The 228793-nt window shown below is 72.3% G+C and carries 185 protein-coding genes, 7 pseudogenes and 2 riboswitches (2 of these 194 cut by a window edge); of the genes and pseudogenes, 92 read left to right on the top strand and 100 right to left on the bottom strand.

The window, feature by feature from the left end:
- The 3 genes from AC1Z4A_RS28830 to AC1Z4A_RS28820 all read left to right on the top strand — a co-directional run.
- Positions 1–719 carry the 3' portion of an Orn/Lys/Arg family decarboxylase gene (locus tag AC1Z4A_RS28830; protein ID WP_483682793.1) on the top strand. The gene continues 1612 nt to the left of window position 1, outside the view, so only the last 719 of its 2331 coding nucleotides appear in the window; its start codon lies beyond the left edge, outside the window; its stop codon occupies positions 717–719.
- Positions 720–821: 102 nt separating this feature from the next.
- A complete protein-coding gene (locus tag AC1Z4A_RS28825) occupies positions 822–3179 on the top strand; it encodes a GH92 family glycosyl hydrolase (RefSeq protein ID WP_483682792.1) in 2358 nt (785 codons plus the stop codon).
- A 95-nt stretch (positions 3180–3274) separates the two neighbouring features.
- Positions 3275–4717, top strand: coding sequence for an amino acid permease (locus tag AC1Z4A_RS28820; protein WP_483682791.1), 1443 nt, complete (start codon positions 3275–3277; stop codon positions 4715–4717).
- Positions 4718–4735: 18 nt separating this feature from the next.
- Here the strand turns inward: AC1Z4A_RS28820 and AC1Z4A_RS28815 are convergent, their stop codons facing one another.
- The 3 genes from AC1Z4A_RS28815 to AC1Z4A_RS28805 all read right to left on the bottom strand — a co-directional run bounded on the left by AC1Z4A_RS28815 (position 4736) and on the right by AC1Z4A_RS28805 (position 9325).
- Positions 4736–5599 carry an Fpg/Nei family DNA glycosylase gene (locus AC1Z4A_RS28815; protein ID WP_483682790.1) on the bottom strand — a complete coding sequence of 288 codons (864 nt, stop codon included), beginning with the start codon at positions 5597–5599 and terminating at the stop codon, positions 4736–4738.
- Between the two features lie 35 nt (positions 5600–5634).
- On the bottom strand, positions 5635–6822 hold the full coding sequence (locus AC1Z4A_RS28810) for an FAD-dependent monooxygenase (RefSeq protein WP_483682789.1): 1188 nt from the start codon (positions 6820–6822) through the stop codon (positions 5635–5637).
- Between the two features lie 97 nt (positions 6823–6919).
- A complete protein-coding gene (locus AC1Z4A_RS28805; RefSeq protein WP_483682788.1) occupies positions 6920–9325 on the bottom strand; it encodes an excinuclease ABC subunit UvrA in 2406 nt (801 codons plus the stop codon).
- A gap of 102 nt (positions 9326–9427) precedes the next feature.
- Between AC1Z4A_RS28805 and AC1Z4A_RS28800 the strand changes: the two genes are divergently transcribed.
- The 6 genes from AC1Z4A_RS28800 (at position 9428) to AC1Z4A_RS28775 (ending at position 14971) form a co-directional block, all read left to right on the top strand.
- Complete coding sequence (locus AC1Z4A_RS28800; RefSeq protein ID WP_483682787.1) at positions 9428–10945, top strand: alpha/beta hydrolase; 1518 nt, start codon at positions 9428–9430, stop codon at positions 10943–10945.
- Positions 10946–11036: 91 nt separating this feature from the next.
- Entirely contained in the window at positions 11037–12179 is a 1143-nt protein-coding gene (locus tag AC1Z4A_RS28795; RefSeq protein WP_483682786.1) for a molybdopterin-dependent oxidoreductase, read from the top strand.
- On the top strand, positions 12176–12595 hold the full coding sequence (locus AC1Z4A_RS28790; RefSeq protein ID WP_483682785.1) for a hypothetical protein: 420 nt from the start codon (positions 12176–12178) through the stop codon (positions 12593–12595). The genes AC1Z4A_RS28795 and AC1Z4A_RS28790 overlap by 4 nt, the downstream gene beginning before the upstream one ends.
- 61 nt (positions 12596–12656) lie before the next feature.
- Positions 12657–13412, top strand: coding sequence for a response regulator transcription factor (locus AC1Z4A_RS28785; RefSeq protein WP_483682784.1), 756 nt, complete (start codon positions 12657–12659; stop codon positions 13410–13412).
- Positions 13405–14568, top strand: coding sequence for a sensor histidine kinase (locus AC1Z4A_RS28780; RefSeq protein ID WP_483682783.1), 1164 nt, complete (start codon positions 13405–13407; stop codon positions 14566–14568). The genes AC1Z4A_RS28785 and AC1Z4A_RS28780 overlap by 8 nt, the downstream gene beginning before the upstream one ends.
- 205 nt (positions 14569–14773) lie before the next feature.
- Positions 14774–14971, top strand: a complete 198-nt coding sequence (locus AC1Z4A_RS28775; RefSeq protein WP_483682782.1) for a hypothetical protein — start codon at positions 14774–14776, stop codon at positions 14969–14971.
- A 9-nt stretch (positions 14972–14980) separates the two neighbouring features.
- Here the strand turns inward: AC1Z4A_RS28775 and nicT are convergent, their stop codons facing one another.
- A complete protein-coding gene (gene nicT / locus AC1Z4A_RS28770; protein WP_483682781.1) occupies positions 14981–16114 on the bottom strand; it encodes a Nickel transporter NicT in 1134 nt (377 codons plus the stop codon).
- A 29-nt stretch (positions 16115–16143) separates the two neighbouring features.
- A riboswitch (cobalamin riboswitch) is annotated at positions 16144–16361 on the bottom strand.
- Between the two features lie 69 nt (positions 16362–16430).
- The gene (locus AC1Z4A_RS28765) at positions 16431–17666 is read right to left on the bottom strand and encodes an FAD-dependent monooxygenase (protein WP_483682780.1); all 1236 of its coding nucleotides are present in this window, start codon (positions 17664–17666) and stop codon (positions 16431–16433) included.
- A gap of 148 nt (positions 17667–17814) precedes the next feature.
- Between AC1Z4A_RS28765 and AC1Z4A_RS28760 the strand changes: the two genes are divergently transcribed.
- Positions 17815–19347, top strand: a complete 1533-nt coding sequence (locus AC1Z4A_RS28760; protein WP_483682779.1) for an APC family permease — start codon at positions 17815–17817, stop codon at positions 19345–19347.
- 95 nt (positions 19348–19442) lie between these two features.
- Entirely contained in the window at positions 19443–20033 is a 591-nt protein-coding gene (locus AC1Z4A_RS28755) for a YIP1 family protein (RefSeq protein WP_483682778.1), read from the top strand.
- Positions 20034–20154: 121 nt separating this feature from the next.
- On the opposite strand, the gene AC1Z4A_RS28750 is transcribed toward AC1Z4A_RS28755, so the two are convergent.
- The 5 genes from AC1Z4A_RS28750 to AC1Z4A_RS28730 all read right to left on the bottom strand — a co-directional run bounded on the left by AC1Z4A_RS28750 (position 20155) and on the right by AC1Z4A_RS28730 (position 24443).
- Positions 20155–21336: a cytochrome P450 family protein gene (locus AC1Z4A_RS28750; RefSeq protein ID WP_483682777.1), complete on the bottom strand. Its 1182-nt coding sequence runs from the start codon at positions 21334–21336 to the stop codon at positions 20155–20157.
- A gap of 148 nt (positions 21337–21484) precedes the next feature.
- Complete coding sequence (locus AC1Z4A_RS28745; protein ID WP_483682776.1) at positions 21485–22696, bottom strand: MAB_1171c family putative transporter; 1212 nt, start codon at positions 22694–22696, stop codon at positions 21485–21487.
- Positions 22689–23369: a hypothetical protein gene (locus tag AC1Z4A_RS28740; protein WP_483682775.1), complete on the bottom strand. Its 681-nt coding sequence runs from the start codon at positions 23367–23369 to the stop codon at positions 22689–22691. The genes AC1Z4A_RS28745 and AC1Z4A_RS28740 overlap by 8 nt, the downstream gene beginning before the upstream one ends.
- The gene (locus AC1Z4A_RS28735; protein WP_483682774.1) at positions 23366–23851 is read right to left on the bottom strand and encodes a helix-turn-helix domain-containing protein; all 486 of its coding nucleotides are present in this window, start codon (positions 23849–23851) and stop codon (positions 23366–23368) included. The genes AC1Z4A_RS28740 and AC1Z4A_RS28735 overlap by 4 nt, the downstream gene beginning before the upstream one ends.
- 208 nt (positions 23852–24059) lie before the next feature.
- Entirely contained in the window at positions 24060–24443 is a 384-nt protein-coding gene (locus AC1Z4A_RS28730; RefSeq protein WP_483682773.1) for a hypothetical protein, read from the bottom strand.
- Positions 24444–24668: 225 nt separating this feature from the next.
- Here AC1Z4A_RS28730 and AC1Z4A_RS28725 point away from each other — a divergent pair, with 225 nt between their 5' ends.
- Positions 24669–25658 carry a trypsin-like serine peptidase gene (locus tag AC1Z4A_RS28725; RefSeq protein WP_483682772.1) on the top strand — a complete coding sequence of 330 codons (990 nt, stop codon included), beginning with the start codon at positions 24669–24671 and terminating at the stop codon, positions 25656–25658.
- A gap of 57 nt (positions 25659–25715) precedes the next feature.
- Here AC1Z4A_RS28725 and AC1Z4A_RS28720 read toward each other — a convergent pair whose 3' ends face one another.
- Both AC1Z4A_RS28720 and AC1Z4A_RS28715 read right to left on the bottom strand, forming a co-directional pair.
- The gene (locus AC1Z4A_RS28720) at positions 25716–26468 is read right to left on the bottom strand and encodes a hypothetical protein (RefSeq protein WP_483682771.1); all 753 of its coding nucleotides are present in this window, start codon (positions 26466–26468) and stop codon (positions 25716–25718) included.
- Entirely contained in the window at positions 26468–27727 is a 1260-nt protein-coding gene (locus AC1Z4A_RS28715; RefSeq protein ID WP_483682770.1) for a VWA domain-containing protein, read from the bottom strand. The genes AC1Z4A_RS28720 and AC1Z4A_RS28715 overlap by 1 nt, the downstream gene beginning before the upstream one ends.
- A 245-nt stretch (positions 27728–27972) precedes the next feature.
- Between AC1Z4A_RS28715 and AC1Z4A_RS28710 the strand changes: the two genes are divergently transcribed.
- Positions 27973–28464: an RICIN domain-containing protein gene (locus AC1Z4A_RS28710; protein ID WP_483682769.1), complete on the top strand. Its 492-nt coding sequence runs from the start codon at positions 27973–27975 to the stop codon at positions 28462–28464.
- Positions 28465–28666: 202 nt separating this feature from the next.
- Here the strand turns inward: AC1Z4A_RS28710 and cobN are convergent, their stop codons facing one another.
- Positions 28667–32275: a cobaltochelatase subunit CobN gene (gene cobN / locus AC1Z4A_RS28705; protein ID WP_483682768.1), complete on the bottom strand. Its 3609-nt coding sequence runs from the start codon at positions 32273–32275 to the stop codon at positions 28667–28669.
- A 48-nt stretch (positions 32276–32323) separates the two neighbouring features.
- A riboswitch (cobalamin riboswitch) is annotated at positions 32324–32398 on the bottom strand.
- Positions 32399–32737: 339 nt separating this feature from the next.
- Here cobN and AC1Z4A_RS28700 point away from each other — a divergent pair.
- The 3 genes from AC1Z4A_RS28700 to AC1Z4A_RS28690 are packed head-to-tail and all read left to right on the top strand — an operon-like array spanning position 32738 to position 36269.
- On the top strand, positions 32738–34111 hold the full coding sequence (locus tag AC1Z4A_RS28700; protein ID WP_483682767.1) for a cobalamin biosynthesis protein CobG: 1374 nt from the start codon (positions 32738–32740) through the stop codon (positions 34109–34111).
- Complete coding sequence (locus AC1Z4A_RS28695) at positions 34108–34761, top strand: precorrin-8X methylmutase (protein WP_483682766.1); 654 nt, start codon at positions 34108–34110, stop codon at positions 34759–34761. The genes AC1Z4A_RS28700 and AC1Z4A_RS28695 overlap by 4 nt, the downstream gene beginning before the upstream one ends.
- Positions 34758–36269 carry a precorrin-2 C(20)-methyltransferase gene (locus tag AC1Z4A_RS28690; protein WP_483682765.1) on the top strand — a complete coding sequence of 504 codons (1512 nt, stop codon included), beginning with the start codon at positions 34758–34760 and terminating at the stop codon, positions 36267–36269. Before AC1Z4A_RS28695 ends, AC1Z4A_RS28690 begins: the two co-directional genes overlap by 4 nt.
- 157 nt (positions 36270–36426) lie before the next feature.
- Here AC1Z4A_RS28690 and AC1Z4A_RS28685 read toward each other — a convergent pair.
- Positions 36427–36702 (bottom strand): annotated as a pseudogene (locus AC1Z4A_RS28685) (hypothetical protein); the annotation flags it as partial.
- A gap of 424 nt (positions 36703–37126) precedes the next feature.
- On the opposite strand from AC1Z4A_RS28685, the gene AC1Z4A_RS28680 reads away from it, so the two are divergent.
- From AC1Z4A_RS28680 to AC1Z4A_RS28670, 3 genes are all read left to right on the top strand, one after another.
- A complete protein-coding gene (locus tag AC1Z4A_RS28680) occupies positions 37127–38884 on the top strand; it encodes a hypothetical protein (protein WP_483682764.1) in 1758 nt (585 codons plus the stop codon).
- Between the two features lie 354 nt (positions 38885–39238).
- Positions 39239–39613, top strand: a complete 375-nt coding sequence (locus tag AC1Z4A_RS28675) for a hypothetical protein (RefSeq protein ID WP_483682763.1) — start codon at positions 39239–39241, stop codon at positions 39611–39613.
- A 1505-nt stretch (positions 39614–41118) separates the two neighbouring features.
- Positions 41119–41763 carry a hypothetical protein gene (locus AC1Z4A_RS28670; protein WP_483682762.1) on the top strand — a complete coding sequence of 215 codons (645 nt, stop codon included), beginning with the start codon at positions 41119–41121 and terminating at the stop codon, positions 41761–41763.
- A 1047-nt stretch (positions 41764–42810) separates the two neighbouring features.
- Here the strand turns inward: AC1Z4A_RS28670 and AC1Z4A_RS28665 are convergent.
- A complete protein-coding gene (locus tag AC1Z4A_RS28665; protein WP_483682761.1) occupies positions 42811–43566 on the bottom strand; it encodes a cobalt-precorrin-6A reductase in 756 nt (251 codons plus the stop codon).
- 56 nt (positions 43567–43622) lie between these two features.
- On the opposite strand from AC1Z4A_RS28665, the gene AC1Z4A_RS28660 reads away from it, so the two are divergent.
- On the top strand, positions 43623–44774 hold the full coding sequence (locus AC1Z4A_RS28660) for a cobalt-precorrin-5B (C(1))-methyltransferase (protein ID WP_483682760.1): 1152 nt from the start codon (positions 43623–43625) through the stop codon (positions 44772–44774).
- Positions 44775–44784: 10 nt separating this feature from the next.
- Here the strand turns inward: AC1Z4A_RS28660 and AC1Z4A_RS28655 are convergent, their stop codons facing one another.
- From AC1Z4A_RS28655 to cbiE, 3 genes are all read right to left on the bottom strand, one after another.
- Positions 44785–46059 (bottom strand): serine hydrolase domain-containing protein, encoded by a 1275-nt coding sequence (locus tag AC1Z4A_RS28655; RefSeq protein ID WP_483682759.1) that lies wholly within the window; start codon positions 46057–46059, stop codon positions 44785–44787.
- A gap of 133 nt (positions 46060–46192) precedes the next feature.
- A complete protein-coding gene (cobM, locus tag AC1Z4A_RS28650; RefSeq protein ID WP_483682758.1) occupies positions 46193–46963 on the bottom strand; it encodes a precorrin-4 C(11)-methyltransferase in 771 nt (256 codons plus the stop codon).
- A complete protein-coding gene (gene cbiE / locus AC1Z4A_RS28645; protein WP_483682757.1) occupies positions 46960–48240 on the bottom strand; it encodes a precorrin-6y C5,15-methyltransferase (decarboxylating) subunit CbiE in 1281 nt (426 codons plus the stop codon). The genes cobM and cbiE overlap by 4 nt, the downstream gene beginning before the upstream one ends.
- A gap of 166 nt (positions 48241–48406) precedes the next feature.
- Between cbiE and tsaD the strand changes: the two genes are divergently transcribed.
- Positions 48407–49462, top strand: coding sequence for a tRNA (adenosine(37)-N6)-threonylcarbamoyltransferase complex transferase subunit TsaD (tsaD, locus tag AC1Z4A_RS28640; protein ID WP_483683763.1), 1056 nt, complete (start codon positions 48407–48409; stop codon positions 49460–49462).
- 17 nt (positions 49463–49479) lie between these two features.
- Positions 49480–52110: an alanine--tRNA ligase gene (gene alaS, locus AC1Z4A_RS28635; protein ID WP_483682756.1), complete on the top strand. Its 2631-nt coding sequence runs from the start codon at positions 49480–49482 to the stop codon at positions 52108–52110.
- A 441-nt stretch (positions 52111–52551) separates the two neighbouring features.
- Here alaS and AC1Z4A_RS28630 read toward each other — a convergent pair whose 3' ends face one another.
- The gene (locus AC1Z4A_RS28630) at positions 52552–54045 is read right to left on the bottom strand and encodes an SDR family NAD(P)-dependent oxidoreductase (protein WP_483682755.1); all 1494 of its coding nucleotides are present in this window, start codon (positions 54043–54045) and stop codon (positions 52552–52554) included.
- Between the two features lie 366 nt (positions 54046–54411).
- Between AC1Z4A_RS28630 and AC1Z4A_RS28625 the strand changes: the two genes are divergently transcribed.
- A complete protein-coding gene (locus AC1Z4A_RS28625) occupies positions 54412–54651 on the top strand; it encodes a chaplin (RefSeq protein ID WP_483682754.1) in 240 nt (79 codons plus the stop codon).
- Between the two features lie 63 nt (positions 54652–54714).
- Here AC1Z4A_RS28625 and AC1Z4A_RS28620 read toward each other — a convergent pair whose 3' ends face one another.
- Together AC1Z4A_RS28620 and AC1Z4A_RS28615 are read right to left on the bottom strand one after the other, a co-directional pair.
- On the bottom strand, positions 54715–54915 hold the full coding sequence (locus AC1Z4A_RS28620) for a hypothetical protein (protein WP_483682753.1): 201 nt from the start codon (positions 54913–54915) through the stop codon (positions 54715–54717).
- A 102-nt stretch (positions 54916–55017) separates the two neighbouring features.
- The gene (locus tag AC1Z4A_RS28615) at positions 55018–55782 is read right to left on the bottom strand and encodes a sigma-70 family RNA polymerase sigma factor (RefSeq protein WP_483682752.1); all 765 of its coding nucleotides are present in this window, start codon (positions 55780–55782) and stop codon (positions 55018–55020) included.
- Between the two features lie 406 nt (positions 55783–56188).
- Here AC1Z4A_RS28615 and rbsK point away from each other — a divergent pair, with 406 nt between their 5' ends.
- Positions 56189–57127: a ribokinase gene (rbsK, locus tag AC1Z4A_RS28610; RefSeq protein WP_483682751.1), complete on the top strand. Its 939-nt coding sequence runs from the start codon at positions 56189–56191 to the stop codon at positions 57125–57127.
- Between the two features lie 36 nt (positions 57128–57163).
- On the opposite strand, the gene AC1Z4A_RS28605 is transcribed toward rbsK, so the two are convergent.
- On the bottom strand, positions 57164–58075 hold the full coding sequence (locus AC1Z4A_RS28605; protein ID WP_483682750.1) for a ParB/RepB/Spo0J family partition protein: 912 nt from the start codon (positions 58073–58075) through the stop codon (positions 57164–57166).
- Positions 58076–58379: 304 nt separating this feature from the next.
- Here AC1Z4A_RS28605 and AC1Z4A_RS28600 point away from each other — a divergent pair, with 304 nt between their 5' ends.
- A complete protein-coding gene (locus AC1Z4A_RS28600) occupies positions 58380–58829 on the top strand; it encodes a helix-turn-helix domain-containing protein (protein ID WP_483682749.1) in 450 nt (149 codons plus the stop codon).
- A gap of 210 nt (positions 58830–59039) precedes the next feature.
- Here the strand turns inward: AC1Z4A_RS28600 and panD are convergent, their stop codons facing one another.
- A complete protein-coding gene (gene panD, locus AC1Z4A_RS28595) occupies positions 59040–59456 on the bottom strand; it encodes an aspartate 1-decarboxylase (RefSeq protein ID WP_483682748.1) in 417 nt (138 codons plus the stop codon).
- Positions 59457–59782: 326 nt separating this feature from the next.
- Here panD and AC1Z4A_RS28590 point away from each other — a divergent pair, with 326 nt between their 5' ends.
- The 3 genes from AC1Z4A_RS28590 (at position 59783) to AC1Z4A_RS28580 (ending at position 62083) form a co-directional block, all read left to right on the top strand.
- Positions 59783–60109, top strand: a complete 327-nt coding sequence (locus AC1Z4A_RS28590; RefSeq protein WP_483682747.1) for a hypothetical protein — start codon at positions 59783–59785, stop codon at positions 60107–60109.
- Positions 60106–60951 carry a tetratricopeptide repeat protein gene (locus AC1Z4A_RS28585; RefSeq protein WP_483682746.1) on the top strand — a complete coding sequence of 282 codons (846 nt, stop codon included), beginning with the start codon at positions 60106–60108 and terminating at the stop codon, positions 60949–60951. Before AC1Z4A_RS28590 ends, AC1Z4A_RS28585 begins: the two co-directional genes overlap by 4 nt.
- Positions 60952–61027: 76 nt before the next feature.
- The gene (locus tag AC1Z4A_RS28580; RefSeq protein WP_483683762.1) at positions 61028–62083 is read left to right on the top strand and encodes an alpha/beta hydrolase; all 1056 of its coding nucleotides are present in this window, start codon (positions 61028–61030) and stop codon (positions 62081–62083) included.
- Here AC1Z4A_RS28580 and AC1Z4A_RS28575 read toward each other — a convergent pair.
- Together AC1Z4A_RS28575 and AC1Z4A_RS28570 are read right to left on the bottom strand one after the other, a co-directional pair.
- Positions 62017–63123: an NAD(P)/FAD-dependent oxidoreductase gene (locus AC1Z4A_RS28575; protein WP_483682745.1), complete on the bottom strand. Its 1107-nt coding sequence runs from the start codon at positions 63121–63123 to the stop codon at positions 62017–62019. The genes AC1Z4A_RS28580 and AC1Z4A_RS28575 overlap by 67 nt on opposite strands.
- Positions 63123–66509 carry a LodA/GoxA family CTQ-dependent oxidase gene (locus AC1Z4A_RS28570; RefSeq protein ID WP_483682744.1) on the bottom strand — a complete coding sequence of 1129 codons (3387 nt, stop codon included), beginning with the start codon at positions 66507–66509 and terminating at the stop codon, positions 63123–63125. The genes AC1Z4A_RS28575 and AC1Z4A_RS28570 overlap by 1 nt, the downstream gene beginning before the upstream one ends.
- Positions 66510–66806: 297 nt before the next feature.
- On the opposite strand from AC1Z4A_RS28570, the gene AC1Z4A_RS28565 reads away from it, so the two are divergent.
- Both AC1Z4A_RS28565 and AC1Z4A_RS28560 read left to right on the top strand, forming a co-directional pair.
- Positions 66807–67154 carry an ArsR/SmtB family transcription factor gene (locus AC1Z4A_RS28565; protein ID WP_483682743.1) on the top strand — a complete coding sequence of 116 codons (348 nt, stop codon included), beginning with the start codon at positions 66807–66809 and terminating at the stop codon, positions 67152–67154.
- 9 nt (positions 67155–67163) lie between these two features.
- Positions 67164–67340 (top strand): DUF6126 family protein, encoded by a 177-nt coding sequence (locus AC1Z4A_RS28560; protein ID WP_483682742.1) that lies wholly within the window; start codon positions 67164–67166, stop codon positions 67338–67340.
- A gap of 55 nt (positions 67341–67395) precedes the next feature.
- On the opposite strand, the gene AC1Z4A_RS28555 is transcribed toward AC1Z4A_RS28560, so the two are convergent.
- From AC1Z4A_RS28555 to AC1Z4A_RS28540, 4 genes are all read right to left on the bottom strand, one after another.
- A complete protein-coding gene (locus AC1Z4A_RS28555; RefSeq protein WP_483682741.1) occupies positions 67396–67800 on the bottom strand; it encodes an STAS domain-containing protein in 405 nt (134 codons plus the stop codon).
- 148 nt (positions 67801–67948) lie between these two features.
- The gene (locus AC1Z4A_RS28550; RefSeq protein ID WP_483682740.1) at positions 67949–68407 is read right to left on the bottom strand and encodes a pyridoxamine 5'-phosphate oxidase family protein; all 459 of its coding nucleotides are present in this window, start codon (positions 68405–68407) and stop codon (positions 67949–67951) included.
- Positions 68404–70125, bottom strand: coding sequence for a SulP family inorganic anion transporter (locus AC1Z4A_RS28545; RefSeq protein WP_483682739.1), 1722 nt, complete (start codon positions 70123–70125; stop codon positions 68404–68406). Before AC1Z4A_RS28545 ends, AC1Z4A_RS28550 begins: the two co-directional genes overlap by 4 nt.
- A 5-nt stretch (positions 70126–70130) precedes the next feature.
- Positions 70131–70472: an ArsR/SmtB family transcription factor gene (locus tag AC1Z4A_RS28540; RefSeq protein ID WP_483682738.1), complete on the bottom strand. Its 342-nt coding sequence runs from the start codon at positions 70470–70472 to the stop codon at positions 70131–70133.
- A 251-nt stretch (positions 70473–70723) separates the two neighbouring features.
- On the opposite strand from AC1Z4A_RS28540, the gene AC1Z4A_RS28535 reads away from it, so the two are divergent.
- Positions 70724–72148: a carboxylesterase/lipase family protein gene (locus tag AC1Z4A_RS28535; RefSeq protein ID WP_483682737.1), complete on the top strand. Its 1425-nt coding sequence runs from the start codon at positions 70724–70726 to the stop codon at positions 72146–72148.
- Between the two features lie 85 nt (positions 72149–72233).
- On the opposite strand, the gene AC1Z4A_RS28530 is transcribed toward AC1Z4A_RS28535, so the two are convergent.
- The 3 genes from AC1Z4A_RS28530 to AC1Z4A_RS28520 all read right to left on the bottom strand — a co-directional run bounded on the left by AC1Z4A_RS28530 (position 72234) and on the right by AC1Z4A_RS28520 (position 75879).
- Positions 72234–73094, bottom strand: a complete 861-nt coding sequence (locus tag AC1Z4A_RS28530; protein WP_483682736.1) for a haloalkane dehalogenase — start codon at positions 73092–73094, stop codon at positions 72234–72236.
- A 76-nt stretch (positions 73095–73170) separates the two neighbouring features.
- Positions 73171–74223 carry a DUF4034 domain-containing protein gene (locus tag AC1Z4A_RS28525; protein ID WP_483682735.1) on the bottom strand — a complete coding sequence of 351 codons (1053 nt, stop codon included), beginning with the start codon at positions 74221–74223 and terminating at the stop codon, positions 73171–73173.
- Positions 74224–74235: 12 nt separating this feature from the next.
- Positions 74236–75879 carry a M48 family metallopeptidase gene (locus tag AC1Z4A_RS28520; protein WP_483682734.1) on the bottom strand — a complete coding sequence of 548 codons (1644 nt, stop codon included), beginning with the start codon at positions 75877–75879 and terminating at the stop codon, positions 74236–74238.
- Positions 75880–76078: 199 nt separating this feature from the next.
- Here AC1Z4A_RS28520 and AC1Z4A_RS28515 point away from each other — a divergent pair, with 199 nt between their 5' ends.
- Positions 76079–76513 carry a VOC family protein gene (locus AC1Z4A_RS28515; RefSeq protein ID WP_483682733.1) on the top strand — a complete coding sequence of 145 codons (435 nt, stop codon included), beginning with the start codon at positions 76079–76081 and terminating at the stop codon, positions 76511–76513.
- A gap of 133 nt (positions 76514–76646) precedes the next feature.
- Here AC1Z4A_RS28515 and AC1Z4A_RS28510 read toward each other — a convergent pair whose 3' ends face one another.
- The gene (locus AC1Z4A_RS28510; RefSeq protein WP_483682732.1) at positions 76647–77402 is read right to left on the bottom strand and encodes a dienelactone hydrolase family protein; all 756 of its coding nucleotides are present in this window, start codon (positions 77400–77402) and stop codon (positions 76647–76649) included.
- Positions 77403–77514: 112 nt separating this feature from the next.
- Between AC1Z4A_RS28510 and AC1Z4A_RS28505 the strand changes: the two genes are divergently transcribed.
- A complete protein-coding gene (locus AC1Z4A_RS28505; protein ID WP_483682731.1) occupies positions 77515–78225 on the top strand; it encodes an MBL fold metallo-hydrolase in 711 nt (236 codons plus the stop codon).
- A 42-nt stretch (positions 78226–78267) separates the two neighbouring features.
- Here AC1Z4A_RS28505 and AC1Z4A_RS28500 read toward each other — a convergent pair whose 3' ends face one another.
- Together AC1Z4A_RS28500 and AC1Z4A_RS28495 are read right to left on the bottom strand one after the other, a co-directional pair.
- Complete coding sequence (locus tag AC1Z4A_RS28500; protein WP_483682730.1) at positions 78268–79164, bottom strand: NmrA family NAD(P)-binding protein; 897 nt, start codon at positions 79162–79164, stop codon at positions 78268–78270.
- On the bottom strand, positions 79161–79598 hold the full coding sequence (locus AC1Z4A_RS28495) for a nuclear transport factor 2 family protein (protein ID WP_483682729.1): 438 nt from the start codon (positions 79596–79598) through the stop codon (positions 79161–79163). The genes AC1Z4A_RS28500 and AC1Z4A_RS28495 overlap by 4 nt, the downstream gene beginning before the upstream one ends.
- A 96-nt stretch (positions 79599–79694) precedes the next feature.
- Between AC1Z4A_RS28495 and AC1Z4A_RS28490 the strand changes: the two genes are divergently transcribed.
- Positions 79695–80312 carry a TetR/AcrR family transcriptional regulator gene (locus AC1Z4A_RS28490; protein WP_483682728.1) on the top strand — a complete coding sequence of 206 codons (618 nt, stop codon included), beginning with the start codon at positions 79695–79697 and terminating at the stop codon, positions 80310–80312.
- Positions 80313–80528 (top strand): annotated as a pseudogene (locus AC1Z4A_RS28485) (helix-turn-helix domain-containing protein); the annotation flags it as partial.
- A 53-nt stretch (positions 80529–80581) separates the two neighbouring features.
- On the opposite strand, the gene AC1Z4A_RS28480 reads toward AC1Z4A_RS28485, so the two are convergent.
- Positions 80582–81382, bottom strand: coding sequence for an N-acetylmuramoyl-L-alanine amidase (locus AC1Z4A_RS28480; protein ID WP_483682727.1), 801 nt, complete (start codon positions 81380–81382; stop codon positions 80582–80584).
- A 538-nt stretch (positions 81383–81920) separates the two neighbouring features.
- On the opposite strand from AC1Z4A_RS28480, the gene AC1Z4A_RS28475 reads away from it, so the two are divergent.
- Positions 81921–82646, top strand: a complete 726-nt coding sequence (locus AC1Z4A_RS28475) for an HNH endonuclease family protein (RefSeq protein ID WP_483682726.1) — start codon at positions 81921–81923, stop codon at positions 82644–82646.
- Here AC1Z4A_RS28475 and AC1Z4A_RS28470 read toward each other — a convergent pair.
- Positions 82583–83530 (bottom strand): helix-turn-helix transcriptional regulator, encoded by a 948-nt coding sequence (locus tag AC1Z4A_RS28470; RefSeq protein WP_483682725.1) that lies wholly within the window; start codon positions 83528–83530, stop codon positions 82583–82585. The genes AC1Z4A_RS28475 and AC1Z4A_RS28470 overlap by 64 nt on opposite strands.
- 54 nt (positions 83531–83584) lie before the next feature.
- Here AC1Z4A_RS28470 and AC1Z4A_RS28465 point away from each other — a divergent pair, with 54 nt between their 5' ends.
- The gene (locus tag AC1Z4A_RS28465) at positions 83585–84409 is read left to right on the top strand and encodes an SDR family NAD(P)-dependent oxidoreductase (protein ID WP_483683761.1); all 825 of its coding nucleotides are present in this window, start codon (positions 83585–83587) and stop codon (positions 84407–84409) included.
- 43 nt (positions 84410–84452) lie between these two features.
- Here the strand turns inward: AC1Z4A_RS28465 and AC1Z4A_RS28460 are convergent, their stop codons facing one another.
- A complete protein-coding gene (locus tag AC1Z4A_RS28460; RefSeq protein ID WP_483682724.1) occupies positions 84453–85388 on the bottom strand; it encodes a LysR family transcriptional regulator in 936 nt (311 codons plus the stop codon).
- A gap of 134 nt (positions 85389–85522) precedes the next feature.
- Between AC1Z4A_RS28460 and AC1Z4A_RS28455 the strand changes: the two genes are divergently transcribed.
- The 3 genes from AC1Z4A_RS28455 to AC1Z4A_RS28445 all read left to right on the top strand — a co-directional run bounded on the left by AC1Z4A_RS28455 (position 85523) and on the right by AC1Z4A_RS28445 (position 88520).
- Positions 85523–86782: an MFS transporter gene (locus AC1Z4A_RS28455; RefSeq protein WP_483682723.1), complete on the top strand. Its 1260-nt coding sequence runs from the start codon at positions 85523–85525 to the stop codon at positions 86780–86782.
- Between the two features lie 184 nt (positions 86783–86966).
- On the top strand, positions 86967–87497 hold the full coding sequence (locus AC1Z4A_RS28450; RefSeq protein ID WP_483682722.1) for a hypothetical protein: 531 nt from the start codon (positions 86967–86969) through the stop codon (positions 87495–87497).
- Positions 87498–87932: 435 nt separating this feature from the next.
- On the top strand, positions 87933–88520 hold the full coding sequence (locus tag AC1Z4A_RS28445; protein ID WP_483682721.1) for a histidine phosphatase family protein: 588 nt from the start codon (positions 87933–87935) through the stop codon (positions 88518–88520).
- Here AC1Z4A_RS28445 and AC1Z4A_RS28440 read toward each other — a convergent pair.
- Together AC1Z4A_RS28440 and AC1Z4A_RS28435 are read right to left on the bottom strand one after the other, a co-directional pair.
- A complete protein-coding gene (locus AC1Z4A_RS28440; protein ID WP_483682720.1) occupies positions 88495–88671 on the bottom strand; it encodes a ferredoxin in 177 nt (58 codons plus the stop codon). The genes AC1Z4A_RS28445 and AC1Z4A_RS28440 overlap by 26 nt on opposite strands.
- 3 nt (positions 88672–88674) lie before the next feature.
- The gene (locus AC1Z4A_RS28435) at positions 88675–89865 is read right to left on the bottom strand and encodes a cytochrome P450 (RefSeq protein ID WP_483683760.1); all 1191 of its coding nucleotides are present in this window, start codon (positions 89863–89865) and stop codon (positions 88675–88677) included.
- 184 nt (positions 89866–90049) lie between these two features.
- On the opposite strand from AC1Z4A_RS28435, the gene AC1Z4A_RS28430 reads away from it, so the two are divergent.
- Positions 90050–90724 (top strand): GbsR/MarR family transcriptional regulator, encoded by a 675-nt coding sequence (locus AC1Z4A_RS28430; protein ID WP_483682719.1) that lies wholly within the window; start codon positions 90050–90052, stop codon positions 90722–90724.
- Between the two features lie 83 nt (positions 90725–90807).
- On the opposite strand, the pseudogene AC1Z4A_RS28425 reads toward AC1Z4A_RS28430, so the two are convergent.
- Positions 90808–90936 (bottom strand): annotated as a pseudogene (locus AC1Z4A_RS28425) (IS256 family transposase); the annotation flags it as partial.
- 140 nt (positions 90937–91076) lie between these two features.
- On the opposite strand from AC1Z4A_RS28425, the gene AC1Z4A_RS28420 reads away from it, so the two are divergent.
- The 3 genes and pseudogenes from AC1Z4A_RS28420 to AC1Z4A_RS28410 form a co-directional block, all read left to right on the top strand.
- Positions 91077–91760, top strand: a complete 684-nt coding sequence (locus AC1Z4A_RS28420) for a hypothetical protein (RefSeq protein ID WP_483682718.1) — start codon at positions 91077–91079, stop codon at positions 91758–91760.
- 327 nt (positions 91761–92087) lie between these two features.
- Positions 92088–92366 carry a hypothetical protein gene (locus tag AC1Z4A_RS28415; RefSeq protein ID WP_483682717.1) on the top strand — a complete coding sequence of 93 codons (279 nt, stop codon included), beginning with the start codon at positions 92088–92090 and terminating at the stop codon, positions 92364–92366.
- Positions 92367–92516: 150 nt separating this feature from the next.
- Positions 92517–92682 (top strand): annotated as a pseudogene (locus AC1Z4A_RS28410) (Tn3 family transposase); the annotation flags it as partial.
- 14 nt (positions 92683–92696) lie between these two features.
- On the opposite strand, the gene AC1Z4A_RS28405 reads toward AC1Z4A_RS28410, so the two are convergent.
- The 3 genes from AC1Z4A_RS28405 to AC1Z4A_RS28395 all read right to left on the bottom strand — a co-directional run bounded on the left by AC1Z4A_RS28405 (position 92697) and on the right by AC1Z4A_RS28395 (position 95107).
- Positions 92697–93983 carry an MFS transporter gene (locus AC1Z4A_RS28405; protein ID WP_483682716.1) on the bottom strand — a complete coding sequence of 429 codons (1287 nt, stop codon included), beginning with the start codon at positions 93981–93983 and terminating at the stop codon, positions 92697–92699.
- Positions 93980–94519, bottom strand: a complete 540-nt coding sequence (locus tag AC1Z4A_RS28400; protein ID WP_483682715.1) for an ArsR/SmtB family transcription factor — start codon at positions 94517–94519, stop codon at positions 93980–93982. Before AC1Z4A_RS28400 ends, AC1Z4A_RS28405 begins: the two co-directional genes overlap by 4 nt.
- A 234-nt stretch (positions 94520–94753) precedes the next feature.
- Positions 94754–95107, bottom strand: coding sequence for a hypothetical protein (locus AC1Z4A_RS28395; protein ID WP_483682714.1), 354 nt, complete (start codon positions 95105–95107; stop codon positions 94754–94756).
- 241 nt (positions 95108–95348) lie between these two features.
- Between AC1Z4A_RS28395 and AC1Z4A_RS28390 the strand changes: the two genes are divergently transcribed.
- The 4 genes from AC1Z4A_RS28390 (at position 95349) to AC1Z4A_RS28375 (ending at position 98475) form a co-directional block, all read left to right on the top strand.
- Positions 95349–95750 carry a hypothetical protein gene (locus tag AC1Z4A_RS28390; RefSeq protein ID WP_483682713.1) on the top strand — a complete coding sequence of 134 codons (402 nt, stop codon included), beginning with the start codon at positions 95349–95351 and terminating at the stop codon, positions 95748–95750.
- A gap of 541 nt (positions 95751–96291) precedes the next feature.
- On the top strand, positions 96292–96702 hold the full coding sequence (locus AC1Z4A_RS28385) for a hypothetical protein (protein WP_483682712.1): 411 nt from the start codon (positions 96292–96294) through the stop codon (positions 96700–96702).
- A gap of 182 nt (positions 96703–96884) precedes the next feature.
- Positions 96885–97253 (top strand): YciI family protein, encoded by a 369-nt coding sequence (locus AC1Z4A_RS28380; protein WP_483682711.1) that lies wholly within the window; start codon positions 96885–96887, stop codon positions 97251–97253.
- 40 nt (positions 97254–97293) lie between these two features.
- A complete protein-coding gene (locus AC1Z4A_RS28375; RefSeq protein WP_483682710.1) occupies positions 97294–98475 on the top strand; it encodes an RNA polymerase sigma factor in 1182 nt (393 codons plus the stop codon).
- 190 nt (positions 98476–98665) lie between these two features.
- Here the strand turns inward: AC1Z4A_RS28375 and AC1Z4A_RS28370 are convergent, their stop codons facing one another.
- Complete coding sequence (locus AC1Z4A_RS28370) at positions 98666–99079, bottom strand: DUF4345 domain-containing protein (protein ID WP_483682709.1); 414 nt, start codon at positions 99077–99079, stop codon at positions 98666–98668.
- Between the two features lie 92 nt (positions 99080–99171).
- Between AC1Z4A_RS28370 and AC1Z4A_RS28365 the strand changes: the two genes are divergently transcribed.
- Positions 99172–99801 carry a TetR/AcrR family transcriptional regulator gene (locus AC1Z4A_RS28365; RefSeq protein ID WP_483682708.1) on the top strand — a complete coding sequence of 210 codons (630 nt, stop codon included), beginning with the start codon at positions 99172–99174 and terminating at the stop codon, positions 99799–99801.
- 168 nt (positions 99802–99969) lie between these two features.
- On the opposite strand, the gene AC1Z4A_RS28360 is transcribed toward AC1Z4A_RS28365, so the two are convergent.
- Complete coding sequence (locus tag AC1Z4A_RS28360; protein ID WP_483682707.1) at positions 99970–101160, bottom strand: glycine C-acetyltransferase; 1191 nt, start codon at positions 101158–101160, stop codon at positions 99970–99972.
- Positions 101161–101195: 35 nt separating this feature from the next.
- The gene (tdh, locus tag AC1Z4A_RS28355; RefSeq protein WP_483682706.1) at positions 101196–102236 is read right to left on the bottom strand and encodes an L-threonine 3-dehydrogenase; all 1041 of its coding nucleotides are present in this window, start codon (positions 102234–102236) and stop codon (positions 101196–101198) included.
- Positions 102237–102332: 96 nt separating this feature from the next.
- On the opposite strand from tdh, the gene AC1Z4A_RS28350 reads away from it, so the two are divergent.
- Entirely contained in the window at positions 102333–103247 is a 915-nt protein-coding gene (locus AC1Z4A_RS28350) for a LysR family transcriptional regulator (RefSeq protein ID WP_483682705.1), read from the top strand.
- An 83-nt stretch (positions 103248–103330) separates the two neighbouring features.
- Here AC1Z4A_RS28350 and AC1Z4A_RS28345 read toward each other — a convergent pair whose 3' ends face one another.
- From AC1Z4A_RS28345 to AC1Z4A_RS28320, 6 genes and pseudogenes are all read right to left on the bottom strand, one after another.
- Positions 103331–103753 (bottom strand): hypothetical protein, encoded by a 423-nt coding sequence (locus AC1Z4A_RS28345; protein WP_483682704.1) that lies wholly within the window; start codon positions 103751–103753, stop codon positions 103331–103333.
- Positions 103750–104184 carry a MarR family winged helix-turn-helix transcriptional regulator gene (locus AC1Z4A_RS28340; RefSeq protein WP_483682703.1) on the bottom strand — a complete coding sequence of 145 codons (435 nt, stop codon included), beginning with the start codon at positions 104182–104184 and terminating at the stop codon, positions 103750–103752. The genes AC1Z4A_RS28345 and AC1Z4A_RS28340 overlap by 4 nt, the downstream gene beginning before the upstream one ends.
- A gap of 146 nt (positions 104185–104330) precedes the next feature.
- A pseudogene (locus AC1Z4A_RS28335) lies at positions 104331–104526 on the bottom strand (serine hydrolase domain-containing protein); the annotation flags it as partial.
- Positions 104527–104582: 56 nt separating this feature from the next.
- The gene (locus tag AC1Z4A_RS28330; protein WP_483682702.1) at positions 104583–104942 is read right to left on the bottom strand and encodes a DUF1036 domain-containing protein; all 360 of its coding nucleotides are present in this window, start codon (positions 104940–104942) and stop codon (positions 104583–104585) included.
- Between the two features lie 1493 nt (positions 104943–106435).
- Entirely contained in the window at positions 106436–108475 is a 2040-nt protein-coding gene (locus tag AC1Z4A_RS28325) for a CHAT domain-containing WD40 repeat protein (protein WP_483682701.1), read from the bottom strand.
- Positions 108476–108500: 25 nt separating this feature from the next.
- Positions 108501–109169 carry a hypothetical protein gene (locus tag AC1Z4A_RS28320; protein WP_483682700.1) on the bottom strand — a complete coding sequence of 223 codons (669 nt, stop codon included), beginning with the start codon at positions 109167–109169 and terminating at the stop codon, positions 108501–108503.
- A gap of 96 nt (positions 109170–109265) precedes the next feature.
- Here AC1Z4A_RS28320 and AC1Z4A_RS28315 point away from each other — a divergent pair, with 96 nt between their 5' ends.
- Positions 109266–109583, top strand: coding sequence for a CU044_2847 family protein (locus AC1Z4A_RS28315; RefSeq protein ID WP_483682699.1), 318 nt, complete (start codon positions 109266–109268; stop codon positions 109581–109583).
- Between the two features lie 24 nt (positions 109584–109607).
- Here the strand turns inward: AC1Z4A_RS28315 and AC1Z4A_RS28310 are convergent, their stop codons facing one another.
- The 3 genes from AC1Z4A_RS28310 to AC1Z4A_RS28300 form a co-directional block, all read right to left on the bottom strand.
- Complete coding sequence (locus AC1Z4A_RS28310) at positions 109608–111677, bottom strand: SpoIIE family protein phosphatase (RefSeq protein WP_483682698.1); 2070 nt, start codon at positions 111675–111677, stop codon at positions 109608–109610.
- A 195-nt stretch (positions 111678–111872) separates the two neighbouring features.
- Positions 111873–112460 (bottom strand): ATP-binding protein, encoded by a 588-nt coding sequence (locus tag AC1Z4A_RS28305; RefSeq protein WP_483682697.1) that lies wholly within the window; start codon positions 112458–112460, stop codon positions 111873–111875.
- 343 nt (positions 112461–112803) lie between these two features.
- A complete protein-coding gene (locus AC1Z4A_RS28300) occupies positions 112804–113454 on the bottom strand; it encodes a DUF4360 domain-containing protein (protein ID WP_483682696.1) in 651 nt (216 codons plus the stop codon).
- A 446-nt stretch (positions 113455–113900) separates the two neighbouring features.
- Here AC1Z4A_RS28300 and AC1Z4A_RS28295 point away from each other — a divergent pair, with 446 nt between their 5' ends.
- Complete coding sequence (locus AC1Z4A_RS28295; RefSeq protein ID WP_483682695.1) at positions 113901–114227, top strand: helix-turn-helix domain-containing protein; 327 nt, start codon at positions 113901–113903, stop codon at positions 114225–114227.
- Here the strand turns inward: AC1Z4A_RS28295 and AC1Z4A_RS28290 are convergent.
- The 5 genes from AC1Z4A_RS28290 to AC1Z4A_RS28270 all read right to left on the bottom strand — a co-directional run bounded on the left by AC1Z4A_RS28290 (position 114149) and on the right by AC1Z4A_RS28270 (position 119202).
- Positions 114149–114976, bottom strand: a complete 828-nt coding sequence (locus AC1Z4A_RS28290) for a hypothetical protein (protein ID WP_483682694.1) — start codon at positions 114974–114976, stop codon at positions 114149–114151. The genes AC1Z4A_RS28295 and AC1Z4A_RS28290 overlap by 79 nt on opposite strands.
- Before the next feature lie 183 nt (positions 114977–115159).
- On the bottom strand, positions 115160–115744 hold the full coding sequence (locus AC1Z4A_RS28285) for an NADPH-dependent FMN reductase (protein WP_483682693.1): 585 nt from the start codon (positions 115742–115744) through the stop codon (positions 115160–115162).
- 221 nt (positions 115745–115965) lie between these two features.
- The gene (locus AC1Z4A_RS28280; RefSeq protein WP_483682692.1) at positions 115966–116565 is read right to left on the bottom strand and encodes a TetR/AcrR family transcriptional regulator; all 600 of its coding nucleotides are present in this window, start codon (positions 116563–116565) and stop codon (positions 115966–115968) included.
- A gap of 87 nt (positions 116566–116652) precedes the next feature.
- A complete protein-coding gene (locus AC1Z4A_RS28275; protein ID WP_483682691.1) occupies positions 116653–117843 on the bottom strand; it encodes a L,D-transpeptidase in 1191 nt (396 codons plus the stop codon).
- A 204-nt stretch (positions 117844–118047) separates the two neighbouring features.
- Entirely contained in the window at positions 118048–119202 is a 1155-nt protein-coding gene (locus tag AC1Z4A_RS28270) for a methyltransferase (protein WP_483682690.1), read from the bottom strand.
- 173 nt (positions 119203–119375) lie between these two features.
- On the opposite strand from AC1Z4A_RS28270, the gene AC1Z4A_RS28265 reads away from it, so the two are divergent.
- Complete coding sequence (locus AC1Z4A_RS28265) at positions 119376–119693, top strand: hypothetical protein (RefSeq protein WP_483682689.1); 318 nt, start codon at positions 119376–119378, stop codon at positions 119691–119693.
- Between the two features lie 306 nt (positions 119694–119999).
- On the opposite strand, the gene AC1Z4A_RS28260 is transcribed toward AC1Z4A_RS28265, so the two are convergent.
- Both AC1Z4A_RS28260 and AC1Z4A_RS28255 read right to left on the bottom strand, forming a co-directional pair.
- Complete coding sequence (locus AC1Z4A_RS28260; RefSeq protein WP_483682688.1) at positions 120000–120557, bottom strand: RNA polymerase sigma factor; 558 nt, start codon at positions 120555–120557, stop codon at positions 120000–120002.
- 11 nt (positions 120558–120568) lie between these two features.
- Complete coding sequence (locus AC1Z4A_RS28255) at positions 120569–121918, bottom strand: phthiocerol/phthiodiolone dimycocerosyl transferase family protein (RefSeq protein ID WP_483682687.1); 1350 nt, start codon at positions 121916–121918, stop codon at positions 120569–120571.
- An 890-nt stretch (positions 121919–122808) separates the two neighbouring features.
- On the opposite strand from AC1Z4A_RS28255, the gene AC1Z4A_RS28250 reads away from it, so the two are divergent.
- Genes AC1Z4A_RS28250 through AC1Z4A_RS28240 form a run of 3 tightly spaced genes read left to right on the top strand, consistent with a single transcriptional unit; the run spans position 122809 to position 135626 of the window.
- Entirely contained in the window at positions 122809–131592 is an 8784-nt protein-coding gene (locus tag AC1Z4A_RS28250; protein WP_483682686.1) for an amino acid adenylation domain-containing protein, read from the top strand.
- On the top strand, positions 131585–135418 hold the full coding sequence (locus tag AC1Z4A_RS28245) for a type I polyketide synthase (protein WP_483682685.1): 3834 nt from the start codon (positions 131585–131587) through the stop codon (positions 135416–135418). Before AC1Z4A_RS28250 ends, AC1Z4A_RS28245 begins: the two co-directional genes overlap by 8 nt.
- A gap of 22 nt (positions 135419–135440) precedes the next feature.
- Complete coding sequence (locus AC1Z4A_RS28240) at positions 135441–135626, top strand: MbtH family protein (RefSeq protein ID WP_483682684.1); 186 nt, start codon at positions 135441–135443, stop codon at positions 135624–135626.
- 1070 nt (positions 135627–136696) lie between these two features.
- Here AC1Z4A_RS28240 and AC1Z4A_RS28235 read toward each other — a convergent pair.
- Positions 136697–136810 (bottom strand): annotated as a pseudogene (locus AC1Z4A_RS28235) (DUF397 domain-containing protein); the annotation flags it as partial.
- On the bottom strand, positions 136776–137708 hold the full coding sequence (locus tag AC1Z4A_RS28230) for a helix-turn-helix domain-containing protein (protein WP_483682683.1): 933 nt from the start codon (positions 137706–137708) through the stop codon (positions 136776–136778). The pseudogene AC1Z4A_RS28235 and the gene AC1Z4A_RS28230, both read right to left, overlap by 35 nt.
- 133 nt (positions 137709–137841) lie before the next feature.
- Here AC1Z4A_RS28230 and AC1Z4A_RS28225 point away from each other — a divergent pair, with 133 nt between their 5' ends.
- Together AC1Z4A_RS28225 and AC1Z4A_RS28220 are read left to right on the top strand one after the other, a co-directional pair.
- Positions 137842–138084 carry a hypothetical protein gene (locus AC1Z4A_RS28225; protein WP_483682682.1) on the top strand — a complete coding sequence of 81 codons (243 nt, stop codon included), beginning with the start codon at positions 137842–137844 and terminating at the stop codon, positions 138082–138084.
- Entirely contained in the window at positions 138084–138335 is a 252-nt protein-coding gene (locus tag AC1Z4A_RS28220) for a hypothetical protein (protein ID WP_483682681.1), read from the top strand. Before AC1Z4A_RS28225 ends, AC1Z4A_RS28220 begins: the two co-directional genes overlap by 1 nt.
- A gap of 115 nt (positions 138336–138450) precedes the next feature.
- Here AC1Z4A_RS28220 and AC1Z4A_RS28215 read toward each other — a convergent pair whose 3' ends face one another.
- Positions 138451–138678, bottom strand: a complete 228-nt coding sequence (locus tag AC1Z4A_RS28215; protein ID WP_483682680.1) for a hypothetical protein — start codon at positions 138676–138678, stop codon at positions 138451–138453.
- A 167-nt stretch (positions 138679–138845) separates the two neighbouring features.
- On the opposite strand from AC1Z4A_RS28215, the gene AC1Z4A_RS28210 reads away from it, so the two are divergent.
- The 6 genes from AC1Z4A_RS28210 to AC1Z4A_RS28185 all read left to right on the top strand — a co-directional run bounded on the left by AC1Z4A_RS28210 (position 138846) and on the right by AC1Z4A_RS28185 (position 144277).
- Positions 138846–138971: a hypothetical protein gene (locus AC1Z4A_RS28210; RefSeq protein WP_483682679.1), complete on the top strand. Its 126-nt coding sequence runs from the start codon at positions 138846–138848 to the stop codon at positions 138969–138971.
- A 35-nt stretch (positions 138972–139006) separates the two neighbouring features.
- Positions 139007–139549, top strand: a complete 543-nt coding sequence (locus AC1Z4A_RS28205) for an SPASM domain-containing protein (protein ID WP_483682678.1) — start codon at positions 139007–139009, stop codon at positions 139547–139549.
- A 79-nt stretch (positions 139550–139628) separates the two neighbouring features.
- The gene (locus tag AC1Z4A_RS28200; RefSeq protein ID WP_483682677.1) at positions 139629–140768 is read left to right on the top strand and encodes a methyltransferase domain-containing protein; all 1140 of its coding nucleotides are present in this window, start codon (positions 139629–139631) and stop codon (positions 140766–140768) included.
- A 151-nt stretch (positions 140769–140919) separates the two neighbouring features.
- Positions 140920–141666 carry a DUF6000 family protein gene (locus AC1Z4A_RS28195; protein WP_483682676.1) on the top strand — a complete coding sequence of 249 codons (747 nt, stop codon included), beginning with the start codon at positions 140920–140922 and terminating at the stop codon, positions 141664–141666.
- Between the two features lie 402 nt (positions 141667–142068).
- Positions 142069–143520, top strand: a complete 1452-nt coding sequence (locus AC1Z4A_RS28190) for an amidase (protein ID WP_483682675.1) — start codon at positions 142069–142071, stop codon at positions 143518–143520.
- Positions 143521–143857: 337 nt separating this feature from the next.
- Positions 143858–144277, top strand: a complete 420-nt coding sequence (locus AC1Z4A_RS28185) for a hypothetical protein (protein ID WP_483682674.1) — start codon at positions 143858–143860, stop codon at positions 144275–144277.
- Positions 144278–144334: 57 nt separating this feature from the next.
- Here AC1Z4A_RS28185 and AC1Z4A_RS28180 read toward each other — a convergent pair.
- From AC1Z4A_RS28180 to AC1Z4A_RS28155, 6 genes and pseudogenes are all read right to left on the bottom strand, one after another.
- Positions 144335–144490, bottom strand: a pseudogene (locus AC1Z4A_RS28180) (ArsR family transcriptional regulator); the annotation flags it as partial.
- 138 nt (positions 144491–144628) lie between these two features.
- Positions 144629–145279 (bottom strand): DUF998 domain-containing protein, encoded by a 651-nt coding sequence (locus AC1Z4A_RS28175; protein ID WP_483683759.1) that lies wholly within the window; start codon positions 145277–145279, stop codon positions 144629–144631.
- Between the two features lie 175 nt (positions 145280–145454).
- The gene (locus tag AC1Z4A_RS28170) at positions 145455–145787 is read right to left on the bottom strand and encodes a hypothetical protein (RefSeq protein ID WP_483682673.1); all 333 of its coding nucleotides are present in this window, start codon (positions 145785–145787) and stop codon (positions 145455–145457) included.
- Between the two features lie 7 nt (positions 145788–145794).
- Positions 145795–146469 carry a 4'-phosphopantetheinyl transferase family protein gene (locus AC1Z4A_RS28165; protein WP_483682672.1) on the bottom strand — a complete coding sequence of 225 codons (675 nt, stop codon included), beginning with the start codon at positions 146467–146469 and terminating at the stop codon, positions 145795–145797.
- Entirely contained in the window at positions 146469–147947 is a 1479-nt protein-coding gene (locus AC1Z4A_RS28160; RefSeq protein WP_483682671.1) for a class I adenylate-forming enzyme family protein, read from the bottom strand. The genes AC1Z4A_RS28165 and AC1Z4A_RS28160 overlap by 1 nt, the downstream gene beginning before the upstream one ends.
- Positions 147947–148201: an acyl carrier protein gene (locus AC1Z4A_RS28155; protein ID WP_483682670.1), complete on the bottom strand. Its 255-nt coding sequence runs from the start codon at positions 148199–148201 to the stop codon at positions 147947–147949. Before AC1Z4A_RS28155 ends, AC1Z4A_RS28160 begins: the two co-directional genes overlap by 1 nt.
- Before the next feature lie 317 nt (positions 148202–148518).
- On the opposite strand from AC1Z4A_RS28155, the gene paaA reads away from it, so the two are divergent.
- The 9 genes from paaA (at position 148519) to kynU (ending at position 156129) form a co-directional block, all read left to right on the top strand.
- On the top strand, positions 148519–149535 hold the full coding sequence (gene paaA, locus AC1Z4A_RS28150) for a 1,2-phenylacetyl-CoA epoxidase subunit PaaA (RefSeq protein ID WP_483683758.1): 1017 nt from the start codon (positions 148519–148521) through the stop codon (positions 149533–149535).
- On the top strand, positions 149532–149834 hold the full coding sequence (paaB, locus tag AC1Z4A_RS28145; RefSeq protein ID WP_483682669.1) for a 1,2-phenylacetyl-CoA epoxidase subunit PaaB: 303 nt from the start codon (positions 149532–149534) through the stop codon (positions 149832–149834). The genes paaA and paaB overlap by 4 nt, the downstream gene beginning before the upstream one ends.
- Positions 149824–150612: a 1,2-phenylacetyl-CoA epoxidase subunit PaaC gene (gene paaC / locus AC1Z4A_RS28140; RefSeq protein WP_483682668.1), complete on the top strand. Its 789-nt coding sequence runs from the start codon at positions 149824–149826 to the stop codon at positions 150610–150612. Before paaB ends, paaC begins: the two co-directional genes overlap by 11 nt.
- Positions 150609–151106 carry a 1,2-phenylacetyl-CoA epoxidase subunit PaaD gene (gene paaD / locus AC1Z4A_RS28135; protein WP_483682667.1) on the top strand — a complete coding sequence of 166 codons (498 nt, stop codon included), beginning with the start codon at positions 150609–150611 and terminating at the stop codon, positions 151104–151106. The genes paaC and paaD overlap by 4 nt, the downstream gene beginning before the upstream one ends.
- A gap of 9 nt (positions 151107–151115) precedes the next feature.
- The gene (locus AC1Z4A_RS28130; protein ID WP_483682666.1) at positions 151116–152264 is read left to right on the top strand and encodes a 2Fe-2S iron-sulfur cluster-binding protein; all 1149 of its coding nucleotides are present in this window, start codon (positions 151116–151118) and stop codon (positions 152262–152264) included.
- A gap of 80 nt (positions 152265–152344) precedes the next feature.
- Entirely contained in the window at positions 152345–153118 is a 774-nt protein-coding gene (locus AC1Z4A_RS28125; RefSeq protein WP_483682665.1) for an SDR family oxidoreductase, read from the top strand.
- A gap of 50 nt (positions 153119–153168) precedes the next feature.
- Positions 153169–154011: a tryptophan 2,3-dioxygenase gene (locus AC1Z4A_RS28120; RefSeq protein ID WP_483683757.1), complete on the top strand. Its 843-nt coding sequence runs from the start codon at positions 153169–153171 to the stop codon at positions 154009–154011.
- Positions 154004–154843: an alpha/beta hydrolase family protein gene (locus AC1Z4A_RS28115; RefSeq protein WP_483682664.1), complete on the top strand. Its 840-nt coding sequence runs from the start codon at positions 154004–154006 to the stop codon at positions 154841–154843. The genes AC1Z4A_RS28120 and AC1Z4A_RS28115 overlap by 8 nt, the downstream gene beginning before the upstream one ends.
- Entirely contained in the window at positions 154840–156129 is a 1290-nt protein-coding gene (gene kynU, locus AC1Z4A_RS28110) for a kynureninase (protein ID WP_483682663.1), read from the top strand. Before AC1Z4A_RS28115 ends, kynU begins: the two co-directional genes overlap by 4 nt.
- 87 nt (positions 156130–156216) lie before the next feature.
- Here the strand turns inward: kynU and AC1Z4A_RS28105 are convergent, their stop codons facing one another.
- From AC1Z4A_RS28105 to AC1Z4A_RS28085, 5 genes are all read right to left on the bottom strand, one after another.
- Positions 156217–158436 (bottom strand): NADP-dependent isocitrate dehydrogenase, encoded by a 2220-nt coding sequence (locus AC1Z4A_RS28105; RefSeq protein WP_483682662.1) that lies wholly within the window; start codon positions 158434–158436, stop codon positions 156217–156219.
- Between the two features lie 90 nt (positions 158437–158526).
- Entirely contained in the window at positions 158527–160179 is a 1653-nt protein-coding gene (locus AC1Z4A_RS28100) for an APC family permease (protein ID WP_483682661.1), read from the bottom strand.
- A gap of 241 nt (positions 160180–160420) precedes the next feature.
- Entirely contained in the window at positions 160421–174097 is a 13677-nt protein-coding gene (locus AC1Z4A_RS28095) for an amino acid adenylation domain-containing protein (protein ID WP_483682660.1), read from the bottom strand.
- A 77-nt stretch (positions 174098–174174) separates the two neighbouring features.
- Positions 174175–183759 carry a type I polyketide synthase gene (locus AC1Z4A_RS28090; RefSeq protein ID WP_483682659.1) on the bottom strand — a complete coding sequence of 3195 codons (9585 nt, stop codon included), beginning with the start codon at positions 183757–183759 and terminating at the stop codon, positions 174175–174177.
- An 819-nt stretch (positions 183760–184578) separates the two neighbouring features.
- Entirely contained in the window at positions 184579–184941 is a 363-nt protein-coding gene (locus AC1Z4A_RS28085; RefSeq protein ID WP_483682658.1) for a carboxymuconolactone decarboxylase family protein, read from the bottom strand.
- 82 nt (positions 184942–185023) lie between these two features.
- Between AC1Z4A_RS28085 and AC1Z4A_RS28080 the strand changes: the two genes are divergently transcribed.
- Entirely contained in the window at positions 185024–185890 is an 867-nt protein-coding gene (locus AC1Z4A_RS28080; RefSeq protein ID WP_483682657.1) for a LysR family transcriptional regulator, read from the top strand.
- Between the two features lie 26 nt (positions 185891–185916).
- Here the strand turns inward: AC1Z4A_RS28080 and AC1Z4A_RS28075 are convergent, their stop codons facing one another.
- Complete coding sequence (locus AC1Z4A_RS28075) at positions 185917–186360, bottom strand: hypothetical protein (RefSeq protein ID WP_483682656.1); 444 nt, start codon at positions 186358–186360, stop codon at positions 185917–185919.
- A gap of 318 nt (positions 186361–186678) precedes the next feature.
- Here AC1Z4A_RS28075 and AC1Z4A_RS28070 point away from each other — a divergent pair, with 318 nt between their 5' ends.
- Positions 186679–187596 carry a pseudouridine-5'-phosphate glycosidase gene (locus AC1Z4A_RS28070; protein WP_483682655.1) on the top strand — a complete coding sequence of 306 codons (918 nt, stop codon included), beginning with the start codon at positions 186679–186681 and terminating at the stop codon, positions 187594–187596.
- Positions 187593–188540, top strand: coding sequence for a carbohydrate kinase family protein (locus AC1Z4A_RS28065; RefSeq protein ID WP_483682654.1), 948 nt, complete (start codon positions 187593–187595; stop codon positions 188538–188540). Before AC1Z4A_RS28070 ends, AC1Z4A_RS28065 begins: the two co-directional genes overlap by 4 nt.
- Here the strand turns inward: AC1Z4A_RS28065 and cynR are convergent.
- Positions 188470–189390: a transcriptional regulator CynR gene (cynR, locus tag AC1Z4A_RS28060; RefSeq protein ID WP_483682653.1), complete on the bottom strand. Its 921-nt coding sequence runs from the start codon at positions 189388–189390 to the stop codon at positions 188470–188472. The two genes, AC1Z4A_RS28065 and cynR, sit on opposite strands and share 71 nt — an antisense overlap.
- Positions 189391–189526: 136 nt before the next feature.
- Here cynR and AC1Z4A_RS28055 point away from each other — a divergent pair, with 136 nt between their 5' ends.
- The 4 genes from AC1Z4A_RS28055 to AC1Z4A_RS28040 all read left to right on the top strand — a co-directional run bounded on the left by AC1Z4A_RS28055 (position 189527) and on the right by AC1Z4A_RS28040 (position 192007).
- Positions 189527–190132, top strand: a complete 606-nt coding sequence (locus tag AC1Z4A_RS28055; RefSeq protein WP_483682652.1) for a carbonic anhydrase — start codon at positions 189527–189529, stop codon at positions 190130–190132.
- A gap of 49 nt (positions 190133–190181) precedes the next feature.
- Positions 190182–190649: a cyanase gene (gene cynS, locus AC1Z4A_RS28050; protein WP_483682651.1), complete on the top strand. Its 468-nt coding sequence runs from the start codon at positions 190182–190184 to the stop codon at positions 190647–190649.
- A 79-nt stretch (positions 190650–190728) separates the two neighbouring features.
- Complete coding sequence (locus AC1Z4A_RS28045) at positions 190729–191208, top strand: nucleoside deaminase (protein ID WP_483682650.1); 480 nt, start codon at positions 190729–190731, stop codon at positions 191206–191208.
- A 37-nt stretch (positions 191209–191245) separates the two neighbouring features.
- Positions 191246–192007: a polysaccharide deacetylase family protein gene (locus tag AC1Z4A_RS28040; RefSeq protein WP_483682649.1), complete on the top strand. Its 762-nt coding sequence runs from the start codon at positions 191246–191248 to the stop codon at positions 192005–192007.
- Positions 192008–192024: 17 nt separating this feature from the next.
- Here the strand turns inward: AC1Z4A_RS28040 and AC1Z4A_RS28035 are convergent, their stop codons facing one another.
- The gene (locus AC1Z4A_RS28035; RefSeq protein WP_483682648.1) at positions 192025–192573 is read right to left on the bottom strand and encodes a GlcG/HbpS family heme-binding protein; all 549 of its coding nucleotides are present in this window, start codon (positions 192571–192573) and stop codon (positions 192025–192027) included.
- 154 nt (positions 192574–192727) lie between these two features.
- On the opposite strand from AC1Z4A_RS28035, the gene AC1Z4A_RS28030 reads away from it, so the two are divergent.
- Both AC1Z4A_RS28030 and AC1Z4A_RS28025 read left to right on the top strand, forming a co-directional pair.
- The gene (locus tag AC1Z4A_RS28030; RefSeq protein ID WP_483682647.1) at positions 192728–193975 is read left to right on the top strand and encodes a sensor histidine kinase; all 1248 of its coding nucleotides are present in this window, start codon (positions 192728–192730) and stop codon (positions 193973–193975) included.
- Positions 193972–194601, top strand: a complete 630-nt coding sequence (locus tag AC1Z4A_RS28025) for a response regulator (RefSeq protein WP_483682646.1) — start codon at positions 193972–193974, stop codon at positions 194599–194601. Before AC1Z4A_RS28030 ends, AC1Z4A_RS28025 begins: the two co-directional genes overlap by 4 nt.
- A gap of 1 nt (position 194602) precedes the next feature.
- Here the strand turns inward: AC1Z4A_RS28025 and AC1Z4A_RS28020 are convergent, their stop codons facing one another.
- Both AC1Z4A_RS28020 and ppk2 read right to left on the bottom strand, forming a co-directional pair.
- The gene (locus AC1Z4A_RS28020) at positions 194603–197260 is read right to left on the bottom strand and encodes an amino acid permease (protein ID WP_483682645.1); all 2658 of its coding nucleotides are present in this window, start codon (positions 197258–197260) and stop codon (positions 194603–194605) included.
- Between the two features lie 198 nt (positions 197261–197458).
- A complete protein-coding gene (ppk2, locus tag AC1Z4A_RS28015; RefSeq protein WP_483682644.1) occupies positions 197459–198274 on the bottom strand; it encodes a polyphosphate kinase 2 in 816 nt (271 codons plus the stop codon).
- 167 nt (positions 198275–198441) lie between these two features.
- Between ppk2 and AC1Z4A_RS28010 the strand changes: the two genes are divergently transcribed.
- Positions 198442–200829 (top strand): phosphoketolase family protein, encoded by a 2388-nt coding sequence (locus AC1Z4A_RS28010; protein WP_483682643.1) that lies wholly within the window; start codon positions 198442–198444, stop codon positions 200827–200829.
- A 38-nt stretch (positions 200830–200867) separates the two neighbouring features.
- On the opposite strand, the gene AC1Z4A_RS28005 is transcribed toward AC1Z4A_RS28010, so the two are convergent.
- The 7 genes from AC1Z4A_RS28005 to AC1Z4A_RS27975 form a co-directional block, all read right to left on the bottom strand.
- Positions 200868–202274: an MDR family MFS transporter gene (locus tag AC1Z4A_RS28005; protein ID WP_483683756.1), complete on the bottom strand. Its 1407-nt coding sequence runs from the start codon at positions 202272–202274 to the stop codon at positions 200868–200870.
- Positions 202275–202293: 19 nt separating this feature from the next.
- Positions 202294–203604 carry an FAD-dependent oxidoreductase gene (locus AC1Z4A_RS28000; RefSeq protein WP_483682642.1) on the bottom strand — a complete coding sequence of 437 codons (1311 nt, stop codon included), beginning with the start codon at positions 203602–203604 and terminating at the stop codon, positions 202294–202296.
- Positions 203601–205013, bottom strand: a complete 1413-nt coding sequence (locus AC1Z4A_RS27995) for a cytochrome P450 (RefSeq protein WP_483682641.1) — start codon at positions 205011–205013, stop codon at positions 203601–203603. Before AC1Z4A_RS27995 ends, AC1Z4A_RS28000 begins: the two co-directional genes overlap by 4 nt.
- A complete protein-coding gene (locus tag AC1Z4A_RS27990) occupies positions 205010–205894 on the bottom strand; it encodes an SAM-dependent methyltransferase (RefSeq protein ID WP_483682640.1) in 885 nt (294 codons plus the stop codon). Before AC1Z4A_RS27990 ends, AC1Z4A_RS27995 begins: the two co-directional genes overlap by 4 nt.
- On the bottom strand, positions 205884–207914 hold the full coding sequence (locus AC1Z4A_RS27985) for a prenyltransferase/squalene oxidase repeat-containing protein (RefSeq protein ID WP_483682639.1): 2031 nt from the start codon (positions 207912–207914) through the stop codon (positions 205884–205886). The genes AC1Z4A_RS27990 and AC1Z4A_RS27985 overlap by 11 nt, the downstream gene beginning before the upstream one ends.
- A 208-nt stretch (positions 207915–208122) precedes the next feature.
- Complete coding sequence (locus AC1Z4A_RS27980) at positions 208123–208728, bottom strand: 2'-5' RNA ligase family protein (protein WP_483682638.1); 606 nt, start codon at positions 208726–208728, stop codon at positions 208123–208125.
- Positions 208729–208768: 40 nt separating this feature from the next.
- Positions 208769–209302, bottom strand: coding sequence for a hypothetical protein (locus AC1Z4A_RS27975; RefSeq protein ID WP_483682637.1), 534 nt, complete (start codon positions 209300–209302; stop codon positions 208769–208771).
- A gap of 270 nt (positions 209303–209572) precedes the next feature.
- On the opposite strand from AC1Z4A_RS27975, the gene AC1Z4A_RS27970 reads away from it, so the two are divergent.
- A complete protein-coding gene (locus tag AC1Z4A_RS27970) occupies positions 209573–211339 on the top strand; it encodes a hydroxysqualene dehydroxylase (protein ID WP_483682636.1) in 1767 nt (588 codons plus the stop codon).
- A gap of 29 nt (positions 211340–211368) precedes the next feature.
- On the opposite strand, the gene AC1Z4A_RS27965 is transcribed toward AC1Z4A_RS27970, so the two are convergent.
- Positions 211369–212046, bottom strand: a complete 678-nt coding sequence (locus AC1Z4A_RS27965; RefSeq protein ID WP_483682635.1) for a macro domain-containing protein — start codon at positions 212044–212046, stop codon at positions 211369–211371.
- A 190-nt stretch (positions 212047–212236) separates the two neighbouring features.
- Between AC1Z4A_RS27965 and AC1Z4A_RS27960 the strand changes: the two genes are divergently transcribed.
- Complete coding sequence (locus AC1Z4A_RS27960) at positions 212237–213871, top strand: ADP-ribosyltransferase domain-containing protein (protein WP_483682634.1); 1635 nt, start codon at positions 212237–212239, stop codon at positions 213869–213871.
- On the opposite strand, the gene AC1Z4A_RS27955 is transcribed toward AC1Z4A_RS27960, so the two are convergent.
- The 4 genes from AC1Z4A_RS27955 to AC1Z4A_RS27940 form a co-directional block, all read right to left on the bottom strand.
- Positions 213868–215268 (bottom strand): MFS transporter, encoded by a 1401-nt coding sequence (locus tag AC1Z4A_RS27955; RefSeq protein ID WP_483682633.1) that lies wholly within the window; start codon positions 215266–215268, stop codon positions 213868–213870. The genes AC1Z4A_RS27960 and AC1Z4A_RS27955 overlap by 4 nt on opposite strands.
- Before the next feature lie 117 nt (positions 215269–215385).
- The gene (locus AC1Z4A_RS27950) at positions 215386–215742 is read right to left on the bottom strand and encodes an ArsR/SmtB family transcription factor (RefSeq protein ID WP_483682632.1); all 357 of its coding nucleotides are present in this window, start codon (positions 215740–215742) and stop codon (positions 215386–215388) included.
- 63 nt (positions 215743–215805) lie between these two features.
- Entirely contained in the window at positions 215806–216171 is a 366-nt protein-coding gene (locus tag AC1Z4A_RS27945; RefSeq protein ID WP_483682631.1) for a hypothetical protein, read from the bottom strand.
- On the bottom strand, positions 216168–217142 hold the full coding sequence (locus tag AC1Z4A_RS27940; protein ID WP_483682630.1) for a DUF1259 domain-containing protein: 975 nt from the start codon (positions 217140–217142) through the stop codon (positions 216168–216170). Before AC1Z4A_RS27940 ends, AC1Z4A_RS27945 begins: the two co-directional genes overlap by 4 nt.
- 180 nt (positions 217143–217322) lie before the next feature.
- Here AC1Z4A_RS27940 and AC1Z4A_RS27935 point away from each other — a divergent pair, with 180 nt between their 5' ends.
- From AC1Z4A_RS27935 to AC1Z4A_RS27925, 3 genes are all read left to right on the top strand, one after another.
- Positions 217323–218033, top strand: a complete 711-nt coding sequence (locus AC1Z4A_RS27935) for a response regulator transcription factor (RefSeq protein ID WP_483683755.1) — start codon at positions 217323–217325, stop codon at positions 218031–218033.
- Positions 218030–219136 carry a sensor histidine kinase gene (locus tag AC1Z4A_RS27930; protein ID WP_483682629.1) on the top strand — a complete coding sequence of 369 codons (1107 nt, stop codon included), beginning with the start codon at positions 218030–218032 and terminating at the stop codon, positions 219134–219136. The genes AC1Z4A_RS27935 and AC1Z4A_RS27930 overlap by 4 nt, the downstream gene beginning before the upstream one ends.
- A 100-nt stretch (positions 219137–219236) precedes the next feature.
- Positions 219237–219956, top strand: a complete 720-nt coding sequence (locus AC1Z4A_RS27925) for a hypothetical protein (RefSeq protein WP_483682628.1) — start codon at positions 219237–219239, stop codon at positions 219954–219956.
- On the opposite strand, the gene AC1Z4A_RS27920 is transcribed toward AC1Z4A_RS27925, so the two are convergent.
- Complete coding sequence (locus tag AC1Z4A_RS27920) at positions 219907–221733, bottom strand: glycoside hydrolase family 15 protein (RefSeq protein WP_483682627.1); 1827 nt, start codon at positions 221731–221733, stop codon at positions 219907–219909. The genes AC1Z4A_RS27925 and AC1Z4A_RS27920 overlap by 50 nt on opposite strands.
- Positions 221734–221845: 112 nt before the next feature.
- Between AC1Z4A_RS27920 and AC1Z4A_RS27915 the strand changes: the two genes are divergently transcribed.
- The 4 genes from AC1Z4A_RS27915 to AC1Z4A_RS27900 all read left to right on the top strand — a co-directional run bounded on the left by AC1Z4A_RS27915 (position 221846) and on the right by AC1Z4A_RS27900 (position 225132).
- Positions 221846–222079 (top strand): ferredoxin, encoded by a 234-nt coding sequence (locus tag AC1Z4A_RS27915; protein WP_483682626.1) that lies wholly within the window; start codon positions 221846–221848, stop codon positions 222077–222079.
- Complete coding sequence (locus AC1Z4A_RS27910; protein WP_483682625.1) at positions 222069–223463, top strand: NAD(P)/FAD-dependent oxidoreductase; 1395 nt, start codon at positions 222069–222071, stop codon at positions 223461–223463. The genes AC1Z4A_RS27915 and AC1Z4A_RS27910 overlap by 11 nt, the downstream gene beginning before the upstream one ends.
- A 30-nt stretch (positions 223464–223493) precedes the next feature.
- The gene (locus AC1Z4A_RS27905) at positions 223494–224726 is read left to right on the top strand and encodes a cytochrome P450 (RefSeq protein ID WP_483682624.1); all 1233 of its coding nucleotides are present in this window, start codon (positions 223494–223496) and stop codon (positions 224724–224726) included.
- Between the two features lie 100 nt (positions 224727–224826).
- Entirely contained in the window at positions 224827–225132 is a 306-nt protein-coding gene (locus tag AC1Z4A_RS27900) for a hypothetical protein (protein WP_483682623.1), read from the top strand.
- 37 nt (positions 225133–225169) lie between these two features.
- Here AC1Z4A_RS27900 and AC1Z4A_RS27895 read toward each other — a convergent pair whose 3' ends face one another.
- The 5 genes from AC1Z4A_RS27895 to AC1Z4A_RS27875 all read right to left on the bottom strand — a co-directional run.
- Positions 225170–226129, bottom strand: coding sequence for a carbohydrate kinase family protein (locus AC1Z4A_RS27895; protein ID WP_483682622.1), 960 nt, complete (start codon positions 226127–226129; stop codon positions 225170–225172).
- Between the two features lie 152 nt (positions 226130–226281).
- A complete protein-coding gene (locus AC1Z4A_RS27890) occupies positions 226282–227334 on the bottom strand; it encodes an alpha-hydroxy acid oxidase (protein ID WP_483682621.1) in 1053 nt (350 codons plus the stop codon).
- 140 nt (positions 227335–227474) lie between these two features.
- The gene (locus AC1Z4A_RS27885) at positions 227475–227783 is read right to left on the bottom strand and encodes a hypothetical protein (RefSeq protein ID WP_483682620.1); all 309 of its coding nucleotides are present in this window, start codon (positions 227781–227783) and stop codon (positions 227475–227477) included.
- Positions 227784–228080: 297 nt separating this feature from the next.
- On the bottom strand, positions 228081–228509 hold the full coding sequence (locus tag AC1Z4A_RS27880) for an RNHCP domain-containing protein (protein ID WP_483682619.1): 429 nt from the start codon (positions 228507–228509) through the stop codon (positions 228081–228083).
- A 23-nt stretch (positions 228510–228532) separates the two neighbouring features.
- On the bottom strand, positions 228533–228793 hold the 3' portion of the coding sequence (locus AC1Z4A_RS27875) for an RNHCP domain-containing protein (protein WP_483683754.1). 126 nt of this gene lie beyond the right edge of the window; the window shows 261 of its 387 coding nt (coding positions 127–387); its start codon lies off the right edge, out of view; it ends in the stop codon at positions 228533–228535.

The raw sequence follows: 228793 nt of genomic DNA, 5'->3' as shown, positions 1-228793 counted from the left end.
GCTTCCCCGGCCTCGACGACGGCTACTGCCTGCTGGACCCGGTCAAGGTGACGCTGACCTGCCCGGGGATCGACGCCTCCGGCCGGTGGGCCGACCGGGGCATCCCCGCCCGCATCCTGACGGCCTATCTGGCGAGCCGGAACATCGTCGTCGAGAAGACCGACGCCTACACCACGCTCGTCCTCTTCTCCATGGGCATCACCAAGGGCAAGTGGGGCACCCTGCTGGACGCCCTGATGGACTTCAAGGCGCTCTACGACGGCGATGCTCCCCTCGACCGCGTCCTGCCGGACCTCCTCGCGCAGTACCCGCGGCGGTACGCCGGATCGACGCTGCCCGGCCTGTGCCAGTCCATGCACGACCACCTGCGCCGCGCGGACCTGGTCACGCTGCTGGACACCGCCTTCCAGGAGCTGCCGGAGCCGGTCGCCCCGCCCCAGTCGTGCTACCAGCGGCTGATCCGCGGCGGCACCGAGCGCGTACGGCTGGCCGACGCCGCGGGCAGGGTGGCCGCGGCCATGGTGACCGTCACCCCGCCCGGCATCCCGGTCCTGATGCCCGGCGAGTCCACGGGCGACGCCGGCGGACCGCTGCTGCGCTACCTCGGCGCACTGGAGTCCTTCGACCGCGAGTTCCCCGGATTCCGCAGCGAGACCCACGGCGTGACCGTCGACGCGGACACCGGCGACTACACGATCGAGTGTCTGCGTACCTCGTGATGTCCGGAACACCACGCCCACCATCCGGCGCATCCTTGACTCCTCGTACCGCCCAGGCGAGCCTCTGCGCTGACATCGCTGTCATACGAGGGGCGTGGTCGAATGAGACGGGCCGTACACCCACCGCTGCGCCGCCGTACCGGCGCGGCCGCGCTCGCCCTGGCGGCGGTGCTCGGCGCCACCGCGCTCGTCCCGCCGGAGCGGGCGGGCGCGGCGCCGGGCGGTGACCTCACCGGCCTCGTCAACCCGTTCATCGGCACCCAGAACGAGGGCAACACCTTCCCCGGCGCCGCCGTCCCGTTCGGGATGGTGCAGCTCTCCCCCGACACCGGGCACAGCACCGGCTACGACTACAAGGACCGCCACATCCGCGGGTTCAGCACCGTGCACCTGTCGGGGGTGGGCTGCCGCATCGGCGGCGACCTGCCCGTGCTCCCCACCACGGGGGACGTGACGCAGACCGACAACGCCCGCTACGCCGCCGAGTTCGCCCACGAGAACGAGACGGCCCGGCCCGGCTACTACCGGGTGCGGCTCTCCTCCTACGGCGGCATCACCGCTGAACTCACGGCGACCGCCCGCACCGGCGGGCAGCGCTATACCTTCCCCGCCACCGAGAAGGCGAACGTCCTCTTCAACACCGGCCAGTCGCTGCACAGGACGGTCTCCAGCAGCGTCGAGGTCGTCGACAGCCGCACCGTGCGCACCACCATCACCGGCCGCGGCTTCTGCCAGGACACCCGGCCGTACACCGTGCACACCCTCACCCGCTTCGACCGGCCGTTCGCCTCCTACGGCACCTGGAACGGCGACCGGGTGACCGCGGGCAGCCGCGCCTCGACCTCCACGGGCCGCAACGGCGCCTGGGTGCGCTTCGACACCACCCGCGACCGGACCGTGGAAGCCACCACGGCCGTCAGCTACGTGGACGCCGCGGGAGCCGAGCACAATCTGCGCGCCGAGGAGGACGGCTTCGACCGCACGGCCGCCGCGGCGCGCGAGGCGTGGCAGCGGCGGCTGGCCGACGTGGCCGTCGAGGGCGGCGGCAGGACGCTGCGCCGCACGTTCTACTCGTCCCTCTACCGCTCGTTCCTCTCGCCCAACGTGGGCAGCGACGCCGACGGCCGCTACACGGGCTGGGACCAGAGAATCCACCGTGCCGAAGGCTTCACCTACTACCAGAACTGGTCGCTCTGGGACACCTACCGCACCCAGGCCCAGCTCCTGTCCCTGCTCGCCCCGCGCGAGGCGCGGGACATGGCGCTGTCCGTGCTGCGGGTCGACGCCGAGGGCGGCTGGCTGCCCAAGTGGGGCTACGGGACGGTCGAGACGAACATCATGACGGGCGACCCGGTGACTCCGTACCTCACCAACGCGTTCGAGCAGGGCCTGCTCGAAGGCCACGAGGAGGAGGCCTACCGGGCGCTGCGGAAGAACGCCGACGGCGTCCCCCCGGCCCGCTCCCCGTACATCGGCCGCGAGGGCAACGCCCGGTACGTCAAGGACGGTTACGTGCCGTACCTGCCCGGCGAGCCCCAGCACAAGCCCGGCGACTCCGACTTCCACGAGGGCGCCTCGGCCACCCTCGAGTACGCGCTGGCCGACGGCGTGCTCGCCCGGATGGCCCGTGCGCTGGGGCACCGCGCGGACGCCGAGCGGTACGCGGCCCGGTCCCGCAACTACCGCAGGCTGTACGACCCGGCCACCGGCTTCTTCCGCCCCCGCGACGCCTCCGGCGCGTTCACCGGCTCCGCCGACCCGGCGCGGAGCCCCGGCTTCCACGAGGGCACGGCCTGGCAGTACCAGTGGCTGGTGCCGCAGGACCTGCCGGGCCTGGTGCGGCTGATCGGCGGCCGGGAGGCGGCCGGCAAGCGGCTGGACTCCTTCTTCGCCTACGACCGGCTGCTCGCCGACCCGGCGCGCACGGCCCGCGAGGTGTGGGTCAACGGCCCGTACGACTACTACAACGCCGACAAGTACAACCCGCAGAACGAGCCCGACCTCATCGCGCCCTACACCTACCTCTCCACGGGCAAGCCGTGGAAGACCACGGACGTGGTGCACGCGGCGCTCACGCTGTTCACCGACTCCCCGACCGGGATGACCGGCAACGACGACCTGGGCACGATGTCGGCGTGGATGGTCCTGTCGGCCGTCGGCATCTACCCGGTGGCCCCGGGAACGGACCTGTGGGGGCTGAGCACCCCCGTCTTCGACCGGGTCGACCTGCACCTGGACCGGAAGTGGTATCCGCGGGGCCGCTTCACGGTGACCGCGCGGGGCACCTCGGACACCGACCGGTACGTCCGCTCGGCGCGGCTGGACGGCGCCGGCTACGACCGCACGTACCTGACGACGAGGACGCTCCGCGAGGGCGGGCGGCTGGACTTCACCGTCGGGTCGCAGCCCTCGCGCTGGGGCACGGGCGAGGCGGCCGCACCGCCGCCCGCCATCGGCTGATCCCGGGAGCCGGCGCGGGGCGGCGGCTTCCGTCGCCGCCGGGGCTCGGCCATGATGACGGCCATCCCCGTCAGCGTCGACGAGAGGACGAGGACATGGCCGGGCTCCGGGCAGGGCAGGGCGTACTGCGCCGCAAGCCGATCGAGACGATCGAGGAGGCGGAGGAGGCGGAGGCGCACGGCGAGCACCTGACCCGGACCCTGGGCCTGTGGCAGCTCACCGCGATCGGCGTCGGCGGCATCATCGGGGCCGGCATCTTCAGCCTGGCGGGCACCATCGCCAACGGCGTGGCGGGCCCGGCCGTGCTGGTGTCGTTCCTCATCGCGGGCGTGGCGAGCGCGGCGGCGGCCTTCTCGTACGCGGAGTTCGCGGGCCTCATCCCGCGGGCCGGGTCGGCCTACACCTACGGCTACGCGGTGCTCGGCGAGATCGGCGGCTGGTTCATCGGCTGGGACCTGCTGCTGGAGTACACGGCGATCGTCTCGGTCGTGGCCATCGGCATCTCCGGGTACATCAACTTCCTGCTGGGCGAGGCGAACGCCCATCTGCCGGCCTGGATGCTGGGCGCGCCGGGGACGGGGGACGGGCACCGGATCGACCTGTTCGCGGCGGTGCTTTGCCTGCTGATCGCCTATCTGCTGACCATGGGCATCAAGAACGCGGCCCGGTTCGAGACGGTGGTCGTGGGACTGAAGGTCATCGTGGTCCTGCTGGTGATCGTCGTGGGCTTCTTCCACGTCAAGAGCGGCAACTACAAGCCCTTCTTCCCCTTCGGCCTCAGCGGTACGTTCACGGGTGCGGCCACGGTCTTCTTCGCGGTGTTCGGGTACGACGCGATGTCCACGGCGGCGGAGGAGTCCAAGGACGCGCAGCGCCACATGCCCAGGGCGATCCTCTACTCGCTGGCCATCTCGATGGTGCTGTACGTGCTGGCGTGCCTGGTGCTCACCGGCATGCAGAACTACCAGCACATCGACAAGGCCAGCGGCTTCTCCACGGCCTTCAAGTCGGTGGGGCTCAGCGGGATCGCCGACGTCATCGCGGTCGGCGCGATCATCGGCATCCTCACCGTCATGTTCACCTTCATGCTCGGTGTGACCCGGGTGTGGTTCGCGATGAGCCGGGACGGGCTGCTGCCGAAGTGGTTCGCCCACACCCACCCCACGCGGCACGTGCCGACGCGGGTGACGTGGATCGTGGGGATCGCCTCGGCCGTGATCGCGGGGCTCATCCCGATCGGCGAGGCGGCGGAGCTGACCAATATCGGCATCCTGCTGGCCTTCGCGGTCGTGTGCACGGCGGTCATCGTGCTCCGCTACAAGCAGCCGGAGCTGCCGCGCAGCTTCCGCTGCCCGTGGGTGCCGGTGGTGCCGGGGATCGGGGTGGCCGCGTCGATCTGGCTGATCACCTATCTGGCGTGGCAGACGTGGGTGCGGTTCGCGGTGTGGTTCGTCATCGGGATGGCCGTGTACTTCGCCTACTCCTACAAGCACTCGGAGCTGGCCCACGCCGATTCCCGGGGCATCCCCCAGGGCTGACGCCGCCACGGCGGGCCGCTACTTCAGCAGGCGGGAGAGCCTGCGGTCGGCGAGCGGCTTTCCGCCCGTCTGGCAGGTGGGGCAGTACTGCAGGGACGAGTCGCTGAAGGACACCTCGCGGACGGTGTCCCCGCAGACCGGGCAGGGCTGCCCGGTGCGGCCGTGGACGCGCAGGCCGCTCCTCTTCTCCGCCTTCAGCTCGGCGGCGGCCTGGCCGCGGGAGCGCTCGACGGCGTCGCGCAGGGTGCTGCCCAGCGCCTCGTAGAGGGTGGTGGTCTCCTCCTCCGTGAGGCTTGCGGCGAGTTTGAAGGGGGACATGCGGGCCGCATGCAGGATCTCGTCGGAGTAGGCGTTGCCGATGCCCGCGATGACGCTCTGGTCGCGCAGGACGCCCTTGAGCTGCCGCCGCTCGCCGCGCAGCAGCCCGGCGAAGGCGTCGAGGGTGAAGTCGGGGGCGAGGGGGTCGGGGCCGAGCCGGGCGATGCCGGGGACCTCGGCGGGCTCGCGGACGCAGTACACGGCGAGCCGCTTCTGAGTGCCCGCCTCGGTGAGGTCGAAGCCGCCGCCCCCGGCGAGGCGCACCCGCAGCGCGAGCGGCCCCTTGCCCGGCCGCGGGGGCTCCTCCGGCAGGGTGTCCCGCCAGCGCAGCCAGCCCGCCCGGGCGAGGTGGCACACCAGGTGCGGGCCGCCCCCGGTGGCGAGGTCGAGGAACTTGCCGTGCCGGTGCACGGAGGTCACGGCGCGCCCTTCGAGGGCGCTCAGCGGCGGGTCGTAGGTCTTGAGGACGCTCACGGCCGCGGGCAGGACGCGCTCGACCGTACGGCCGACGAGGCGCTCGGACAGGAATCCGGCGAGGGCCTCGACCTCCGGCAGCTCCGGCATGGCTCCAGTCTGCCGCAGCGCGTCCGGGCGGCAACTCAGGCCACGGGCTCGTCCCAGTCGACGCGGTAACCGGTGAGCCAGGCGGAGTCCTCACGCGGGTCGCCGGCCGTGCGCCGGGCCGCCTCGGCCTCGCGGGCGCGCCGGGCCTGCCGGTCGAAGGGGGAGCTGTGGGCCATGGCGGCGCTCATGGCCACGACCTTCTCGACGCGCTCCCGGCGCAGCCGCTCGAAGGCGGCGAACGCCCGGCCGGTGTCGGGGAGGTCGCGCAGGCAGCGGGCGAGGACGACGCCGTCCTCGATGGCCATGGAGGCGCCCTGGGCGGCGTTGGGGGCGGTGGCGTGGGCGGCGTCGCCGAGGAGCACGGTGCGCCCGTCGTGCCAGACGCGGGTGGTGGGGATGTCGTAGCCGTTGAGGGCGACGACCGCGTCGCCCGTGGCGCGTGCGATGGCGGCGGCGGGGGTGCCGTCCCCGTCGAACAGCCCGGCGACACGGCGGCGCCACTCCTCGGGCGGGGTGCCGGCGAGGGCGGCTCTGGGCACTTCCCCGCCGGGGATGTTGGCGAACCAGTAGGTGGTGCCGTCGGGGGCGGTGGTGCAGCCGAAGAAGGCACGGCTGCCGTAGTACATGCGGTAGGTGCGGGGCGGCGCCGGGTGCCCGGTGTCCCGGGTCTCGCCGCAGACGGTGAGCTGGCCGGTGTGGCGGGGCGGGGGCGCCGCGGGGTCGAGGAGGGCGCGGACGCGGGAGTGGATGCCGTCGGCGCCGACGAGGAGGCTTCCCTCGGCGCTCGTGCCGTCCGCGAACGAGGCGACGACCGTGCCGTCGGGCCGGGTGGCGGCGTCGGTCAGGCGCTTGCCGTAGCGGATGGGTATGCCACGGCGGGCGGCCTCGGCGCGCAGGGTGCGGCACAGGGCAGCGCGCGGCAGGGTGCGGACCCCGAGGCCCTCGTCCCGGGAGCCCGCGATGGGCTGCCGTCCCAGCCGGGTGCCGTCCGCGCCGAAGGACTCGACGGTGTCGGCCACGCAGGAGGCCGCGTACACCGGCCCGTCGGCGTCCACGGTGTGCAGGGCGGCCAGGCCGTTGGCGAAGAGGGCGAGGAAGGAGCCGGTGTCGGCGGCGCCCTCCGGATACGCCTCGTAGAGAGTGGAGTCGATCCCGGCCCGCTGGAGGGCCATCGCGGCCACGGGTCCGGCGATGCCGCCGCCGGCGATCAGGGCATGGGCCATGGTGGTGCTCCGTCCCCACACATCCAGTCCGGTCGAACACTTGGCCCCGACGTAACCAGAAGGGGTGGTGCGCGTCCAGTGCACGGATGCCGCGCGGCTACTCCCGCAGCGCGGCGGCCAGGTGCGGCGCGGTGGCGCTCGCGGCGCTCCGCGCCACCTCCTGCGGGGTGCCGGCCGCCACGACGCGGCCGCCCTCCGCGCCCCCGCCCGGCCCCAGGTCGACGACGTGGTCGGCACCCGCCACCACGGCCATGTCGTGCTCGACGACCACGACCGTGTTGCCCGCCTCCACCAGCCCGTGGAGCTGGCCGAGCAGCACCTCGGTGTCGGCCGGGTGCAGCCCCGTCGTGGGCTCGTCCAGGACGTAGAGGGTGTGCCCCCGGTGGGTGCGCTGCAGCTCGGCGGCGAGCTTGATCCGCTGGGCCTCGCCGCCGGACAGCTCGGTGGCGGGCTGCCCCAGCCGCAGATAGCCCAGGCCGACGTCCTGGAGCGTCCGCAGGCTCCGGGCGGCGGCCGGCACATCGGCCAGGAACCGGGCCGCCGCGTCGACGGTCATGTCGAGGACGCCCGCGATGCTCTCGCCCCGGTAGGTGATCTCCAGCGTCCCGGGGTTGTAGCGCGCGCCCCCGCAGGCGGTGCACGGCGCGTACGTGCCGGGCAGGAACAGCAGCTCGACGGCGACGAAGCCCTCGCCCTGGCAGACCTCGCAGCGCCCGCCGACCACGTTGAAGGAGAAGCGCCCGGCGCCGTAGCCCCGGGCCCGGGCCTCGTCGGTGGCCGCGAAGACCTTGCGGACGGCGTCGAACAGGCCCGTGTAGGTGGCCAGGTTGGAGCGCGGGGTACGGCCGATCGGCTTCTGGTCGACGCGGACGAGCCGGTCCACGGCGGCCAGCCCCTCGGCGGCCACCTCGGGCTGCCGCTGCTCCAGATGGGCGGCGACGGTCTCCGCGAGCACCTCGCCCACCAGGGTGGACTTGCCCGAGCCGGACACGCCGGTGACGGCGGTGAAGACGCCCAGGGGGAAGTCCGCGTCGAGACCGCGGAGGTTGTGCCGGGTGACGCCGCGCAGCCGCAGCGCACCGGACGGGGTGCGCGGCGCACGGGCACGGCTCGCGGCGGTCGCGGCCCGGTCCCCGGCGCCGGGGAACACGAACCGGCGGGTCGCCGAGCCCGCCACTTCCGCGAGCCCGGCGACCGGGCCGCTGTAGAGCACCTGCCCGCCGTGCTCGCCGGCCTTCGGTCCGACGTCGACGATCCAGTCCGCGCGGCGCACGACGTCCATGTGGTGCTCGACGACGAACAGCGAGTTGCCCGCGCCCTTGAGCCGGTCCAGCACCTTCAGCAGGGCGGCGCTGTCCGCCGGGTGCAGCCCGGCGGAGGGCTCGTCCAGGACGTACACCACCCCGAAGAGGCCCGAGCGCAGCTGGGTGGCCAGCCGCAGCCGCTGCAACTCGCCCGCCGACAGGGTCGGGGTGGACCGGTCCACGCTGAGGTAGCCCAGGCCGAGTTCGGTGAGCACCTCGATCCGGGCGACGAGATCCCGGGCGAGCGTGGCGGCGACGCCGTCGCCGTCGCGAGCCGGGCGCAGCGTACCGGCCAGGTCGGTGAGCGAGAGCGCGGCCAGGTACGCGATGTCCCGCCCGGCGAAGGTGACCGCGAGCGCCTCGGGCCGCAGCCGCCTGCCCGCGCACACCGGGCAGTCCCTGCCGACCAGGTGCCGCTCGGCCCGGGCCCGCAGCGCGGCACTCTTGGAGTCCGCGAAGGTGTGCAGCACATAGCGGCGGGCGCTCATGTAGGTGCCCTTGTACGGGCGTTGGATGCGCTCGGCGTCCCTGACGGGGTGCACGGTGACGACCGGCTGCTCGTCGGTGAACAGGATCCAGTCGCGGTCCTCCTGCGGCAGCTCGCGCCACGGCCGGTCGACGTCGTGGCCGAGGGCGTCGAGGATGTCGCGGAGGTTCTTCCCCTGCCACGCACCGGGCCAGGCGGCGATCGCGCCCTCCCGGATGGACAGCGAGGGATCGGGGACCAGGGACGCCTCGGTGACCTCGTGGACCCGGCCCAGCCCATGGCACTCGGGGCAGGCGCCGGTCGGCGTGTTGGGCGAGAAGGCGTCGGAGTCCAGCCGCTCGGCGCCCTCCGGGTAGGTCCCGGCGCGGGAGAAGAGCATGCGCAGGGAGTTGGAGAGCGTGGTGACCGTGCCCACGGAGGAGCGCGAGGTGGGCGCGGACCGCCGCTGCTCCAGCGCGACGGCGGGCGGCAGCCCGCTGATCTCCTCGACCTTCGGCGCGCCGACCTGGTGGATCAGACGGCGCGCGTACGGGGCGACGGACTCGAAGTACCGGCGCTGTGCCTCGGCGTAGAGGGTGCCGAAGGCGAGCGAGGACTTGCCGGAGCCGGACACGCCGGTGAAGACGACGAGGGCGTCGCGGGGGATGTCGACGTCGACGGACCTGAGGTTGTGCTCGCGGGCGCCGCGCACGCGGACGTACTGGTCGTGCATCGTTCGATGGTATTTCCCCGCCCGCGCCGGTTTGTGCCCACCCGGGGTCCGGGGGCGGAGCCCCCGGTTACGGGAAGGGGCGGGGCGGGGAAAGGAAAGCCCATGCCCAGCCCCACCCGTACCGCCACCACCCTGTGTACCCTCGCCCTCGCGGCCGCCCTCCTCTCCCCCGCCCCCACCCACGCCGCACCCCACCACCCCCTGCGATTCGCCTCCTGCCCCGCCTCCGTGCCCCACCCGCCCCCACCCGCCCGCGTCGAGTGCGCCACCCTGGGCGTCCCCCTCGACTGGGAGCGGCCCCAGGGGCCGCAGCTGCGGCTGGCCGTCTCCCGGGTCCGCGCCACCGGCACCCCGGCCGAGCGCCGCGGTGTGCTGCTGGTCAACCCCGGCGGGCCGGGCGGTGCCGGGCTGCCGTACGCCGTGGTCAAGCGCGCCCGGCTGCCCGAGCGGGTCCGCCGCGCCTACGACGTCGTCGGTCTCGACCCGCGCGGCGTCGGCGGCAGCTCGCCCGTCGACTGCGGCGCGATGGGCGGCCACTTCACCTCCCCTCGCCCCGACCCGGTCCCCCGCGACGGTGCCGCCGAGCGCGAGCTGCTGGCAGGGCTGGGCCGGCTCGCCGCCGACTGCGCGGCCGGTGCCGGGGCCGCGGCCCTGCCCCACCTCTCGACCGAGGCCACCGCCCGCGACATGGACGCCCTGCGCGCCGCGCTCGGCGAACCGCGCGTCAGCTTCCTCGGCGTCTCCTACGGCAGCTACCTCGGCGCGGCCTACACGGCCCGGTTCCCGCGGCGCACCGGCCGCATGGTGCTGGACAGCGTCGTCCCCCCGTGGGACTGGTTCGACGTCGATCTGCTCCAGGCGGAGGCCATGCTCCGGCAGCGCACGGTCCTGTTCGGCTGGCTGGCCACGCACGAGGACCGCTTCGGGCTCGGCGACGACGGCCCGGAGGTCCGCGAGGCGTACGAGGAGGCCCGTGCCGAACTGGCCGAGCACCCCGTGCACGGCTTCGGCCCGGCCGAGTTCGACCGCGCCGTCTACCGCGCCCTCGCCCACACGGACCGCTGGGCGCGGCTGGGCGACGGGCTGGCCGCGTACCTGCGCGACGGCACGGTGGACGGGCTGCGGCCGACCGCGCCGTTCGACTCCCCGGGCAACCGCAACTACGAGGCCGCGAACCGCATCGTGAAGTGCGCCGACGGGCCCGGCCCGACCCCCGGGCAGGTCGTCGACGGCATCCGCCGGCTGCGCCGGCTCGACCCGCTGCCCGTCCTGACCGGCCTGGAGGCGGCTGTCTGCGCGTACTGGCACCACCGCCCCGCGCACCGCCCGGCCCTCGGCAGCCGCTCGGCACCCCCGGTGCTGCTGGTGGCCTCGGCCCACGACCCGGTCAGCCCGCTCGCGGGCGCCCGTGCCCTGCGCCGCGTCCTCCCCGGCTCCCGCCTGGTGACCCTGGAGGACGACTACTCGCACGGCGTGTTCGCCGGCCGGGGCAACGCGTGCGTGGACGATGCGGTGGCGGCGTACCTGGTGGACGGCACGGTGCCGAGGGCGGACGTGCGCTGCGCGGGCCCCGGGCTGCCCGGGGCCGGGCCGGACCGCAGGGGCGGCGGCGTCCGTTGACGCCCGTGACGCCCGCTGCCGTCTGCCGACGTCCGCCATTCGTGAAGTGTCGATCCGCGCCTACCGCCTCCGCGCGCGGTGTGATAGGGGCATGAAACGCCCATTGCCGACCTTTCCGGCCCCTGCCTTCTCGGGCAGGCTCCACGACGCCCGCACGGCCACGGCGATCGGCCGCTGGCTCGGGCTGGCGGTCGCGGTGTGCTTCGTGACGGGGCTGATGAGCCATTACCAGGAGCAGCCACCCGCCTTCCTGGCGAACTCCCTGCCCAGCCGCCCCGTGTGGGGCTACCGCGTGAGCCAGGGGCTGCACGTGGCGAGCGGCATCGCGGCGGTCCCGCTGCTGCTGGCGAAGCTGTGGACGGTCTACCCGCGGCTGTTCGTACGGCCCGTCCTGCGCTCGATGGGGCACGGGCTGGAGCGGCTGTCGGTGCTGGTGCTGGGGGCCTCGGCCCTCTTCGAGCTTGTCACGGGGCTGCTCAACACCTCGCAGTGGTCCCCGTGGCCGTTCTCGTTCGTGCCGGTGCACTTCGCGGTGGGCTGGCTGCTGTTCGGGGCGCTGGTCCTGCACCTGGCCGTCAAGGCACCGCAGATCAGGGCGCACTGGCGGCGCCGTGCGCTGGCCGATCCCGAGCGCTGGGCCGAGGACAACGCCGACCGACGTGCGCTGCTGGCCTCGGTGGGCACGGCGGTGGCCGCGGTGACCGTCACGACGGTCGGCCAGGCCTTCCCCCCGCTGGCCCGGCTGGACCTGCTGGCGCCCCGCCACCCGGACCGGGGCCCGCAGGGCCTCCCCGTCACCCGGACCGCCGCCCTCGCGGGCGTGACCGAGGAGATGGTGCGCAACTGGCGGCTGCGGGTCGACGGTCCGCGCCCGTACGAGCTGACGCTGGACGAGCTGCGCGCGCTGCCGCAGCAGACGGCGACACTGTCGATCGCCTGCGTCGAAGGGTGGAGCAAGACGGCTGTCTGGACGGGCGTCCGCGTACGGGACCTGCTGGACCGGGCGGGCGCGCCCGCCGACGTCCGGATCCGGGTGACCTCGCTGGAGCAGGACGGCAACCACCGGGTGACGACCATGGCCCACACCCATGCGCGCGACCCGCTCACGCTGCTCGCGCTGCGCCTCAACGGCGAGGAGCTGTCCTACGACCACGGCTACCCCGCGCGCATCATCGCCCCCAACCGGCCCGGGGTGCTGCAGACGAAGTGGATCTCGTCGCTGGAGGTGCTGTGACACCGCTGCGGACCGCCTTCGGGGCGCTGGGCATCGTCATCATGGGGGTGGGCGTCTACTCGCTGCTGTTCGGGAAGGGCGGCACGCACTACCCCTGGTCCGTGGGGCGGTGGATGATCGGGCCGCTGATCGTCCACGACGGCCTGGTGGCGCCGCTGACACTGGCGGCGGGCATCGCCGTCTCCCGGCTGCCCGCCCGGCGCGTGGTGCGGGGCACGCTGCTGGTGGCGGCCTGTCTGACGGCCGTCGCCTCGCCCGCGCTGCTGCGGCCGGGCGCCACCCAGAACCCCTCGGTGCTGCCGCTGGACTACCCGCGCAACTGGGTGCTCACGATGGGGGCGACGTTCGCGGTGGCGGCGGGGCTGGTCGGCGTGCGGTGGTGGCGGCGGGTGCGGCGGCGCCGCGCGCGCAGCTGACACCCCCTCTCCCCTCCCCCGGCGGGACGGTGTTTCCCCGCGAGGATGCGAGGCTTGCGGGATGCAGCAGCAGACACCCCCCGCCCGTGTGCTCGTGGTCGACGACGACCCCACCGTCGCCGAGGTCGTGGCCGGCTATCTCGGCCGGGCGGGCTTCACCGTCGACCGGGCCGCCGACGGTCCCGCCGCGCTGGACCGGGCCACGGCCGCGCGGCCCGATCTCGTCGTCCTCGACCTGATGCTGCCCGGCATGGACGGCCTGGAGGTCTGCCGCAGGCTGCGCGAGCACGGTCCGGTGCCGGTCGTCATGCTCACCGCGCGCGGCGACGAGGAGGACCGCATCCTGGGCCTGGAGGTCGGCGCCGACGACTACGTCACCAAGCCCTTCTCGCCCCGGGAGCTGGTGCTGCGCGTGGCGGCCGTGCTGCGCCGCGCCCGCGCGGCCGGGGCGGCCGGTCCGGGGGCGGCGCCCCCGCTGCGGGCCGCCGGCCTGACCCTGGATCCGGCGTCCCGGCGCGCCACCAGGGACGGCACCGAACTGGCCCTTACCGTGCGCGAGTTCGACCTGCTGGCGTTCCTGCTGCGGCACCCCGGGCGGGCCTGCGGGCGCGAGGAACTGATGCGCGAGGTGTGGGGCTGGGAATTCGGGGACGTGTCCACCGTCACGGTGCACGTGCGGCGGCTGCGGGCCAAGGTCGAGGACGACCCGGCCCGGCCCAGCCTGATCCGGACGGTGTGGGGCGTCGGCTACCGCTTCGACCCGCCCGCGGCGGACGGAGCAGGGACGGACGGAACGGGGCCGGACGGCCGTGCGTGACGTGCTGCTGATCGCCTGCTACGCCCTGCTCGGCGCCGTGGCGGCCGGGCTGCTGGGGGCCGTTGCCCTGCGGGTGCTGCGCCGCCGGTCGGTCGCGGTGTCCCTGGCCGTGGTGGCCGTGGTGTCGGTGACCGCGATGCTGGCCGGGACGCTGGCCGTGGCCCGGGCCATGTTCCTCTCCGCGCACGACCTGACCGTCGTCACGACGGTGTGCGCGATGGCCGCCGTGGTCTCGCTCGCGACGGCGCTGCTGCTCGGCCGCTGGGTGGTGGCCCGCAGCAACGCCCTGACGCGCGCCGCCCGTTCCTTCGGCGAGGACGGCACGTTCGCGGCCCCCGGCGGCGGGGCCACGGCCGAACTCGACGCGCTCTCCCGCGAGCTGGCCGCGACCGGGGCCCGGCTCGCCGAGTCCCGGGAGCGCGAACGTGCCCTCGACGCCTCGCGCCGCGAGCTGGTCGCCTGGATCTCGCACGACCTGCGCACCCCGCTGGCCGGGCTGCGGGCGATGTCCGAGGCACTGGAGGACGGCGTGGCCGAGGACCCCGCGCGCTACCTCCGCCGCATCCGCACCGAAGTGGACCGTATCGACTCCATGGTCGGCGACCTGTTCGAGCTGTCCCGCATCCACGCGGGGGCGCTGCCGCTGAACCCGGCCCGGATCTCGGCGTACGACCTGGTGGACGACGCCCTGGCCGGGGTCGGCCCGCTGGCCCGCGAGCGCGGCGTCCGGCTGACGGGCGACGGCGTCGACGCGGTACCGGTCGAGGCGGACGGCGGGGAGATGACGCGAGTGCTGGGCAATCTGCTGGTCAACGCGGTGCGCCGGACGCCGGCCGACGGGACGGTGACGGTGGCCGCGCGGCAGGAGGAGGACACGGTCGTCCTCTCCGTCACGGACGGCTGCGGCGGCATCCCGGAGGAGGACCTTCCGCGGGTGTTCGACACGGGGTGGCGGGGGTCGGAGGCGCGGACGCGGACGGGGGGTGCGGGGTTGGGGCTGGCGATTGTGCGCGGGATCGTGGAGGCGCATGGGGGTGCGGTGTCGGTGCGGAACGTTGGGGGCGGGTGCCGCTTCGAGGTGGTGCTGCCGCTGGAGTTTTCCCCGATCCCGCCCTTTCCCGAACCAGGGGGCAATTTCAGCCCCTCCGGCGTTTGAGGAGCGGGGGTCCGGGGGCGGAGCCCCCGCCCTGCGGCGGAGCCGCATATCGGAAGCTGCGGGAAGGGGCGGGGTGGGGGAAAGACCCCCCACCCAAAGGGTGGTCACCCCCCAACCCGCTGACGTGATCACGCGTCGTGCGCCACGATGCACCCACCCCTCCGGCCGCGCGGAGCGGGAACCGCCGAAGCGAACGGGATGGCCCATGCCCGACGACGACACCGCCGACCCACTGCGCAGGATCGCCGCAACGATCGACCGGGAGCGGGACCCCTCGTCGCGTACGTGCCTCACCTGCGGCGGCCCGTCCCCCGTCGTCGTCAGCGAGGAGTCCGCGGGCAACAAGCTCCCCGTCATCAGCGTGCGCAAGGAGTGCGCGACCCGCGGCTGCGCCCGGCCCTAACGCACGGCCCTAGCGGCGGGCAGAGGCACGCACCGCCCAGCGGTCCTCGACCTTGGCGATGCGCCAGTAGGCGAGCGCGGCCGCCCACACCACCACGAACAGCCCGACGATGACGAACCCGACGTTGTCGAGGTCGAGTCCGGCGATCCAGCCGGTCACCGGATCCGTCAGGTCCATCTTCTCGTGCAGGACCCCGACCAGCTCGATCGTGCCGATGAGGAAGGCCACGGCGATGGACAGGCCGGTGATGGTGAGGTTGTAGTAGACCTTGCGGACGGGGTTGGAGAACGCCCACTGGTAGGCGAAGTTCATGAACGTGCCGTCGAGCGTGTCGAACAGGCTCATTCCGGCGGCGAACAGCAGCGGCAGGCACAGGACCGCGTACCAGGGCAGGCCGGCCGCGGCCCCGCTGCCCGCCATCACCATCAGCGTGACCTCGGTCGCGGTGTCGAAGCCGAGGCCGAAGAGGAAGCCGAGCGGGTACATCTGCCCGGGCCGGGAGACGGACCGGGTGAGCCGGCCGAGGATGCGGTTCATGAAGCCCCGCGAGTCCAGGTGCTCCTCCAGCTCCGCCTCGTCGAAGCGGCCCTGGCGCATCGCGCGGAAGACCCGCAGAATGCCAGCGAGGGCGACGAGGTTGAGGGCGGCGATGAGGTAGAGGAAGCCGCCGGAGACGGTGGTGCCGACCACGCCGAGGGTCTGGTGGGTGGTGGACTCCTCGTCCATCAGCGTCCCGGCCAGCCGGGTGCCGCCGGCCACCAGCAGCGTCAGGAGGACGACGACGCTGGAGTGCCCGAGGGCGAACCAGAAGCCGACCGACACCGGGCGCTTGCCGTCGGCCATCAGCTTGCGGGTGGTGTTGTCGATCGCGGCGATGTGGTCGGCGTCGAAGGCGTGCCGCATGCCGAGGGTGTAGGCCGTGACGCCGAGGCCGACACCGAAGACCTTGGAGTCGACGGTGTAGTGGTGGGGGACGACGAGCAGGAAGAGCACGCCGAAGGCGACGACGTGCAGGGCGGCTACGACGGCCAGCAGGCCGGCGGTCCGTATCGTGTCCTGGCGCTGCCAGCGGAAGGCGGGCAGCGCGGAGGGCTCAGTTCCGGCAGAACTGCCGGTGGTGGGGGTGGGGGTGGGCAGGGTCATTCGGGGTCACGCTCCAGCACCTCGTGGATGTTCTGTGAGATGCCGTGGCCGGTCTCCTGGCTTACGGGTACACACGCGACCGTCCCGCCTTCCCGGCAGCCGGACGGCGCCAGTGGCTCCGCGCGCCCGTGGGTGGGGCACGCGGCCGGGACGGTAACTCCCCGGTCACAGTGGCGAGGGCCGCTCCGGAATAGGACCACGAGGGTCCGCACCGGTCTTCCCGATCACCACGGCCGGGCCACCTTAACGTCCCGGCCCGCCGCCGGGGGAAAAGAGTGGCAAGTGCCACTTCTTCGCAGGAAGCCGTCCGTGCACGTCAGGAGGGGCCGGTCGGGGCGCCGAGGCGCTCGCCGCCGAAGCCGCGCTCGCCGTCGGACGCCTCCCGCCACCACCGCTCCAGGGCGGCCTGGTCCATGGTGTGCCAGTCGGGCGTCGCCAGGACCTGCGCCCGGCCGAGCCGGCGCGCGAGCCGGACCAGGGCCCGGCCGCTCGGGGTGCGTTCGGCGTCGTACGCCTGCACCGCCTCCGCCCAGGTGCCGGCGGACCGCAGGACGCGTTCCAGGACCGTGGCGTCCTGCAGCGCCTTGGCGGCGCCGCTGCCGGTGTGGGGGCGGGCCACGGCGGCCGCGTCCCCGGCGAGCACGATGCGGCCCTCGCCGTAGTGCGGCACGGCCAGGTCGTACAGGGGCTGGACGGCGGCCGTGGACCGGGGCGTGCAGGCGACGAAGTCCCGCCAGTAGGGCGGGAAGCAGCGTTCGGTCACGGCGGCCCGGTGGGCCAGCAGGTCGTCGGTGACCCTGCCCGGCGGCAGGCTCGTCGGGTCGCGGAGGGCCGCTGCGGTGCCGGGCGGCGCGGAGGTGTACAGCACCCAGTTGGCGGAGACGCCCGTGCCGCCCGGGCCGGGGATGCGGTAGACGATCATGTGGCCGCCGGGGAAGGCGATGTTCGCGGCCTCGCCCTCGGGCCAGGCGGAGCGCGGCTCCGGCAGCGCCTCGGCGGGCACGGTGCCGCGCCAGGCCGGGTAGCCGGCGTAGGCGGGCGCGGTGGCGCTCGTGGCCGCCCGTACCACCGAGCGGTAGCCGTCCGCGCCGACGACCAGGTCGCAGCGGTCCGTCGTCCCGTCGGCGAGGCACAGCGTGACCCCGTCCGGCTCGGGCAGGACCCGTTCGACGGCCGCGCCCTGGCGGTACTCGACCGACGCGGGGATGCGTGCGCGTAACTCCTGCCACAGAGCGCCCCAGTTGTAGGAGCGGAAGGGGAACGGCACGGCTCCCAGCCGTCGTCCGGCGCGCTCCTCGCCGTCGCGGGTGATCCAGGTGCGCCGGGTGAGGGGCACCCATGGCATGGCGGCGTCGGCATATCCGGCCGCCTCCAGCTCGGCGTAGCGGTCGTTGTGGATCGCGAGGCCGACGCCCCGGTCCTGGAGCGCGCCGGCCGCCCGCTCGTAGACCACGACCTCGTCCGCTCCGGCGCGGGTCGCGGCGAGTGCGGCGGCACAGCCCGCGATGCTGCCGCCCACGACGGCGATGCGTCCTCTGCGTCTTCCGGGCATCTCTCTTCCCTTCTTCCACTGGTTCTCCGGTTCCCAGATCTTGACGGTTCGTCGGGCTCACCACCAGTGTTCGCGACACCGCGCAGGTGATGGACGTGCCGGGCGGGCCGGTGTACGAGTGCAGTGGACGACGAGAGGGGCTGCGCCAATGACAGGCACTGCAGGCAGAGGGCACCGGTCCGGCGGGCCGGGGGCGGCGGACCCGAACGTGGGGTTCGTGCGCCGCATCGGGCTGTTCCAGGCCACCGCCATCAACATGAGCCAGATGTGCGGCATCGGCCCCTTCGTCACCATCCCGCTGATGGTGGCCGCCTTCGGCGGGCCGCAGGCGGTCATCGGCTTCGTCGCGGGGGCGGTCCTGGCGCTGGCCGACGGGCTGATCTGGGCGGAGCTGGGGGCGTCGCTGCCGGGTGCGGGCGGCAGCTATGTGTATCTGCGGCAGGCGTTCCAGTACCGCACGGGGAAGCTGATGCCGTTCCTGTTCGTCTGGACGTCGATGCTGTTCATCCCACTCGCGGTGGCCACCGGGGTGATCGGCTTCGTCCAGTACCTCGGCTATCTGTGGCCGGACATGACGCAGACGCAGGGCGATCTGACGGGGCTGGCCCTCATCGCGCTCGTCATCGCGCTGCTGTGGCGCCGGGTGGAGAACATCGCACGGATCACGGCGGTGCTGTGGGGCGTGATGCTCGCCTCCGTCGCCCTGGTCATCGTCGCGGCCTTCACGCACTTCAGCCCCGACCTGGCCTTCACCTACCCGGCGCACGCCTTCGAGCTGACGTCCAATCAGTTCTGGATCGGCTTCGCCGCGGGCCTGACCATCGGCATCTACGACTACGGTGGCTACAACACCGCCGCCTACATGGGTGCCGAGATCAAGGATCCCGGGCGCACCCTGCCGCGCGCCATCGTCTACTCCATCCTCGGCATCATGGCCATCTACCTGCTGCTCCAGGTCGGCACACTGGGCGTGGTCGACTGGCAGGAGATGCTCGATCCCCGCTCCACGGCCTCCTCCTCCGTCGCCTCCGCCGTGCTGGAGAAGACCTGGGGAAAGGGGGCCGCGGACGTGGTCACGGTGCTGATCCTCGTCACCGCCTTCGCCTCGGTCTTCACCGGTCTCCTCGGCGGCTCGCGCATCCCCTACGACGCCGCCCGGGAGAAGGTCTTCTTCCGCCCGTTCGGCACTCTGCACCCCCGCCACCGCTTCCCGGTGCTGCCCCTGGTCACGATGGGAGTCATTGGCTGCGCAGGCTATCTGATCGGCCGTCATACGGATCTGGCGACGCTCATCCAGCTGCTGACGAGCGTGATGGTGCTCGTGCAGGCGCTGGCCCAGATCGCGGCCGTGACGGTGCTGCGGCGGCGGCAGCCGGGGCTGCGGCGCCCGTACCGCATGTGGCTCTACCCGCTGCCGAGCGTGGTGGCACTGGTCGGCTGGCTGGTGATCTACGGCTATGCGGACAAGAACTCGCCGGGGCGGCACCCCATCGAGTGGTCCCTGGCCTGGGTGGGTGCCGGCTGTGTGGCGTTCGTGCTGTGGGCGGCGTACGAGAAGGTGTGGCCGTTCGGGCCCCGCGAGATCAGCGAGGAGTATCTGCACGGACCGGGCGGCGGCCCGGGAACCGACGATCCCGACGCCGATGCCGACCCCGGCGCCAAGGAGCCCGCTCCCCTCTGAGGGGCGCCGGGCGCGGGCGTCTGACGGGGCGTCCGCGCCCGGTGGCGGCGGCCCGGACTCGGGAGGTCCGGCCGAACGGTGATAAAACGGCACCCATGCCCGTGACCACCGCACCTCCCCCGCCCACGCCCGCCGCCCGGCCGCGCAAGCTGCTGTGGCACCGCCTGATATTCGGGCTCTGGTACCGGCCCGTCGAGGTGCTCGACGAGGCACGGGACCGGAGCGTCTGGGGAGCGGCCGCGTTCCTGTCCCTGCTGTGCGGGGCGCTCGGGACGCTGGCCAAGGACTCCTTCTGGCGGCAGTGGGACGTCGGCCCGCTGCTCGCGCTGGAGGCGATGGCCATCGGCTCGGCGGTGATGCTGCTGGCCAGTCTGCTGCTGGGGGCCGCCACCCACGCCATTGCGCGGCGGCTCGGCGGCAACGGCAGGTTCGCCCCGACGACGAGCCTGTTCGTCGTGCTGTTCTGGGCGAGCGACCTGCCCCGGCTGATGCTGGACACCGTGCTGCCGTCCGACTCGGTCCCGGTGCGGCTGGCGGCCTCGGTGACGGCGGCCTTCGGCTGTGCGCTCGCCACGCTGCTGATCCGGGGGCAGCATCATCTGCCGACCCGCAGGGCGGCCGCGTCGGTGGCCATCCAGATGCTCGCGGCGGTGGTCCTGCTGAAGTTCCCGCCCGGCAGCGCCTGATCCGGAGCCGGGACGGCGAAGGCCCGCTCGGTGCGACGGGGGATGCACACCGAGCGGGCTCGAGGACAGTTCTACCTCATCAAGGATGGGTTATGCATCAAAAGCCCGTTCGACTTCCCGCTCACCAGCGCACGGGGAGCGAATTCAAGCCACGTGCCCGGATACTGGGACGCCAGGTCAGCGCCTCCCTCGGAACGTCAAGTTCCAGGTTCTCGAAGCGCTCCAGCAGCACCGCGAGCGCCGTCTCCGCCTCCAGCCTGGCCAGCGGCGCGCCCAGGCAGTAATGGCTGCCGTGCCCCAGCGCCAGGTGTCCCGAGCGCTCCCGCCCCAGGTCAAGGCGGTCGGGGTCGGGGAACTGCCGGGGATCGCGGTGGGCGGAGGCCAGGGACAGCAGCACGGTCTCACCGGCCGGCACGGTCACCCCGCCGATCTCGACGTCCTCCAGCGGAAAGCGCCTGATGGCCAGCGTGACGGGCCCGTCCCACCGGGCGATCTCCTCCACGGCCGCGCCGAGTCCGTCCGGATTCTTTCGCAGCTCGTGCAGCAGCTCCGGATGGTCCAGCAGGGCGAGCACGGCGTTGGCGACGAGGTGGACGGTGTTCTCGTAGCCGGCGAGGAGGATGAGGAACGCCAGCGACGTCAGCTCGTCCGGGGACAGCTCGTCCCCGTCCTCGTCCCGCACCGCGACCAGGTCCGACAGCAGGTCGCCGCCCGGCTCGGCCCGCTTGCGCTCCACGAGCCCGGTGAAGAAGCGCAGCATGTTGCCGATCGCCTCCGCGGCCAGGTGGGGGCGCTCGGGGTCCGGGGCGACCAGGGTGTCCGTCCAGGCCCGGAAGTCCACCCGGTCCGCCCGGTCCACGCCCAGCAGGTCACAGATCACGGTGATCGGCAGCGGACCCGCGTAGGCGGTGACGAGGTCCGCGCGGCCCTCGGCCTCGACGGCATCCAGCAGCTCGTGCGCGATCCTCCGCACGGGAGCGCGGAGTTCCTCCACCCGGGCCGGGGTGAAGGCCCTCGCCACCAGGCGGCGCACCCGGGTGTGGTCGGGTGCGTCCATGTTCAGCAGGTTGGCGTCCAGCGCCGGAGGCAGCGTCAGGCCTGCATAGTTGCCGGGCCGGGCGTTGCGCCTGTCCAGGGAGAGCCGCGGGTCCGCGAGCCCCTGCCGCACGTCCTCGTAGCGGGTCACCAGCCAGGCCGCCCGCCCGTCGGGGCCGGTGATCCGGTGCACCGGACCGGCCTCGCGGAGCACGGCGCACGTGCCGTAGGGGTCTGCCGTCAGCGACGTGACATCCATGGGGCGCATGGCATCCGACTCCGGACCGGTGGCGGGTTGGCGCACCGGCGGTGCCGGATCCGTACGGACCGTCGGTCCGTACGGATCCGGCACCGGCCTGTGTCGCAGGCGGTCTTGACCCCCGTCCAGGGCCGCCTCGTCCACGGGCCGCGCGCCGTCAGGGGCGGCGCGCCGCACTGATGTCCCTCAGTTCGGTGAGCACGGCGTCGACCAGCGGGTCGTGGAAGACGTCCGCGACGCGCGCCAAGTGCTCGTGCTCCTCGGCCGGATCGGCGCTGACGGTCACCACCACGCTGTCCGCATGGGGCACCGGCACGTGTCCGGTGGTCTGGTTGGCCAGGCCGCGGCGCAGTGCCGCGGCCTCCACCACGGCGGCCGCCGTCCGCTCGCCGAGACCGGCGGCGGTGGCCTTCTCCGCGGCGATGTCCAGGGCCGCGGGCTCGACGTGGCGGCGGACGCCGCGCTGGATGTCCCGGATCTCCGCCATCCGCCGGTTGGCCCGCCACTCCAGGTCGGCGAAGGGCCAGCGGGCCGTCCAGCGGGACTCCTCGATCGTGACCTCCGGGGCGTGCGCCGTGACCTCCCGCCACAGCGGCTCCAGTCGGCGCAGCCGGCGCCAGGCGGCCGCCCGGGGGCCGACGGCGGGCAGCGAGAACCCCAGCAGGACCAGCAGCGCGGCCACCGAGGCGCTCATCGGGGCAACGCCGTTGGAGAGCCAGTACACGTCGTGGCCGGCCCAGCTCAGAACGAAGCCGGCCAGCTTGCAGGCGCAGTAGACCAGCCCCAGCCAGCAGCCCGCGGCGAGCGTCCGCAGCCCCTTGGCGAGCCAGGAGCGGCCCAGCCGGACGGCGTAGCGGGGGCAGAGGAAGCCCAGCCCGGCAAGGCTGGTGCCGAAGACGGCCAGGTACAGCACCAGGAAGGCGACCACGCCGGGCGCCTTCGCGTACGCCGTGCTGAAGTCGCGCGGGTGCTCCACCGCGTCGGGGCGCCCGACGGCGAAACAGACGATCGCGGTGGTCCAGGTCACGGCAAGGGCGGCCACCGTGATCCGGGCACGCACGTCCGCGCGGGCGCGGGCCGTCTCGTCGCCGCGGGCGGTCCAGCGCAGCATCAGGACCGTCGCGCCGGACGCGAACAGCACGACGGCGGAGTACAGGAAGACCATGGCGAGGTTGGCGACGCCGGTCAGCCGGTCGAAGGCCCGGTAGACGCTGGGTGCGGAGAACAGGAAGACGATCGGGACGCCGGAGGCCATCAGGGCGGTCAGGCCGAGGTCGGTGTTGTCCCGGTCGCGGAACCAGGCCCGGGCCTTGTAGCCGACGATGGCCCAGGAGACGGCGCTGAAGGCGAGGTAGAGGACGTCAAACACCGCCGCCTCCCGGCCCCTCGGCACCGCTGCCCCGCCCGCTCCCGCCCGGCTCGCCGTCCAGGCCGCGGCGCACGTGCTGGAGCGCCGGGCCGAGGGAGGCGGCGAGCTCCGCGGCCGCGCCGTCGAGCGGCACGTCGTGGCCCGGTGGCGGGGGCACGACCCGCTCCATCAGGAGCGTGCCGAGGATCTCGGTCTCCCGCTCGGTAAGGTTGTCGTAGCAGTGGTGGCGCGCGAGGCCCATCGTCAGCCCCATACGGCGCATGGCGGTGGCCACGTCGACCGACGGCGTCCACACCTTGAGGGCGTCCTCGGTGACGGCGGGGTCCTGGTCGTGGCCCAAGAGCAGGTGGCCGATCTCGTGCAGCACGATGTGGACCTGGTGCCAGGGCGAGGTCTTCTGCTCGTAGACGATCCAGAACGCGTCGTCGGTCGTGGCCGTCATGCCGGAGACGACGCCGTCCAGGCTCATCGGCACCAGGCGGATGGGCCGCCCCACGCGGCCGGCGACGGCATCGCACAGGCCCTGGAGGCCGGTCGACGCGGGCAGGCCCAGCTCACTGATGAGCTGCTTGCACCGCCGCCGTATCCGCCCCACCCGCATACCTGCACCGTCCTCGTCGTCGGTACGCCGCCAGTAAGCGAAGAGCCGGCCCTCCTCCGCGACGACGGTCACGGCCGCTCCTCGCCCCCGGCGCCGGGGGCCGGGTCGGACGGCAGGTTCATCTGCCGCCGGAACTGCGAGATGATCGTGGTCAGGCTGTCCTGCACCTCGGGGGGCAGGCCCACCGAGCGCAGGGCGATCGCCCGGACGCGCTGATCCCTCATGGCGACGAGGAAGCGGACCTCCTCCTCCACCCGCTCGGCCTGCGACTCCGAGAGATCGCCCATCAGATAGCCCACCGGCACGGCGAAGAACTTCGCCAGCGCCCGCAGGACGTCCGGGCTCGGATTGGCGCGCCTGCCGTTGCGCAGCATCGACAGGTACTGCTCGGTGAGCGTGACCTCGCCGTACTCCTCCCCGCGGCTGATCTCCTCGGCCACGTGCCCGTTGGTGTAGGGCGCCCCCGGTGGGTGCATGTTCGCGAAGAGGTAGTTGAGCCGTTGCGCGAGCGGACTGCTCGCCTCACGTGCGGATCCGTCCCCCCCGACTGCCATCTGCCCCGTTCCTTCGAACGCTCGCTGTCGTCGTATCGGTATGACGGGCTCTCACGGCCAGTTAAGTCCTGTCCGGCCGTGAGGGGCATCCTGTCACGCAGGACGGCCGAGCACTAGTCGTTCCGGGTGACGAGTGGGTGAAGGACTTAACCACGGGTTGAGGGACTGGACAGGGCCCCTTCACAACGCCCGTGAAGTCTTGGAGACATCACCGGCCAAAGGTGAAGTCCCTGCCCTGGTAGATGATCCCGCCGTTGCCGGAGATGTTGTTGGTGACCGAGCTGTTGTCGACGGACGGGCTCTCGGCCCGCCGAGCCCACTCCCGGTACTCCGCGGCGAACTGCGCGTCCCGGTACACCTGAGCGAAGATCAGTGCTGCCAGCGCCTGGACCTGCTCCTCGCTGCCCGGGTCGAGCGGCAGCGGCGCGGCCGTGCTCTCGACCTCGCCCTCGTCGGCCGCGCCCCGGCCGAAGGCCCTGCGGACGAGGCCCGTCAGCGAGCCCCAGACCTGACGCCCCGCCTCCGTGCCGACCGACCCCGCGGCCGCCGACACCGCGGTCGTGATCGCGCCCAATGACACCGGATCGACCATCGGTCAACTCCCCACCCTGCAGCCGGATGCCCGGACAGCTCGTACAACTGTCTGTCGGCCACAGGCTACCGCCTGCCACCGACAGCGGTGTTGGGACGTCCTGGTGAATCCTGTCGCGTCGGCGTCTCGCCACACCCCTCCCGGCCGTAGGACGATGACACGCTCGCCTCGTACGCCAGTACCCCCTGTACCACCTCGCGTTGTCAGCGCATCAGGGAGGAACTCATGGACAGTCCCGGACGGGACCCCGGGCGGGGTCACAGACCCTTCGCCATACGCGGCGTCGCCGCCCTGTTCGCCGGTCTGCTGGCGGTACTGACGGCGGCGGCCCTGCCGGGCCGGGCCGCCGCGGCCGCCCCCGCCGGTCCGCGCGCTTCGGCCGCCACGGCCGCCTCGGCGGACGCCTACTGGACCCCCGAACGCATGCAGGCCGCCGTCCCGGCCGCAGGCGCCGCCGAGCGGCGGGCCGCGGGTGCCGGGCCTTCCGATCCCGTGCCGCCCAGCCACCCCTTCGACGGTCTCCCGCAGGTGGGGACGTTCTTCTGGACCGACGGGCACAACACCGGCCGCTTCTGCGGCGGCACGGTCGTCCGCAGCCCGAACCGCGACCTCGTGGTCAGCGCCGCGCACTGCCTGCGCTCGCCGGACCCCAAGAAGCAGTTCTCCTTCGTGCCGCAGTACCACGACGGCCTCAAGCCGCACGGCGTCTTCCCGGTCGAACTGATCTACATCGACCAGCGGTACTACGACCTGGGCACGGACGGCGGCGCACGCTGGGACTTCGCGGTCGTCCGGCTGGGCACCCGCACGGACGGGACCGAGGTCCAGCGCGCCGTCGGCGGCTTCGACCTGGGGATCCGCAGGGGCTACGACCACGACGACGTACGGCTGATCGGCTACCCGGGCAACAGCGACGCCAAGTACCCCAAGCCGATCGACTGCAGCTCGTCCACCCACCGCTACACCAGCACGGATCCGGCCGCGCCCGGTGACTTCCTGGAGATCGCCTGCGCGGGCTACATCGGCGGCACTTCGGGCGGCCCGTTCCTGGTGGAGAGCCGCTGGGGGTACCAGCTGATCGGCGTCATCGGCGGGTACCACACCGGGGGCGACACCCCCGACATCTCGTACAGCTCGTACTTCGGCAAGGACGTGCTCGACCTCTACCTGCAGGCGGTCGAGGGCGATCCGCCCGCCGGACCGGCGGACCGCTGAACGCGCGACGGCGGCATCCCGGACATCCGGGATGCCGCCGTCGGCACAACAGGCGGACTACCCGCGCCGCCTCGGGTGGCGCGTCAGGGTGTAGCCGCCGACGGCCGCGAGCGCGCCGAGGACGGCTCCGCCCACGGTCCAGGCCCAGCGGTCCGACCACCAGCTGCCGTTCCAGCCGTCCTCCGGCTCGGCGACCGCCGCAGCGTGCAGCGGGGCGCCCAGCTCGCCGCCCTCGGCGCGGGCTCCGCCGGAGTCCTTCGCGGTGGCTTCGACCTCCGCCTTCACCGGCAGCCCGAGGTCCCGGTCCGGGACGTCGGCGACGGTGAGCCGGATGTAGTACGCACCGGGCAGCGGGTCGTTGGCCCAGCGCTCGGACCACGGGCGCACGGTGCGCAGCGTGCAGGTCAGCGTCACCGTGGTGTCCTGCGCGGAAGCCCGCTTGGTCGCTTCGCCGGACGTGCATGCCTGGCGGCGGCGGAGCCCGTCGAAGACGTCCAGCTGCCAGGTGGCGGCGCCGTGCCGGGCGGAGGCCTCGGGCAGGGTCACGGTCGCCTTGGCGGTGGGCTCCTGGCCCGCCCCGGCCGGGAACTGCCAGTAGAGGTAGTCGCCGACGGAGGCGTCCGCGGTCGCCTTGTGGCCCTGCTCGATCGGCGTGGCGGTGCGGAAGGCGGTGCCGGCCTCGGTGGGCGCGTCGTCCGCGGCGGCCGTGGTGGCCGAGCCGAACAGGGCCGTGCCGGCCAGCAGCGCGGCGGCCGCCGTGCGCGTGCCGCGCACCAGTCGGGTCACCTTCATCGTTCGCATCACTCGCATCAGTTCTCCCTCCAGACCGCGACGCGCCAGCGGCACAGCCAGCCCCACAGCAGTCCGGCGAGCAGCCCGGTCACGCCGAGCACCGCCAGCAGCACCCAGCCCCGGCCCAGGCCGAAGGCAGCCAGGTCGGAGGGGTTGTCGGGGGACTTCACCAGGTCGACGGCCAGCTCGACCGGCAGGCCGGGCTCACGCTTGACGGAGGGCGGCGCGGAGAAGGAGTTGGAGACCTCCAGGCACACCGTGCGCGGCTTCTTGTCGCCGTCCTTCTTCGCCTTGCCGATCGGATACCGCAGTCCGGCCGCCATCACATCGGTGCGTCCGCTGCCGGCGTCCGTGCCGCGTACGAGTTCCTGCCCGCGGTCGTCCACCGCGCGCACCAGCACTCCGTAGTCCCGGTCCACCGCGCGGTCGGCGGCGACGCTCACCGAGGCGCGCAGCTCCTGGCCCGGCTTCACCTCGACCTTGTACCAGCGGTGCTCGGCGAACTGCTCGTGGTCGGTCCAGATGCCCGCGCCGACCTTGGGCGCGGCCGAGCACTCATTGGCGCCTTCAACGGGCTTGGGCGTCTCGACGGGGGTGTCGGACCGCTTCACCAGCTGCTTGATGCGGCCGGACAGCTCCTTGCGGTGACGCACGGTGGTGTACGTACCGCCGGTGGCCGCGGCGATGCAGCTGAGCTGCTCGCGGGTCTTGTCGTCCTGGGTGAGGCCGAGCGTGTCGACGGTCAAGTGCGTGCCTTTGGCGGCGAGTTCGCGCGCCACGTCGCAGGGGTCGGGCTGGCCGCAGGAGTCCTCGCCGTCGGTGATGAGCACGACGCGGCGGGTGCCGCCGTCCGTGCCCAGGTCCTGGTCGGCGCCGCGCAGCGCGTAGCCGATCGGCGTCCAGCCGGTCGGCTGCAGCCGTGCCACGGCGTTCTTGGCCTCGGTCCGGTTCACAGCGCCCACCGGGTACAGCCGCTCACTGTCCCGGCACCCGATCGCCTTGTCCTCCCCAGCGTACGTCGCTCCCAGCGTCCGGATCCCCAGCCGCACGCCCTCCGGCACGGAGTCGATGACCTCGCCGAACGCCTGCTTGGCCGCAGCCATGCGCGACTGCCCGTCCACGTCCTGTGCATTCATCGAGCCGCTGACGTCGAGGACGAGCTCGACCTTCGGCGAATCCTTCGAGGGCCCGTCGGCGGCATGTGCTGGCACGATGCCCCCGGTCAGGGCGGCGAGCAGAGCACAGGCACCCGCCGCCAGCCGTTTTCTGATGATCATTCAAAGAATCCTAGTAACCGCGGGGGCTCCCACTCAAAACATGTCGGACATCCCCTCGATGACCCGTGTGCCGGTGCGTCGCGTCGGGCCAACGACGCTGCTCGGGCCTCATCTGGACGATCGCCAACTCACACCGCAAACCAAACGGTCGGTTTATGTGCGACGCAGGACGCGGCAAGATCAACTTCTCGCTGGCTGGCGCCCCGGCAACCCTCTCACTCCTTCCGTGCTACTCGAGGTTCACGATGAAGATTGCAGGAAAGGTCGCATCCGTGATTGCGGCCGCGGGCTCCTTGCTGCTCCTGACACCGGCGACCAGCCATGCACCATCAATGGGGCACATCTCCAACCAGAACAGCCAGAAGTGCCTGGAAGTCGAGAACTCCAGCTCTGACAACGGTGCTCAGGTCCAGCAATGGGACTGCGGCGACCAGAGCGGATCCTATTGGTATCTGGAGACAGTTTCCGGAGACCAGATGGAGATCAAGAACGCCTATACCGGCAAGTGCCTTGAAGTGGATAACGGTGACAGCTCCAACGGTGCCCGAGTTCAGGTGTGGGGCTGCAATCGCGCACTCCAGTACCAGCGCTGGACCTTCAGGGGCGGGGTCATCCGTAACGCCGCCACTGGAAAGGTGCTGGAGATAGCGGACTCCGATACCGACAACGGCGCCCGTGCACAGCTGTGGGACTATACAGGCATAGATACACAGCATTGGTCCTGGTGGACTCGCTAATCAAACGAACGAGCCTTACCCATCCAATGAAGGGTAAGGCTCGTTCTTGTTTTGACCCTAGTGGCCCATCACCTGCATGATCGCGAGTTCTTCAGGCCAGCGGCCCGGAATCAACCCCCGCCGGTTTAACCCAGAAAACGTACCGCATGTGTGCCCGACGACGTATGGCAAAGCCGCCAACACACGATCTCGACTCTTCGGGCTACTCCCCGCCCTCCAGGCCCCCCTCCGTCTCCAGGAAGACCTGCCGCAGCGCCTCCAGCGTCTCCGCGTCCGGCTTGGCCCACATGCCGCGGCCCTCCGCCTCCAGCAGGCGCTCGGCGATGCCGTGCAGGGCCCAGGGGTTGGCGTCCTCCAGGAAGGCCCGGTTCTCGGCGTCGAGGACGTAGGTCTGGGCCAGCTTGTCGTACATCCAGTCGGGCACGACGCCCGTGGTGGCGTCGTAGCCGAACAGGTAGTCCACCGTGGCGGCGAGTTCGAAGGCGCCCTTGTAGCCGTGCCGGCGCATGGCCTCGATCCAGCGGGGGTTGACCACGCGGGCGCGGAAGACGCGGGAGGTCTCCTCGACCAGGGTCCTGGTGCGGATCGTCTCGGGGCGGGTGGAGTCGCCGATGTACGCGGCGGGCGCGGTGCCGCGCAGGGCCTTCACCGTGGCCACCATGCCGCCGTGGTACTGGAAGTAGTCGTCCGAGTCGGCGATGTCGTGCTCGCGGGTGTCGGTGTTCTTGGCCGCGACCGCGATGCGCTTGTAGGCCGTCTCCATCTCCTCGCGGGCCGGGCGGCCTTCGAGGCCGCGCCCGTAGGCGTAGCCGCCCCAGACGGTGTAGACCTCGGCGAGGTCGGCGTCGGTGCGCCAGTCTCGGCTGTCGATGAGCTGGAGCAGGCCGGCGCCGTACGTGCCCGGCCGGGAGCCGAAGATGCGGGTGGTGGCGCGGCGTTCGTCGCCGTGGGCGGCGAGGTCGGCCTGGGCGTGGGCGCGGACGAAGTTCTGCCCGGCGGGCTCGTCGAGGGAGGCGGCGAGCCGGACGGCGTCGTCGAGGAGCCCGATGACGTGCGGGAAGGCGTCACGGAAGAAGCCGCTGATGCGCAGGGTGACGTCGATGCGGGGACGGCCCAGCTCGGCGAGCGGGACGGGCTCCAGGCCGTTGACGCGGCGCGAGGCCTCGTCCCACACGGGCCGGACGCCCAGCAGCGCCAGTGCCTCGGCCACGTCGTCGCCCGCGGTGCGCATCGCGCTGGTGCCCCACAGGGACAGGCCGACGGACTCCGGCCACTCGCCGTTGTCGGTGCGGTAGCGCTCCAGGAGGGAGTCGGCGAGGGCCTGGCCGGTCTCCCAGGCGAGGCGGCTGGGGACGGCCTTGGGGTCGACGGAGTAGAAGTTGCGGCCCGTCGGCAGGACGTTGACGAGGCCGCGCAGCGGCGAGCCGGAGGGGCCTGCGGGCACGAATCCGCCGTTCAACGCGTGGACGGCGTGGTCGAGTTCGGCGGTCGTCGCCGCCAGGCGGGGGACGACCTCGCGGGCCGCGAACGCAAGGACGTCGGCGACCTGCTGACCGTGCCCCTCCGCGACGGACGCGACGGCGGCCGGGTCCCAGCCCGCGTCCTCCATCGCCTCCACGAGGGCGCGGGCCTCGGCCTCCGCCTCGTCGGCCGTCGTCCGCGTCGCGGCGGACTCGTCGAGGCCGAGGGCCTCGCGCAGGCCCGGAAGGGCCGTCGTACCGCCCCAGATCTGGCGGGCGCGGAGGATGGACAGGACCAGGTTGACGCGCTCGGGGCCGGTCGGGGCGCCGCCCAGGACGTGCAGGCCGTCGCGGATCTGGGCGTCCTTCACCTCGCACAGCCAGCCGTCGACGTGGAGGAGGAAGTCGTCGAAGCCGTCGTCCTCCGGGCGCTCCTCCAGGCCCAGGTCGTGGTCGAGCCGGGCGGCCTGGATGAGGGTCCAGATCTGGGCGCGGATCGCGGGGAGCTTGGCCGGGTCCATCGCGGAGATCTGGGCGTACTCGTCGAGGAGTTGCTCCAGGCGCGCGATGTCGCCGTAGGAGTCGGCGCGGGCCATGGGCGGCACGAGGTGGTCGACGAGGGTGGCGTGGGCGCGGCGCTTGGCCTGGGTGCCCTCGCCGGGGTCGTTGACGAGGAAGGGGTAGACCAGGGGCAGGTCGCCGAGCGCGGCGTCGGGGCCGCAGGCGGCGGACAGGCCGGCGTTCTTGCCGGGCAGCCACTCGAGGTTGCCGTGCTTGCCCAGGTGGATCATCGCGTCGGCGCCGAAGCCGCCGTCCTCGCGGGCCGCGGCGATCCAGCGGTAGGCGGCGAGGTAGTGGTGCGAGGGCGGCAAGTCGGGGTCGTGGTAGATGGCGATGGGGTTCTCGCCGAAGCCGCGGGGCGGCTGGATGAGGACGAGCAGGTTGCCGCGGCGCAGGGCGGCGAGGACGATATCGCCCTCGGGGTTGCGGCTGCGGTCGACGAACATCTCGCCGGGCGCGGGGCCCCAGTGCTCCTCGACGGCCTCGCGCAGCTCGGCGGGCAGCTGCTCGTACCAGCGCTTGTAGTCGGCGGCCGGGATGCGGACGGGGTTGCGGGCGAGCTGTTCCTCCGTCAGCCAGTCCTGGTCGTGGCCGCCGGCCTCGATGAGGGCGTAGATCAGCTCGTCGCCGTCGCCGGAGGCGAGGCCGGGTACGGGCTCCTCGGCCTCGTTCCCGAAGTCGTAGCCCTCCTCGCGCAGCCGGCGCAGCAGGGCGACGGCGCTGGCGGGGGTGTCGAGGCCCACGGCGTTGCCGATGCGGGAGTGCTTGGTGGGGTAGGCGGAGAGGACGAGGGCGATGCGCTTCTCGGCGGCCGGGATGGTGCGGAGCCGGGCGTGGCGCACGGCGATGCCGGCGACGCGGGCGGCGCGTTCGGGGTCGGCGACGTAGGCGGGCAGGCCGTCCTCGTCGATCTCCTTGAAGGAGAACGGCACGGTGATGATGCGGCCGTCGAACTCGGGCACGGCGACCTGGGTGGCGGCGTCGAGCGGGGAGAGTCCCTCGTCGTTCTCCTCCCAAGTACTGCGCGGGCCGGTCAGGCACAGGGCCTGGAGGATCGGCACGTCGAGGGCGGCGAGGGCGCCCGCGTCCCAGGACTCGTCGTCGCCCCCGGCGGAGGCGTCGGCGGGGCGGGTGCCGCCGGCGGCGAGCACGGTGGTGACGATGGCCTGTGCCGGGCGGAGCGCGTCGATCAGCTCGGGCTCGGGTGCGCGCAACGACGCGACGTAAAGCGGCAGTGCGCGCGCCCCGGCGTCCTCGATGGCGCCGCACAGGGCGTCCACGAACGCGGTGTTGCCGCTCATGTGGTGGGCGCGGTAGTAGAGGACCGCGACGGTCGGGCCGTCGTTGCCGGCCCGGGGGGTGCGCTCCAGCTCGCCCCAGGAGGGGGCGGCGGCCGGGGGCTCGAAGCCGTGGCCGGTGAGCAGCACGGTGTCGGAGAGGAAGCGGGCGAGCTGCTCGAGGTTGGCGGGCCCGCCGTGGGCGAGGTAGGCGTGGGCCTCGGCGGCGATGCCGACGGGGACGGTGGACGCCTCCATCAGCTGGGCGTCGGGGGCCTGTTCGCCGGTGAGGACGACGACGGGCCGCGGACCGGCGAGCAGCTGGTCGAGCCCCTCCTGCCAGGCGCGGAGACCGCCGAGGAGCCGCACGACGACGAGGTCGGTGCCCTCCAGGAGCGCCGGGAGTTCCTCCAGCGCGAGCCGGGCGGGGTTGGCGAGCCGGTACGGGACCGGGCCGCCGGCCGCGCGGGCACTGAGCAGGTCGGTGTCGGACGTCGACAGGAGAAGGATCACGGCATGCCTTCCTCGGGGTCCGCGCCCCGGGCGGTGGGAAGACGGCGGGAGTTCCTGACTCACGCGGCAGTGACTGCCGTGCTCACAGTGGCGGGACCGTGCCGGATTCGCACCGACTTCCTCCCCTGGCGCCGTCTCTGGCGTCCGGCGGGTGGGCTCCGCCGGTGAGTCATAGTAGCGAGGGTGGCGGGGCGCCGGAGGGGTGGCTTTCCCCGGCTGTACCTGTTTGCGGCTCCGCCGCGTGGGGCTGCGCCCCCGCACCCCGGAGTGGTGCAGGCCGACGGGCCGGCAAATCCAGCCCGTCCGGCGTTTGAGGACCGGGGGTCCGGGGGCAGAGCCCCCGAATCCTGCCGCCGCGCGCAGCGCGGTCCGGGGTCTGGGGTCCGGGGCGCAGCTCCAGTTTCGGGAAGGGGCGGGATAGGGGACAAAACCACCCCCCACCCCCTCGGTATGCTCGCCGCCATGCCCGCCACCCCCGAACCCCCCGGCCGCGAACACGGCGACCGCTGCCCCGGCGCCCTGCGACTCCACACCGCGGACGACGGCGCACTGGCCCGGGTCCGGACTCCGGCCGGGCTCCTGACAGCCCGCCAGTTGAGGGCGCTGGCCACGCTGGCCGACGACCTGGGCGACGGCCACCTCGACATCACCTCCCGCGGCAACGCACAGCTCCGCGGCCTCACTCCCGCCTGCGGCGCCGAACTCGGCCACCGCCTGCGCACAGCGGGCCTGCTGCCCTCCGACCGCCACGACCGGATACGCAATGTGGTGGCATCACCTCTGTGCGGCCTGGACGGGCGGCGGCAGCGTCCCGAAGACGCCGGCGTGCAGTCCTGGGCGCGAGCCCTCGACGCGCTCCTGTGCACCGGCAACGCCCACGAAGACGCAAGCGACTTGTCCGACTTGTCGGGCCGCTTCCTCTTCGGCCTCGACGACGGCCGCGGCGACGTCGTCGCCCTAGCCCCCGATGTGACATTGATCGCAGAGGACGGCGAGAACCACGAGGGCACCGAGGACACCCCCAGCGCCCTGCTGTGCTTCGGCACCACCACCCCGGCCCTGCGCATCGCCGCCCCCGACGCCCCGCGCGCAGCGGCCCTCGCGGCACAGGAGTTCCTCGCGGCACTGCGCGCGAGCGGCGACACCAAGGCCTGGCGCATACGCGACCTCGCCCCCGAACACCGCCCGCGCCCCGACCGGTTGGCGGCCCGGCTCGCGGCGGCGGGCATCGGCTGCACCCTCGTCCCGGAGGCCCGGCTCCCGCTCGGCTCCCCCGCCCCGCCCGGCCTCGTCCACGACGGGAACGGCCTGTGGGCCCTCTCCGTGGCCGCCCCGCTCGGCCGGCTGACCTCCACTCAATGCCGCCTCCTGGCCGACGCGGCCGACCGCGATGGCAACGGCGAGCTGCGTGTGACACCCTGGCGCGGCATCGTCGTCCCGGGCCTCGCGGCCGGGGCGGCACCGGCACGGCTCGCGGCCCTCGCGGACGCGGGCCTGGTCACATCCGCCGCCTCCCCGTGGCACCGCGCGGGCGCCTGCGCGGGCCGGCCCGGCTGCGTCAAGTCCCTGGCGGACGTACGGGCCGACGCGGCCGCCTCCCTCGCGGCCGCGCGCCCTGGCGACGCCGGAGCGCTGCCGGTGTACTGGTCCGGATGCGAGCGGCGCTGCGGCCGCCCGGCCGACGACCGGTGGGTCGACGTGCTGGCGACCGGGGACGGCTACCGGATCGCCGTGCGGGACGGGGACGAAAACGGGGACACACAGGTCCGCACCGCCACGACGGACGACCTCGCCGAAGCAGTAACCACAGCACGCACCACCACCCGTACTCCATGAACGACGAAGGCGACGAGGGCACAGTGTTCGACTACGACAAGGACGGCGCGTCCATCTACCGCCAGTCCTTCGCCACCATCCGCGCCGAGGCCGACCTCGGCGGGCTGCCGCCGGACGTCGGCCAGGTCGCGGTGCGCATGATCCACGCGTGCGGGATGACCGACCTCGTACCGGATCTGGCGTACTCCCCGCAGGTGGTGGCCCGGGCGCGGGAGGCGCTGCGCGCGGGCGCACCGATCCTGTGCGACGCGAACATGGTGGCCAGCGGGGTCACCCGCAAGCGGCTGCCCGCGGACAACGAAGTGCTGTGCACCCTCGCCGACCCGGCGGTGCCGGAGCTGGCCGCGCGCATGGGCACGACCCGCAGCGCCGCGGCGCTGGAGCTGTGGCGGGACAGGCTGGAGGGCTCGGTGGTGGCCGTGGGCAATGCGCCGACCGCCCTGTTCCGGCTGCTGGAGATGGTGGCGGAGGGCGCGCCGCGCCCGGCCGCCGTCATCGGCATCCCGGTCGGCTTCATCGGCGCGGCCGAGTCGAAGGATGCGCTGGCCGAGAGCCCCCTGGGGCTGGAGTACCTGGTGGTGCGGGGCCGGCGCGGCGGCAGCGCGATGGCCGCGGCCGCGATCAACGCGATAGCGAGCGAGGAAGAGTGAGCGAGCAGCAGCCCAGGACCACCGGTCGCCTGTACGGGGTCGGGCTCGGCCCCGGCGACCCGTCGCTGATGACCGTACGGGCGGTCGAGGTCATCGCCTCGGCCGACGTCGTCGCGTACCACAGCGCCCGGCACGGCCGCAGCATCGCGCGCTCGATCGCCGAACGGCACCTGCGCCCCGACCACATCGAGGAGCGCCTGGTCTATCCGGTGACCACGGAGGCCACGGACCACCCCGGCGGCTATCGGGGCGCGATGGAGGAGTTCTACGGGGAGGCCGCGGCCCGGCTGGCCGCGCACCTCGACGCCGGGCGCACGGTGGCGGTGCTGGCCGAGGGCGATCCGCTCTTCTACAGCTCGTACATGCACATGCACAAGCGGCTGGCCCACCGCTACCCGACGGAGGTCGTGCCCGGGGTCACCTCGGTGAGCGCGGCCGCGGCGCGGCTCGGCGAGCCGCTGGTCGAGGGCGAGGAGGTGCTGACGATCCTGCCGGGCACGCTGCCGGAGGAGGAGCTGACGGCCCGTCTGGCCGCCACCGACTCGGCCGTGGTGATGAAGCTCGGCCGCACCTTCCCGTCGGTGCGGGGCGCGCTGGAGCGGTCGGGCCGGCTGGCGGAGGCGCGGTACGTCGAGCGCGCGACGATGAGCGGGGAGCGCACGGGCCGGCTGGCGGACGTCGACCCGGAGTCGGTGCCGTACTTCTCGGTGGCGGTGCTGCCGAGCCGCGTTGACACGCGCCCCGTGGCGACCGGGGGCGAGGTCGTGGTCGTCGGCCTGGGCCCGGCGGGCCCGCTGTGGCTGACGCCGGAGGCGCGGGGCGCACTGGCGGCGGCCGAGGACCTGGTCGGCTACACCACGTACGTGGACCGGGTCCCCGTACGCCCCGGCCAGCGCCGCCACGCGTCCGACAACAAGGTCGAGTCGGAGCGCGCCGAGTTCGCCCTGGACCTGGCGCGTCAGGGCCGCCGGGTGGCGGTGGTCTCCTCGGGCGACCCGGGGGTCTTCGCGATGGCCACGGCCGTGCTGGAGGTCGCCTCCCAGGGCCCGTACCGCGAGATCCCGGTCCGTGTCGTGCCCGGCATGACGGCGGCCCACGCGGCCGCCGCCCGGGCGGGCGCCCCACTGGGCCACGACTACGCGGTGGTCTCGCTCTCCGACCGCCTCAAGCCCTGGGAGGTCATCGCGGAACGCCTGCGCGCCGCGGCCGCCGCGGACCTGGTGCTGGCCCTGTACAACCCCGGCTCGCGCAGCCGCATCTGGCAGGTGGGCAAGGCCCGCGACCTGCTCCTGGAGCACCGCACCCCGGACACACCGGTGGTCGTCGCCCGCGACGTGGGCGGCCCGTCGGAATCCGTCCGCGTCGTCCGCCTCGGCGAACTCGACCCGGCGGAGGTCGACATGCGCACGCTGCTCATCGTCGGGTCGACGCAGACACAGGTGGTGCGTCGGGGCGAGGGCGACGGCGAGGAGATCGTCTGGACGCCGCGGCGTTATCCGGAGGGGTGATTTCCGAGGGCAGGGAACGGGGGCTCCGCCCCCGGCCCCTGGTCCTCAGATGCCGGACGGGCTGATCTTCAGCCCGTCCGGCATCTGAGGCTGCGCTCGACGTGCGGCTCCGCCACCGGGATCGTCCTCGGCGCTCCGCGAGGACCGCACTGAAGCGATGGACATCCGCAGCATGTTCTTGAAGGTGGTCGTATGTCGTGCGGTGCCATTCCGGCAGGCCATCGCGGTAGCCCTCGGCGGGTACGACGACCTCGAGGCGGCCACCGTGGTCGAGGACGGACTGGGCGAACCATGCGTCCGGGCCGTCCGCGATGCAGCTGATGCCCACGAGGACGCTGGGGTCGTATGTCGTCATGGCCTTGGTGAGTAGATGGCGCACCCGTTCCTCGACTGGGGCAGGCAGTCCGCGGTGGCCGGTGATTCCAACCCTCATGTGTACCTCTCGCTCACAGATAGGCGTGGTGCAGTCGGTCGTCGAAGTCGGCGGACGGCCGTGTCCGCCAGGGCTCATCGAGGAGCGCGACCGGCCGAGTGTCTCAACCCACCACTCCTGGTGTGAGGCCGATCCATGTGTCGTCGATTCTGAGGCGTGCCCGCCTGTGTCGAATTTGCTGCTGTATCGACCGGGTAAACGGAGTAACGGGCAGTTCGTCACGTGAAATCCGGCGAACGAACCGAGCAGGGGCCCGGTTCAGCACGCAAGGCGAGTCGACTTCGTGGATCGCTCCCCGCTCGGGCCCGGGTGCGCCGTACGGTCGTTCCACGGATGGTGACCGGGCGGTGACGCCGGGCCAGGCATGGGAGGGGACCCGAGGATGGTCAATGCCCGTACGTACCCGCTGTGGCGGGATCTTGCGATGAGCGAGGACCTCCCCAAGGAAGCCCTCAAGACGGTGATCGAGGCCCTGTGCGCCCCGGCGAAGAGTCCGCACGACTTTGACCCCCGGGCCGACCAGCGGCGGGAGGAAGCCCTCCGGGCCGCACTGCCCGCGCTGCTGGCCCGGACGACTGCCAAGCGGCTGCGGAGCCGGCTCCTGGTGCATGCCGATGAGAAGACGCTGGCCGCCCTGGCGGCCGAAGGCACGGTGACCGCCGCCGACCTGCCCGCCATCCTGCGGACCCGTCGGGTCTGGGCCGGACTGATCTCTGCTCTGGCACGGCACCCTGGCCAGGTCGAGGCAGCGATCGCTCTCCTGCCCCGCCTCGCCGGCGGCGAGGCAGAGCAGGTCGTCCGAGACTGGGATCCCGACCGCTGCACCCGCGCCGAAGGGGCCGCGCCAGCCCCGCCTCCCCTGCCGCAGGCACTGTTCGACGCCGTCCTGGAAGCCTGCCTCACTCCGCTCGCCACGTACCTGCTCTTCCCGGAACCCGAAGAGGGCTGGGAGACCGTGTCCGCGTTCTCGGAGGACTGGTCGCTGGAGCTGGAAAGCCACAGCGGCTGGGCGATGCTGGCCAGGTGTCCCGAGCGGTGGGCGAAGCTCGTTGCACATCCCACGTTCGGGGCGGCCGTCCAGCACCTGCTGCTGGACCAGGCCGAGATCCATGCTCTGGAAGACGCCCGGGTCCACGCCGCCGGCTCCGACCTGGCCGGCGAAGAACTCCCCGCCGAAGACCTGGCCCCAGCCCTCAGCGAGGACCTGCTGCTGGCCTGCCTCCCGGCTCTGTGCCTTCCCGAGCTGGCTGAGCTGCCCAACCCGCAGGTGACGGCACGCAGGACCCTGCACCACATCGCCCAACGGGTCCACAGCAACCCTCGCCTGGCCGATCTCGCCGCCGAGCGGCTGCACGCGGCCATCGACGCTCTCGTGGCCCGTGGCCAGCTGCTCAGCCTGCCCGAGAAACGGGCCGACGACCACGAATTCGACGGCCGTGTCCTGTGCCTCGCCGAGGACCTGGCTCTCCTCAGCGCCAACCCCGACCATCTCGCAGGGGCCTGCGTTCAGCTCGCATGTCTGGATCAGCCGGCTGTCGTCTCCCCCGCACCGAGCCGGACCCTGATCCGCATCATCGACTGCGTCGACCCCGACCACGACCGTCCAGCCCGGCTCCTGGAACGCCACTCGGAGCACCGCCGGGTCGCGGCCCTGGCCGCCCTCGCCGCCAACCTGCACACCCCGCACGCCGCCGTCAGCGACGTCCTTCACGTGCTGCACCCCGCCGAGCTGGCCTGGATCGCCGAGAAGGCCGAAGGCCCCGGCTGGTTCCTGAACACGGCGGCGGCCGTCCCGGCCGCCGAGAACGAAGACGACGGTGTGCTGCGGTTGCTGAGCGACGACGAACTCGGCAAGCACCCCGATCCCGCGGCCGTCCTGCAGTCCTGGCTCGACTCCCCCGCCGTCGATGAGATCCTCTCCCGCTCCGAGGTCTACCGGGCTGTCGTCAAGTCCCGCCACCACACCCTGGAGCACCTGCGCCAGATCCCGGCCGACGAGGTCCTCTCCCGCCACGAACCCGAGGTCGCACTGAAGATTCTGCTGGACCACTGCGGGCGCAGCGCCGACCGGTGGGCGGCGCTCGCCGCCGCCATGACCTTCGAGTACGACGAAGAGAAGATCACTTTCGGAGAGCTCCTCGACTCCCTGGACGGCGCTCCCGCCCGAGCACAGACACCCTGACCTGGGACGTATCGGTTCCACCTGGCGCTGTTCGACGACGCAGGGGGCAGCAGGCGTATGCGGACTGCGCGCCGGACCGGTCGTCGTGCCTGCACGGCCTGGAGGGACCTGGGTCGAGGCGCCGCTGAGGAGCGGGCCGCAGCATGGCACAGATTTTTGGTCACGCCACTATCGCATGGTGACCACCGAGCGGGATCAGGCCGTGGAATGGCTGGGGAGCGGTGGCGGCTGCCAGCAGCGAGGGCGTCTTGCTCAAGCGCCTGGAGTCGCTGGCGGGCTTCACGTCCACAGCCAGGACCCGATCGGCCCGGATGAACTTCAGTGCGCGAGCACCCTCCGCGTTATCGTGGCTGCATGGACGAGAAGCGAGCGCTTCGAGTCGTAGACGCGTTGCGGCAGCGGGGCACAGATGCCTACCTGGCCCGCGAGGGCGTCTACCAGATCGGCGTGCGCGTGGTCCTGCGCGACGGCCGCGAGGCGGTCTGGGACACCGACGACACGGCCGGCCTGGAAGCGCAGGTCATGCGGGACGGGGTCCTCGTCGGCTTCGTGCCGTGTATCGAGGGTTCCGAGGACTTCGACGTCGACCAGACTGTCGACGCGATCGTCCGGGCTGACTACGACCAGCCGATCGCCCGCGAGCGGCCCACGGCTCCACCGCCGTCCGCCCCGCTGCCCCGGGAAGGCGGCGTCTTCCGCCGCTTCCTCGGCGGCTTCCGCGAGCGCTGAGCCGTAGACCAACCACCTCGGCAATCAACGTGAAGTCCGTGCCGCGCCCGGCACCCGCACTCCACGGACCGGATCCCGACGGAAGCCGGACGGCGCAGGCCATCAGGCCCATCATGGACCTGGGGCTGGCCCTCGTGCCGACAGACGGAATACATCCTGCGAATCGACGGCAGCCAGGCCTACCTCCGCCGATGACGAAGATGCGCGGCACGCCCGTGGTCGACGGCCGCTGCACTGCCTCGAGTCCGGGGCGGCGCAGCCCTCGGGCACGTACGCGGCCGGGGCGCGGCGCAGCTGCTCCACGGCCTGATCCTGGTCGTCGGTGTCGAGCCAAACCCAGCAGGAGGGCTACTGCGGCTTGGCGACATTGGTAGCGCAGGCAACGACTTCGCGGAAGGCAGGAATTCCAAGGTGGACGGCCTCCGGCTTCCGGGTTCGGAGGCGTGAACGATCAGGACGGGGCAGCGGACACGCGCTTCGCTGAACTTGCGGTTATGGAGCGGAAGTTGAGGGTACAGTCCGCGCGGTCTCTGGATGTCGGCTCTGGCCGGAGATTCCATGCGCTCGTGCGCCTGGGGTGCCCAGTTTGCGTCGCCATCCAGCATGGTCCCCTTTTCGGGGAGAGTCCTGGAGGTTGACGCATGCCCGTGTGGCTGTCGCGCTCGTTTCTCGTTGCCTTGTCCCTGCTGCCTCTCCTGGCAGTCGTGTTACTGTCCGCGCCGGCATGGCTGACGTGGCCCTTTCTTCCGTCTCAGCGCCAAGAAGTCGTGTTGGCGGTTCTTGAGCGCGCCCCCCCGGCCTCCGTCTCGGCGACAGCACCCCGATCTGCCCCGCCTGCGCGGGCTTCACCCTGTCCTATCAGTGCTCCCGCTGCGGTTTCGAGGGCAAGCTGCACGCCCATCATCTGTGCACCCACTGCACGTTCTCCGACCGGCTCGCCGAGCTCCTGGACGACGGCACCGGCCGCATTCGCCCAGCGCTGATGCCACTTCGCGACGTGCTGATCGTGATGGACAACCCGCTGACCGGCCTGACCTGGCTCTACAGCCGACCAGGCCGCTGCGGCTCAGCCGCAGACCTGCTGCGGGGCCTGGGCCAAGGTGAAATCGAGCTGACGCACGAGACCTTCTGGTGGGCGGCCACGCCGGGCGAACCTTCAAGCCGCCGGACTACGACGGTGAGTTGCAGTAGCTCCCACCACACTCCCGCCGCACTCCCGCCGTGCGCCATCGGCGCGGCCGGGGCCTTCTCAAGGCGCACGCTTGGTAATGGTTCATGCGTGCGAACACTGTCAAGAAGTGGCCTTGAGTTGCTACGTTCTGCCCGTCGTGACAGCGGCATGAGCCGCCGTCCTTGCAGGGAGGGTATGCATGAGCATCGGAGAACGGCAGTCGAGGCGGCGTGGTGTGTTAGGGCGGGCGCAGAGCTGTGAATCGGTCGGCGCCTTCCGCGGGGTGGGGAGAAGACGTACGGGGGTGGCGGTCGCCAGAGGCAGAATCGCGGCGGTGATCGGAGCGATCGCGCTGATCACCGCCGCGATGCTCGCCGGTACGGCGGGGACGGCCGCCGCTGTGGAACGGGGGTCGCAGGCCGCGGCAGCCGGGTGGGCCTGCTCCGGGTCGCCCGTTCCGGCCGGGTACGTCGTCACCGACTACAACCGTAACGGCTGCAACGGCATGGGCGCCTGGTACCAGGAGCCCGTCCGTGACGGCATATGGGCTTGCTCGGGCTCAACCCTCGCACCCGGATACGTCTACACCGACCTCAACCGTATCGGCTGCAGCGGCCAGGGCGCGTGGTACCACCAACTGGCCCGTGACGGCATATGGGCCTGCTCGGGCTCAACCCTCGCACCCGGATACGTCTACACCGACCTCAACCGTATCGGCTGCAGCGGCCAGGGCGCGTGGTACCACCAACTGGCCCGTGACGGCATATGGGCCTGCTCGGGCTCAACCCTCGCACCCGGATACGTCTACACCGACCTCAACCGTATCGGCTGCAGCGGCCAGGGCGCGTGGTACCACCAACTGCCCCACGACGGCGTATGGGCCTGCTCGGGCGCACCCATCCCGCCCGGCTACCGCACCACCGACCACAACCCTATCGGCTGCAGCGGCCAGGGTGCGTGGTACATCGTGCGCGCCTGACCGACCCTGATCGCGTAGGCCGGAGGCACCGCGCACCCCGCGGCACCTCCGGTGCGTGAACCAGGAAGCCACTAGGGGGCGACGTCCCGCCGCGCCGCGCCCCAGGGCGGCGATCGACGCCGGCGGCGAGGCATACCGGGCCCTGATCGAGGGCCGCAGGCACCCGTGGCCCCGGTTCCGCTGCCCGGAGTGCGGGGACACCTGTAGCACCGGCTTCGTTTAGCGGCATGAAGACCGTTGACATCCACAAACGCCAGGTGGGTGCTGCCCGCTCTGCGGTGGCGGGGGCCGAGGCGGTCCACACGGTCCCGTACCGGGCGGCAAACTTGTGCCAGGCTCGGTCCGAGGCCTCTGCCTGCGCATAGAGCGGACCGTAGAGCTCGCTGAGCTGACGGTTGACACGTTCCAGGTGATCCTTGCGACGCGCCAGGCGCAGATTCGTCAGGTAGGTCGCCCCGTAACCGGTGGCCGCCACGAATACCGTGACCAGCAACGGGACCACAGCACTCGGCTGTATGAGCCACACTGGCTACAGTTGAATAGGCGAGTTCACCAGTCCGAGACCCCGTCAAAGCCCGCTCCTCGTTGCGTACCGCCATGCACTCGTCCATGGCCTCACGCCATTTCAGGTCGTCACGCTCGAGGGTGTTCGCTGCATCCAGCGCAGCGCGGTAGCGGGTCGTCAGCACGGGCCGACGTTCGATCTCGACCTCGGTAGCTCATTTGATCTGGAATGCCCTGATAGGCGTGAAGGAGGCGTGCTGGGTGGCCGCCGTGAACGCCGAGTCCCGGTCCGCCTGGAACTCCGCAAGCCGGGACGAAGCGACACGCGCAAGCGCTGCCCGAAGAGCGGGGAACGTCATCCCGGGCTGTGGGATGAGGTCGGTCGGGTCTTCGGCGTGCTGTGCAGTCACGTGGATCTCCGTCCGTCCGGCGTTCTCCGAACGGTACCGCCCTTGCTCCGGTGCCAGCAGGCCCTTCTGCGCCTCGGGCGTCGCCCTCGGCAATTCCCCGCGGCGGGCCGCAAGAGGCAGCGGAGCGGACCGCTCAGTCCAGCGTCTCCCGCAGCCAGGCCACCGCTCCTGCCGGGTCCGCAACCTCCGGCACCCCCTCCGGCACCGCCGGGCGGCGGACGACCACCACCGGGATCCCCGCCTCCCGCGCAGCCGCCAGCTTCGCGGACGTCGCCGCCGCCCCGCTGTCCTTCGTCACCAGCACGTCGATCGCGTGCCGCCGCAGCAGTTCCCGCTCCCCCTCGACCGTGAACGGGCCGCGGTCCAGGAGCACTTCCATCCGCGGCGGAGCCGGCGGTTCCGGCGCGTCCACCGAGCGGACGAGAAACCACATACCCTCTAGGTGCGCGAAGGCGGCCAGGCCCATCCGACCTGTGGTCAGGAACGCCCGCTCCCCCAGGCCGGGCAGCGCCTGCGCCGCCTCGGCGAGCGAGGCGACCGGACGCCAGTCGTCACCCGGACCCGCGACCCAGCCCGGGCGGCGGACGGCGAGCAGGGGAACATGGGCGTCGGCGGCAGCGAGTGCCGCGTTGAAACTGATCGTGCCGGCGAAAGGATGGGTGGCGTCGATGAGTGCGTCCACCTGGTGCTCGCGCAGCCAGCGGGCGAGGCCCTCCGGGCCTCCGAACCCCCCGATGCGGACCTGTCCCGCTGGCACCCGGGGCGCGGCGACGCGGCCGGCGAGGGAGGTCGTCACCCGCAGCGCCGGGTCGGCGGCCAGCCCGGCCGCGAGGCGGCGTGCCTCGGTCGTCCCGCCCAGGATCAGGATGTGGCGCCCGGCGCCGCTCATGAGGTGCCGCCCTTTCGTCGGTACGCGGTCGGCCCAGCCTACGGCGGGGGGTGGGCATGCCTGACGGCAAGGCTGTTGGGGGGCGCAGCGCCCAGCTCCAGCACACGGGGCTGCGCCACGGCTGGACCACCGGGGCCTGCGCCACCGCCGCCACCACGGCCGCGTACACGGCGCTGCTCACCGGCGAGTTCCCCGACCCCGTGACGATCACGCTGCCCAAGGGGCAGACCCCGGCCTTCGCGCTCGCCGCCGAAAAGCTGGCCGAGGACCCGGGCGGGGCGAGGGCCATGGCGGCCGTGGTCAAGGACGCCGGTGACGACCCGGACGTCACCCACGGCGCCCTGATCCGGGCCACGGTGCGGCTGCTGCCGGCCGGGTCCGGGGTGGTCTTCCGGGCGGGTCCGGGCGTGGGCACGGTCACCCGGCCGGGGCTGCCGCTCGAGGTCGGCGAGCCGGCCATCAATCCCGTGCCCCGGCAGATGATGCGAGAGCACGTCGCCGAGGTCGCCGCCCGGCACGGCGGCTCGGGCGACGTGGAGATCGAGGTGTCGGTCGACCACGGCGAGGAGATCGCCCGCTCCACCTGGAACCCCCGCCTGGGCATCCTCGGCGGCATCTCGATCCTGGGCACCACGGGCATCGTCGTCCCCTACTCGTGCTCCGCCTGGATCGACAGCATCCGGCGGGGCGTGGACGTGGCCCGGGCGGCCGGGCGCACGCATGTCGCGGGGTGTACGGGCGCGACGTCCGAGAAGGTGGCGGTGGCCGTGCACGGGCTGCCGGAGGACGCCCTGCTGGACATGGGGGACTTCGCGGGGGCGGTGCTCAAATACATCCGGCGGCACCCGGTGGACCGCCTCACCATCGCCGGCGGCTTCGCCAAGCTGTCCAAGCTGGCGGCCGGCCATCTCGACCTGCACTCGGCCCGGTCCCAGGTGAACAAGGAGTTCCTCGCGGAACTCGCCCGCTCGGGCGGGGCCAACGACGCCCTTGCGCTCGCCGTCGCCTCGGCCAACACCGGGCTGGAGGCGCTCCAGCTGTGCGCGGACCGCGGCGTCCCGCTCGGCGACCTGGTCGCGGCCACCGCCCGGGACGAGGCCCTGGCGGTGCTGCGCGGCGCGCCCGTCGCGGTCGACGTCATCTGCATCGACCGCGCGGGCACGATCGTGGGCCGCGCGGAGCCGAGGGGTCCGCGCGACGGCCGGTGAGCGGTCTGCGCTAGCGGTTGATGCGGTTCACCGGGCCGAGCGCCGCCCGCTCCTTGAGCGGCTTCGGCAGCGCCGTACCGCAGAACTCGCCCTCAAACATGTTCTCGAAGGGTGGGCTCTGGTCGAGCCAGTCGCCGTTGATGTTGAAGGTGAGCATGTGCTTGCCGTCCCGGGTGCCGGCGGCGCCGGAGAGCGAGCCCCAGACGACGCCGTCGTGGCCGTACACCTGCACGCCGCAGGTCAGCTTGCGGGAGATGATGCCGAGCCCGTAGGTGTAGTGCTCGCCGGTCTCGACGGTGGTGAGCATCTCGTCGAGCTGCTTGCGCGGCAGCAGCCTGCCCTGGAGCAGGGCGCCGTAGAAGCGGTTGAGGTCGCCGCTGGTGCTGATCACTTCGCCGGTCGCCCCGGACCAGGAGGGCCGGTACTCGGTGGCGTCGTAGATCTCCGGGCCCGGGTTCTGCACGTACAGCTTGGAGTAGCCGACGGGGTGCGGGACGGGCAGCTTGGGGTCGGTGCCGGGGAAGGTGGTCTCCTTCAGGCCCAGCGGCTTGACGATGCGGCGCTCGGCCTCGCGGGCGTACGGGTTCCCGGTCGCCTTCTCGATGATCATTCCGGCGAGGACGAAGTTGGTGTTGGAGTAGCGCCAGCCCTTGCCGGGCGCGAAGTCCGGCCCGTACGTGACGCCCATGGCGACGATCTGCTGGGGCGTCTTGATGTCGTAGCGGTGCTCGAAGAAGCCGGGGCCGTTCATCTCCTTGTCCCACTCGGGCGTCGACACCATGTCGTGGACGCCGCTGGTGTGGTTGAGGAGCTGACGGATCGTGATCTTGCCGGGCTCGTAGCCGTTGCCCTGGACGACGCCGGGCAGCCAGTGCTCGACGGAGTCGTCGAGGCTCAGCCTGCCCTCGGCCTCCAGCTGGAGCAGCACGGTGGCGACGAAGGACTTGGTAATGCTGCCCGCCCGGAAGTGGTCCTCGGCGGTCCGCTTCCGCCGGGTGCTCGTGTCGGCGTATCCGGACGTGCCGGACCAGCTTCCGCCGGGCGTACGGGTCTCGGCGGCCACGCCCGGCATCCCGGCGGCGACGAGGCCGTCGAGGGCCGCCTGGGTGGCGGCGTGCCGGTCCTTGGCCGGGCCGCCGCCGTTGCCGTCGGCAGCGGTGGCGGTGGCAGTGGCGGGACCGGCCGCCACCACGCCGCCCACGACGACCGCCACGGTGAGCGCGGCGAGCGTTCCCCGGCTGCCGCGCATTCCTGTGCCGCGCATTCCTGTTAAGTGCTTCCGCATGGTCTTCCCCTTCGAAACGATGCGACGGACCGGCCGTCACATGATCATTCAAAGGTGAGCACACGGCGGGGACGACGGGCCATGACCGGGCCCACAGTGCGCCGAGCAGTCCGGCGGAGGCGCGAGCCGCCCCTCAGCCCTCCAGGACCGTCCGTCCGCAGCTGTCCCGGTCCCGCTCGGTCGAGTACAGGAAGCTGTCCGGGAACTGCTCCGCCGCCAGCGTGCGGCCCACGATGATGACGGCCGTGCGGACCACGCCCGCCGCCCGCACCTGGTCCGCGATCCCGGCGAGGGTGCCGCGCAGGACGATCTCGTCCGGGCGGCTGGCCATGGCGACGACGGCGGCGGGGCAGTCGGCGCCGTAGTGCGGGAGGAGTTCGGCGACGACGCGGTCGGCGTGGCGGGCGGCCAGGTGCAGGACCAGCAGGGCGCCGCTGCGGCCGAGGGTGGCGAGGTCCTCGCCGGGGGGCATGGGGGTGGCCCGCTGGGCGACGCGGGTGAGGACGACGGTCTGGCCGACGGTGGGGACGGTCAGTTCCCGGCCGAGGGCGGCCGCCGCCGCGGCGAATGCCGGGACGCCGGGGACGATCTCGTACGGGATGCCGACCGCGTCGAGGCGGCGTATCTGCTCGGCGACGGCGCTGAAGACCGACGGGTCGCCGGAGTGCAGCCGGGCCACGTCGTGGCCCGCCTCGTGGGCGCGGACGAACTCGGCGGTGATCTCGTCCAGGTCCAGGCGGGCGGTGTCGACGAGGCGGGCGTCCGGCGGGCACTCGGCGAGGAGTTCCCGGGGCACGAGGCTGCCGGCGTAGAGGCAGACCTGGCACCGGGCCAGGGTCCGGGCGCCGCGCACCGTGATGAGGTCGGCGGCGCCGGGGCCGGCGCCGATGAAGTGGACGGTCATGCGTCAGTCTCTCCTTCTGCTGCTCCTCTTGCGGCTTCTCCTGCGGCTCCGCCTGCGGGTTTGACCACCGACCACTGCGTCACCGGCATCGCCTGCCGCCAGCCGGTGAAGCCCCCGACCGGGACGGCGTGGGCGACCGCGAGGCGGGTCAGCTCGCCGCCGTGGCGGCGGTACCACTCGGTCAGCAGCGCCTCGGATTCCAGCGTGACGGTGTTGGCCACCAGCCTGCCGCCCGCGCGCAGCACGTCCCAGCACGCGTCGAGCAGTCCGGGCGCGGTCAGGCCGCCCCCGATGAAGACGGCGTCCGGCGTGGGCAGTCCGGCGAGCGCGGTCGGCGCCGCTCCGGTGACGACGCGCAGCGCAGGCACGCCGAGCGCCTCCGCGTTGCGGGCGATGCGCCCGGCCCGTACCGCGTCGCGCTCCACCGTGACGGCCCGGCAGGAGGGGTGGGCGCGCATCCATTCGATGCCGACGGAGCCCGAGCCACCGCCCACGTCCCAGAGCAGTTCGCCCGGTGCGGGGGCGAGCGCGGCGAGTGTCGCCGCCCGGACGTGACGCTTGGTCAGCTGACCGTCGTGCTCGAACGCCTCGTCGGGCAGGCCGGGGGTGAGGGGGAGCCGGAGCGTGCCGGGGGCGCGGACGCACTCGACGGCGATGACGTTGAGCGGGTCGCCGGGCGGGTGCGGCCAGTCGTGTGCGGTGCCTTCGGTGCGGTGTTCGCGGTCGCCGCTGCCGAGCTGTTCCAGCACGGTCAGCCGGCTGAGCCCGTAGCCCCTTTCGCGCAGGAGTGCGGCCACAGCGGCGGGGGTCTCCGCGCCGGAGCTGAGCACCAGCAGGCGGCGTCCGTCGTGCAGGGCCGCGGAGAGCGTGCCGAGCGGGCGGCCGACGAGGCTGAGCACCTCGGTCTCGTGCAGCGGCCAGCCCAGCCGGGCACAGGCGTACGAGACGGAGGACGGGTGCGGCAGCACGTGCAGCCGTTCGGCGCCGACGGCTTCGGCGAGGGTGCGGCCGATGCCGAAGAACATGGGGTCGCCGCTGGCGAGTACGCACAGCCGCCGCCCGGCGTGCTCGGCGAGCAGTCCCGGCACGGCGGGGCGCAGCGGCGAGGGCCAGGCGATGCGCTCGGCCGGGCAGTCCGGGGGCAGCAGGTCGAGCTGGCGCGGTCCGCCGATGACGACTTCGGCCCGGCGCAGCGCCTCCCGGGAGCCGGGGGCGAGCCCCGGCCAGCCGTCGGCGCCGATGCCTACGACCGTCACGGGGGCGGGGGCATGGCTCACGGGCGTACCTCGGCTCTGGGTGCGGCGGCGGTCGGGGGCACCGGAACTCTACTGACCTGCGGAGACCGTGCCACCGCCGGGACCTCCTTAACCTTCCTGCATAGAATGTGCAATTACCATTCAAGAGCAGCAAGGGTAGGAGGCGCGTTTCGTGAGGCGTTCACCGGTGGTGCTGGGTATCGAGTCGTCCTGCGACGAGACCGGCGCCGGTCTGGTCCGGGACGGGAAGCTGCTGGGCCACGCCGTGGCGTCCAGCATGGACGAGCACGCGCGCTACGGCGGCGTGGTCCCGGAGATCGCCGCCCGTGCGCACGTCCACGCGGCGGCGCCCGTCGTCCGCGCGGCGCTCGCCGACGCGGGCCTGACCATGGGCGACATCGGCGCGGTCGCGGTGACGACCGGCCCGGGCCTGTCCGGCGCTCTCCAGGTGGGCGTCGCGGCGGCCAAGGGGCTCGCCTACTCGCTGGGCGTCCCGCTGTACGGCGTGCACCACCTCGCCGGGCACGTCGCCGCCGACTCCCTCGCCCACGGCCCGCTGCCGGACCCGTGCATGGTGCTGATCGTCTCCGGCGGCCACACCTCGCTGCTGCTCGTACGCGACCTGGCCCGCGACCCGATCGTCCACCTCGGCGACACCCTCGACGACGCGGCCGGCGAGTGCTTCGACAAGGTGGCCCGCGTCTTCGGCCTGCCCTACCCGGGCGGCCCGGCGGTCGACCACGCCGCGCGCGACGGCGACCCGCTCGCGGTGGCCTTCCCGCGCCCCCTCACGGGTCCGCGCGACGACCGGTACGCCTTCTCCTTCTCCGGCCTGAAGACGGCGGCCGCCCGCTGGGCCGAGCGGCACCGGGCCGCCGGGCGGCCGCTGCCCGTGGCCGACGGGGCGGCCTCGCTCCAGGAGGCCGTGGCGGACGTGCTCACCCGCAAGGCCGTCGCCGCGTGCACGGAGCACGGCGTCGGCACCCTGGTGGTGGTCGGCGGCGTGGCCGCGAACTCGAGGGTGCGGGCGCTGGCCCGGGCGCGCTGCGATGCTGCGGGCATCGAGCTGCGCGTGCCGCCGCTCCGGCTGTGCACCGACAACGGCGCGATGATCGCCGCCGTCGGCGACCTGCTGGTGCGGGCGGGCGCCGAGCCCGCACCGCTCGACGTGTCCGTCGACCCGTCGGCGCCCCTGCAGTACGCGGCGCTCCACCCCACCGCAGGCCGGGTCCGCGCCGCCTGAACCGCCCGGAGGCCCCCGTGCGCACCGCCGAGATCCGCAACCGCTTCCTCGACTTCTTCGCCGCGCGCGGCCACGCCGTGGTCCCGGGCGCGCCGCTGCCCACGCCCGACCCGACGCTGCTGTTCGTCAACGCGGGCATGGTGCCGTTCAAGCCGTACCTCACGGGCCAGGCGCCGCCGCCCTGGCCGCGCGCGACCAGCGTGCAGAAGTGCGTGCGGACCCTCGACATCGAGGAGGTCGGGCACACCACCCGGCACGGCTCGTTCTTCCAGATGAACGGCAACTTCTCGTTCGGCGACTACTTCAAGGAGGAGGCGATCGCCTTCGCCTGGGAGCTGTCCGTCTCCCCCGTCGCCGAGGGCGGCTACGGTCTCGACCCGGACCGCATCTGGGTGACCGTCCACCACTCCGACGACGAGGCCGCCGCGCTGTGGCGGCGCACCGCCGGGCTGCCGGACGGGCGGATCGTCCGGCGCGGCGACGAGGACAACTTCTGGTCCATGGGCGTGCCCGGGCCGTGCGGCCCCTGCTCGGAGCTGTTCTACGACCGGGGGCCCGGGCTCGGCCGGGCGGGCGGCCCGGCCGTGGACGAGGACCGGTACATGGAGTTCTGGAACCTGGTCTTCATGCAGTACGAGCGCGGGGAGGGGGCCGGCAAGTCCGGCTACCCGATCCTCGGCGAGCTGCCGCGCCGCAACATCGACACCGGCATGGGCCTGGAGCGCATGGCCACGCTCCTCCAGGGCGTCGACAACCTCTACGAGACCGACGAGACCCGCCCCGTCCTCGACCGCGCGGCCGAGCTGACGGGCGTGCGCTACGGCTCCTCCGCCGAGGCCGACGTGCGGCTGCGGGTCGTCGCCGACCACGTCCGCACGGCGCTGATGCTGCTGGCCGACGGCACGGCGCCGGGCAACGAGGGCCGCGGCTACGTCCTGCGCCGCATCCTGCGCCGCGCGGTGCGGTCGGTGCGGCTGCTGGGGTATCAGGACCCGGCGCTGCCGGAGCTGCTGCCGGCCGCCCGGGACTGCATGCAGCACGGCTACCCGGAAGTCGCCGAGGAGTTCGACCGCATCGCGCAGCAGGCGTACGCCGAGGAGGACGCCTTCCGCTCGACCCTGCGGCAGGGCACGACCGTGCTGGACACGGCGGTGGCCGAGGTCAAGGCGAGCGGAGGGCACCTGCTGCCGGGCGCCAAGGCGTTCCTGCTGCACGACACCTACGGCTTCCCCATCGACCTCACCCTGGAGATGGCCGAGGAGCAGGGCGTCGAGGTCGACCGCGAGGGCTTCACCGCGCTGATGGCCGGGCAGCGCGAGCGCGCCCGCGAGGACGCCCGGGCCCGCAAGTCCGGTGGCACGCCGGACACTTCGGCCCTGCGGGCGGTGCTGGCCGCGCGCGGTCCGACGGACTGGCGCGCGTACGACACGCTGCTGACGGACTCGAAGGTCCTGTCCCTGCTCGGCCCGGCCGGCCCGCTCAAGGCCGTGGGGGCCGGCGGGATGGCCACCGCCGTGCTGGACCGCACGCCCTTCTACGCCGAGTCCGGCGGCCAGGACAGCGACGCGGGCACGCTCACGGGCGCCTCGGTGGAGGCCGAGGTGCTGGACGTGCAGCGGCCGCTGCCGGGGCTGGTGGTGCACCGGGTGCGGGTGACGGCCGGCGAGCTGGCGGTGGGCGGCGCCGTACGGGCCGCCGTCGACCCCGAGTGGCGGCTGGGCGCCCGCCAGGCGCACTCCGGCACCCATGTGCTGCACGCGGCGCTGCGGCAGGTGCTCGGCCCGACCGCGCTCCAGTCCGGCTCCTACAACCGGCCCGGCTATCTGCGGCTCGACTTCCCCTGGCGCGGTGCGCTCGGCCCCGCCGCCCGGGGCGAGGTCGAGGAGGCGGCCAACCGGGCGCTGCGCCGGGACCTCCCGGTGGCCGTGCGGTGGATGTCCCTGCCCGAGTCCAAGGAGCTGGGCGCGCTCGCCCTGTTCGGCGAGACGTACGGGGAGCGGGTGCGGGTCGTCGAGATCGGCGGCGCGTGGTCGCGGGAGCTGTGCGGGGGCACCCATGTGGATCACGCGGCGCAGATCGGGGTGGTCGCGCTGACGGGCGAGTCGTCGGTCGGGGCCGGGATGCGGCGGCTGGAGGCCGCCGTGGGCTTCGAGGGCTTCGGCTATCTGGCCCGGGAGCGGGACCTGGTCGCGCGCCTGGCGGAGCAGCTCCAGGCACCGCGCGGGCAGCTGGCCGAGCGGGTCGGGGTGCTGCTGGACCGGCTCAAGGCGGCCGACCAGCGGGCGGCGGAACTGACCCGGCGCGCGGCCCTGGCCCGGGCGGCGGAGCTGGCGGACGCGGCGACGGACGTGGGCGGCACGCTCGTGGTGACGGCGCTGACGGAGGGCGACGCGCGGGCGCTGGCACTGGCCGTACGCGACCGCCTGCCGGAGGCGCGGCCGGGCGTGGTGGCGATCGGGGCGAGGGCCGGGGACGGGGACAAGGTGACGCTGGCCGTGGCGCTGAACCGGGCGGCGACGGCGGCGGGGCTGTCGGCGGCGGAGGTGGTGAGGTCCCTGCCGGGCGGCCGGGGCGGCGGCACGGCGGAGGTGGCGCAGGGGGGCGGGTTCCCGGCGGGGGTGCTGGAGGGTGTGCGGGGGCTGGTGTAGGGGGGTTCCTTTCCCCGATCCCGCCCCTTCCCGAAACCGGGGGCAGGCCCCCGGACCCCTGGGCAGGGGACGGGGCTGCGCGCCGGACCCCAGGCAGAGAACTGGGGGCTTCGCCCCCAGACTCCCGGGGGTAGGGAACGGGGCTCCGCCCCTGCACCCCGGGCCCCTTGCGCTGCGCGCGGGGGCGAAGCACGGGGCTCCCCCGGTCCCCGTTCCAGGGGGCAAATTCAGCCCCTCCGGCGTTTGAGGAGCGGGGGTCCGGGGGCAGAGCCCCCGAGGTCTTGCCCCCGCGCGCAGCGCAAGGGGCCGGGCGCGCAGCACAGGGGGTCAGGGGAGGGGCGGAGCCCCCATTCCCTACCCCCCCCCCCCCGCGGGGGGCCGGGGGCTTGCCCCCGGTTTCGGGAAGGGGCGGGGTGGGGAAAGAACCCCGCCCCCAGCCCCCTACCAGTTCGCCTTGCGGTAGTCCTTCAGGAAGCACCCGTACAGGTCCTCCCCCTCCTCACCCCGCACGATCGGGTCGTAGACCCGCGCCGCCCCGTCCACCAGATCCAGCGGCGCATGGAAGCCGACCGCAGCCATCCGGACCTTGTCCGGGTGCGGGCGCTCGTCCGTGATCCAGCCCGTGTCGACGCTGGTCATCAGGATGCCGTCGCTCTCGAACATCTCCTGCGCACTGGTGCGCGTCAGCATGTTCAGCGCCGCCTTGGCCATGTTCGTGTGCGGGTGCCCGGCACCCTTGTAGCCGCGGCTGAAGACGCCCTCCATGGCGGAGACGTTCACCACGTACTTGCGGCGCGCGGGAGACGCGGCCATGACCGGCCGGAGCCGGCTGATCAGGATGAACGGCGCCGTGGAGTTGCAGAGCTGCACCTCGAGCAGCTCGACCGGGTCGACCTCGGAGACCGTCTGGATCCAGCTGTTGGTGGAGGCGAGGTCGGGCACCAGCCCGCCCGCGTCGATGGCCGTGCCCGCCTCGATGCGGGCGAGCGACGCCGAGCCGCTGACGAGCGCCAGGTCGGTGACGTCCTGGGCGGTCAGGCCCTCGCCCTCGCGCCGCGCGGCCGGCAGCGCGGCGACGGCGTCCACCGCGCCGCTGCCGAAGGTGCCGATCACCTCGGCGGCGGGCAGCTCGCCCATCGGCAGCGGGGCGGACTCCGCGGCGACCAGCTCGCTGTAGGCGGCCGGGGAGCGGCGCACGGTCTGGGCCGCGTTGTTGATCAGGATGTCGAGGGGACCCTCGGCGGCGACGGAGTCGGCGAGGGCGACCACCTGCGCCGGGTCGCGCAGGTCGATGCCGACGACCTTGAGCCGGTGGATCCACTGGTCGCTGTCCGGCATCGCCTTGAAGCGGCGGATGGCGTCATTGGGGAAGCGGGTGGTGATGGTGGTGTGCGCACCGTCCCGCAGCAGCCGCAGGGCGATGTACATGCCGATCTTGGCGCGGCCGCCGGTGAGCAGCGCACGCCGCCCCGTGAGGTCGGCGCTCGCGTCGCGGCGGGCGCGGTTCTCGTCCGCGCAGCTGCGGCACAGCTGGTGGTAGAAGGCGTCGACCTCGACGTAGCGGCCCTTGCAGATGTAGCAGGAGCGGGGGCGCTCCAGGATCCCGGCGATCTCGCCGCGGGCCGAGGAGGACGGCAGCAGCCCCTGCGTCTCGTCGTCGATGCGGTCGGCGGAGCCGGTGGCGGTGGCCTCGGTGACCGCCTTGTCGTTGGCGGTCTTCGCGGCGCGGCGCTCCTGGCGGCGGCGCTGCTTCACCGTCCGGTAGATCCCGGACGTGGCGCGCCGGACGGTGATCGCGTCGGGGTGGTCGACCGGAAGGTCGTCGAGTTCCTCGAGGACGGCGAGGCAGATCGCCATGCGCTCGGGGTCTATGCCCAGGGTGTCCGTGCCCGACTGGTGGCCTGCACCGTCGTGGTTCTCTTCAGTGACGGTCATGACCGCTGTCGTTTCCCAGTCCGCTTGTGCGACAAATCTTCCAGGAAACTGTACGTAGCCGGACCCTGCGGCGCCAAACCCGCTGCAAACCCGCCGCAAACCCGCCGCCGGGGGCACGCGCCCGGGCCGTGCGCCGGGTTCCCGCCGACGGCGCCCCTCACCCCTGCGGGCGCCGCCCGCCGCCACGCCCCGCACCCGGCGTCCCTGGCCGCGAACTGCCGCAACCCCCACCTCCAACTCCCGGTCATCCCATCCGACTTATTGGCCTGTCTGGGTTAATTACCCACGAGTGAACACTTATTAGGCCAACTCAGCACGAAACGGCGGCCACAATTACCTCTCAACACCCCTGAGAAAGGTTTAGCCATGTCGCGTATCGCCAAGGCAGCCGTCCTGACCGCCGCCGCCGGCGCCGCCGTGACCGGCGTTGCCGGTGTCGCTGCCGCCGACTCCGGCGCGCAGGGTGCGGCCGTCGGCTCCCCCGGCGTCCTCTCCGGCAACGTGATCCAGATCCCCCTGCACATCCCGATCAACCTCTGCGGGAACTCGATCGACATCGTCGGTCTGCTGAACCCGACCTTCGGCAACGTCTGCGTGAACGGTTAATCACCGCCCCCCTACGGCGCGCGTCACAGCCGGATCGCGCGCTGCGCGGCGAGCGGGTCACAGTCAGCCGCCGGACCCCTCTCCCGCGCGCTCGTGGCGCCCATCAACCTCCTGGTGGGCGCCACTGCCGTGTCCGGACGAGGTGAGCGGCTCCGCGTCGGTGCCGTCCGCGCCGGGCAGTGCGGCCAGCTGGGCGCCGGGGAGATCGGGGATCTCGACGATCGGCGGGAGGTCGGGGGTGAGGTGCGAGTGCTGCGCGCTCATGGCGATACGCCTGCCTCGGGTCGGAAACGGGTCGGGGACGAAAACGGGCCGGGTACGGGTACGGGAACAAGCCAAGGTACGGGGACGGGGAGTCGGAGCGGCTCAGGTGGCCGCCAGGAGCTGTCGGCGCAGATCCGCGCAGGTGCGGCTGAGGATGCGGGATATCTGCATCTGGGATACCCCCAGCCGCGCGCCGATCTGCTGCTGGGTGAGGTCACCGAAGAAGCGCCAGTAGAGGACGTACCGCTCGCGCTCGGGCAGCGCGTCGAGGAGCGGTTTGAGGGACTGCCGGTCGACGACGAGGTCGAGCGCCCGGTCGGCGCGGCCGAGGGTGTCGGACAGCGGGAGGTCCTCGGCGCCCGAGACCGGATGGTCCAGGGACAGGGTGTGGTGCACCCCGTCGGCGTGCAGGCCGCGCCGGACCTCCTCCTCGGTCAGGCCGGTCTCGGCGACCAGCTCCGCCGGGGTGACGTCGCTGCCGGTGCCCTGCTGCTCCAGCCGGCTCCGCGCGGAGCGGACGGCGGCGCGCAACTCCTGGTCCCTGCGCGGGATGTGAAGGGACCACACGTGGTCGCGCACATGGCGTTTGAGTTCGCCGTTGATGGTGGGCACGGCGAAGGACTCGAAGGCGAAGCCCAGCCCGGGGTCGAAGCGGTCCACCGCGTGCACCAGGGCCAGGGCGGCCACCTGCCGCAGGTCCGCGGGGCTCTCCCCGCACTTGCGGTAGCGCAGGCTGATGCGCTCGGCCATCGGCAGCCAGGCGGCGATCACCTCTTGCCGGAGCAGGTCGCGCTCGGGGCTGTCCGGCAGGGCCGCCAGGCGGACGAAGGCGGCCGCACCGTCGCCCGGTTCCTCGGGACCGCACACACCGCTGGTATGCGGAGTGGATGCGCACTTTCGCGGGCGGAACGTCGTCTCAGCCATGGTCACAGTTGTCCCCTCGCTCGTGCGTCAAGGAGTGCCTGCCGGCCGGAGCACCTCTGCCAGGGGTGCGGCTGCCCTCGCGGCGCGCCCGCAAACGGACCGGCGTCGCGGCCCGGGCGGGCGGGCCGGCCCGGGGCTTCTCAGCATGCCCCCGCCCGCCCGTTCCCGCGACTCGGGGCATTCGGGTGGTCACGCAAGGTCATCCGGGCAGGTCGCGCCGTGCCCCTGGGTGACGTCGCGGGCCGTCGGGATGAGAGGCTGCCGGAGGGGGTACGGGCCCCGGCGGTGTCGGCGGCCACGTAACGGGAGCGCTGCACAAGCTGCGTCATTCGACGGGTGGGACGGGCTGATGGACGAGCGGGAGACGGGCGGGACGCACGGGTACGACGTGCTGGTGATCGGTTCCGCCAATGCGGACCTGACGGTCCGGGTGGACCGGCGGCCGGAGCCGGGCGAGACCGTGCCGGGCACGGACCTGGCCGAGACCGCCGGCGGCAAGGGCGCCAACCAGGCCGCGGCGGCGGCCCGGCTCGGTGCGCGAACGGCCCTGCTGGCGCGGGTCGGTGACGATGCGTTCGGGCGGCTGCTGCTGGACGCCCAGCGCGCGGCGGGCACGGACGTGCGGCACGTCCTGGTGGAGGAGGGCGCCCGGACCGGCACGGCGATGATCGTCGTCGGCCCGGACGGGGACAACGCCATCGTGGTCTCCCCCGGCGCCAACGCCCGGCTGGCCCCCGCAGACGTCACGGCGGCGCGGGCGGTCGTCGCGGGCTCGGCGGTGCTCTGCCTCCAGCTGGAGGTTCCCCCGGCCACGGTGCGGGCGGCGGTCGCGGTCGCGGCGGAGACGGGCACCCGGGTCGTGCTCAACCCGTCGCCGGTGCCGGATGCGCTCGAGCCGGTGCTGCTGGCGGCGGCGGATCCGCTGGTCGTCAACGAGCACGAGGCCCGCCGGCTGTCGGGCCGCCGGGACGGCACTGCGGCCGACTGGGCCCGGGCCCTGGCCGGGCAGGGCGCCCGGTCGGTGGTGGTGACGCTGGGCGCGGAGGGCGCCCTGGCCCTGGCGGACCCGTCCGGAGAGCCGGTCCTCGTGCCGGGCCGCCCGGTGCGGGCGGTGGACACGACGGGCGCGGGCGACGCGTTCACCGGCGCGCTGGCCGCCCGCCTCGCGGCGGGCGAGGACCTGGCGGACGCGGCGCGCTTCGCGGTGCGGGTGGCTGCCGTCTCGGTGACCCGGGCGGGTGCACAGCCGTCGTACCCGACCCCTGCGGAACTGGCGGAGCCGCGGTGACGGGCCCGGGGCCGTCCGTCGGACACCCGCTGGGCGTCAGAGAGCCCGGCGCTCCAGCTCGATGGCGAAGCGCAGCCACGACTCGGCGCAGTGCCGGGCGGCCTGGGCCACCGTCGAGCGGCGGTGTGCGGGCACGCTCTCGAGCAGCCTGCGCCAGCGTTCACCGCCCATGGCATGGGCGCTCAGCAGCTGGAGCAGCGCCCGGCCGCCCTCGGTGAAGCGCAGCGAGGGGTCCTTGCGGAGCTTGGGCAGCGGCGGCTCGGTGTCCACCGCCGGGCTCTGCGGGACGGTCTCGGGCTGCACGGCGAGCGGCATGCTCCGGGTGGCGGCCCGCTGTCTCAGCTCGTCGTCGCGGAGCTTCTTCGGCACCGGGTCCCGGCCCTGCCGCACCCGCATGCGTACGTCGCGCGCGGTGCCCACGGCGATGCCCGCGACGTCGGCGATCTCCCTGAGGCTGGCATGGGGCTTGGCGGCGATCAGCGCGCCCGCCCGGCGGCGGCCCTCCGCGGCGTTGAGCGGCCGCACCCGGCCGTCGCGGCCGGTCCGGGCCGTGACCTGGCCTCCGCGGCCCGCCGAGCGCCGCCGCAGGGAGGCGACGGTGCTGGCGGCCAGGCCCACCGCCGAGGCGATCAGCCGGTCCGACCACTGCGGGTGGGACCGGATGATGCGCTCGGCGGCGGCCGTCCGGTCCGCCTGCGTGAGCGGCAGGCCGTGCTCGTTGTTCACCCTGACCGCGTGCACGAAGGCGTCCTCGACACTGCCGTCGAAGAACCGGACTGCGATCCGCTCATCCCCCCGTAGACGAGCGGCTCGCAGCCGGTGCATGCCATCGACGACCCGCAGGGTGGCGCGGTGCACGACGATGGGCGGCAGTGGTACGTCCAGTCGCGCCAGCGCCTGGACGTGCTCGGGATCCTCGCCGGACAGCCGCGGGGACTCCGATGGCACCAGGGAATCGATCGGGAGCGCAGTGGCGTTCTGTTGCTCTGGTTCCGTAACCGTCACGTCTTTCCCTCCCCCAAGGACCCTGGCCGACGGTGGATCAGGTGTTCGGCGGAGGCGGGCACCGAAGCACCCGCCTCCATCCGACTGATGTTGGCCGCTTGCGCTTGCCGTCCAACACCAGTCGATCCCCCGTCACCGAGGACGCTAGGCAGCGAGCACCACTGCTGTCAACCGCATTGAGTGCGCGGGCACATGAACGCACGCTTCCGCCCGTAAGCTAGATTGACCGCAGGAGGGAGGTGCGATCATGAAGGATCCCGACGCCACGGCCGAGCACTCGCTGGCCGACAAGCTCAACCACCTATTCCAGACAGTGGTACCGGCCGGCCGGGAGCCGTACAGCACAGAGGAAGTGGCGCGTGCGATCACCGCTGGAGGTGTGTCGATTTCGGGGAGCTACATCTGGCTGTTGCGCAAGGGGCAGCGGGACAATCCCACGCTGCGGCATGTGGAGGCGCTCGCGAAGTTCTTCGGCGTGCCTCCGGCCTATTTCTTCGACGACCAGGTGACTGCGGCAGTCAATGCGGATCTCCGCCTGCTGGTGGCTCTGCGGGACACACAAGTGCAGCGTGTAGCCCTCCGGGCGGCCGGACTGTCGGCCGCGAGCCTGCATTCCATCAATGAAGTCATCGAGCGGGTCCGAGAGTTGGAGGGACTTCCCGACAGCCGGGGCAACCCGGCCGACAGACCCCATTGACGGACGGCCCGGCACACGTTTTGCCGGGCCCGCCCGGTGAATTCGAACCGGCCGCGCAGGAATCGCCGACGGCGTTTCCGGGAGCGCGGCGCACGGGTTCCGCGGACGATAATTCCGCGCATGAAGGCGGGCTTTCCCCGCCCCTTTCGGGAAAGCCTCCGTGGCGCGACCGACGCGCCACGGAGCAGATGCGGAGACGCGCGGAGAGGTCTAGCCCGCGAGAACGTCCCCGCGCAGGAGCCCGGAGCCCTCGGGCACCGCGGCCGGGTCGCCGCCGAGGTGCGCCACGGCGTTCTTCTCGTCGACGAAGACGACGCGCGGCTCAAAGGTGCGGGCCTCGGCATCGTCCATGGCACCGTAAGCGATGATGATCACGAGGTCGCCCGGGCTGATCAGGCGGGCGGCCGCACCATTGATGCCTATGACACCGGTGCCGCGCGGGCCCTCGATGACATAGGTCGACAGCCGGGCGCCGTTGTCGATGTCGACGATGTCGACCTTCTCTCCGGGCAGGAGATCGGCTGCGTCCATCAGATCGGCGTCGATCGTCAGCGAGCCGACATAGTGCAGGTCAGCCTGGGTGACGGTGGCCCGGTGGATCTTGGACTTCATCATGGTGCGGTACATCGAGGTACTCCCGGAGGTAGGCTCCCTGCCTGCGTTCTTGCAGGTCAAGGGCGGTTTCCCTACTCTACAACGAGTCGTGTGCCCGGGCAGCGTTTCCCAGGATTTACCGAGAACCGGCCGCCGGTCGAACCGAGGTCACCATGGATCGGCCGGCTCGGGCCGACACTCGACGACGGGCCCGGAGAGTGGTGGCCGCCTGCCTGGCCCGCAGGAGAGTGGTGGCCATTCGGAGGAGTACCACGATGACATCGGAGGCAGTGCGCGCGCACTATGTAAGCGCGTGGGGAGAGCCGTCGCGGCAGGCGAGGTTCACTATTAAGGATGCCGTGATCGAAGTCTTCAAGTGGGACCACGAGAAGACCGAGGAGGGCGTCAACCTCTACGCCACATGCGGCGCCAGCCAGTCGCCGATGCCGGTGTCAGCCTCCAGCCATCGCGTGGAATTTGTCACGGGCATTCTTCCTGAGGAGGACGGAATCGCGGCAGGGCTCGCCATCTTGGGGAGCTTTCCGCTCGCCGGCCGCAGCATCTCCTACGGAGACAGCGTTACCCTTCCTGATCCGCTGTGGCCCGGAGGACGGATGAACGCCTTCCTGGCCGTGCGGCCTGGGACCCCCGGCGTGGCCCATTCGCGTAAGGGAAGCACGAATTGACTGAAGAAGACCCCGACTGGCGCTCCTACCCGGCGGGTGTCCCCTTGACCGTACTGGTCGATCGGGGAGACCGCGCGCTGGTCCACGGAGATGTCGTGGCAGCCGGCAACTGGTACATCCACGCCAGACGCCGGGGCGCCCCCGGCATACGAGCAAAGCTCACCTGCCTTGTCGTCAGGATCGAAGAGCTGGTGTCACAAGGAGACACCGACGCGAAGGCTCTGCTCGGTGGAGTGATCCTCGACGCGGGCTCGGACCCCGCTCGTGCCGTGCGGCTCTTCCATGAAGCGTCGGAAGCCGGGGTTCCCGAAGGGAAGCGTGGGCTCGGCTACATGGTGAACAGCGGTATCGGCGTCCGGCAGGATCCGGCCATGGCGAATCGCCTCTTCCTTGAGGCGGCCGAAGCGGGTGATGGGTATGCCGCGTACAACCTTGCCGTCAATTACTACAAGGCTCATGGTGTCCGCCGCAACGCGCGAGAATTCATGCGATGGCTGAGGTTCGGGGCAGAGCGGGGAATCCCCGAAGCATGCGCCCTGCTCGGCGACAAGCTGTCGGCGCAAGGTCATGACGAGGAGGCTTTGTCCTGGTACGTAAGAGCGGCGGAATCCGGCCACGCTCCCGCAATGTACGTGGCAGGGTGCTGGTATCGGGACGGCACAGGTGTGGACGCAGATCCTGTTCAGGCGGTGCGATGGTTCCTGACCATGCTGGACCGCGGTAACGCCGACGGGATCCATGAGGCCATTCAACTGGCGCGGGGCATGGCGGAAGAGCAGGTTCGCGAGGCGGGGCGTCTGGCAGATCGCGAGGCAGATGCCATCCTGCTCATGCGGCGCTGAGGGGCCCCGCCCAGCAGGTGGTTGACTACGTCGCATGGACCCCGCACAAGCATCCCCTGCCGGCGGCCCCGTCCCGATGACTTGGGACGCGCCCCCTCTCGACCCCGAACTGCGTACGGCGCTTTCGGCCTTGGGGGACGGGGCAAGGGAGCCGTTCACCCCGGAGAACCTTGCGGCCCGGCAGGAGCGGGATGCTGCGGCCCGGCCCAGGCCGACGGTGCGGGATCTGCGGGACGGCGGACGCTTCGAGGTGGACGAGCTGCGTGTGCCGGGAGCAGCGGGCGGGGAGGACGTCACGCTTGTGAGCGCACGGCCCGCCGGGGTCGCCGGGCCGCTGCCGCTGCTGTACTACATGCACGGCGGCGGAATGATCATGGGTAATGCATGGTCCGTACTTCCGCGCCTGCTTCGCGAGTGGGCTCTCGCACTGGAGCTGGCCGTCGTCTCGGTCGAGTACCGGCTGGCGCCGCAGGCGCAGTACCCCGGACCGGTGGAGGACTGCTACGCCGGATTCGTCTGGGCGGCTGAGCACGCGGCCGTACTGGGCATCGACGCGGACCGTATCGTCATCGGTGGCAAGAGCGCCGGCGGCGGACTCGCCGCGGCACTCGCCCTGCTCGCCCGTGACCGGGGCGGGCCCATGCCGATCGGGCAACTGCTCCTGTCCCCGATGCTCGACGACCGCAACAACACCTTCTCCAGCCATCAGATGGCCGGCATCGACACCTGGGACCGGACCTCCAACGCCACCGCATGGCAGGCGCTGCTGGGCGACCGGTACGGCGCTGCGGACCTGCCGCCCTATGCGGCTCCCGCCCGCGCCACGGACCTGTCCGGGCTGCCCCCGGCCTACATCGAGGTCGGGTCGGCCGAGACCTTCAGGGACGAGAACGTGGCCTATGCCAATGCGATCTGGCAGGCCGGCGGCCAGGCCGAACTGCACGTATGGCCCGGAGCCTGCCACGGCTTCGACACCTTCGCGCCACGGGCGGCCCTCAGCCAGGACGCCGGCAACGCCCGTTCCCGCTGGCTCCGGCGCATCCTCACCCAGTCACCCGCCTGCCATCAGAAGCCTGTCCCCTCCCGGCGCCGTGCCCAGAAGGGCGTGTCCCAGCGTTGTTCACCGCGGTAGCAGATGCTGCGCGCGTTCAGGAACTCACGGTGGATCGCCGCCACCCGTGCCGCGTAGGTCTCCAGTGCGCCCGCGGTCCCGGCGGCATCCGCGTGAACGGCGTCGGCGGCAGTGATGCCCGTGGCGAGGGCGGTGAGGATGCCCCGCGCGGCGATGGGATCGGACGCGGTGGCGGCATCGCCGACCGCGGCCCAGCCGGGCCCCGCCGCGGGGGCGGTGCAGGACGTCGCCGCCCGCGCGACGCGCAGCCGGACCCGGGATGCCGCTGCTCCCTCAACGATGCGCTCGCGGACGTGAGTGGTCGCCATGAGTGCGCTCCACCAGCGCTCGGGTGCATGAAGGGCCCGTTCGGCGACGATGTCGGCGTCCGTCATCATCATGACGACCGATGAGCCGCCCGGCAGCGGTGCGGTGTACCACCAGCCGTGGGCCGCGGATTCGACGAGCGAGGTGTGCGGAACGCCACGGTGCGCGGCACCGCGCGGCAGGCATGCCGCGATCGCGACCAGGCGGTCGGCCCGGGTGACCGTGGCTCCCGCGAGGCGTGCGAGGCGCGCGCCCGGTCCGGTGGCGTCGATGAGGTAGCGGGCGCGGATCTCCTGCCGCCCGAGCATCAGCCGCCACTGGCCGGGCGTCCGTCGTACGTTTCCGATGCGCCCGGTGCGTACGCGGGCTCCCGCCCGGTGGGCGGCATCGGCGAGCGTACGGTCGAAGAGGGTGCGGTCGAGATGCCAGCCCGGCCCATGGGGTATGAGGAGGAAATCGGTGCCGGCCGGTGTGCTGCTCCCCCAGGCGGACTGGTTCCCGTAGCAGGGCCGGTGCGGTCCCCTGGCGATGTGTTCGAGCAGGCCGAGGCGTGCGAGCAGGGGCCTGGCCCTCGGGGGGAGGCTCTCACCGGGCTTCCACGAGGGCGTGCGGCCGGGGTCGACGAGGATGACCGCCGCACCGTGACGCGCGAGGGTGACGGCGGCTGCCGCACCCGCCGGTCCTCCGCCCGCGACCACCACGTCGCAGGCGTCCTCGGTCGCGCGGGTGTTCATCAGTGGACGGCTCCCATGCCGTTGATCCCGAGCCCGGCGGCCCGGGCGGCGGCCTCGGCCGTCGCCGCCGCGGGCCTGGTCAGCAGGACCCTGGCCCGTGGAGGTGTCAGGTCCGGCAGGGGGCATCCCTTGGTGATCCACGTGATGGCGATGTCGCGGCCGGTCCGGCCCGTGCCCGGCACCACCGCGGAGAAGGCCGTGCCCATGGCGTTGGCGGGGGCGATCAGCTCCTCGACGAAGGGGCTCAGTTGGGGGTGGCCGGGTGAGACGAGCCCGTTGTCCGGGTGGGCCACGGCGGCCAGGAGCGACGCGGTCGGCTGGGTGAACCACCAGGCCACCGGCTCCGTTCTGGTCCTGGCGGGATCCGCGGGATCGGGGCCGGTGATGAGCGTCCCGGCGTGCGCGGCGGTCCCTGTCTGGCGTGGCCGCAGCGTGTCCACCAGCCGTGTCATGGCTTCGAGCGGTGTGAGGACGGGCACGGGCTTCGGGGCGGTCAGCGACCGCGTCCACTGACGCCACAGCTCCAGCTCGTTGTCGGTGAAGACCTTGTACATGGGGCCGGTGTACGTGGTCAGTTCGAAGAAGGGGCTGTTCTCCGGGTCGCCCGCCTGGATGAGACCGGAGTCCCGGAGCGCCCGGAGCAGTCCCGGAGGGTCCAGGAACCAGTCGTTGATCCTGTTCTCGCCCAGCTGCTTTCCGTCGTGGTTGAGCGAGGCGAACGGTGCCTTGCGCTCGATCAGATCGATCAGGCGATCCTCCGCAGTGGGTGGTGCACTCAGCAGCGCACTCAGGTCATCGCCCAGGTTGCCGGTGTTCGCAAAAGCCACGTAGCCGTTCCAGATGCGCTGCCACTGCTGCTGGACGGCCTCTTCGCCACCACTGTTGTAGACCTGGCCCAGGTACTGGACAACCGCATCGCGGGCCTTGGCGCCATGTCCGGAGGACGCGTTGTCGATGCCGATGTGCATCTTGAAGAACTGTGCATTGATGCCGTGGTATTCGAACAGCTTGACCGTGGGAACCAGCTCCACCACTTCCCACTCCAGCTGCATCGTCATGCCGAGGATCTCCGGGAAGAAATGCTGGGAGTGCTGGGAGACGGCCAGTTGGAACGCCCCGAGGGTGTAGGCCGAGTCGAGCATCTCGGGCAGCATCGCGAATTCGTAGGAGTCCACCGGCGGCAGGTACAGACCGACGCTGTGCAGCAGATCGGAGTAGAGGTTGGCATGGTTGAGGGTGGGGTCACCACCGCCCACCTCCTCCATCCAGATGGAGAACAGCAGCGCCTGGACGTCGCTGATCGGCCCGGCCCGGGTGACGTTGCGCAACCACGCGCCGTCGAGGAGGTTGAACGGCGCGAACTGCCTGATGCGCTCGATCATGTCGTGGCGGTTGCCGAAGAGCAGGTCCGTCGCCGGGTCGTAGTTCTCCCCGTCGTCCACCAGCGTGGTGTAGATCAGCTGGAGGCGCGCCTCCAGTGCGTCGCGCGTATACCGGAACGGGCGCAGGGTCAGGGGGAGGAAGGGGTCGGTCCGGGCCGCTTCGAGCACCTCTTCCGCGTAGTGCCGCGCGGCCTGCGCCTGCTGCGGGAACTGGTCGGGGTGCTGGAGCGTGTAGAACCACTCGCGGTCGCTCAGTCCGACCTGTCCGGCGCGCTCCGTCTCCACCAGCACCGGCTCCCCGGCCGGGCCCGGGCGGGAGACGACGAAGCCGAGGCTGCTCCACTTCTCGACCATTTCGTTGTCGCCCGCGCTGTTGCGGAGCACGGCCCAGAGCTTGTTGATCCGCTCCTGGTAGTGCTGGGTGCTCTCCCCCGGCAGTCGTTCGAGCTCGGGCTGCGGGACCGGCTGGATCCCCACGCCGCGTGCCCAGGGCTTGCGGAAGGCGTCCATTTCCGTCGGCTGCGAGGGGTCCGAGGCGTCCCGGATCAGGTCGCGGTACTGCTCTTCGGGGAGGACGTCGTCCGGGCGCTGGGCTGGCCACCAGTGGGTGTTGCACTCGTAGAAGTCGGCTTGCCACGGGATGGCCATGTATTTGGTGATGTCCCCCGCCGCCAGGTCCTCGCGGAGCCGGAACGGTGCGGCCCAGGTCGTGGGCTCGTCGGCGATGAACGTCATCTCGATGCCGGGGAAGAACGGGCCGCCCACGCATGCCTCGAGTGCGGCCCGGACCAGTGCGTGGGGCTGTTCCGCAAGAGGCAGGTCGTCCAGGGGCACGGGTTCGGTGGCGGTCCCGGTGGCGTCGGCGGTGAAGTCGCCTTCGGCCCACCGGCGCATCCGTTCGTACTGCCCGGGCAGGAGAGTGAGCCATGTGCGGGGCTTGCCTTCGATCGGGTCGCCGTCGTCTCCCGCGAGCTGCGGCATGAACAGGTAGTTCGCCTGGGTCACGTCGTCGGCGCCGGGAGTGCGCAGCCTGCCGAACACCGCCTTCCGCAGCGGCGCGGCCTCGGGGGCGTTCGATGCCAGCTGTGCGAGGCGGCCGGGGTCGAGGAAGTCGGCCGCCTCGCCCTTGCCGTGCCCGCGCGCGGCGTTCGCGCTCACCCAGGAGTACCCGCACATCCGGGTGAGCAGCGGTTCGATGTCGCGGGTGAACGACACCTCCCCCGTTTCCTCCGTTTGCGGCAGCCGGCCGGCGCGTTCGGCGTTCTCGCGGGCGACGTCGTAGAGCGTCACCAGGTTCTGGACGTCCGGCGCGAAGTCGGGCGGGGCGACGATCACCCAGGCGGACGTCACCGGAATCGTCCGCCCGTCCTTGGCCCTCACGGTCGCCGTGACGGGGCCGTCGGAGGTGTCGTCGTGCCAGAAGTCGTTGTTGGCGTAGGTGACCAGCGGGTTGTCCGGTTTCACGGACGCCGAGTGCCCGAACCCGCCCAGCACGAGAAGCCGTCCCGCCTCGTCCGTCCGCAGCTCCCCCAGCGGAACGGTGGTGCCCAGGAACGTCCCTGTGTCGAACCGGGCATCGGCACCGTCGGCGTTCGGACCGCTCACGCTGCGGGCTCCGGGGGCGATCACCAGTGCCCTGCGCGCCTCGGGATCAGCGGGGTCCACGTGTTTGTTGCGTCGGTTGTCCGGCGAATCGGACTGATGGAAACGGCCGTTGAACTGGAACCATTCGCCTTTCGCATTGGCCAGCTCGACGGTCCAGGTCACCTCTGCTTCAGCCGACGTGACCTCCCCCAGCACGTTGTGGTCCTTGTCGAACCCGTACATACGGAAACGCGCCGCCTGGCGTTTGACCCGCCCGTCGGCATCCTTGAATCCCCCTGCCGGGCGAGCCCGGGCCCCCGGCGCCTCCGGGCCCGGGAAGAAGCCGTCCGGGCTGTTCCCGACCCGTGCGATTCCGATCGTGGGGTGGATTTCGCAATAGGCGACGTCGTCGAGGTTCACAGCGGTCTCCAGTGGTTCGCGGCAGGCATCGCCGGACCCGGGTGCCCCCCAGCGCGACCGCTCGCCGGCCCGGACCGTCTCCGATCAGGTTTCATGATGAACGGGCGCGTGCGGGATCGGGGGGCGCCGCGCCGGAGCACCGCCGACCGTGCAGGAGGGCGGTCAAGACCTCGGAATCGTCGGGACCCGGCGTTCCGCGCCTGCGCCGCAACCGCATAGAATTGAAGAAATCTTCAATTCACGAGTTGCCACAACAGTCGCGGCCCGTGCGCATGGCTCAGAAGCGGAGGACGGGCAGTGAAGCGAGCACCGGTTCCGCTGTACCAGGCGAAGGCGGAGTTCTTCCGGATGCTGGGGCATCCGGTGCGCATCCGTGTCCTGGAGCTGCTGCAGGACGGGCCCATGCCCGTCCGTGACCTGCTGATCGCGATAGAGATCGAGCCGTCCAGCCTGTCGCAGCAGCTGGCCGTGCTGCGCCGCTCGGGCATCGTCACCTCCACCCGCGCCGGCTCCACGGTGGTCTACGAACTGGCGGGCGGTGACGTGGCCGAGCTGATGCGTGCGGCGCGCCGGATCCTGACGGACATGCTCACCGGGCAGAACGAGCTTCTCGAGGAGCTGCGCGAGGCCGAGGCGGGGAGGTGAGCACCCGCCATGGCCGATGAAACGACCTCACAGCCCACTCCCCCGTCGTCCGAGTCCGGGCCGAGAAGCGAGAAGTGGGCGGAGAAGCAGGTCGCTCTGCGCGTACTGATCTACGTCTTCGTCACCCATGCCATCGCCGGTTTCATCTGGCTGCTGTTCTATCTCGGCGACCACGCGCACAAGTGACGCACCGGGGGCACAGCATCGGCTGACGAGGCCGCGCCTGTCGCCGTCGAAGAGGTCAGCCGGCGTGCGGCGTTTCCCCGGGCCACGCGGTGGTGCGCCATTCCTGGCCCGGCCTGCCCGAACGTATGCGGTGAGCGTCGAGGGCGGACGCCAGGTCCGGGTGGACCGGAATGAGCGGCTGCGCGGCGCCAGGGACGAGTGAGCCGTCGGCGGGAATCGCGGCCAGCTCCAGCGGCCGGCCGTGGTCGGCCAGCCGGGCGGCGGCTTCGGCGATGGCGGCCTGGCCCTCGGCCGACCAGCCGCGCAGCGTGGTCAGGTCGACGATCACAGGGCCGGTGCCGCGCGCCTCCACCCAGCCGACCGCCCCCCGGAAGCGGTGCACGGCCTGCGTGCCGAGGTAGCCGGAGACGGACAGAATGCCCAGGTGGTCGTGGGTGGCGTAGCGCCACTGGATCGTCATCGTGGTTCCTCGCGAACTCTCGTCGGCAATACGTGGGATTGATGCCCCGGGAGGCGTCCGCCGATTCGGCCGTGCGGCGCGCAAGGGGCAACACCGCGGCACCAATCGGCAGGTCAGCGCGGGCCGGTGCGGCGGACGGCAAGCTGCTTCACGAGGGTGTGGGCCTGCCCGCCCCGCCGCCCTGCCCGGGTGCGGCGATGGCATGGGCGAAGCGGAAGCCGGTCACGGTCTGCGGGTGGATGCGCAGGAGCGCTTCGTGGGGGCCGTGGGCCCAGCCGGGGAGTGTGCGCCGGTAGTGGGCGGCCTCGTCGCGGTTGGTGACGAGTTCGGCGAGGCCGGTGGCGGTCACCGCCCAGCCGGTGCCGGTGCCGGGGTGGATCTGGTCGCAGTGGTAGGTGACGCTGACGCGGCCGGAGAGTACGGCGTTGGGGACGGGGGTACGAACGATCAGGCGCCCGTACTCCAGGACGTGGGAGGCGGGCCGCACCGCGATGGCCTCGCGCTGCTCGTACAGCATCCGCCCCTGGGACGCGCCGCCGAGCAGGTACCAGGCTTCCTCACCGGAGACCTCGACCATGCGGCGGGGTGTCGGGGCTGCGTGTGTCATCGGGTGGGCTCCTCGGTGACGACGGCGGACTTCTGTGCGGGGACGGTCAGGGCCCCGGTGCCGTGGAGGTGGGCGCGGGCGGCAGTGATGGCATCGGGGGTGGTGGCGAACTCGCGGCCGTCGTGCCGGAGCAGGTCCAATGCGCCCACGGAGTCGAGGACTCGGCGCTGGCCCGGCCGTATGCCGGAGGTCATGACGGTGATGCCGCGGCGGTGCAGCTTGGTCACGGCGTCCTTGAGGACGAGGGCGCCGGTGGCGTCGATGGTCGACACACGGGACATCCGCAGGATGACCACGCGCACGTCGGCGACCTCGGACAGCTCCAGCAGGAAGCGGTGGGCGGCGGCGAAGAACAGCGGCCCGTCGATCCGGTACGCGACGATGTGCTCGGCCAGCAGGGCGTGCTCCTCGGCGCTGTGGTCGCCGGACAGGTCCGCCTTGATGGGGATCTGGTCCAGGCGGGCCTGCTTGGCGACCGCCCGCAGGGCCAGCGCGCCCGCGACGGCCATGCCTATGAGAACCGCGTACACCAGGTCGAGGGCCAGGGTGGCAGCGGCGGTGAGGATCAGGACGAGCGCGTCGGAGCGGGTCGCGCGGGCCATGGCCCGCAGGCTGCCGACCTCGACCATGCGGATGGCCGTCGCGATCAGGACTCCCGCGAGCGCCGCCAGCGGGATGCGCGAGACGAGCGGTGCGGCGGCGAAGACGATGACCGCGAGCACTGCGGCGTGCGTGAGGGCGGCCAGGCGCGAGCCTGCACCCGTGCGGACGTTCACGGCCGTACGGGCTATCGCACCGGTCGCCGGGACGCCGCCGAAGAGCGGGGCGGCGATGTTGGCCAGACCCTGGCCGAACAGTTCCCGGTCCGGGTCGTGCTTCTGCCCGACGGTCATGCCGTCCGCGACGGATGCAGACAGCAGCGACTCCAGAGCGGCCAGCGCGGCCACGGCCACCGCCGGGGCGAGCAGCGAGCCGAGTGAGCCGAGGTCGAGGAAGGACAGGGAGGGCGCGGGCAGACCGGCGGGCAGGTCCCCGATCGGCTTGGCCCCGTCGAGGTGCAGGACCTGGGCCGTAACGGTCGCGCCGATCACGGCCACGATCGAGAACGGAACCGTCGGCCGCCACCGGGCACCGGCCAGCATGACGACGGCCACCGCGGCGGCGAGGGACACGGCCGTCCAGTTCGGCGCCTTGGCGAACGCCTCGACGGCCCGCCAGGTCACCACCAGGACCTTGTCGCCCTCGGGCTTGGGCACCCCCAGTGCGCCCGGCACCTGCTGCAGCCCGATCACACCGGCGATGCCGAGCGTGAATCCCTCCACCACGGGGGCCGGGACGTACTGCATGTACCGCCCGGCACGGGCGAACGCGAGCGCGATCAGCATCAGGCCGGCGACCACCCCGACGGTGAGGACGCCACCGGGGCCGTACTGCGCGAAGATCGGCACGAGCACCACGGTCATCGCCCCGGTGGGCCCGGAGACCTGGAGGTTCGAGCCGCCGAACACCGCTGCCAGCGCACCGGCGACGACCGCGGTGGCCAGCCCCGCCTCGGCGCCGAGGCCGGAGGAGACGCCGAAGCCCAGCGCGAGCGGCAGGGCCACGATCGCCACGGTCAAGCCCGCCAGCAGATCGCGCTTGGGGTCACGGCGGGCCGCGGTGAGGTCGTCACGACCGGGCAGCAGGGAACGCATCCGGGACCAGGCCCGGGCAGCCATGGCACTCACTGGGCTCCGCCCTCGGATTCCCGCAGCTCCTCCAGCAGCGCGTGCTGCCCGTTGAGCATGTGCGTGAGGATCCGCCGGGCGGCACGCATCAGCTCGGCCACGTCTCCGCCCGAGAGCTCGTAGACGACGGTCGAGCCGGTACGGATCGACGTCACGATCCCCGAGCGGCGGAGCACCGCCAGCTGCTGGGAGAGCGCGGACGGTTCGATCTCCATCGCGGCGAGCAGGTCCCGCACCGGAGTCGGACCGTCCTGGAGCAGCTCCAGCACCCGGATGCGCACCGGATGCCCCAGCATCCGGAAGAACTCGGCCTTCGCCTGATACAGCGGAACCGACACCAGACCCCTCGATCTCTGATCTCTGCCATCGCACGGCCCCGGCCCTCCGGGGCTTGCCCAGTGGCCGTGCCCGCGGCTACCTGCGGACACGGCCAATACATCATGTAGCGAATTGAAGAATTTTGCAATTTATGGTCTGGGCTACTGGCCACCGTCGGAGCCGGGCTCTGTCGGACAGGCTCCGTAGAATCGGCCCGATCTCTTGAGGATCATGGAACGCGCAGAGATGACGCGCAGAGGCGAGGGGTGCGATGGAGCCGGTTGCAGTGACCTCCGCGGGCAAGGTCAGAGGGGTGTCCCGAGACGGAATCGCGCGCTTCCTCGGCATCCCCTTCGCCGCCGCGCCGGAGGGTCCGCTGAGGTTCCGCCCGCCCGTGCCCGCGCCCGGCTGGGACGGGGTCAGGGACGCCGTCGCGTTCGGCGCCGCTCCCCCGCAGCCGGCGCCGGCGCCCGGGGCTCCGGCGATGTGGCGGCCCGGCGACGGGCTGGACTGTCTGACCGTGAACGTATGGACCTCCGGCCTAGGCTCGGCCGGGCTGCCGGTCATGGTGTGGATCTACGGCGGCCAGTGGAAGCACGGCGCGGCGGGCATGCCGCACTACGACGCCGCCGCGCTGGCAGGCTCCGGCGTCGTGGTGGTGACCCTCAACTACCGTGTCGGCTTCGAGGGGTTCGGGCACCTGCCCGGAGTCGAGGACAACCGCGGGCTGCGCGACCAGATCGCCGCCCTGGAATGGGTGCAGGAGAACATCGCCGCCTTCGGCGGCGACCCCGCCAACGTGACGGTCTTCGGCCAGTCCGCCGGTGCCGCCTCCATCGCCCTGCTCACGGCCGCACCGGCCGCCCGGGGCCTGTTCCGGCGCGCGATCGCCCAGAGCATCCCCTCCGGCGTCCTCTCCGTCGCCGAGGCCGGTGCCGCCACCGCGGCGATCGCGGCGGCCGCCGGCGTTCCCGCGACCCCGGAGGCGTTCGCCGCCCTGCCGCCCGAGGCGATCCTGGCCGTCCAGGACGCGCCGCTGCGCGACCGGGACGGGTTCACCGCGTTCGCCCCCGTCGTGGACGGCGACCTCGTGAGCGGGCCGCCGTGGCCGGCGCTCGAGGCTGGTGCGGGCCGGGATGTGGACCTGATCTGCGGGTTCACCGACGAGGAGTACCGGGGACAGGGCCCGCTGGCCCCGCCGGGAGTCGACCTGGCGATCGTCGCCGAGGCAGTCGGCCTGGAGAAGGAATCGGCTGCCGCCTACCGCCGGGCCCATCCCGGCGTCAGCGACGCGGACCTGTTCACGGTGGTGCTGTCCGACGCCCTCATCCGGATGCCGACGACCTGGGTCGCAGAGGCCCACGCCCGCGCGGGCGGGCGGACCTGGCTCTACGACTTCACCTGGCGCGGCCCCGCACTGGGCGCCGGCCACGGCATCGACGTCCCCTTCGTCTTCGGCAACCCTGCGACCCGCCCGGCTGCCCGATTCCTCGGCTCCCCGCCGCCGGCCGACTTCGCGGGGCTGTCCGAGAGCATCCGCACGGCGTGGACGTCCTTCGCGGCCACCGGCGACCCGGGCTGGCCGCGTTTCACCCCGGAACGGCCCGTCACCCGGATCTGGGACACGCCGCCGACCGATGCCTCTTACCCGCTGGAGGATTCCAGGCGCATCTGGGAGGGCGTCACACCGCGGTAGCGGGGCGGCCACCGGTCACCGGTCACCCCAGGCGTCCAAGGCGAGTCGAGCTTCATCACATCAGCGTGGCGTCCGTCCATCGAACTCAAGGGAACCGCTTCGCGATCGCCGCCGCGATCGCGTCCGGTGCGTGTTCCTGAATGAAGTGCCGCGCGCGTGGCAGCTCGACTACGTCGAGATCGGTGAAGGTCGCACGAATTCGCGGGATACAGGCCTCCGGACGGAACACCATGTCCCGCATTCCCCACACCAAGAGGGTCGGCTTGTCGCCGAGCAGGACGGGCACGTCTCGGGCGAGTCGGTCCAGCACGGGGCGCGCGGCACGAATTTCTCCGGGCATGACGGCGAGTCCGCGCCGGGCTTCCGCGGTGGGCTGCACCGCGCGATAGTGGTCGGCCTCGGCCGCGGTGAGCTTGCGCCCCAGCTCTGCGAGCAGGACGCGCTCGACGAGGAAATTCCGCTCGAGTATCCGCCGCTGCATCGGACGGCTGCTCATGATCATACTGAACGCTCGATTGGCCATCGCCTCGGTCGGCCAGAACGAGGTGTTGCCCAGCACGATCCCCCTCACCCGATCCGCGCGCGCGGTGACCGCGCCCAGACCGATGGGTCCGCCCCAATCCTGTCCCATCAGAACGAAGCCGTCGAGCTGCAGGTGATCGATCAACTCGCCCAGGACCGCGGTGTGCTCGGCGATCGTGTAGCCGAAACCCGCAGGACGTTCGGACAATCCGAAACCCGGATAGTCGACGACGACGCACCGGTATCGGTCGCGCAGGTCCTTCACGATGTGACGGTAGAGGAAACTCCACGTCGGAGCGCCATGACAGAACAGGAGCGGCGGCCCGGCCCCCTCGTCGATGTAGTGAACCCGGCCGACGGACGAGTCGAACCAGCGCGACTCGAAAGGGTACAGACTCCCGTCGGGAACGAAGTCGATCAGCATCAGGCCCTCCCTCCGACGCCAGACTACATATGTAGTGCCCGAGCGCGGTAGCCTCCGCAGGCGCCGCCCGCAACGGTCAGCTCTCGCTCAGCGCACCCCTGAGCGCCTTCTCCCGGAACGCACAGAAGACCTTCGCCGGATCCTCGTAGTAGCGCCACGGCACGGCGTTCACATGGCCGTCGACCAACCGGAACTGGATCAGGGCCGCTTCGTGGCGGCCGGCCTTGGTGAGGAAGTACGCGAGCAGGTGGCGGACTTCGGCCAGCCTCGGGTGGTCCTGGCGGGCCGCCGCGACGTCGGCCAAGGCGGCGTCGACGAGAGCGGTGACCTCAGGCCAGCCGTAGGCCTCCTCGGGTGCCTCGTCGTCGTTGGACTCGTACCAGTTGAGGAGCGGGAACATGGTGAGCAGACTTCCGCGGGGCGCAGTTGCGGCGGCCTGGGCCGCGAAGTCGCGGGACAGCTCGGCGGAGCCGTGCCACTTGGCGTACCAGTAGGTGAGGGCGCGCCAGTGCGCCTCGTAGTGGTACGGAGCGCGGGCCGTGACCTCGGCCCACAGCTCGCCCAGGGCGTCGTGCGGGGCGCCCAGACCCATGTACAGCGGGATCTGCAGCAGGTACGGGGTGGGGTCGTCGGGGTGGGCCAGGGACGCGGCCCGCGCGAAGTCCTCGCGAGCCTCGCGCAGTACGCGGTGGAAGCCCGCGAACTGCTCGGCAGTGGTGTCCTTGGCCCAGCCCCCGCCGCGGATCTTCCAGGCGACCGACACCTTCGCGGTCGCGTGGATCACGGCCGCGTCCGGGTCGTCGGGGCGCGCGGCCTGCCAGGCCCGTAGCCAGGCGTCGTCCTCGACCGCGCGCGCGGAGGCGACGCCGACGAGGTGGGAGCGGCGCTCCCAGTCCGTGCCCGCGGCGGCGATGGCCCGGCCCGCGGGCTCCCAGTCGCCCCGTCCGAGAGCCGCCGCCATGGCGTCCGCCTCGGGGTCCGGAGCGGCCCGGTCCGTGTTCTGGCGCTCCGGCGGCAGCAAGTCGGCGCCGGCGACGGCCGCTTCGCGCGCGAGCTTCGCCGTGCGTCGTCTGTTCCGCAGCCAGAAGAAGAGCATGGCGGCGAGGATGATGAGGGGGAAGATTCTCACAGGTATGGGTTTCTACGGTCGTCGGGTATCGAGTCGGTCGGCCCGGTCGGCCAGGAGCGTGCGCAGGGGCAGCGTGTCCGGTACGTCCGCGACGGCATTCCGCACCGCCGCCGTCACCACGTCCTCCACGTCCCCGGCCCCCGGCAGCACCAGCCGGGCAGGTGCGGACCAGGACAGCTCCCAGTACGCCCCGGCCTCCTCCGCCAGGGCCAGCTCCGCGAGCCGGTTCACGCCGGCCTCCAGTGCGGGCCGCAGGAACTCCCGTGCGGCCCGGCCCGTCGCCTGCGCCGCCTCGGGCGACTTGGGCAGGCGATCGGCAATCTGCCAGAGCCGGCCGGCGTCGGCGGCGTCCAGCAGGGCGTTCAGGTCGTCCGCTGCGAGGCCTGCCGACAGTCCGGCCTCCGAGATCGCCGAGCGCAGCGGCTGCGCGGCCTTCTGCGTCAGCGCGTGTGCGGCACGGTGTGTCAGCTCCCGCCACTCCACCCGCTCCAGGGCCAGCGCCTCCGGTGTGAGGACCGCGCCCTCCAGGTCCACCAGCACCCGCTCGGGGTCGCGCAGCAGCTCCAGTGCGGGGCGCGCCGGTGCCGCCGCCATGCCGTCGTCCGGCAGCTCCTCGATGAGCCGTACGCGCTCGGCCACCGGCGGGTGCGAGTCGTACGGGGAGACCTCGTCGGGCGGCAACTCGCCGCGCAGCCCGGCCAGGTCCGCCTGGCGGTGCGGGTCGGCGAGCAGGTGCCGCAGGCCGCCGAAGACCTCGCCCCGCGGCGGGAGCAGGCCCGCCGGGACGCCCAGCGTGGCGTACCGGTCCATGTAGTGTTCGTGCGCCGCGTCGAGGGCTGCGATCGCCCGCAGCGCCGAGGCCGTGGCATCGCGGCCCGCGACCCGGGCCGCCAGCCGGTCGGCCGCGAGCTCCTGCTTCCGGCCGACGCTGTGCGTGGCGCACAGATAGAAGCGTGCGTACGCCTGGAACGGCTTGGCCATCATCCGGTGACCGAACCCGGCACCGCCGGTGTTGACCTTCCGGGGCTTCTTGCCCTTGCGCAGCCTCTTGGCGGCTGCCCGCTCCTGCCGCGAGCGCTCGTCCTTGACGGCCCTCTGCTCGCGCTCCTGGAACGCTTCCACCGTCCGCAGCACGGCGTCGCGGCCGCGCCGCGTGATGCCGGCGACGCGGGTGTCCGCGCTGCCGTAGTGGCCGAGCTCGTGCGCGATGACGGAGTGCAGCTGCAGCTCGGTCAGGCCCGTCAGCAGGGGTACGCCGAGGTACAGGCGGCGCCGGCCGGGCAGCAGGCCCAGCAGCCGGGTGTCCTCGGAGACGGCCGCGTTCACGTCCCCGGTCAGAATGATCTCGTCCGGCGCCCGCGTCCCCGACCGCTCGGCCAGCGACCGTACGGCACGCCACAGTTCGGGCTGCCCGTCCTCGGTCACCGGCAGCCCGTGTTCCTCGCTGCCCTTGGACGTGCCGAGCGCGAAGACGCCCTTCAGCACGGGCAAGCCGAACACCACGGTGACCGCGGTTATTTTGACTGCTGCCAGAACCGGCGCCCGCGTCCACACCGCCACGTCGATGCCGACGAACACGCCGAGCACGACAAGCGCGAGCAGATAGAAGCCGGCCAGCAGCACAAGCGCGCGCAATGCGCGCGGAGAAGTGCCCACAGGGCAGAGTCCCCCCACATGCAGAAAAATCAGTACGCGGGGATTTTACGTGGGCTTTAGGCGGTCGTGCGGATGTTTTCGCGGTACGCCGAATCCACTGCGGCGGGCACAGCCGTCGGCTCGCAAGGGCCGTCCTCCCGTCAACATGCGGATCCCCACCGGGAAATGAGCGACAGAGCCCCCCTGCTACGGTGGGCCGATGGCATCGATCAAGCAGTTCCAGGTCACCTTCGACTGCGCAGAACCTGAGCGCGTCGCCCGTTTCTGGTGCGAGGTGTTGGGGTACGTCGTACCGCCGCCGCCGGAGGGGTTTGCTACGTGGGACGAATTCGATCGCTCGCTGCCGCCCGAGCATCAGGGTTCAGCGTTCGCCTGCATTGATCCCTCAGGTGTGGGCCCGCGACTGTTCTTCCAGCGCGTTCCCGAAGGCAAGGTCGTCAAGAATCGGCTGCATCTTGATGTGCGGGTCGGCACCGGGCTCGTGGGTGAAGAGCGCCTCGCCGCACTCGAGGCCGAGTGCACACGCCTGGTCGCGCTCGGCGCGATACGCGTGCAACTGCTGCGTGCCGATGGCCACAACGAGTCGTGCATCGTCATGCAGGACATCGAGGGCAACGAGTTCTGTCTCGACTGAGCATCCTGCAGCGACAGCCGGGAGAGGGCCCGGCCGGCCACCGCCGGGCGTCCTCCATCGCCTGCCTGTCCATCCGGACAGCTCAAGACCGTTTCCTTCGGGGTCACGCAGGTTTGTTTTCCAAGCCGGGTTCTCAGCTGTTGGTCAGGGTGCGGTCGAGGAGGGGGAGCAGGCGGTCCCAGTGACGCCGGAGCGCGGAGGGATTGAAGGCCTCGGTGTCGGACATGGTGAAGCCGTGGACGGTGCCGGGGTAGACCTCGGTGGTGTAGCCGACACCCGCGGCATCCAGGGCCTGGTTGAGCTCGCCGATGGCCTCGGGCGTCAAGTCGCCCTCGGCGAGGCCGATATGGACCTGGGCGGTGAGCTTGGAGACGAGGCGGTGCGGGCTGTCGGGCGCGTCGGTGACCAGGAAGCCGGGGTGGAATCCGGCGACGGCGGCCACCTGGTCGGGGTGGGCCGCTGCGGTGCGCATCGCCAAGGCGGCGCCCATGCAGTAGCCGATCGCGGCGACCGGTCCGGCGCCGACCTCGGGCTGGGTGGTGAGGAACCGGAGGTAGGCGTCGGCGTCGCGCTGGGCACGTTCGGTGGTGTGCGCCTCGATCAAGGGCATCAGCTGGGCAAAGAGAGCGGGCCGGCTCTCTCCTCCGATGCGCGCGGGAAGTTCGACCACCGGTGCCGGGCCGTGCCGGTAGAAGAGGTTGGGGACGAGCACGTAGTAGCCGTGTTCGGCCAGTTCGCGGGCCATCTCCTTCAGCACGGGCCGCAGGCCGATGGCGTCCATGTACAGCAGCACCCCCGGGTGCCGCTCGCCACGGTCGGGGAAGGCGGCGAAGGCGTCGGCCTGGCCGTCCGCGGTGGGAATCTGCAGCGTCTTGGTCTTGGTGGGCATGGCGGACCTTCCTTCCTTGGGCTGATGCGAGTGCACAGCCTCTGTCAGGGTGGAGGTCAGCCGGAGATCGACCGGCGATGACCTACGATCACCGGTACGAACCGTAGCAGTGATGATCAACCCCGCCGCGACCAGCGCCTGGCCGGCCAGGGGACGGCGTCCGCCTCCCCGAGTGATCAACCCAACGCCCTCCATGCTGACCGCTTCTCGGCACACCGCCGCCGAGGTCGGCGCCGTGGACGCCGTGCTGCTTTCCCACGACCAGCACCCCGACAACCTGGACGCGGCGGGGCGGACGTACGCCCTCGACGCCCCGCTCGTCCTGTCCACAGGATCCGCCCGGGAGCGGCTCGGTGGTCCCGTTCGGGCGCTGGCCAACTGGGACTCGTACGACCTCAAAGGCGGCGTGCGCATCACGGGGGTGCCGGCACAGCACGGGCCCGACGGCAGCGAACACCTCGTGGGCGAGGTCACCGGCTTTGTGATCGAGGGCGAGGGCCAACCGACCGTCTACGTCAGCGGGGACAACGCCTCGCTCGATGTCGTGCGCCGGATCGCGGACCGCTTCGGCCCGATCGACATCGCCGTCCTGTTCGCGGGCGGGGCCCGGACTCCGCTGGTCGGCGACGCCTACCTCACCCTGCCCAGCGACGGCGCGGCCGAGGCGGCCCGGATCCTGGGCGCACGTCACGTCGTCCCTCTGCACTTCGAGCATTGGGCGCACTTCACGCAGGGCCCCGACACCCTCGAACCGGCCTTCGCTCAGGCAGGGCTCGCGGACCGGCTGCATCTGCTCAAGCCCGGCGAGCAGGTCGAACTCTAAACGGTCACAGCCACTCGTTGACGGCCGCGACGCGAAACTGCTTCATCGCAGCTCCCTATCCGCGAAGGCGCGGAAGGTGCGTGCGGACCGGCCGGTGACGCGCTGGACGGAGTCGGTGATCCGGTCCTCCGCCCCCTCGGCGATGGCCCGGTCCATGCCGGCCAGCATCGCGGCGAACTCCTCCGGCATCAGTGCGGTGAGCCGGTCGCGCATCTCCTCGTAGGACAGCCGACGGTGGACCACGGGTCGGCCGGTGACCTCGGTGACGATGGTGGCGATGTCGTCATAGCTGAGCGTCTCGGGTCCCGTGAGGACGAGATCGGTGTTGGGGGCGTGCACGTCGGTCAGGGCGTGGACGGCCACGGCCGCGATGTCCTCGGCGTCGACGAATCCGACCCGGCCGGTCCCGGTGGCGGTCAGGAGGGTGCCGTCCGTGCGGATGCTGAGGGCATGCATGTGCGTGCCGGTGAAGTTCTGCATGAACCAGGACGGCCGCAGCACCGCCCACTCGTCGAAGATGCCCGGCAGTGCCTGGTGCACCAGGCCCACGGCCGGTCCGCCCTCCGGGATGGAGGAGGCGCTCAGGATCACCGCGCGCCGTACACCGGCGGCGTGGGCCCTGCGCAGGAAGGGCAGGACGACGGCAGCGGGGTCGGGATCGCCCACGGGCGGGATCACGTAGACGCGGTCGACGGCATCGACGCCGCCGACGCCGTCGAGGGCGGCGCTATGGGTTCCGGGGTCGTACCAGTCGAAGGCGACCGCCTCCGCTCCGGCCACCGGCGTTGCCCTGCGGCCGGCCGCCTTGACCGCGTGACCGGCGGCCGTCAGCTGCGCGGTGACGCGGCTGCCGGTGGTGCCGGTGGCACCGATGACGAGCGTGGTGCCGATGACCGGAGAGGTGTTGTCGGTGACCGGAGAAGTGCCGACGGCGGTCATCGGCTGCTCCCGGCGAAGTCGATGCCGGGTTCGAGGACGGCGAGGGGGTTCCAGTAGTCGCGGTACGAGGTGATGCACCCTTCGTCGACGGTGACGACCGCGATGTAGGTCATGTCGATGGGACGGTCGGTCTCCACCAGTCGGCCGACGCCGCGCATCTCGACCACGATGGTCCGCGGATCGGCGGTCTCGTGGATCCGCAGGTCGGCTTCGGGGAAGTCGTGCAGATCGATGTGGTCGGGGTAGGGCCCCATGTAGGCGGCGATGGCATCTTTCCCCTCCAGCCGCGCGGGCCAACCCGGGGGCGCGAACGGGAACTCCATCACGCCGTCCTCGGCCCACAGGCCGACCCAGCCGGGAATGTCCTTGTCGAGCAGGAGTCGCAGGCTGTGGCGGTACAGATCCGCCGGAGAGATCGATACGGGTACAGACATGAGTGTCCTCCGCCCTCATAGAATACGGACCCTGGGTCCGGTTCGTCGATGACGACGATACGGACTACGGGTCCGCTTTTCAATTGGAGGAACCGCGTGACCGAGCGCAAACCCCGCAAGGACGCCGCCCGTAACCGCAAGGCCGTCCTGGAGGCCGCCGACGCTCTCTTCGCCCGCTCCGAGAGCCCCGAGGACCTCACGATGGCCGACATCGCGACGGCCGCCGGGGTCGGCAAGGGAACGCTCTTCCGCGCCTTCGGCGACCGCGCCGGCCTGCTCCGCGCGCTGTACGAGGCCCGGCTCGAACCGATCAGGGAGGCCGTGGAAGCGGGCCCGCCACCCCTCGGGCCCGCCACCCCGCCGCAGGAGCGCGTACCCGCCCTGCTCGACGCCGTCCTGTGCTTCAAGCTCGACAACCGCCGCCTCGCGCTGGCCCTGGAGGAGAGCGGGAGCGGCAGCCTGTACCAGGCGGAGCACTACGAGCGGTGGCACGGCCTGCTCCGGTCCGTGCTGGAGCAGATCCCGGGCCTGACCGACGCCGGGTTCACCGCCCATGCCCTGCTCGCCGCCACCCGCGCCGACCTCGTGGAGCGCCTGGCCGGTCAGGACGGCACGTCGCGCGAGAGGCTGCGGGCCCAACTGGCGGACTACGCCGGGAGAGTCGTGGCCCGGAACCCGGACACGTCCCGCCCGGGTGCTTCCCGTCCGGACTAGGGGGGCGGGCGGACCGCCGCGGGGCGTCAGCGCCGCGAATCGGTTCGGATGCAGGCCGTCGAGTTGTTCGAGTAGAAGATCAAGCCGCCGGAGGCCGCGCGGTGGCTGCGGGTGAGCCGGGAATCGGCCTGCCAGTGGCACCAGCTGTGGCGGGACCGCGGCGTGCAGGCCCTGGCCTCGCGTGGCGCAAGCGGGTCACGGTACGTGATCAGTCCGCTGTGGACCGGCTCGTGGCGTGTCGGTAAGCCTGCTGATGTCGACCTGCTCGGTCAGGCGGTGACCGTGAAGCCGTGCCTCCGGCCGAGCTTGGTCAGGGACAGCTGATCGGGGACGCCGTCCGCCGCGGCGCCTTCGTAGCCGAGGTGCCGCTGCCACGCCGCGTACGCCGTGATGGTGAGGCACTCGAAGTTGCCGTCGTTGTTGATGGTGTCGAGCAGGCCCTCGGCGTGCAGCGCCCCCTCGACGAGGCGGACGCCGTCGGGGTAAGTCGGGTGGTCTTGCGCGGCGCCCGGGTCGGAGCGGGTCAGGGTGATGAGGCGGCCGAGGTCGATGCTGGGCTCGCCGTGCGTGTCGAGCGCCAGGATCTCCGTCGCGCGGGCGATGATCCGGCCGCGCTGTGCTTTGCGCTTGTCACCGGGGCAGTGCGGGTGCCCGCCCCAGGCGTCGCCGCCCACGCCGTGCCAGGTCAGTCCGGGCTGGGTCGTGCTGTCCACGACGTCCAGCGGCCAGCCGAAGGTGGAGTTCCCCCAGGCGTAGATGTGCGCCACCCCCTCCACCTGGGCGGCGGTGAGCGGGGTGTCCGGGTGGCCTTCGGTCTCCACGCTGGCGTAGTACGGGTTGCCCAGATGCTGCGCGAAGGCGTAGTCGACGCCGGTCTCGACGTACTGCTCGATCCGGCCCATGGTGCTGACCCAGAAGTCGGAGCTGACCGAGTTGGCGGGATTGTTGAAGTAGCCGTAGGGGCTGTTGGTGTCGTCCTGGACGTGCAGGACCAGGCCACGGTGTTCGAGGACACCGTTCTTGTGGGCGTTGACGACGGGCCGCCAGGCGGCGCCGGGCATGCGTGCCATAGGTTCTCCAGGGCGTGGCCGAGGCTCCGGCCGGGACGGCACCGGAGCGGAAAAGGGCAGGACGGCTCGGTCCGTGACGGTCCGAGAGTCCAGCGGGGTGCAGCTCAGAATCTGCATGCCCTGGCCGCGGACCCTGAGGACGACACGGACCGCATTCGGGTGGATGGAGCCGGGCGCGTCACGGGCGTGCCGTCCTGACGTTGCCGCCCAGTACCAGCCCGGGAAGTGACGCTCACGGCGCGACCAGCGAAACGTGCGCACCGGAGCAACATCCTGAGCCGCCCGGCCGAGCACCGCGCTGCATGTTGGGGGGTGCTGGTGCCGTCGATTGCGACGTCGTTGACTCCGCCGAACTCCGTCCCGTCGCCGGGCCCACCGAGCCACTCGACCAAAGGAATGAATATATCGACATAGCAGCGTATTTACTCACTTCGTCGGCAAGTCCTCTTGACATCCACATCGGGGACCTGCTGGAGGAGACATCACCATGCGCCCACGTTCGCACTGGCGTCCGAGAATCGTGTCCGTCATAACCGCTGTGACCCTCTTCGCCGCGCTCCCGGGCGTCGCAGCCGCGCGATCCGCGCCGCCGTCTCCCGCCGCGGCGGTGCTGGACGACGACGAAATCGCCTGTGAAGGAGCAGGAGAGAGCAGCACTGCCACGCCGCAGAGCAGGGGCATTCGCCCGAGTGCAGCGGTCCCCGAGAAGTGGCCGAACGGCATCCCCAACCGGGACACTGCTGTGGGCCTGCTGCGCGGCCTGTCGGTGAAGGCCTACGACGCAACCGGATACGACAGGAAGAAGTTCGGCGCCTCCTGCTGGACCAGGCAGGGCCCGGACAACTGCAAGACCCGTGACATCGTCCTGCAGAACCAGTCCGACGAGCCGGTGAAGCTGGACGGTCCCTGCAAGGTCACGAAGGGTAAGTGGTACAGCGAGTACGACGGCGACATCATCACCAACCCCAGCAAGGTCGACATCGACCACATCGTGCCGCTCAAGGCCGCGTGGGGTTCGGGCGCGAGCGGCTGGGACGACGCCAAGCGCAAGAAGTTCGCCAACGACATCGACTATTCGCCGCAGCTGATCGCCGTCTCCCAGTCGAGCAACCGGGCGAAGGCCGACAAGGGACCCGACAAATGGCTGCCCGCTTCTGCCGAGTGCACGTACAGCCAGGCATGGATCGCCGTGAAGGATCACTACGGCCTGTCGGTCACCAAGGACGAGAAAGACACCTTGGAAACCACGCTGGACGACTGCTGAGCGTCAGGCTCTGACCTGCTACAGAAGCCGGGCACGTCCATCTGCTGAGTGCCGACGACGGACAGCAGACGCAGTGCCTCTGCCGACGGCGAACCGGGGGCGGCGGTGTAAATGACGAGTTGCTGGTCCCGGTCGGCGATATCCAGGACGTCGCAGCTGACGGCGACGGGGCCGACGAGGGGGTGCTCGAAGGTCTTGCAGAGGGTGGGGCGGGCGGCCACGTCGTGCGTGGCCCAGAGCCGGGTGAACTCCTCGCTGCCGGCGAGGAGTTCCTCGACCAGACCGGCCACCTCCGGGTCGTTGGGGTAGCGAGCTGCGGCGGCGCGCAGGTGCTGAGCGGAGGTCCGGGCGAACTCGTCCGCGTCCGAGACGCCGTACAGCCGTCGGCCGTGCCGGTACGGGCCGAGGAAGGCGCGCCGGATGAGGTTCCGGTCCTGGCGCGACAGGGCGGAGAAGTCCTCCATCAGGGCGGCGGCCAGGCCGTTCCAGGCGATGACCTCGTACGTCGCGGACATCACGATCGCCGCGGCTTCCGGCAGCCGCTGCAGCAGGTCGACGATGCTCTGCCGTACCTCCCGCGAAGGCCCTGGCAGCGGTCCGGGCGGGGCACCGGCGAGGTGGTGGAGGTGAGCGCGCTCGGCGTCCGGCAGGCGCAGCGCGCGGGCGAGTTGGGCCAGCACCTCGCGGGAGGGGCGTGGGGCTCGGGCCTGCTCCAGTCGCGTGTAGTACTCGGTCGAGATGAACGCCAGCTGCGCCACCTCCTCACGACGCAGTCCCGGGGTGCGGCGGCGCGCCCCGGCGGGCAACCCCACGTCGGCGGGGGTGATGCGCTCGCGCCTGCTGCGCAGGAAGTCACCAAGCTCTCGTCGTACTCGTCGATCCATCTCCCCAGTGTGCGCGAGCACCGAGGCGCCCAGCCAGGTACTGCCGGTGCCTGGATGAGCGGGGCGGCCGGGCCCAGGCTGGTCGGCATGAACAACACACCGATCACGTCCATCACGACCTCGGGTCTGCTCACCGACAAGGTCGCCTTCATCACTGGTGCCGGTCGCGGCATCGGCGCCGCATCAGCGCGGCTGTTCGCCCGGGAGGGTGCCCGGGTGCTCCTCGCGGCACGCACGGAGTCCCAGCTCAAGGCGGTGGCCGAGGAGATTCGGACGGCCGGCGGCACCGCGGACTACGTGGTGTGCGACCTGGCCGACCCGGCAAGCGTCCGTGCCGCCGTCAACCGGTGCGTGGAGCTGTACGGCCGGCTCGACGTGGCCTTCAACAACGGCGCGACGGGTCAGCCGCCCGGTCCGATGGACCAGCTGTCGGAGGCCGATTTCGACCACGTCTGCGCCGTCAATCTCAAGGGCCCGTGGCTGGCCATGACCGCCGAGATCGCTGCCATCCGCGCCACCGCGAAGCGCGGAGCCATCGTCAACACCTCCAGCGTCGGCAGCCTGATGGGCAACCCCCAGCTGCCCGCGTACGGCGCGACGAAGCGGGCAGTCAACAGCCTCACCGCGTCGGCAGCCGCCACGTACGGCCCGGAGGGTATCCGCGTCAACGCCATCGCGCCCGGCACCACGCTCACCGAGATGCTGCACGAGTGGGATGAGAAGTCACCCGGCACCATCGAACAGCTCAACGCGCAGACCCCGCTGGGCCGCGCCGCCGATCCGGAAGAGATCGCCCAGGCCGCCGCCTGGCTCCTCAGCGACCGCTCCTCGTACGTCACCGGCACGGTCCTCCGGGTCGACGGCGGCATGCGCGCCTGAGAGACGTCCGTCATCAGGCGGAGGATCGAGGTGTCGGCGGCGTTCAGCGCGGAATCACCCAGCCCGGCACCCACGTCCCGGCGGCGTCGTGGCCGGCCGTTGTGGCGGCGAGGTGGGCGCGGAGGGCGGCCAGTGCCGGATGGGGGTTGTCGCGGTGCCAGAGGAGCGAGTGCGGGTAGACGGGCGTCGGGTCGGTCACCGGGATGCGGCGCAGGCCGTGGCCTGCGGGCCAGACGAGGCGGGTGTGCTCGCCCATGAAGGTGGCCAGGGCCGGGGTGTCGGCGACGGTGTCGAGGAGCGCGTCGGAGCCGAAGTTGGGGCCGGTCGCCTCGATGGTGAGGCCGAACTCGGCAATGAGGTCGTCGTAGTAGGCGGTCCACTCGGTACCGGGGGCGAGGCCGGGCATCCAGATCCGGTGCCCGGCGAGCTGGGCGACGGTCACCGACCGCGCTCCCGCCAGCGCGTGGGCGGGGCCGGTGAGGAGCTGGAGCGGCTCGTCGATCACCCGGACGGACTCGATGTCCTCGGGAAGGGGCCGGCCGGGCATGCCGACGGCGCGAAAGGACGCGTCGATCGCACCGGACCGGATGGCGGCGACGGCCGCCTCGATCTCGAACAGCATCACCACGTCGAGGTCGATCTCGGGGTGCGCGCGGTGGAAGCCGCGCATCAGGCCCGACGCCGCGCCGCGCGAGTTAATCACGTCGACGCGCAGCGGACGGCGGCCGGCGCGCACGGACTCGACGGCCCGGTCGGCGGCGCGCAGCAGCTCACGCGCGTGGGGCAGGAACGCCTGCCCGTCGATGGTGAGCTCGGCGCCGCGCGGAGTGCGGGTGAACAGCCGCACGCCGAGGTTGCGCTCCAGCGCGGCGATGCGCTTGGAGACGGCCTGCTGGGTGACCGCCAGCTCGGCGGCGGCCTCCTGGAACTGCCCCGCGTCGGCGGCGGCGACGAAGGTCCGGACGGTGTCGAGGTCCACGCCGACACCCTATGGGCACAACCGCTGGTTGTGGCCGACAGCCCAGCGGTTGTTTGCTCCCCGGATATGGCGCCAGCTTTGATGCTTCCGATCGCGAATCGGTTGTACGGGTGAGTGGCGAGGGGGCGTCGGGCATGAGGAGCGGGTACCGGCTGGGGCGGCGGTTCGGGTGGCTGTGGGGAGCGTACGGGACCAGCGCGCTCGGCACGTGGCTCGCCTTCGGTGCGTTCCCGCTGATCGCCATCCGGGTGCTGCACGCCGGACCGGCCGAGGTCGCCGCGCTCTCCTCCGTGGGGGCTGCGGTGGGCGCGGCCGTGGCGGTTCCGCTCGGCCCGTGGGTGGAGTTCCGCCGCAAGCGGCCGGTGCTGATCACGATGGACCTGGTGCGGTTCGCGGCGCTGCTGACGATCCCCGCCGCGTTCGCGCTCGGCGTGCTCACCTTCCTTCAGCTCCTGCTGGTGTCGGTCGTCGTCGCGGCGGCCGACATCACCTTCCGCGCCGCCTCCGGCGCGTACCTGAAGACGCTGCTGCCGGCCGAGGTCCTGCTCGTCGCCAACGCCCGGTTCGAGTCCACGGCCTGGACGACCACGATCGTCGGACCGCCGCTGGGCGGCGCGGCGATCGGGCTCCTCGGTCCGGTGGCGACGGTGGTGGCCGACGCGGTCAGCTACCTGCTCTCGGCCCTGGGCATCCGTGCGACGGGCGGCGGGGACGAGCCGCTGCCCGAGGGCCGGAAGGCCGCGCGCATGCGGGCCGGGGACCTGCTCGACGGCTGGCGGTACATCCTCGCCGACGCGACGCTGCGTCCGCTGTTCTTCAACACCGCTTTGTTCAACGGCCTGGTGATGGCCGCCGAGCCGCTGCTGGCCGTCCTGATGCTCGGCCGACTCGGGTTCGCACCGTGGCAGTACGGCCTCGCCTTCGCCGCGCCCTCGATCGGCGGCCTGCTCGGTTCGCGGCTCGCCCGACCGCTCGTCACCCGGTTCGGGCACCACCAGATCCTGGTCGTGGCCGGGACGCTGCGCGCGATCTGGCCCGTCGGCCTGGCCTTCCTGGGGCCGGGCACCGGAGGGCTGCTGCTGGTGATGGGCGTCGAACTCGGGCTCATCTTCTGCTGCGGGGTCTTCAACCCCGTCTACGCCACCTACCGCCTCGAGCGCACGGCGACGGACCGGGTCGCCCGCACGCTGTCCGCCTGGGCGGTGACGACCAAAGCCTCGACCGCGCTGCTGACGGCCGTCTGGGGCGTGCTGGGCGCCCTGCTCGGCCCGCGCACGGCCGTCGGCCTGGCCGGCGTGCTCCTGCTGGCGACCCCGCTGCTGCTCCCCCGTCGCGCCGCAGCGCCTCTCTCCGAGTCCGATCCGGAGCCGGAGCCGGCACCGAGCCGCGCTTGACGGTCCGTCACGGCCGTCACGGTCATCACCGCGATCAGACTGCCCCCCCCCCGGCTCGAACACCGTCCAAACGGCAGCAGCCTGAAGAGATTTCACCTGGATTCGTCAGACCCCTGTCTCATCGGCGGTCTACCGTACGGGCATACCCGCGCTGCCCACCGCGGGTCACATGAGGAGGAATCCTGTGTCATCGCCCTGTGATCCCGAGCATGCTCCCGCCGGTGATGTGGGTGCTGCGCTCATGATGATCGACTCTCGGCTCAAAAGCATCTACGACGGCAAGACCGAGACCGACCCGGGACAACGGGCGCTGATCGACCAGGTCACCGCGTCATTGGGGCCCGGGGGAGCCAATGACGTGCTGGACGGCACGTGCACGCTCATCTTCATGTTCATGCAGTGGCTGCGCACGGCCTGCGAGCAGCACGACGAGGACGTCATCGCGTATGTGGTGCCCAACCTCGTGGCGACGATGCGCATGATGCCCAGGAGTGTTCGCCCTGAGGCCATCCCCACCATGGCCGGCCTGCTCGTCGCCGCGGGCACGGGCCTGAGTCCCAGCCTGTGGCGCAAACAGTACGGATTCTGGACCGAGGTCGAGATGAATCCCCTGGAAGCCACCGCCTTCCTGCTCGCGGAGCAGATCAACCGCCTCACGGGCGACCCCGACTTCGCCACCCGCCTGATCACCGAAGCTCTGTCCGATGCGGACTGACACTGGCGTACCGCATCTATCGCCGACACGGACTTCGCCGAGTTCGCCGATGCTGCCGATGCTGCCGATGCATCGGGCGTTTTTCGCGGCTTCGACGGCGGCTGGCCCGACGTCCCTCAGACAAGCCGCAGCCAACAGCGGCGCCACGGCAGCCGATCGCCTGGTCCGTCAACAGCGCACTCTGAGACAAAGCCATCATCAGGGGCATGAGTAGGGTGGACGTCATGCTGGACACCCTGCGCCGCGAGCTGGGTCACGACTGGATGGTCGAGGACCGTCGCCACGTCTCGTGACGCCGATGTGCAGCAGCGGGCTGACCTTCAAGGCAGCCCGCTGCAACCGCCAAGGGGTCATCTCATTTGGCGACTCCACTGCCGCAGACGAGGGCGAGGAATGTGCCTCGGGGTGCAACAAGATCAGATAGCGTGCGCGGCTATGGGTGAGCTGATAGTGATCCGGCACGGCCAGACCGAGTGGAGCCTGTCGGGCCGGCATGCCGGCCGGACCGACGTGCGGCTGACCGGCGAGGGTGAGGCGGCGGCCAGGGCTCTGGCACCGAGGCTGGCACGCCGCGATCTGGTCGCCGTGTTCAGCAGCCCGCTGAGCCGTGCCATGCGGACAGCCGAGCTGGCCGGCCTGACCAGCGCCGAGCCCGATCCCGACCTGTTGGAATGGGACTACGGCGGCTACGAGGGCCTGACCGCCGAGCAGATCAAAGAGTTGAGGCCGGACTGGGACCTGTGGCGGGACGGCGTCATTCCCGGCGACGCCGATCATCCCGGCGAGCAGCTCCAGCAGGTGGCCGCACGGACAGACGCGGTGCTGGACCGCATCCGTCCGCTCCTGCGCGAGGGCGATGTCGCCGTCGTCGCGCACGGCCATCTCGCCCGCGTTCTCACCGTGCGCTGGCTCGGCCTCGACGCGTCCGCGAGCCGGCTGCTCGGACACCCGCATCCGGGCACCCTCAGCTTCCTGGCCACCGAGGACGGGCAGCCGTTCATCTCAGCCTGGAACGTCCCCTAGGGGGTGTCTGGTGGCTCTCCGCGGCGTCGCGGCACCTGGCACCAGCGCTCGCTGCTTTGCCGTCGTCCTGACGCTGGTCGAACACCTCGCCGGCCGTCAACGCGCACATTCCGGAGCCGATGCAGCGCTCGGCGTCCACACCGATCCTCATCGGTCACGCATCCCAGGTGACCGCGAGGCTCTTCACCCCGTAGATGTCCGCGGTCTCCGGGCGCAGGGCGACCTCTTCGGCCGGTACGGCCAGGCGCAGTGCGGGGAAGCGGTTGACCAGGGCAGGGAGCGCGACGCGCATTTCGACGCGGGCCAGTTGCTGGCCCAGGCACTGGTGGATGCCGTGACCGAAGGCCAGGTGACCGCCGTCCTGCCTCTGAAAGTCGAGCACATGGGGATCGGCGAAGCGCTCGGGGTCGCGGTTGGCGGTGTTGTACGACAGGACGACCGTCGTGCCGGCCTTGATGGTCTGGCCGCCCAGCTCGACGTCCTCCAGCGCCGTCCGCCAGAACTGCTTGGCGACGCTCAGATACCGCAGCAGTTCCTCTACGGCCCGGTCGGTGAGGGCGGGATCGGCGCGCAGCGCGGCCAGTTGCGCCGGGTTCTGCAGCAGCGCGAAGGTGCCGAGGGACAGCATGTTCGCGGTGGTGTCGAGCCCGGCCGACAGCAGAAGCAGGCTGATCCCCTTCAGCTCCTCGTCGGTCAGATCGCTGTCGGTGAGTTCGCTGAGCACGTCGTCGGTGGGGTTGGCGCGCTTGGCGGCCACCAGCTCCGCGAGGTAGTCCTGGGTCGCGGTGTAGGCCGCTATCAGCTCCTCGTCGCTCGTCTCCCCGCCCATGAACGCGTCGATCTGCTCCTGGAAGGAGCCCCGGTCCTCGTACGGCACCCCCAGCAGCTCGCAGATCACGATGGTGGGGATGGGCTTGGCGAACGCGGTCACCAGGTCCGCCGACGGCCCGGCCTTCTCCATGGCGTCCAGGCAGTCGGCGGTGATCTGCTCGACGCGCTCGGTGAGCAGTCGCATCCGCCGTACGGTGAACTTGCCCATCAGCGGTTTCCGGTAGCGCCGGTGCTGTGGGTCGTCCATGAGGAGGAACTCGCCGGGCGGTGCCGGCGGAAGCTCGAAGTCCACGACGTTCATGAGTTCTTTGCGCGAGCTGAACCGCGAGTCGGCCAGGACCGACCTGACCAGGTCGTACCCGGTGATCAGCCAGCCGGGCTTGCCGCCGGGGTGGGTGCAGCGGCTGATGGGGCCGTGCCGGCGAGCGTCGATCAGCTCTGCCGGCGGGTCGAACGGGCAGCCGGGCTGACGCGTCGTCGGCAGCGTCGTGACGGTGTGGGCGGATTCATGCACGGCCATTCCCCATCTCGCGATAGTACGTGTTTGACACACCTCGAAAGCTACGTTGCATTCAGAATTGCGTCAATCCACTGAAAGGCGTTTACCCAGGTAGACGGCGGCAAATTGATGCAATGACGCTGCGCTCGAATGCAACGCTTGCGTTGCAATGAATGACGGCAAAGGCAATACTGACGGCATGCCAGGAGGACGACTGACCCAGCAGGACCGACAGCGCATCGCGACCGGACTCGCCGACGGGCTCTCCTACGCCGAGATCGCCAGGCGGCTCGACCGGCCGACCTCGACGATCAGCCGGGAGGTCGGACGCAACGGCGGACCCGGCGGCTACCGGTCCCAGCAGGCGCACCAGGCGACATCCCGGCGGGCGCGGCGTGACACACCTGCCTCCCCGCACGCGGCCGGAGCACCGGTCGGCGCGGTGGAAGAGGAGATCATCGAGCTGGCGGTGAGGTCGGGGATGCCCAGGATGACAGCGCGCGTACACGTCGACCTGTTGCTGTCCGAGGACGGCAGGCGCACCGCGGCCGAGCTGACCCGCAGGCTGAAGGTCAGCCCGGCCTCCGTCTCCGTGGCCGTGAACTCCCTGGTCCAGCAGGGATATGTCTGGCGCGAACGCGATCCGCAGCGGCGTCGCGACATCTACGTGGTCGACGACGACGCCTGGTACCACTCGGTCGTGATCAGCGCGCGGCAGACGCTCGAGTCGGCGCAGGCCGCGATGGCGGGGGCGCAGACGGTCGGGCTCGACAAGCCTGCCGGGCAACGGCTGACCAGGGCAGGCGCGTTCCTGGAACGGGTCACCCTGGACATGATGGAGTCGGCCGACCGCTGGCGTGTCCTCCTGTCGTGATGGATCTCAGACGTGCTCGACGTGCTCGACATGCAGCGGCAGCAGGTCCAGCCGCCTGGTGCTGATGGCCTGGGCGAGGGTGCTCACGCTGCGACCGCCTCGTGGCGTTCGACGAGCCGGCCGCGCTCGAAACGGGCACCTGCCCGGACGAGGGCGACGAGGCGGGGTGCGTCAACGGCCCGCCACCGCTGCTGGGCGGACTCGACGAGTTGAAGACCTGGCCAGGTCGGCGGTGCCACCTCCAGGAGGCACGGCCACGTATCGCCGAGGAACCGGGCATCAGCCCCGGCGAACTGGCGGGCCTGCTCGGCGGCGCTTGCATCCTCGCCGGGCCCCGGTGCACGATCGGCCGATGTTCGAGTTGCTGCCCGGAGTCGGGGTCACCCTGCCCGGTGACACGGGCACCCTCCGCTTCGGGTCGGACGAGCGGACGGCGGCCGAGGTCCTGGCGGGGCTCGGTCGCGTCCGGCCGCTGCCGGAAGCCCCCTGGATCCACACCGTCCGCTGGGGCGACGTCGAAGTGACCGCCCACGCGGACCAGGCGGACCGGGCCGCGGCCAGGCCCGGCGAACTGCCGCTGCGTTCCGTCGTGCTGAGCCGCGGCGGGTCGGCGTCGGGCGTCCCGGGCGGCACGCCCGTCGTCCTCGGAGACGTCGACCTGTTCGGCTACCCGGCCGCCGAGGTGCTGGAGGCCCTCGGCGACCACTGGCCTCCAGAGCTGGAGATCCGGCCCGCTGACGGGCGCGGCTACCTGACGAGCGTCGCCCTGCACGCCATCCCGCCGACAGCGCCGGCCGGCCGCCGTGCCCGGGCTGCGGCCGAGGCGGCCGAGGTCGAGCGCGCCCTGGTCGAACTCGAGCCGCTGTGGACCACGGAACGCGACCAATGGCAGTTGCTGGAGGCCGGCGGCGGTCACCTGCCCTGCCGCCGGGGCGATCCGCAGACCATGCTGATGATCTGCAACGAGGCCGTGGCCCGACGGGTCACCGCCGCGATGCTGGCGGCCGGCGTGGAGGTCGTCCCGGAGCAGCTCTGAGGCGGGTCCGGCGCCCTCGGGGACGGCACAGCAGCACGTCCTCCAGACGGCATCAACCTCTCGGATCAACACACCGTCACCTTGCCAAGGGCCCGTGCTGTCCCCGCACGCGATCACTGCGAGCCCGCGCCACTTCAAGTGCTCTTACTTCTCACCAATATCCCTGCACGCTCCGGCCGACGAGTGCTCATTCGGCGAGTCGGCGACAGCAGATGAGGGCCGCGGCGATGCCGGCGAAGGCAACGAAGTGCTCGGCATTCCGCCGGCACAGGCAGGAGCGGATGAACTCGGCAGGGTCGCCCCTCCCGGCGACGTATAGTGCGTCCCGTGTTCAGCAAGTGGAGAAAGCCGGGAGCTCTCAAGAGCGCGAAGCCGGCGACCTACGAGAACGTGCGTGCCGAGATCCTGGTCTCGCTCGACTTCGCCAACCTGGACATGGACTTCCCCCGCATCGTGCACTGGCTGAGGCAGCTGCCCGCAGGAGACCGCGATCGCCTCCTGAGCGAACTGGAAGCAATTGCCGCGACTGATGCGATCCGCCGGAGCGACGCGACGTACCTGCTGGACGACCTCGGGCTGCGCCGCATCCCCTGGGAGCAGCCCTAAAACCACGGCTGGATTTGCCCACCGGGAGATGTCGAAAGCCGTCGCGCGGGTCCGACTCCCTGTCGAGCCGCCCCCGCGGCGGAACCCGGCACAAGGAGCAGGCAGCCGTCACCGACGAGCCGTTCATCGAAGCCAAGGAGTTCATGGGCGGCCGCACTCATCACCGCCCAGTCCTCGATCGAGCCGGCCCAGATGTGGGGCGGGCGGGCTGCTCGCCTCCGTCGACGGCCTGCGCTTCGTCGTCCCCGTCAAGAGCATCAACACCGGCCGCTCGCCCAGGTACTACGGCTACAAACGCGGCGTGACCTGGCTCAACGACCTCGCGGAGCCCTAAATGGCACCCTCCTGAACGGGATCCCGGGATTCCGGGTGATCCGGATCACCGGCCGGGGCGGCGGCACGCAGCGCCGCCTCAACCCGGCGGTTGCTGGTCATGGTCGCGGTGACGGTGGTCATGGTGAGGAGGAGGCCGGCGGCGGTGTAGAGCGGGGTGCGTACGTCGTAGGTGGCGGCCAGCCAGCCGCCGAGGAAGGCCCCGAACGGGGCGGCGCACATGGCGAGCATGCGGGAGGTGGAGGCGACCCGGCCCATCAGGTCGGCGGGGACGATCGCCTGTCGGAGGGAGGGGCCGAGCACCATCGTGGCGCCCATGCCCGCGCCGCAGACGGCGAGCGCGAGGCCGGCGACGTACGGGTTCGGGGCGGCGGCAAGGCCCAGGATGGCGAGTCCCTCGACTGCGGCCGTGCAGGTCAGCGCAGTGCCGGTGCCGAGTCGCCGGCCGAGGAAGGAGGCGATGCCCGCGCCGAGCAGACCGCCGGTGGCCTCCGCCGTGAGGAGCAGGCCGAAGCCGAAGGTGTCGATGCCGAGACGATCGTGCGCGAAGAGGGCGAGTACGGTCTCCACGGCGAGGAAGGCGACGTTCCCGACCGCCGGACGCAGCGCGAGCCCGAGCAGCAACCGGTCCCGGAAGACGTACGAGGCGCCGGCCCGCGCCTGCCGCAGCAGCGACTCACGGGCCTGCGGTACGGGCCGGGGTACAGCAGGCAGCGACCGTACGAGCAGCGCGGAGAGCGCGAACGAGACCGCGTCGGCGAGCAGCGGAACCGCCCGCCCGAGCGCGAGCAGGGCACTGCCCGCGGGCGGCCCGGCGAAGCCGGACGCGGCGGTCTGGGTGCCGCGCAGGCGGGAGTTGGCGCGCTCCAGGAGCGCGGGGTCGCGGCCGAGCAGATCCGGCAGATAGGCCGTGGCGGCCGTGTCGAAGAAGAGCCCGCCGAGGCCGAGGAGGAAGGCGACGGCCGCAAACAGTGGAATGCTCAGCATGTCGAGCGCGGCCGCTGCCGCCGGTATCGCGAGCAGCACCGCACGCGCCGCGTCCGTGACCCACATCGTGCGCCGACGGTCCCAGCGGTCCACCAGCGCACCGCCGAGCACCCCGAAGAGCAGCCACGGCAGCGTTCCGGCGGCCGTGACGACGGCGAGCGCCATCGGATCCCGCGTCAACGTCAACGCGAGCAGCGGCAACGCGGCATGCGACACCCCGTCACCGAGCGAGGACACCGTCTGCGCAGTCCACAGCCGTCCGAACCCGGTCGGCAGCTTCCGAACGTCTGAGGTCACTTGGCGGCCCCTTCGGCCTGCTCGCGCGATGCCGGGTGGAACAGTGCGAAGACGAGCGACGCGTCCGGCAGCGACGGATCGGACAGCTCCCGGTACTCGTCCGCCAGCGCCTGCAGCCGCGCCCCCAGCTCCGCGAACTGCTCCCCGGTGAGCCGCAGATGCGCCATCCGCACGTGCCGCTCACCCTCCACCGGCGCTGCCTCCAGGTCCGCCACCGCATGCCGCATCAGCACATCCGGGCCTCCCTCGCCCGGATCCGGCAGCACGATCGCCCGCGCGGCCATTGCGTAGTACCGCTCGGTGACCCCCCGGACCTTCCGCGTTCGCACCACCTTCACCAGGCCGGCCCGCTCCAGCAGCCGTACGTGGTAGCTGGAACTCCCCTTCGCAAGGCCCACTCGCTCGGCGATCTGCGTGATCGTCGCGGGCTCGAAGCGGAGCACGGCCATGATCCGGTGACGCGTGAGATTGGAGACGGCGCGTAGCTGCTCGTCAGTGGTGACGTGGAACGTCTCGGGAAGATCATCGGTAGGCATGCGCCCAATGGTCAACACTTCTTGACCGTTTGGCAAGGGAGTTTTGTTCGGGCTTCCGGAATCGGCTGTCCAGCGCGTGAGGCCTTCGCTCCTGCACTCTCCTTCTCGACCTCGCTCACCCCGCACACGGGCGCCTTCGCTCCGCCTGTTGGGGAAGCTCAGCCGCACCGTCCGAGTCCTTGAGTCGTCAAGAAACCTGATCCGTCTCAGCGGTACTTCCTGTACCTCAACTACTCACCCCCGGGCACCGTCTGCGGCCGCCGCCGCGTCGCCCGGCTCATAAGATCCGCCGGCCTGGCCGACCGCCCTCGCCGTGATGTCGGCGCCGTGTTCGCCCTGGCCGCCGACCACACGTCGTCCGATCTCGGCTTCTGGGAAAGCACCGCCGAGCGGTACGGATACGGGTACCACGGCCAGGCACCGGCCGACGTGCTGTCGAACGTCGCCGAGGACTTCGGCGGGCTGAGGGCGCTTCTGGCACGCCCGCAGACAGTCAAGGGCCGAGCCACGCTGTGCTACGTGACCGGCCAGATGGCGGGCATGGTCGCGATTGTCCTGCATGATCTCGGCCAGGATCGCGAAGCCCATCGATGGTTCCGCACGGCCGGCCGGGCCGCAGTGCAGTCCGGAGACAACCTCCTGCACGCCTGGGTGCTGGGCCGCGAAGCGATGGTGCCCCTCAACTACGGTGCCCCGCAGGCGGCCGCGCAACTGGCTGAACAAGCCCGGCATCTGGCGGGAGACAAGCAGTGCCGCGGCTGCGCTGGCCTCAGCCGTTGCTTCGCGGGCCTACGCCAGCGGCGGCCACACGGAGAAGGCCCTTCACGCGGTGGCCGACGTCGAAGCTCTTGCAGAGCGGCTCACGCCCCAGCAGCATGCCGACACCTGGTTCGGCTACCCGATGCAGAAGCACCACGTCCACATGAGCCAGGCCCTGACCTTGCTCGGGGAGACCGACCGGGCCTACGAGACCCAGGCGCGGGCGCTTGAACTGTCGCGCACGCCGTCGCACATGACCCGAGCCCTGATCGCCATCGATCAGGCGGCCTGCCGGGCCCACGACGGCGACCGAGCCGAAGCGGCACACATTGCCATCCGGGCGTACGGTGGCCTGCCCGCTTCGTATCGGACTGGGCTCACCCACACGAGGGCCCTGGCCCTGTACCGGAGGCTTCCCAGCGATACTCCCGGCTTGGATCAGCTCGCGGATGCGCTAGGTGTGGCCAGCTGATCTTGGGGCTTGTGGCCCATCTGTGGCCCACGGTCCCCTCTCGAACAGCCCAGCCGGTATTCTGGCCCGGCATCGTTCCAGGTGGGACGGTGCGGGGAGAGTTGCCCGAGCGGCCTAAGGGAACGGTCTTGAAAACCGTCGTGGCAGCGATGTCACCACGGGTTCACATCCCACAGCCTCCGCCAGACGCACGTCAGTGCAGGTCACAAGGAACGCCCAGATGGTTCCGGGTGCCCCTTCTCGTTGAGACTGTCTCAGTCCGGCTCGCCGTATCCCGCTGCTGACCAGGGCGTGCGGGCCAGGGCGGGCCAGGACCGAGACGGGCGGCGGCGTCCCGGACCGCGTCTCCGCCCCGACGGTGGCGCCCTTTCCCTGAGCCTGGCGGGATCCCGCGTCTCCCGCCCGTACCGCGGTGTCAACCCCCGGAAATGGGGATTACCGCCTTCCCTCCTCCTGGTACATGGTGAAGCCGTCATCGCTCCAGAGTGATCGCTTCCACGCATCCCGGGGAGAACGGATGTTCCGCTTACCTCGAAGACCCATGTCATTGACCCTCGGACGTACGGGCTACCTCCTGTCCGTAGCCGTCTTGTTGTTCGCCGGCCTGGTGGCGCCGGTGATCCAGCCACAGGCGTCCCATGCGGCGAGCAGCGCCCCAACCCTTCGATCCGCCGACAGGACCGTGATGGCCTGGCGGGGGACCGGTCCGGACAACCTCATCTGGTGGTCACAGTTCGACGGCGCCTCCTGGACCCCCCAGCAGGCGCTCACGGACCGCCGCACCGACGCGGCCCCCGCCCTCGCGCGCGGCACGAACGGCCAACTCCTCATGGCCTGGCGCGGGACCGGCGACAACTTCATCTGGTGGTCGCAGTACACCGGATACGCCTGGTCGGCCCAGCAAGACCTCACCGACCGCCGCACCGACCTCTCGCCGGCACTGGGGCTCTGACTGCACCCGCGCATGCTTGCTTCGACAGCACCGGTGCCGAAGGAAGACCGGCAACACGGCGCTGTCGAAGCTCGTGCCACGGCTAGATTTGTTCACCGGGGATGTCGAAACGCGCCGGTCGGCTCCGACTCCCTGTCGAGCCGCCCCCGCGGCGGAACCCGGCACAAGGAGCAGGCAAGCACATGAAGTACCTCCTGATCATGCAGGTCAACCAGGAGATCCTGGACGCCCTCTCGGAGGACGAGCGGAAGCTCGTCATGGACGGGCACGGCGAGTTCATGAAGACCGTCCAGGACTCGGGGGAATTCATCCTCACCCAGGCGCTCGCCGACCCGGCGAACTCGACCGTCGTCACCGGCACCGGCGGCACGCCCGCCGTCACCGACGGGCCTTTCATCGAGGCCAAGGAGTTCATGGGCGGCTTCTACCTCATCGACTGCGCGAGCAAGGAGCGCGCGATCGAGATCGCCAAGCTCATCCCCGACACCCGGATCAAGGGCCTGTCGGTCGAGATCCGCCCGGTGATGTTCTCGTGCGGGGCCGATCTGTGAGCGGTCGTCCCGTGGGCGATCGCCCCGTGAACGGTCGTCCGTGAGCCGTGAGATCGAGGACCTGCTGCGCAGCCTGGCGCCGCAGGTCCTCGGCACGCTCGTCCGCAGACACGGGCAGTTCGAGGCCTGCGAGGACGCCGTCCAGGAGGCGCTGCTCGCGGCGTCGGTGCAGTGGCCGGAGCAGGGGGTGCCGGGCAGGCCCGCGGGCTGGCTGGTCACGGTCGCCGGGCGCAGGCTGACCGACCACTGGCGCAGCGAGGCGGCCCGCCGCGAGCGCGAACTGGCCGTCGGCATGGAGCCGTTGTCGGACGACGATCCGTCCCGGCACGTCGACGACACCCTGCGCCTACTGTTCCTGTGCTGCCACCCGAAGCTGTCGGCGCCCTCGCAGGTGGCGCTGACGCTCCGGGCGGTCGGCGGCCTCACCACGGCCCAGATCGCGCACGCGTTCCTGGTGCCGGAGGCCACCATGGCGCAGCGGATCAGCCGGGCGAAGCAGACGATCAGGGGCGCCGGTTTCCCGGACGGTCCCGAGCGGCTGCCGGCGGTGCTGCAGGTGCTGTATCTGATCTTCAACGAGGGCTACACCGCCACCTCCGGGCCCGACCTGCAACGGGTCGAGCTGGCCGCGGAGGCCGTCCGGCTCGCCCGCGAAGTGCACCGGCTGCTGCCGGACGACGGCGAGGTCGCCGGGCTGCTCGCGCTGATGCTGCTCACCGACGCCCGGCGGGAGACGCGCAGTGTGGACGGCGTGCTGGTGCCGCTCGCCGAGCAGGATCGCAGCCGCTGGGACCGCGCGCGGATCGAGGAGGGCGTCGCGCTGGTCTCCGGCGCTCTGCCCAGGGGGCCCGCCGGGCCGTACCTGTTGCAGGCCGCGATCGCCGCGATCCACGACGAGGCGCCGTCCACCGAGGAGACGGACTGGGCCGAGGTACTGATCCTCTACAAGATCCTGGACCGGACCGCGCCTAACCCCATGGTCACCCTGAACCGCGCGATCGCGACCGCGATGGTGCACGGCCCGGCCGAGGGGCTGGCCCTGCTCGCCACGCTCGACGGCGACAAGCGGATCGCCGGCCACTACCGGCTGGACGCGGTGCGCGGGCACCTGCTCGACCTGGCCGGTGAGCACGACCGGGCCCGCGAGCACTACCGGCGGGCCGCGCGGCTCACGTTGAGCCTGCCGGAGCGCGAGTACCTGCTGCGCAGGGCATCGCGGTGACCGCCGGGCCCCGGGCCCGCCACGTCCTCGAAGCCGAGCCGTTCAGAGGTAGTCCTCTTGCCTCGGTGGGGTGTTCGGTCCGGGGCCGCGGCAGGGTGTGGGATACGCCGAGCCCGGCGTGTTCCGCCGGCTCGGCGAGCACGCGGTCGACGTGGGTGTTGGCGGCGCGCTGGGCACCGCGCAGGCCCGTTCATCGCCCGGCGGGCACGGTCTCCGCGTCGCTGCGCAGAACTCGTTCCTCTGCGTCGGCCAGCCAGAAGAAAACAGGCGGCAGGCCGAGTTCGATCACCGCCAGTGGAATCTGGAACCAATGCGGCCAGCCGTGCATGGCGAGCGAGAGCAGCCGTCCCACGCCGCCCAGCAGAAGGACGCCGGCCAGCCACCGCACCGCCTGAGCCGGGATGGGCCGCTGCCGAGCGGCCCAGAGCCAGGCCAGCCCGTAGCCGGCGAAGCTGGCCCCCATGAACCGGCCCCAGCTGTCGACCGTCGTGCCGGCGGAACTTGCGCCGGGGATCGCCGCGTTGCCGAGTATCACGTGAGATACGCCTATCAGCACGCAGGCCCAGCCCATCAGTTGCACGAGTGCCCGCAGAGTCCTTGCCATGGCCCCTCCCAACCCGTCTCGATGGAGCTTTAGTTGGCATTCGTCTACTAGAGTGGGTGCGCTAGTAGACACATGTCAAGTAGCCTGTGTTCGTGCCTCCCCGCCAGCGACTCACCCCCGCCGACCGCCGCGCCCAGCTCCTCGCCGTCGGAGCGCAGCTCTTCGCCGAACGCCCGTACGACGACGTGCTAATGGAGGAAGTCGCCAAAGAGGCCGGCATCTCCCGAGCCCTGCTCTACCGCCATTTCCCCAGCAAGCACGCCCTCTTCACGGCCGTCCACCAGCAGGCGGCGGACAAACTGCTCGCCGAAACCCGGCTCGACCCCGCCGACTCCCTGCTGGAACAGCTCATCCAGGGTATGGACGTCCACCTCGAATACTTCGCGGCCAACCGCAACACCGTCCTCGCCGCGAGCCAGGCTCTCGCGGACGACCCGGTGACTCAGTCGATCACGACGAACGAGCTGGACGCACTCCGGACGCGGCTGCTGGCCGTCATTCCGCTCGCAGACGGCAGCGCCCGCGAGGCAGTGTCCGCCACCCTGAAGAGCTGGCTGGTCTTCGTTCAGGTCCTCTGCATCGACTGGCTCACCCACGAGACCTGCACCCGCACCCAGCTCCGCGACGTCTGCATCGGCGCGCTTCTCGGCGCTCTGCGGCCGTTGCTCGCCGACGACCCCACCCACGAGTGGCCGCCGCAGCGGCCCGGCGCGGACGCCTAGTGCACGTCGACGGGCAACGGTAGAAGCTCAGCCATTGCGCAGAGCGGCCACTTCATCTCCGGTGCGGGCCGCGAGGAGCGGCATCAGCCCCGTGACGGGGAGCATGGCGAGGCCGGCCCCGGGGTGGCGGGGCCGGCCTCGTGGTCGGCAGCAGGTGGCGGTGCCGGCTCAGGCGTCCAGCGCGTCGCGGACCTCGCGGAACGCCCGCACGGTGCGCAGGACGTCCTCGCGGCTGTGCGCGGCCGACAGCTGGACGCGGATGCGGGCCTTGTCCTTCGGCACCACCGGGTAGGAGAAGGCGATCACGTAGATGCCCTTCTCGAGCAGGGCCGCAGCCATGCGGCCGGCGAGTGCCGCGTCGCCGATCATCACGGGGGTGATGGGGTGCTCGCCGGCCAGCACCTCGAAGCCGGCCGCGGTCATCTCGGTCCGGAAGAGCTTGGTGTTCTCCCGCAGCCTGGCCCGCCGGTCGCCGGACTCGGCCAGCAGGTCGAGCACGCGCAGGGAGGCGCCGACGATGGACGGGGCGAGGGAGTTGGAGAACAGGTACGGGCGGGAGCGCTGGCGCAGCAGCTCGACGATCTCCGCCCGGGCGGCGACGTAGCCGCCGCTGGCGCCGCCGAGCGCCTTGCCGAGGGTGCCGGTGATGATGTCCACCCGCTCGGTCACCCCGAACAGCTCGGGGGTGCCGCGCCCCTCCTCGCCGATGAAGCCGACGGCGTGCGAGTCGTCGACCATGACCAGGGCGCCGTAGCGGTCGGCCAGGTCGCAGATCTCGTCCAGGGGGGCGATGTAGCCGTCCATGGAGAAGACGCCGTCGGTGACGATGAGCTTGTGGCGGGCGCCCGCCGCCTCCTTCAGGCAGCGCTCCAGATCCGCCATGTCGCGGTTGCGGTAGCGGAAGCGGGCGGCCTTCGACAGGCGGATGCCGTCGATGATGCTGGCGTGGTTCAGCTCGTCGGAGATCACCGCGTCCTCGGCGGTCAGCAGCGTCTCGAAGACGCCGCCGTTGGCGTCGAAGCAGGAGCTGTAGAGGATCGTGTCCTCCATGCCGAGGAACCCGGAGATGCGCCGCTCCAGCTCCTTGTGCGGGGCCTGGGTGCCGCAGATGAAGCGCACCGAGGCCATGCCGAAGCCCCACTCGTCCAGCGCCTGCTTGGCGGCGGCGATCACCTCGGGGTGGTCGGCGAGGTCGAGGTAGTTGTTGGCGCAGAAGTTGAGCACCTCGCTGCCGGCCTCGCCGCCGACCCGGATGGCGGCGGACTGCGGGCTGGTGATCACGCGCTCGGACTTGTAGAGCCCGGCGTCGCGGATCTGCTGGAGTTCGGTGCGCAGGTGCTCGCGCATCGAGTCGAACACGGGGACTCCTCGTGTGGTGATGGTGCGGGCGGAGGTCAGGGAAGGGACGGCCGGGTCCAGTCGAGGACGACCTTGCCGCACTGGCCGGAGCGGGCGGTGGCGAAGGCCCGGTCGTACTGCTCGAAGCCGAAACGGTGGGTGATCACCGGGGAGATGTCCAGGCCGCTGCGGAGCAGTACCGACATGGCGTACCAGGTCTCGAACATCTCGCGGCCGTAGATGCCGCGCAGCGTCAGCATGCGGGTGACCAGGACGGCCATGTCGATGCTGACCTCGCCAGAGGGGAGACCGAGGGCGGCGATGCGACCGCCGGGGGACATGGTGGCGATCATGTCCTGCAAGGCGTCGGCGCGGCCGGACATCTCCATGCCCACGTCGAAGCCCTCGGTCATGCCGAGCTCGGGCATGACGTCGGCGATGCGGTTCTTGCTGACGTCCAGGGCGACGGTCGCGCCCATCTTCTGCGCCAGTGCCAGCCGGTAGGGGCTGACGTCGGTGATCACGGTGGAGCGGGCGCCGGCGTGCTCGGCGACGGCGGCGGCCATCATGCCGATCGGGCCCGCGCCAGTGATCAGTACGTCCTCGCCGAGCACCGGGAAGGAGAGCGCGGTGTGGACTGCGTTGCCGAACGGGTCGAATATGGCGGCCACGTCGATGTCGATCTCATGGCGGTGGACCCAGACGTTGGACTCGGGCAGGACCACGTACTCGGCGAACGCGCCGTCGGTGTGGACGCCCAGGCCGATGGTGCGGATGCACAGATGACGGCGGCCGGCCATGCAGTTGCGGCAGGTGCCGCAGACCAGGTGGCCTTCGCCGCTGACGATGTCGCCCTCCCGCACGGAGGAGACGCCCGGCCCGGTCGCGACGACCTCGCCGGCGAATTCGTGCCCCACCACCAGGGGTGCGCGTACGGTGCGCGCGGCCCAGTCGTCCCAGGTGTCGATGTGCAGATCGGTCCCGCAGATACCGGTGCGCAGAACCTTGATCAGCACCTGGCCCGGGCCGGCCTCCGGGGTGGGAACCTCGATCAGCTCCAGCCCCGGTGCGGCGGCGGTCTTTACCAATGCCCTCATGGGGGATCACTGTGCTGCCATGAGCCTGTGAAGTCCATCGACATATTCTCACTCTCGCTGTGAAGCTCACCTTCACGATCTGAGAGAGTGGAACGCGTGATCGACCCTCGCCGCCTGCGCGTGCTGCGCGCCCTCGCCGACCACGGCACCGTCACGGCCGCCGCCCACGCCCTCTACCTGTCGCCCTCCGCGGTCTCCCAGCAGCTCGCCACCCTCGAGGCCGAGACCGGACACACCCTCGTCGAACGGCGCGGCCGCACCGTCCGGCTCACCCCGGCCGGGGCCGTGCTCGCCGGGCACGCCGCACAGATCGCCGCCCAGCTCGAGCGGGCCGAAGCCGACCTCGCCCGCTGCTCCACCGGGCTCGTGGGCGAGATCACGGTGGCCGCGTTCGCCACCTCCATCACGGAGGTGGTCGCCCCGGCGGTGGCCGCTCTCCGGGACCGGGCCCCGCAGGTGCGGGTGCGGGTGAAGGACGCCGAGGGGCCCACCGCGGTACGGCTGCTCACCGACGGCGAGGCCGACATCGCCGTGGCGGTCGAACACCGGGACTCCCTCGCCCCGGCCGGTGCCCGGCTGCTGCTCGCCCCGCTGTACGAGGAGCCGTTCGACGCCGTGCTCCCGCCCGGCCACCGGCTCGCCCATGCCTCCGAAGTGCGCCTGGCCGACCTGCGGGACGACCCGTGGATCACTCCGTGGCCCGGCAACCCCGTGCACGAGGCGGTGCTCCGCGCCTGTGAGGAGGCGGCCTTCCAGCCGAGCGTGGAATGCCTCTCCGACGACTTCTCCGCGGTCTGCGCGCTGGTCTCGGCCGGCGCGGGTATCGCCGTGGTGCCGCGCTCGGCGCTGCACGGCATCCGCCCCGCGCTCACCCCGGCCATCCGCCCGCTGCACGGCCCGGTGCCCGTGCGGCGGGTGTTCACCGCAATACGCCGGGGCGGTGAGGGCCACCCGCTGCTCCGCCTGGCCCTCACCGAACTGCGCGCCCGGGCGGCGGCGCTCACCGGCTGAGCGTCCGGCTCAGAGGCGCAGGCATCCTCCTCCGGGTTCCTCCGGCTTGCTCCGGCTTGCTCCGGCTTGCTCCGGCCCGAAGGCTAACCGGTCGGCTGCCAGGGGAAGGGAGTCAGATCGGGCTCGACCCAGCCGACCCTGGCCGTACCGCCGGCCAGCGTCTGCGGGTGGTAGAAGCGGCTGAGCAGCCCCTTGTCGAACAGCTCCGGGTGCCGCGCGGTGAAGGCCTCGAAGTCGTCCTCGTCAACCGCGTGATACCCCACCAGCTCGACCCAGGCCCGGCTCATCGTCACGTGGAACTTCTCCGGCACCCCGGCGTCGGCGGCGGTGCGCCGGAGGCCGTCACTGACCAGGTCCACCGCCGTGGCGGTGCCGTATCTGCGGACTGCCAGCCAGGTCAGCCGGACGTGCTGGCGGTGGCCGAAGCGGTCGGATCCCACCATCGCCTCGCGCATCAACTCCGTGAAGGAGGAGGGCATTTCGGGGTGTGCCACGGGCGCGCTCATGTGGCCGCCTCGGTCAGGGCCTGGAGGACGGCGCGGAAGCCGGCCACCTCGGCGGAGGAGAGACCGCCCAGGGCGCGCTGCTCCAGGTCGGTCAGGGTCCGCTGGATGGTGTCGGCGGTCAGCCGGCCGGTGGGCGTCAGCTCGATCAGCACGGAGCGCCGGTCCCCGGCGCGGGCGCCGCGGGTGATGTGCCCGCGCCGCTCCAGGCGGTCCAGCACGCCGGTCAGGGTGGTGGGCCGGGTACCGACAGCGGTGCCGAGTTCGGACACAGTACGGCCGCGTCCGTCGGCGAGGTTGGCGAGGGCGTTGATCTCGGAGGCGGTCAGATCGAGGTCGACAAGCTCGGCGGCGATCAGCTGGAGGGTGGCATGGGTCGTGCGCTGCAGGGCGAGCAGCGCGGAGCGCTCCGGCGGAACGGGTTCAGAATTCACGGATTCGGACTTCACGGTTCCGGATAGTACGGTTCCGTAGTATCGGGCTGCAAACGACCGGCGGCCGCCGAGCGAAAGACCCTAGCCGTTGCGGACCTTTGCAATGAGCAGCGCGACGTCGTCCTGGTCGTTGTCCTCCCGCAGCCGAAGACGTTACGGACTTCGGTAAGAGGCTCGCGGTCGCGCGTGTAGTATAGCTTGTTGGTCAGCAGAACGGCCCAGGTTCCCTGCTTGGGGGAGATCCACATGCCGGTGCCGGTGAAGCCGTAGTGGACGTACGTGCGGTCCCCGGGGTCGGTGCCGGGTGCCGGGTGCCGGGTGCCAGAACAGGCCGCGTGCAGGCGGGCGATCTGGGCGGTAGGTCTTGTCTCATGCGGCCGTGACGACCGGTCGTGGATTCAGCTGCGGGTGAGATTCACAGTGTATTTCTCGTTGCTATCGACATCCAGCTCGCGCAAGTTCACGCTATACGTCTCGGACGTCGTTTCGTCGAGGCACCAGTCGAATGGGAAGTCCGCGGCATGCCCTTCGAAGGGGCCTGTCCAGTACTGTCCGTCCGCCGAGTGCGCGTAGAAGTACCAGTAGCGGTTGTTGACGTCGTCCAGGTCGTTGGCGTAGACGACGGCGGACTGGGCCGGGTCAATTTTCCACCAGCCCATGCTCTGCCAAGGTCTCCGGCCCTCTCCGCCGCAGTTGGGTTCGTACCACTGGATCATCACCCAGACCGTGGCGCCGCAGTTGTTGGTGAATTTGAGCATGGCTACTCCTTGCCTCCACGTGCTGATCTCGGCTGGATCCGTGGGGAGCGGCCGGCAGCGTCATCGGAGTTCCCCGGTTGAGCCGCAACATGGCCAGAGGGATGATCACTTCCACTGGAGTTTTCGCTGGGACTGACATGGGGCAGCTCCGCACGGGCCGCGCCGGTCAGCAGCTCCGCCTCGGTGGCGGTTGTCGGATCTGAGCCTTTGTTCGTCGCCACGATGAGTCTCCGAGAAAGGGCTGTCGGGGATATCCGGGGAGAGCGGGTCCTCCTTTACAGCAGTCCCACTACCCCGTCCTCTCGGCGTACGGTCACCCAGCGCGCACCCCTGACGTTGAGCAGGTGCGCACGGATCGCTGCCGCCACTCCACCAGCGTGCGCCCCACCCGAGCCGCACGCACCTGGGGCAGCCGGGCAACCGTCAGGGCTTGGCAACGACCACCGCGTCGACGGAGATCTGCTGCACCACGCTGGACATCCCCGACGCCACCCCGGTCCTCCACTCCACCCGCATCACCCCCGGGGCTTCCTCCGGATGCCCTTCCTGTGTGGCGATGGCCGCGCTTTCATCAGATATTGCAAACGGGACGCTGTAACCACAGGAAGGGACAGTCCGTGAAGCTCACTTACGACGAGGTTGTACAGCTTCTGCGTGACAGGCCCGATCGAACTCGCACCTACGAAATTGCTCCTGACCTACTTGAGCGACTTCCTTTGAATCCTGCTTCCCTTCGCCAGATGAGTGATGCCGAGGTCCAGGAGTTGGCCGACTACCTGGAGGTCTCACCGTCCGCTCTCCTAGGTCCCTTTCGGGTCGTCGACCACACTTGCTCAAACTGTGGTCGTTTGACTACATTCCTGGATTTCGCCAAGTCGGCAGTATGCGCTGGGCATCACAACCGAAGCAGGCTGCGATCCGTTCTGACGGAGCCCGGCGTCGCGTGGGTTACAGTGCGGGGCAAGGACGGAGGCCGCCCCGTTAATTGTGCTCGGTGCGGTGCGTCTTTGCCTCTGGGTGAGCTGAACGGGGGGACTGATTACTCGGAATACTCCAATCAAACATACGCTTATGCCTGACCTTCTGGGATCGCCCCCGCGATCGCACCCGACGCGGCTGTGTTACGGGTTGGTTCCGAGTGTGGTCATTCGCCGGACCGGCGACAGCGCGATCGGGATCCGCACACAGGCCAGGAACGCAGCCGAGGCTCCCAGGGCCCATCGGACGCCACCGGCTGTGGCCAGAGCACCGGCTGCTGCGGCGCCGAGCGCGACAGCGCCGGTGAACAGCACGCACATGGTGCTGTTGACACGGGCCACCACCGGATGTCAGGGCTCGATGCAGCGGAAAAGCAGTGAGCAGGACGAGGATGCCGAAGAGGGTGATCGTCCGTCCAAAGCAGCTGTGGTGATCTCGGGTCCAGTGAGGATCATCGGGGCGGGCCGACGTGGTGGCCGGACGGGTGCGCAACGGCAGCCAAAGTCACGACGGCTTCAGTCACGGGCTTCAGGAAGTCGTGTACTACGCACGACCTTGTCCTCGCCCGCGCTCGCGAGATAGCGGCCATCCGGGTAAAACGCCAGGGCGTTCACAGAGCGTTGGTGCCGGAGCTGCAGCAGCGAACGGCCGGTGTCGGCTCTCCATACGCATACGGCACCGTCTTGGCTGCACGTGGCGACCATGCTGCTGTCGGGGCTGAATGCCACCGCCCTCAGGCCGCGGTTGTGCTCGACATGGAACAGTGGAGTCCAGCCAACGGTGTCCCATACTTGGGCACTTCGGTCCTCGCTGCAGGTCGCGAATTTCCGTCCGTCCGGGGAGAAGGCGACACCGAGTACGAAGTCCTCGTGGGGAATCTGCAGCCGCTGCTCGCCGGCGGTGGCACCCCAGACGCGTGCGATTCCGTCTTCGCATCCGGTGATCAGGGCCCGTGCGTCAGGACTGAATTTCACATCCTTGACTGCTCGCGGATGTTGCACGGTCAGCACCTTGTTTCCGGTCTCAAGCTCCCAGACACAGACTGTCGCATCAGCGCTTCCGGTGGCGAGATACCGCCCGCCGGCATCGAAATCAACGGCGTTCACAAAGTGCCGGTGTCCCAGCTCCAGCACGATGTCGCCCGTCGCCATGTCCCAGACGCGCGCGCAGTTGTCCGTGCTGCCGGTCGCCAGTCTGCCGCCGTCGGCGCTGAAGGCGACCGCGTTGACCATGGTGCTCCAGCCTCCGATGTGCCGTTGCCAGACCACCTGGCCGGTGGTGACATCCCAGACGCACACCTTTCTGCGGGATCCGGTGGCGAGCAGGCGTCCCTCGGGATGCATGTCCATGGCCACGACCCAGTGGTCCGTAGTGATTTCAGGTCGCGGCACGACTCTTCTGTCGACGGTGACTTCCGTTCTCTCCTCTGTCTCCTCTGCCTTCTCTTCCTTTTGGGTGGTTTCCGGGGCCACGTCGAACAGTCGCGCATCTCCACTGCGCTGGTACAGCACGGGAGTGAAGCACTCAAGGCTGTCGTCCTTGTTCACCCGCAGCGCGATACGACCGTTACGCACCGCTTCATCGACTGGTTTGTTGGAGGCGAGCGCCTGATAAAAGGACCGCGAGAACAGTACGGCCGCCTTGTCGGTCACCGCGAATTGCATGGCCACGACCGCCGGCACTGTGTGCTCCAACTCCGCCGCGGCGCTGGAGAAGAGATCCTGAGCATGGGACGTTCCCGTCTCGCAGCTGTTGAGCACTACCAGACGTGGCCGCGGACGGGCGATGCTGATGAGCGAACCCAGCGCTTCCGCGTGGAGCGGGTCTTCTCGCCCCTGTTCATCGGCGAAGACGATCATTCCTTGACAGCGGCGTTCATCGAACCTGCCATGCCCGATGAAGTGGAGGATATTGCAGCCACGCAACAGTGCGGTCTGGAGGTCTTGTTTGGTCTGCCCCGGCACCCAGTCGAGCTGCACCATGCCTTCGTCAATGAGCGGCCCGAGCGCGGCAGTGAGACTCTGCTGCTCGGCCTGGGTGTCAAGGGCCCCCAGCGAGCCGGGCAGAGCCACCATTCCCAGGATGCGAAGCGGCGGCTCGACGCGGAGCGGCGAAACCGGTTCCAGAACTTCGACATGCCGCACGATCGGGTGGTACAGACAGAGGTAGCCGCCAAGCTTGGCATTGTGGAGAAGCTCCCAAGGCAGTGCGGCGAGTTCGGGAGAACGCACCCTGAGGACGAGGCGCAGGGTCTTCTCCTGCTCCGCTGCCTTCTGTCTGCTGGAGAGGTACAGCGCCTTGATGGCGTTCTGGAAAACCGCGTCGAACAGGGTGTCACCAACCTCACGAACCGGGCCTTCCAGTTCGGTTGGCGCACCCCGGGAACGTACCGCGGACCCGAGGACCGCGGCCTGCAGGGCAGGAAGCTTTCCCAGCAGCTCATAGGTGTCCAGCTGGGCCAAGGCGCCGTCCTCACCGGACGGTGACGATACAGAGATGCTGTAGCCACCGAGCGCTTCGCTCATCTCGATGACGAAGTCGCAACCCTCCGGCATGGCACCCTTCTCTCTTCCCGCACGATCAATGGTGCCTCGCCGCAGACGTCGGGAGATTGGTCAGCGCGTTGCTGTCGACCCAGGTGATGAAGTTAGGGATTTGATCAGCATCGGTCTCTTTTGCCACCACGGCGATATTCAGCCGTCGGTCCGTGAGAGCTATAACTCCGGCACCATCCTCGGCGTAGCATGCCCCGTCGCCCGCTTCACTTGTCTGACCTGGAGCGTTGTACACGTATTTCGTCCCTTTACTGAAGTCATCCACGGTCTGACAGGGGCCGGTCTGGTGAAGGGCATCTGGATTGGCCTTGCTCTGCCAGTAGGACTGCATGGAGTTGTAGTCGCGGAACAGCGTGTACTCGATGCGTTTCGGCATACCCTGCCCAGTCCCGCAGTTCATCTGCGCAACCGCACCCGTCGGCAGGTCCTTACTCTCCACGCAGTTCGACAGGCCGGACGCCATATGCTTCTTCAGATTCGCAACCGCCGACTCGTGCTGCCCCTGCGAAGAAACCGCCAGTTGCCAGCCACCGACGACGGCCAGCGCCACCCCCAGGACTGCCAGAGTCACCCTCACCCCTTTGTGCATCTTCGGGATGGTCATCAGACGCCGCGAGATACCACTGCCTATGAGCGCAAGCACCAGGAGGAGGACGCCTACAGCGAGGAGTACGACCTTGATCGCGAGTGGCATGGTCAGCTCCCTTCGCGCCCAAGTTCAATATTGGGGCGAATTTCAACTACCAGGCGATATAAGGCGTATCGTGCTAAGTCATAGCCTATGACTACTATGGAGTTCCCGCTAGAAGACGGCGGTACCGTGCTGGTCAGGCTCTCCGAGGAGCAGACACAGGGCGCCCCCATCACCCGTGGCACCTCGGTGGCCGCGACGATCGAGCGCTCGGAGCACGCCTTCGAGTCCGCGATGGGTACGGTCCGAGCGGTGGCCCGCAGCGTGGCCACCCAGGTGGAGGACTTTGTGCAACGGCCGGACACGCTGGTCGTGGAATTCGGCATCGAGCTGAGCGCCCAGGTAGGGGCCATCATCACGGCGGCGGGCGCCACCGCCCATCTGAAGGTCAGTCTGACCTGGAACAGAAATCCTTGACGACAGCCGGGTGCCGACCCCCGACTAACCGTTCCGAACCCGCGCGATGAGCAGCGCGACGTCGTCCTGGTCGTTGTCCTCCCGCAGCTCCCTCAGCAGCAGGTCGCACGTGGCCTCCAGGTCACCCCGCGGGCCGGCGAGCAGCTCGACCAGCACCTCCAGACGGGCGTCAATGGCCTCGTCACGCGTCTCCACCAGGCCGTCGGTGTAGAGCACCAGCTGGTCCCCCGGTGTCAGCGGCACGCCCACGCTCTCGAAGGGCACGCCGCCCACGCCCAGGGGCGCGCCCGTCGGCAGGTCGAGCAGAGCAGGGCGGGCCCCGGGGCGGAGCAGGACGGGCGGTAGGTGGCCGGCGTTGGCGATGCTGCAGTGGGCGCGGTCGGGGTCGTAGACGGCGTAGAGGCAGGTGGCGATCGACTGGTCCAGACCGCTGGCGGTGCGGTCGAGGTGGCGCAGTACCTCGGCGGGGTCGAGGCCGAGGCCGGAGAGGGTGCGGGCGGCGGTGCGCAACTGGCCCATGGCCGCGGCGGCGTTGATGCCGCTGCCCATGACGTCCCCGACGACCAGGGCGCTGCGCGGGCCGTCCTGCGGGATGACGTCGAACCAGTCGCCGCCGACCTGGCCGGCCGCCCCCGCGGGCTGGTAGCGGTAGGCGACCTCCAGGCCCACCAGGTTCTGCGGCTGCTGGGGCAGCAGGTCGCGCTGGAGGGTCAGTGCGGTCGCGCGCTCGCGCTGGTACCAGCGGGCGTTGTCGATGCAGACGGCGGCGCGGGCCGCCAGCTCGCCGGCCAGGACCAGGTCGTCCTCGTTGAACGGCGTGCGGTTGTGGGTGCGCTTGAGGTCCAGGGCGCCGAGCACCTCGCCGCGGGCGATCAGCGGGACGGCCATGTACGAGTGCAGCCCGGCCCGGCCCAGCAGCCCGGCGGCCGTCTCGTCGCGGGCGATGCGCGGCAGGTCCCCGGGGGTGACGTGGGGCAGCAGGACGGGGCGGCCGGTCCGTACGCACTGGGCGACGAGCCGATCGGAGTCGTACTTGGCGATCTCCCCCGGCGGGTCGGCGGCCCGTACCGCGTCGTCGGCGTCGGCGGAGGCCACGGCCAGGGCCCGGAACACGGCCTGCGGCCGGGTGGGGCCGGTGGACGGGGCGGTGCCGGCGTTCAGGACGGCGTCGAGGACGTCGACCGCGGCCACGTCGGCCAGGTCGGGCACCACGACCCGGGCCAGCTCCCGGGCGGTCTGATCGAGGTCCAGGGTGGTGCCGATCAGCACGGAGGCGTCGGCGATCAGGGCCAGCCTGCGCCGGGCCTCGACTGCGGCGCGGTGCCGGTCGGTGACGTCCACGACCGAGGAGGCCAGGCCCAGCGTGCGCCCGGCCGGATCCTCCAGCCGGTAGCAGGAGAACAGGCGCGCCCGCTCGCCCAGCTCGGGGTCGCCGACGGGGCCCACGACGAACTGGTCCACCAGTGGGGTGCCGGTGGCCAGGACCCGGCGTGCGGCGGCCTCGAGCGCGTCCACGTCCGTGAACGGAACGGCCTCGCGCAGGGTCTTGCCGATGTATGCCCGGGCGGGCAGCCCGTGGATGCGCTCCAGCGCCGGGTTGACCATGACGTAGCGCAGCTCCGTGTCCAGCACGGCGAGGCCGATCGGGGACTGGGCGACCAGGCGCAGGGAGAGGGCGAGGTCGCGCTCCAGCTCGCGCAGCACCTCCCGGTCGGTGGCCATCCCCAGGGCGTAGACGCGGCCGTCCCGGTCCTCCAGCCGCATGTTGCGGAACTCCAGCAGGCGGGTGGTGCCGTCCCGGTGCAGGGCGGGGAAGGTGCCGGCCCAGGTGCCTCCGCTCATCACCTTGGCGAACAGCTCCAGGACCTCGGCGCGGTTCTCCTCCGCGACCAGCAGCCGGGCGGCGTACCGGCCCAGGGCCTCGGACGCGGGCCAGCCGAACAGCTCCTCGGCCTGGGGGCTCCAGAGGACGATCCGCCCGTCCTCGTCCAGCACGGCGGCGGCCACGCGGAGGACGTCGAGCAGGCCACCGGGCTCGTACGCGGCCGCACCGGCGCGGCCCGGCTCCGGCCGGTAAGCATCGCTGGTGCCCATTCGAGGTCCTCCCGCTCGGGGTGTGCGGCGGCCTCGTGCCGGTGTGCCGGTTCCCGGTCCCTTCGTCGTGTCCTCGTGGGTGACGCCGCAGCGCCTTCCATGTTCCCCCCGAAGCCGGTCGGCGCGCAGCCTGCGGCGGCCGTGCGGCTGGGGGTGTGAAGCGTCCCGGGGGCCGCGCGCCCCCCGGGGTGCGGGTCACCCGGCGGGCGTGCCCGACGGGAGTGGCAGGGAGAACCAGACGGTCTTGCCGTTGCCGGAGGAGTGGTGGCCCCACTCGGCGGCGAGCTGCTCGACGAGCCACATGCCGCGCCCGCCCTCGCTGTCCTCGCCGGCCGCCGCGCACCGGGGCAGCCGGGCGCCGGCGTCGGTGACCTGGGCGACCAGGTGGCCGGGGGTGCGGCTGAGGACGAGCCGGACGTCGCCGGAGCCCTCGGGCACGTGGACGATGGCGTTGGTGACCAGTTCGGAGAGCAGCAGGGCGGTGTCCGCGGCCAGCTCCTCCAACCCCCACTCGGCCAGCAGTTCCCTGGAGAAGCGGCGGGCGGCGGCGACGGAGGGCGGCGCGGCGGGCAGGGAGAGGGCCCGGGAGGGCGGCGGTCCCGGCGGCAGTCGCCGGGTCGTCCAGGGGACGGGCGGGACGTGCATGCAGGCGGGCACCTCCCGGCCCCATCGGCCGGGGAGTCGCCGGTGGGCCGTCCGATCGAGGAGGGGCTCGAAGGCGCTGGTGGCGGCTTCGGCCATGGGCATCGGACTGATCGAGCTGTCGCGACTGAATGCAGGCATGGGCTCTGGATACGGTCGAGGGAACGCGAAGGACACCGGCCGACGGCTTCGTCTCCCGGTGCCGGTGCGGTCCTCGAAGGCGCTGTGCGGGCCGACCGGCTTCGCGACGGATTCCCCAACATTCGCTCGGTTTTCGCCAGAGGTCTATACCCAACGGGTCACCGCTCCCCTGCGGAACGTGATATGCGCAGGTGATGGCGGGTTTCCGGGGGGTAAAGTCCGTGTGAAGGCCGACACAATCCGGACACGGGCGCCTCGGACACCCCTGGGTGGGGCCCGCCGGGTCGGCGGGCCCCACCGGCCGCCCTGGTGCGGGCGACGGAGTCGGTCGGCCGGCTGCCGGCTACTTCGCCGGGCATTCCTTCCACGCGAGGTGGTAGACCGTGTTGATGCTGCCGTCCGTCGAGTCCATGGTCATGAAGCTCGTCGTCCTGGAGGGGTCGGAGGAGCCCGCGTTGACCCGCAGCTCGGTGTTGATGTTGAAGTTCCGCAGCTCACCGCAGGGTGCCCAGACCAGTGCGGCGACCGGCACCTCGTCGGTGGCCTGCCAGTTGTCGGCGTAGTTGCCCCGGAAGGTGTGGCTGCTCGGTGTGGTCACGGGCGAGCCCTGGAAGTAGTACGAGGCCTTCTCGGTGCCGTACGCGCCGGGCTCGAGCTTCGCGTAGCCGCGGTAGTCGGCGGAGGCGATCGCGTAGGTGAAGCCCTGCGGCACGTGGACGTTCAGGCTGAGCTGGCAGTTCTTGCGGAAGTCGGTGGGCTTGGAGCCGACCCCGACCTGGGCGAGGTAGTCGGAGTAGGTGACGGTGAAGGCCGTGTTGTCGGGCGAGACCGCGACGGCGGCGGTCCCGGCCGGGCAGCCCGAGCCGTTGACGGTGGCGACCTCGATCACGATCTTGTCCGGCGGCGGATTGCTGATCACCGACGCGTTGTGCGTGGCGAGCGGCGTTGCGAGTAACGCGGCGATCGCGCCTGCTGTGAAGAGACCGGCGGGCATGACGCTCCAATCGGTTGTCTTCGGACCGCGAGGGCCCGAGGGGAAGACATGAGGTTCCCCATCCCCTGAGCGGAAGGGGCGGGCGCCGGGCCCGCACGGTGCCGGCCGTGAGCGTTCCGATCACGGCCATCTAGATCATGGGCATGCCAATTCACGGGCCCCTCCTGCACCCCTGGGGGACTGGGAGCGATGGCATCGTAGGGGGAGGGTCGGGGGTTGGCCAGACTCCGAGCCCGGACACCGGACGGGCGACATCACGGGAACTGACCGAAAACGGCCGCCAACCACGTCTGCGCTGGTCACCGGGCGATCCACCGGGCACGGCGGCCCACCCGGCCAACTCTTTGCCGCCAACCCGGCTTTTAGGCAGGACTAAAGGTGGCATGCTCTTCGCAGCGAAACTCAAGCTCTTCACAGAGAACCTCAGGACTCCGGTGGGGGTAGACATGGCCTGGCGACAGGGCTCGGACGGTGACGAGGCGGCGCGGCAGGCAGGAGCCGGGCTGGCCCGGCAGGCCACGGCCTCCCTGGCGGGGCTGCTGGCCGAACGGGGCATGACGCGCAAGGACTTGGCCGATTGCATGGGCGTGTCGCCCGGCCGCGTCAGTCAGATCCTCTCCGGCGGCGAGAACCTCACCCTGCGGTCGCTGGCCTCCGTCGCGGAATCGCTCGGCGCCACCGTGCACATCACCTTCTACGACTCCGCGGAGAGCCCCGAGCCGTATCGCGCGGAAGCCGGGTCCGCCCTGCCCGTACCCTCGGCGCTCCCCTGAGGCAGGTGGCGGCCCTTCAGCTCCAGGAGCCTGCCGCCGTCGCTCCGCTTGCCGTACGCATGCGCCAGCTCCAGCAGGTGCCACAGATACTGCTCCGCCTCGCCGAACGCCCTGCGGACCAGCCGCACTTCTTCCCGGTGGGGCCGCCGGCCCTGCTGCTGACAGGCCTTCTCCACCTTCGTTGCCAGCGTGATCCACCGCTGCGCCGCCGCCCGCACCTCTTTGTGACGCTCGTTGATCTCCCGCCTGACGCGGGTGCGCGCACGCCCCGTGCGACCCGGCACGTCGACGCGCAGCAGCAGGTGCCACCGGACGTCCTCCGCGAAGGCCCCCAGGTCCCAGCAGTCCGGGAAGCCTTCGGCCATCCGCTCGCACCACTCCGCCCGGTCGGTGTGCAGCCGCAGCGCGAGCTGGTGGAGCAGGAGGGAGTTGCCGAGGGTCAGCACGGCCAGCGCGGCGCGCCCGCCGCCCTGTTCGGACACGCTGCGGGGAATCACCCCCGAGCCGGCGACGGCACCCACGGCCGCGGGCGGCACGCTCGACGCGTGCGGCAGCAGCAGCCCGCTCGCCAGGGCCGCCATCCCGGACGTCCACAGCACGACGCACAGGGTCAGCGCGGCCGACCGCACGGTCCCCAGCAGCCGCCCGTCCTCACGGAACCGGAAGACCAGGCCCACCCAGGTCACGGGCGCGCAGACGGCAGCGGGCAGCACCCACTCGGAGAGGACGGACGCCTGCACCCCTGACACTTCTGCTCCCGTCTGGAGGCGGAGGCGGGGCGGCTCGACAGCCTTGGCGCACAGCCCGCCGCGACGACCGGACGATGATCCCACCCGGTCGATCACGGCGTGCCACGATCGGGCCAAGCTCTCACGTGAACGAATGAATCACGCCATGCGTGCCATGCGTCAGAAGAAGCCCGGCCTGCGGGGTCACGCGGCGTCGGCCGCGCGGGCCTCCTCGGCGAGGGTGCGGACGAGGCCGGCCAGGGCGGTGCGCAGCTCCTCGTCGCCGGGCAGGCCGTCCTCGCCGAGGGCGGTGTGGGCCTTGGGCACGCACAGCTCCTCCCCCACGACCCGGGCGCCGCAGGCGCCCAGCACCTTGCGGAGTTCGGCCTGTGCCCACTTGGCGCCGAAGCCGCTCGGGCTGGCACCGATGACGGACACCGGCTTGCCGTTCAGGTGCGAACTGCCGTACGGCCGGGAGGCCCAGTCGAGGGCGTTCTTCAGCTGACCCGGTATGGCGGAGTTGTATTCGGGGGTGGCGAACAGCACGGCGTCCGCCCCCTCCAGCGCCGACCGCAGCGCCTGCACGCCCGGGCCGGGCGCGGCCTCGTCGTCCTCGCTGAAGGGCTCGACGGCGGCGAGGCCGTCCCACAGCTCCAGGCGGACGCCGTCCTCGGCCAGCGCGCCCGCGGCGCGCAGGATCGCGGAGTTGACGGAATCGGCGCGCAGGCTGCCGGAGACCGCGAGGATGCGGATCCCGTCGGCGCCGAGGGGACGGGTGGTGGTGGTCATGGGTACGAACTCCCGGGAAATCAAGCGGACGAAAACCGTACAAGCCAAGATCACTTCTGATCCGAACGGCATCGTACGCCCGGGATCGGTACGTCTCCTGCACTCGCACGAGAGCGGAACGGAACCGTCAAGTCCGTTTCAGGACGGGACAGTTGCGGGGAGAACCGACCCGGGAGAGCCGTCCGAGAACCGATCCGAGAGTCGTTCGGCGAGCGGCCCCGTCAGTCGCGGCACAGCAGCATGCCGAGCACCGAGTCCACATGCGCGGCCTCTCCGGCACCGGGCGGCAGCACCTGCGGCACGGCGTGGCTCAGCTGGGTGTGGCCGAGGAAGGCGGTGTAGCCGAGGAGGGCGCGGCTGCGCGACTCCTGTGCGGAGAAGCCGAGTTCGGCGAAGAGCCGGGTGAGGTAGTCGAGACGGCGCTCCGTCACCCGCCGCAGGGCCGCGGCGACCTGGGGGTGCGCCGAGGTGGCCAGCAGGGAGACCTCGAGCGGGTCGCGGGTCGCCGCGGCGGTCGCCTCGGTGAACAGCCTGCGGAGCCGCTCGCGCGGGTCGGGCTCGGACTCCAGCGCGGCGATGACGTCCCCGGTGCGGGTCTCCTCCCACCTGGCCAGGGCGGCCTCGACGAGCGCCGCCCGGTTGGCGAAGTGCCAGTAGAAGCTGCCCTTGGTCGTGCCCAGCCGGGCGGCGAGCGGCTCCACCGCGACGGCGGCGAGACCGCCCTCGCCCATCGCGACGAGGGCGGCGTCCGCCCAGTCCCGGGCGCTCAGCCTGCGCCGGGCGCCGCCGCCTCGGAGGTCCCGCTCCGCTCGCTCTGTCATGACCGTACGCTACCGTACGGTCGGTATCGGACGATCAGCCCGAAGCAGCATGACAGCCGGGTGGCCAGGCACCGCCCACGGTGCAGCTCACTTCAGCGCGCTGCGCTTCTGCCACTGCTCCCAGTTCTCCTGCCAGACCTCAAGACCGTTGCCCACGTCGGTCTTCTTGGTGCTGGAGGTGCCCTTGACCTCGACCGTGGCGCCGATGGGCAGGAAGTCGTAGACGGTCTTGGCGTCACTGATGGTCATGCCGAAGCAGCCGTGGCTGTTGTTCTTCACGCCGATGAACTCGTTCCACTGGGCGGAGTGCAGGAACGTGCCCGAGGCCGTCAGGTACGTCACCCACTTCGCGTCCAGCATCCACTCGTTGCCGTGGCCGATGGTCGCGGAGTCCATCGTCTCGGCCGGGGTCTTGCCGCGCACCGTGTGGATGCCGCCGCGGGTGGGGTCGTCCGGGGAGCCCGCGGAGCCCTTGATGTCGCCGACGGCCTTGCCGTCCTCGTACATGGTCAGCGTGTGGGCCGGCACGTCGATGACCGCCTTGTGGTCCTTGCCGATGGTGAAGCCGAAGGAGTAGTCCCGGGCGAACCAGCCGCCGTCGCCGGAGTCGACGCCGCCCAGCGCGCCCTTCACCGACACCTTGGTGCCGCTGGGCCAGAGGTCCTTGGGCCGCCAGTCGAGCCGGTCCTGGCCCGAGTAGTCCGTCACCCAGCCCCAGGCGCCCTCCACCTTCGGCTGCGTCTCGACGCGCATCGCCTTCTCGATCTCGGCGCGCTTGTCCTTGTCCACCTTGTGGTCGAAGAGGATCGAGACCGGCATGCCGGTGCCGACGGTGTCGCCGTTGGCGGGCGTGTTGGTGAGCTTGTTGACCTTCGGCGCCCCCTTCGTGGAGAACATCGCGGACGTGCTGGACTCCTTGCCCTTGCCCTTGTCGCCGCCCTTGGCCTTGGCGTGCACCGTGTAGGTCGTGTCCGGTCTGACCTTGCCCTCGGACGTCCACGAGGAGCCGTCCTCGGCAAGCTTGCCCGGCACGTCGGCGCCCTTGCCGTCCTTGACCTCCACCCCCGTGAGCCGCCCGTCGGCGGCCTTCACGGATATCGGGGAGCCCAGCTCGACCCCCTTGCCGCCGTCGCCCGGGCTGACGGTGACCTTGGCCTCGGCCCCCGCGTCGGAGCCGCCGCCGGAACCGCCGGAGCCACCGCACGCGGTCAGCACCAGGGAGCCCGTCAGGGCGGCGGATATCAGCAGGGCGGGGCGACGGCCCGGTCCGACGTGCACGTGAGTCCTCCAAAGCTGCAAGGTGCGTGATCCATGGCGGGCCCGACCGGCTCTCATCCCGTCTGGAACAGACGGGCGAAAATCCCCCCACCGTCCGTACAGATGATCTGTACGCCCTCGCGGTTCCTGGAGAAAGCAATCTTTATGCAGCGAATCGCTCTCGCCGTGCGCTCCCGGACACTTCGCCTCACCCGGGCGAAGGGCTCAGGTCCTGACGGACCGGAGGATGACGAACTTCGGGTCGCCGACGACGACCTCGCAGTTGCCGAAGATCTTGCGCAGCTTGACGTGGTAGCCCAGGTGCCGGTTGCCGACGACCCACAGCTCTCCCCCGCGCCGCAGCGCCCTGCGCGAGCCGGTGAACATGCGCCAGGCCGTCGCGTCGGTGGTCGCCTGGTGGGAGTGGAAGGGCGGGTTGTTCAGCACCAGGTCCACGGAGGCGGGCGGTACGGCCGACAGGGCGTCGCCCACCAGGAACTCGGCCCCGGTGTCCGTGGTGACGTTCGCGCGGAACGTGGCCTCCGCCGAGGCCACCGCCTGGAAGGACTCGTCGACGAAGGTCACCTCGGCCTCGGGGTCGGCCACCGCGGCCGCGGTGCCGAGCACTCCGTTGCCGCAGCCCAGGTCGACGATGCGGGCCGGGCCCTTGTGCTGCGGGAGGTGGTCGAGGAAGAAGCGGGTGCCGATGTCCAGGCGCTCGGCGCAGAAGGTGCCCGCGTGGTTGGTGACGGTCAGGCCCGCGCCCGCCCCGGCGTCCGCGGGCAGCTCGTACGACCGCGGCCACGGGCTGGGCAGGCGGGGCAGCGCCGGGTCCGGCGTGCAGAAGATCAGCCGGGCCTTCTTCACGGCCAGCGAGGTGCGGGTCGGTCCGAGGATCCGCTCGAAGAGCCGGAGCGTCGAGGTGTGGATCTCGGTGACCCGGCCGGTGCCGACGACGACGGTGCCCTCGTGCACGGCGGGCGCGAGGCGGTGCAGCTGGTCCTCCAGGAGCGCGAGGCTCTTGGGGATGCGGACGATCAGGACGTCGATCCGGTCCGGCGGGGTGTCCCTGGTCGACAGCAGCCGGACGGCGTCGGGGGCGATGCCGTTGCGGACGAGGTTCGCCCGGGTCGCCTCCTGGCCGAGGAACGAGTCGGTGATCTGCGTGGGCCGGTGCCCGGCGAGGGCGGTGACCAGCGCCCCCCAACGGTCGCCCACCACGACCACGGCGCCCGACAGGTCCACCGGCTCGCCGCCGGCCCCTGCGAGGTGCCGGAGCAGGTATTCGTCGGCGGCGTCCCAGGCGCGGAAGGGGTCGCGGGGGTCCTCGGGGAAACGGGCGAGGTCTAGCTCGCCCCAGGGCGTCGTGAAGCGGTTCATCGTGCTCTCAGGCTATCCGAGGCCCCTGTGGCCCCAGTGCCGCCGCCCCGGGCGCCGACCGCGAGCCGATCAGGAACTGCGTGTCGCGGGGCGTCGAGCGTCGTTGACCGCATTGGGGGCTTTTTGCCCACCTGTTCCGTCATCTGTTCTGCCGTCGAGATCAAGGATCTGTGATGCGCCTGTTCCGCACTGCGGTGGTCACTCCGGGAGCGCTGCTCCTCGCCCTGTGGCTGCCTGCCGGCACTGCTGTCGCCGTGAACGGCCAGTTCTACTGGGAAGGCCCCAAGGGCAAGGTCTACTTCGTCCAGAACCCTCCCGAGAGCAAGTGCCTCTCCATGGGGCAGGAGGCGCGGGCGCCGCGCAACAAGACGAAGAAGCCGCTCGTCGTGTACGCGCAGAAGAACTGCAAGGGTGAGGCGACCCGGCTCTCGCCGGGGCAGGATGCGCCGCGCTCGGCGCAGTTCCAGAGCGTGTTCTTCGGCTCGAAGTGACGCGTCGGGGGCGGGGCGGGGATTTTTCCCCACCCCGCCCCTTCCCACAACCGGGGGCTCCGCCCCCGGACCCCCGGTCCTCAAACTCCCCCAGCTACCTCCCCCAGCTACCGCTGGGGGTGCCCCCAGGAGGTGCCCCCAGACGGGCTGAAATTCAGCCCGTCCGGCGTTTGAGGCTGCGCTCGATTTGCGGCTCCGCCGCGTGGCGCGCGCAGCGCGGTCCCGGGGTCTGGGGCGAAGCCCCCCGCGCGGCGGAGCCGCAAATCGATACAGCCGGGAAGGGGCGGGATCGGGGAAGGCCCCCCCTCACGCCGACCGCTGGTGCCACGCGTCCTGGAAGTTGCGGCGGGCTCGGTGGAGGCGGGAGCGGACCGTGCCTACGGGGAGGGAGAGCGTTGCCGCCATCTCCTGTTCGTTCATGCCGTACACGGCACGCAGTGTGAGCACCTGCCGGTGCTGGTCGGGCAGCCGTTCCATCACGTCGGAGATGTGCACCGCCGCCATGGGGTTGGCGTCCTGCGCCAGGTCCGGCAGGTCGTCCGCCGCCCCCTGGCCCATCCGCTTCGAGGTGCGCACCGCCTCCCGCACCGTGACCGCCCGCACCCAGCCGTAGAAGGCCGTGGGTTCGCGGAGCCCCCGGATTCCGCGGTAGATCGCGAGCATGGCCTCCTGTGCGGCGTCGGAGCTGTGCCCCTGGGCGATCGGCAGGCAGAGCCGGCCGACGAAGGGGGCGATGTGCAGCAGGAGGTCGTTCATGGCCTGGCGGTCCCCGGCCTGTGCCCGCGGCAGCAGCACCGTGACGGTACCGGTGCCGGCGCCCGAATCGTTCGACGTGCGTGTGGTCGCCGTACGTATGACCCGCATCACCGGCTCCGTCAGCCCTTCCTCGCCGCGTCGTGGGCCTCGTCGTCACCCATGAGCCCGAGCAGGACGGCGTGCACGCCGTCGCGGACCGCCCGCATCTGCTCCTGGCCGAAGCACTCGTTGCTGTAGGGGAGTTCGATGGCGAGGCTGTTGTCGAAGGAGACCACACAGCCCAGGACCGGTCCCCGCCCGGCCTGCGGGTAGTACTGCTCGCGCGCCGGGACCAGCCGCATGTCGCTCAGGCGCAGGCCTCGCGGGGCCGACGGGACGGCGACGTTGCCCATGTTGGTCACGATCACGCTGGTGGCGAGCAGCGCGGGGTTGGCGGCGGCCTTCGACAGGATGTGCGTCTCCCGCGCGTACTCGCCCTGCTCGATGGCCGCGCGGAGGTTGGCGATCACCTGGCGGGCCAGGTCCAGCGGGTCGGAGTCCGCGGCCACCTCCAGCACGTCCAGGAAGGAGGCGACGGCGGCGACCATGACCTCGCGCGGCAGCGGGGGCGTGATCCGGGAGCGGAGGTCCACCGGGGACATGCAGCCCATCGTCCTGGGCTCGCCGCCGCCGTCGAGTCCGCGCCGGACGGCGATGAGGAGCGCGGCGCTCAGCAGGCCGTGCACCGATATCCCCTCGGCCTTGGCGGTCCGGACGAGGCGCGCGGTCTGTTCGGGACCGAGGAGGACGCGCTGTACGTCCACCCGGGGCTCCTGGCCGGTGCCATCCGAGCCGGTGCCGTCGGAGAGCGAGAGCGCGGCTCCGTACGGCAGGGCGGTGACCGGGGACCGGCGTGCCCGCTCGATGCGCTGCTCCAGGTACTGGTCCAGCTCCTCCGGGGAGGAGGCCGGGAGCTGGGCGGAGACGGGGGCGGGCCAGTTCCAGTCGGTCCCGTCCGGGGCGACGGCCTCCGGGGCGTCCAGGTCGCCGTCGGCGAGGGCCGCGTAGGCGCGCCACAGCCCGTCGTAGAGGGCGAGGGCGCTGTGGCCGTCGGTGATGGTGTGGTCCACGCTCAGCACGACGACGTGCTCGGCCTCTCCGGTGCGCAGCATGGCGGCGCGGACGAGCGGGCCGCCGGCGGGCAGCGGGGTGTTGAACTCGTCGGCGAGGGCGTTCGGTCCGCCCTCGCGGACGACCAGCCGGGGCAGGTCGGGCTCGGCCAGTGGCCGAAAGACGTATCCCCCGTCTCCCCCGTCCCCCTCGTCCGCCTGCTCGATCCGGCTGCGCAGGGACGGATGCTCGGCGACCTTGGCGTCGAACGCCGCGGCGAGCAGCTTCTCGTCGAGGTCCCCGTGGACGGTGCACGAGACCACGGCCCGGCTCCGCTGCGCGACGTAGAGCGTCTCCACCGGGCACAACTTGCGGCGCATACCACTTACCTTTCATTTTCATCTTCGGCGGTACAGGCGGTTGCAGGCGGTGCAACGAACCGGAGCGGGCCCCACCGTCGCGACAGGACCCGTCCGGGCATGGACCGGCTGGCCGTACATCCTGCTTCGACGAATCGGCCAATGTTTGGCCGGAAGTTATTGCTACCGGCGGTAAAACCCACCCGGATGCCCGCGCCCACCGAAGCGGAATCGCGGTTTCAGTGAAGCGGGATTTCCGCCGTCTTTCAAGAGGCTTGGGGGATGCCTCACATCCTCCTTGCTTCTTCTTGATGCCCCGGCAGGGGCTCGCCATATCCTCTCCCAACGGAAGGGCTATCTTGAGCCAACTTGCCGGGGCACCGTCGCACTTCGGCCGGGATTTACCCTTGTGACAATGCGTCACGAAAGCGCCCGGAGTCGAGAGTGGAACGTGACTCTGCGTCAGTGGCACAGTGAAGCGGCCAAGGAGGAGCGACCGTACCAGCCCATGGCGAACATTGGCTTGCACCCCCCTGAACACCCTCTGAACTGGGGAAACTTGCTTCTGACGGAGCATCGTACGGCGTCCGGTGCCGACCCGGCCCGGAGGGCGTTCGCCGCACTTCGGTTCCCTCGAAGTGCAGGCAAGCGGAACCGGAAGTGGTCCCCTTGACTGTCCGACTTCTCCTCATGCAGGGTTAATCCCGGTGGAAGGGCCGCCTCGCCGTGGCGCTCTCGATGTCGTCTCAATGCGCCACATCCAGCAGCGATTTTGAGACTCCCCGGTGCGCCCGCATCGCATTTCCCGTACGCGGAACCGATCGCATGCGCCCGCCCCCACGTCGCCCTGCGCGGATTGCCCGCAGGGCTTTTCTTCGCCGGAAAATTCCATACCTATGAGGGTTGGTGCCATGTCTGTTCACGAGGACGCCAGTCGCGCGCTGTCGGGCGCACAGGAGGGCCTTTGGTTCGCCCAGCGACTCGACCCCGCGAACGCCGCCTACAACACCGGTGAGTACGTGGAGATCCACGGACCCGTCGACGCCGAGCTGTTCGAGAGCGCGCTGCGCCGCACGGTCGCCGAGGCGGAGACGTTCGGCCTCCGCTTCACCGAGGCCGCCGACGGTCCCCGTGGCACCCTGTCCCCCGCCGCCGACTGGCCCCTGCACTCCGTGGACGTGAGTGCCGAGCCCGACCCGCGCGCCGCCGCCGAGGCCTGGATACGCGCGGATCTGACCACGGCCGTCGACCTCACCGAGGGACCGCTCTTCACCCAGGCCCTCCTCAAGATGGCCGAAGACCACTGGATCTGGTTCCTGCGGGCCCACCACATCCTGCTCGACGGATACAGCTACAAGCTCGTCGCGCGGCGGCTGGCCGAAACGTACACCGCGCTCGTGGCCGGGGAGAAGGTGCCGGAGAACCCCTTCGCGCCCGTCGGCCGGCTCCTCGACGAGGAGGCCGCCTACCGCGCCTCCGAGCGCTTCGAGCGCGACCGCGCCTACTGGACGGAGCGGTTCGCCGACGCCCCCGAGGCCGTCGGCCTCACCGAGGGCACCGCCCCCGCCTCCGCCCCGTTCCTGCGCCGCACCACCGACCTCCCCGCGGCCGACGCCGAGCGGCTGTCGGCTGCCGCCGCCCGGCTCGGCGGCACCCGGACCGACCTGCTCCTCGCGGCCGTCGCCGGCTACCTGCACCGGGTCACCGGCACCACGGACGTCCTCCTCGGCCTGCCCACCATGAGCCGGCTCGGCTCCACCGCCCTGCGGACCCCCGGCACGGTCTCCAACATCCTGCCGCTGCGCATCGCCGTGCGCCCCGGCGACACCGTCTCCGGACTCGTCCGCACCGTGGCCGCCGAGCTGGCCGCCGTCCGCAGGCACCAGCAGTACCGCGGCGAGGACCTGCGCCGCGACCTCAAGCTCCTGGGCGGCGCCCGGCGGCTGTACGGCCCGGTCGTCAACCTCGTGCCGTTCTCCCACGAGCTGGGCTTCGCCGGGCACGGCACGACCTCGCACCACCTGACGGGCGGCGCGGTCGAGGACCTCCAGATCAATGTGCGCCCCGGCGCCGACGGCACCGGTCTGTGGCTCTCCTTCGACGCCAACCCCGCGCTCTACACCGAGGCCGAACTCGCCGACCACCAGGAGCGGTTCCTGCTCCTGCTGGACCGGCTCGCCGCCGCCGACGCCGACCTCCCGCTGGCCCGGACGAGCCTGCTCCGCCCCGACGAGCACCCCTCGTACGCCCCCGCCGGGAGCGCCCCGGCCGCGCCTGACGCCACCCTGCCCGCGCGCTTCGAGGCCCAGGCCGCCCGCACCCCCGAGGCCACGGCCGTCACCCACGAGGACACCTCCCTCAGCTACGCGGAGCTGAACGCCCGCGCCAACCGCCTGGCCCGGCTCCTCGTCGAGCACGGTGCCGGACCGGGCCGCGTCGTGGCCCTGGCCCTGCCCCGCTCCGCGGAGCTGACGATCGGCCTGCTCGCCGTGCTCAAGTCCGGCGCCGCATACCTGCCGCTGGACCCGGCCTACCCCGCCGAGCGCATCCGCGCCGTGGCCGGGGACGCCACGCCCGCGCTGCTCGTCACGGACGCGCGGACCGCACCGACGCTGCCCGGGACCGGGGCCACCGCGATCGTCCTCGGCGACGACGCCACCGACGCCGACCTGGCCGCGCGCTCCGCCGCCGACCTCACCGACGCCGACCGCCCGGCCCCGCTCACCCCGGACGACGCCGCGTACATCATCCACACCTCGGGCTCCACCGGCCGCCCCAAGGGCGTGGTGATCCCGCACTCCAACGTCATCCGGCTGTTCGAGACGTCCGCCGCGCACTTCGACTTCGGCCCGGACGACGTGTGGACGCTCTTCCACTCGTACGCCTTCGACTTCTCCGTCTGGGAGTTCTGGGGCCCGCTGCTGTACGGCGGCCGGCTCGTCGTCGTCCCGCACACGGTCACCCGCTCGCCCGGGGACTTCCTCCAGCTGCTGCGCCGCGAGCGCGTCACCGTGCTCAACCAGACGCCCTCCGCCTTCCAGCAGCTCGTCCAGGCGGACCTGGCGGGCGAGGGCGGCGGACTCGCCCTGCGCTACGTCGTGTTCGGCGGCGAGGCGCTGGAGCCCGCGCACCTGCGCCCCTGGATCGAGCGGTACGGCGACGACGCCCCCGCGCTGATCAACATGTACGGCATCACCGAGACGACCGTGCACGTCACCTACCAGCGCATGACGCGCGACCTCGTCGAGGACGCCCGGGCGCGCAGTGTCATCGGCACCGCGCTGCCCGACCTGCGCGTGTACGTCCTCGACCACTGCCTCCAGCCGGTGCCGCCCGGCCGGGTGGGCGAGATGTACGTGGCCGGCCCCGGCCTGGCCCGCGGCTACCTCAACCGGCCGGCTCTCAACGCCGAGCGTTTCGTAGCCGACCCGTTCGGCCCGGCCGGCGAGCGGATGTACCGCACCGGCGACCTGGCCCGCCGCTCGGCCGACGGCACCCTGGAGTACGCCGGGCGCGCCGACCACCAGGTGAAGATCCGCGGCTTCCGCATCGAGCCCGGCGAGATCGAGGCCGCGCTGGTGCGCCACCCCGCGGTCGCCCGGGCCGCCGTGGTCGCCCGCGAGACGGAGGGCGCCGCCGACCGGATGCTCGTCGCCTACGCCGTCCCCGCGCCCGGCGACCGCCCGGACCCCGCGGAGCTGCGCGCCCACCTGGCCGGGCTGCTGCCCGAGCACATGGTGCCCAGCGCCTGCGTCCTGCTGGACGCCCTGCCGCTGACCGCCAACGGCAAGCTGGACGCCAAGGCGCTGCCCGCCCCGGACTTCGCGGCCGCCGCCGGTGGCCGGGCCCCGGCCACCGAGGCCGAGGCCCTGGTCTGCCGCCTCTACGAGGAGCTGCTGCGGCTGCCCGAGGGCACCGTCGGCACCGACGACAACTTCTTCGACCTGGGCGGGCACTCGCTGCTCGCCACCCGGCTGGTGACCCGGCTGCGCGCGGCGACCGGCGCCGAGGTCGCCATGTCGGTCGTCTTCACCACGCCCACCCCGGCGCAGATCGCCGGGCACCTGCCCGAGTCCGCCGCGGCGGCGGCGCGGCCCGCGCTCGTACCGGCCGAACGGCCCGGGCTGATCCCGCTGTCCTTCGCCCAGCAGAGCATGTGGTTCCTCAACCAGCTGGACGCCTCGGCCGCGACGTACAACATCCCGCTGGTCGTCCGGCTGACCGAGGAGATCGACCACGACGCCCTGCGGGCGGCCCTGGCCGACGTCACGGACCGGCACGAGAGCCTGCGCACCCTGCTGCCCCAGAGCGGCGGCGCCCCGCGCCAGGAGGTCCAGGCGCCCGGCACCGTGCGTCCCGCGCTGCAGGTCGTGGACTGCCCGGCCGAGGAGGTCGAGGCCCACGTCGCCGCCGCCCTGCGCCACCCGTTCGACCTGACGCGCGACACCGCGCTGTGGGCCGGCCTGTACGGCACCGGGGCCGCCCGGACGCTGGTCGTCGTGCTGCACCACAGCGCGGCCGACGGCTGGTCGCTGCGCCCGCTGGCCGAGGACCTCTCCACCGCGTACGCGGCGCGCCTGGCGGGCCGCGAGCCGCAGTGGGAGGCGCTGCCGGTCCAGTACGCCGACTACGCGCTGTGGCAGCGCGACCTGCTCGAAGGACAGGCGGACGGCACCGGGCTGATGGGCAGCCAGCTGGAGTTCTGGAAGGCCGCGCTCGACGGCCTGCCGGAGGAGACCGCGCTGCCCACCGACCGGCCCCGCCCGCAGGTCCCCAGCCGCCGCGGCGGCGGCGTGACGGTCGACGTCGCCCCCGGGCTGCACCGCGAGCTGCTGCGGCTCGCCGACGACAGCGGCGCCAGCCTCTTCATGGTGCTCCAGGGAGCCCTCGCCGCACTGCTCACCCGCTGGGGCGCGGGCACCGACATCCCGGTCGGCACCCCGGTGGCGGGCCGCGTCGACGAGGCCCTCGACGACCTGGTCGGCCTCATGGCCAACACGCTCGTGCTGCGCACCGACACCTCCGGCGACCCGGAGTTCCGCGAACTCCTCGCCCGCGTCCGGGACTTCGACCTGGCCGCGTACGACCGGCAGGACCTGCCCTTCGACCGGCTGGTGGAGGTGCTCAACCCGGCCCGCACCGCGGCCCGGCACCCGCTGTTCCAGGTGATGCTGGCGCTGCAGAACAACACCGAGGCCGTGCTGCGTCTGGGCGGCAACGCGGCTGCGCTGAAGCCCACCCCGACCGGGACCGCCAAGTTCGACCTCTTCCTCGACGTGGTGGAGCGCCACGGCGCGGACGGCGCCCCCGAGGGCCTGGACTGCCACGTCGAGTACAGCGCCGACCTGTTCGACCGGGCCACCGCGGAGCGCGTCGCGGCCGCCCTGCACGCGCTGCTGACCGCCGTCGCCGCCGACCCCGCGCTGCGGATCGGCGCCCTGCCCGCCCCGGAGCCGCGGCCCGCCGGTGACCGCGCGACGGGCACGGCGTTCGACGCGGCCCCGCTGGAGGGCGAACTCCTCGCCCAGGGCGGCATCCGCGACTGCGTGGTCCTGCCGCCCGCGGCGGACGGCGCCGGACGGCCCACCGTCCTGGCCGTCCCCACCCGGGCCGCCGCGGCCGAGCAGGCGGCGCAGACGCTGCGCCGGACCGCCGCCGACCCGGAGCGGGCCCCGCGTGTGGCCGCCGTCACCGACCTGCCGCGCAACGCCGACGGCACCCTGGACACGGCCGCCCTGGAGCAGCTGCCCGTCGTCGACGCCGAGGCCGCCGAGCAGTGGGAGCGCGGTCTGGCCGCTCTGCCGGGCGTCCGCTCCGCGACGGTGGCCCTGGAGGAGATCCCCGAGGAGCTGGGCCGCCGCTACGTCGGCACGGCGTCCGCACGGCAGTCCGCGGACGCGCAGACCCCCGCCGCCACCGCGGCCGGCGCCACCGTCCCCGCGCTCAGCGAGGGACCCGCGCTGCCCGAACTCACCGCGCACACCTGGGCGGAGGCCCTGCGCCGGGCCGCCGCGGGCGGCGACCACGCCGAGGTCGTCCACGTGCGCGCCGACGGCACCGAGACCCGCCGCAGCTACGCCTCGCTCATCGAGGAGGCGTCCCGGGTGCTGGGCGGCCTGCGCGCACTGGGCCTGCGCCCGGGCGACCAGGTGATCCTGCAGTGCGAGGACACCGAGGACTTCCTCGCCGCCCTGTGGGGCTGCATCCTCGGCGGCTTCGTGACCGTGCCGCTGACCGTCCCGGCCTCGTACGAGACCGCCTCGGCCCCGCTGACCAAGCTCGAGGGCGTGTGGCAGATGCTGCACCGCCCGTGGATCGTCACCTCGTCCTCCGGCGAGGCGGGCCTGCGCGGCCTGGCCGAGCGGCGGAACTGGCCCGGCCTGCGGCTGACCACGGTGGACGCGCTGCGCGAGGGCCCGGCGGACGCCGACTGGCACGAGGCGCGCCCCGAGGACATCATCCTCATGCTGCTGACCTCCGGCAGCACGGGCCTGCCCAAGGCGGTCCGGCTCAGCCACCGCAACGTGCTGACCCGGGCGGCGGCCACCGCGAAGATGAACTCCCTGACCGAGCACGACGTCTCGTTCAACTGGATCCCGCTGGACCACGTCACCGGCGTGGTGATGTTCCACCTCCGGGACGTCTACCTCGGCTGCCGCCAGGTCCACGCGCTCACCTCCTGGATCCTGGAGGAACCGCTGCGCTGGATGGACGTGGCGGACCGGCACCGGGCCAGCATCATCTGGGCGCCCAACTTCGCCTTCGGCCTGGTGTCCGAGCAGGCGCACCGTATGGGCGACCGGCGCTGGGACCTGTCGCCCGTGCGCCTGGTGATGAACGCGGGCGAGGTGGTCGTCGCCGCGACCGCCCGGGGCTTCCTCAAGACCCTCCAGCCCTTCGGGATGCCGCAGGACGTCATGCACCCGTGCTGGGGCATGTCCGAGACGTCGTCGGTGGTGACGGACACGATCCTGCCCGCCGAGGCCCCCGAGGGCGAGGAGCTGTTCGTCAGCTGCGGCCTGCCCTACCCGGGCTTCGCCATGCGGATCATGGACGACCAGGACAACCTCGTGGCCGAGGGCACCGTCGGCCGTCTCCAGGTCCGCGGCACCACCGTGACCACCGGCTACCACGACAACGACAAGGCGAACGCCGAGTCCTTCACCGACGACGGCTGGTTCGAGACCGGCGACCTGGCCTTCCTGCGCAACGGCGAGATGTACATCACCGGGCGCGCCAAGGACGTCATCATCGTCAACGGCGTCAACCACTACAGCCACGAGATCGAGTCCTGCGTCGAGGAACTGCCCTACGTCGTACGGAGCTTCACCGCGGCCGTCGCGGTGCGTACCGACCCCACGGCGAGCACCGACGAGCTGGCGCTGTTCTTCCACCTCGAGCCGGGCCAGGACGTGACCGCGGCGCTGCGCGCCATCCGCGGCAAGGTCACCCGGGAGATCGGCGTCAGCCCGGCCTTCCTGGTGCCGGTCGAGGCGGCGGTGATCCCCAAGACCGAGATCGGCAAGATCCAGCGGACCCAGCTGCGCAAGCGGTTCGAGTCCGGCGAGTTCGACGCGATCGTGCAGAACTCCGAGATCCTGCTGGGCACCGCCGCGACCGTGCCGGACTGGTTCCTGCGCCCGGTGTGGCAGCGCGCCGAGCGCCTCCACCGGCCGGCCCGGACCGCCGGCCACACGCTGGTCCTCGCCGGGCGCCACGCCCCGGCCGCCGCGCTGGCCGGGGCCCTGGCCGCGGGGCTGCGTGCGGAGGGCGGGCTGTGCACGGTCGTCACGGCCGGTGCGGAGTTCGCCCGCGGCGACGCGGCGGGCTACCGGGTGCGGATCGACGCGACGGAGGACTACGAGCGGCTGCTCGACGCCCTGGCGGCGGACGGCCGCCCGGTCGACGCCGTCGTCCACCTCGGGGCACTCGGCGGCCTGCAGGGCGAGCCGGACTCCGTGGAGGCCCTGCTCGACGCCCAGCGCGACGGCGCCGACAGCCTGCTGTGCCTGACCCGCGCCCTGACGGACCGTCACACCACGGACCGGCGGATCACGCTCCACCTGGTGACCTGCGGGACCCAGGCCGTGTCGGCCGAGGACCGGCCGTCCTACGCGCATGCCGCCGCGAGCGGTCTCCTCAAGTCCCTGGGCGAGGAGCTGCCCTGGCTGCGTACCGGGCACGTCGACCTCGACGGGACGGGCGACGACGCCGTGGCGTTCCTCCTCGCGGAGATCGCGGCTCCCCCGGCCGACGCCGAGGTCGCCCACCGCGACGGCGGGCGCTGGGTGCGCCGCCTGGCACCGCTGCCGGAGCCGCTGCCGCGCATCGAACCGGCCGCGACCGAGGGCTTCCACCTCATCAGCGGCGGCCTCGGCGGAGTCGCCGTGCGGCTGGCCGAGCACCTGCTGAAGACGCCGGGCACCCGGCTGCTGCTGATCGGGCGCACCGAGCTGCCCGAGGAGCACACCTGGGAACGGCACCTCGCCGAGGGCGGCGAACTCGCCCGCCGCATCGAGGCCTACCGCAGCCTGCGCGAGCAGGGCGACGTGCGCTACGCGACCGCGGACATCACCGACCCGGGCCAGGTGCGCGCGGCCGTGGACAAGGCGCGCGGCGAATGGCCGGCCCCGCTGGCCGGGGTGCTGCACCTCGCGGGCCGCTTCGACCAGCGGGCCGTGACGGAGTACGACACGGGCGAGTGGCGCGCCGCGCTGGCCGCGAAGGTCACCGGCGGCTGGGTGCTGCACCGGCTGGCACAGGAACAGCAGGCGGCGTCGTTCGTCTCCTTCTCCTCGGTCAACGGCTACTTCGGCGGTGCGATGAGCGGCGCCTACTCCGCCGCGAACGCCTTCCTGGACGCCCTGGCCGTGCACCAGCGCGGTGCCGGGCTGGACGCCCGCAGCCTGGCCTGGAGCATGTGGGACGAGCTGGGCATGAGCGAGGGCTACGGCCTCAAGGCCCTGACCGAGGCGCGGGGTTACCGCGTCCTGGACCCGGCCTCGGCCCTGCGCTCCTTCGACCTGGTGCGGACCCTGGACGAGGCCCATGTGCTGATCGGGACCGACCGCCGGGCCCCCTGGGTGCGCAGCCACGTGCTCGCCCCGGCCCGCCCGGTGCACCGGCTCGCGGGCCGGGTGGCGCTGGAGGACGGCGCCGACATCGGTGCCCTCCACCGTGCCGCCGCCGAGGCGGCCGGCTCCGCCGAGGGCTGGGTGCTGCGGGCCGCCGGTTCCTCGGCGACCGCGGCGGGCGGCGGGGCGGACGAGTCCGCCGACGTCCGCCGCCGGCTGGAGGAGACCCTGTCGGCGATCTGGTCCCGCGTCCTGGAGCGCGACCGCGTGGGCGTCGAGGAGAACTTCTTCGACCTCGGCGGCCACTCGCTGCTCCTGGTCCGCGCCCAGGCCACGGTCAACGAGGAGCTGGGCTGCGAGCTGACGGTCGTCGACCTCTTCGCCCACCCCACGATCCGGGCCCTGGCACGGCACCTCGCCGACGCCGGCTTCGCGCCCGGCGGTGCGCAGGCCGCACCGGCGGCCGGGGCGGCCGGGGCGCCCGAGGCCGGTACGCCCGCCGCCGCGCCCGCGACCGGCATGGACCGCGCCCGGCAGCAGGCGGAGCGCCAGCGCGCCGCCCGTGCCGCGCGCCGCACCACCAAGAACAACAAGAGCAAGGGTCCCCGCAACGATGGATGAGACAGCAGAGAGCGAGTACGGGGCCGACCCCGCCATCGCCGTCATCGGCATGGCGGGCCGCTTCCCCGGCGCCGGCACGGTCGAGGAGTTCTGGGAACTCCTCGCCACCGGCCGGGAGTCGATCCGCCCGGTCACCGACGAGGAGTTCCTGGCCGCCGGGGGCGACCCGGCCGACCTGGACGACCCCGACCTGGTGCGGATGGCCTCCGTCATCGAGGGCATCGACCGGTTCGACTCCGGCTTCTTCGGCTACAGCCCCGCCGAGGCCGAACTCGTCGACCCCCAGCAGCGGCTGCTGCTGGAGAGCGCCTACCACGCCATGGAGGACGCCGGGTACGCGACCGGCCACGGCGACCTCCAGGTCGGCGTGTACGCCGGGGCCGGGGACAGCCGCTACTACCCGGCGCACGTCCACCCGCGCTTCGCGGGGCAGAGCGGCTCGGTGGCCCTGGTCCACGCGGCCACCAGCAACTCGCTGGGCACGCTGGCCACCCGCATCTCCTACGAGCTGGGGCTGACCGGGCCGAGCCTGTCGCTCCAGACGGCGTGCTCGACCGCCCTGGTGGCGATCCACACCGCCTGCCAGGACCTGATCGACTACAAGTGCGACATGGCCCTGGCGGGGGCCGCCTCGATCAACCCGTCGGCGCTGCTGGGCTACCGGCACGTGCCCGACGGCCCGTTCTCCCCGGACGGCCGCTGCCGGGCGTTCGCCGCGGACGCGGCGGGCACCTCCTCGGGCGACGGCGTGGGGATGGTCGTGCTCAAGCGTCTGGAGGACGCACTCGCCGACGGCGACCGCATCCGGGCCGTCGTCAAGGGCTCCGCCATCAACAACGACGGCCGCCGCAAGGTGGGCTTCACCGCGCCCAGCCCCGAGGGCCAGACCGAGGCGATCCTGGCCGCCCAGGCGGCGTCCGGGGTCGGCGCGGACACCATCGGCTACGTGGAGGCGCACGGCACGGCCACCCGCATCGGCGACCCCATCGAGGTCGCCGCGCTGACCCGGGCGTTCCGGGAGAGCACGGACGAGCGGCAGTACTGCGCCCTCGGCTCGGTGAAGACCAACATCGGGCACCTGGGCGCGGCCGCCGGGATCGCGGGCTTCATCAAGTCCGTGCTGGCCCTGGAGCACCGGCAGATCCCGCCGAACCTCCACTTCGACGCCCCCAACCCGCTGATCGACTTCGCGTCGGGCCCCTTCCGGGTGCCCACCGCCCTGGAGGACTGGCCGTCCGGCGCCGAGCCGCGCCGGGCCGCGGTCAGCGCCTTCGGCGTGGGCGGCACCAATGCGCACGTCGTCCTGGAGGAGGCTCCGTCCTCGGAGCAGGACCCGGAGCAGGACCCGGCGCAGGACTCCCCCGCGGGCGACCGCGCGCCGCGCTGGCGGGTGCTGCCCCTGTCGGCCCGCACCCCGGGCGCCCTGCGCGGGCAGGCCGAGAACCTCGGGCGGCACCTGGCCGCCCACCCGGAGCTGGCCCTGGCCGACGTGGCGCACTCCCTGCGCACCTTCCGCCCCGCCATGCCCCACCGGGCCGCCGTGGTCGCCGAGTCCACGGCGGACGCCACGCGCGTCCTGGCCCACCCGCTGCCGGTACTCCCCGAGGTCCGGGGGGACGGCGACGTGCCCGTGGCATTCCTGCTGCCCGGCGGCGGCACCCAGTACGTGGGGATGGGCGCGCAGCTCTACCGCGACCTGCCCGTCTACCGGGACGCGGTCGACCGCTGCGCGCGGATCCTGGAGCCCGTCCTGGGCCGCGACCTGCGCACGGCGCTGTACGAGCACACCGAGCCGGGCAGCGTCGACGCCTTCCTGGGCCTGGTCGTCACCGAATACGCCCTGGCCACCACGCTGATGGAGCACGGCGTGCGGCCGGCCGCGTTCATCGGCCACTCGCTCGGCGAGTACACGGCGGCCTGCCTCGCGGGCGTGATGTCCCTGGAGGAGATGCTGCCGCTGGCCGCCGAGCGGGTCCGGCTGATCATCTCCCAGGGCGGGGCCACCGTCGGCGTGGCCCTCGGCGAGGACGAGCTGCGCGGCTACCTCACCGACGGCCTCTCGCTGGCTGCCGTCAACGGCCCGGCGGCGTGCACCGTCGCCGGCCGCGAGGAGGCGGTGGCCGAGCTGGAGCGGCGGCTGCTCGCCGACGATGTGACGCACCGTCGGCTGCGGATGCCCGCGGCCGCGCACTCCCACGTGCTCGACCCGGTGCTCGGCGCCTTCGCCGAGCGGCTGCGCACGGTCACCCTCAAGGCGCCGCAGATCCCGTTCGTCACCAATGTGACGGGCACCTGGATCACCGACGAGCAGGCGACCAGCGTCCAGCACTGGGTGGATCACACCCGGAAGACGGTGCGCTTCGCCGACGGCATCGCGGCGCTGTGGGAGCGCGGCAACCCGCTGTTCGTGGAGATCGGCCCGGGCGACGTGCTGTCCAAGCTGACCCGTGCCCGGCTCGACGGCGAGCCCGTGGTGACGGTAACCGGCATGCGGCACGCCAAGGCCGAGAGCCCGGACGGTCAGGTGCTCTGCGAGGCGCTCGGCCGCCTGTGGGCGGCGGGCGTGGTCGTCGACCTGACGTCTTCGGAGGACGAGGACGGAGAGCCGCGGCGGGTACCGCTGCCGGGCTACGCCTTCGAGCGCCGCCGCCACTGGATCGACGCGCCTGCGGCGAAGCCGCGCGACCGGGCGGAGGACGAGGCTGCGGCTGCGGCTTCCGTCGGCCGTGCGCCCCGCCCGCACCTGGTGACCGAGTACGTCGCCCCGCGCACCGCGCTGGAGCGCAGCGTGGCGGCGGTGTGGGAGGAGGCGCTCGGCATCGAGGGCATCGGTGTCCACGACAACTTCTTCGACCTCGGCGGCGATTCGATGCGGGCGGTCGTGCTGGCGGGCCGCCTGCGCACCGCCGCGGTCCTGGAGGTACCCGCCGCGGCACTGCTGGCGGCCCCCACGGTCGCGGGCCTGCTGGCCCGGGCCGGGCACGGGGGCGCGGGCCGGGACGCCTACGCCCCGGTGCTCCCGCTGCGCAGCGAAGGCGACCAGCGCCCGCTGTTCTGCATCCACCCCGGCGGCGGCATCGCCTGGCGCTACACGGGCCTGCTGGCCCACCTGGGCGAGCGGCAGCCGGTGTACGGCATCCAGGCCCACGGCCTGGACGGCACGACCCCGGTGGCGGCCGACGCGAAGGCGATGGTCGACTCCTACGTGGCCCACCTGCGCGAGGTGCAGCCCGAGGGCCCGTACCGGATCCTGGGCTGGTCGTACGGCGGTGTCGTGGCCCAGGCGATGGCAACCGCGCTGCAGCGCGAGGGCGAGGAGGTCGAGTTCCTGGCCCTGCTGGACGCGCCGCTGACCCATCAGCACGTGCCCGTACCGGAGGAGACGGAGCGTCAGGTCGCCTCGCTGCTGCTGCGGGTCGCGGGCGTCGACGTCCCGGCGGGCGGCACGCCGATGTCGGTCGCCGAGGTGCTGGAGCGGCTGGAGCGGGACGGCACGGCGGAGGGCGGCGCCTCGGCGGTGACGCCGGAGGACGCGGCGGTGATCGCCAAGGTGATGCGCAACAACCTGGACATCGCGCCCGGGTTCGCCCCGGAGGTCTTCCACGGCGACGTGCTGTTCTTCAGCGCTACGGGCGATGCGGTGGATCCGGAGCGGGCGGCGGACCTGTCGCTGGCGAGGGAGAAGGCCGACGGCTGGCGCCCGTACGTGGACGGCACCCTGGAGGACCACGGAGTGCCCTGCGGCCACTACGAGATGACCGAGCCCGAACCGATGGCGCGCATCGGCGCGGTACTGGCGGCGGCGCTGCGGCCGTCGGACGACTGAACTGATCTGAGAGGAACGACCTGTGCAGAACCCGTTCGACGATCCCGGCCACGGAGCTGAGAAGACGCACCTGGTGCTCACGAACGCGGCCGGGGAGCGCTCCCTGTGGCCGGCGTTCGCCGAGGTGCCGGAGGGGTGGAGCGTGACGTTGGCTGCGACGACGCATGAGGCGTGCGTGGCGTATCTGGAGGGTGCCGAGGCCGCCTGACGGCTTCGGCGGTGCGTGCCGCCCCACCGGGTGAGGTGCTTTGGGGGCACTGAAGCCGGTGGGGCGGCGGACGCTTGTTTCGTGGTAGCAGGGCAGCCGTGTGTGCGTTCACGTCGTAGCCGATGAGATAGAGGTCGGTGAGACCGGTCATTCCCGCGAGTTCCTCGAAACCTAGCGGCGTGCACTTATCGGTCCCGATCAAGTGCAAATGCCGCAGGCCGGAGAGAGAGGCCAGCGGGCTCAAGTCATCCTTCGCCCTGATCCCGTACAGTCTGAGGAACTCTAGTTTGGGAATCAACGGCAAGGCGTTCAGGCCCACGCCCTCAGGGCGAGGAATTGCCAGCCAGCGTAGTCCCGTGAGGCCCGCGAGAACCGATGCCCCTCTCGTCGGCCCGCCTCCGTACAGCATGAGTTTCTCCAGACCGGGATGGACCTGGAGTACGGAGAGGTCGGCTCCTTCGCGCAGCGTGGTCACCCACACCTGCTGCAAGGGCGGAAACTCTGAGAGATACCCGAGTCCCCGTACGGGGTGATCTATTCGGAGGCGGAAAAGCGAACGCAACCGAGTTGCCGCCTGCAGCTGGCCGGAATGAGTGAGTGGCACCTTATATCCCGCCAACGGCAGCCGTGGCAGAACATTGTCGGCGTAGGCGTCTGCGTCGAAGTAGCCCCATGCGCTAATGAGTTCATTGACGACGCCCTCACGCTCGTCCCCCACGTATCCCGCCAGAAGTTCCAGACACTCCTCACCCCCGATCAGCGCCACGGTCCGTACCGTCTGCTCCGCAGCCTTCTCAGTCAGCTGCCCCAATGACCGCGGCAGCCAGCGCAGCAGGCTGGGCCCGACCGCCGCCAGCGCGGGCGGATCCGTCTTCCTCCTTGCCGGGAGCAGCTTGGTCACGGCATCGTCCAGGCGGCCCGCGAGCCCGTCCGACATGGAAGGCAGCGAGCATCCACACCCTCCTTCATGCGAACTCAGGCATTGTGGCAGCAGACACTGACAACAGGGGGCAGCATGCGAGAAGCCCCGGCCCGCTGGTAGCAGGTCGGGGCTTCCTTGCCCACTGTACCTAGTTCTTGACGTTCGCCACGAACAGCGACCAGGACGACGCCGGGAAGACCAGGGCGGGCCCGTGTGCGTCCTTGGAGTCACGGACGGGGACGACGCCGGATGACGGCACGAGGTTGCGGGCGGACTCGACGCAGTTGCCGCCGTTTCCCTGGCTGTAGCTGGACTTCTCCCATATCGCGCTTGAGAGGTCCGGGGTAGTGCTCATGGCTGTACGCCTCCAAAACATGCTGGATGAGGGTCAGGGAGTCGGCAGGTGACAGGGCGTCGGCGCGCAGTCGCTCATACGCTGCTCGCGCTTCTGCCGCTGCGTCCGTCGAGTCGTCCACCTGCCCTCGCTGATATGTCTCCTCGTACAGGATGTCGGTCCCGTCCTGTCGCGTCAGCACAATAAATGCCACGCCCGTTGACGGGGTGCCCGCCCTGAAGGGGAGGACTTGGACGGTGATGTGGGGAGACTCCGATGCCGCCAGCAGGTGCCCGAGCTGGCCCCGCATGACGTCTGTGCCGCCCACGCAAGACCACAGGACGGCCTCGTGCAGGATCACCCACAGCGACGGCGGATTGGGGGTGTCGAACAGCTCGCGCCGTCGCATGCGCTCATCCACACGCCTCTTGATCTCGACGTCCGAGTCCTGCGGGCGGGCGGACCGGAAGACGGCTTCGGCGTACTCCGGGGTTTGCAGTATGCCCATGACGAACGCGTTGGAGTAATCGCAGACGGACCGCGCCTCGCGCTCCAGCTGGAGGTAGGGAATGAACCAGGTAGGGCTTCCCGCATCGGCCGCTCGCTGGCGCATGCGCGCGTAGACGCCGGGAGTGCCGAATACCTTGTCGCACTGTTCGGCGAACTGCGCAGAAGCCAGCTGCTGCCCGCACTCCACCTTGCTGACGTACGGCTGCCGGCAGCACAGATATTCGGCAAGTTGCACCTGCGACCACCCGCGCGCCTCGCGGGCGAACTTGACCTCCAAGCCGAACTCCCCCGCAGGCGACGCGCACTCCTCGCTCATACGTTCAACTCCCCTGATTCCAAAGCGCTTTGGAATGAAAAATACTCTGGTCAGCGCGGTGGCGTGGGTGAAGTCTGAGCCTCACGGTTGATGCCCGTCCAACGGGGGCGGGACACCACGGAGGATCGAACAAATGACAACACCACCATTGATCACCTACCGGGAGGGTGTGTGGCTGGTAGACACACGCCTCGGCCAGGTGGGCCAGGTCGTGAGCACCGACGACTACCACGCCCGCTTGCGCTCACCCGACGGTGAGCGTGAATGGGACGCGATGCCGGAGGCGCTGCGCCTCGCCACCACCGACGAACGGAGGCGGGCAGCCGACCTCGCTTCCATGACCGGCAACGCACGAGAGGGGCAAACGCTGTGCTGATGCCTCCACCCATGTGGGGCCTCGACCCGCTACCCCCCGTGCCGCACACGGGCGGCCCTCCCACCTACCCGACTGTGGAGGAATGCGGCATCTGCGGCCGGTACCGGAGCGCTGTCAAACGAGCCGAAGGCACCGGCTACCTCGAGCACGCTGCCGAGTACCACAAGGCGTGGGAGGCCCACATGGCGCGCCACCCCCACAAGCCTGCCGACGACGGCGCACCCGGCGATACCTGCGCCGAGGAGACGTGATGAGCGTGATCCTTCCTGCGCAGAACCCGTGCGCCGGAGCCTGACGGCTTCGGCGTTGCCCGCCGCCCCGCCGGGCGAGGTGCTTGACCGCACCGAGGCCGGCCCGGGGCGGCCGTCAGGTGCCCTTGACGGTGAGCCCGACGTGCTGAGCCGTGGCGGGGACCGGGTCGAACAGCCAGGCAGTGCTGATCGTCACGCCGTTGAGGGCGCCCACCCCGGAGGTGATGCCCAGCGCGGCCGCCTCGCGCAGATCGACCTGGAACAGCTTGGCACGGGTGAAGTCGCCGCGGTCCAGGGTCGTTCCCGGGAAGGAGACGTCGGTCAGGGTCCCGCCGGTAGCCAAGCATCACCTACCAGTTGCACGCCAGCCTGGAAACGGCTGACTTCAGCCTTTTCGCGACCCCCACCCGATAGTCAGGAAGAACACTGTCGTCGTGGGCCAGAGCGCGCGAACTCACCGAGGTCTGCAACTTGCGCTGTGGTCACTGCTGCACCCTTTCCGGCCCCACCATGTCGCACGGCACGATGTCGCTCGCCGACTGGCGACACGTCGTCAACGACATCGCCATGCTCGGCATCCCCACCGTGCAGTTCATCGGCGGTGAGCCGACGCGGTCCCCCACCTGTCCGCCCTGATCGAGTACGCCCTCGACCGCCGGCTCACCGTCGAGGTGTACTCGCACCTCACCCACATCCGGCCCGGCCTTTGGGAGCTGTTCACCCGCAGGGGCGTTCACCTGGCCACGTCGTACTACAGCGACGATCCGGCCGAGCACGACGAGATCACTGAATCCCCCGGGAGCCACGCCCGCACCCGCGCCAATATCGTCAAGGCGCTCGACCTCGGCATCCCGCTACGGGCCGGCCTGGTCGAGATCCTCGACGGACAGCGTGTCCGGCAGGCCGAGGCCGAGCTGCGTGCCCTGGGCGTGAAGCACACGCGCATCGACCGCGTCCGCAAGGTCGGCCGCGCCGCGGCCCCCGACACACCGGCACCCGCCGTGAGCGAACTGTGCGGCCGGTGCTTCCACCAGCGGGCCGCCGTCTCTCCCAACGGAGATGTCTACGGCTGCATCCTCTCCCGCCACCTCGTCGCCGGCAACGTGAAGACGAACGGTCTCGCCAGGGTGCTCGGCGGCCCCAAGTGGGCAGAGATCGCGGAAAGTGTGCCTGCCCGTCGCAATGCCTGCCCCCCCCCCCCCCGACGACAGTGAGGATTGCGACCCTGCCAACACCGAGGCATGCCTGCCGAGTTTCCCGGACGACGGCGACGACTCATAGGAGACAGACCGAATGGACTGGGAACCACGCGCCACGGCACTCGCCGAGCGTGTCACCCACCGCTCGTCACGGTGGCGTGCTCCCGTGGCGCAGACCCACCGGCACCAGCTCGTACCCCGATGGTGGGAGCGCGGCCCCGACGGCTGGACGCTTCGGGACGGGCCGTCCGACGAGGCACGATGGCTCGACACCGCATACAGCGACAAATCCCTCGTGACCCGCGTCGGCCCCCTGCACGCCGACCTCGCCACGCCCGACGACCGCCCCACAGGCCGTCCGACATCCTCGGCCACCCTGCCGAGCCTCGTCGTCAACATGCACCGGCACGCCTACCTCGACCCCGCCGACACCCTGCTGTACGTCGGCACCGGTTCGGGGTACGGAACCGCCCTCGCCTCCCGCTACCTGGCCCACCCCGAGCAAGTGACCAGCGTGGACGTAGACTCCTATCTCGTAGAGGCCGCACGAAACCGCCTCGGCGAGATCGGCCTGCGCCCGCAAGTCGAGACCGTCGATGCAACCGGCCCCCTGCCCGTCAAGCCGGGGTCCGTCGATCGCATCGTGTCCATGGTCTCGGTTCGCACCATCCCGACGAGTTGGCTTGAGGCCCTGTGCCACGGCGGCCGGCTGGTGACGACCATCGCCGGGACGTCCCTGCTCGTCACCGCGGAGAAAGACCCGGACGGCGGCGCCACAGGCCGTGTGCAGTGGGACCGGGCCGGGTTCATGACGACTCGCCACGGCGACGACTACCCGCCCGGCCTCGACACCCTGCTCGCCACCGCGGAGGATCAGGACGGCGAAGACGTCACAACGGGGCAGTACCCGGTCGTGGACGTCGAGCAGGCATGGGACCTCGACTCCACGCTCAGCGTCACCGCCCCCGGCATCGTCCACCGCTACCACCAGGACGGCGAGAAGCGCACCGCGATCATGGCGCACGCCGACGGATCATGGGCCCGCGCCACCGCGGCCGGCACCGACCGGCCGACCGTCCACCAGAGCGGCCCCCGGCGCCTGTGGGACATCTTCGACGAGGTACGCGCCTACTGGCTCAACCACGGCGAACTGCCAGTGCGCGGCGCCCGGGTACTGATCAGCACCGAGGGACGGACGATCCTCGCCCGGGGCGGGTGGCACACCAAGCTCTGACACTCGCGCCAAGACCACCACACCCGTTAGAGGCCGCCCGCCCCGTCGGCAGGACTCGGGCCGCGCCCACATCCGGGATGATTGGGCAATGGGCGGGGTTGTAGGGCGGGGAGGGGCGCTGTTGATGGTCAGTAAGCGGTACGCGGGTGCATTGCAGCAGAAGCTCGGGCGGTCCCCAGGGTCGCGGCTGTGGGCGGCGGCGTGGATGGTCCGAGTAGATCTGTCAGGGCTGCGGAGTTACACAGCGAGCTTCCTGCGCGGCAGGACCGGCAGCCGCGAGGACCGTTACCGGGCCCGACTGGCCCGGCGATACGTCGGCTGTGGCGGACGTTATCTGAAGCTACGCGGCGGGGTGCTGGGCTGGCCGCGACCCCGACAGCGGTTCTTCCAGTACCGGCTGCGCTGGTCCGCGCGCAGGGCCACCACGAGAGACCTGACAACGCTCCTGGACACAGGCGGCTGGCGCGAGCACTTGGCCGCCACGTGGCTCATCGCGGTCGGCCGTCGCGCCGACCTCCGTGACCGGATGGCCCAGGACCTGCTGGGCGACGCTCCCTGCGGATATGGCTGGGACTACTGCACCGCCTTGGCCCGACTCGGGACGGACCAGGATGCGGGCCTGTTGCGCCGCTACCTGGACCAGGCCCTACTTCTTCCACGCCCCGTGGACGAGAGCGACAACTGGCAATGCCAGCGCGAGGCCATGGGGACGCTTCTGTATCTCGACGGCGTGCTCGGCACCAGCTATGCACAGCCGTTGCTCGCGCCGGGCGGCTTGTGGGAGCAGTGGTCCGGCGAGGAGGGCACGAACTCCTTGGAAGCGGCGCAGGAGAACGTTGCACAGTTGGTGGCTTTCGCTGCCGGCAAGGATCCTCTGGCCGGCATGCCGGCGCGATGAGTATCTTCGCGACTCGGCAGACCCCGAGCGCCGGTCACCGGATGCGGGGGCTTCTGGGGCGGGTGTCCCAGCGGTAAAGAGTCCAGGCGCGTCGGATGAGGCATCGGACGGTGACAGGGAAGGGCTCCGCCTTGGCCACCGCCCAGCTGAACACCCCGGCCCCACCCTCCGCACGCGTACCCGAACCTCGACCTCCGGCCCCCGCGACAACGGCATCCTCGGCGGAAGCTGATCAACAGCCGGCTGCGAGAAGCCCCGGCCCGCTGGTAGCAGGTCGGGGCTCCGTTCACCCCGAGCCTTGCATCATCCTGTGTCGGCGGCCAGTGGGAAGCCCCGTCGCCACCGACCGTTGTGCGAATCGGCATTTTATGCCCTCTGCCAGAGGTCAGTACGGTCGGGTTCATGGAGTGGAACTTTCAGACTGCAGAAGAACTCACGGCTGCCTTGCGTGCCGGTGAAGTGACATCGGTGGAACTGACCGACGAGGCGATCGCCCGTATCGAGCGGGACGACACGACGATCAACGCGATCTGTGTGCCGGACTTCGACCGTGCACGGGCCGCCGCGCGCGATGCCGATCAGGCGCGCGCCCGCGGTGAGGACCGGCCGCTGCTCGGCATTCCGGTGACGGTCAAGGAGTCCTACAACATCGCCGGGCTGCCCACGACCTGGGGCATGCCGCAGTACCGGGACTACATGCCGGCCGAGGACGCGGTGCAGGTGTCACGGCTCAAGGCCGCAGGCGCGGTGGTGCTCGGCAAGACCAACGTGCCCTTGGGACTGCAAGATATACAGAGCTTCAACGAGTTCTACGGCACCACCAACAACCCGTGGGACCACGGTCGCACGTCGGGTGGATCCTCCGGCGGATCGGCGGCGGCCCTGGCATCCGGGTTCGGCGTGCTGTCCATCGGCTCCGACCTCGCCGGTTCGTTGCGCACCCCCGCGCATTTCTGCGGTGTCTACGCACACAAGCCGACACTCGGGCTGGCGGCGATGCGCGGTATGGTCCCGCCGCCCGCGCCGGTATTGCCGACCGATTCTGACCTCGCCGTCGTCGGTCCGATGGCGCGCACTGCCCGCGACCTCACGCTCCTGCTCGACGTCATGGCCGGACCGGACCCGCTGACGCACGGTGTGGCATACGAGCTGACGCTGCCGCCCGCGCGCCACGAGCGGCTCGGCGACTTCCGGGTCCTGGTCATCGACGAGCATCCGCTCATTCCGACCGGGTCCGCTGTGCGGGCGGGTGTGAACCGGGTGGCCGACGCGCTTGTCGACGCCGGCGCCCGCGTTGAACGGCACAGTCCACTGCTGCCCGATCTGGCCGAAGCCGCAATGCTCTACAGGCAGTTGCTGTTTTCGGGCTCCGTTGCACGTTTTCCCGTCGAGGCGTACGAGCAGCTGCGGACCCGCGCCGCCCAACTGAGCGCGGACGACCAGAGTCTCGAAGCGGCGATGCTGCGCGGGATGGTGTTCAGCCACCGCGACTGGATCGAGGCGAACAGCCGTCGCGAGCTCCACCGTCACGGCTGGCGGCAGCTCTTCGCCGAGTTCGATGCCGTGGTGTGTCCCATCACGCCCACTCCCGCGTTCCCGCACGACCACAACCCCGATCCGAGGGAACGCCGGATCGATATCGACGGCGTCGAGTACCCGTACTTCGACCAGCTCGTCTGGGCCGGTCTGGCCACCATGCCCGGCCTGCCCGCCACCGCCATACCAACGGGCCGGTCCGCCGAGGGTCTGCCGGTGGGAGTGCAGCTCATCGGTCCGATGTTCGAGGACCGCACCCCGCTGAGGCTGGCCGAACTGCTCGAGCAGGAGATCGGCGGCTTCCAGGCACCGAAGTAGGGCGTACTACCGGGTGTCCGTCGAGGACGAGGTGCGGATGACAAACGAGGCTGGGGCCTGGTCCTGACGCTCGCGGCCTGGCACGCGGGACCGGCCATGCCGGCCGGCTGTCCAGTCACCTCGACAGCCGGATCGTGTTGGCATCAGACGCGAAGCCTTCGCGTCTGATGCCAACACCGAAGGTCCACCAGGCCGACGCCACCACCTTGACGTCACGCTTCGTAGCCGCAGTGGCCGCCAGGTGTGCGCCGGCTGCCGGACCGTCCCGTCTGACCAGGTACAACGGGCAAGCGAATTGGGTTCGCCGGCAGCAGCGGCCGCCGTTAGGCTGCGCGCTGTGACTGAGGAACTTGAGCTGCGGACGTTTCAGGTGCGAGACATGTGCGCGGAATTGCGCGAACTGCGCATGTGGGATGACCTCGAAGGGATGATCGAGGGGACGCCCCACCTGCATCGCCGGTTCAGGATGATGCAGTTGGAGAAGCAGCTCGCCGGTACGTCCGGTCTGTACATCCATGACCTGGACGGCATCCGGGCCGATGCGGCCGCGCGGGTGGACACCTGGCTGCCACGGGCCAGGGTGCATGCCCGGCTGAGCGCATTCTGGCGCCCCCCGGGAGTGACCGATCACGGCCACAGCGAGCTGTCCGTGGTGTGGTTCCAGCAGCCGGGTGAGGACCCCTTCAGCCGACTGGCCGAGATCGTGCGACCGTTGGACTGGACTGCGCTCGCCCGGTTCGAGCCGGACGATTACTAGCGGCTCGGCTCAAGCGGCACCGATTTCCTCCGTCGCCTGCGCCTTCCGGCCGGAGCCTCAGACAGAGGCAGCTTCGAGGAGGGTCTGGGCGGCGGCGGTGCGGGCGCAGAGGACCGAGCGGCCGGCACGGTGGGCGCTGACCAGGCCCGCATTGCGTAGCGCGGTGAGGTACTGGGACACCCCGGCCGGAGAGAGGCCGGTGCGGCGGGCCAGTACGGCAGGGTGGCCGGACCGTCTTCCGGCATGACATCGGCCACGCGGGCGCGGCCCGGACGCCGGGTCTGCGGGTGTGGGAACTGCTCGACACAACCTGAGCTCAAGGCCTGTCGGGGGGCGCAGCCGCCGGGTTGATCACCGTGCCGGGCGGCGGTCGGGCAGGTCGGCCGAGTCGAACCTCGGCAGCGCGTGGTGCATGCGAGTCGCCTTGGAGAACAGGCCGCGGACACCGGCCGACAGCGCCCACACCAAGAGGGGGAACGCCGCTACCCGCTCCATGCCTCCCATCCCCAGTCCGAGATAGCGCTGGGAGAGAAAGAGTCCGAAGGCCGTTATGGCCGTCACTCCCAGCAGGCTGGTCGCCCAGCGCAGCGGACCCGGCACATCGTCCGCCAGGCCGACTCCCGCCAGCACAAGACCGACGTTGCCCAGGGCCATGATGAGCAGCGCACCCAGGACATGCTGGTTCTCGTGGACGTCCGCGGGTGCCAGCCCGGCCAGCACGAATCCCACGCCGGCGCAGGCCAGCAGGCACCGGGCCACGATCGCGGTCGCGCCTCTGCGCCACAGAGCCCCGGCGAAGACGACGCCGACGACGAGGAGCATTCCCAAAGCGATGAACGAGGCGTTCATCAGGCCGTGTTCAGGCGAGCAGATGTATCGCGGCTCAGGTTCCGGCTGCATGGCGCAGTGAGCATTACCCAAGTCACTGATGTTGTTCCGCGCCCAACTGTATGGCCTGGTCCAGGATGACTCGACGATCACGTGGGCCACAAAGAACTGCACCACACCTGCGACCCACGCGACGTATCCGATCCGAGCCTTCAACTATCCACCTTCTCTCGCACGATTCTTGTGCGAACAGCGGATCATGAACGGCCGGCCTCGGACACTCCGACGAGCCCCCGGGCACGAGGTAGGGCAAACCCTATGTGCAGCCACGCATCAGGGGTTCACGTGGTTACTTCAGGTCGGAGAGAAGCTCGTCAAGTGCCTTCCGCAGAGCGTCGGAGTTGGCTGCGTCCAACCACGTGGTGCGGATGCGTTCGTTGATTCCCTTCGGTGTCTCGTGGTCGGCCGCGAGCTGGTGCGGGGAGCGGCTCTCGTCGCCCAAGGCGCGCCCGACGCCCTGGAAGAGGCTGCGGATGTAACGGTCCGCGTCCTCGGGCGGAACGCCCTGCCGGCCGGCCCAAGCGGTCAGTGTGGCCAGGTACCAGTAATGGGTGGTCAGCGTGGCAATCCTGGTGAAGCAAGCCGTGACCCAGCGTGAGTGGGCAGAGCGGATGGCTGACACCGGCCCGTCAGCTTGAGGCTGGGGCGGGAGTCAGCGCCCAGCTGAACACCCCCGACCCCACCCCCCGCACCCGGACCTCAAGCTCCGGCCCACGCAGCCCCCGCGGCCGCATGCGGAACCCCCCGCACACCGGTCGGGCCGCGATGCCCAGCAGGTTCGTCGGGGCCTCCCCCTCCGGCAGTAGCACCGAAAACGCCTTGAACGCCGACTCCTTGGCCGAGAACGCCGCCATCAGGTCGTACTCGTCCGTCACCCGCGCTGCTTCGTCCGCCGTGAGGACCACATGCGCCGCCTCTCGCGGCAGCCCCCGCAGCTCCAAGTCGCAGCCCAGTGCCCGGAAGCGCGAGGCAGGTGCCGCCACCGCCACGGCCAGGCCGGCGGAGTGGCTGATGGAGCCTACGCAGCCTTCGGGGAAGCGGGGGCGGCGGCCCGCACTGAGCAGGATCTCCCCCGCCGGGAGGCCCGCCTCCCCCAGCGCCCGTCGCGCCGCGCAGCGCCCCGCCAGGAAGTCCCGGCGCCGGGGGGCGAGCATCGCCTCCGCCAGCTCTTTCTCGCCCGGGCCCGCCGGTTCGCCCGCCGTGGCGATGCCCAGCGCGATGCCGGACGCGCCGAGGACCGGGCGCAGGCGGAGCAGTTCGTGCTCCGTCCGTGCCCGGTCCTCGGCGGCGGCCGCGCCGCCCATCAGGCGTGCAGCAGCTTCTTGAGGATCTTCCCGGCCGGGTTCCGCGGCACCTCGTCGATGAACTCGATGCGCCGCGGCCGCTTGTACGGGGCCAGGTGCTCGGCCGCGTGCCGCAGTAGTTCGGCCGCGCCGATCCCGGACTCGGCCACCACGAAGGCCAGCGGGACCTCGCCGTAGTCCGCGTCCGGCACCCCGATCACGGCCGCGTCGTGCACCCCGGGGTGCAGGCGCAGCGCCCGTTCGATCTCCGTGGGGTAGACGTTCTGCCCGGCCCGGATGATGAGGTCCTTGCTCCGGTCCACCAGGTGGATGCGACCCTCGCGGTCGATGAACCCCAGGTCGCCGGTGCGGATCCAGCCGTTGACGGTGATCTCGGCGGTGGCGGCCTCGTTGTCCCAGTAGCCGCGCATGACGCCGGGGCCGCGGACCACGATCTCGCCGATCGTGCCGGGCTCGGCCTCCTCGCCGTGCTGATCCAGCGCGCGGGCGGACATCCCCGGGATGACGCGTCCGCTGGGGATCCGCTCGGGCATGTCCCCGGGGGCGGGGTGCTCCTCGGGGCCGAGCGTGACGAACGGGCCGCCGACCTCGGTCATGCCGTAGACCTGGCGGAAGCCGCAGCCGATCCGCTCGACGGCCTCGGTGTAGGTCTCGACGGGCATCGGCGCGGCGCCGTAGAGCACCTCGCGCAGCGTCGAGAGGTCGGTGGTGTCCACCGCCTTGGCCTGGAGCATGAAGCGGAGCATCTGCGGGACGAGCCAGATGTGGGTGGCGCGGTTGGCCTCGACGGCCGCCAGTGCCGTCTGCGGCTTGAAGCCCGGCATCAGCACCACGGTCGCGCCCGCGGCCATGTACGTCAGCGAGACGACCATGCTGCCGTGGTAGAGCGGGCAGCAGTTCACCAGCACCATGTCGTCGGCGGGGCGGGCCACGGCGAGCCAGCCGAGGGCGATGGCGCGGAACGAGGCGTGGTCGACCGTGACGCCCTTGGCCTGACCGGTGGTGGCCGAGGTGTGGAGGATTGCCGCCGGGGTGTCGTCGGCCAGGTCGGGGAGGGTGAGGTGATCGTCCTCCTCCTCGCCGCCCAGACCGGTGAACTCCTCGCTCTCCACGGCGATGCGCAGCCGGACCGGCAGGTCCGGGTGGCGGTCGAGCAGGGCGCCCTCGCCGATCACCGCGACGGCCCCGGTGCGCTCGGCGATGCCGCTGACCTCGGCCGGGGTGAGGCTGTGGTTGAGCGGGACGAACAGCGCGCCGAGGCGGGCCAGTGCGAAGTACGTCTCCATGACCTCGATGCGGTCCAGCGACAGCACCGCGACGCGGTCACCCCGCCGGATGCCCAGACCGGCGAGTCCACGGGCGAGCCGGACGGTCCGGTCGTGGAACTCGGCCCAGGTGACCGAGCGGTGCTCGTCCACCAGGGCGGTCCGGTCGGGGAAGCACTGGCGGTTGCGCTCCGCCAGCTGGATCAGCCACATCACACGCCGTCCGGCTGCGCGGCGGCGGCACCGCTGCGCTCGGCCACGAAGCGCTCGTAGTCGGCGATGGTGGACAGCTTGTCCATGTCCTCGGCGGTGACCTCGACGCCGGTGCGCTGCTCGATGAGGAGGATCAGGCGCACCAGGTCCCCGGAGTCGATGCCGCTCGCGCTGAGGTCGGCGTCGTCACCGATGCTCTCGGCGAACTCCGGCGTGCCGGTCAGCTCGACGAGCATCTCCCGTACGGTGCTCATGTGCGTTGCCTTGCCTTTCGTCGCAGTGCCACGGGTGTCGTCCCCCGGGCCCGCCGAACTCGCCCCTGGCGGGGCGCCGGTGGCGGGGACCGACACTGAATAGTGAGGCGCCTGCGGCCCCGCACACTCCCCGCTCCTTTCGTGACCTTCATCACGGTGCCGATTTCGGGACCGGATGGAATGAAGTGCCGGGGGACCCACTCTTCCTTCTCCGAGAGCTTCTCCGGGAGCTTCTCCACGAGGCACTGCCGTCCGGCAGTTGGAGAGAAGGAGTGAGCCAGTTGCGATCGGCCGACCCCGCCAGGGCGGACGGCGCCCTGGACGACCAGGAGCGCCTCGACGAGCAGCGTCTCGGCGAGCACTTCGAGGAGTTGCTGGCCGCCGGCGAACAGATCGAGCCCCGGGACTGGATGCCGGACGGCTACCGGCGCATGCTGCTCCGGCAGCTCGCCCAGCACGCCCACTCCGAGATCATCGGCATGCAGCCGGAGGGCGCCTGGCTGACCCGGGCCCCCACGCTGCACCGCAAGGCGAGCCTGCTGGCGAAGGTGCAGGACGAGGCCGGGCACGGGCTGTACCTCTACTCCGCGGCGGAGACCCTGGGCACGAGCCGCCGCGAGCTGCTGGACGCCCTGCACAGCGGGCACCAGCGCTACGCGGCCACGTTCAACTACCCGGCCCTGACCTGGGCGGACACGGGCGCGATCGCCTGGCTGACGGACGGCGCGGCCGTGGTCAACCAGGTGCCGCTGTGCCGCACGTCGTACGGGCCGTACGCGCGGGCGATGCGACGGGTGTGCCAGGAGGAGGCGTTCCACGTCCGGCAGGGCTACGACGTGCTGTGGTCGCTGTGCCGGGGCACCCCGGAGCAGAAGGAGATGGCCCAGGACGCCGTCAACCGCTGGTGGCTGCCCGCGGTGGCCCTGATGTTCGGGCCGCCGGACACCACGGCGGGCGGCGCGGACGACCGAACCGCGGCCATGGGTGCGGCGGTCACCCGGCGCTCCATGGCCTGGGGCATCAAGCGGCACACCAACGACGAGCTGCGGCAGCGGTTCGTGGACAACTGTGTGCCGCAGGCCGAGCGGCTCGGCGTGACCCTGCCCGACCCAGCGATCCGCTGGAACGAGGAGCGGGGCCACTACGACTTCAGCCCGATCGACTGGCAGTTGTTCCGGGACGCGCTCGCCGACAATTCGCAGTGCGCCCGGCAGCGGCTGGCGCACCGGGTGGCGGCGCACGAGAACGGTGCCTGGGTGCGCGAGGCCCTCGACGCCTATGCGGCACGTGAGGCGCGTGAGGCACACGAGGAAGAGGAAAGGCAGCCGGCATGAACGAGCGGTCCGCACGGGCGCAGACTCCGTGGGAGGTGTTCATCAGGCCCCGGCGTGGCCTCTCCCACCAGCACGTGGGCTCGGTCCACGGCGCAGACGCCGACATGGCGCTGGCCAACGCCCGGGATCTGTACACGCGCCGGGGGGACTCGGTGTCCATCTGGGTGGTGCGCTCCGACGCGGTGCGCGCCTCCTCGCCGAGCGAGAAGGATCCCCTCTTCAGCAACGCCGCCGACAAGCCGTACCGCTACCCGGAGCACTACGTGGAGCTGAACGAGGGCGGCGGCCATGACGAGTAGCGGCAGCGGGACGACGACGGCGGAGCCGCGGCCGGACGTCGCCGCGTACGCGCTGCGGCTGGGCGACGACGCGCTGATCCTCAGCCAGCGGCTGTGCGCCTGGGTGACCAACGCGCCCACCATCGAGGAGGACCTGGCGGTCTCCAACATCGCCCTGGACCTGCTCGGCCACGCCCGGACCCTGCTCTCCCTCGCCGGCGAGCTGGACGGCACCGGCCGCAGCGAGGACGACCTCGCCTACCTCCGCACGGAGCGCGAGTTCCGCAACGCCCTGCTGGTGGAACTCCCCAACGGCGACTTCGCGGTGACCATCGCCCGGCAGCTGGCGTACACGGTGTACAGCAGGCTGCTCTGCACCGAGCTGGCGGAGACGGCCCACCCCGTGCTGGCGGCCTTCGCCGCCCGGGCGGTCAAGGAGGTGGAGTACCACCTGATGCACGCCTCGCAGTGGACCGTGCGCCTGGGCCGGGGCACCGCCGAGAGCCGGCGCCGGATGCAGGCGGGGCTCGACCACGTGTGGCCGTACACGGCCGAGCTGTTCGAGGACGACGAGCTGGTGGGCCGCCTCGACGCCGAGGGCGTCGCAGTCGCCCCGGCCCGGCTGCGCCAGGCGTGGGAGAAGGAGACGGCCGCCGTGCTGGCGGACGCCGGGCTGACCGTCCCCACCGCGCGCTGGCAGGCGACCGGCGGGCGGGCCGGGCTGCACACCGAGGCGTTCGCCCCGCTGCTGTCCGAGCTGCAGTCGGTCCACCGTCAGTACCCGGGGGGCACCTGGTGAGCGCCGCGACCCGGCTGCCGGCCGACCTGGTCCGGGAGCAGGTGGACACCGTGCCGGACCCGGAGATGCCCATGGTCACCCTGGCCGACCTGGGGGTGATCCGGGCGGTGGAGACGGCGGCGGACGGCGTCCTGGAGGTCGTCGTCACCCCGACCTTCATGGGCTGCCCGGCGATGCCCGCGATCGAGGCCGAACTGCGGGCCGTACTGGCGGACTGCGGCCATCCGGACGGGCGGGTGCGGCAGGTGCTGGCGCCCGCCTGGTCCAGCGACTGGATCAGCGAGGAGGGCCGCCGCAAGCTCGCCGAGCACGGCATCGTGCCCCCGGGCGACTCCCGGGCGCCGCTGCAGGTGCGGCTGGGCTTCGGCCTCACGTGCCCCAACTGCGGCTCCTCGGCGACCCGGCCGCAGAGCCCGTTCGGGGCGACCCGCTGCCAGGCCGTCATGGTGTGCACCGCATGCCAGGAGAACTTCGCGCACATGAAGGCGATGTGACGAGCAGTCATGACAACGGTCACGACGATGGACGACATCGGGACCCCCGAGCACGAGTCCGGCGAGCCTGGCGAGTCCGGGGCGGGCGCCCCGCGCGCGACCGGCTGGCACCGGCTGCGCGTCGCGAGCGTGGAGCGGCTCACCGACGAGGCCGTGGCGATCGGCCTGGACGTGCCGGAGCCGCTGGCGGACGCCTTCGCCCACACCGCCGGGCAGCATGTGACCGTCCGGCACGTGCTGGACGGCAGGGAGCTGCGGCGCAGCTACTCGGTCTGCCTCCCGCCCACCGAGCGCAGCGGGCTGCGCCTGGTGGTCAAGCGCCTGGGCGACGGCGGCTTCGCGGAGTACGCCACGACCTCCCTGGCCGCCGGTGACACCCTCGAACTCGCGCCGCCCACCGGTGACTTCCGGCTGGCGGACCGCCCCGGGGCGCACCACGTGCTGGTCGCGGGCGGCAGCGGCATCACCCCGCTGCTGAGCATGGCCGCGGCCGCCCTGCGGGACGACCCGGAGTGCCGCGTCTCGCTGGTCTACGCCAACCAGACGTCGAGATCGGCGCTGCTGGCGGACGAGCTGGCCGACCTCAAGGACGCCCACGTCGACCGATTCTTCGTCCTGTACGTGCTCTCGCAGGAACTGCGGGAGGCCGAGCTGCTCTCCGGGCGGGTCGACGGCGGGCGGCTGCCCAGGCTGCTGAGCCTGCTCGGCGCCGACCCCGGCGACGAAACGTTCTTCTACCTGTGCGGGCCCTGGGGCCTGGTCGAGACGGTCCGCGAGGCGCTCGTCGCCTGGGGCGCCGGCCCGGGGCAGGTGCGCTTCGAGCTGTTCTCCGCAGACGGCGAGCCCCAGGAGCAGCCGGCCGCCGAACGCCGGGCCCGCCCGGGGCGGATCACCGCGCGCCTGGCCGGCCGGACCACCGTCACCACCATGGAGCCCGAGGACGCCGTGGTGCTGGACGCGGTCCTGCGCGCCCGGCCCGAGACGCCGTACTCCTGCCGCGACGGCCTGTGCGGCAGCTGCCGCGCCAAGGTCGTCTCGGGCTCGGTCGCCCTCGGCCGCCAGTACGCGCTCGGCGAGGCCGAACTGGCCGCGGGCTACACGCTGACGTGCCGCGCCCGCCCGGAGTCGGACGAGGTCTCGCTCGACTTCGACGCCTGACCACCGCAGCAACCGCAGCAACCGCAAACCCCGCCACACCTATGGCCATAGGCCACACCACGCAGCAGACGAAAGGGACAATGACCGTGGGCACGCTTTCCGACAAGACGGCGCTGGTCACCGGCGGCAGCCGGGGCATCGGCCGGAGCATCTCGCTCCGGCTGGCCCGGGAGGGCGCGCTGGTGGCCGTCCACTACGGACACGACGCGGCTGCCGCCAAGGAGACCGTGGCCCGGATCGAGGAGGCGGGCGGGCGGGCGTTCGCGGTCGAGGCCGAGCTGGGCGTCCCCGGGGACGCCGCCGCGCTCTGGGCCGCGTTCGACGAGGGCCTGGCGCGGTACGGCGCCGGGGCCGGGCTGGACGTCCTGGTCAACAACGCCGGCATCACGCTCCCCAAGCGCATCGCCGACGTGACCGACGAGGACTACGACCGGGTCTTCGCGATCAACACCAAGGCGCCGTTCTTCATCGTCCAGCAGGGCCTGGAGCGGCTCCGGGACGGCGGCCGGATCATCAACATCTCATCCGGCGTCACCCGCATCGCCCTCCCGCACATCGTGGCCTACTCGATGACCAAGGGCGCCCTGGACACCCTCACCCGCACGCTGGCCAAGCAGCTGGCGCCGCGCGGCATCACGGTCAACGGCGTGGCCCCCGGCACCGTCGAGACCGACATCAACCCGACCCTGCAGGACCCCCGGACGCGGGCCGCGCTGGCATCCCTCTCGGCCTTCGACCGGATCGGTGCTCCGGCGGACATCGCCGACGTCGTGGCCTTCGTGGCGGGCGACGACGCCCGCTGGGTCACCGGGCAGGTGCTGGACGCGACCGGGGGCGCCCTCCTGGGCCCGTGACCGGCCCCGGACCGAACCACCCCGTCGAGGAGACCACCCCCATGACCGACATGCTCGTCCCCACCCACGCCACCGATGCCGACGACGACGAGATCAAGCTCGAATTCGAGGGCACGACCCCGTACGAGGACTACGTCCACGCATCGGTGCTGACGTCCCTTCAGCAGCCGCTCACCAACGCGCCCGAGGAGATGGCCTTCCTGGTCACCACCCAGGTGATGGAGCTGTGGTTCACGCTGATCGTCCACGAGTGGCGCACCGCACGCGACGCCTTACTCAAGGACGACTGCGACAGCGCCATGGACGCGCTGCGCCGCAGCCTCAACACCCTCAAGGCGCTCAACGACTCCTGGCGGCCGATAGCCGCGCTGACCCCGGTGCAGTTCAACGGCTTCCGCGAGGCCTTCGGGCAGGCCTCCGGCTTCCAGTCGGCGATGTACCGCCACGTGGAGTTCCTGCTCGGCGACAAGTCCCGCTCGATGGTGCAGCCCCACCGCGGCCACCCCCGGGTGTACGCCGAGCTGGAGCAGACCCTGGCCGAGCCCTCGCTCTACGACGAGGTGCTGCGCTTCCTGCACCGCCGCGGGCTGCCCGTCCCCGAGCACGTGCTCGACCGGGACGTCACCCAGGCGTACCAGCCCGACGAGGGCGTGGAGGAGGTCTGGCGGCAGATCTACGCCGGGTCGCGGCACGACCCGCTGGTGGCCCTGGGCGAGGCCCTCACCGACGTCGCCGAGCTGTTCCTGCGCTGGCGCAGCGACCATCTGCTGGCCGTGCGCCGCGCGATGGGCGCCAAGACCGGCAGCGGTGGCTCCCCGGGCGTGACGTGGCTGGAGAAGCGCGCCGCCCGTTCCGTGTTCCCCGAGATCTGGACGGCACGCAGCTATGTCTAGGACGTATTCCGAATTCGCGCTCGAGGAGGAGCGCCGGGTACTGGCCCTCAGGCCGGTCCTCGCGCCCGTCCACCGCAAGTACGGCGACCACCCGCACCAGGTGTACGACCTGTGGCCGGCCGAGAACGTCGCGGACCCGGACACCGCGCCGCTGGTCGTGCTGCTGCACGGCGGCTACTGGCGGTACGACCGCATGCACCTGACGCCCTTCGCCGCCTACCTGGCGAAGAACGGCTTCACCACGGTGCTGCCGGGGTTCCGCCGGTCGGGCGGGGCGGGCGGCTACCCCGAGACGTTCGACGACATCGCCCTGGCGGTGGACACCATCACCGACGGGCGGCCGTTCGTGCTGGCCGGGCACTGCTCCGGCGGCCACCTCGCGCTGTGGGCGGGCGCCCGCGGGCTGCTGCCGGAGGACTCGCCGTGGTACACGGCGGACAGCTTCCCCGCCGCGATCCTGGGCCTCGCCCCGCTCACCGACCTGGTGGGCACGATCCGCGACGGTCTCAGCGACGACGCCGGCCTCCAACTGCTGGGCGGCGCCGACCTGGTGGAGTCCCGGCTCCCGTTCGTGGACCCGGTCACCATGCTGCGCGAGGCGGGCACCACCGGGGTGCCGACCGTGGTGCTGCACGGCGAGGTGGACGAGGAGGTGCCGCTGCACCAGTTCGGCGACTACGTCGCCGTGCACCGGGACGCGGAGCTGGTCACCCTGCCCGGGACCGGCCACTACACCCTGATCGAGCCGGGCTCGGAGGCGAGCCGGTCGGTGATCGACGTCCTGGCGCGGCTGGCGCGGGAACACTGCGGCACGCAGGAGGAGTCGGCGTGACCGTGGCCGAACCCGCCCTCGAAGCCCTCGGCTCCCCCGGGGACCCGGCGGCCCTGGCGGCCCGCGCGGACTCGCTCGACGCCGCCGACCCGCTGGCCGGGCTCCGGGAGCGCTTCCTGCTCCCGGAGGGCGTCGTCTACCTGGACGGCAACTCGCTCGGGGCGCTGCCCGCCGCCGTGCCCCCGGCCATGACGGATGCCGTCCACCGGCAGTGGGGCACGGACCTGATCCGGTCCTGGAACGACAACGCCTGGTGGCAGGCCCCGCTGCGGATCGGGGACGCGATCGGCCGGCTGATCGGCGCGGCCCCGGGCCAGACCGTCGCCGGGGACTCCACCAGCGTCCAGCTGTTCAACGCCCTGGCGGCCGCCGCCCGGCTGCGCCCCGGCCGCCCGCTGCTGCTGACCGACCCGGCGCACTTCCCCACCGACCAGTACATCGCCGACTCGGTGGCCCGGCTGCTCGGCCTGGAGGTCCGCCGGGTGCCGGCCGCCGAACTGCCGCGGTTCCTCGCGGCGGAGGGCGACCGGGTCGCCGTCGCCGGGTACTCCCCCGTGGACTACCGGACCGGCGAGCTGCACGACGTGGCGGGCACGACCCGCGCCGTCCGGCAGGCGGGCGCGCTGATGCTCTGGGACCTGTGCCACGCGGCCGGCGCACTCCCCCTCCGGCTGGACGAGCTGGGCGTCGACCTGGCCGTGGGCTGCGGCTACAAGTACCTGTCCGGCGGCCCCGGCGCCCCGGCCTTCCTCTATGTCGCCGAGCGCCACCAGGCCGCCTTCGACCACCCGATCACCGGCTGGAACGGGCACGCCGACCCCTTCGGCCTCGGCGGCGGCTACGCCCCGGCCGGGGGCGTCGGCCGGGCCCGGATCGGCACCCCGCCGATCCTGTCCATGCTGGCCCTGGAGGCCGCCCTCACCGCCTTCGACGGTGTCGACATGGACCGGGTGCGGGCCAAGAGCCTGTCCCTGACCGGCTTCTTCATGGACTGCGCGGACACCCTGCTGGACGGGCTCGGCTTCGCCACGGTCACCCCGCGCGAGGCGGACCGCCGCGGCAGCCAGGTCGTCCTGCGGCACCCCGACGCGTACGCGCTCGTCCAGGCGCTCACCGCGCGCGGCGTCATCGGCGACATGCGCGCCCCGGACATGCTGCGCTTCGGTGTCAACGCGCTCTACGTCTCGCACCGGGACGTGCTCACCGCGGTGCAACACCTGCGCGAGGTCGTCACCACCGGCGAGCATCGCCAGGAGCGCTTCCGCCGCCGCACCACGGTCACCTGACGTCCGTTCGCGGCACAGGAGCCAGAACGCCCGCTGCCCCGGGGATTTCTCCCCGGGGCAGCGGGCGTTCAACGCATCCGGGCCGGATCAGGCGAGGGTCGCGAGGGCCTCGTTGAAGGTCGCGGACGGGCGCATCACGGCCGCGGTCTTCGCCGGGTCGGGCTGGTAGTAGCCGCCGAGGTCGGCCGGCTTGCCCTGGACGGCGAGCAGCTCGTCGACGATCTTCTGCTCGTTGGCGGTCAGCGCCTCGGCGAGCGGGGCGAAGGCCTTGGCCAGGTCGGCGTCAGCGGTCTGCTCGGCCAGCTCCTGCGCCCAGTACATGGCGAGGTAGAAGTGGCTGCCGCGGTTGTCGATGCCGCCGACGCGGCGGGTCGGGGACTTGTCCTCGTTGAGGAAGGTCGCCGTGGCGCGGTCGAGGGCGTCGGCGAGGACCTGGGCGCGGGCGTTGCCCGTGCTCTTCGCGTACTGCTCCAGGGCCGGGACCAGCGCGAAGAACTCGCCGAGCGAGTCCCAGCGCAGGTAGTTCTCCTTGACCAGCTGCTGGACGTGCTTCGGGGCGGAGCCGCCGGCGCCCGTCTCGAAGAGGCCGCCGCCCGCCATCAGCGGGACGACCGACAGCATCTTGGCGCTGGTGCCCAGCTCCAGGATCGGGAACAGGTCGGTGAGGTAGTCGCGCAGCACGTTGCCGGTGACGGAGATGGTGTTCTCGCCGCGGCGGATGCGCTCGACGGAGAGCTTGGTCGCCTCGACCGGGGCGAGGATGCGGATGTCCAGGCCCTCGGTGTCGTGCTCCGGCAGGTACTGCTTGACCTTGGCGATGAGCTGGGCGTCGTGGGCGCGGTTCTCGTCGAGCCAGAACACCGCCGGGTCGCCGGTGGCGCGGGCGCGGGTGACGGCCAGCTTGACCCAGTCGCGGATGGGCGCGTCCTTGGCCTGGCAGGCGCGGAAGATGTCGCCGGCGGCCACGGCCTGCTCCAGGACGACCTCGCCCTTCGTGTCGACCAGGCGGACGGTGCCCGCGGCCGGGATCTCGAAGGTCTTGTCGTGGCTGCCGTACTCCTCGGCCTTCTGCGCCATGAGGCCGACGTTGGGGACGGTGCCCATGGTGGCCGGGTCGAAGGCGCCGTGGGCGCGGCAGTCCTCGATGACGGCCTGGTAGACGCCGGAGTAGCTGCTGTCCGGGAGGACGGCGAGGGTGTCGGCCTCCTGGCCGTCCGGGCCCCACATGTGGCCGGAGGTGCGGATCATGGCCGGCATGGAGGCGTCGACGATGACGTCGCTGGGGACGTGCAGGTTGGTGATGCCGCGGTCGGAGTCGACCATGGCGAGGGCCGGGCCCTCGGCGATCTCGGCCTCGAAGGACGCCTTGATCTCCTCGCCCTCGGGCAGGGTCTCCAGGCCGTTGAGGATGGCGCCGAGGCCGTCGTTCGGGGACAGGCCGGCGGCGGCCAGCTGCTCGCCGTACGCCTCGAAGGTCTTCGGGAAGAAGGCGCGGACCACGTGGCCGAAGACGATCGGGTCGGAGACCTTCATCATCGTGGCCTTGAGGTGCACGGAGAACAGCACGCCCTCGGCCTTGGCGCGGGCGACCTGGGCCGTGAGGAACTCGCGCAGCGCGGCCACGCGCATGACGGAGGCGTCGACGACCTCGCCCGCGAGGACGGGGACGGACTCGCGCAGGACGGTGGTGGTGCCGTCCTCGGCGACGTGCTCGATGCGCAGCGCGCCGTCCTCGGCGATGACCGTGGACTTCTCGGTGGAACGGAAGTCGTCGGCGTCCATGGTGGCGACGTTCGTCTTGGAGTCGGCCGTCCAGGCGCCCATGCGGTGCGGGTGCGTCTTGGCGTAGTTCTTGACCGAGGCGGGGGCGCGGCGGTCGGAGTTGCCCTCGCGCAGGACGGGGTTGACCGCGCTGCCCTTGATCTTGTCGTAGCGGGCGCGGATCTCGCGCTCCTCGTCGGTCTTCGGGTCGTCCGGGTAGTCCGGGAGGGCGTAGCCCTGCTGCTGCAGCTCGGCGACGGCGGCCTTGAGCTGCGGGATGGAGGCCGAGACGTTCGGCAGCTTGATGATGTTCGCGCCGGGCGTCTTGGCCAGCTCGCCCAGCTCGGCGAGGGCGTCGGCGACGCGCTGGCCCTCCTCGAGGTACTCGGGGAAGTGGGCAAGGATGCGTCCGGCCAGCGAGATGTCGCGGGTCTCCACAGTGACCCCGGCCGCACCGGCGTAGGCCTGGACGACGGGCAGGAACGAGTACGTCGCCAGGGCCGGCGCCTCGTCGGTGTGCGTATAGATGATGGTCGAGTCAGTCACCGGGTGCTCCGCTCCACGTCTGTAACATTGCTCGACATCAAGATATCTCGTGGGCGGGCCCCTCTCGACAGGGGCCCGCCACCGTCGGCGTCAGGAAGCGGGGACCCCGGCGGGCTCGGGCTCGCGGGGCCCGGGCACGGCGCCCGCGGCGTCGTCGAGCACCGGGTCGGGGCCCGGCAGCCCGGCGCGGTGGGCCAGGACGCCGGCCCGTACCGCCCAGAAGTAGAAGGCCAGGGACGACACGCCGACCAGTGCGGTGTCGAGGCCGCCCGGGATCACGCCGTGGCCGCCGAACTCGGCGCTGCCGAGCGAGGACAGCAGGGCCAGCCAGATCAGGAAGGCGGCCATCCACCAGGCGGGCGCGAACTGGCGGCGCAGGCTCGCCTCGCCCCGGCGGCGCAGCACGACCGCGGCGATCGGGACGGAGATCAGGGTGAGCAGCGCCACCTTGCCGGTGTTGGGCCACTTCGACCAGTACAGGGCGCATGCCGCGAACGCGAAGGTGACCGGGCAGAGCACCCCGGCGGCGGGCAGCCGGAACGGCCGCGGCAGGCCGGGCTTGGTCTTCCGGAAGACGCCGACGGCGATCGGGCCCATCAGGTAGGAGACGACCATCGCGGCGGAGACGACGCTCGCCAGGGCCTCCCAGCTGTGGCCGACGGTGAGCAGCAGGAGCACGGAGAAGCCCAGGTTGAGCCACATGGCGGGGCGGGCGACGCCGTAGCGGGGGTGCACCTCGGCGATCTTCTTGGGGAAGAAGCCGGTGTCGGCGAGGTTCTGGGCCAGGTACGCGGCCGAGGCGACGTTGCCGATGTTGGCACCGTTCGGCGAGATGAAGGCGCCGAACTGGAGCATGGTGACGACCCAGTGCAGCATCAGCAGCTTGGCGAGGTCCGCGAAGGGCGACGCGAAGTCGATGCCGCTCCACCCGCCGGCCTCGGCGAGCCGCTCGGGCGGCACGGAGCCGAGGAAGGCGACTTGGAGGGCCAGGTAGATGACCAGGCCGAGGGAGAGCGCGCCGACGAGGGCGAGCGGGATGGCGCGGCCGGGGTTCTTCGCGGCGCCGCCGAGGTTGACGACGGCCTGGAAGCCGTTGAAGGCGAAGACGACGCCCGAGGCGGTCACGGCGGTGAGCACGGCGGACCAGCCGTTGGGGGCGAAGCCGCCGTGGTGGGTGAAGTTGCCGGTGTGGAAGCCGGAGGCGATGAGCGCGCCGACCGCGATGACGGGGATGGCGAACTTGACCAGGGTCAGCAGGTTGTTGGCCCGCGCCAGCAGCGTCACCGACCAGTAGCAGGCCAGCCAGAGGGCGAAGGTGAGGAAGAGCGCCGTGGCCATGCCAGTGCCGCTGAGGCTGCCGCCGGAGACCAGTCCCCGGGCCCAGCCGACGTTCCAGGACGCCATGTACTGGGTGCCGGCGATGGCCTCGATCGGGATCAGCGAGGCGGTCGCGATCCACACCGCCCAGCCGGTCATGAAGCCCAGGACCGGGCCGTGCGAGATCGAGCCGAACCGGGCCATGGCGCCCGGCAGCGGATAGGCGGCGCCCACTTCCGCGTACGACATGGCGATCATGCCGATGAAGACGGCGCCGATCACCCAGGCGACCAGGGCGGCGGGTCCGGCCACCTGTGCGGCCTGTCCGGCCCCGAAGAGCCAGCCGGAGCCGAAGATGGACCCGAGGCCGATCATGATCAGGGCAAAGAGGCTCAGGCCTTTGCGAGGGGCCGCGCCCATATCCACGACGTGCTGTTCCGTTCTGCCTGGAGGAAATGACTGGAGCCGCCTCTGCGCACCCATCGGCTCACGCCGACTGGGGACGCAGTTGCCAGGCTGAACGGGAAGCGGCCGCCCGCGCCGAGGACGCAGGAACGACGCCGGACATACTACGCCAACCAGCGGAAACGCCTCCAGCCGGGGCAGTGCGGGCGGGCGGCGCCGCGCCGGCCGCCGGGGGCACGCCCCGGCGGCCGGTGCCGGTGGGTCAGCTCCCGGCCAGTGCCTCGCCTAGGGCGGCGGACAGCTCCCGCAGCTGACGGTCCCGCATCACGCTGTAGTGGTCACCGGGTACGTCGACGACCTTCGCGTCCCCGGTGAACAGCTCCAGCCACTGCCCGGCCGTCTCCTCGGTGGCGCCGCCGTCGGCGGCCCGGAAGAAGCGCACCGGCCCGGCGTACGGCCGCGGCTCGTGGCCCAGCAGCGCCCGGCAGTTCCGCGTGAAGCGGCCGATGATCTGCCGGAGGGTGCCGATGCCGATGTCCGACGGGAGCACCGAGGCGCGGCGCAGCTCCTCGTGGAGCACCTCCAGCGGAGGACGGCCCGTCCCGGTCAGCGCCTCGGCCGTCAGTTCCCAGCGTTTCCCGGACAGTCCGGCCAGGTCCCCGGCGAACCAGGTGAGCAGGGAGGCCTCGTCGGTGGGCCGGCCGGCGTCGGGCCCCGGGGGCTCGAACAGGTCGACGACCGCGACCAGTTCCACCGCATGGCCCGCGCCGGTGAGCTGCTGGGCCATCTCCAGCGCGATCACCCCGCCCATGGACCAGCCGCCGAGCCGGTAGGGGCCCTGCGGGAGGGCGGCGGTGAGCGCCTCGGCGTAGTGCGCCGCCAGCTGCGGGACGGTGTCCAGGGGAGTGTCGGTGTCCGGCACCTGGAGGGCGTAGAACGGCTGGTCCTCGCCCAGCAGTCCGGCCAGCTCGGCGTAGCAGAGCACGTCCCCGCCCACCGGGTGGACGAACACCAGCGGGGTGCGGGTGCCCTCGGTGCGCACCGGCACCAGGGCCGCGCGCCCGGTCGCCGCCCCGCTGCCCGCCTCGCGCAGCTTCCCGGCGAGCAGCTCGATGGTGGGGCAGAGGAAGAGCGTGGACACCGGCAGGGCACAACCGGTGCGGCTCTGGATCCGCGCCATCAGCCGCACCGCGAGCAGGGAGTCGCCGCCCAGGTCGAAGAAGCCGTCGGTGACCCCGAATTCCCGGTCGCCGAAGTACTCCGCCCAGATCTCCGCCAGCTCCGCCTCTGTCTCGTCCCGGGGCGCGACGACCGTCCCGCCGCCGCCCGCGGGCGCGTCGGGGGCGGGCAGCGCGGCCCGGTCGACCTTGCCGTTGGAGCTGAGCGGCAGTGCGTCCAGGACGACGATGCGGGAGGGCACCAGGTACTCGGGCAGGAGCGAGCGCAGCGCGGCCCGCAGCTGGTCCTCGGTGTCGGTCCGGCCGGGCTCGAGGACCACGTACGCCGCCAGGCGCCGCGAGGTCTGCCGCTCGCCGAGGGCGACGGCCACGGCCGCGCGGACGCCCGGGAGGTTCAGCAGGCCCGTCTCCACCTCGCCCAGCTCGATGCGGTAGCCCTGGATCTTCACCTGGGAGTCCTCACGGCCCAGGAACTCGATGTCGCCGCCGGGCAGACAGCGGCCCAGGTCGCCCGTGCGGTACAGGCGCTCCCCGGTGACGGGGTGCCGGAAGAACGCGGCCCGGGTCTTGACGGGATCGTTGAGATAGCCGCGCGCGAGCCCGATGCCGGCGATGTACAGGTCGCCGGGCACCCAGGCGGGACAGGGCCGCAGCGCCTCGTCCAGCACGTGGAACCGCTGGTTGCGCATGGGTGTGCCGTACGGGATGCTCGGCCACTGCGGATCGACCTGGCCGATCGGGTAGCGGATGGACCAGATGGACGCCTCGGTCGCGCCGCCCAGGCTCCACAGCGCCGCGTCGGGGGCCGCCTGCCGGATGGCGTCCGGCAGCGTCACCGGAATCCAGTCGCCGCTCATCATCACCACGCGCAGTGGCAGCCCGGCGGTCTCCTCCCGGGCCAGGACGTACTCGGTGAACATCTGCATCAGTGCCGGGACGCTGTTCCAGACGGTGACCCGGTGCCGGGTGATCAGCTCCGCCCAGCGGCCGGGCTCGCGGTGCGCCGACGGCTCCGGCAGCACGAGCGCACCGCCGGCCGTCAGGATGCCGAAGACGTCGTACACCGACAGGTCGAAGTTGAGCGCGGACAGCCCGAGCACCCGGTCGTCCTCGGTGATGCCGAACCGCTCGTTGACGTCCTCGATGGTGTTGACGGCCCCGGTGTGCTCGATCATCACCCCCTTGGGGACGCCGGTGGAGCCGGAGGTGAAGATGACGTAGGCCAGGTCGTCCGGCGCGGCGCCCGCCGGGGGCAGCGGCTCCGTGCTCTCCGGGAGGGCGTCGCAGTCGTCGACGCACAGCCGGACCGTCCCCTCCGGCCAGTCGGTCCGCTCCTCGACCGGGGACTGGGTCAGCACGGCCTCGATCCCGGAGGTCTCCAGCAGCAGCCGCAGCCGCTCGGCCGGCACGCCCGCGTCGATCGGCACGTACGCGGCGCCCGACTTGAGGATCGCCAGCGCGGCGGCGACCTGCTCCCAGCCCTTCTCCATGACGATCGCCACCAGGTCGCCGCGGCGCACTCCCAGGCTGCGCAGCCGGCGGTCCAGGCGGTTGGTCATGCCGTCCAGCTCGCCGTAGGTGAGCGTCCGCCCGGGGGCGACGACCGCCGGCGCCCCGGGGCGGTCCGCCGCCCGGGCGAGGAAGCCCTCGTGCAGCAGGGCGGCGGGGACCGGCCCGGCCGTGGAGTTGACGGCGCTGCGCCGCTCCAGCTGGGCGGTGGGCGCCAGGGCCCGGCCCGGGCGGCGCCAGGCGGCGTCGTCCTCGCAGAGTTCGCGCACCATGTCCACGTAGGCGTCGAACATGGCGTCGACCATGCCGTCCGGGAACAGCTCCTCCACCACGTCCCAGTTCAGCGTCAGCTCGCCGGCCTCCTCGACGGCCTGGTGGTCGAGCCAGACCTGCGGGGTCCGCACCGAGCTGCGCACCTCGCGGCCCGAGTCGCCGAGCCGGGCCAGCTGGGTCGCCAGTCCCCCGGCCGCCGCGCCCTCCCGGTCGGACTTGACCGTGCTGGCGAAGACGACCGGCATGCTCGCCCGGCCGGCGCCGCCGCGGGCGCGGTTCAGCTCGCGGAGGATGCGCACCCCGCTGACGTGGCCGTGTTCCAGGTCCTGCCAGAGCTGGTGCTGGATCCGCTCCGCGTTGCGGGCGAAGTCCTCGGTCGCCTCGGAGCGCACCTCCAGCAGCGTGGTGGCACTGAAGTTGCCCAGGATCCGGCTGACGTCCGGGTGCAGCGGCAGCCGGTTGAACACCAGGAGGTTCAGCGTGAAGTGCGGGGACTTGCTCCAGGCGGCCAGCACCTGGGCGTAGGCGGTGCACAGCGCCGCCGACGGGGTGACCCCGGCGGCCGCCGCGTGGTCCTTGAAGCGCGCCCAGAGGTCCGCGCCGATCCGGGCGGAGCGGTGGACGAACTCAGGGCGCTTGACCATGGCCGGGTTCTTGGCCAGGGGCAGCTCGGGGGCCGGGGGCAGGACCGCGATGCGCTCGCGCCAGTAGGCCAGCGACTCCTCGTGGAGCGGGCCGTCCTCCAGCGTGCGCGCGGCCAGCACGTAGTCCCGGTAGGTGACCGGCAGGTCCGGCTGCTCCGGTGCCTCGTGGTAGGCGTCGGCCCACTCGCGCAGCAGCAGGGCGAAGCTCCAGCCGTCGATGACGAGGGCGTCGAAGCCCACGTGCAGGCGGCTGGTGCGCTCGTCGATCCGGCTCACGCGGACGTCGAACAGCGGCCAGACCTCGGGGTCGTGGTCCTGCCCGCGCAGCTCGTCGTGGACCGCGTCCAGCCGCCCGGTGCGTTCGTCGCCGGTGCAGCCGGTGAGGTCCTGCACCTCGATCTCGTACGGCGGCACCTGGGGCAGCACCCGCTGGGTGCCGTCCCGGCCGATGACCGCGCGCAGCATGTCGTGACGGTCGATCAGCCGCCGCAGGGCGGTGGCCAGCCGCTCGGTGTCGAGGCCGGTGACGTCCACTTCGGTGAAGAAGTACGTGGAGACGTTGCCGAGTTCGAAGGCGTCGGTGCGGCCGACGAGGTACGCCTGCTGGAGGTCGGTGAGCGGGAACGGCTCGTGCCGGGCGGCCGGGTCCGGGACGAGGGCGGGCAGGCCCGGGAGTCCTGCGGGCTCCGCCGCGTCCGCACCGTCCCCGGCCGCCGGGGTGGCGTCCGGTTCCGTTGCCGGGCCGGATGCGTCCTGTGCGTCGAGCAGGGCGAGGGCCGCCTCGGCCAGCGAGGCGACGCCGTGGCCCTCCAGGAAGGCGACCAGTGGCAGGGTGACGCCCAGCCGCCTGCGCACGGCCTCCCGGATGTCCATGGCGATCAGCGAGTCCATGCCGAGGCCCTGGAGCGGCTCGTGCACGTCCAGTTCCGCGGCCCGCAGGCGCAGCGACCTGGCCGCGATCCGTGTCAGCAGCGCGGTGACCTGCTCGGCCCGGGCGGCGGGGTCGGACGCCTCGATCCGCTCCGGCCCTGCGGCACTGCCGGGCGCGGGCAGCGGGGCCGGCGGCTCCTCTGCCGTGCCGGCCGGAAGCCGGTCCAGCCGGATGCCCGCGGACTGCGCCACCGGCCGCCCGGCCGCGTCCACGATGCGCACCTGGGCCACGAGCCCGGCCGCATCGAGGCCGGCCGGGGCGGAGCCGCGCCGGGCCTGGAGCCAGTACCGCTCGCGCCCGAACGGATAGGTGGGCGCCGGGACATGCCGACCGGCCGGGTCGCCGGCGAAGGCGGCCCAGTCGACGGCGGCGCCCCGGGCGTAGAGCGCGCCGAGGCTGTCCAGCAGCACCCGCCAGTCGTCCCGGCCCGGGCGCAGCGAGGGCAGGAAGACCTCCTGCGGCCCTTCGCCGGAGCCCGTGCCCGGGGCGAAGCGCCGGGCCATGCCGAGCAGGACCGGGGCCGGGCCCACCTCCAGGAAGGTGGTGTGGCCCTGTGCGTAGAGGGTGTTCATGCCGGCCAGGAAGTCCACCGGCTGCCGCACGTGCTCGCGCAGGTATCCGGCCGAGAAGGCGCCCTCGCCGGTCAGGAACGCTCCGGTGACGTTGGAGACCAGGGGGATGCGCGGTGCCGCGTAGCCGATCCTGGCGGCCTCCTTCTCGAAGGCGTCCAGCATCGGTTCCATCAGCGGCGAGTGGAAGGCGCGGTTGGCGGCGACCGGCTTGGTGCGGACGCCCTGTGCGGCGAGGTCCGCCAGCAGCCGGTCGAGGGCGGTGCCCTCACCCGAGACGACCACGCTCTCCGGGCCGTTGACGGCCGCGAGAGCGAGCCGGTCGCCGTACGGGGCCAGGGCCTCGGCGACGCGTTCGGCCGGGGCGTGCACGGCGGCCATCGCGCCCGGGGGGCACAGGTCCTGCATCAGCCGGCCGCGCAGGGCGGCCAGGCGCAGGCCGTCCTCGACGTCCAGCACGCCCGCGACGCAGGCGGCGGCCAGCTCGCCGACGCTGTGCCCGATGACGGCGGCCGGTTCGACGCCCCAGGAGCGCCACAGCTCGGCCAGCGCGTACTCGACGGCGAACAGGGCGGGTTGGGTGAAGCGGGTCTCGTGGAGGAGGTCCGCGTCCTCGGGCGCCGGGTCCAGCACGCTGCGCAGGGAGCGCACGAGCAGCGGGCGCAGCACCTCGTCGCACCGGTCGAGGGTGCGGCGGAAGACCGGCTCAGTGGCGTGGAGGGTCCGTGCCATCCCGGCGTACTGCGCGCCCTGGCCGGTGAAGAGGAACACCGGTCCGCGGTCCGCGTCCTGCCGGGCCGTGCGGTCGGCGTGGCCGCGGTGCACGCCCGCGGGCGGCTCCTCGCCGTCTCCGGCCGCCAGTTCGGCGAGCTGCTCCCGGAGTTCCCCGGCCGAGCCGCCGACGATCGCCAGGCGGTGCGCGAAGTGGGCGCGCCCGGCGCCCGCGGTCCGGCAGAGGGCGGCCAGGCGGCCGTCCTCGTCCTCGCCACCGTTCTCACCGCCGTTCTCGCCGAGCAGCCCGTGGTAGTGCTCGGCCAGGGCCGACAGGGCGGCCGGGGTCTTCGCGGAGAGGGTCAGCAGGTGGGCGGTGCGCTCCGGCTCCGGGGTCTCGGGCCGGTCGACTGCCGGGCCCTGCTGGAGGATCACATGGGCGTTGGTGCCGCTGATGCCGAACGAGGAGACGGCGGCCGTGCGCGGGCGGCCGGTGTCCGGCCAGTCGGTGGCCTCGGTGACCAGCCGGACCGCGCCGGCCGACCAGTCGACGTGGGTGGAGGGCCGGTCGGCGTGGAGCGTCGCGGGGACGACGCCCCTGCGCACCGCCTGCACCATCTTGATGACTCCGCCCACGCCCGCGGCGGCCTGGGTGTGGCCCAGGTTCGACTTGAGCGAGCCCAGCAGCAGCGGCCGGTCCGCCGGCCGCCCCTGCCCGTAGGTGGCCAGCAGGGCCTGGGCCTCGATCGGGTCGCCCAGCGGGGTGCCGGTGCCGTGTCCTTCGACCACGTCGACGTCGGCGGCGCCCAGCCCGGCGTCGGCCAGCGCCTGCCGGATCACCCGCTGCTGCGAGGGCCCGTTGGGGGCGGTGAGGCCGTTGCTGGCGCCGTCCTGGTTGACGGCGCTGCCGCGGACCACGGCGAGCACCGGGTGGCCCAGGCGCACCGCGTCCGCCAGCCGCTCCAGCACCACGAGGCCCACGCCCTCGGCGAATCCGGTGCCGTTCGCTCCGTCGGCGAACGCCCGGCAGCGGCCGTCCGGGGACAGCCCGCGCTGCCGGGAGAACTCGGTGAACGGCGCCGGGGTGGCCATCACCGTGGCCCCGCCCGCGAGCGCCAGCGAGCTCTCGCCGCTGCGCAGCGAGCGCACCGCCAGGTGCAGCGCCACCAGGGACGAGGAGCAGGCCGTGTCCAGGGTGACGGCCGGGCCCTCGAGGCCCAGCGTGTAGGAGATGCGGCCGGAGGCCACGGCGCCGGAGGAGCCGGTGCCCAGGAAGCCCTCGACGTCCGGCGGTGCGGCTTCCGCGGCCGCCTGGTAGTCGTGGTAGATCACGCCGGTGAACACCCCGGTCCGGCTGCCGCGCAGCGAGTCCGGTGCGATCCCGGCGTCCTCCAGCGCCTCCCAGGAGGTCTCCAGCAGCAGCCGGTGCTGGGGGTCCATCGCCAGGGCCTCGCGGGGCGAGATGCCGAAGAACGCCGGGTCGAAGTCGGCCGCGTCGTAGAGGAATCCGCCGTGCCGTGCACTGCTGGTGCCCGGCCGGCTCAGCTCCGGGTCGTGGATGTCCTCGGGCCAGCCGCGGTCCGCCGGGAACGGGCCGATGGCGTCCGTGCCCGAGCCGACCAGCCGCCACAGGTCCTCGGGGGTCCGTACGCCGCCGGGGTAGCGGCAGGCCATGCCGACGATCGCGACGGCGTCGTCGTCCGCCGTGGCCGGGGCCCCGGCTGCCGTTGAGGAACCGGCCGCGGGCTCCGATCGGGGATCGGGCTCGCCCAGCAGCTCGGAGAGCAGCAGCGCGGTGACGGCCTCGGGGGTGGGGTGGTCGAAGACCAGGGTCGAGGGCAGCCGGAGTCCGGTCGCCTTGTTGAGCCGGTTGCGCAGTTCGACCGCGGTCAGGGAGTCGAAGCCCAGGTCCTTGAAGGTGCGGGCGTCGCGCAGCGCTTCGGTGGAGGGGTGGTTGAGCACGGCCGCCGCCTCGGTCAGCACCAGCTCCCGCAGTCGGTCCGCCCGTTCGGCCCCGGGCAGGGCCCGCAGCCGGTCGGTCAGGGAGCCGGCGGAGGCGGCGGCCTGTGCGCCGCGGCGGGCGGGCAGCCGGACCAGTCCGCGCAGTACGGGCGGGAGTCCGTCCCTGCCCGCCCGGGCGCGGAGGGCGGCCGGGGACAGCCGGAGCGGGACCAGGACGGCGTGCCCGGCGCCGGAGGCCAGGCAGGCGTCGAACAGGGCCAGGCCCTCCTCGGGCGCGAGCGGGGTGATGCCGTCGCGGGCCAGCCGCCGGATGTCCTGCTCGGTCAGCGCGCCGGTCATGCCGCCGTCCTGGGCCCACAGGCCCCAGGCCAGGGAGAGGCCGGGCAGGCCGTGGGCGCGGCGGTGCTCGGCGAGGGCGTCCAGGAAGCCGTTGGCCGCCCCGTAGCCGGCCTGTCCGGCGGCGCCCAGCGCGCAGGCCGCCGAGGAGTACAGCACGAACAGGGACAGGTCCAGTCCGGCGGTGAGTTCGTGCAGGTTCCAGGCGGCGTCCATCTTGGGGGCGAGCACTGCTTCGAGGTCGCCGGGGGTGAGCGTGGCGATGACCGAGTCGCGGAGCACGCCCGCGGTGTGGACGACGCCCGTCAGGGGGTGCTCGGCGGGCACCGAGGCCAGCAGGGCGGCGAGGGCGTCCCGGTCGGCGGCGTCGCAGCGCTCGATGCGCACGGTGGCGCCCAGCGCGGCCAGTTCCTCGCGCAGTTCGTCCGCGCCGGGTGCGTCCGGGCCGCGGCGGCTGGTGAGGATGAGGTGCCGGACGCCGTATGCGGCCACCAGGTGCCGGGCGGTCAGCGCGCCCAGCGAGCCGGTGCCGCCCGTGACGAGGACCGTGCCGTCGGGGTCCGGGGGCACGGGGAGGGTGAGCACGACCTTGCCGGTGTGGCGGGCGCGGCTCATGAAGCGGAAGGCCTCCGGGGCCTGCCGGGCGTCCCAGGTACTGACGGGCAGCGGGCGCAGCACGCCGCGCTCGGCGAGCCCGGTCAGCTCGGCGAGGATCTCCCCGATCCGGTCCGGCTCCGCGTCGAAGATGTCGAACGCGCAGTAGGCGACGCCGGGGTGGGCGGCCGCGACCTCGGCGGCGTCGCGGATGTCGCTCTTGCCCATCTCGACGAACCGGCCGCCCGGTGCCGTGAGGCGCAGCGAGGCGTCGACGAACTCCCGGGCCAGCGAGTCGAGGACCACGTCGACGCCGCGGCCCCCGGTGGCGGTCCGGAACTGCTCCTCGAAGTCCAGGGTCCGGGACGAGGCGATGCGTGTGCCGTCCAGGCCGAACGGGCGCAGGGCGGGCCACTTGCCCGGGCTCGCGGTGCCGTACACCTCGGCGCCCAGGTGGCGGGCCAGCTGCACCGCGGCCATGCCCACCCCGCCCGCGGCGGCGTGGACCAGCACCGACTCGCCGGGCCGCAGTGCGGCCAGGTCCACCAGCCCGTAGTAGGCCGTCAGATAGGCGATGGGGAAGGTCGCGGCCTCGGCGAAGGACCAGCCGTCCGGGAGCGGCGTGACCATGCGCCGGTCGGCCACCCCGAGCGGGCCGAAGCCCCCGGTGAGGAAGCCCATCACCCGGTCGCCGGGGCGCAGGTCGGTCACCTCGGCGCCGACCTCGGTCACCACGCCCGCGGCCTCGCCGCCGAGCAGCGACGCGTCGCCGGGGCGCATGCCGAGCGCCAGCAGCACGTCGCGGAAGTTGAGCCCGGCGGCGCGCACCGCGACCCGCACCTCGCCGGGGGCCAGCGGGGCCTCCCCCGCGGGGCTCGGCACGATGCGGAAGCGGTCGAACGTGCCCGGCTCGGGGTTCTCCACCCGCCAGGAGGTCACGCCCGCGGGTACCGGCAGTCCGCCGGACGCGCCGCCGCGGACCATCCTGCGGGCCAGTAACTGCCCGCTGCGCACGGCCAGTTCCGGCTCATCGGAGCCGAGCGCGAGCGGCAGTGCGTCGTACGAGGCGTCCTCGCCGTCCAGGTCCAGCAGGACGAAGCGGTCCGGGTGCTCCGTCTGGGCGGCGCGCACCAGGCCGCGGACGGGGGCGTGGACCAGATCCCGGACGTCCTCGTGGGGCTCGGCCGCCACCGCGCGCCGGGTCACCAGGACCAGGCGGGAGGAGGCGAGGCGGTCCTCCGCGAGCCAGGCGCGCAGCAGGTCCAGGGCCCGTGCGGTGGCCTCACGGGCGGCGTCCGGCACCGGGCCGGCGGCCGGGGACAGCGGGACGAGCACCCGCTCGGGCACCGCTCCCCCGTCCTCGGCGGCCGCGAGCAGCCCGGCCAGGTCCGCGAACTCGCGGGCGCCGTCGGCCAGTCGCGGGTGCGGCCGGTCTCCGGGGCCGGTCAGGACGGCCCACGGCCGTCCGGCGGGCGCCTCCCCGGCCGCGGGCGCGGCGAGCGGGGTCCACTCCAGCCGGAACAGGGCGTCGCCCGCGCCGCCGCGCACGTCCGCGGGGCGGTCGGCGAGCGGTCGCAGCGTCAGCGAGCCGATCGAGGCGACCGGGGCCCCGGCGGCGTCCGCGACCTCGACGGAGACGGTGTCCTCCCCCGCCGGGGAGATCCGGACGCGCAGCATCGAGGCGCCCGTCGCGTGCAGGGCCACCTCGCTCCAGGCGAAGGGCAGCCGGGGCCGCCCGCCGCCGGACGTCAGGCCGTCGAGCAGGACGGTGTGCAGGGCGGCGTCGAGCAGTGCCGGGTGGATGCCGAAGCGGCGGGCCTCCTCCTCGCGGGCGGGGTCCAGTGCGACCTCCGCGAAGAGTTCGTCCCCGGAGCGCCAGACCGCCCGCAGCCCCTGGAAGGCGGGCCCGTAGCCGTAACCGGCGTCCGCGGCCCGCGGGTAGAAGTCCGCCGGGTCCACCGGTTCCGCGCCCGCGGGCGGCCACATGGTCAAAGCCGTGCCGGCGTCGCGGGCTTGGCCGGTGGCCAGGGTTCCCGAAGCGTGCCGGATCCAGTCGGTCTCCGCGTCCTCGGGCCGGGAGTGGACGGCCACCGGCCGCCGCCCGGTGTCGTCGGCGGCCCCGACGACCACCTGGAGCAGGACGGCGCCGTCGCCGGGCAGCGCCAGCGGGGCCTCGACGACGAGGTCCTCGACCAGCTCGCAGCCCGCCTCGTCGCCCGCCCGGAGGGCGAGTTCGACGAAGGCCGTTCCCGGCAGCAGCGTGCGGCCCGCCACGGTGTGGTCGGCCAGCCAGGGGTGGGTGGCGAGCGACAGCCGGCCGGTGAGCAGCACCTGGTCGCCGTCGGCGGCCGACAGGGCGGCGCCGAGCAGCGGGTGGCCGGTGGCGCCGAGGCCCGCCGCCCGGACGTCCCCCGCCGCCGTGTCGGCGCCGTCCACCCAGTAGCGCTGCCGCTGGAACGCGTACGTGGGCAGCTCGACGGTGCGGGCGTCGTGGCCGCCGAGGACTGCGGGCCAGTCCACGGCGACGCCCCGGGTCCAGGCCTCGGCCAGCGAGGCGAGGAAGCGGTGCGGGCCGCCCTCGTCCCGGCGCAGCGTGCCCACGGCCAGGGCGGTCGCCTCGGCCGCGTCGATGCTCTCCTGCACCCCGACGGTGAGCACGGGGTGCGCGCTGACCTCGATGAACGCGCCGTGGCCGCGCTCCAGCAGGGCCTGGACGCCCTCCTCGAAGCGGACGGTCCGCCGCAGGTTCTCGTACCAGTAGGCGGCGTCCAGTTCGCCGCCCTCGACGGTCCTGCCGGTGACGGTGGAGACGAAGGGGACGGTGGCGGTGCGCGGGGTGATGCCGGAGAGGGCCTCCAGGACGGCGTCCCGGATGCTCTCCACCTGCGGGGAGTGGGAGGCGTAGTCCACGGGGACGCGGCGGGCCCGCACCCCGTCCGCCGCGCAGCCCGCGAGCAGCTCCTCCAGGGCCTCCGGATCGCCGGAGACCACCGTGGAGCGAGGCCCGTTGGCGGCCGCCAGCGACAGCCGGTCGCCCCAGGCCGCGATGCGTTCGCGCACCGCGCCGGCCGTGTCCGCGACGGACACCATGCCGCCCCCGCCGGCCAGGGCGAGCAGCGCCTTCGCGCGCAGTGCGGACACCTTCGCGGCGTCCTCGAGGGAGAGCGCGCCCGCGACACAGGCGGCGGCGATCTCGCCCTGGGAGTGGCCGATGACGGCGGCCGGGCGCACTCCGCAGGCCCGCCACAGCTCGGCCAGGGACACCATCACCGCCCACAGCGCAGGCTGGACCACGTCCACCCGGTCCAGCGGCGGTGCTCCCTCGGCCCCGCGCAGCACGTCGCGCAGCGACCAGTCCACATGGGGTGCGAGGGCCTGCGCGCAGTCGTCCAGGCGGGCGGCGAAGACCGGGGAGGCGTCGAGGAGTCCGACGGCCATGCCGGCCCACTGGCTGCCCTGGCCGGGGAAGACGAAGGCCGGCTTGCCCTCGGTGTCGGCGACGCCCTGGACGAGCCGGGCGTCGCTCCCGCCTGCCGCGAGTGCGTCCAGTGCGGCCGCGCCGTCCGCCGCCGGGCCCGGGCCGGCGTCCGGTACGACGACAGCGCGGTGTTCCCGGGCGGCGCGGGTGACGGCCAGCGACAGGCCGATGTCGGCGGGGCGCGGGGCCTCCGGCCGCCGTGCGAAGTCCGCCAGCCGGGCGGCCTGGGCGCGCAGCGCCTCCGCGCCGTTCCCCGACAGTGGCCAGGGAAGGGCGGCGGCCGCGTGCAGGGCGGCGGGCCGGCCGGCGGCCGCAGCGGGTGCCGCGGGGCCGGAAGCCGGCGCGTCCGCACCGGTGTCGGGCGCCTGTTCCAGGATCAGGTGGGCGTTGGTGCCGCTGATGCCGAAGGAGGAGACGGCGGCGCGGCGCAGCCGGTCCGTCCCGGGCCAGGGGGTCTGCTCGGTGAGCAGGCGCACCGCGCCGGAGGACCAGTCCACGTGCGGGGTGGGCTCGTCCACGTGGAGGGTGCGCGGGAGCACGCCGTGCCGGAGGGCCATCACCATCTTGACGACGCCCAGCACGCCGGCCGCGGCCTGGGCGTGGCCGATGTTGGACTTGAGCGAGCCGAGCCGCAGCGGCTCCCCGGCCGGGCGGCCCTGCCCGTACTCGGCGAGGAGCGCCTCGGCCTCGATGGGGTCGCCGAGGCGGGTGCCGGTGCCGTGGCCCTCGACGGCGTCCACCTCCGCGGCCGTCAGCCGGGCGTCGGCCAGGGCCTGGCGGATGACGCGCTGCTGGGACGGGCCGTTGGGCGCGGTGAGGCCGTTGCTGGCGCCGTCCTGGTTGACCGCCGAGCCGCGGATCACCGCCAGCACCCGGTGCCCGTTGCGCCGTGCGTCCGACAGCCGCTCCAGCAGCAGCACGCCGGCACCCTCGGCCCAGGCCGTGCCGTCCGCGCCGGCCGCGTACGCCTTGCAGCGGCCGTCGGGCGCCAGCCCGCCCTGCCGGGAGAACTCCACGAACATGCCGGGCCGGGCCATCACGGTGACGCCGCCGGCCAGGGCCAGCGAGCACTCGCCGCGCAGCAGCGCCCGTACGGCCAGGTCGATGGCGACCAGGGACGAGGAGCACGCGGTGTCCACGGTGACGGCCGGGCCCTCCAGGCCCAGGGTGTAGGCGATGCGGCCGGTGGCCACGCTGGAGGTGGTGCCGGTCAGCAGGTGGCCCTCGAAGCCCTGGGGCGCGTTGTCCAGCGGTCCGGCGTAGTCCTGCGCGATGACTCCGGCGAAGACCCCGGTGTCGCTGCCGCGCAGCGAGTCCGGGGCGATCCCGGCCCGTTCGACGGCCTCCCAGGCGGTCTCCAGCAGCAGGCGCTGCTGGGGGTCCATCACCGTCGCCTCGCGCGGTGAGATCCCGAAGAAGGCGGGGTCGAAGTCGGCGGCGTCGTAGAGGAATCCGCCGTTGCGGACGTAGCTCCTGCCCGGGGCCTCGGGGTCCGGGTCGTACAGCTCGGCGGGGTTCCAGCCGCGGTCCTCCGGGAGGGTGCCGACGGCGTCGGTACCCGAGGCGACCAGGTCCCACAGCTCTTCCGGGGAGTGGACGTCTCCCGGACATCGACAGCCCATGCCGACGATGGCGACGGGTTCGTGCCGCGCGTCGGTCCGCGCCTCCTCCAGCTCCTGGACGCGCTGCCGGGAGCGGTGGAGGTCGACGGTGAGCCGCTTGAGGAGATCAACCAGGTTTGCGTCGTTGCTCATTCGAATCAGACTCTCTGAGGTGTGTCGCGTCGGTACCCGAGCCGGAGGCGGGCCGCCCGCCGGGGCGGCCCGCGGCGTCAGACGGCCGGGTGATCGCTGGGGAATTCGCTGTTGATGAGATCGATCAGTTCCTCGACCGAGGCGGCTTCCACCCTGGCCGCCAGCTCGTCGGCGCCCTCCGGCCCGTGCGCCGCCGCGGCGGGCGGGGCCTCTGCGGGCACGGACCCGTCGGGCGCGGACCCGGGGGCGGGGGGTGCCAGTTCCCCGTCCAGGTGGGCGACGAGCGCGGCGGGCGTCGGCATGTTGAACAGCAGGGTGGGCGACAGCCGCAGGCCGGTGGCCGCGCTCAGCCGGTTGCGCAGTTCCACGGAGGTCAGCGAGTCGAACCCGAGGGCCTTGAAGGGCTGCCCGGCCTGCAGCGAGTCGGGCACGGAGTGCCCGAGCACCGCCGCCATGTGCGTACGGACCAGGGCGGACAGGACCTCCTGGCGCTCCTCGGCGGAGCGGCCCGCGAGTTCGCGCCGCAGCGCCTCGGGGCCGCCGCCGGGCGCCGCGGACCGCCGCGGGCCGCCGGCCGAGGGCGCCACCGCACGCAGGACGGCGGGCAGGTCCTCGCCCAGGGCGCGCAGGGCCGCCCGGTCCAGCCGGGTCGGCACCAGTACGGGCCGCGGTGAGGACAGCGCCGCGTCCAGGAGCGCCAGGCCGTCCGCGGCGGGCAGCGGTGCGGTGCCCGAGCGGGCCATCCGGGCCAGGTCGGTGTCCGACAGGGTCCCGCCCATGCCGTCCGGGTCGTCCCACAGCCCCCAGCCGAGGGCCAGGGCGGGCAGGCCCTGTGCACGGCGGTGCGCGGCGAGCGCCTCCAAGTAGACGTTGGCTGCGGCGTAGTTGCCCTGTCCGGCGCCGCCGAGCGTGCCCATCACCGAGGAGAAGAGCACGAAGTGGGCCGGCGGGCGGTCCGCGGTCAGCTCGTGGAGGTGCCAGGCCGCGTCCGCCTTGGGACGCAGCACCGCGTCCAGCCGGTCCGGGGTCAGCGAGGTGACGACGCCGTCGTCCAGCACTCCCGCGGCGTGCAGCACCGCGGTGAGCGGATGCTCCCCGGGCACGGTCGCCAGTACGGCGGCCAGCGCGTCGCGCTCGGCGACGTCGCAGGCGGCGAAGGCGGCCTCGGCGCCCAGGGCGGCCAGCTCGGCGCCGAACTCCCGCGCGCCGGGCGCGTCCGCGCCCCGTCGGCCGACCAGCAGCAGCCGCCGTGCACCGTGGGCGGTCACCAGGTGCCTGGCGACCGTGCGGCCCAGGGCGCCGGTGGCGCCGGTGACGAGCACCGTGCCCTCCGGGTCGATCGGCTGGGGCACGGTCAGGACGACCTTGCCGACGTGCTGCGCCTGGCTGATGAACCGGAAGGCGTCCGGTGCCTCGCGGACGTCGCGGACGGTGAGCGGCAGCGGTTGCAGCGCACCGTCGGTGAGCAGTTCCGTGACCGCGGCGAGGAGTTGGGCAATACGCTCGGGCGGCTCCTGGAGCAGGTCGAAGGACCGGTAGGTGACACCCGGGAAGGCGGCGGCGATCTGCTCGGGGTCGCGGAGGTCGGCCTTGCCCATCTCGATGAACCGGCCGCCGCGCGGCAGCAGCCGCAGCGAGGCGTCGGTGAACTCGCCGACCAGCGAGTTCAGGACGACGTCCATCCCCTGGCCGCCGGTGGCGGCGGCGAACCGCTCGGCGAACTCCGTGGTCCGCGAGGAGGCGATGCGCTCCTCCGGCACGCCGAGCCGCCGTACCGCCTCCCACTTGTCCGGGGCGGCGGTCGCGTAGACCTCGGCCCCCAGGTGGTGGGCGAGCTGGACGGCCGCCATGCCGACGCCGCCCGCGGCGGCGTGCACCAGCACCTTCTCCCCGGGCCGCAGCCCGGCCAGCTCCACCAGGCCGTGGTGGGCGGTGAGGAAGACGATCGGGGCGGAGGCGGCCCGGGCGAACGACCAGCCGCGCGGGATCCGGGTGACCTTCCGGTGGTCGGCGACGGCCACCGGGCCGCAGGCGCCGGGGAACAGCCCCATCACCCGGTCGCCGGGGGCGAGCCCGGTGACCCCGGGGCCCGTCGCGGTGACGACTCCGGCGCCCTCCAGGCCGATCAGGCCCGCGTCGCCCGGATACAGGTCGAGCGTGTTGAGCACGTCACGGAAGTTGACCCCTGCGGCGTGCACCGCGATCCGCACCTGCCCCTCGGCCAGGGGCTCGAGCGCCTCGGGCGCCGGGACCAGGGCGAGCTTGTCCAGGCTGCCGCGGCCGGTGAAGCCCAGCCGCCAGGCCGGGGCGCCCGCCGGGACGTCCGCCGGGACCTCCAGCGCGTCGCCCGCGGCGGCGCGCACCAGCCGCGGGACCAGCACCGCGCCGCCGCGCACGGCGAGTTGCGGCTCGGCGGCCGCCCGGGCCCGGTCCAGCGCCGGGGCCAGCGCCCGGTAGGAGGCGTCCTCGCCGTCGAGGTCCGCCAGGGTCACCCGGCCGGGGTTCTCGGTCTGCGCGGTACGGGCGAGCCCCCACACCGCGGCCCCGGCGAGGTCGGTCAGGTCCGTGCCGGGGACCCGGGCGGAGGCCGCGACCGCGCCTTCGGTGAGGAGCACCAGCGGCGTGCCGGCCAGCCGTTCCTCGGCCGTCCAGCCGCGGAGGAGTTCCAGCGCGTCCCCGGTGGCGCGGCGCACCGCCTCGGGCCGGCCGGAGGCGCCGTCCGTACCGTCGGCCCGGAGGGCGGCCAGGACCCGGTCGGGCAGCGGCTGTCCGGCGTCGAGCGCGGCCAGCAGCCCCGCCAGGTCCGCGTGGACGGGCACCGTGCCGCCCAGCGCCCGGAGCAGGGCGTCCGGAGCGGTGCCCAGTACGGCCGTGCGCCCGGTCGGCACCGCGTCGGTGCCGGAGTCCGGCAGCGGCCGCCATGCGACGTGGTGGAGTCCGTCCGGGGCCGTGCCCGCCGCGGTCGTGGGCACCGGCAGCATGGCCAGCGAGCCGACCGCGGCGACCTCGGCCCCTTCCGGGTCGGTGAGGGTCAGGGCGAACGAGCCGTCGTCGGCGGGCGAGATCCGCACCCGTACCGACTCGGCGCCCGTCCGGCGGAGCGTCACCTGCTGCCAGGCGAACGGCAGCAGCTGTCGCCCGCCGGCCCCGGCCCCGAGGGGGCCGCCCGGGTGCAGGGCCGTGTGGAGGCAGGCGTCCAGGAGAGCCGGGTGCACGCCGAACTCGCGGGCGTCGGCCCGTGTTTCCTCGTCCAGCGCCACCTCGGCGAACAGCTCCTCGCCGAGGCGCCAGGCCGCCCGCAGGCCCTGGAACGCCGGGCCGTACGCATAGCCGCCGTCGGCCAGGTCCTCGTAGAGGCCGTCCAGGGGCAGGGGCGTGGCGCCGGACGGGGGCCACACGCCTCGGTCGTCCGGCTCCGCCGTGGGCTGCTCGGCGGCCGGGGCCAGGACGCCCTCGGCGTGCCGGGTCCACGGCTCGTCCGTACCGGCCGTGCGGGCGTGGACCACCATGCTCCGCCGCCCGTCGTCCGCCGCGGCCGACACCGACAGCTGCACCTCGGCCTCGCCGTCGGCGGGCAGCACCAGCGGCGCGGACAGGGTCAGTTCCGCCACCTGCGGGCAGCCGGTCCGGGCCCCGGCACACAGGGCCAGCTCCACGAACGCGGTGCCCGGCAGCAGCACGGAACCGGCGATGACGTGACCCGCCAGCCACGGGTGGGAGCGCAGCGAGAGCCGCCCGGTGAGCAGCACCTCGCCCGATCCGGCGGACTCCACGACCGCGGCCAGCAGCGGGTGCCCGGCCTCCCGCTGCCCCAGCCGCGCGGCGCCGCCGCCCTGCTCGTCCGGGGCCTCCAGCCAGAAGCGGTGCCGCTGGAAGGCGTACGTCGGCAGCTCCACCGGGCGGGCGCCGGCGAAGTACGGGGCCCAGTCCACGGGCCGGCCCAGGGTGTGCAGGCGCGCCACCGCGGTGACGAGCGTGCGCTCCTCGGACCGCTCGCGGCGCAGCAGCGGCACGAAGACGGCGGCCGGGTCGTCCAGGCACTCCCGGCCCATGGCCGACAGCACCGCGTCGGGGCCGAGTTCGACGAAGTTCCGCACGCCGTGCGCGTACAGCCGGCGCACGCCGTCGGCCAGGCGCACCGGGCAGCGGACCTGCCGTACCCAGTAGGCCGGGTCGCACAGCTCCGCGGCGGGGATCTCGGCGCCGGTCACCGTGGAGACCACCGGCAGCCGCGGCTCGCGGTACGTCACCGACTCCGCGACGCGGGCGAACTCCGCCAGCATCGGGTCCATGCGGTGCGAGTGGAAGGCGTGACTGACCGTCAGCCGGTGGGTGGCGCGGCCTTGTTCTGCGAAGGCGGCGCGGATCTCCTCGACGGCCGCCTCCTCGCCGGAGACGACCACGGCCAGGGGGCCGTTGACGGCGGCGACGGACAGCTCGTGCTCCCGCCCGGCCAGCAGCGGCAGGACCTCCTCCTCGCCCGCCTGGACGGCGAGCATCGCGCCCCCGGCCGGCAGCGCCTGCATCAGCCGGCCGCGGGCGGCGACCAGGGCGCAGGCGTCGGGCAGCGACAGCACACCGCTGACGTGGGCGGCGGCCAGCTCGCCGATCGAATGGCCGAGGACGTAGTCGGGCTCGACGCCCCAGCTCTCGACGAGCCGGAACAGCGCGACTTCGAGGGCGAACAGGGCGGTCTGGGTGTAGGCGGTGCGGTCCAGCGGGGCGTCGTCCGGAGCCGTGCCGTCCGAAGCGGTGCCGTCCGGAGCAGCGTCGTCCGGAGCAGCGTCGGCGAAGACGATCTCCCGCAGCGGCCGGTCCAGCTCCGCGTCGAGCAGCTTCCACACCTCGTCGAGCGCGGCCTCGAAGACGGGGAAGCGCTCGTACAGCTCCCGGCCCATGCCCGGGCGCTGGCTGCCCTGGCCGGTGAACAGGAAGGCGGTGCCGCGGTCGGGGTCGGCGAGCGCGGTGGAGACGGCCTCGTGCTCGGCGCCGTCGGCCAGCGCGGTCAGCGCGTCGAGCAGCCCGGTGCGGTCGTCGGCGACGACCGCCGCGCGGTGGTCGAGGGCGGCGCGGGTGCGGGCCAGCGCGTGTCCGACGTCCCGGATGCCGAGGTCCGGCCGGTCCGCGAGATGTGCGCGCAGCCGGGCGGCCTGGGCGCGCAGCGCCTGCGGAGTGCGGCCGGTGACGACCAGGGGGACGGCCCGCGCGGCGTCCGGCGAGGTGCCGTCCGGCTGCTGCGGTGCCCGGTCGTGCGGCTCCGGCTGCTCGAGGATGACGTGAGCGTTGGTGCCGCTGATGCCGAAGGAGGAGACGGCGGCGCGGCGCGGCCGCCCGGTGTCCGGCCAGGGGCGCTCCCGGTCCAGCAGCGCGACCGTGCCCGCGCTCCAGTCCACGTGCGGGGACGGCTCGTCCGCGTGGAGGGTACGGGGCAGGATGCCGTGCCGCATCGCCTCGACCGTCTTGATGACGCCGCCCACACCGGCCGCGGCCTGGGAGTGGCCGATGTTGGACTTCAGCGAGCCCAGCCACAGCGGCCGTTCGGGGTCGCGGCCCGGACCGTAGACGGCGATCAGGGCGTTCGCCTCGATCGGATCGCCGAGCACGGTGCCGGTGCCGTGCGCCTCCACCGCGTCCACCTCGTGCGGGGAGAGCCCGGCGGCGGCCAGCGCGGCCCGGACGACCCGCTGCTGGGCGGCGCCGCTGGGGGCGGTCAGCCCGTTGGAGGCGCCGTCGTTGTTGACGGCGCTGCCCGCCAGGACCGCGAGCACGGTACGGCCGTTGCGGCGGGCGTCCGACAGCCGCTCCAGCAGGAGCATGCCCGCGCCCTCGGCCCAGGCCGTGCCGTCCGCCCGGGCGGAGAACGGCTTGCACCGGCCGTCCGGCGCCAGCCCGCGCTGGCGGCTGAACTCCACGAACATCCCGGGCGTCGCCATCACCGTGGCCCCGCCGGCCAGCGCCAGCGAGCACTCGCCGCGCCGCAGCGACTGCGCGGCCTGGTGCAGGGCGACCAGGGAGGAGGAGCAGGCGGTGTCGATCGTCAGGGCGGGCCCCTGGAGCCCCAGTACGTAGGCGATCCGGCCGGAGATCACGCTGGACGTGGTGCCGGTCAGGCCGAAGCCGGCCACCCCGGGCCCGGCCCGGTGCAGGCGGGGGCCGTAGTCCGTGGGCATCGCGCCGACGAAGACGCCGCCGGCGCGGCCGCGCAGCGAGCCGGGGTCGATGCCCGCCCGCTCGACCGCCTCCCAGGCGGTCTCCAGCAGCAGGCGCTGCTGAGGGTCCATGGCCAGGGCCTCGCGCGGGCTGATCCCGAAGAACTCGGCGTCGAACCCGCCCGCGCCGTCCAGGAATCCGCCGGACCGGACATAGCTGGTGCCGGGCCGGTCGGGGTCCGGGTCGTAGAGACCGGACAGGTCCCAGCCGCGGTCGGCGGGGAACTCCCCGGTCGCGTCGGTGCCGTCGGCGGCGAGCCGCCACAGCGCCTCCGGGGAGTCCACGCCGCCGGGGAACCGGCACGCCATGCCGACCACGGCGATCGGGTCGTGCTCCACCGGGCGCGCTGCCGCGGGCGCGGCGGCAGCGGCGGCACCGGCCTGCAGCCGGGAGCGCAGGGCCGTGGCGAGCGCGGTCGGGCTGGGGTGGTCGTAGAGGTCCGAAGGGGTCAGGCCGATGCCGGTGGCGCGCTTGAGGCGGCCGCACAGCTCGACCGTCAGGGCCGAGTCCAGACCCAACTCCCTGAAGGTGAGGCCGGAGGGGATCTCCTCGGCCGATCCGTGCCCGAGGACCGCGGCGGCCTGGGTTCGGACCAGGTCCAGCACCGCCTTGTCGGCGGCGGGCGCGGTCAGCCCGGCGAGGCGGCCGCGCAGCCGGGCCGCCGGATCGTCCTCGTGCCCCGCGTCCGGACCGGTGGCGGCCTGGGGCGGCGCGGCCGGGCTGCTCCCGGCGGTGCCGGGGAGGGGCGTGCCGGTGGGCCGCGGTGTGCCGCCCAGCCAGAACGAGCGGCGCTGGAAGGGGTAGGTGGGGAGGTCGACCAGGGGCGCCGAGCCGGGCAGCACCCGAGCCCAGTCCACGGGCACTCCGTGGGTGAACGCCTCGCCGAGCGCGTACAGGAAGCGCCGGGCGCCGCCGTCGTTGCGGCGCAGCGTGCCCAGGGCGGCTGCCTGACCCTCGTGCGCGTCGACGGCCTGCTGGATCCCGCCGGTGAGCACCGGGTGCGGGCTGATCTCGACGAACGCGGTGCAGCCGGCCGCCAGCATCCGCTCGACCGCGGGCCCGAACAGGACGGTGGAGCGCAGATTGCGGCACCAGTAGCCCGCGTCCAGCCCGTCGGTGTCGATGCGGTCCCCGGTGACCGTCGAGTGGAACGGCACCTCGGTGGCGCGGGGCCGGATACCGGCCAGCGTGCTGTGCAACTCCTCGAGCAGCGCCTCCACATGGGCGCTGTGCGAGGCGTAGTCGATCGGGAGCCGCCGGGTGCGCACCGCGTCGCCGTAGTGCGCGGCCAGGGCGTCGAGTGCCGGGCCGTCCCCGGCGACGACGGTGGCCCCGGGGCCGTTGACGGCCGCGACGGACAGCGTCGGGAAGTGCCCGGCGAGGTCGCGGGAGACCTGCTCGGCGGAGGCGGCGACGGACAGCATGCCGCCGCGGCCGGCGATCCGGGCGAGCAGCCGGGCGCGCAGCGCCACCACGCGCGCCCCGTCGGCCAGGGAGAGGGCGCCGGTGGCGGTGGCCGCCGCGATCTCGCCCTGGGAGTGGCCGACGACCGCGGCGGGCTCCACTCCGGCCGCGCGCCACATCTCGGTGAGGGAGACCATCACCGCCCAGAGCACGGGCTGGATCACCTCGTCGCGGTCGAGGGCGGGAGCGCCGGGCGCGCCGCCCAGGACGTCCCGTAACGACCAGTCCAGGTACGGCCGCAGGGCGGCGTCGCAGTCGTCGATGCGGCGGGCGAAGACCGGGGAGGTCTCCAGCAGGGCGGCCGCCATGCCCGGCCACTGCGAGCCCTGGCCGGGGTAGACGAAGGCCACCCGGGCCGGCGCACCGGTGTGCACGCCTTCGGTCGCGGCGGCCGCGGGCTCGCCCCCGGCGAGCGCGGCCAGCCCGGTCAGCAGGGTGTCCCGGTCGTCGGCGAGGAGGACCGCCCGGTGCTCGAAGACGGAGCGGGTGAGCGCGAGGGAGCGGCCGACGGAGGCGAGCGGGGTGCCGGTGTCCGCGCGGAGCCGGGCGTGCAGCCCGGCGGCCTGGTCCCGCAGCGCGGCGGCGCTGCGGGCGGACAGCACCCAGGGATGTGTCTCTTCCGGTACGGCGGCCGGTGCCAGGAGGGCTTCGGGTGCCGGGCGGTCCGGGCTCGGCGCGGCATCGGTCGCGTCCTGTTCCGCCAGCACCAGGTGGCAGTTGGTGCCGCCCATGCCGAACGAGCTGACGCCCGCGACCAGGGGCTCGCCGGGGTGGGGCCAGGAGCCCGCCGCGGTGCGGACGGAGAGGCCGAGGCCGTCCAGCGGGATGTCGGCGGGCGGGGCCTCGAAGTTCAGGCTGGGCACCAGCTCCCGGTGCCTGATGCACAGCACGGTCTTGATCAGCCCGGCGATGCCGGCGGCGCCTTCGAGGTGCCCGATGTTCGTCTTCACCGAGCCGACGGACAGGGGCGTCCCCGCGGAGCGGGCCGCGCCGAGGACTGCGCCGAGCGACGCGGCCTCGATCGGGTCGCCCACCCGGGTGCCGGTGCCGTGCAGTTCGACGTACTGCACGGCACGGCGCTCGGTGCGCGCGTCGTCGTACGCCAGCCGGAGGAGTTCTTCCTGGGCGCTGCCGTTGGGGGTCGGCAGGGTGTCGCTGCTGCCGTCGCTGTTGGTCGCGCCGCCCCGGATGACGCAGTGGACGGTGTCGCCGTCGGCCAGTGCCCTGGCGAGCGGCTTGAGCACGACGACCCCGCCGCCCTCGCCCCGCACATAGCCGTCGGCCCGGTGGTCGAAGGTGAAGCAGCGGCCTTCCGGGGAGAGGCTGCCGAACCGCTCCAGGGCGTGGGTGCCGCGCGGGTCGAGGTTGAGATTGACGCCGCCGGCCAGGGCGACGTCCGCCTCGCCGCGGCGCAGGCTCTCGCAGGCCAGTTGCACCGCGACGAGCGAGGAGGACTGGGCCGAGTCCACCACGAGGCTCGGACCGTGCAGCCCGAGGGCGTAGGAGACGCGGTTGGCGATGATGCCGCGGTGCAGGCCGGTGATCGCATGGGCGGTGACGGCGTCGGCGGCGAGGTCGTTCGCCAGCTTGGCGTAGTCGTCGGCGATGGCGCCGAGGAACACCCCGGTGCGGCTGCCGCGCAGTGCGCCGGGGACGATGCGGGCCTGCTCGAGCGCTTCCCAGCTCAGTTCGAGCGCCAGGCGCTGCTGCGGGTCCATGAGTTCGGCCTCGCGCGGCGAGATGCCGAAGAAGGCGGCGTCGAAGCCGTCCACCCGGTCCAGGAATCCGCCGCGCGGGGCGATGCCCTCCCGTCCGGCGGGCGGTCCGGAGATCGCATCCCGCCCCTCCCGCAGCAGATGCCAGAACTCCTCCGGTCCGGGTGCTCCGGGAAAGCGGCAGGACAGGCCGACGACGGCTATGGCGCGGCTGTCGTGGGGAACAGCCGGCGGACAGTGGTTGCGTGCGACGTGGTTGCGTGCGACATCCATCGCGAGAACGGCCCCCGTGAAGAAGTGCTGGATCTCCGGCTCGTGACCGGTTCCGCTCCACGCTCTGGCGTGGACGGGCCGGCTCGCCGTGGAGAGTTCGGTTGCTCCGCTCGCCCGGCGCGGGCCGCCCGGTGGCGGTCCTCATGCGCGGCGGGGAGGGATCCGGACGTCAACGGTCCGGAAGATCCTGTGGTTTCGGGGGCAACGGCCGTGCAGTCGACCGGGCCCTGCGCGACGGCCCTGCGTGGCCACGACGCCGCTGCGGGACCTCGTGCGCAGGTGTACGCCCGGACGGGCCCGTCGGCGTCCGTACGGGCTTCCGTGCATGCCCGGAAGCTGTGGCATTCCCCCGTGAGATCTGGCTACATCGCAGCCCTCCCCCTGGCTGACTCTTCGAGCAACTGCCCGTATTTGGACTCGATTTGATTTCAACTCTATTACCGGGCACACCCGTTCGCGCCAGGCGGCTTTCGGGCATCCCCGGCAGCGCTCGGCCCGGCCCGGAGGCGGTGGGGAGAGCAGTGGCGAAAAACACTGCCGGCCCGGCCCGTGGGGGCCGGGCCGGCAGTGGTCCGCGCAGCCGCAGCACTGCTGCGACCAGGGCGGACAGGGAACGGCCGGGGCGCGGCACGGCGGGGGTCCATGGGTGCGCCCGGGCCGGGGCCGGGGGTGCCGCCGCGCTCGGCCGGGCGGCGGCACTGTGGATCTCGGCGGTGCCGGACGGATACGGACTGACCGATACCGCCCTGTACAGCCATATGACCGGATGTTACGAGTCCGGTAACCACCCTCCGGGGAGGGCGAGTTGATCTTCAGAACTTACGCGTGAGCGTGCCCGGCACCGTTCTGCGCCGCTCCGCCCTCGTCGTGCAGCCGGAGGGAGAGCAGGGAGTGCGCCATCGCACCGCCCGCGCACACCGCCGAGGCGACGAAGGCGACTTCGGCCATCTCCTCCCGCGTGGCCCCCGCCTCCTTGGCCCCGCGCGTGTGGGTGTCGATGCAGTACGCGCAGCGGGTGGCCGTGGCGACGGCGAGGGCGACGAGCTCCCGGTACTTCAGGGGGACGGCGCCGCCCTCCCTGAACACCGCTTCGTGGAAGCCCATGAATGCGGCCGCCTCCGTCTTCGCAAGATTGACGGTCTGCGGGATGAGCTGCAGGTCGGAAGGCTGCTGATACGTCATGCACCGATGAAAACACCGGCCGTCGAAGGCAGTCCAAGACCACTATGGTTGACCCTGCGAACCTTCCGATATCGTCGACAGCATGGATCTGCGCAGGCTTCGCTACTTCGTCACGGTGGCGGAAGAGGGCAACGTGGGCCGGGCCGCGCGGCGGCTGCACATGTCCCAGCCCCCGCTCAGCCAGCGCATCCGGGAGCTGGAAGCCGAGATGGGCTGCGCCCTGTTCGTGCGTACCCCGCAGGGCATGTCGCTGACCGGGCCGGGAGAGGTGCTGCTCGCCGAGGCCCGGCAGCTGCTGGCGGGCGCGGAGAAGGCGCGCGACCGGGTCCGCCGCGCCGCCGGGGACCGGGTCCTGCGCGTGGGTGTGCTGGGTCCGGGCGAGGCCGCGCTGTCGGCGCCCGTCGCAGAGGCGTTCACCCGGGAACACGAGGGCGTGGTGGTCAATCTCGTGCAGGGCGATCTGGCCGACCCCACCATCGGGTTGACGAGCGGCAGGGTGGACGCGGCGATCACCTTCACGCCCTTCACGGAGACCGGCCTGGCCTACCGCACGCTGCGCGAGGACCGGTGCTTCGCCGCCGTGCCGGCCTCCGGCCCGCTGGCCGGCGCCGCGGCCGTCACCCGGGAAGAGCTGCGCGACCAGCTGTCCGTACGGCTGCCCGAGGGCACCGACCCGGTGTTCCGCGCCTACTGGCAGCCCTCCCCGTCCGCCGACGGCCCGCTGGTGCGCTCCCTGGACGAGTGCCTGCACGCCATCCTGTGGCAGCGTGCCGTGGCCCTCGTCCCGGAACGGACCGCGCGCCGCCATGCGGTGGACGGCATCGTGCACCGGCCGGTCGCGGACGCGCCGCCGGCCCGGCTGGTGCTGGCCTGGCGGCGCACCGACCGCAACCCACTGGTCAGTGGCTATATCGAAGCATTCTGCGCGCATACGGCGAACCGGGCGTAAATCCGCCCGGTTCCGCCGGCTTCACCTCAGCCGGTGCTGCGCACCACCTTGGCGACCTCGCACTTGGCACCGCTGGTGGAGGCGCCCGCCTTGGGGGTGTACGGGTCCGCGAGGTCGAGGGTGTCCGTACGGCCGGGGCGGACGAAGGGGAGCGAGGTGGTCCGGGTGGCCAGCGGAGTGCCGTCCGGAGCGGTGAACTTCACGGTGACGTCGTAGGTGTAGGTCGCCGTCGCGCTGCTGTTGGTGGCGTTGACCTTGGCGACTATGCCCTTCTTGTCGGCATATGCACAGTCGGCGATGTCGACGGACTTCATGGCGTCGCCGCTGTCGTCGGCCGCGGGTGCGCTCGACGCACCGTCCGAGGCCGCGGAGTCCTGCTTGTCCGATTCGCTGCTGCAGCCGCTCACCCCTGCGAGGGCGATGACGGCGATTCCCGATACGGCGGCGATGCGGACGTGGCGAAGCTTCACTGTGGAATCTCTCGTTAGGGGGCAGGACGCGCGGCCGCCCACTCCGGGGCCGCCGACGAGTCCGCCACGCTAGGCACAGGCCTGCACGGCTGGCCATACCGCCGGTAACACTGTGACGGAGTCGCGACCAAACAGATCTCTACTTCTGATCAGAGGTGGTGGAAACCACCGCATAACCCACGGCCGACGGCGCCCGCGTCGTGCATGACCACGACGTGTCTGCTTCCCCCGGCGCACACCGGGGAACGCCTCTCTGTACCAGGGATCCAGTGAGCAGCGCCGTGCCCGGCGCGACGGAAGGGGCCCACGTTGCCAGAGGTGTCAGGTGAGACGTTGCCGGTCGTGTCGGACGAGGTGCGGGAGGCGCTGGACCGCGGGCGGCCGGTGGTCGCCCTGGAGTCGACGATCATCGCGCACGGTCTGCCCAGGCCGCGGAATCTGGCGGTGGCGGAGGAGCTGGAGGACCTCGTACGGGCCGGTGGCGCCGTCCCCGCGACGGTCGCGGTGCTGGACGGGCGGCCCCGGGTCGGCCTGGACAAGGCGCAACTGGCCCGGGTGGCGGGTGAGGAGGGCATCCGCAAGCTGGGGCACCGGGACCTGGCACCGGCGGTGGCGGCGGGGGCGAGCGGGGCGACGACGGTCTCCGGGACCGCCTTCCTGGCCGCCCGGGCCGGGATCCGGGTCTTCGCGACGGGCGGCCTGGGCGGCGTGCACCGCGAGTGGGCGCAGACCCAGGACGAGTCGGCGGACCTGCGGCTGCTGGCGCGCGAGCGGATCGCGGTGGTCTGTGCAGGAGTGAAGTCCGTGCTGGACGTGCCCGCGACGCTCCAGCGCCTGGAGACGCTGGGGGTCGGCGTGCTCGGCTTCCGGACGAGGGAGTTCCCCGGCTTCTACCTCACCGGTTCCGGGGAGCCCGTCGACTGGACGGCCGCCTCCGCGGCGGAGGTGGCCGACGTGCTGCGCGCCCAGGACGCGCTCGGCGGCCCGCCCTCGGCCCTGGTCGTCGCCAACCCCGTGCCCGAGGCGGAGCAGCTGGACCCGGCCCTGCACGACCGGGTGCTGGCCGAGGCGCTGGCCGCGTGTGCCCGGCAGGGGATCACCGGCCAGGCGGTCACCCCGTTCCTCCTGGACCACCTCGTCCGGCACACGGACGGCGCGTCCCTGGAGGCCAACGTGGCCGCGGTGCGGGGCAACGCGCGGCTCGCGGCCGGGATCGCCGTGGCGTACGCCTCATGACGGCGGCCACGGGCGGGGCGCTGCTCGTCGTCGGCGACGTGGTCACCGACATCGTCGCCCGGCACCGCACCCCGCTCGCCCCCGCGACCGACACGGCGGCGCGCATCAGCACCCTCCCGGGCGGCGCGGGCGCCAACGTGGCCTGCTGGGCCGCCCATGCGGGCGCGCCCGACGTGCGCATCCTGGCCCGGGTGGGTACGGACGCGGCGGACCGGCACGAGCGCGCGCTGCGCGCGGCCGGTGTCCGCCCGCACCTGGTGGTCGACCCCGGGGCCGCCACCGGCACGGTCATCTCCCTGGTCGGCGCGGACGGCGAGCGGACGTTCCTCACCGACAGCGGGGCGGTGCTGCGCCTGTCGGCCGCCGACTGGAGCGACGACCTCCTCACCGGAGTCGGCCACCTCCACATATCCGGCTATCTTCTCTTCGCCGGCACGAGCCGCGCGCTCGCCCGGCGGGCGATGGAGGCGGCCCGCGCCCGTTCCGTCCCGGTGAGCGTGGACCCGGCGTCCGCGGGCTTCATCGCCCGCTTCGGGCCGGACCGCTTCCTCGCGGCCGTCGCGGGAGTGGACGCCTTCCTGCCCAGCCACGCCGAGGCCGCGCTCCTCACCGGCCTGCCGGAGCCGACCGCCGCGGCTGCCGAGCTGAGCCGCCACTTCCCGCTCGTGGTCGCCACGCAGGGCCCGCGGGGCGCGCTGGTGGCGGCCTCGGGTGCCGTCGTCGCCCGGGTTCCGGCCGAGCCCGCCACCGCGGTGGACACCACGGGCGCGGGCGACGCCTTCACCGGCGCCTTCCTCTCGGCCCGGCTGGCCGGTCACGACCCCGCCGAGGCCGCGCGGCGGGGCTGCCGCGCGGGCGCCGAGGCCGTCGCGCTCATCGGTGGCCGCCCTCGTCCTCCCGGGCAGCAGGGGTGTAGGCCCGGGCCTCGACGTGGTCGCGCGTGAGCTGGGCGAACGCCCGGGCGGCGGCGGACCGGTAGGCGTCCGCGCGGGTCAGGAGGGCGACGGTGCGGGTGGGCAGCGGCGGGTCGACGGGGACGGGGGTGAGGTGGGGGTGGTCGTGGGTGATGGCGTCGGGGAGGACGGTGGCCAGGGAGGTGCGCCGGACGATCTCGGTGAGGGCCTGGAGGGAGTTGGCCTCCACGGCGATGCGGGGCTGGACGCGGTGCCGGGCGAAGTAGGCGTCGATGTGGCCGCGGGTGGCGAAGTCCTCGCTGAGCAGGGCGAGTTGCTGCTCCTCCAGCGCCCGGACCGGAACGGGCCCGCGTAGGTCCGGGGACCCCGAGACGAGGCCGAGGGTCTCGGTGAACAGCGGCGCGGCGGTGATGCCGGGCAGGTGGGTGCCGGTGAAGGCGATGCCGAGGTCGAGTTCGTCGGCGAGCAGGTCGGCCTCGATGCGGTCCTGGGTCGCCTCCTTGAGGGTCAGGGTGATGCCGGGGTGGCGGGCGTGGAGTCCGGCGGTGAGCGGCCCGACGAGGTAGGCGGTGAAGGTGGGGGTGACGCCCACCCGGAGGTGGCCGCGCGAGAGGTCCTGCACGTCGTGGACGGCCCGCTCGGCGGCGGCCAGGTCGCGCAGCGCCCGGCGGGCGTGGTCGGCGTAGACCCGGCCGGCGTCGGTGGGCCGCACGGTGCGGCCGGTGCGGTCCAGCAGCTGCACCCCCAGGGTGCGCTCCAGCTGCCGGATCTGCTGGGAGAGCGTGGGCTGGGAGATGTGCAGGTCCTCGGCTGCACGCGTGAAGTTGCCGTGCTCGGCCACGGCGAGCAGATAGCGCAGGTGACGCAGTTCCAGAGCCATACGCCGACTATAGGCGCAACTATAGGTACGACCAATAACAGTCATGCCCAACAACTCTTGGACTCTATAGGTGCAGGTCATGCATGGTGGTTTCACCGGCCCCCAGGGGCCTGACGGCTACCGAAGGGAGTGACCTATGCAGGACCTCACCCAGGGCGTCGCGCGGTTCCAGCGCGACGTCTTCCCGGCCAAGGCCGGCCTCTTCGCCCACCTTGCCGCGCATCACACGCCGCACACGCTGTTCATCGGCTGCTCGGACGCCCGTGTCGTACCGGAGCTGATCACCCAGGGCGAGCCGGGTGAGCTGTTCGTCATCCGCACCGCCGGAAACCTCGTCCCCGCCTACACCCCCGGCGCCAACGGGGTGACGGCCAGCATCGAGTACGCCGTCGCCGTGCTGGGCGTGACCGACATCGTCGTGTGCGGGCACTCCGCCTGCGGCGCGATGACGGCCCTGGCCGAAGGCCACGACCTCAGCGGCGCGCCGGTGGTCGCCGACTGGCTGCGGCACGCGGACGCCGCCGTGGCCCGCACCGCCGATCTGGCGGCCGGCCCGGAGAAGACCGGCGCCCTGGTCCGCCAGAACGTGTACGCGCAGCTGACGAACCTGACCACCCATCCCTCCGTCGCCCGGGCGCTGGCGGAGAAGAAGGTGACGCTGCACGGCTGGGTCTTCGACATCGCCACCGGGCGCGTCGAAGCGCTCGACGTCACCGGCTCCGGCGCCGTTGCCGCGGCCTGAACCGGGCCGCGCCCACTCCCCCGAAAAAGTACGAAAGGAATCCCCCCTCATGATGCACGCCCAGTTCGACCCCACCGCCCGTCAGGCCCTGGCCGCCCAGGCCGTGGAGGCCAAGACCCGCAAGGACCTCACCTGGCAGCAGATAGCCGACGCCTCCGGCCTGTCGGTCGCCTTCACCACCGCCGCCGTCCTCGGCCAGCACCCGCTGCCGGAGCAGTCCGCCAAGGCGGTCGCCGAGCTGCTGGGCCTGGACGACGCCGCGCTGCTGCTCCAGACCATCCCCACCCGCGGCTCGATCCCCGGCGGCATCCCCACCGACCCGACGATCTACCGCTTCCACGAGATGCTCCAGGTCTACGGCACCACCCTCAAGGCCCTGGTCCACGAGCAGTTCGGCGACGGCATCATCTCCGCGATCAACTTCAAGCTGGATGTGAAGAAGGTCGCCGACCCCGAGGGCGGCGAGCGCGCCGTCATCACCCTCGACGGCAAGTACCTGCCGACCAAGCCGTTCTGACACCGCAGGAGGGGCGGGGCCGCCCGGCCCCGCCCCTCCCCCGCACACGAACCGTCACCGCACCACTTCGAGGAACCGCATGGACTTCGCGCAGCGCACCATCGACCTGGCCCGCCGGAACGTCGCCGAGGGCGGCCGCCCGTTCGCGACCGTCATCGTCAAGGACGGCGAGATCCTCGCCGAGAGCCCGAACAAGGTCGCCCAGACCAATGACCCCACCGCCCACGCCGAGATCCTGGCCATCCGTGAGGCCTGCACCAAGTTGGGCACCGAGCACCTGACCGGCACCACGATCTACGTCCTCGCCCACCCCTGCCCCATGTGCCTGGGCTCGCTGTACTACTGCTCCCCGGACGAGGTCGTCTTCCTCACCACCCGCGACGCCTACGAGCCCTACTACGCGGACGACCGCAAGTACTTCGAGCTGAGCACCTTCTACGACGAGTTCGCCAAGCCCTGGCACGAGCGGCGCCTGCCCATGCGCCACGAGCCGCGCGACGAGGCCGTGGAGGTGTACCGGTCCTGGCAGGAGCGGCATGCCGACGCGCCGTCCGCGTAGCGGGCCCGGGGCTGCCGCCCCGCCGATAGTTGCCGGTGTGACGCTCTTCCCGAAGACGCTGCGCACGGCTCTCCGTGCGGTCCCTGCCGTCGCGGCGGCCGTCGCCGTGCTGCTGGGGCCTGCGGCCGCCGGGGCCGCCGACCCGGTGGCGGCGCTGTACGGCTCCGAGAACCGCACCCTGCCCACCCGGCGGCACGTGGTCGCCCTGACCTTCAACGCCGCCTGGACCGAGGCAGGGATCGGCTCGGTCCTGCGGACGCTGCACCGGTACGGCACCCCGGCCGCCTTCTTCCTCACCGGCGACTTCGCCGAGCGCCACCCCGCCGCCGCCCGTGCGCTCGCGGCGGCGGGCCACGGCATCGGCAACCACTCCCACAGCCACCCGCACTTCGCGGCCCTGACCCCCGCCGAGCGGGCGGCGGAGGTCCGCAGGGCCGACCGGGCCATCCGCGCCGCCACCGGCACCACGCCGATGCCGTTCTTCCGCTTCCCCTACAGCGAGACCACTCCGCAGGAGATCGCCGAGGTCAACGCCCTCGGCTTCGCGGACCTCGAGTTCACCACCGACACCAAGGGCTACCTCGGCCCGCAGGGCGGCATGACCGTGGCGCAGGCCGTCCAGCGGGCCGTGGCCGCCCTGCGCCCCGGGGCGATCGTCCAGATGCACGTCGGCACGCCGGACGGCCACGGCCCCGTGCTCGACGCGGAGGCACTGCCCCGGATCATCGAGGCCGTCCACGCCCACGGCTACGGCATCGTCGACCTGCGCGGACTCCTCGACGCCTGCCGCAGCCGGTGAAACGCCCCGTGCCTGTGCTACTTGTTCAGCGCCGCGACGCCGGCCTGGGCGAACTTCTCGTCGAGGTCGCCGCTGGGTGCCCCGGCCACGCCCACGGCCGCGACGGGGGCGCCCTTCACCTGGACCGGGGCGCCGCCCGGCAGGAAGAGGGTGCCGGGGATGTCCTTGAGGTTCGGGGTCTGGGCGAGGCGGCCCATCAGGGCGGAGGTGGGTGCGTTCCACGAGACGGCGGTGAAGGCCTTCTTCTCGGCGGAGGCGTACGACTGGGGGCCCGCGCCGTCGCCGCGCAGGGTGACGATCGTGTTGCCGTCGCGGTCGACGACGGCGACGGAGACCTTCTGGCCCTCCTTGGCGGCGGCAGCCAGCGCGGCCTGCGCGGCCTCGGTGGCGGCGGCGACCGTCAGGTGGGTGGACTGCGTCAGGTTCCGGGCCGAGGCGTCGGACTTGACCGCGGAGGCGGTCCCGGCCGCCGGGGAGGCGGCGTTCGCGGAGACGATGCCGAAGGCCCCGGCGGCGAGGAGGGCCGCGGCGGAACCGGTGACGAGGATCTTCTTCGTGTTGGTCATGCCTCGATCCTCCGGCCGCATCCGGGGGCCGGGCTTCGGCCCGTCGGCTCGCCGTTCGGCGCGGACTGGTGGATGCCGCTGTCATCCGATCGGCTGATGCGAGGATGGTCCCGTCGGGTCACGATGAACGCGTATGCGCAGGTGAGGAGGGTGAATGCGGCAGAAAGCGGCAAGCGCGAGGGCAGGCGGGAGCCGTGGTGCGGTGCTCGACGAGGGCACGCCGACCGGTGAGCGCCGGCTCGCGGTCGTCATGCACACCGCGTTCTTCCTGCTGCTCGGTGCGTCGCTGGCCCGGTTCCTGATCCGGCACCCCGGCGAGCCCCGCACCCCGTGGATCATCGCGCTCTCCGCCGTGCTGGCCCTGCTGTACGTCCTCGGCCGGGCTCCGCTGTCGCGGTCCGGGCCGCGCCGGCTCGTGTGGCTGGGTGCGGTGGTGGGGGCCTGGATGGTGCTGGTGGTCCTCGCGCCGAGCTTCGCATGGTGCGCGGTTCCCCTGTTCTTCACCGGCCTGCACGCCCTGCCCCCGCGCACGGCGCTCGCCCTCGTCGTGGTGCTCACCGCCTTCGTGGTCGCCGCCCAGCTGAAGCTGTCGCCCGGCGGCTTCGACCCCAACCTGGTCCTGGCGCCGCCCGCGGTGGCGGCCATCGCGACCGCCGTCTTCGTCCACATGCGGCGCCAGGCGGACCGGCAGCAGCAGCTGATCGACGACCTGATCCGCACCCGGCGCGAACTCGCCGACACCGAGCGGCGCGAGGGCACCCTCGCCGAGCGGCAGCGGCTGTCGATGGAGATCCACGACACCCTCGCCCAGGGCCTGTCCAGTCAGCAGATGCTGCTCCAGGCCGCCGACCGGGTCTGGGCGACGGACCCCGGCACCGCGCGCCGCCACGTGCGCACCGCCGCGTCGATCGCGGAACAGAACCTGGCCGAGGCGCGCCGCTTCGTGCACGACCTCGCCCCCGCGGGCCTCGCCGACGGCGGCGGCCTGGAGAAGGCCCTGCCCGCGCTGGCCGCCCGGGTGTCGGAGGAGGCCGGGACGCTCACCGTGCGCTGCCACGTGGAGGGGACTCCGCTGCGCCCGCTGCCCGACCGGGTCGCCTCCGCGCTGCTGCGCATCGCCCAGGGCGCACTGGCGAACGTACGCGAGCACGCCGCCGCCACGACGGCGACCCTCACCCTCACCTGCCTCGACGACCAGGTGGTCCTCGATGTCGCGGACGACGGCTGCGGCTTCGACGCGTCGGCCGCCGCCGCACCCGCCCCGGCCCCCGGCGAGCGGGGCCACGGCCTGCCCGCGATGCAGGCCCGGGTGCACCGGCTCGGCGGCACCCTCACCATCGAATCGGCGCCCGGCGAGGGCACGGTCGTCTCCGCTGCCATCCCCCTGGAACCGCTGACATGACGAAAGCCTCCGTCCGCCTCCTCCTCTGCGACGACCACGCGGTCGTGCGCGCCGGGCTGCTCGCCCTGCTCGGCAGCGAACCCGACATCGAGGTGGTGGGCGAAGCGGGCGGCGGCGAGGAGGCCGTGGCCATGGCGGCGAAGCTCACGCCGGACGTGGTGCTGATGGACCTCCAGCTGGGCCCCGGCATCGACGGCGTGGAGGCCACCCGCCGCATCGCGGCCACCGGCGTCCATGTGCTGGTCCTCACCACGTACGACACGGACGCCGACATCACCCGGGCGATCGCCGCGGGCGCGACCGGCTACCTGCTGAAGGCCGAGCGCCCCGAGGAGCTGTTCGCGGCGATCCGCTCCGCCGCCCAGGGCCGCACCACCTTCTCCCCGCCCGTGGCGAGCCGCGTCATGAACCGCATGCGCGGCACGTCCCGCCCCGCGCTCACCGCCCGGGAACTCGACATCCTCACCCAGCTGGCCCGTGGCCTGGGCAACCGGGAGATCGCCCGCGCCCTGTTCATCAGCCAGGCCACCGTGAAGACCCATCTGGGCCGGATCTACGACAAGCTCGGCGTCGACACGAGGGCGGGCGCGGTCGCGGTGGCGAAGGAGCAGCGGCTGCTGCCCTGAGTCACTCCTCGGCCGGCAGCGGCTGGTCGGTCCAGATGGTCTTGCCCGTGGGGGTGTAGCGGGTGCCCCAGCGCTGGGTCATCTGGGCGATGATGAACAGGCCGCGGCCGCCCTCGTCGTCGGCGGCGGCGTGGCGCAGGTGGGGTGAGGTGTGGCCGGTGTCGGAGACCTCGCAGACGAGGGTGCGGTCGCGGATCAGCCGGACCTCGATCGTCCCGCCGGAGGCGTAGCGGATGGCGTTGGTGACCAGCTCGCTGACGATCAACTCGGTGGTGAACGACAGGTCGTCGAGCCCCCACTCGCCCAGCTTCCGGCTCGTGGCGGCCCGGGCGTGCGCGACGGTCGCCGGGTCGGCTTCCAGCTCCCACACCGCCACCTGGTGCTCGTCGAGCGTCCGGGTGCGGACCAGGAGCAGGGCCGCGTCGTCGTCCACCGGGCCGGGCAGCAGCGCCGCCACCGTGCGGTCGCACAGCTCCTCCAGGGGGCGTCGGCACTGGGTGAGGACGCCGGTGAGCAGTTCGAGGCCCGTCTCGGTGCTGTGGTCCGGGGCCTGGACGAGGCCGTCGGTGAAGAGGGCGAGCAGGCTGCCAGCGGGCAGCCGGAGTTCCGTGCTCTGGAAGGGCGAGCCGCCCAGGCCCAGGGGCGGGCCTTCCGGCAGGCTCGGGTAGCTGACCGCGCCGCTGTCCGGATCGACGACGGCGGGCGGCGCGTGGCCGGCGCGCGCCATGCTGCACAGCCCGGACACCGGGTCGTACACCGCGTACAGGCAGGTGACCCCGAGGGCCTCGTCGCTTCCGCTGCCCGGCCCGTGCCCGCCGTGGCCGTGGGCCCGCTCTTCGGCGAGCTGCTCCTCGGCGGTCTGCCCGACGACGTCGTCCAGGCGCGCGAGCAGCTCGTCCGGGGCGAGGTCCAGCCGGGCCAGGACGCGCACGCTCGTGCGCAGCCGGCCCATGGTGGCGGCGGCGCGCAGCCCGTGGCCGAGCACGTCGCCGACCACCAGGCCGACCCGGGTGCTGGACAGCGGGATGACGTCGAACCAGTCGCCGCCCACCCCGGAGCGGCTGTCGGCAGGCACGTAGCGGCTGGCCGTCTCGACCCCGGTCAGCGCCGGCAGGTGGTGGGGCAGCAGGCTGCGCTGCAGGCCGAGGGCGGCGGTGTGCTCCCGCGTGATGACGAGCATCAGGACGACGCCGATCAGCAGGGCGCCCAGGCCCACGACGCTCACCCCGCCGGTCCGTCCGACGAGCGGCAGGTCGAAGGAGGTCGTGCCGTAGCCCGGTTCGGCGTAGACGACGAAGGCGGCGTAGCAGAACAGGCTGAGCATGATCAGCCCGCCGAGGCCCGGGAGCAGCCCCTTGAACAGCAGGTCCCGGGGGCTGCGGGTGAGCACCCCGCGGTAGTACCAGACGCAGGCGAAGCCGGTGAGGCCGTAGTAGAACGCGATCGCGAGGCCGACCGCCTTGATGGAGTCGGCCAGCACATCGCGGCTGATCATGGTCAGCAGGACGAGGAAGCCGATGGAGACCAAACCCATGCCGACGGTCGACCAGGTCGGGGTGAGGAACCTGCGGTGCACCCGGGCGAAGCGCGAGGGGACGGCCTTGTGGGCGGCCATGGAGAAGACGGTGCGGGCCAGCGGCAGGATCGTGGTCTGGGTGGAGGCGACCGCCGAGGTCAGCACCGTGAAGATGAGCAGCTTGGTCAGGAACCAGCCGGGGCCCCGGGTGCCGAAGACGGCACCGCCTAGTCCGGAGAGCACGTCTCCGGAGTTGGCCGTGTTGCCCAGCCCGGTGCCCTGGGTGCCGATCCCGGCGAACGCCTGGGCCGAGGTCGCGACCAGGGAGTAGATGCCCAGCAGGAGCACGGTGGAGACGACCGCCGCCCGCCCGGGGGTGTGCCTGCTGTCGGCGGTCTCCTCGTTGACGATGACGGCGGTGTCCCAGCCCCAGTAGACGAAGGCCGCGGCGAGGAAGCCGGTGGTCAGCGCCTGGGCCGACGGCACGCGGAGGGGGTTGAACCAGGAGGCGGAGACGTGGATCGCCGTCGGCGGGCCGTCGGTGTAGACCCTGACCAGGGCGGTGACCGCGAACAGGAGCAGCACCGCCAGCTCGATGCACACCAGCCACCGCTGGAGGGCCGCCGACACCTCGATGCCCACGTAGCAGACCGCGGTCGTCACGGCGATCCAGGCGACCCCCGCGACGGTGGTCCACAGCCGGCTTCCGGCGAGCGAGTCGAACCCGAGCAGCCGGAAGCCGTAGATGCCGGCGATCTCCGCGAGGTTCGCCATGCCGATGATGTCGGCGACGATGATGCCCCAGCCGCCCATCCAGCCGATGCGCGGGCCGAAGGCGCGGGAGGCCCAGGTGAAGGTGGTCCCGCAGTCGGCGTCGCTCGCGTTGAGCTCGCGGTAGGCGTACGCGATCAGCAGCATCGGGACGAAGGCCAGCATGGTGATGATCGGGGCCTGGAGGCCGACCCCCGCCACGATCAGGCCGAGCGTCGCGGCCAGGCTGTACGCCGGAGCGGTGGAGGCCAGGCCCATGGCGACCGAGGAGAAGAGTCCCAGGGCACCGGACTTGAGCCCCTTCTCACCCGCACCGGGGCCGGGCGCGAGCGGTGCGGCGGACTCGGCCGGAGCGCCGAAGAGCGTCTTCACACCTGAATTCCACTCCGCGTTCGACTCCGCGTCCGGCTCCGCGTCCGGCTCTGCGTCCGGCTCTGCGTCCGGCTCTGCATTCGGCTCCGCATCCCGCCGGGAGAGTCCGCGTCCCCGAGAAGGCTCATGATCACTATTTTCCCCGTGGTCGATCGGGTCCGCCAGACGGTGACGGCTGTGCGGCGGTCCGGCCCCTGCTCAGCCGAGCCCGCCCGCGTAGTCGGGCACATACGTCTGCCGGTCGCGAGGGGGCCGCCGGTATCCGGTGGAGGCCGGGCGGGGCGGCAGCTCGAGGACGGGGCGGGGCACTTCGTGGTAAGGGACCGTCGAGAGCAGGTGAGCGATCATGTTGATGCGGGCCGAGTGCTTGTCGTCGCTCTCGACGACGTACCAAGGTGCCTCCGGGACGTCGGTCCGCGCGAACATCTCGTCCTTGGCCCGGGAGTACGCCTCCCAGCGGGTGATGGACTCCAGGTCCATCGCCGAGAGCTTCCAGCGTCGCGTCGGGTCCTCCAGCCGGCTGCGGAACCGCTGTTCCTGCACCGTGTCGCTCACCGAGAACCAGTACTTGCGCAGCAGGATCCCGTCCTCGGCCAGGAGCCGTTCGAAGACGGGGCACTGGCGGAGGAAGCGTGCGTACTCCTCGTCGGTGCAGAAACCCATGACGTGCTCGACCCCGGCCCGGTTGTACCAGCTCCGGTCGAACAGGACGATCTCCCCGGCCGCCGGCAGCTGCGCCACGTAGCGCTGGAAGTACCACTGCGTGCGTTCCCGTTCGGTCGGGACGGGCAGTGCGGCGATCCGGGCGATGCGCGGGTTGAGATGTTCGGACACCCGCTTGATGGTGCTTCCCTTGCCCGCGGCGTCACGCCCTTCGAAGACGACGACGAGCCGCTCGCCCTCGGCCCGCACCCATTCCTGGAGCTTGACCAGTTCCACCTGGAGCCGCAGCAGCTCACGTTCGTAGACCGGGCGCGGCAGACGCCGCGGCCGCTTCCTGCCGGTCACCGCCATCACCTCCGTAGGGGTTCCTCCCACGCTATGGGGCGGGCCGCTCCGGCCGGCCCCACAGGGGCCGAACGGTCCCGGACGCCCTCCGATCGGCCCTGGCGGCGCCTTCCGGCCGGGGGCAAGCTGGGAGGACATTCCAGGCACGCCCCGTCCCCCCTTCGGAGGCAGTCATGCGGGACGTCACGCCCCCGGCACCGGCCACCGCCCCCACCGACCAGGAGCTGCAGGCCCTGGACGCCCACTGGCGGGCCGCGAACTACCTGGCCGTCGGGCAGATCTACCTGATGGCCAACCCGCTCCTGACCCGGCCGCTGCGCCCCGAGCACGTCAAGCCGCGGCTGCTGGGCCACTGGGGTACCTCGCCGGGGCTGAACCTGGTGCACACCCACCTCAACCGCGTCATCCGCGCCCGCGGCCTGGACGCCCTGTGCATCTGGGGGCCCGGGCACGGCGGGCCCGCCGTGCTGGCCAACTCCTGGCTGGAGGGCACGTACGCGGAGACGTATCCCGACGTCAGCCGTGATGCGGCCGGCATGGAGCGGCTGTTCCGGCAGTTCTCCTTCCCCGGCGGCGTGCCCAGCCACGTCGCCCCCGAGACCCCCGGCTCGATCCACGAGGGCGGGGAACTGGGCTACTCCCTCTCCCACGCCTACGGAGCCGCCCTCGACAACCCCGGCCTCCTCGTCGCCTGCGTCATCGGCGACGGCGAGGCCGAGACCGGGCCGCTGGCCGCCTCCTGGCATTCGAACAAGTTCCTCGACCCGGTGCACGACGGCGCGGTCCTGCCCATCCTCCACCTCAACGGCTACAAGATCGCCAACCCGGCCGTTCTCGCCCGCCTGCCCGAGCAGGAGCTGGACGACCTGCTGCGCGGCTACGGCCACGAACCGCTCCACGTCACCGGGGACGACCCGATGACCGTCCACCGGGCCATGGCCGCCGCCCTGGACACCGCGCTCGACCGGATCGCCCTCATCCAGCGCACCGCCCGGCAGGAAGACATCGCCGAGCGCCCCCGCTGGCCGGTCCTCGTGCTGCGCACCCCCAAGGGCTGGACCGGCCCCGCCGAAGTCGACGGCCTGCCGGTGGAGGGCACCTGGCGCGCCCACCAGGTGCCGCTGGCCGGAGTCCGCGACAACCACGAACACCTGCAGCAGCTGGAGGCGTGGCTGCGCTCGTACCGCCCGGAAGAGCTCTTCGACGAACAGGGCCGCCCGCGGCCCGAGGTCCTTTCCTGCATCCCCGAGGGCACCCGCAGGCTCGGGGCGACGCCGCACGCCAACGGCGGCCTGCTGCTGCGCGAGCTGCCCCTGCCTCCCCTGGAGCGCTTCGCGGTGCCGGTCGACAAGCCCGGCGCCGGCCTGCACGAGCCCACACGCGTCCTCGGCGAGCTGCTCGAGAACGTCATGGAGGCCACCCGCGAACGCCGCGACTTCCGCCTCGTCGGCCCCGACGAGACGGCCTCCAACCGCCTCCAGGCCGTCTACCGGACCACCGGAAAGGCCTGGCAGGCCTCGATCCTGCCCGTCGACGAAAACCTCGACCGGCAGGGCCGCGTCATGGAGATCCTCTCCGAACACACCTGCCAGGGCTGGCTGGAGGGCTATCTGCTCACCGGCCGGCACGGCCTGTTCTCCTGCTACGAGGCGTTCGTCCACATCGTCGACTCCATGGTCAACCAGCACGTCAAATGGCTGCGCGTCACCCGCCGCCTGCCCTGGCGCCGCCCCATCGCCTCCCTCAACTACCTGCTCACCTCACATGTATGGCGCCAGGACCACAACGGCTTCTCCCATCAGGACCCAGGCTTCATCGACCACATCCTCAACAAGAGCCCCGAAGCCGTACGGGTCTACCTCCCGCCGGACGCCAACACCCTGCTGTCCGTGGCCGATCACGTACTGCGCAGCCGCGACTACGTCAACGTGATCGTCGCGGGCAAGCAGCCCTGCTTCGACTGGCTGAGCCTGGAGCAGGCGCGGGCGCACTGCGCCCGGGGCGCCGGCGTCTGGACATGGGCCGGCACCGAGGACGGCACCCGGGAGCCCGACGTCGTCCTCGCCTGCGCCGGGGACGTCCCCACCCAGGAGGTTCTGGCCGCCGCCCAGCTCCTCCGCCACCATCTGCCGGACCTGGCGCTGCGCGTGGTCAACGTGGTCGACCTGGCCAGGCTGCTGCCCGCGGAGGAACACCCGCACGGCATGAGCGACGCCGAGTACGACGCCCTGTTCACCACCGGCAAGCCGGTCATCTTCGCCTATCACGGCTACCCCTGGCTCATCCACCGCCTCGCCTACCGCCGCACCGGCCATCCCCACCTGCACGTCCGCGGCTACAAGGAGATCGGCACCACGACCACGCCCTTCGACATGGTCGTCCGCAACGACCTCGACCGCTACCGCCTCGTCATGGACGTCATCGACCGCGTCCCCGGCCTGGCCGTCCGCGCCACCGGGGTACGGCAGGCCATGGAGGACGCCCGCACCCGCCACCACTCCTGGATCCGGGAGCACGGCACGGACCTGCCGGACGTCACCGACTGGACCTGGTCCGCGTGACGGGCGCCGCCGAAGCGTGCCGTCCCTCAGCCATTCCGTCAGCCACTTCCGTCCGCCGGGCCACGAAACGGGCTTGTTGCGGACTGCCGCTCCGACAGCGGCTCCTCGCGCATTGCGAGCGCGAGGACGAAGGCGACCGCCATGAAGGGCACGGTCCAGCCGAAGACGGCATGGAAGGCCGCGGCGCTCTCCGCCGGGCCCGGTCGCGGGGAGTGGAGCCCGGCGGTGAGGACCGCGCCGAAGAGGGAGGCCCCGAAGGCACCGCCGATGGTGCGGCAGAAGTTCAGTACCGCGGTGGCGGCGCCCACGTCCTCGTGCCCGACGGCGTTCTGGCCCGCCAGCAGCGCGACCTGGACGAAGAAGCCGAGCCCCGCACCGGCGACGGCCAGCGGGACGATCAGCCACAGGGCCGTTGTGTCCGGCCCGGCACGGCTGATGACCGCCAACGCGCCACCGGCGAGCACCGCGCCCGTCACCGGATAGAACTTGTACCGCCCCGTCCTCGCGATCACCGGCCCCGAGAGCGCCGCGGCCGCGACGAGGCCGAGCAGCAACGGGATGACGAACAGCCCTGCCCCGAAGGCGGACTTGTGCTGCACGAGCTGCAGGAACATCGGCACGTAGAGCATCCCGGCGAACAGCACCATGCCGACGAGCAGATATTGCGCCGCCGCCAGGCTGAAGACCGGGCGGCGGAAGAGCCGCAGCGGCGTGATCGGCTCGCCCGCCCCCCGCTCGACGAACGGATACAGGACCAGGGACGCTCCCCCGAGGGCGATCAGCCCCAGGATCACGGGCGAGCCCCACGCATGGCGGTGCCCGCCCCAGGTGGTGACCAGGACGACGGACGTGGTGAACACGGCCGCCACCAGCGCCCCGGGGACGTCCACCCGGCCGCCCGCCTCCGCCGGCCGCGGCAGGCGGAGCCGCAGCGCGACGACCACGAAGGCGACGACGCCGATCGGCAGGTTGACGTAGAAGATCCAGCGCCACGACAGCCCGTCGGCGAACGCGCCCCCGAGCAGCGGCCCGGCGACGAGCGCGAGCGCGGCGACCATGCCCAGCAGGGCCTGGTGCCGGGCCCGTTGCCGCGGTGACGCCAGATCGCCGGTGATGGCGAGCACGAGCGAGGTGATGCTGCCGCCGCCGATGCCCTGCAGGGCGCGGCAGAGGGCGAGATACGGCACGCTGCCGGCGGTGCCGCTCAGCAGGGAGCCGCACAGGAAGACCGCGAGGGAGAACTGGAAGATCCTTTTGCGGCCGTACATGTCGCCGAGCTTGCCGAAGACCAGCGTGGTCACGGCGCTCGTCAGCAGATAGGCGGTGGCGACCCACGAGACGTCGGTGGCGGTGCCGTGCAGGTCCCCGGCGATCGACGGCAGGGCGGTCGTCACGATCGTCTGGTCCAGATTCGCGACGAACAGCGCCAGCATCAGCGGCAGCATCACCGTCACGGCATCACCATCACGGCGCGTCCGAGGACGACGGATGTTCCGGATGGGTGCGGTTGCGGCATATCCACCACAACCAGGCCGCGTAGTCGGTGCACGCCCGCACCGAGGCCTGCCACCCGGCGCGGCCCTCGCGGGTGTTGAGGCGTTCACCCAGGGCGTGCGCGGCGACGTGCAGGACGGCACCGGCCAGCGCAGCCGTCCGGTACTCCTCGGCACACAGCACCCGCATCATGCGCTCGCGCTCGACGGAACTGTCCCGCAGCACCGCGTACAGGCTCCTGCGCAGCTCGGCGGTGGGCCGCCCGGGGTCGCAGAAGATGCGGTGCAGGGCCGTGGCGAGGTGCTCACCCGCGCGGACCGCGGACCGCCGGCGGCGGCCGTGCCCGGCGACGCTCCCGGTGTACGCGAGGCATTCGGCGTCCCGCAGCGCGAAGGTGAGTCCGGATGCAGTGAGCGGGTGGCAGGTGCCGACCGCATCGCCCACCAGGGCGTACGGGCCGCGGCCGTGGAAGCTCCGCGGGCGCAGCCGGTTGGCCGCCCACTGGACGCCGTCGTGCAGCAGCGCGTCGTGCAGGGCGTCGGCCATGGCCTCCGGAAGGAGGGGGGCGTAGGACCGGCGCAGGAAGGCCGGCAGCGCGCCGGAGCGCAGCGGCAGCAAGGGCACGTCGAAGGTCAGCCGGACGGTGTCACGGTCGAGCCGGTAGGCCAGGGCGGCGCCGGGGCCGCCTGCGAAGACATGGCCGTAGCCCTCGGCCGGCAGCGGCACTCCGCGTAACAGCACCCCGGCCGTGCGCGAGACCAGGATGGTGGGAGCGGGGGCGGGGCGCAGCATGCGCCGGATGAGGGACGTCTGCCCCTCGGCGCCGACGACGCGCCGCACACGGACGTGCCGCGGCGGGTGGGCGCCCTCGGTGCAGGTGAGGGTGGTGTGCTCGACGGACCGGACCCGGGTGCCGAGGGCCAGGGTGATGCCCGGGTGGGCGGATGCCCTGGCACGGAGAGTGGTGACCAGGTCCTGGTGCCGGATGGTGACGGCGCGTTTGCCGTCCGGGCAGGCGAGCGTGATGGGGGTGCCGCCGTCCTCGGGGTGCAGGACGAAGCCCAGGGCGGGAGTCGTACGGGCCGCCGGCAGCTCGACGCCCAGCCGGAGCAGGACGTCGAGCCCGGTGGGATGGATCCACTCACCGGCGAGGCGCGCCGGGGGCCGGTGTGCCGCCTCCAGCAGCAGCACGCTGAGACCGCGTCGCGCATGGGCGAGGGCCGTGGCACAGCCCGCCGGTCCCGCGCCGACGACGGCGACGTCGTACGCGACCGGGTTCATGGCTTCCTGCGGCGGTAGCGCAGCAGGCAGGGCCGGCGGGGCGGGGCGATCAGCGCCAGGCGGACCGGACGGACGTCGTGGTCGGCGAGTTCGAGGTCGAAGTCGCGGAGGAGGGCACTCCAGAAGACTTTGATCGCCTGTTGGGCGAAGGACATACCCAGGCAAGGGTGGTGTCCTCCGCCGAAGCCGATCAGCGGGCTGGGAGTGGCGCGGTGTTCCGCACGGCAGGTATAGCGGTCGAGGTCGTAGTGGTCGGGATCGCGGAAGACTTGCGGCAGACGGTGGGAGGCCGCAGGAGACACCAGCACCATGTGACCGCGCGGCACCCGGTGCCCGCCGATGTGCACGTCCCGGGCCGCGGTGCGCAGAATGCCGCGGGCGGACGGACGCAGGCGTTCTGCCTCCATCAGGCAGTGGCCCAGCCTGTCCATCCTGTTCAGCAGCTGCAGGCTCGGTGCCGGCGTCTCGCCGAAGAGCATGTCCTGTTCGGCGCGTACGACGGGCAACCACCGGGGGTGCTGAAGAAGGAGGACGCCCGTCCACGCGACCTGTACGGCGGTGGTCGCGTAGCCGCCGAACAGCAGGCTCATCACGACGGCGGCAGCGGCGTTCGCGTCGGGTGCGGTGCCGTCCGGCCGGGGCGTGCCGGTGATCGTCTCGAACAGGCCGTGCTCGAGACCGCGGGGGCGGTCCCCGGGCGCGATGTCCTTGATCGCACGGGCGAGGGTGGTGCGTGCGCGGTCCCGTCGGCGGTAGGCCGGCAGCGGTGCCCTGGGGCCGATCGCAAAGGAGATGTAGAAGGCGGACTCCAGCCGGTCCAGCAGGACGGGGAGGGACGGCCCCATCGCGGGACCGAACCGGGGCCCGATCAGACAGTGGGCGGCGAAGAGCGCCGTCACCTCGCGGGCGGCCGTGACGAGGTCGACCTCGCCGCCTGGGCCCCAGTCCGCGGTGTACCGCTCGACCAGTTCGTACATGGTCGTCACATGCTGCGCCATGGCCTCGCGCCGCAGCACCGGGCGCGCGACCTTCTTCTGCCAGGCGATGAGTTCGGGGGGATCGTCGAGTACATGGCCCTCGCCGAAGACGGGGGTGAGACGGCTGTGCATGAATTGGCGGTCGAGTTCGCTGTCGTCGTGTCCCAGGACGGCGGCGTTGAGCTGCGGGCTGCAGAAGGAGGCCACCTTCGTGCCCAGGACGGTGAAGGTGATGGCTTCGCCCTGCGTGGCGTGGTGGCGCAGCAGGAACTCCCCGGGATCGCGGAGGAAAGGAAGGGCGTGGCCGATCAGCGGCAGGCCGCCGGGCACGGCGGGCAGCTCCCGGGCCGTGCTCGTGTCCGGCCCGGAAACCGGGTGCTCTCCGTGAACAGGACGGTTTCGTGCGGGGTTCGGCGGGCCGTCGCCGGTCACGATCCTTCCTCCGCGCGGCGGGCGTGCCAGTGTCCGATGAAGAAGGCGCCGCTGCGGGCACCCGTGCAGAGCGCGCGGGCCCCGTCGGCCATCATGCGCAGCAGGGGCGGCAGCTCGTCGCGGGGCGGCAGCTGCGTGACGAGTTCCTCGAGGTGGTCCCAGTTGAGGGCCCAGTCGCCGACGTCCCGGCCGTCGCTGACGTGAATGTCCGTGAAACCCGCGGCCGTCAGGTCCTGCCGGAGCTCGCCCACCGTCGCCAGGGAGGGCAGGCCATGAGCACGGCAGATGTCCTCGGCGATCCCGTCCGCCCCCGCTGCCGCGGCGCGCATCCAGTCGTATCCGGTCCACACCGTGCCCGGCCGCAGCACACGGGCGACTTCGTGGTGGGCACGGGGTTTGTCCGCCACGTGGCACAACGCCTGGATGCTGTAGGCGGCAGTGAAGGCCGAGTCGTCGAAGGGCAGGGCGGTGGCGTCGCCGACACGGAAGGAGGCCCTGTCGTCGAGCCCTCGCTTCCGGGCGTTGTCCCGGGCTTCCCGGACCCGGTCGGCCACCAGGTCGACCCCGACCACCCGCGCCCCGGTGTGGACGGCGATGGTGCAGGCGGGGCCGCCGACGCCGGAGCACAGATCCAGCACGTACGAATCGGCCGTGAGCCCAGCCCGGTCGGCCAGGTCCTTCACATGGGCCTCGGTCGCCTCCTCGCGGCTCTGCCCGGGGCTGTAGCAGGGGAAGTGCTGATGAGGGCCCCAGCTCTCCCGGTAGAGATCCCCGACCAGTGTGTAGTACTGCACCACCATCGCGGTGGACTCGTCGCGGCGGCGCCGGGGGTCGGCGGTGAGAGCCTGGAACCGCGTTGTCGCATCGATCTCAGTGGTCATGCCGCTCCTCGTGGTGTGCCGGACATGCGGGGTCCGGGGCGAGTGAGGTGACCGCCCGCAGGTAGCCCCCCAGGGCCAGGGTCGGGAAGTAGGCCGCGTAGAGCCGGTAGTTGATCATCATGGTGGAGAAGAAGACCGCATTGACGTGGTCATCGCTCCAGGAACCGTCGGGCCGCTGGGCGGAGCACAGCCACTGGATGCCGCCGGTGACGGACGGGTGCCCGGGGCCAAGGGTGTTCAGCCCGGCCAGCACGGCCCAGCTGGTCATCTCGGGCAGACCGTGTTCGCGTGCGATGTAGCGGCGCTCGACACAGCCCCGCCAGTCCTCCCCCCATCCTCCGTCCGCCAGCTGGCTCGCTGTCAGCCAGTGTCCCAAGGCGCGCAGGGACGGATCGTCGGGTGAGGTGCCTGCCGCGCGCAGTCCGCGGGCCGCGTGGAACGCGGCATAGGTGTAGTTGATGCCCCAGGTGCCCGCGAAGGATCCGTCGGGGTTCTGGGAGGAGCGCACGAAGTCGATGCCCCGCCTGATCGCCGTGTCGACCCGCCGACGCCCGTCCGGAGGGAGAAGGCCGCGCATCCGGGCCAGAGCGGTGAGCGCGGAGCCGGTGCAGTCCACGGACGACGCATCGACCATGCAGCCGGCGAACATCTCCGTCGGGTTGAGCACTTCCAGCCATCGGCCGGCGCGTTGGCGGTCGAGTGTGCCGAAGCCGCCGTCGCTGTTCTGCCGGTCAAGGATGACCTCCAGAGCGGCAGGCAGGCACCACGGCGGGAAAAGGCCGACCGGGCGAGCGCATGCGCGATGGAGGTCCGGGGCGTCCCGCACGCTCAGCAACGCGTCAACGGCTTCCGCCGTGCAGTCGCCGACCGGCCAGCGGCTGTCGCCGTCGGAGAATGCCCAGCCGCCTGTCACCACGCGCAGCGGAGGCGCCAGTCCCGGATACGTGGTGACCTGGGCGTCGCGCAGGTACGCGTACGCCCGGAGAAGCGCCGGACCCGCCTGCTCCGGGCGGTGTTCCGGCCCCGACGCCAGGAGGGCCTGCGCGGCGAAGGAGGTGTCCCACACCGGGGATCGCTCGCCGCACATGCGCACCCCGTGCTTCCCGTCCGACCAGCGCCAGTACTCCAGCCTGGCCACCGCCGCGTCGAGCAAAGGGTGACGCGAGTCGTGCGCGAACAGCACCAGGCACTCCACCAGCGCGTTGACCGAGGACAGGCCGTGCACCGGAGACGCGTGCTGCTCGTCGACGACAGCACGGTGGCAGCGTTCCAGGGCGGCACGGCGCAGCCGGCGGCTGTGCGTGCGCTCCCAGCAGCGCAGGCCCTTTTGGAGGGCGCGGAGGAGGCGACCGCGGGGGAAGACCACATCGGAACCGCGGACGGCCGCCTTGCCCGCTTGCTCGACGGGCCCGGGGAACAGCTCACTGCCGAGTTCGCCGGCCAGCGGCCCCAGGTCCGCGCGGAACCGTGCTCCGTAGAGGTAGCTCATGGCCTGGTAGAGCATGCGGGTCCAGCCGAGCAGCCGTTCCGGGTGGAGCGGGACCCACCGGGGAAGGAGCATCGCCTCCGGAGGGAACGGGGCCACCTCGCGATAGGGCACCAGACCGAGCACTGCGAGCCAGAACATTCCCCACTGCGGGACGGCTCGCGTACCGCCCGGCTGGTCGCTGAGCCACTTCCTGGCGTCGGCGGCCAGCGGATCGTCCGGCCCCGCGCCGAGCAGGCGCAGAGCCACATAGGCCAGCATCGTGGCGTACGGCGACGGAGGACCCGCCGGATGCATGCCCCAGCCGCCCTGCTCGGTACGCGAGTTGGCGAGATAGGTGATCATTCCTTGCCGGGACGCCTCGTCCGGTGGGCGCCCCAACACCCGCATGACGATGACGTACTGGGAGAGGATCGTGGAATTCCACTCCATCTCGCCCTCCCAGGACCCGTCGTCGGCCTGAAGACCCAGGAGGCGCGCACAAGCGGCGTCGTACGCGGCGCGTACGTCGGGGGCGGGATCTCCGGCGTTCATCGAGAGGCGCTCCTTCTGCTTGCGGTCGGTCGACGGTGGCACGCAGCCGGGCGACGAGTGCGAGAGAGAGGGGGACGCCCCCGGATGCTATGCATCGCCGCCATGACGGGACGGAGAAACGTCATTCATTCAGACAGGTGGTAAATACGCCTGGCCGTACGGTCGGTGTGCGAGCGGTTCCGGCCAATGCCTGGATGGGACAAGGGTGCTACTCCAGCACTCGGCGGACCTCGCCCGTGCCCAGCCGGATCACGGCCCGGGGTCGCATGGGCTCCTCGCCGCGCCGGGAGAGCAGGACCACCTCCTCGACCACCGCCGACAGCGCGCCGAGCCGGACGGCGCACTCGGCGGCCAGCCGCTTCGGGTCCTGAGTGCGTCCGAGGGACAGATGCGGGGTGAAGCGGCCGCCGCGCCCGCGGCAGAGCGGGAACCGCAGCTCCAGCGCCCGGTGGAGCCGGGCCCACGGCGCCGGGTCCGCCGCGGCCGGATCGAGCCAGACCGTCGCATAGTGCCGGTGCCGGAAGTACCGCACTCCGGTCAGACGCGCCGTGAACGCCCCGCATTCCGCGGCCCCGGCGGAGAGCAGCGGCAGAGCCCGTGCGAATTCCTCCTCCGGCACGAATCCGAACAGCAGATTCACATGCGGCGGCCACCGCCGCACCTGTGGATCGTGCTCCCACCGGATGTCCTGGATCGCCGGCCACAGCTCCTGCGGCGGCAGCCACGCCACGGCCGTCCGGGCCGTCGGCACCGCCTCGAGCACGTCAAGCGGCTCGGCCGGCTCGACCCCGCCGAAATCCGGATCCACGTCCACACTGCCATGATCTGTGAAATTCGGATCGCATGACCGCTCCTCAGAAGTGATGCAGCTGCGCCTTGAAGATCACAATGATGAGACCCAGGACCAGGTTGACGACCCCGGCGGCCACGACCAGCCCCTTGGAAGCTCCGGCGCGCACCGCCGCCGCGCTCGCCCAGCCGATCTGCTCCGCGATGGAGACGGCGAGCGCGAACCATGCCGTCCCCTCCAGCCCCAGCCCCAGCGGCCGGCTGACCGCCACGGCAATGGCCGGGAGCACCGCCGCCTGGGCGATCGGCCACTCGTGGCGCGCCACGCGGCCGACCACGGCCCAGGACAGATGCCCGTAGGACTCCCAGTCGCCGATAAGGCCGGCGTAGACGTGTGCGCCCCAGAACACCAGGCCGGTGACGAGGAGGAGCAGCACGAGCCCCAGCCGGGGGTACGGCCCGAACGTGCCGGTCCCGGCCACGACGGAGGCGGCCAGGAGCGAGCCGTAGACCGCGCCTCCGTAATTGGTGCGCCGTTCTGACGGCCGGTGCCGCTCCTGGCCGTCCTCGCCCTCGTACGCGTCGGCTCGACCTGCCACAGCCCCCAGGATCGCGGCGGCCGCACCGGCCCGCACGGCGGGCGCGCCGACGAGGGGCCATGGGGGTGATTGCCGCCGCCGGACCGGTGCACGGCCCGGTCGCCCACTTCGGCGGGCCCGGAGGGCGGGGGCGGTGAACCGCAGCGCGCGGACGGCGGGTTCCGGTCGTCCTGCGACTGCCGTGCCGGAGGCGCCCTACCGGGTCCCGCGAGTCGCCCCTATGCTCCAGCGCACCACCCAACCCATGGGCAGCTAAAGGGAGTTGACGACGTGGCGGAACGCGCAGGCAGTACCCGCCGGGGATTCATCGGCGGTGCGACGGTCGTGGCCGCCACGGCGGCGCTGGGCGGGACGGCACGGGCTGCGGCCCGTGCCTCCGGCGGCCGGTCCGTCGCGGTGCTCGGCGGCGGCGTCGCCGGGCTGACCGCCGCGCACGAGCTGGCCGAGCGGGGCTTCGAGGTCGCGGTGTACGAGCGCAAGGACGCCCTGGGCGGCAAGGCGCGCAGCATGGACGTCCCCGGCAGCGGCAGAGGCGGTCGCAGACCGCTGCCCGGTGAGCACGGCTTCCGCTTCATACCGGGCATCTACCACAATCTGCCGGACACACTGCGTCGCATACCGTTCCCCGGCAACCGCAACGGCTGCTGGGACAACCTGGTCGCGCCGAGCGAGACGCTGGTCGCCCGCACCGGGCGCGAGGACATCCGCGTCCCCCTTCCCGGCGGCAGCCGCCGGCCGTCCCCGCTCACCCCGGACGAGCTGCGGCGGATGCTCGTGGCCTTCCTCGACACATCCGTCCGCCTGCCCGCGCACGAGATCGCCTACTTCGCGGAGCGGTTTCTGGTCTGGCTCACCAGCTGCGAGCAGCGCCGGTTGGCGGACTGGGAGAACGTGCCGTGGTGGGAGTTCACCCGGGCCGCACACATGTCCCCCGACTACCAGCGGCTGCTGTGCATCGGCGTCACCCGCAACATCGTGGCCACCAAGGCCGAGGCGGCCAGCACCAGGACGGTGGCGACGCTCGGCGAGGCGTTCGTCTTCAACGCCCTGGGCCTGGGTGCGGACGGCCCCATCGACCGGCTGCTCAATGCGCCCACCAACGAGGCGTGGATCGATCCGTGGGTGAGGTACCTCGGCTCCCTGGGCGTGGAGTTCCGCACCGGATGGGCGGTGCGGGATCTGCGGCTGGAGGGCGGGCGGATCACCGGGGCGGTCCTGGAGGGCACGGACGGCTCCCGGCAGACCGCCGAGGCCGACTGGTTCGTCTCCGCGATGCCCGTCGAGCACGCCCGTACGACCTGGAACGCGGCCGTGCGGGCGGCGGATCCGCAGCTGGTCCGCTGCGACAACCTGCGTACGGACTGGATGACCGGCATCCAGTTCTACCTCACCGAGCCCACTCCGCTCGTCCACGGCCATATCAACCACATCGATTCCGCGTGGTCGATCACCTCCATCTCCCAGGCCCAGTTCTGGCCCGGTCACGACTTCCGGCGCGATTTCGGTGACGGCACGGTTGCCGACTGTCTGTCCTGTGACGTCTCCGAGTGGGACAAGCCGGGCGTCCTCTATGGCAAGACGGCCAAGCAGTGCACGCGTGAGGAGGTTGCCCGGGAGGTGTGGGCCCAGCTGAAGGCGGGCCTCGACGACACGGGCCGTACGGCGCTCAAGGACGCGTCCCTGCACTCCTGGTTCCTGGACCCGGCCGTCCAGCTCGGCGGCTCCCGTGCCACCAACGACGAACAGCTGCTGATTCACCCGGTGGGCACCTGGCCCAACCGTCCGTCGTCCCGCACCGCCATCCCCAACTTCTTCCTCTCCGGCGACTACGTCCGTGTCGACATCGACCTGGCGACGATGGAGGGCGCCAACGCATCGGCCCGGCAGGCGGTCAACGCGCTGCTGGACGAGGCCGGTTCGGGGGCGGAGCGGTGCACGGTCACTCCGCTGTACCGGCCGCCGGAGCTGGAGGTGTTCAAGCGGCGGGACGAGGCACGGTGGCGGCTGGGGCTGCGGAACGCCTTCGACGTGGGTTGAGACGCCCCTGTTCGTTGAGAAAACCCCGGTCAGCGACGGGATATCGGGCGCTCGGGCGGCGCGATGCGTACGCGCTTCTCGGCGGGCGCGTTCTCGATGTCGTCGAGTTGCGCAATGATCGTGCTGCGCAGGTCGTCGTAGTCCTCGAAGCAGTAGTCGTTGAACAGCGTGTAGCCCGTCCACATCAGGTTGGCGCACACCCGTGCCGGCACCCGGCCGGTCTGGGCTCCCATGCCGACCAGCGCCACCGACTGGATGCTGCCCGGCGCCTTCTTGTTCTGCCGGTGGATCGCCTGGAACGCGGCGGCGCAGGCGAGGGCCACGTTCAGGGTCTCGCTCACATTCTCCGAGGAATTCTCCATCGTCGGCGTCGAGATCAGGAACTTCGGGTCGACCGCCCCGGACGGAACGCACACCGCGCTTCCCACAGGGAGCCGTCCCTCGAACTGGTCGCGGATCGCCCGCTGCACGCGCAGTTGGATACCCGCTCCGAGGTGGCGCTTGATGACTGCGTCGACCCCGCCGTCCATCCGCCCCCGGGAATTGGTCGGACTGACCCAGGCGTCGGCCTTCTCGTCGAGGACCGAGCCTTTGCGGATCTCGATCTCGGGGGTGTCGGCGAAGGCCGCCCGCCATGCCTCCACCACCGCGGTGTTGATGTCGGTCAGCACGACCCTGAGCGGCGGCTGGGCGTGGTACTCGGTCATGGTTCACTCCGATCCGGAACGGTCACTCGACTGATCGGCACGTTACAGCGCCCCACTGACAGAACAGCCGGTCCGGCCCGGCGCCCGCACGAGCCGGAGGGTGACTGTCAGTGGGCTGGCCTATCGTCATGGGCACTTCGCCGACCAGGCCTTCCACCTGCACTGTCCGATCCTTGGGAGCCCCTCCGCCATGAGCGATGCCCACACCCCTGCCACGCCCGACGCGCATGACCCGCTGGCCCTCGCCGAGCTGTTCAAGGGCGGCGGTGAACCGTGGCTTCCGCTGCTGAAGCCTGTCATCGAGGCGCAGCCGGACGCGGCTGCGTTCATCGGCCCGGGCCGCGGTCCGGACGTCGTCCCCGTCCGCGAACTGACCTTCCAGGCGCTCAAGCCCAATCCCCCGCACAAGTGGAAGGTCGTCGTCTTCGGCCAGAATCCGTACCCGCGGCCGGAGAGTGCCACCGGCATTGCCATGTTCGACAACACCTTCCACGACTGGAAGGACAGCCAGTTCGGCAGGGTCGTCAGCATCCGCTGCATCATCAAGGCGGCGGCGATGTGGAAGTACGGCATACCCAAGAAGACCCCGATCGCCGACATTCGGGCGCTGCTGAAGAAGCAGGACACGGTCCAGCCGCCGGAATGGTTCCAGGCGATGCTCACGCAGGGTGTGCTGCTGCTGAATGCGGCACTCACCGCCAGCAGTGACGGGGCGAGGGGAGACGACCGGCACGCCACGTTCTGGCGCCCGATGGCCGAGCGGATCGTCGAGGAGATCCTCAAGGCCAAGCAGAATGCCGACGAGGAGGACCGCGGCGTCGTCTTCGCGTGGTGGGGAGCCCACGCGCGCAGTCTGAAGAAGGTCGTCCTCCGGCTCCAGCAGAAGTACCCCGAGGTCGAGGTCCGGCACATCGACCACCCGAATCCCGCGGCGCAGGGCGACATCTTCTGCGACGGCGACCACTTCGCGGTGGTGAACGACGCCCTCGCATCGCTGGGCACCGAGCAGATCGACTGGCTGCCGAGCAAGGGGTGGGACAAGGCCGCGGCGGGGCCTGACGGGGGGACGAACAGCAGCGGCGTTGCCGAGCGCATGGGCGCGTTCATCACGTCCACCATGGAGCTGCACCAGCTGTATCTCGAGCGTCTCGCCAGCGTCAAGGACGAGGGACTCGCCCTCCCCGCGATCACCGGCGTGTTCGACACCCCGCTCATGGACTTCCGCGACGCCGTCGCCCCGGTGGCCAAGCTGCTGTCCGGTCTCGACTGGCATGTCGGGCTGTCCCACGAATTCGGCAAGCGGCGGGCGGACGAAGCGGAGGCAGCCGGCAGCAACAGCCTGTCCGCCGACGCGATTGCCGCCCTGTACCTCTACACCTGCGAGTCCGCGTTCTACCGGGAGATCAACGCCATCCTGCGCACCCCGGACCGGTCCAGGCTCGTCCCGTACCTCCCGTATCTGCGGCTGCTGTTCTCGGCGGTGTCGCGACTTCCCGCCCACACGGAGCCGTTGTGGCGCGGGGTGTCGCTGGACCTGCGGGCGCAGTACCCGATCGGCCGGACGGTGACCTGGTGGGGCGTCTCCTCGTGCACGTCCAAGCTCGGCGTGGCACAGGCGTTCCTCGGCAGCCGCGGCAAGCGGACGCTCTTCGAGGTGCGCCCCGCCCGGGCCGTGGGAATCCAGCGTTTCTCCGCGTTCACCGGCGAGGAGGAATACATCCTCCCGCCGGGCACGCAGCTCAAGGTGACGGACGTAAAGGCGGAACGCGGTGGCCTGTGCACCGTAAAGCTGACCGAATTGGAAGAGCAGACCCTTGTTTCCTAAAGCATCCGTTCGAACCAGCGTCCGCCGGCCGCCACTCGGCGGTGGGGCTGCCGGCCGGGGCGGGGCCAGGTGTGGTGGTGCCGGTCGATGACGTAGTGGTGGCCGTGCCGCCAGCCACCCGTGATGTGGCGGGCGTCGGCGAGGTGAGGGTGGCCGACGGGCAGGTCGGTGTGGATGTGATCGAGCCGACCGGGGTCGTGACCCGGCCACGCCACAGTGGCCACCAGCGTGGCGGCCAGCGCGATGACACCGAGCACGACGGCAGTGACGGGCAGCCCTGCGCCTGTGGCGAGCCATCCGGCGAGGGGGTAGGTCAGCAGCCAGCAGCTGTGGGAGAGGGAGAACTGCGCGGCGAACGCGGCGGGCAGGTCCGCGTCGGCGGCGGAGCGGCGGACGACCCGGCCGCCCGGGGTCAGGACGGCAGAGGAAGCAGCCCCGATCAGCGCCCAGATGGCGAGCAGTCCGGCCCAGGACCAGGCGCCCGGCGCAGCAGCGATCAGCGTGGCGGCAGCGGCCAGGACCGGCGTCAGGGCGAATGCGGCGGGCAGCATGACGGCACGGTCGCCGGCCTTGGTGAGGACGCGGGGCAGGACGAGGGCGGTGAGCATGGAGCCGGCCCCGAAGGCACCCAATGCCAGCGACACCGCACCGGCGGGCTGGTGGAAGTGCTCGCGAACGATGACCACGGTGTCGACGTAGACAATCGCCCCGGCGGCGGCCACGGCGAGGTCGAGCGCGAGCAGGGCCCGCAGGCGCGGGGTGGCCCAGAACAGGCGCGATCCGAAGGCTGCCCCGGCGTAGACGCCGCCGGTGCGCTCCACGGGGGCGGGCTTGGGCAGAACAGCAGAGAGGACCAGGGCGGCAGAGGCGAGGAAACCGACCGTCGTGCCCGCGAACAGCCAGTTGTAGGAGACCACAGTGAGCAGACCGGCTGCGAGTGCGGGGCTGAACAGGCTCTCCAGGTCGTAGGCGAGCCGTGACATCGACAGGGCCTGCGTGTAGTCGCGCTCCTCCGGCAGCACCTCGGGGATGGTGGCCTGGAAGACCGGAGTGAAGGCCGCGGAGGCCGCCTGGAGCAGGAAGACCATCACGTAGATCTGCCAGACCTGGGTGACGAACGGCAGGGTGAGCGCGACCCCGGCCCGGGTCAGGTCCATCGCCGCCATCAGCACCCGCCGGGGTATTCGCCCGGCCAGCGCGCCCGCGACCGGGGCGATGGCGACGTAGGCGACCATCTTGATCGCCAGCGCCGTGCCGAGCACCGCCGACGCGTTGTCCCCGGCAACGTCGTACGCCAGCAGCGACAACGCCACCGTCGCCAGGCCCGTCCCGACCAGAGCGACTACCTGAGCGGTGAACAAGTGGCGGTAGGCGCGGTTGCGCAGCACAGACAGCATGGGCCCCGTCCCGGTCAGCACGGAATGACCCGCCCATCATAAGTTCATGTGCACACGTGTGCACATATCGATTCCAAGCCGTTCCTGGCACGACGTGCCGCACCAGGAGGACCGGGGTCAGTCGTGGGGCGGCAGTGACCCGATCTGGTGGTCGGCGACGTTCAGCGCCTCATCGACCAGGCGCCGCAGATGCCCGTGTCGCAAGGAGTACACGACGCGGCGGCCGTCCTTGCGAGCAACGACCAAGCCGGCCAGGCGCAGCTTCGCCAGATGCTGACTCACCGACGTCCGGGCCGCGCCCGTGGCCTCGGTCAAGGTCGTGACGTCGGCCTCACCCCGGCCGAGCCGCTCCATCAGCGCGAGCCGCGTGCGATCGGAAAGCAGGGCAAGGACCGACGCGGCGACATCCAGTCGCTCGCCGCTGCCATGCTGCTGCGAACGGTGCGTACCTGCTGTTTCCGTGCCCATGCCCATGCCGACATCGTAAGCGCAGGGTTGCGCACCTGTGCACATGTACCGGAAGTACGGCCGCCTTGTTCAGTACAGGTAGATGTCGGTGAGCAGGGCCGCCGCGGCGGCCACGAGGGCGTAGCGGATGCCGGTGCGGGCGGGTTGGGTGGCGAGGGGGCCGAAGGCCAGGGCGAGGGATGCTGCGGCGAGGGTGAAGACCGCGGATCCGGTGTCCTGCCAGCTGACGGGGAAGACGGCCAGGGGTGCGTCGGTGAAGAACTGCTCTCCGTGCGCGGCGCGGAGGATGGCGTTCCACGCGAACGGCCCCGCGGCCGCCGCGAGGGCGGCGGTGGTCAGTGCGGCCCGGTTGCGGCAGCGGGCCGCGAGCAGGAGGAGAGCGGCGAAAACGGCGGAGAGGGCGGCGCCGTAGCCGATCTGCGCCCAGCCGATCATGACGCGGGAGCCAGTGCCGTGGCGTCGAGGGCCGGGCGCAGGGCCTTGGCGAGGGTGACGCCGTCGCCAGTGGACCAGAAGTGCAGGTAGAACAGGCGAGGTTGTTCGTCCTGGCTGTGGTTGTGCAGTTCGACGATGTCGATGTGGCCCTTGCGCAGGGCCTGGATGACCTTCTGGCTCTCGGCCTGGGTCATGACGAAGTCGCCGTTGATGGCGGCTTTGTTGCCGCCGAGCGGCTGGAAGTTGATTCCGGTGGTGATGCCGAGGCCGGACGGCAGGATGTGCCGGCCGTCGTTGACGGCGTCCCGGCGCCCCGCGGTGATTTTGTAGATGCCGCCGTCGGCGGTGCCCTTGCGCCCCAGCGCCTTGTCGATACCCGCGGTGTCCAGCGCAACGGCTGGCTGGGAGGCGGGGGGCTTGGCGGCGGGCGGGGTGGCGGTGGCTGCCAGCGCCGCCTTGACGCCCTTGGCCAGGGTGACCGGGTCGCCCATGGCGTGGATGTGGACCCACCAGACATCGGGATGCTGGGCGAGCAGGTGCTTGTGCACGGCGGTCTGGTCGATCCCGGCGGCCTGGAGCGCGTCGGTGACCTTCTGCAGCTCCGGTTCGGTGACCACGAGGTCTCCCATCAGCATGGCCCCGTCCTTGTACTGGGCGAACGCTGCGTAGCCGCCCAGCGACAGCCCGGGCTTGATGCTGACGTGGTCGGAGGTGACCTTCAGGTCGGTGCGGGGCAGGGAGACGCGGTAGACGGTGCCGCCCATCAGGGTGCCGCTGCGGCCCAGGGTGTCGGCGACGCCCTTCCAGTCGGCGGCGGTCGTGGTCCTGGGCGGCTCCGGCTGTGCGCCGCCCTGCTGATGGCCGGTGTGCCCGACGGCCGCTCCGGCGGTGACGCCGCCGACGGCCAGCGCGGACACCAGCGCCGTACCGGCCGCCAGCCGGGTACGCCGGATCTGTGCGTGGCGGAACATCGCTCCTCCTCGGGACGGAAGCGCATCGGCCGCACGCCGTCCGTACGGCCCACATGTCCCAGGCAAGCGACAGATGATGAAGCTGGGATGAAGACGCCCCCGGCAGGCGGTATCTTCACGGCTCCTTCATGATCAGCGGCAAGGCTTGCTCCCAGCACAGATACGGAAAGGGTGGTGCCGGTGCGAGTCCTGGTGGTCGAGGACGAGCCGAAGATGCGCACGCTGCTGCGCCGGGCCCTCACCGAGGAGGGCTATGCCGTCGACACCGCCGACGACGGCCCCCAGGCCCTGAACCTCGCCCGGGCCGCCGCCTTCGACGCGATCGTGCTGGATGTGATGCTGCCCGGCCTCGACGGCTTCGGGGTGTGCGCGCAACTGCGGCGCCGCGGGGACCAGGTGCCGGTGCTGATGCTGACCGCCCGTGACGCGATCGCCGACCGCGTGGCGGGCCTGGACGGCGGCGCGGACGACTACCTCACCAAGCCCTTCAGCCTCGACGAACTCCTCGCCCGCCTGCGCGCCCTGATCCGCCGCGGCCCGGCCGAGCGCCCGCCGGTGCTCCAGGCCGGGGACCTGCGCCTGGATCCGGCAACCCACCAGGTACGGCGCGGCCAGGCCGAGATCACCCTCACGGCCAAGGAGTACGCCCTGCTCGAAGCCCTGCTCCGGCGCCCGGGCACCGTCCTGACCCGCGACATGCTGGTCGAGCAGTGCTGGGACTTCGCCGCCAGCCCCTACTCCAACGTCGTCGACGTCCACATCCGCTCGCTGCGCGACAAGATCGACCGGCCCTTCGGCACCACCGCCATCGAGACCGTCCGCGGTGCCGGCTACCGCCTGCGCCGCGACGGCGGCCGCCCCCACCCCACCACTCCCCCACCACCGTCATGATCAGCAAAGTGCCGCTGCGGATCCGCCTGACCGCCATCTTCGCGCTGGCCATGGCCGCCGTCCTGGCCGCCGCCGGCTACCTCACCCTCAGCCGCTTCGCCGAATCCCAGAACGAATACGCAGGACGTGCCACCCCCGCCCAGCTCCTCGCCAGCCAGGAGGCCTACGCCGACCTGCGCCGCGAACTGCTCACCGCCCTGCCCATCGTCTTCCTCGCCGCCACCGCCGGCGCCTACCTCCTGGCCACCGCAGCACTCCGCCCCGTGGAACGCATGCGCGCCCAGGCCGCCGCCGTCACCGACACCACCCCGCACCGGCGCCTGCAGGTCCCGCCCAGCCGCGACGAGATCGCCCGCCTCGCCGCCACCCTCAACGCCATGCTCGACCGCCTGCAAGCCGCACTCGAGCGCGAAAAGCACTTCGCCGCCGACGCGAGCCACGAACTGCGCACCCCCCTCAGCCTGCTGAAAACCGAACTCGACCTCGCCCTGCGGCGCCCCCGTACCCCCACCGAGCTGACCGCCGCCCTCACCTCCGCCGCCGAGGAAACCCAACGCCTCGTCGACCTCGCCGAAGACCTCCTGCTGCTCGCCCGCACCGACCAGGCCGACCACCAGCCCCGCGGCCTGCGCACCATCGACCTGGCGCCCCTGCTGCAACGGCTCACCACCCGGCACCGCACCGCCCACCCCGCCACGGCCTTCACCGTCCGCTGCCCCGCTCACCTCCGGGTGAGGGCCGAGCCGACCCGTCTGGAACGCGCCGTCACCAACCTGATCGGCAACGCCCTCCGGCACGGACGCGGCCCCGTCGAGATCACCGCACGCGAGCACCAGGACCACATCGAGATCCACGTCCGCGACCACGGCCCCGGCTTCCCGCCCGGCTTCCTCCCGGCCGCCTTCGACCGCTTCACCCGCGCCGACCACGCCCGCACCACCGGCGGCACCGGCCTCGGCCTGGCCATCGTCGCCGCCATCACCCGCGCCGCAGGCGGCACCCACGGCGCCACCAACCACCCCGACGGCGGGGCCGACGTATGGATCAGCCTCCCCACCGACGCCCCTCGCGGCGACCGCCCCGGCGACGGTCCATGGGGGTGATTGTCGCCGCCGGAGGTGTCGCCGGGCCGTGCCCGCGGGGACTGCACGGTGAGGAGAACCGGCACGGGAGCGCGTGCCGGAGGAGCCGGAGGAGAACGTCATGCGGACCGCCGGCAGGAGGGCGCGGCAGGGGTTGCGGACACCGCGCGTCGCGGCGGTGGCGGGCATCGTCTCCGCCCTGCTGCTGGGCGCCGCCGTCGTGCTGGTGCGCCTGGCCATGCCCGAGCATCCGCAGGACGCCGCCGACTGGTTCGGCCCCACCTCCCGGCACGACGGCCTGAGCACGGCGCTGGCCCTGCTGCCGTTCGCCGGGGTCTTCTTCCTGTGGTTCATGGGTACTCTCCGGGACTATGTCGGCCCGGCGGAGGACCGGTTCTTCGCCACGCTGTTCCTGGGCAGCGGGCTGCTGTTCGTGGCGATGCTGTTCGTCCTCGCGGCGACGGCGGGGAGCCTGCTGGCCGTGACCGGCACCTCGGCGCCCCCCTCGGCGGGCCGGGACGACCTCTGGCAGTACGGTCGCCACCTCGTCCTCACGCTGTTATCCGGTTACTCGACGCGGATGGCCGCGGTGTTCGTCCTGTCGACCACGACGATCGGACAGCGCCTGGGCATCTTCCCGCGCTGGCTGGCCTGGCTCGGCTACCTGGTCGCGCTGGTGCTGCTGTTCTCCGTCAGCAGCACCGCGCACCTCGAACTCGTCTTCCCGGTCTGGATGCTGGCGACCAGCAGCCATGTCCTGCTGGACGCTCTGCGCACACGCGGCGGGGGTGCTACGGGCCCTGCAGAGTCAGCGCCGCGGCGATCAGACCCAGATGGCTGAAGCCCTGGGGAAAGTTCCCGAGTTGGTCACCGGTGCCGGGATCGATCTCCTCGGCCAGCAGCCCGAGGTCGCCGGCGCAGCCGAGGACGAGGGCCAGCCGTTCCTCGGCCTCGGCCGTACGGCCCGTGCGGGCCAGGGCGTTGACCAGCCAGAGCGTGCAGAAGACGAAGGCACCCTCGCCGCCGGGCAGTCCGTCGTAGGTGCGGTAGCGGTAGCAGTGGCCCCCGCGGGTGAGTTCGGTGTCGATCAGGTCGACCGTGGCGCGCATCCGCGGGTCGTCGAAGGGCAGGAACCCGCGCAGCCCCAGCTGCAGCGTGGCGGCGTCGAGGGCGGGTGAGTCGAATGCCTGCATGAAGGCGCCGGTGCGCGGGTCCACCCCGCGGGTTTCGATCCGCGCCCGGATCTCGTCGCGGATCCGGGCCCACCGCTCCCGGTCGTGCGCGCTCCCGACGCCGTCGCCGAACCGGTCCAGCAGCCGGACCCCGCAGTCGAGGGCCGTCCAGGCCATGAGCTTGGAGAAGACGAAGTGCCTGCTGCCGCCCCGCACCTCCCAGATGCCCTCGTCGGGCTCCTCCCAGCGCCGGGCCGCCAGGTCGACGACCTGGCGCAGGAAGGCCAGCCCCCGGGGCCCGGGCGGACCGTACCGGCTCGCCAGGTGCCAGGCGGCGGCCACGATCTCGCCGTAGACGTCCAGCTGGAACTGGTCCCAGGCGCCGTTGCCGACCCGCACCGGCCGGGAGTCGCGGTAGCCCCGCAGGTGGTCCAGCCGGAACTCGGGCAGCAGCCGTTCTCCGCCGATGCCGTACATGATCTGCAGCTCCTCGGCGCGCCCGGCGGTGGTGCGCAGCAGCCACTCGCCGAAGCGCCGGGCCTCGTCCGCGTATCCGATGCCGCCCAGCGTCGAGAGCATCGCGGCGGAGTCCCGCAGCCAGCAGTAGCGGTAGTCCCAGTTGCGCACCCCGCCCGGCGCCTCCGGCAGCGAGGTGGTGGCGGCCGCGGCGATGGCGCCGGTGCGGTCGTAGACGAGGCCTTTGAGGACGAGCGCGCTGCGCACCACCGCATCCCGGTACGGGCCCCGGTAGGTGCAGCGTGCCGCCCAGCGCTCCCAGAACGCGACCGTCTCCGCCAGACGGCCGCGCAGTTCGGCGCCGGGGAGCCGGCGCACCTGCACACGGCCGGCCTCGCCGTGCGTGAGCGCGACGTACCGTTCCTCGCCCTCGCCGACCGTCGCCAGGGCGGTGCAGGTGCCGTCCGCGTGCGGGTGCAGGGGCAGCAGGTCGCTCTGCAGCAGCAGGGTGTCGGCACCGCCGCTCGCCACGAGCAGGTCCTCGGCGGCGGGTTCCAGGAAGGGGGTGGTCAGGCCGTAGTCGAAGCGGGGCGCGAAGGTCAGTTCCACGGGCACCTCGCCCGCCTCGCCGCGGACGCGGCGCAGCAGCAGATGCCCGGGCGGCCGGCGCAGCGGGCGTCCAGGCTGCTCCGGGTCCTCGTGCACGGGCAGGCAGTCGGTCACCGTGACGGTCCCCGTGGCCGTACGGAACGTCGTCTCCAGGATGTTGGTGCCGGGCAGGTACCGGCGGGTCGTCTCATGGGGACCGACCGGGGCGATGCGGAAGTACCCGCCGACCTCGCGGTCCAGCAGCCGGGCGAAGACCGAGCGGGCGTCGAAGCGGTGGAAGCAGGCCCATTCGACGGAGGCGTCCGGGCCGACGAGGACGAGCGAGTGGCAGTCGCTGAGGAAGGCGTAGTCACGGATCGCCGGAGGATCGTGGGCAGGCATCGACGTCCCTTTGGGTGGCGTTCCACGTGCAGGCGATGAACATCTGTGGAGTAAATGGAACATACCCCTCAATTGGAGTCGAGCGCGACAGCGACGAAGGGCCGCATCCGCGATGAAACTTGTCGTCGACCTCAACCGGTGCCAGGGCTATGCGCAATGCGCCTTCCTGGCACCGGACGTGTTCGCCCTGCACGGCGAGGAGGCGCTGATGTACGCGCCCGTGTGCGACGAGGCCCAGCGCGAGCACGTGCTGAGGGCCGCCGCTGCCTGCCCCGTCCAGGCGATCCTCGTCGAGACGGACGAGGCCCCCGCCGCTGCCGGACGGAGCGGTTCCCATGACCGTTGACGGGGCCCTGCAGACACTCCGGCGCGAGGGGCGCATCGTCGTCGTCGGAGCCTCCCTGGCGGGCCTGCGGGCCGCCGAGACGCTGCGCGCGGAAGGCTTCACCGGATCGCTGACGATCATCGGGGACGAGCCCCGCGAGCCCTACGACCGGCCCCCGCTGTCCAAACAGGTCCTGCTCGGCCGCGTGCGCCCCGACGCCACCGACCTGCCCCGGCGCCTGCCCTTCGAGGCCGAATGGCGGCTCGGCACGGCGGCCACGGGGCTGGACCTGGCCGCCAGGACGGTACGCCTGGCGGACGGCGAGGAGGTCGGCTACGACCGCCTCCTGATCACCACGGGCGTCCGCGCCCGTCCCTGGTTCAACGAGGCCGAGGCCGCCCTGGACGGCGTCTTCACGCTGCGCACCGGCGACGACGCGGCCCGGCTCGAACGGCGGCTGGCGGCCGGGCCCCGCCGGGTCCTGGTCGTCGGCGCCGGCTTCACCGGCTCCGAGATCGCCTCCGCCTGCCGGGAACGCGGCCTGGACGTCACCGTCGCCGAACGCGGGCCCTCACCCCTGGTGGGCGCGCTGGGCGGGGTGGTCGGCGCGGTGGCCGCGGACCTGCAGCGGGCCCACGGCGTGGACCTGCGCTGCGGCATCACCGTCACCTCGCTGGAGGGCGACTCGGTCGGCCGGCTGCGGCGCGCCCACCTGTCCGACGGCACCTCGCTCGACATCGACGTCGCCGTCGTCGCCCTCGGGGCGACCCGCAACACCCGGTGGCTGGACGGGTCGGGGCTGGCCGCCGGCCCCCGGGGCGTGGCCTGCGACGCCGGGTGCCGCGCCTTCGACGTCCAGGGCATCGTCACCGACGACGTCTTCGCCGCCGGGGACGTTGCCCGTACCCCGCACCCGCTCTTCGGCTATCAGTTCCTCTCCCTCGAGCACTGGGGAAACGCGGTCGCCCAGGCCGAGACCGCCGCCCACAACATGATCAGCGCCACCCCGGACCGCCGGGCCCACCTGTGGGTCCCGTGCTTCTGGTCCTCCCAGTTCGGCGTCAACATCAAATCCGTCGGCGTCCCGCCCATGGGAGAGGAGATCGTCATCACCCAGGGCTCGCTCGCCGAGGGCCGCTTCACCGGCGTCTACGGCTACCAGGGCCGCACCATCGCCGCCGTCACCTTCGACAACGCCAAGTGGCTCGACTTCTACCGGGAACGGATCGAGGAATGCGCGCCGTTCCCGCCCGAGTTCGACAACGTCGACCGGCGCCCGGAAGGGCTGCGCCCGGTCTCCGCGGACTTCCCGGACCCCTCGCTCCCCAGCCACGGGCCCACCGTCACCCTCAGCGGCCACGACCCCACCCGGCGCCTCGTCCGGTTCACCCCCGCCCGCGGCTGACACCGCGCCACCACCGCAGGAGAGCGTTCCATGGCACCGGGCACCTTGCTCCAGCAGATCACCGACTACGCCAACCGCGCCGACCCCTACCCGCTCTACGCCGAACTCCGCAGGACGCCGGTGGCCCGGCAGGACGACGGCACGTATCTGGTCGGCGGCTACTACGAGATCAGCAGTCTGCTCCACGACCCGCGGCTCAGCTCGGACGCCCGCAGACTCGTCTCCCGCGGAACCGAGGACCTGCCGCCGGAGGAGGACACCAATCTCCCGCCCTCCATGCTCCGGCTCGACCCGCCCGAACACGACCGGCTGCGCCACCTGGCCATGCGCCACTTCGGCCCGCCGAACTCCCCGACCCGGGTGTACGACATGCAGGGCGAGCTCAACGCGACCGTCGCCGCGCTCGTCGAAGGGTTCGAGGGCAAGGACCGCATCGACCTCGTCGAGGACTTCTCGTACCCCTTCCCGGTCACGGTGATCTGCCGGCTGCTCGGCGTGCCCCGCGAGGACGAGGCCCGCTTCCACGGCTGGGCCGACGCCATCGTCGGCGCCCTCGACCCCGGCACGGGCGACGACCGCGAGGCCAGAATGCGGGAGAGCCAGCAGGCCCGGGCCGACCTGGGCCGCTATCTGGGCGGGCTCATCGAGGAGCGGCGGCGCACCCCCGCCGACGACATGCTCTCCGGCATGGCCAACGACCGGGGCCCGGACGGGCGGATGAACCCCATCGAGCTGATCAGTACCGCCGTCCTGCTGCTCGTCGCCGGCCACGAGACCACCGTCAACCTCATCACCAACGGGATGCTCACCCTGCTCCGCCACCCCGACGTCCTCGACCGCCTGGCCAAGGACCCCGCCCTGGCCGTCCCGCTGGTCGAGGAACTCCTGCGCTACGAGCCGCCCGTGCACCTGATGCCCCCGCGCATCACGCTGGCCGACGTCGACATCGCCGGCACCACGATCCCCCAAGGGGCGACGGTCCTGCTCGCCCTGGGCGCGGGCAACCGCGACGCGCGCCGCTTCACGGATCCCGAGTGTTTCCGCCCGGAGCGCCAGGACAACCAGCACCTCGGCTTCGGCAGCGGCATCCACAGCTGCTTCGGGGCCCCGCTGGCCCGCCTGGAGACCCAGTTCGCGCTGACCGCCCTCGCCCGCCGGCTGAAGAAACCCACCCTGGTGGAGGACCCGCCCCCCTACCGCCGGAACCCGGCCCTGCGCGGCCCCCGGCACCTGGCCGTCGCCTTCGAGGGACTGGAGGCATGAACCCCTGAGGGGCGCATGGGCCTTCAAGGGCGCTCTTGAGTCTTCCGATGCGCCTTCGGAGCAGGTGGACAGCGTTCCTGCCGGGGAGGAGCGTTGCCCCATGCGTAAGTGCGCTCGCTGGGCCATAGCCCGTTTCAAGAGGCTTCCCTGGTACGGGAAGCTCATTGCCCTCACAGTTGCCGGTGTGGCCGGCTACTTCTTCGGCCAGTTCCTCATCGCCCTGGTCGTCGGCCTGGTGGCGTTCGTCGTCGCCACGGCCGCAATCGTCCTTCTGCCGGTCTTCGGACTCCTGGGCCTCGCCGGTGCCGGCAAGAGGCACAGCCGCCGGGAGGATGAGGAGTGGTACGAGCTGAACGATCCACGGCGAGACGAACGCACGCACGCGGGGGACCTTCCTCACTTCTGACAAGTCAGGTTCCCCGGGCGCGCATTGTCCGACGAGGTCAGCCCGCAGGGGACATGGCGAGTTCGGCAGCGTACGGAGGCCGGGCGCCGGCGCGGGAGCAGGTGACCGCGGCCGCGCGGGCCGCGAAGGCCAGGATGTCGTGCCACTGGTCGGCATCGAGGGCGGGGGACGCAGTGAGGGCGCCGTGGCTGTCGAGCCGGTGCAGCAGCGCGGCATTGACGGTGTCGCCCGCGCCGATGGTGTCCACGACCGTCACCCGCTCGCCGGGAACGGACAGTTCACGGCCGTCGCGGGTGAGGACCGTCAGCCCCGCGCCGCCGCGGGTGAGCACGACGGCGTACGGGCCCGCGGCCAGCCACTCCCGGACGGCGCTCATCGGGTCGCCTCCCGGGCCCGCGAGCCAGGCCGCGTCCTCCTCCGAGAGCTTGAGGAGGGTGACGTGCGGGAGCCACGAGCGGAAGCGGGCCCGGTAGGCGTCCGCGTCGGAGATGAGACCGGGGCGGACGTTCGGATCGAGGGCCGTGAACAGGCCGCGGGCGGATGCGCGGCGCATCAGCTCCTCGTACGCGCTCGCCCCGGGCTCCAGGACCAGGGAGCAGGTGCCGAAGGAGACGGCGCGGGCCGCTTCGGGCAGGGTGTCCGGGCCGGTGAACAGGCGGTCCGCCGTGCCGTCGACGTGGAAGGAGTACTCGGCCGAGCCGCCGTCGCCGATGTGTGCCACGGCCAGGGTGGTGGGTTCGGGGCCGCGCTGGACCAGGGAGGAGTCCACGCCGTCCGCCGTCAGGGCGCTCAGCAGGGCCCGGCCGAAGTGGTCGGTGGACAGGCGGGAGCAGAACGCGGTGGGGGTGCCGAGGCGGGCCAGGGCGACGGCGGTGTTGTAGGGGCCGCCGCCGCGCTTGGGCAGCAGGGCGGGAAGGTCGTCGCCGACGGGCCCGTCGTGTTCCAGGGGCCCCGCGGGAACGAGATCGATGAGGGCTTCCCCGGCGACGATGATCATGGAGTGGGACCTTTCGGACGGTGGGCCGGGCAGGTGGGGCCCGACGGCGGTTCGAGGCCGGTCCGCGCGGCTCCGGGAGCCGCGCGGACCGGCACATACAGGTGTACAGGCCCCGGGCGGCGCCCGGAAATGCCGCGGGGCGGTCAGCCCCGCTACCGCATGTGCTGCGGTGCCACCAGCCCCCGGTCGAGGTCCGCCACGGCGGGTGCGCCGGCGAGGGCCATGGCCTCGGCCAGCTCCGCGCGGTAACCGTCGAACAACTCCCGTACGCCGTCGGCCCCTCCGGCGGCCAGGGCCCACAGCACCGGGCGCCCCACCAGGACGCCCCGGGCGCCCAGGGCCAGGGCGGTCAGCACGTCCGTGCCCGTGCGGACGCCCCCGTCCACGAGCACCGGCACCGTGTCGCCCACGGCATCCACGACGGCGGGCAGCGCGTGGGCGGTGGGCAGCGCGCGGTCGAGCTGCCGCCCGCCGTGGTTGGAGACGACCACGCCCGCGGCACCGGCGGCCACGCAGGCACGGGCGTCGTCGGCGCGCAGCACCCCCTTGACGAGCACGGGGAGGCCGGAGACGCGGTGCAGCCAGGCGATGGCGTCGGGGCCGAGGGAGGGGTCCTGCTCCCGGTCGCCGGTGCGACCGTCCAGGCCCACGCTCCGGACGAGTTCGTCGTCGGCCGGCAGGGGCAGCGGCAGCCGCACCCGCGGCTTGACGGCCACGTAGGGGGCGTCCACGGTGAGCACGAGCGCCTGCGCCCCGGCGGCGACGGCACGCTCGACCTGCCGCACGGTGTGGTCGCGGTCCCGCAGCACGTACACCTGGTACCACCACGGCGCCGGGCCGGCCGCGGCGGCCACGTCCTCGATCCGGCGGGTGCCGCGCGACGAGACGACCATGAGGGAGCCCGCCTTGGCCACGCCCTGGGCCGTGGCCACCTCGCCCTCCGGGTGGGCCATCAGGTGAAAGGCGCTGGGGGCGGCGAGCACGGGCGAGGCGAGGGCGGCGCCCAGCAGTTCCACGGCGGTGTCGACGTGCGACACGTCGCGCAGTATCCGCGGCAGGAGGCGGTACGCCCGCCAGGCGCCGGCCGCCTCCTCCGCGCTCGTCTCCTCGCCCGAGCCGGCGGCGTAGAAGTCGTAGGCACCGGGCGGGAGCATCTGCCGGGCGGCGCGCTCACGCTCCGCCGCGCGTACACGATCTGTTCGCATAGGCCGAAACCACCATTTCTTTGGCAGTAAAACAATGTCTTCCCGGCAACTTGGCTTCATTCTATGATCAGTTGACTGATGTCATTGATCCATGCCCGTCCGGTACGGGCGACCGTACCGGGCGGAGGGCGGCACCCGGCTCAGAGCGGCTGTGCGGGCGGCGGTTCGTCCGGGTGCTCGTAGCGGAAGGGGTGGCCCTGCCTGTCGCCCTGGCACCAGAGGGTGCTGAGGGCCTGGTTGGCGGCGCGTCCCTCGTCCAGGTCGGCGGTCAGGGGCAGGTGGAGGGCGGTGAGCAGGTCGAAGCGATGGAGATCGAAGGCGGCGGCCACGGACTCCCCATAGACGATCGCGGCGTGCACAGCGGCCGAGTAGGCGATCCGGGAGGCGGCGAGGAGCGCGGCCACCAGGAGCAGCCACCAGCCGGAGCGCCAGAGCAGCCAGACGGACAAGAACCGCACCGTTGAGCTGCATCTGCAACAGCAGCAGGACCTGCGTTTCCCGCGGATGTCCTTCGGGCAGCGCCGCGACGGCCTCCTCGGCCGGCTGCGCCGCCTCCCCCGCGCGCCCTGCGAAGCCGCGCAGGCACGCGACGAACTCCCCCTGAGGTGCGGAAAGTTCGCCGTCCCACTCGAACTCTCTTCCGGTCACGGAGAGATGATGAGGCATCTGTACACCTCATGGGACGGGAAGGCGGCAACAGCCGATGGGCCAGGAGGGCACCGCCGCGGGCGGCGCCCATTGCCTCCTTACAGGGCGAGCATGGTCCGGCTGGCCATGGTGGTGTCCTGGAGCGGTCTGAGCACCAGGCGTACCAGGGCGAGCGGGTTGTCGTCGCCTGCGATGCGGTTCGCGCTGAGTTCACCGCAGGTCAGGCACTGGTGGACGATCATCCACTCACCGTCCGACCGCGTGAACATGCACAGCGCCTCCATCCGACCCCGGCAGTCGGAGTCGCGGTCGCCGGGTATGCGGCGGTCGACGTGCAGGCTGGCCAGGCAGTTCGGGCAGTGGTTGCGGTGTGCGGTGCCCGGCGCGTCCAGGGACACGTCGAGGCGGCAGCCGACGCACCGGAAGTCATGGGCGCGGTGGCCGCCGTTCCCGTGCAGGACGTCCTTGTGCCGCTGCGGACGCCGTGCCGCCCGGTCCCGGCCGCGTGGTTGTTTGCGTCGTGGCATGACGGTGTACCTCCTTCCACCGGTCACAGGCTGCCGAGTGCTTCGAGCGGGAACGGCGGCTGTGCGAGCGGGCGGACGGCCATGCGCATCAGGATGAGCTGGTTGTCGTCCGTGCACACGGGGTTGGAGGTCAGCTCGTCGCAGCGCACGCAGCGGTGGATGACCATCCAGTCACCGGTGCGCAGCACGGCGATGGCGATCGGGGACATCCGGCCGTGGCACCGGCTCGGACCGCCCTCGACGTGGTCGGTCACGTGCCGGGAGTGCAGGCACGACGGGCAGTG

It is taken from the genome of Streptomyces sp. 17_S59 (assembly GCF_056930295.1).
Note: the sequence above shows the minus strand (reverse complement) of the source record. Positions and strands in the feature narration are given on the sequence as shown.

What these genes read in the sequence shown, in the direction of transcription:
- AC1Z4A_RS28680 (WP_483682764.1), top strand. Translation starts at nt 37,127, where the DNA reads ATGAGCGAGGACCTCCCCAAGGAAGCCCTCAAGACGGTGATCGAGGCC.
- AC1Z4A_RS28710 (WP_483682769.1), top strand. Translation starts at nt 27,973, where the DNA reads ATGAAGATTGCAGGAAAGGTCGCATCCGTGATTGCGGCCGCGGGCTCC.
- AC1Z4A_RS28785 (WP_483682784.1), top strand. Translation starts at nt 12,657, where the DNA reads ATGCAGCAGCAGACACCCCCCGCCCGTGTGCTCGTGGTCGACGACGAC.
- AC1Z4A_RS28480 (WP_483682727.1), bottom strand. Translation starts at nt 81,382, where the DNA reads ATGGCACGCATGCCCGGCGCCGCCTGGCGGCCCGTCGTCAACGCCCAC.
- AC1Z4A_RS28130 (WP_483682666.1), top strand. Translation starts at nt 151,116, where the DNA reads ATGACAACGGTCACGACGATGGACGACATCGGGACCCCCGAGCACGAG.
- AC1Z4A_RS28620 (WP_483682753.1), bottom strand. Translation starts at nt 54,915, where the DNA reads ATGAGCGCGCAGCACTCGCACCTCACCCCCGACCTCCCGCCGATCGTC.
- AC1Z4A_RS27880 (WP_483682619.1), bottom strand. Translation starts at nt 228,509, where the DNA reads ATGCCACGACGCAAACAACCACGCGGCCGGGACCGGGCGGCACGGCGT.
- AC1Z4A_RS28725 (WP_483682772.1), top strand. Translation starts at nt 24,669, where the DNA reads ATGGACAGTCCCGGACGGGACCCCGGGCGGGGTCACAGACCCTTCGCC.
- AC1Z4A_RS28090 (WP_483682659.1), bottom strand. Translation starts at nt 183,759, where the DNA reads ATGGATGTCGCACGCAACCACGTCGCACGCAACCACTGTCCGCCGGCT.
- AC1Z4A_RS28695 (WP_483682766.1), top strand. Translation starts at nt 34,108, where the DNA reads ATGAACGACGAAGGCGACGAGGGCACAGTGTTCGACTACGACAAGGAC.
- AC1Z4A_RS28515 (WP_483682733.1), top strand. Translation starts at nt 76,079, where the DNA reads ATGGCATCGATCAAGCAGTTCCAGGTCACCTTCGACTGCGCAGAACCT.
- AC1Z4A_RS28265 (WP_483682689.1), top strand. Translation starts at nt 119,376, where the DNA reads ATGCGCCTGTTCCGCACTGCGGTGGTCACTCCGGGAGCGCTGCTCCTC.
- AC1Z4A_RS28115 (WP_483682664.1), top strand. Translation starts at nt 154,004, where the DNA reads ATGTCTAGGACGTATTCCGAATTCGCGCTCGAGGAGGAGCGCCGGGTA.
- AC1Z4A_RS28545 (WP_483682739.1), bottom strand. Translation starts at nt 70,125, where the DNA reads ATGGCTGCCCGGGCCTGGTCCCGGATGCGTTCCCTGCTGCCCGGTCGT.
- AC1Z4A_RS28495 (WP_483682729.1), bottom strand. Translation starts at nt 79,598, where the DNA reads ATGTCTGTACCCGTATCGATCTCTCCGGCGGATCTGTACCGCCACAGC.
- paaC (WP_483682668.1), top strand. Translation starts at nt 149,824, where the DNA reads ATGACGAGTAGCGGCAGCGGGACGACGACGGCGGAGCCGCGGCCGGAC.
- AC1Z4A_RS28080 (WP_483682657.1), top strand. Translation starts at nt 185,024, where the DNA reads ATGGATCTGCGCAGGCTTCGCTACTTCGTCACGGTGGCGGAAGAGGGC.
- AC1Z4A_RS28315 (WP_483682699.1), top strand. Translation starts at nt 109,266, where the DNA reads ATGGAGTTCCCGCTAGAAGACGGCGGTACCGTGCTGGTCAGGCTCTCC.
- AC1Z4A_RS28300 (WP_483682696.1), bottom strand. Translation starts at nt 113,454, where the DNA reads ATGCCCGCCGGTCTCTTCACAGCAGGCGCGATCGCCGCGTTACTCGCA.
- AC1Z4A_RS28245 (WP_483682685.1), top strand. Translation starts at nt 131,585, where the DNA reads ATGGATGAGACAGCAGAGAGCGAGTACGGGGCCGACCCCGCCATCGCC.
- AC1Z4A_RS28575 (WP_483682745.1), bottom strand. Translation starts at nt 63,123, where the DNA reads ATGAACACCCGCGCGACCGAGGACGCCTGCGACGTGGTGGTCGCGGGC.
- AC1Z4A_RS28010 (WP_483682643.1), top strand. Translation starts at nt 198,442, where the DNA reads ATGCGGGACGTCACGCCCCCGGCACCGGCCACCGCCCCCACCGACCAG.
- AC1Z4A_RS28430 (WP_483682719.1), top strand. Translation starts at nt 90,050, where the DNA reads ATGCCAGGAGGACGACTGACCCAGCAGGACCGACAGCGCATCGCGACC.
- AC1Z4A_RS28280 (WP_483682692.1), bottom strand. Translation starts at nt 116,565, where the DNA reads ATGACAGAGCGAGCGGAGCGGGACCTCCGAGGCGGCGGCGCCCGGCGC.
- AC1Z4A_RS28715 (WP_483682770.1), bottom strand. Translation starts at nt 27,727, where the DNA reads ATGATCATCAGAAAACGGCTGGCGGCGGGTGCCTGTGCTCTGCTCGCC.
- AC1Z4A_RS28000 (WP_483682642.1), bottom strand. Translation starts at nt 203,604, where the DNA reads ATGAACCCGGTCGCGTACGACGTCGCCGTCGTCGGCGCGGGACCGGCG.
- AC1Z4A_RS28510 (WP_483682732.1), bottom strand. Translation starts at nt 77,402, where the DNA reads ATGCCCACCAAGACCAAGACGCTGCAGATTCCCACCGCGGACGGCCAG.
- AC1Z4A_RS27895 (WP_483682622.1), bottom strand. Translation starts at nt 226,129, where the DNA reads ATGATCATCGTCGCCGGGGAAGCCCTCATCGATCTCGTTCCCGCGGGG.
- AC1Z4A_RS28720 (WP_483682771.1), bottom strand. Translation starts at nt 26,468, where the DNA reads ATGCGAGTGATGCGAACGATGAAGGTGACCCGACTGGTGCGCGGCACG.
- AC1Z4A_RS28200 (WP_483682677.1), top strand. Translation starts at nt 139,629, where the DNA reads ATGGACTGGGAACCACGCGCCACGGCACTCGCCGAGCGTGTCACCCAC.
- cynS (WP_483682651.1), top strand. Translation starts at nt 190,182, where the DNA reads ATGATGCACGCCCAGTTCGACCCCACCGCCCGTCAGGCCCTGGCCGCC.
- AC1Z4A_RS28370 (WP_483682709.1), bottom strand. Translation starts at nt 99,079, where the DNA reads ATGGCAAGGACTCTGCGGGCACTCGTGCAACTGATGGGCTGGGCCTGC.
- AC1Z4A_RS28380 (WP_483682711.1), top strand. Translation starts at nt 96,885, where the DNA reads ATGAAGTACCTCCTGATCATGCAGGTCAACCAGGAGATCCTGGACGCC.
- AC1Z4A_RS27900 (WP_483682623.1), top strand. Translation starts at nt 224,827, where the DNA reads ATGCGTAAGTGCGCTCGCTGGGCCATAGCCCGTTTCAAGAGGCTTCCC.
- AC1Z4A_RS28775 (WP_483682782.1), top strand. Translation starts at nt 14,774, where the DNA reads ATGCCCGACGACGACACCGCCGACCCACTGCGCAGGATCGCCGCAACG.
- AC1Z4A_RS27965 (WP_483682635.1), bottom strand. Translation starts at nt 212,046, where the DNA reads ATGACCGAGTACCACGCCCAGCCGCCGCTCAGGGTCGTGCTGACCGAC.
- AC1Z4A_RS28125 (WP_483682665.1), top strand. Translation starts at nt 152,345, where the DNA reads ATGACCGTGGGCACGCTTTCCGACAAGACGGCGCTGGTCACCGGCGGC.
- AC1Z4A_RS28730 (WP_483682773.1), bottom strand. Translation starts at nt 24,443, where the DNA reads ATGGTCGATCCGGTGTCATTGGGCGCGATCACGACCGCGGTGTCGGCG.
- AC1Z4A_RS28055 (WP_483682652.1), top strand. Translation starts at nt 189,527, where the DNA reads ATGCAGGACCTCACCCAGGGCGTCGCGCGGTTCCAGCGCGACGTCTTC.
- AC1Z4A_RS28045 (WP_483682650.1), top strand. Translation starts at nt 190,729, where the DNA reads ATGGACTTCGCGCAGCGCACCATCGACCTGGCCCGCCGGAACGTCGCC.
- AC1Z4A_RS28750 (WP_483682777.1), bottom strand. Translation starts at nt 21,336, where the DNA reads ATGCGCCCCATGGATGTCACGTCGCTGACGGCAGACCCCTACGGCACG.
- AC1Z4A_RS28655 (WP_483682759.1), bottom strand. Translation starts at nt 46,059, where the DNA reads ATGCGGAAGCACTTAACAGGAATGCGCGGCACAGGAATGCGCGGCAGC.
- AC1Z4A_RS28295 (WP_483682695.1), top strand. Translation starts at nt 113,901, where the DNA reads ATGGCCTGGCGACAGGGCTCGGACGGTGACGAGGCGGCGCGGCAGGCA.
- AC1Z4A_RS28395 (WP_483682714.1), bottom strand. Translation starts at nt 95,107, where the DNA reads ATGGGCTTCGCGATCCTGGCCGAGATCATGCAGGACAATCGCGACCAT.
- AC1Z4A_RS27955 (WP_483682633.1), bottom strand. Translation starts at nt 215,268, where the DNA reads ATGCTGTCTGTGCTGCGCAACCGCGCCTACCGCCACTTGTTCACCGCT.
- AC1Z4A_RS28550 (WP_483682740.1), bottom strand. Translation starts at nt 68,407, where the DNA reads ATGACACACGCAGCCCCGACACCCCGCCGCATGGTCGAGGTCTCCGGT.
- AC1Z4A_RS28210 (WP_483682679.1), top strand. Translation starts at nt 138,846, where the DNA reads ATGTCGCACGGCACGATGTCGCTCGCCGACTGGCGACACGTCGTCAAC.
- AC1Z4A_RS28805 (WP_483682788.1), bottom strand. Translation starts at nt 9,325, where the DNA reads ATGCACGACCAGTACGTCCGCGTGCGCGGCGCCCGCGAGCACAACCTC.
- tdh (WP_483682706.1), bottom strand. Translation starts at nt 102,236, where the DNA reads ATGAGGGCATTGGTAAAGACCGCCGCCGCACCGGGGCTGGAGCTGATC.
- AC1Z4A_RS28665 (WP_483682761.1), bottom strand. Translation starts at nt 43,566, where the DNA reads ATGAGCGGCGCCGGGCGCCACATCCTGATCCTGGGCGGGACGACCGAG.
- AC1Z4A_RS27960 (WP_483682634.1), top strand. Translation starts at nt 212,237, where the DNA reads ATGAGCGATGCCCACACCCCTGCCACGCCCGACGCGCATGACCCGCTG.
- AC1Z4A_RS28385 (WP_483682712.1), top strand. Translation starts at nt 96,292, where the DNA reads ATGTCATTGACCCTCGGACGTACGGGCTACCTCCTGTCCGTAGCCGTC.
- AC1Z4A_RS28675 (WP_483682763.1), top strand. Translation starts at nt 39,239, where the DNA reads ATGGACGAGAAGCGAGCGCTTCGAGTCGTAGACGCGTTGCGGCAGCGG.
- ppk2 (WP_483682644.1), bottom strand. Translation starts at nt 198,274, where the DNA reads ATGGCGGTGACCGGCAGGAAGCGGCCGCGGCGTCTGCCGCGCCCGGTC.
- AC1Z4A_RS28305 (WP_483682697.1), bottom strand. Translation starts at nt 112,460, where the DNA reads ATGCCTGCATTCAGTCGCGACAGCTCGATCAGTCCGATGCCCATGGCC.
- AC1Z4A_RS28030 (WP_483682647.1), top strand. Translation starts at nt 192,728, where the DNA reads ATGCGGCAGAAAGCGGCAAGCGCGAGGGCAGGCGGGAGCCGTGGTGCG.
- AC1Z4A_RS27905 (WP_483682624.1), top strand. Translation starts at nt 223,494, where the DNA reads ATGGCACCGGGCACCTTGCTCCAGCAGATCACCGACTACGCCAACCGC.
- AC1Z4A_RS28815 (WP_483682790.1), bottom strand. Translation starts at nt 5,599, where the DNA reads ATGCCGGAGCTGCCGGAGGTCGAGGCCCTCGCCGGATTCCTGTCCGAG.
- AC1Z4A_RS28420 (WP_483682718.1), top strand. Translation starts at nt 91,077, where the DNA reads ATGTTCGAGTTGCTGCCCGGAGTCGGGGTCACCCTGCCCGGTGACACG.
- AC1Z4A_RS28400 (WP_483682715.1), bottom strand. Translation starts at nt 94,519, where the DNA reads ATGCCTACCGATGATCTTCCCGAGACGTTCCACGTCACCACTGACGAG.
- AC1Z4A_RS28465 (WP_483683761.1), top strand. Translation starts at nt 83,585, where the DNA reads ATGAGCGGGGCGGCCGGGCCCAGGCTGGTCGGCATGAACAACACACCG.
- AC1Z4A_RS27950 (WP_483682632.1), bottom strand. Translation starts at nt 215,742, where the DNA reads ATGGGCATGGGCACGGAAACAGCAGGTACGCACCGTTCGCAGCAGCAT.
- AC1Z4A_RS28160 (WP_483682671.1), bottom strand. Translation starts at nt 147,947, where the DNA reads ATGTGGCTGATCCAGCTGGCGGAGCGCAACCGCCAGTGCTTCCCCGAC.
- AC1Z4A_RS28820 (WP_483682791.1), top strand. Translation starts at nt 3,275, where the DNA reads ATGGCCGGGCTCCGGGCAGGGCAGGGCGTACTGCGCCGCAAGCCGATC.
- AC1Z4A_RS28225 (WP_483682682.1), top strand. Translation starts at nt 137,842, where the DNA reads ATGACAACACCACCATTGATCACCTACCGGGAGGGTGTGTGGCTGGTA.
- AC1Z4A_RS28500 (WP_483682730.1), bottom strand. Translation starts at nt 79,164, where the DNA reads ATGACCGCCGTCGGCACTTCTCCGGTCACCGACAACACCTCTCCGGTC.
- AC1Z4A_RS28085 (WP_483682658.1), bottom strand. Translation starts at nt 184,941, where the DNA reads ATGACGTATCAGCAGCCTTCCGACCTGCAGCTCATCCCGCAGACCGTC.
- AC1Z4A_RS28800 (WP_483682787.1), top strand. Translation starts at nt 9,428, where the DNA reads ATGCCCAGCCCCACCCGTACCGCCACCACCCTGTGTACCCTCGCCCTC.
- AC1Z4A_RS27945 (WP_483682631.1), bottom strand. Translation starts at nt 216,171, where the DNA reads ATGATCGGCTGGGCGCAGATCGGCTACGGCGCCGCCCTCTCCGCCGTT.
- AC1Z4A_RS28660 (WP_483682760.1), top strand. Translation starts at nt 43,623, where the DNA reads ATGCCTGACGGCAAGGCTGTTGGGGGGCGCAGCGCCCAGCTCCAGCAC.
- AC1Z4A_RS28285 (WP_483682693.1), bottom strand. Translation starts at nt 115,744, where the DNA reads ATGACCACCACCACCCGTCCCCTCGGCGCCGACGGGATCCGCATCCTC.
- AC1Z4A_RS28505 (WP_483682731.1), top strand. Translation starts at nt 77,515, where the DNA reads ATGATCAACCCCGCCGCGACCAGCGCCTGGCCGGCCAGGGGACGGCGT.
- AC1Z4A_RS28310 (WP_483682698.1), bottom strand. Translation starts at nt 111,677, where the DNA reads ATGGGCACCAGCGATGCTTACCGGCCGGAGCCGGGCCGCGCCGGTGCG.
- nicT (WP_483682781.1), bottom strand. Translation starts at nt 16,114, where the DNA reads ATGACCCTGCCCACCCCCACCCCCACCACCGGCAGTTCTGCCGGAACT.
- paaB (WP_483682669.1), top strand. Translation starts at nt 149,532, where the DNA reads ATGAACGAGCGGTCCGCACGGGCGCAGACTCCGTGGGAGGTGTTCATC.
- AC1Z4A_RS28630 (WP_483682755.1), bottom strand. Translation starts at nt 54,045, where the DNA reads ATGACCGTCACTGAAGAGAACCACGACGGTGCAGGCCACCAGTCGGGC.
- AC1Z4A_RS28700 (WP_483682767.1), top strand. Translation starts at nt 32,738, where the DNA reads ATGCCCGCCACCCCCGAACCCCCCGGCCGCGAACACGGCGACCGCTGC.
- panD (WP_483682748.1), bottom strand. Translation starts at nt 59,456, where the DNA reads ATGTACCGCACCATGATGAAGTCCAAGATCCACCGGGCCACCGTCACC.
- AC1Z4A_RS28255 (WP_483682687.1), bottom strand. Translation starts at nt 121,918, where the DNA reads ATGCGCCGCAAGTTGTGCCCGGTGGAGACGCTCTACGTCGCGCAGCGG.
- AC1Z4A_RS28165 (WP_483682672.1), bottom strand. Translation starts at nt 146,469, where the DNA reads ATGGGCGGCGCGGCCGCCGCCGAGGACCGGGCACGGACGGAGCACGAA.
- AC1Z4A_RS27890 (WP_483682621.1), bottom strand. Translation starts at nt 227,334, where the DNA reads ATGCGAACAGATCGTGTACGCGCGGCGGAGCGTGAGCGCGCCGCCCGG.
- AC1Z4A_RS28755 (WP_483682778.1), top strand. Translation starts at nt 19,443, where the DNA reads ATGCCCGTGACCACCGCACCTCCCCCGCCCACGCCCGCCGCCCGGCCG.
- cobM (WP_483682758.1), bottom strand. Translation starts at nt 46,963, where the DNA reads ATGACCGTCCACTTCATCGGCGCCGGCCCCGGCGCCGCCGACCTCATC.
- AC1Z4A_RS28260 (WP_483682688.1), bottom strand. Translation starts at nt 120,557, where the DNA reads ATGCGGGTCATACGTACGGCGACCACACGCACGTCGAACGATTCGGGC.
- AC1Z4A_RS28600 (WP_483682749.1), top strand. Translation starts at nt 58,380, where the DNA reads ATGAAGGATCCCGACGCCACGGCCGAGCACTCGCTGGCCGACAAGCTC.
- AC1Z4A_RS27920 (WP_483682627.1), bottom strand. Translation starts at nt 221,733, where the DNA reads ATGCCTGCCCACGATCCTCCGGCGATCCGTGACTACGCCTTCCTCAGC.
- AC1Z4A_RS28535 (WP_483682737.1), top strand. Translation starts at nt 70,724, where the DNA reads ATGGAGCCGGTTGCAGTGACCTCCGCGGGCAAGGTCAGAGGGGTGTCC.
- AC1Z4A_RS28345 (WP_483682704.1), bottom strand. Translation starts at nt 103,753, where the DNA reads ATGAGCGCGCCCGTGGCACACCCCGAAATGCCCTCCTCCTTCACGGAG.
- AC1Z4A_RS28155 (WP_483682670.1), bottom strand. Translation starts at nt 148,201, where the DNA reads ATGAGCACCGTACGGGAGATGCTCGTCGAGCTGACCGGCACGCCGGAG.
- AC1Z4A_RS27925 (WP_483682628.1), top strand. Translation starts at nt 219,237, where the DNA reads ATGCGGACCGCCGGCAGGAGGGCGCGGCAGGGGTTGCGGACACCGCGC.
- AC1Z4A_RS28735 (WP_483682774.1), bottom strand. Translation starts at nt 23,851, where the DNA reads ATGGCAGTCGGGGGGGACGGATCCGCACGTGAGGCGAGCAGTCCGCTC.
- AC1Z4A_RS28025 (WP_483682646.1), top strand. Translation starts at nt 193,972, where the DNA reads ATGACGAAAGCCTCCGTCCGCCTCCTCCTCTGCGACGACCACGCGGTC.
- AC1Z4A_RS28005 (WP_483683756.1), bottom strand. Translation starts at nt 202,274, where the DNA reads ATGCTGCCGCTGATGCTGGCGCTGTTCGTCGCGAATCTGGACCAGACG.
- AC1Z4A_RS27985 (WP_483682639.1), bottom strand. Translation starts at nt 207,914, where the DNA reads ATGAACGCCGGAGATCCCGCCCCCGACGTACGCGCCGCGTACGACGCC.
- AC1Z4A_RS27910 (WP_483682625.1), top strand. Translation starts at nt 222,069, where the DNA reads ATGACCGTTGACGGGGCCCTGCAGACACTCCGGCGCGAGGGGCGCATC.
- AC1Z4A_RS28625 (WP_483682754.1), top strand. Translation starts at nt 54,412, where the DNA reads ATGTCGCGTATCGCCAAGGCAGCCGTCCTGACCGCCGCCGCCGGCGCC.
- AC1Z4A_RS28250 (WP_483682686.1), top strand. Translation starts at nt 122,809, where the DNA reads ATGTCTGTTCACGAGGACGCCAGTCGCGCGCTGTCGGGCGCACAGGAG.
- AC1Z4A_RS28760 (WP_483682779.1), top strand. Translation starts at nt 17,815, where the DNA reads ATGACAGGCACTGCAGGCAGAGGGCACCGGTCCGGCGGGCCGGGGGCG.
- AC1Z4A_RS28440 (WP_483682720.1), bottom strand. Translation starts at nt 88,671, where the DNA reads ATGAGGATCGGTGTGGACGCCGAGCGCTGCATCGGCTCCGGAATGTGC.
- rbsK (WP_483682751.1), top strand. Translation starts at nt 56,189, where the DNA reads ATGGACGAGCGGGAGACGGGCGGGACGCACGGGTACGACGTGCTGGTG.
- AC1Z4A_RS28555 (WP_483682741.1), bottom strand. Translation starts at nt 67,800, where the DNA reads ATGACGATCCAGTGGCGCTACGCCACCCACGACCACCTGGGCATTCTG.
- AC1Z4A_RS28765 (WP_483682780.1), bottom strand. Translation starts at nt 17,666, where the DNA reads ATGCCCGGAAGACGCAGAGGACGCATCGCCGTCGTGGGCGGCAGCATC.
- AC1Z4A_RS28270 (WP_483682690.1), bottom strand. Translation starts at nt 119,202, where the DNA reads ATGAACCGCTTCACGACGCCCTGGGGCGAGCTAGACCTCGCCCGTTTC.
- AC1Z4A_RS28220 (WP_483682681.1), top strand. Translation starts at nt 138,084, where the DNA reads ATGCCTCCACCCATGTGGGGCCTCGACCCGCTACCCCCCGTGCCGCAC.
- AC1Z4A_RS28560 (WP_483682742.1), top strand. Translation starts at nt 67,164, where the DNA reads ATGGCCGATGAAACGACCTCACAGCCCACTCCCCCGTCGTCCGAGTCC.
- cynR (WP_483682653.1), bottom strand. Translation starts at nt 189,390, where the DNA reads ATGGCTCTGGAACTGCGTCACCTGCGCTATCTGCTCGCCGTGGCCGAG.
- AC1Z4A_RS28230 (WP_483682683.1), bottom strand. Translation starts at nt 137,708, where the DNA reads ATGAGCGAGGAGTGCGCGTCGCCTGCGGGGGAGTTCGGCTTGGAGGTC.
- AC1Z4A_RS28325 (WP_483682701.1), bottom strand. Translation starts at nt 108,475, where the DNA reads ATGCCGGAGGGTTGCGACTTCGTCATCGAGATGAGCGAAGCGCTCGGT.
- AC1Z4A_RS28095 (WP_483682660.1), bottom strand. Translation starts at nt 174,097, where the DNA reads ATGAGCAACGACGCAAACCTGGTTGATCTCCTCAAGCGGCTCACCGTC.
- AC1Z4A_RS28455 (WP_483682723.1), top strand. Translation starts at nt 85,523, where the DNA reads ATGAGGAGCGGGTACCGGCTGGGGCGGCGGTTCGGGTGGCTGTGGGGA.
- AC1Z4A_RS28470 (WP_483682725.1), bottom strand. Translation starts at nt 83,530, where the DNA reads ATGGATCGACGAGTACGACGAGAGCTTGGTGACTTCCTGCGCAGCAGG.
- AC1Z4A_RS28810 (WP_483682789.1), bottom strand. Translation starts at nt 6,822, where the DNA reads ATGGCCCATGCCCTGATCGCCGGCGGCGGCATCGCCGGACCCGTGGCC.
- AC1Z4A_RS28795 (WP_483682786.1), top strand. Translation starts at nt 11,037, where the DNA reads ATGAAACGCCCATTGCCGACCTTTCCGGCCCCTGCCTTCTCGGGCAGG.
- AC1Z4A_RS28065 (WP_483682654.1), top strand. Translation starts at nt 187,593, where the DNA reads ATGACGGCGGCCACGGGCGGGGCGCTGCTCGTCGTCGGCGACGTGGTC.
- AC1Z4A_RS27915 (WP_483682626.1), top strand. Translation starts at nt 221,846, where the DNA reads ATGAAACTTGTCGTCGACCTCAACCGGTGCCAGGGCTATGCGCAATGC.
- AC1Z4A_RS28530 (WP_483682736.1), bottom strand. Translation starts at nt 73,094, where the DNA reads ATGCTGATCGACTTCGTTCCCGACGGGAGTCTGTACCCTTTCGAGTCG.
- AC1Z4A_RS28330 (WP_483682702.1), bottom strand. Translation starts at nt 104,942, where the DNA reads ATGCTCAAATTCACCAACAACTGCGGCGCCACGGTCTGGGTGATGATC.
- AC1Z4A_RS27990 (WP_483682640.1), bottom strand. Translation starts at nt 205,894, where the DNA reads ATGACCACTGAGATCGATGCGACAACGCGGTTCCAGGCTCTCACCGCC.
- AC1Z4A_RS27940 (WP_483682630.1), bottom strand. Translation starts at nt 217,142, where the DNA reads ATGTTCCGCCACGCACAGATCCGGCGTACCCGGCTGGCGGCCGGTACG.
- AC1Z4A_RS28320 (WP_483682700.1), bottom strand. Translation starts at nt 109,169, where the DNA reads ATGCCACTCGCGATCAAGGTCGTACTCCTCGCTGTAGGCGTCCTCCTC.
- AC1Z4A_RS28190 (WP_483682675.1), top strand. Translation starts at nt 142,069, where the DNA reads ATGGAGTGGAACTTTCAGACTGCAGAAGAACTCACGGCTGCCTTGCGT.
- AC1Z4A_RS28445 (WP_483682721.1), top strand. Translation starts at nt 87,933, where the DNA reads ATGGGTGAGCTGATAGTGATCCGGCACGGCCAGACCGAGTGGAGCCTG.
- AC1Z4A_RS27930 (WP_483682629.1), top strand. Translation starts at nt 218,030, where the DNA reads ATGATCAGCAAAGTGCCGCTGCGGATCCGCCTGACCGCCATCTTCGCG.
- AC1Z4A_RS28580 (WP_483683762.1), top strand. Translation starts at nt 61,028, where the DNA reads ATGACTTGGGACGCGCCCCCTCTCGACCCCGAACTGCGTACGGCGCTT.
- AC1Z4A_RS28120 (WP_483683757.1), top strand. Translation starts at nt 153,169, where the DNA reads ATGCTCGTCCCCACCCACGCCACCGATGCCGACGACGACGAGATCAAG.
- AC1Z4A_RS28825 (WP_483682792.1), top strand. Translation starts at nt 822, where the DNA reads ATGAGACGGGCCGTACACCCACCGCTGCGCCGCCGTACCGGCGCGGCC.
- AC1Z4A_RS28035 (WP_483682648.1), bottom strand. Translation starts at nt 192,573, where the DNA reads ATGACCAACACGAAGAAGATCCTCGTCACCGGTTCCGCCGCGGCCCTC.